Here is a 230,686-nt window from a genome sequence, read left to right as displayed (position 1 = left end):
AGGCAAGTTGGCGGACAACGCCATTAGCTTTGAATCAAATAAATTTTGCCATTCTGCTACACCTGAACGCTCAAGACTAAAGCCACCAATCGTCACAAATAACGTCGGCCGGTGCGTGGGCCGAGAATGATGGTAGCATCTAGGAGGCGTGCAAATCGTTTTTGGGGCTATCTGATTTTGCTGAATTCTGGTGACAGATGAGACTTTTCCATTATAGAAACGAAAAACGCCAACTTTGGGGCCTGTAAGAATAAACTCTTCTGTTTTAATACGAACCGGGATGTTTATACCATCCATTGACAGTATTACGAACTCTTCTGGCTTGGTAGACATACTCCATTCATGAGGGCTAACAACATTGTCTAAGCTTATTTCCGCAGTATCCGCAGAAAAGTCCACAGCTACATCAATTTGTGCTCCCTGACTGAATGCACTGCCACACAACATGAACATCAGAACAACAACAGAATAGAAATTCTTTTTACTCATTAGTTTTTCCCTACTGAAAATATGAATTCAATCATCGATACAATAATTAATCGGCGTATAAAGATACCTGAACAAACATCTTCATGTCATGACATTTCGATCAGGTTATTTAACTTTTTCATAAAACTGCTTGTTGTCGATAACCATAACCAAGGAAGAATGAGCACGATAAAGTAAAGATTCACTCTGTTTATTCAATACGACCATAAACCGTTTGCGCGCGGGCACACAGGGCATCTACCTGGCGGTTGGCAACCGCTTCAAATAATTTGCCCACCGCCATGCCCAGCAAACGATTTTTCATTTCAAATTCAAGTTCAAAACTGACTTTGCACGCGGTGTCGCTGAGCGGTGTAAAACGCCAGCAACCATGCAGTTTGGAGAAAGGACCATCCACCAACGTCATGGTCATGGTCGTAGGGGGTTGCAAGTGATTGCGCGTGATAAAACTCTGGGTTACACCGGCCTTTTGCAAATCCAGCCGCGCTTCCAGCCAATCCGCTTCGCACCGCAAAATTTTTGCACCAACGCAGCCATCCATATACTGTGGATAGGCTTCTATATCATTCACCAGATCAAACATCTGCTGCGCAGAATAATGTACCAATGCAGAACGCTGTACCGAATGAGCCAAAAATCACAACTCCCCGAAGAAATTTTTTAATACCGGATATAAACCGCCGAGCAAAACAGCCATTACCGCCAATGGCGAAACGTAACGCAACAACCAATGCCAGACGCGCACAAAGCGCTCGGAGTCCAGTTTCAGTTCATGCACAATGAATTCACGGTTAACACGCCAACCCACGTAGATGGCGGTAAGCAAACCACCGAGAGGCAGCATGACATTGGTGGTTATAAAATCAATCAAACCAAAAAAATTGAGATCCCAGAGAATTTTTTTATCTACCCAGATATTGAATGAAAATACCGTACCCAATCCCAGCAACCAGGCGGCGAGCGCAATCAATAAGCTTGCACTGATGCGATGAAAACGGAAACGCTCGGTTAAATAAGCAACCGAAGGTTCCAACAGGGAAATCGTCGAGCTCCAGGCAGCGAGAATTACCAGCGCAAAGAAGGCACTGCCGAACACGCTCCCCCAGGGCATAGCGCCAAAGGCAATGGGCAAGGTTACAAACATCAGGCCCGGCCCTTCGCTGGGCGTAATATCCGGCGTGGCAAAAACCAACGGGAAGATTGCCAACCCGGCCACCAGGGCAACGGTAGTGTCCAGCAGCGCCACGGCAATCGCCGTCTTACCAATCGCGGACGTGCTCGGCATATAAGCGCCGTACGCCATGATGGCGGCCATCCCGAGGCTTAAGGTAAAGAAGGCGTGACCGAGCGCAATCAGCGCGCCGCGCAGGGACAAATCTTCCGGGTGAAAGCTGAATAAAAAGCGGACCCCGGCTGCAAAATCGCCCGCATAAGCCGCATAGGCCAGCAGCAACAGCAGAAGTAAAAACAGCACCGGCATCATGATGCGCACGGCGGCCTCAAGCCCTTTGTTGACGCCGAACATCAGAATCAGCGCCGTCATTGAGATAAATGCAGTTTGCCATTGCACCAACTGGCTGCGGTTGGCCAAGAGCTCGTCAAAGATGTTGCCCGAGGCTTCGCCGTCCAGCCCGACAAAGCGATTGTCCAGGGCCAGACTGAAATATTCGAGCGTCCATCCGGCAATAACGGTGTAATAAGACAGGATCAGGAAGGCGGCAATCACCCCCATCCAGCCGATAACATTCCAGCCGCGCCGCAAACCGCTGTCGCGGGAGATATTCTGGACGGAGGTAATGGGATTGGCGCGAGCGCGACGGCCCAGCAGGATTTCGGCAATCATGATCGGGATGCCGATAACCGCCACGCAGACGAGGTACATCAGGACAAACGCACCGCCACCGTTTTCACCGGTCACATAGGGAAATTTCCAGATATTACCCAACCCCACCGCCGAGCCGGTGGCGGCGAGGATAAAGGTGCCCCGGTGTCCCCAAATGGCATGTTGTTTAAATCGCTTCACTGATGTGGCTCCGTGTAGCTGCTGGATGATGAAGCACGGCTCCCGAGGGCGCTGAGCCGGATTGTAGCGGGATTAACACGACAGCATAAGCCCGGAGTCGAGACAGGCCGCACCCTTTGTCGATATAATGCCGCCCTTTTCGCGTTATCAGGACTGTTTTATCCCATGGCCAAAAAACAGAACAAGAACAGCGGCAACACCATTGCCCTGAACAAAAAAGCCAAATTCGATTACGAGCTGCACGAGCGTTTCGAAGCAGGTGTAGCGCTATTGGGTTGGGAAGTCAAAAGCCTGCGCGCGGGCAAAGTCCAACTCACGGATACTTACGTGATCTTCAAAAACGGCGAAGCCTGGTTGCTCGGTTCACAAATTACACCTCTGGCTACCGCATCCACCCATTTCGTTACCGACCCTCTCCGCACCCGCAAACTGTTATTAAATCGTCGCGAGCTGACGCGCTTGCAGGAAGCGGTTGAGCAAAAGGGTTATACGGTCGTCGCGACAGCCTTGTATTGGAAGACGCACATGGTGAAGTGTGAAATTGCCATCGCCAAAGGCAAGCAACAACACGATAAACGCGAGACCGAAAAAGATCGCGATTGGGCGCGGCAAAAACAGCGGATATTTCAGGCGGGTAATAAATAATAATATCGGGCAGCTGTCGACTGGCAACGGCCCATTAAGGAAACCTCCTTATGGCAAACGCTCGCGGACATTTTACTTCCCGTTTCGGTTTTTTGATGGCCGCTGCCGGCTCTGCCGTCGGACTGGGAAATATCTGGGGATTTCCTACCCAGGCTGCCAGCAATGGCGGCGGTGCGTTTGTGCTGGCCTATTTAATCCTCGCCTTTTTATTAGCTTATCCCGCCTTAATGGCCGAGTTGATTATCGGCCGCCACAGCAACGCCAATATCGTTACTGCATTGAGCACATTGAGTGAGCGCCCGCTGTTGCGGCGCATCGGCGGTGCAGTAGGTTACTACGGTGTGTTGGTGGTGAGTTTGATCCTGAGTTTTTATGCCATTGTGGCAGGCTGGATACTCGCAAAATTTGCTGCACCGCTGGTGCAACTGCTGGGCTTTGATGATGCCGCCGCCTGGTTGGCACAAGGTGGGCTGGTGCGCGACCTCGCCGCGTGTTTTTTATTTTCTGTGCTGACCATGTGGATCGTCGCGCGTGGCGTGAGCCAGGGAATAGAAGCCTGGTCGACACGGTTAATGCCCACGCTTGCCATTTTGTTGATTGCGTTGATTGTGTATGTACTAAATCAACCCGGTGCTGCAGATGGTTTACGCGTTTATCTACTACCGGATTTTTCACGCGTCCTCGATCCGTCGCTGTTATTGAGCGCCATGGGTCAGGCATTTTTTTCACTGTCACTGGGTGTAGGCACCATGCTGGTGTATGGCTCTTACCTCGGTCGTGCGCTGTCGGAAAAAGACCAGCAGGATAAATTACCCCACATAGGTGCAACACTCACCTTGCTCGACACCAGCTTTGCTTTTGTCGCAGGCTTGCTGATTATCCCCGCCATGTATGTGGCACAGGAACAAGGCATCGCCATCTACGGTGCAGCAGGTGAATTGCTGGCGGGACCGGGTTTGGTGTTACAGGTGTTACCAGGTTTGTTTGATAACATGGGTAATGCCGGCATATGGTTGGCCATCACGTTTTTTGCTCTGATGACAATCGCTGCACTCACCTCATCCATCTCCATGCTGGAAGCACCCGTCTCCGTTGCCACCGAAAAAACCGGCGCATCACGCACCCGGGCTACCCTTGTTATCGGCTGCACGATTTTTCTGATCAGCGCCATCATCGTGATGAACTTTTCTGCACTGTTTGATCGCGTAGTGTCGTTCACCACCGAGTACAGCCAACCGTTACTGGGATTGGCACTGAGTTTATTTGCCGGCTGGGTGTGGCATCGCGATAAAAAAATCCAGGCAATTGCGGCTGAGCAGGGTGTGGAACGCGGCGGTTTTTTCTGGCGAGTCTGGCCCTTTTACGTGCGCGTTGTCTGTCCGCTGTTGATTATTGTGACATTTACTCAAAGCCTGCTCGGTTAACGGCCGACACTGCTTGCACTCTGGCAATTCCTGAACAAAACTCAATGGATTAGCGCTACGCCTGAAGATAACAAGGTATGTGATCGAGACAACAGAGGCGAGGGATGTTTTGCGCCACAGTAGCTATTTGTCATAAGGAATTATCATGATGCGCTCTCGACTCTCCCCACTCCTGTCTGTTTTTTGTATCGCCACGGGCTTATTGTTTTTAGCCGCATGCCAGAAAACCGGACCGCGCATAGAAACCCGTAAAGATGACTCGATTAATTTTTCCAAATACCAAACCTATGCGTTGCTGAAAAGCAGCCGCGCCGCCACGCCGGACAATGAAATTGCGCAATACTTCATTCATGCCATTCGTGAACAAATGGATTCGCTCGGCTACACCTACAGCGAAGAGCAGCCGGATATGCTGATTAATTATCAGGTCAACATCCAGAATGTATTGAAAGAAATGGGCAACGCCGAACCGGCCCGGGTGACGGAAGGCGGTTATTACAGCCACTCTCAGGAGCTCTATCGGGGCATGCCTGCAACACAAGAACACACGCAACTTTTTATTGAGCGTAAGGGCGCTGCCCGTATCGACATTATTGATGCGCAAAAACGTCAGTTGATCTGGCAGGGTGATGCTCAGGGGCGCTTAACTGAAGAAGCCTTGATCCGCCCCAAAGAACCGATCCGCGCAACCATTGCGGATTTGCTGCGTGAGTTTCCCAAACGTAAAAAATAACCTGTATCAGGAAAGCGAGTCACACATGAAAAAAGCTGCCATTTTGCTGGGCTTCGTTGGCCTTATGCTGCTGTCCTGGACGGGTAACGCCGCCAACGTCAGCTTCCTTAAAAACTCCTTGCTACAGCAACTGACTGATGAGGACATCACCTCCCTCAAACAGGATGTCACACAGGTACTTAACAAAACACCGGACCAGAAGATTATTCGCTGGCGCTCAGCCAACAATAAAATCCAGGTGCAGATATTGCCCAAGCTGTCTTTTATGGAGGGCTCACGGGAGTGCCGCCGCACCTTGTTCAAGTTTACAGCTGATCAGCGCCGCGCTGAACATTATCGTTTTGATATCTGCAAAGATAGCGCGGGCCGCTGGCACATTAGCGATTCATTGATGCGTCAAACCACAGACAGCGATTGGTCATTGCTGGAAGATACGGTCAAGGAAGTATTGGAGTCCGATAAGGACAATCGCATCCCTGCATCATGGTTTAATCCGGATAGTAAACATTCCGGTGTCGTGGTGCCGATCAGCGTGTTATCCCACGAAGGAAAATTTTGCCGCGAACTGGCTATCAGCATTATTAACGCCAAAGGCGGCACCATGGATGGCCATTACACCTTTTGCAAAGTTAATGGCGAGTGGGCGCGGCTAGCCCGTTAAACCGACGGCGTCGTTAACCAATTGGGTCTTAAACTAAAGCCACCAGGTAAACCAACCATAAGGGTTGGTTTTCACTGGTTTTGCGAATAACGTAATCGCCCTCATCCTGCCAATACACAATAACCTCAGCAAAACCGGCTTCGTGTAAGAGTTCGCGAATTTCTGCCAGACTCCAGAAGCGCCATTCATAGGTAAAGGCTTTCTTCAGCCGCGAGCCATCTTTAAATTCAAAATGAATATGATTCACCACATCGTGGGTAATAGGATCAACCTCGCCCTGATCCCACACATATTTACACCCGCGCCCGATTGACCGCTTGGTTCGCACGGCCTGGTGCGCCTCCCAGCCACCATACAGATCCAGCATAAACACACCGTCTTCCACCAATGAACGCTTAACACTGGCGAAATAATCGCGCAAGGTGCTGCGATCTTTAAAGATCCAATAACTGAAATTAAACGCATTGATAAGATCGAATTTTTCTTTAAGTGGAAAGCGCACATCCTGTTGCAGCAGCGTGACGCGTTCGCCGGCATCAGCCAAGGGCGTGAGATTATGCTGCGTGGCCCATGTCAAGACGGCAGGGTCAATATCCACCCCGGTAGCGCGACGCTGTTTATGGCTCGCCGCCCAGGTACAACTTAACAGCGCCGTTCCGCAAAAATCTTCACGCATACTGTAGGGTTTACGTTTGCGATATTTTTTAAATGCTTTTTCGATAAAGGCTACTTCTACATCAGCCGCTTGCACACTGCGCTGGTACAAATCGTGACGATCAGCTTTCCTGGAAGACAATACAGATTTTTTACTCACCGACGGGAGACCTCGTGTTATACCCAAGCGTATTTAAGAGTGAAATTCATATTGCTCTATGCAACAAGCGCCGAGGTTAACACGAGACGATGAAGATTGACCAATCATGCGCAGCACGTTGGACATCTTTCAATAAAGAGGTGGCAATATGACAAAAACATGACAAAAAATAATGGAAAGAACTTATTTATCTATTAAGTTCAAGACGATTTATAAAGCGGTGTTGTGTATACACATCGGAGAGGCTGGCATCAATCCAATCAGCGCGGGCCGTTATATATCAGTCGCTCTTTGATCGCATCAGCCTTAATGCGTGTTTGATGCAGAAGCTCATTAAGGAACCGCACATCATCGTAGAGTTCTCCGTGCGTTTCATTCGCCAAGCGACGCCCCATCTCCTGGGCAAGGCGCATCAGGTCAGCGAGTTCTCTGGCAGTTTCCTGCTGTTCTTCTTTAAGCATAGTTTGTTGCCTGTCAACGAGGTCAACTTTGGACGTCTTTTGCATAACAGCCTCCATTTTGACGCATTAAATCTGATTCTTACTAAAAAATAATTTCAGTTGCGCCGTTAAGTATAGGTGAATTTTTAGTAATTACCTTTAGCTGCACCAGTAGCCGCATCCATTATGGCAATAACGAAGCCGAAAGGTTTCAGGTGCACGCAGCCTCAAGATCGCCCTGGGTCCTTTTGCAGAAGGAAACCACGCTTTCTCTCACACAGGCAGGGTGCTATATTGCGCCGCAGAGCCAATACAGCCGCAACAACAAAAAAGACAACAAGAACAATATCTATGACCCACAAGCCACACCTGACTTTCTGGCAAATCTGGAATATGTGCTTTGGCTTTATTGGTATTCAATTTGGTTTTGCCTTGCAGAATGCCAATGTCAGCCGCATATTCCAAATTCTCGGTGCCTCCATCGATGATATCCCCATCCTGTGGGTAGCCGCGCCCATTACCGGTTTATTGATCCAGCCCATCATCGGTTATATGAGCGATAAAACCTGGGGCCGCTTCGGGCGACGCCGGCCTTATTTGCTGTGTGGTGCCGTGCTGGCCAGCCTTGCGCTGTTTGTTATGCCCAATTCCTCCACCCTGTGGATCGCCGCCGGGATGTTGTGGATCATGGATGCCTCACTCAACATTGCACTGGGTCCTTCGATTGCCTTGGTGGGCGATATGCTGCCGGAGGAACAACGCTCCAGCGGCTTTTCCATGCAGAGTTTTTTTATCGGTGTCAGTGCGGTGGTAGCCTCGGCCTTACCCTGGATATTGACCAACGGTTTTGGCGTGGCCAATGTCGCCAGCGAAGGTGCGGTCCCGCCCTCGGTGATTTATGCATTTTATATTGGCGGCGGAATAATGTTGGCGTCCATCGCCTGGGCGGTTCACTCAACACCGGAATACAGCCCTGAACAACTGGTCGCGCTCAAAGAGCGTCGTGAAGCGCGTCGACCGAGACAGGCGCAGGTTGATTACCACATAAAATTTTTTCACAGCGGCGCATGGTTTCTCGTTGTCGGCTGTGTCGGGATGCTGATCATTTCCACCTGGCAGCTTGATGAAAAACTCTATGTATTAGGCGTGGGTCTGGCACTCTTCGGCATTATCCAAATCGGCGCGGGGCTGCTGCGCCGACACGGGCGAACCGATAATGGCATTTATCAGGTCACTCAGGATTTATTGCGTATGCCCAGGACGATGCAACAATTGGCCGTGGTGCAGTTCCTGACCTGGTTCGCGTTATTTTCCATGTGGATTTATGGCACGGCCGCTGTCACGTCATTTCATTACGGCGCAACAGACACCACCACCAGTCTCTACAGCGCGGGCGCCGATTGGGTCGGGGTACTTTTTGCGGCCTATAACGGCTTTGCTGCACTGGCTGCGATTGCCATCCCCATGATGGTGCGACGCAGCAATCGCAAGATCACCCACATGATTAATTTATGTCTGGGCGCATTGGCCCTGGCTTCATTTCTGTGGATCAGAGACCCGCGCTGGTTGTTATTGTCGATGCTGGCCATGGGTTTTGCCTGGGCATCCATATTGTCCATGCCCTATGCCATTCTCTCCTGTTCACTGCCACCGGAAAAAATGGGCGTCTACGCCGGATTGTTTAACTTTTTTATTGTGATTCCACAAATCCTGGCATCCAGTGTGCTGGCTTTGATTGTCAATAAGGTCTTCGGCGGGCAGACGATCTATGCGATGGTGCTGGCCGGCGTATTTATGTTACTCGCAGCTATTGCAATGTTCTTTGTGCAGGACGAAGGTGAAACAAACGGCGTAATTGCGCTCTAACTACCGACCGGCCGCACTGTTCATACCGGTCATTAATTATTTACCATTCTTCGCCAAGCTTCCCGTCGTAAAAACACCTAATGAGAAAGAGGCTGTCATGACTTCATCTTTTCAAGCAACCGACACGCTCCACGTTGACGACCAATCCTATCGCATCTATCCCTTTAGCAAGGTGCAGCAGCATTATCCGGTGGACAAGCTGCCTTTTTCGCTCAAGATTTTGCTGGAGAATTTATTGCGCCACGCCAACAGCAATTTTGTGACCGATGACGATATCAAAGCCTTGGCCAATTGGGACCCGACAGCGGAACCTTCGCAGGAAATCGCCTTTGTCCCGGCGCGGGTTATCTTGCAGGATTTTACCGGCGTGCCCGCCATCGTCGACCTCGCCGCGATGCGCGATGCGGTGACTGAACTGGGTGGTGATGCGCAACAGATTAATCCCTTGTCGCCGGTTGAGCTGGTGATCGATCACTCGGTGATGGTGGATTTTTTTGGTTCTGAAGATTCTTTTGCGAAGAATACGGCCGTCGAGATCGAGCGCAACCGCGAGCGCTATCAATTTCTGCGCTGGGGTCAGAAAGCCTTTTCCAACTTTAAGGTGGTACCGCCGGGCACAGGTATCGTGCACCAGGTGAATCTGGAATACCTGGCACGTTGCGTCTTTGCCAATGAGAAAGATGGTATGACCGAAGCTTATCCGGACACCCTGGTGGGCACCGACTCCCATACCACCATGATCAACGGGCTGGGCGTGTTGGGCTGGGGGGTCGGCGGTATTGAGGCAGAAGCTGCGATGCTCGGCCAACCCATCTCCATGCTGATTCCCCAGGTGGTCGGTTTTAAACTGACCGGACAACTTCCTGAAGGTGCCACCGCCACCGACCTGGTGCTGACCGTGACCCAGATGCTGCGCAAACTGGGGGTCGTGGGCAAATTTGTAGAATTCTTTGGCCCCGGCCTGAAACATCTGTCGCTCGCCGACCGTGCCACCATCGGCAACATGGCGCCGGAATACGGCGCGACCTGCGGTATCTTCCCGGTCGACCAGCAAACCCTGGATTACCTGCGCTTTACCGGCCGCAGCGACAACCAATTGCGGCTTACCGAAGCCTATATGAAAGCGATGGGCCTCTGGCACGACGACAATAGCCCGGAAGCCCATTACAGCGATGTACTGACCCTCGATCTCGCCACCGTTGTGCCTTCACTCGCCGGACCCAAGCGCCCCCAGGACCGCATCCCGCTGACCGATAGCAAGACAGGTTTCAATAAAACGCTGGATGAATTTCAGGCCCAACGCAACAAACTGATCCAGACCACCACACTGGATAAATTTGCCGATGAAGGCGGCGCAACGGCCGTGGGCAATCAGTCCGCTGAAAAGCCGGGCGATGTGCCGGTCAGTTATCGCGGTGAAAATTTCAGTTTGAAGCACGGCGCAGTCGTGATTGCCGCTATCACCAGTTGTACCAATACCTCTAACCCGGCGGTGCTGATGGCAGCCGGTCTGGTGGCACGCAAGGCCCATGCACTGGGTTTGCGCAGCAAGCCCTGGGTGAAAACCAGCCTGGCGCCCGGCTCCAAGGTCGTTACCGATTATTTGCAAAAGGCCGGTTTACTGGAAGATCTGGAGGCGCTGGGGTTCTATCTTGTTGGTTACGGCTGCACTACCTGTATCGGTAACTCTGGCCCATTGCCAGACGAAATCTCCTCGGCGATCCGCGGCGGCGATTTGATGGTGGCTTCGGTATTGTCCGGCAACCGCAATTTTGAGGGGCGGATTCACGCCGAAATCCGCACCAATTATCTGGCTTCACCACCGCTGGTCGTCGCTTACGCTTTGGCGGGCACTATGGATATCGATCTGTACCAGGAACCTCTGGGTACCGGCAGCGACGGCAAGCCCGTGTTCCTGAAAGATATCTGGCCGAGCAACGCCGAGATTCAATCCTGCATTGCCGACAACCTCGATCCCTCCATGTTCGCCAGTAAATATGCCGACGTATACAGCGGCGATGAAAACTGGAATGCCCTGCCGATTACCGAGAGCGAGCTGTATGCCTGGCCCGACTCCAACTATGTGCGCAAACCGCCGTTTTTTGAGGGTATCAGCGCCACGGTTGATGCGGTGAAACCCATCGAAAAAGCGCGCTGCCTGGTGATGGTGGGCGACAGCATTACCACCGACCATATTTCGCCCGCCGGCGCCATCATGCCCGACAGCCCGGCCGGTGTGTATTTGCAGCAACAGGGCGTACAACCGGACGACTTTAACTCTTACGGTTCGCGCCGCGGCAATCACGAAATCATGATGCGCGGCACCTTCGCCAATGTGCGCCTGAAAAACCAGATAGCACCCGGCACCGAAGGCAGTTGGACAACCTACTTGCCTAACCAGGACGTGATGAGCATCTATGACGCTTCGGAGTTGTACCGCCAGAATAAAACGCCACTCATCGTGTTAGCTGGCAAAGAATACGGCTCGGGTTCATCGCGCGACTGGGCCGCTAAGGGGCCTGCGCTGCTGGGTGTGAAAGCGGTGATAGCGCAAAGCTACGAACGCATCCACCGTTCGAATCTGGTGGGGATGGGTATATTGCCGCTGCAATTTAAAAACGGTGATTCAGCTGCATCGCTGGGGCTGACCGGCGCGGAATTTTTTGATATTCCGGTAGTGAGTCCGGAGACCCGCGAATTGGTTGTGACGGCCCGTAAAGAAGATGGTGAGCCAATTCAATTTATTGCTCATGTGCGGATAGATACGCCGAATGAATTTGCGTATTTCCAGAACGGCGGCATATTGCATTATGTGTTGCGTAATTTGGCGCGGTGATGTGTTCTGCACTTCGGAATGCGTTCGGCATTAGCACCTGGTTTCGAAAACACATAAATACATCCTTGTAGTTCCCTCAAGTCGTCCCTCGGCAACTGCTCCTGCGTTGCTCTACCTCCTGCATCCATGCAGTCGTGACTTGAGGGTTTCGAAACCAGGCGCTAACACCGAACTCGCAAGGTGCAGGCATCCAGGTTTATTAATAGTTTTATCAGGAAGGATTTCCGAGGGAAAATTTTATCGGCACAAACAATTCCAATTCGCTACTGGCGAGCACCTCAGGTAAGGGAGGGAAAGGGGCTGCATCCTTGACTGCTTCTTCCGCCGCTTTATTCAGCAAAACATAATCAGACGTTTCGATGGGCTTTAGTGATTTAATGTTGCCCTGATCATCAATAACAAGATTAAATTTCACGCTGCCCGCCTGTTGCAGTTGCTGCGCGCGCCGTGGGTAACTGACACGGGCATAGATGGTGCCCAGCACTTCGGAAATATAAAACTGGCGCGCCAGCAAAGTCTGCGAGGTAATCGTTGCGCGCTCTTCTTCCGCATTTTCTTTTTCCGGCGCAACGATTGTCGCCACCGCTTTTTTAACTGGTTCAGGCTTTACCGGTTGTTGTGTGGCCGGTGGTGTGCTGGCGACAATAATTGGTGCGGGTACCGGAATCGGTGCAGGTTTTTCTACGCGCGGTTTATCCTCAATCTTCGGTTTGAGCGTTGGCGCCAGCGCAGGTGCGGCTGCCACGGTGACTTCCGGCTCGTCAGCCGGGTCAGTTGATTTTTCTTTCAACCAGTTTTCCACCACGGCAATACGGCTTAAACGCGGCTCAAGGTGTAAATAGCGATGACGCAAATTGGGATCGATATCGCCCATCAGCAACAGATCATCACGATAACCAGATGATAAGGGCACACGCCCCAACCATGAACGTAATAACAATGCAAAAAAATTATCGTCGGGAACATTCCCGAGCAGGGTATTGTTCACCACCACATCAACACCCTGGCCCGGCACAACACTGAGCACGATGTGGTCATTAGTTTCAAAGCGGCCGCCAAAAAAACCATCGAACAACACCATGTTATCCGCCTGCGCCATTAACACGGCCGAGGGGTTATTAATCGCCGCCCCCTCTATCCACATCCGACTGAAACGTCGCAAGGTCATGCCTTCCGGTGCGAGGATTTTCAGCTCCATACGTTTGGCAACCGGGCTGCTCAACAAGACTTCGGCATCGCTGCTTAATAGTTCGGTATAAAGTGCACCCCAGAATTGGTCGCGTCCTAATTCCTTGTGCAGGGAAATCCCGTTTAACAAAGGCTCCGCCTGTGCCGCACCGGATAACGCCAGCAACAGAAACCACAGCCGTGCACTGAAGAATTTGCGATATGATTTACCAAACAACATGATGCAACCACCCCAAGTCAAAAACTGCCAACCGGAAAATACCGATCACTCGACCGCGGGATAGTAATCAATGAATAAGACAATTTAGCGACAAGGTGTCAGGGGCGGATCAAGTATCCGGATGTTGATTGTCAGGGGGTAGCGAGCGACCAACGTACAAGGTGCGACCATCCGGCAACCTGCGCATGCTGATCATTCCCTGTTGATAGAGATAAGCCATGGCCCGCTCAACTTTACGACGCTCCTCGTGTAAACGTTGCCGCAAGATCCACCAATGCACAATACCATCAAGGGTGTCTGCAACTTGCTCACGCCCTTGCAGATACCGGGCAATTTCCTGAGCCAGGGATTGAATGTCTGGATCTTCTTCCGCGTCGGTTACGATCAACTCACTACTCCCTGTTTCTTTGAGTGAACAATCATGCACACCAATAGTGCAACCGATGAAATTCAGCAACATTTATACCAATGGGCCCAGAGTGCTAATTGATTGATCATTAAGTAAAAATTTTTACGCGTAACAATTACCAGTGGGTCACAAATAACCCGCATACCTGTGCATCAATCCATAAACATCGTTCAACACACGATCATTAGGCATGTTTGGTTGTGGGTTCTTTTTCACCCACAGCCTGAATGTTTCAGACCACGGCATAACAACCAATAGAACGAATCAGAATGAAACAGCAGCAGCGCTTTTGAGGATGGCATATTTATAAATATTGGCACCGTATACCTTTCTATTAACTTGATTTTGCAATGCTCTGTGTTAGCTTTAACAACCTGATGTTAAAAAATGTATAGATGCAAGACGCCAGGCTGCATGTAAACACAAAATACAAATAAGCGTTAAATGGATGGAGTCGCCAGAAAGGCTATTGATGTAACAACACGACAATGACATCGCCGGTAGTGATCTGTTAACAAGGAAAATGGGAAGTTCACTATGAATAACATCACTGTTATCTCTTGTGGTGATAGCGACCACAATGACCTCGCCGAAGATCTATGTTTACTCCTGAGTCAGGAAAATTTTTCAGCCACGTGTGTAGCGCCTGAAAATTTTTTAATAAAACCGACACATTCAGAGCCTCACTTTTTTATTTATATCCTCGATACATTTTTACGCGAAACAACGTTCTGCTTCACACCGATCATTGAACAGCTCGCTCAAAATAAACAGGCGATAAATATCGGGCTTATCAGTCAGCAACAACACTCACTCCACTCGGAATTAATCCATTTATTTCACGACATCCTTTTCTGGCCATGCAGCGCTCGGGAAATCAGCACCCGCCTTCAGCGATTTGATCAGCCACAGCATGCCGTAACAGAAAACAGTAGTCTGCTCGACACATTTGCCGGCTTAAACCTGGTGGGCCAATCGCCAATGTTTGTTGACACATTGCAATTAATTCAAAAAATTTCCCGCTGTCATGCACCGGTATTAATTTGCGGCGAGACGGGCACAGGCAAGGAAAATGCAGCCCGGGCAGTCCATTATCTAAGCGAGCGACGGGAACACGGTTTTATTCCCATTAACTGCGCTGCCATTCCAGACGAATTATTTGAAAGTGAGCTTTTTGGCCATGAAAAAGGCGCTTTTACCGATGCCAAAAATAGCCAGGCCGGCCTGGTTGCTCTGGCTGATGGCGGAACACTTTTTCTGGATGAAGTCGACAGCCTGACACCCAAAGCGCAAGCCGCATTGTTACGTTTTTTGCAAACCCGCGAATATCGTCCACTCGGCGGCCGCGATACCCGCCAGGCAGATGTGCGGATTCTGGCTGCAACCAACGCTAACCTTCCACAGCGAGTAGAACAAAAAATATTTCGCGAAGACTTATTTTATCGACTCAATGTGCTGACCGTCGTTATGCCATCGTTGCGCGAACGCAAAGAGGACATTCCATTAATTGCCAAAGCATTGCTCTATAAATTCTCCGAAGAATATCGCACCACAACCAAACAGTTGTCCGGACAATTCATTCACCATCTTATGCAGCAACCCTGGCCGGGCAATGTCAGGGAATTGGAAAACACGCTGCTGCGTGCCTTTTTATTATCATCAGATACTGTGTTGAATTCGACTGCCGGGGCGTATGCACATGGATCACCCGCTCCCGGAAGTTCAGCGATCAATGCACAAGATATGGTTCATACCATTAACCCCCAGCTTAGCTTCCAGGATGCCAAGGCAGAGGTGATAACCCAGTTTGAGGAGCAGTATCTCAAACAGGTGCTATCTATCGCCGAAGGAAATGTGTCAGCGGCGGCCCGCATTGCGGGGAAAGAACGGCGGGCCTTGGGAAAATTAATTCGCAAATACCGAATCGATAAAAGCCTGTATCAATCTGCACCGGCTTTTTAAAGAATCAAGATTCAGGGTTAAGGTTGCGACACCGTTGATAAACTCAAATACGCTTTGTTGCTGCTGACGTCTACTGTTTTACCAACAATAGTAAATTCGCTGTTAAGGCGTATATCGCCTGATGAGCTGCCGAGCATCAATTCAACTTTGCCTGGTTCAACGACGTACCGCATGTGTTGATCATAAAAGCCCAGTTGATTAACCGCGAGCGAGAAGGTTACTTTGACGCTGTCTTTCGCTTTGACATGCACGCGCTGAAAACCTTTTAATTCTTTTACCGGGCGCGTCAGGCTTGCAATGGGGTCGCGTATATATAACTGTACCACTTCATCACCATCACGCGTGCCACTGTTGGTCAGCGTCAAGCTGATATCCACCACATCACCTGCTTTGGCTGAAGCTTTATTGACCTTCAGGTCGCTGTAAGTAAATTGTGTGTAACTCAGGCCGTGACCAAAGGGATAAAGCGCACTGGTTTCGGTAAAAGCATAACCGCGCTTGGCTGAGGGCTTGTGGTTGTAATAAGCAGGGATGTGGCCGACAGAACGGGGAATGCTGACGGGTAATTTACCGCCGGGGTTCACATCACCAAACAGGACGCGCGCAACTGCATGACCTGTCTCTTGCCCGAGATACCAGCCTTCAATAATGGCCGGCGCTTCCCTGGCAATCTTGCTGATAGATAACGGACGCCCGTTAATCAGTAACACCACAGTCGGCTTGCCAGTCGCCAGTACGGCATCAACCAACGCCTGCTGCTCACCAACCAATTCAAGACTTGTGCGATCACCGAGATGGGTTTCCGCCCAGGCCTCGCGGGAGGTCGCTTCGTTATCACCGACAACAACAATAGCCACATCACTTTTTTTCGCAGCGGCAACCGCTTTTTTAATCATGCCCGCCGTGTCTTTCGACGTGGCTAACACCACCTCATCGGTGTGCCAGCGTTCTTTCGAGAAGGAGTTGGCGGCAACAGAATCGGCTCCCTGATCCCAGGCATTCATTGTCAACAAGGTGCCTTTTTCATGGCGAATGTTAATATCCTCGCCAAGATATTCCTGCAGCCCCTGTAAAATACTGACCGCGTGTTCGGGCACATCGCTGTAACCGCCAAGCAATACTTCATCGACATGGGGACCGATCAACGCGATGGATTTCACTTTGCGGCTATCCAGAGGCAGCAAGTTGTTGTCATTTTTCAATAACACCATCGCCTTTTCTGCCGCTTGTTGTGCCAGCTGACGATGCTGATCGTTACCAATAAATGCTTCAGCGCCAGCCGGATCGGTGTAGGGGTTCTCAAACAAACCTAATAGAAATTTTTCGTGCAACACGCGTGCGACGGCCTGATCGATAACCGCCTCACCCAATTTACCGTCGTTAACTGCCTGGACCAATAGAGGAAAGGTTTCACCGTCCGGCATCTCCACATCGACGCCGGCATTGAGTGCGAGAAGAGCGGCATCTTCCAGACTGTCGGATAACTGATGACGCGTTACCAATTCCTTAATCGCAAAATAGTCGCTCACCAGCGCGCCCTCAAAACCCCATTCACCGCGCAAGATATCATTGAGCAATTTACCGTTAGCATGTGACGGCACACCGTCAATTTCGTTGTAGGAAGCCATCACACTACGCGCACCACCGAGCTTGACCGCCGCCTCAAATGGAAACAGAAAAACTTCGCGCAATAAACGCTCTCCGACCGGGGCCGGCGCTGTATTCAGGCCGCCCACGGGCTCGCCATGACCCGCGAGGTGTTTGAGGGTTGCGATCACACGATCCGGCCCGATACGCCCGAGCTCATCGCCTTGAAAACCCTTAACCCCGGCTACGCCCAAGGCTGCAACCAAATAGGGATCTTCGCCCATGGTTTCTTCAATGCGCCCCCAACGCGGATCGCGTGCCACATCAAGGATGGGTGTTAACGCCTGGGTGCCGCCGCGTCGACGAATTTCCTGGGCCGATACTTTATAGATGCTTTCAACAAGTTGCGTGTCCCAGGTACTGGCCATGGCGATGGCTTGAGGAAAACTGGTGGCATCGCGACCTGCGTGTCCGTGCAAGGCTTCTTCGTGGAAAATGACAGGAATGCCCAGACGGGTATTTTCAATTAGCCATCGCTGCGCGGCATTGACAAACGCGATGGTCTGCTCTGGTGTTTTGTTGGGCGAAACCGGCGCTTTATTTTCTGCCGGACGCGCAATTTGTCCGATTCCCGACCCCAAAATATCTTTCGCTTTGGCAGGGGTAAAAACCCCGGCATCAGTTTCAAGCTCCTGACGCTTGAGCCACACGGCCTGCAACTGTGCGACTTTTTCTTCGAGCGTCATGCGCGTGATCAAATCATTGACGCGGGCATCGATAGGTTTGGTTGAGTCTTTGTACAGCGGCTGATCAGCCGGAGCAAGAGATATGGATAGGCTCATACATCCTCCTGCAATAATGAGCAGTCGTTTGAATGTTGCACGAACATATTTCATAACCATTATCCCAAGCCTGTTTATTTTTATTGTTCGGCGACTGCAATGCGCCGTAACGCTTTTTAAGATACTGACGAAAAAAAACTGCCGATCATCTTCAGCTTAGCATTGATGAACGGCAGTCGGGGGACCACAAGGAAACCTCTGAACAATGACGCAAACTTTTTCAGAGGTTTCCAGGATTAACGCTTAACGAATGTAACGGTTAACAATATTCTCGTACAACTCTTGCTGGCCGCTGATCTGCGCTGGCTCACCATTTTCGTTACCCAGTTTAGCCAGTTGCTCCAGCGTCATATCGCCTTGTTCAAACACTGACCCATTACCGGCATCAAAGCTGGCGTAGCGAGTTTTGCGCATTTTTTCCAGCGGTGATTTCTGAATCAGATCATCTGCAATCAACAGCGCGCGTGCGAAGGTATCCATGCCGCCGATGTGGCCGTAGAAACGGTCAACAAAGTCAGTAGAGTTACGACGAGCTTTCGCATCGAAGTTCACACCACCACCCTGGAAGCCGCCACTGCGCAGCAATACCAACATCATGTCAACGGTTTCGTTGATATTGTTGGGGAACTGGTCGGTGTCCCAGGCATTTTGATAATCGCCGCGGTTAGCGTCGATGCTGCCCAACATGCCGGCATCAGCAGCCACTTGCATGTCGTGGTCCATAGTGTGACCGGCCAGTGTAGCGTGGTTGGTTTCCAGATTTAATTTGAAATCTTTATCCAGACCGTGGTGACGCAAGAAGCCGATGACCGTTGCGGCATCAAAATCGTATTGATGCTTGGATGGCTCCATGGGCTTGGGCTCAATGAAGAACGTACCTTTAAAGCCTTGGCCACGCGCGTAATCGCGAGCCATAGTCAGGAAGCGCGCCATGTGTTCCTGTTCACGCTTCATGTCGGTGTTGATCAGGCTCATGTAACCTTCACGACCACCCCAGAAAACATAGTTCTCACCGTTCAGGGCGATGGTTGCATCGAGCGCATCTTTCAACTGTGCACCCGCGTAAGCAACGGTATTGAAATCCGGGTTGGTTGAAGCGCCGTTCATGTAACGCGGATTGGTGAACAGGTTGGCCGTGCCCCACAAGAGTTTTACGCCAGACGCTTTTTGTTTTTCTTTTGCGTATTCAACAATGGTCTGCAAACGCTTGGAGGTTTCAGCACGGGTGCTGCCTTCGTCAACCAGATCGATGTCGTGGAAGCAGTAGTAAGGTACGCCCAGCTTGGTAATAAATTCAAACGCAGCGTCCATCTTTTCGCGCGCGCGGCCTATCGCATCAGCGGTGCCCGCCCAGGGAAAATGGAAAGGACCTGGACCAAAAGGATCATGGCCTGCGCCACAGAAAGTGTGCCAGTAACAAACTGCAAACCTGAAATGTTCTTTCATGGTTTTGCCAGCGACGACACGATTCTCGTCGTAGTATTTATACGCGAGTGGGTTATCGGAATCCGGACCTTCATAGCCGATTTTGCCGATACCGGGGAAATATTCTTTGCTACCCAACACAATGCTCATAGTAACCAACCTCATGGATGTCAATGTTGATCACGCCTGCAACGGGACAATGTTAAGGACAATGATCATCGGTAAAAAATTAAAAATAAACGGCCTTGCGATTGCTTACACGGGTAACAACGCAGCCCACTGTTGATAAGCGTCCTGATATTGCGCGAACAACGCTTTATCCGGCTCAACTACGCCAACGCGTTGCAGACCGTTAAATGCATCTGCTGGCGTTGCATAAAAACCACTGCCCAATGCCGCCGCGCGCGCGGCTCCTTCTGCGCCATCGGTTTCAAACAACTCAACCGCTGCTTGCGTGGTATTGGCAAAGGCATGGGTAAATACATCACTCAAAAACATATTGCCTTTGGCGGCACGCACCACTTCACAGCTACCCCCCAGGGCTTTTAATACATCAAATCCCTGGTTGAGCGAGAACACGATGCCTTCCTGTGCCGCGCGTACCATATGCCCCAGACCGTGGCGATTAAAATCCAGGTTGCGCAGTTGCGCCCCAAGATTTTTATTTTGATAAATTCGCTCGGCGCCGTTACCAAAAGGATGGAAAAGCAAACCATCACTACCGACAGGAATATCGGCCGCCAATGCATTTAATTGTGCGTAAGAAACACCTTGCCCTGTTGCATTCAGGGTTTGACGCAACCAGCTGTACAAACGGCCGGTGCCATTCACACACACCAACACACCGTTGCGCGGTTTTTCATCGCTGTTGGTGACGTGCAAAAACGTGTTAACCCGCGACTCCAGATCGGCTGCGGGTTTGTCTGTTACACCATAGATTACGCCGGAAGTTCCCGCCGTGGCGGCGACTTCACCGGGTTGCAAAACATTCAAACTGAAAGCGTTATTCGGCTGGTCGCCACCGCGGTAACTGACGCGAGTGCCAGCCCGAATACCCAGTTCATCGGCAGCCGATGCATTGACTATACCTTGCTCGCCAAAACTGGGGACAAGTGAGGGAATAACATCGGCTGTTATCTGCCAATGATTCAATAATTCGGTGGCGATAGATTTGTTCCGGAAGTCCCACAAGGTGCCTTCCGACAAACCCGATGCCGTGGTAGTAATGTCGCCAGTTAACTTCATGGCGATATAGTCACCCGGCAACATCATCTTATGAACGCGCGCAAAGACCTCTGGCTCATTCTCCTGCACCCAACGCAGTTTGGCAGCAGTGAAATTACCCGGCGAATTCAACAGGTGATCAAAGCAATAGCCCTGACCCAGTTCCTGCAACGCCTGGTTGCCGCACGCAACTGCACGGCTATCACACCAGATAATGGCCGGACGCAGCACCTGTTGTTGCACATCCACCAGCACGAGGCCGTGCATCTGGTACGAAATGCCGATGGCACTGATACGTGAAGGGTCGATCTTGTCGCTGGCAAACAAACGACGACAACCCTGTTTGACACAATCCCACCATACCGCCGGATCTTGCTCGGCCCAGCCAGCGCGCGGACTTTGTATCGCCAGTTCGCTCTCGGGGTGCGTAATTGAGCCGAGGCTTTTGCCGCTCTGGCCATCAAGCACGGACAACTTAACGGAAGAACTGCCTACATCAATACCTAAAAACAGCATGCTTATTCTCTTGGTAGACGCTTGTTGAGTGTGGCTTGCGGCCAACTACAGATCCAGGGGCAACGGGAATTTTCCTCTGGATCAACCGACGGGCCAGCGTTAGCTCGCCCTTTAATCGGGAAACCGCAAGATGATGAAGATCATATCTTATTGTCGTACTGACCACAAGAAGAATATAGTACAGTTTTGGCGATTTCGCCTCTTCGGCACCGTAATTGCCATAACCATATTGGCGCTCGACCATTGGGTGGCAGCCTTATACAATGCGGGTAGATTTGCCTGCCTGGTAGCCCGTATCGGCACGAGCTGCTGTACCGGAGCAGAGATCGGCGAGACAAGCGTCGCCCGTGCGTCGCCCTACCACCAATGAGGAACTATCATCGTGCCCACCCGCCACATTCCGTCATCACCCAGACACAGCCATGTCGAACCCCTGCATTCACCCCAAAATGTTATCCAGGCGTTATCTATCGACAACCTGATCTTTGGTTTGGATCACGACCAACTGAAAATTCTGCTGATCAAACACCACGACCCGATCCATAAAGATAAGTGGGCACTGCCCGGTGGCTGGATTCGTTATGACGAAAACCTGCGCGATGCAGCATCGCGCTTGCTGGAAGAATTGACCGGGGTCAAAGAACTGTACCTGGAGCAGTTGAAGGCGTTCGGCCGGGTAGATCGTTTTCCGAATGATCGGGTGGTGACCATCGCGTACTACACCCTGGTCAGCGCCGAAGACTATCCGATGATCGAAAGCCAGAGCACATCGTTTGCACGCTGGTTCAGCGTCAACAACCTGCCCGATCTGATTTACGACCATGCCGAAATCGTATCCTACGGGATGAAGTTTTTACGCCATCAGGTTTGCCATCAGCCTATCGGGTTTAACCTGTTGCCCGAGAAATTCACCCTGCTGCAATTACAGTCTCTGTATGAAGCCATTCTCAATGTGAAGCTGGACAAACCCAACTTCCGCCGCAAGATCATGAAGATGAACCTGCTCACGCCGTGCAATGAAAAGCAGCAGGGCGTGCCTCACCGGGCGGCAAACCTGTACCGGTTTGATGATGAGGCTTACAAAAAATTGACCGAAATGGGCTTCGCCTTCGAAATCTGATCCGCCAAAAATGGCCTCAACCAAGCCCTCCTTGTGAGGGCTTTTTTATGCGCAGAATGTTGTCCCGCGCATCAATATGCTATGGTCACCACCGGCGCAGTCCCACTGCCCAAACAATGCCATGCATCACTAGAGACAAATACATAATTTCAATAATCAGGTATCACCATGAACGAGTCATCTACACCTACCCAGGCGAATAGCGCTTTTATTATCCTGATCAGCTGTATTGCCACCATCGGTGGTTTTCTTTTTGGTTTCGACAGCGGTGTCATTAACGGTACTGTCGATGGTTTACAAACTGCCTTTAATTCCGACTCCATGGGGACTGGTTTTAGCGTGTCCTCGATGTTGCTGGGCTGTGCTGTCGGCGCTTTCTTCGCTGGCACCCTGGCAGATAAGCACGGTCGTCGTGCGCTCCTGATTGTGGCCGCCGTGTTGTTTATTGTGTCTGCCTGGGGCTCAGGGGTAGCGACGTCATCGCTGGAATTCATCTTCTACCGTATTCTCGGCGGTCTTGCCGTAGGGGCGGCGAGCGTCATGTGTCCGGCCTATATCAGTGAAGTGGCCCTGGCGCGTTATCGCGGCAAACTCAGTTCAGTTCAACAGATTGCCATCATCACCGGCTTGACGGCTGCGTTTGTGAGCAACTATTTCCTGGCGGATATCGCCGGCTCATCGTTATCCATTTTCTGGCTGGGCTATGAAACCTGGCGCTGGATGTTCTGGGTCGAACTCGTGCCTGCCACTATCTTCCTGCTGGCATTATTGGCCATCCCTGAAAGTCCACGCTTTCTGGTGGCTTCAGGGCAAAAAGCCCGCGCGCAAGCGGTGCTGAACAAACTCTATGGCGCCATCGAAGGCGATATCAAGATGCGCGAAATTGACGCTTCCCTCGCCGCCGACCACCACAAACCCCGTTTGTCAGATCTGATTGATAAAACCACCAATAAGATGCGCCCCATCATGTGGATCGGTATCGGCTTGGCGGTATTACAACAGTTAGTCGGGATCAACGTGGTGTTTTACTACGGTGCCGTGCTCTGGCAAGCGGCCGGTTTTTCCGAGAGCCATTCTTTATTGATTAACGTGGTTTCGGGCTCAGTCAGTATTGCGGCCTGCTTTATCACCTTCTTCCTGGTCGACAAGATTGGCCGTAAGCCGCTGCTGTGGATCGGCTCGGCAGGTATGACAGTAACCTTGGCGCTGGTGGCTTTCGCCTTCGCTGGCGCCCCGCTGGATGAGGCAGGCAAGCTGATGTTGTCCGATGATATGGGCGTACTTGCACTGGTGTCTGCTAATTTGTATGTGATCTTTTTCAATGTCTCCTGGGGTCCGGTGATGTGGATTATGCTGGGCGAGATGTTCCCCAACCAGATTCGCGGTTCAGGCTTGGCTGTCGCCGGTTTTGCTCAGTGGATTGCTAACTTCGTGATTACCCTCACCTTCCCGGTCTTGTTGGCCTCCTTCCTGGGATTAGCCGGCACTTACAGCATTTATGCCTTGTTCTCGGCACTTTCTGTGGTTTTCGTATTGCGTTATGTGAAGGAAACCAAAGGCAAAGAGCTGGAGCAGATGGAGGGTTAAAAATCATTAGATTTTTAGTTGGGTACTCCGTGGTCCGTTTGTCATCAGGGCTGCGGGTTTCGAAAACGCATGAATACATCCCTGTAGCTCCCTCAAGTCGTCCCTGACTTGAGGGTTTCGAAACCCGCAGCCCTGACGACAAACTCGCGACCTACCAACATCAATATATCAGCATATTCAGAGCCACCTTCGGGTGGCTTTTTTATGGGTAAATTTTCTTTCACCTCGCCAGCCTATCGCTGCCAATTCTTAATATCCCCGCCCTTGTGGTTTAGCGAGCTTTTCGTTAGCTTGTGGTTTCCATGACAACAAGCTGGTCTCGTTCAGAGCTTTTTGGTACCCTAGTATACAAGTTAAAGTTTTCACTGGACCTCTAATAATAACGACCGACAGGTAAACATTATGCAAACCTCTCCTCGATACACCTTGCTTCTACCCTCTCTTCTGACCACCCTTTTATTACTTGGCGCCTGCGGTGGTGGTGGCGGTTCCTCATCCGGTAATCCCAGTTCGGCCAATGCCAGTTCCAGCAGCCAGGCAAGCAGCGAACCCAGCAGCTCAAGTGACAGCAGCAGTTCGAGTAGCAGCAGCGAGGCGTTAAGTTTGCATACTTTGGCAGATTTTCCGATTGGCGTTGCAGTGAGCGCGGGGAACGAAACATCCAGCATTCTGAATGACGATGAAACTGGCGTTGCGCAACGCACTATCATCGAAGCGCATTTTGATCAGTTGACCGCTGGCAACATTATGAAGATGAGTTATCTGCATCCGGCGCAGGACACTTATTATTTCACCGAGGCCGATGCGTTACTCGAATACGCGGACGACAATGGCATCAGCCTGCATGCCCATACACTGGTGTGGCATTCCGACTATCAGGTACCAGACTGGATGAAAACCTTTGAGGGAGACGAAGCCGCCTGGTTTGCCATGCTGGAAGAACATGTCGAAACAATCGCCGGCCATTTTGCCGGGCGCGTCCCCAGCTGGGATGTGGTGAACGAAGCTTTCGAAGAAGATGGCAGCTACCGCAATTCGGTTTTTTACCAGAATATGGGCGCCGCTTTTATTGAAACCGCCTTCACCAGTGCACGGGCTGCCGATGCGCAAGTTGATCTTTATTACAACGACTTCAACATCTCCAACGGCGGTGCAAAATTCGAAGCGGTTATCGCCATGGTGGATGATTTTCTTGAGCGCGACATTCCCATTGATGGCGTCGGCTTTCAAATGCATGTCTTTATGGATTGGCCGAGTGTCGATGCGATCAAGAGTTCCTTCGCTGCCGTGGTGGAACGCGGCTTGAAAGTAAAAATTACTGAACTGGATATACCGATCAACAACCCTTACAGCGACGCTTATGATTATCCCGACAACTATGAAGCAAGCTTAACAACCGAGCTGGCCGCTGCGCAGAAAAAACGTTATTGCGACATTGTGACCGCTTACCTTGAAGCCGTGCCTGCAAATTTACGCGGTGGCCTGACGATTTGGGGTATTCGTGACAGTGATAGCTGGTTGATCAGCAACCTGTTTGACAATAACCACGAAGACTGGCCGTTGTTATTTGACAATGATTTTAATCCCAAGCCTGCCCTCTATGGTGTGGCGGACGGTCTGACCAATCAGCCTTGTTTGTAACATATTTAAGTGTCTGACCGCTTATCGATTTTTTAACGCAAGAAGAAAATGTCGATAAGCGGACTCGGGGAGCCTGTTTCCACAAGCCACGACTAACGGCGGCTGAAACGGCAGATAAATTGCCCTGGCGAGCATGCCTTGCCTAAGCCCTGTATGATGGGCCATTGATGTGGCCCGCGTGACCATCGACTTTCCAGTTGGACAATGACTTCCCGTTTAAAGTGACTTCATCCATGCCAAACATTACTCGATCTCCTCTGCATTCACTCAACAGCCTTTTTCATACTCATCGCCTACTCCAATGGTTCATTGCCTGTGCACTGCTCGTGGTTTGCTCTTCCGCGCTGGCGTTGGGCGAACCAAACTATGTCAGTACCAAATATAAAAAAGGCCATGTGGTTATCGTTGGCGAAAAGGATGTGGCTACTCTGTATGTCGACAACAAGGATTACAAAGGCGTACAACGTGCCGTTACCAATTTGCAATTGGATATTGAGCGGGTCAGCGGCAAAAAACCGGCGCTGGTACACAACCCCGCTGAGCTTGGGCGCTACGCAATTATTATCGGCGCCATCGGCAAAAGTGAGCTGATTGACCAGCTTATCGAGAATGGCAAGATCAATCCCGACAATATCGAAGGGCAATGGGACGCCTACCATATCCAAACTGTGTACAAACCCTTTCCCGGTGTGATTCGCGCACTGGTCATCGCCGGCAGCGACAAGCGCGGCGCCACCTACGGCACCTACGACTTGTCGGAAAAAATCGGGGTTTCTCCCTGGTACTGGTGGGCTGATGTTCCGGTGAAGCAAAAAGACCGAATTTATATCAAGAAAAATACGCGGGTTCAGGATGCCCCCAAGGTGAAATATCGCGGCATCTTTCTGAACGACGAAGCACCCGCGCTGACCAACTGGACGATAGAAAATTACGGCAATTACAACCACCAGTTTTACGAAAACGTTTTCGAATTATTATTGCGTTTGAAAGCGAATTACCTGTGGCCAGCCATGTGGAACAATGCCTTTGCCGATGATGACCCGCAAAACATGATCCTGGCGGATGAGTACGGCATCGTGATGGGAACCTCACACCATGAACCGATGATGCGTGCCGACAAAGAGTGGAACCGCTACGGCAAAGGGCCGTGGGAATACTCCAAAAATCCCGAGAATCTGTATAAGTTTTGGGTAGACGGAGCCAAACGCAACAAGCCTTACGAAAGTATCTATACGCTCGGCATGCGCGGCCAACAAGACGAACCGATGAGCGAAGGGGAAAACGTCCAGCTGCTGGAAAAAATTGTCCGCGATCAACGAGAAATCCTTAGCCAGGTCTTTGGTGAAAATGCTGTTACCGACGTACCACAAGTGTGGGCGCTTTATAAAGAAGTACAGGGTTTTTACGAACGCGGTATGCGCGTACCGGACGATGTCATCCTGTTATGGTGCGATGACAACTGGGGCAATATTCGCCGCCTGCCGACGCCGGAGGAACGCAAGCGCAGTGGCGGCGCGGGGGTTTATTATCACTTCGATTATGTCGGCGGACCGCGCTCCTATCGCTGGATCAATACCGTACCGATTGCCAAGATCTGGGAGCAAATGAACCTTGCTTACCATTACGACGCGAACAAAATCTGGATCGTCAATGTCGGCGATTTAAAACCCATGGAATACCCTATCGAGTTTTTCTTGCGTATGGCATGGAATCCCGAAGCCTGGCCGAAAGAGCGCATTGAAGAGTTTGGTGAATTGTGGGCCAAGCGTGAATTCGGTGCTGAACACGCGGAAGACATTGCTGCGCTGATGGCCGGCTACACGCGCCATAACGGCCGCCGCAAGCCGGAGTTGCAAGAGGCGTTTATCTACAGCCAATTGCATTACGACGAGGCCAACCGCATCACCAACGAAGTGAAAGATTTGAGTGCGCGCGCGGAAGCGCTTTACGAAAAAATGCCGGCATCGCACAAGGCCGCGTTTTTCCAATTGGTGCTTTACCCCGTCAAAGCCAGTGCGACCATTACAGAAATGTATGACATGGTCGCCAAGAATCATCTCTATGCCAGCCAGGGGCGAGCCAACACCAATGATTATGCTGAACGGGCACGCATTCTTTTCCGGCAAGATGCTGCGCTGGAAAAACAATTCCATATCGAATTGAGTGACGGAAAATGGAATCATTTTATGTCACAGCCGCGGATTGGTTATACCCACTGGAACAACCCACCCGCCAACACCTTACCGGTTCTGCATCAGTATGAACCTCATGGCGCCCCCGATATGGGTGTCGCGGTAGAAGGCATGAAAGAAGCCTGGCCTACACCGGCGGATTATCAATTGCCCGGCTTCAGCCCCTATGGCAAAAGCCAGCGCATGCTTGAAGTCTTTAACAAAGGAACACAACCGTTTAATTTTTCAGCCACAGTCAGTGAGCCTTGGATTATACTGAGCAATACTAGTGGACAAGTTAAGCTGAGCCAGCCTATTCAGGTCAGTATCGATTGGCAAAAAGCCCCCAAAGGTAAGGCCAACGGCACCATCCATATCGCTGGCACAGGGTTTGGCGGGGCGACCATCAAGGTGAATATCCTTAACCCCGATGCCAAGGCAACCGCTAACCTACGCGGCTTTGTGGAGGCTGATGGTTATGTGTCCATAGAAGCAGAGAATTACAGCGCGACAACCGAATCACACGGCTTTGCCTGGGAAAAAATTCCGCAGCACGGACGAACCTTGTCATCCATGTCGCCCTTTCCGGTGACGGATTTCAGTTTTGAAAATCCGAGGAAAGCACCTTACCTGGAATACGAGGTTTATTTTTTCTCTACGGGCGAATTTACTGTTGAATCTATCTTTGCACCCAGTTTGCCGATGTTTCCTCAGCGCGGCTTGCGTTACGGCATCGGTTTCGGCAATGAAACCCCGCAGATTATCGACATTGTAAAAGATATGAGCCCCGCTGCCTGGGAAGAATCAGTGCGCACGGATTCGCGCAAGATACTCAGTAAACACAAGATAGCCACACCGGGTTTACATAAGTTGCGCATTTATATGGTCGATCCGGCGGTAGCCTTACAAAAGATTGTGATTAATACCGGGGGACTGAAACCCAGCTACCTCGGACCCGAACAAAGTGCCCGCTTTAATTAATAGAGCAGGCAGTATCATCACATTGAAGAGCATGAATGAATGAAGATTGTTGCAGCCAAAGTCATTGTTACCTCACCCGGCAGAAATTTTGTCACGTTGAAGATTACAACCGATAAGGGAATTTACGGCGTAGGTGACGGCACCTTGAATGGCCGTGAAAAAGCCGTCGTATCCTATCTGGAAGATTATTTAATTCCGGCATTGATTGGCCGCGACCCGCACCAGATTGAAGATATCTGGCAATTTTTTTATCGCGGTGCGTACTGGCGGCGCGGCCCTGTGGGTATGACGGCGCTGGCCGCTGTTGATACCGCACTGTGGGATATCAAAGCCAAAGCAGCCAATATGCCGCTTTACCAGCTGCTCGGCGGCCGCAGCCGCGAGCGCATTATGACTTACACCCATGCCAATGGCAGAGACCTGGAATCCACACTGGAAGCCGTGGCCAAAGCCAAAGCCAAGGGCTACAAAGCGATTCGCGTGCAGTGTGGTATTCCCGGTATTGAAAAGACTTACGGTGTAGCAAAAGACAATAAAAATTACGAACCTGCCGATAGTGATCTGCCTTCCGTGGAAACCTGGTCGACAGAAAAGTACCTGAACTTTATTCCGGAATTATTTGCCGAAGTGCGCAAGGCGTTCGGACCGGATTTGCATTTGTTACACGATGTGCATCACCGCCTGACACCTATTGAAGCAGCGCGCCTTGGCAAAGAACTGGAGCCTTACCATTTATTCTGGATGGAAGATGCGGTTGCCGCTGAAAATCAGGATGCGTTTAAACTCATTCGTCAACACACCACAACACCTTTGGCGGTTGGTGAAGTATTTAACAGCATTCACGATTGTCGCGAGCTTATTCAGAACCAGTTAATCGATTATATTCGTTCCACGATTGTTCACGCTGGCGGCATCACCCACCTGCGCCGTATCGCCGACTTCGCCGCGCTGTTTAATGTGCGTACCGGATGCCATGGCGCGACGGATTTATCACCGATCTGTATGGGCGCCGCGCTACATTTTGATTACTGGGTGCCTAACTTCGGTATTCAGGAACACATGGCGCACAGCGAACAAATGGATGAAGTCTTTCCTCATGCCTACCGTTTCGATGATGGTTACTTCACGCCCGGTGAAGCGCCGGGGCACGGTGTGGATATCGATGAAAAACTGGCGGCACAGTATCCTTATAAGCGCGCCTGCCTGCCAGTGAATCGCCTGGAAGATGGCACCTTGTGGCATTGGTAATTCTGCTTTAATAGTATTTTTGGGGGTTGCATGCATGTCTAGAACATTTCAGCTTGGTAGCGTTGTTTTCCTGACCAGCGTCCTTTTTGCCTGCCAGGAAAAAACCGCGGACACTCATACTCCCGTTAGCACAACGACTGAAAATGCCGTGACGACGGTTGTGCAGGAAAAATCTCAGCCCAGGCATGAGCCACAGTTTGCATCGCAACCCTTAGTCGACCATATCTTTACTGCCGATCCCTCAGCGCATGTCTTTAACGGTCGCCTTTACATTTATCCGTCGCACGATATTAAAACGGATATCGCCACCAGTGGCGAAGGCGATAGATTCGACATGAAGGATTACCATGTGCTCTCCATGGATGCTGTGGGCGGCGAGGTGACGGATCATGGTGTGGCCCTGGCGCTTGAGGATGTACCCTGGGCGAGCAGGCAACTCTGGGCACCCGATACCGCTGAAAAAGCGGGCAAGTATTATTTATATTTTCCTGCTAAAGATCAGCAGGGCATCTTTCGTATCGGTGTAGCCGCGAGCGATTCTCCCAGCGGCCCGTTTACCGCCGAACCGACACCGATCAAAGGCAGCTACAGCATCGACCCCGCCGTATTTAAAGATACCGATGGCAGCTATTATTTATATGTAGGCGGCATTTGGGGCGGACAATTACAACGCTGGAGCAGCGGCAGCTATCAGACCAGCGATCAATATCCCGCAGATGACCAGCCAGCGTTAATGCCTAAAATCGCACGCCTGGATGAGAGCATGCTCAACCTGGCTGAAGATTTAAAAGATGTTCAACTTCTGGATCAACAAGGCCAGCCATTGTTGGCCAGCGATACCGAGCGACGCTTTTTTGAGGCAGCCTGGGTGCACAAATACAATGGCCGGTATTATTTTTCCTACTCAACTGGCGACACGCATAACATTGCTTATGCCGTCGGTGATAGCCCTTACGGACCCTTTACTTATCAAGGGATAATCCTTGAGCCAGTGTTGGGCTGGACCAACCACCACTCTATCGTGGAATTTAATGGCAAATGGTATTTGTTCTATCACGACAGCCAGTTGTCCGGTGGCAAAACCCATTTGCGCAATGTCAAAGTAACCGAGCTGACACATCATGCTGATGGCAGTATCCAAACACTCAGTGCATTTAAAAAATAATCCTCATTAACCGACCGACCCGCAGGGTTTATATCAATCCTGCGGTTGTTTGACTTTTCCTATGCCCTTTGCAACCATGGTGGCGCGTTACTCCTTATCTATCAAACAATAATTATTGAGGATGCCACCCATGTTTCACACCACCCTTCGCTTCAGCCAAACCCTGCACCTTATCAGCTTGTTGATGTGTGGTTTGTTTATTGCTCCCGCATCAGCGCAAACCGAGAACCCGACATTTTTCTATCTCAATCAAGGTCAACTCGTTGCGCCCTGGGGATTAATGCTGGGCGACCCCAGCGATTGGGCCCTGGCGGTTCAGGATCGTACCGGGCAATCGAAAAGCGGTAAGTTATCGATCAAGCCGACAGACTTTAAAGGCAAAGGCGATGCGCTACAGGCAAGCTGGAATGGTAAAAAAGATACCGCCACATTGAGCATTGTTGGTCCCGCGATTGATATCGCTAATTTTAAAGACGCAGCAGCCCTGGCCATGGATATCCGCGTGGATAAGCGCCCCACCAAAGGCGTCACCTTGAGTATGAGCTGCACCTGGCCCTGTCGTGGGGAGGTGCAGATACGCAAGCTGCTGACTGAATTTCCTGCGGGTGAATGGTTCAGTCTGCCGGTGCCACTGAACTGCTTCAAGAGTGATGATGGCTTTGACCTCAGCAAAATATCCGGGCCTTTAACCATCGGTACCGAAGGAAAATTGACCCTGAGTATTACGAATGTACGCCTGGAGCGCTTGGCCGAAGGTGAAAAAGGCTGCGTTGAATAAACAATAGAACTGCGGCATCCGGGTATATTTAAAGCCCGGATGCCCGCACATCACATCATTAATTTTTCAGCTTTACAGTGCTCTGCAATAAACTCCGCATGAGACGGCATGACCTCAACTGAGCGATCAATCACCGATTTAATTCCAGCCATACGCTTCATCAACTCATCTTTGGGCATGACATCAACAATCGGGTGATAAGCGCGCGGCTGAATTCCCTGACCATGCATCACCTCCAGCCAACTCAGGTCATTGAACATCTCCACACTGTTGCGATAGATGCGACCGTTCTTTTTAAACTGGTTGATCTTTTGTTGCAGCTCTTCCGGGATACTCATGGTGCGACAATAATTCCAGAAGGGTGAGTCATCGCGAGTGGTTGCGTGATAGTGCAGAATCAGGAAGTCGCGGATACGATCATACTCAAAGTGCGCCTGGCGATTGAATTCATCAATATCTTCCTGATCAAAATGTTTATTCGGAAATAAACTCATCAACCGCGCAATACTGGATTGCACCAGGTGAATACTGGTGGATTCGAGCGGCTCCATAAAACCGCTGGCCAAGCCGATAGCCACACAATTTTTATTCCAGAATTTATGGCGCTTGCCTGTGGTAAATGTTAACAAACGCGGTTCGGCCAAGGGGGCACCGTCGAGATTATTGAGCAGAATATTAACTGCCTCATCGTCACTCATGTAGCGACTGCTATAGACATGACCGTTGCCAATGCGATGCTGCAACGGGATACGCCACTGCCAACCAGCCGCGTGCGCGGTGGAGCGCGTATAAGGTGTTGGATCGCCCGCGCTCTCGCAAGGTACCGCCCAGGCGCGATCACAGGGTAACCAATCGGTCCAGTCTTCGTAGCCGGTTTTTAACGCCTGCTCAATCAGCAAACCGCGAAAACCTGAGCAATCAATAAATAAGTCACCTTTGATCACCGCACCGTTTTCCAGCGCAACGGATTCAATAAACCCGTTGTCATGATTGAGGTTAGCGTGCGTAATCTTGCCCTCTGTGCGCACAACACCTAACTGCTCAGAATATTCGCGCAAATAACGCGCGTAGAGCCCGGCATCAAAATGGAATGCATAGGCAATATTGGACAAAGGTGAATTGCCTGCGTCAATGGAGCGCATGAATTTTCCTTTGCGCGCCGCGATAGCGGTGAGCGTGTACTCGCCAATATCCGGCACCTCACCTGCCTGGTATAACTTCAACCAATAATGGTAAAACTGGATTGCATCCATGTCCTTACCGACATCGCCGAAGGCATGAATGTATGAGCTGCCGATGTGACTCCAGTTAACAAACTGAATACCCAATTTAAATGTGCCCTGTGTGCGGCGAACAAAATCATCTTCATCCAAACCCAACAAACGATTGTATAACTGGATTTGGGGAATCGTTGCCTCACCAACACCGACCGTACCGATGTCTTCTGATTCAATCACGTGAATGTTGCAGTATTGGTTCTTGAGCACTTTGGCCATGGCAGCCGCCGTCATCCACCCGGCGGTACCACCACCAACAATGACAATGTGTTCAATACGATTATCCGACATAGATATCTCCAGTTCTAACGAGCAGGGCAATAGCGTGCAAGTACTTCGTGATGATTGGGCATGGCGTCAACGGTTTTTTGCACCGCCTGCCTGATATGCTGATGTTGTTGCAATAATTCTTTTTCTGCCAGGGCATCGGTCATGATGTCATAGCGTTCCGGCCAGCAATTTAATCCCAGAAAAAATGCGGCCCAAAGTTGATCTGATATGACATCGTATTCATACGCACCTATTCTGCCACGGTGGCGAAACAAATCCAGACGATGCTGTAAAGTTATGGGCGGCGATTTTTCCTGACACAGGCGACCAAAGGCTGAATCCGTGTGCAGCAATAATTGATGGGCAATATGAAAATCCCGCAAACGCTCAAACTCACCCAGACTTAAGCGATTATATTCTGCTGTATTACAGGGCTTGCATGCTTTATGCGGAAAATAATCCAGCAAACGAACCAAAGCAGATTGTGCCCACTGCAACTCCGAGATGGCCAACGAGGTAATGTTACCTGCCGCCGTACCGATAGCAACACAATTAGCTTTCCACCATACGGTGCGGTGACCCGGCCTGATATGTTTGGAGGTATGGGTTGCATTCGCCGAAAGGCCCAGACGTTGGAGCTCTGCGAGTAACGTTTCGTCACCCAACAAGTCGGAATGGTAGATATATTGCTGGACGCGATGTTGCTGTAGCGGAATAGTTCGTTGCCAACCCCAAGGCATTGCCTGAATGCTTGTCAGCGGCCGCAATGTGGATTCCTCTGGCCCATAGGGAATTGAGAAATTCATAACACGATCTACAGGCAAATCAGCCGCCCAGGAGCAGTAATCAACCGCCAGCGCCGGATCGCCGATCAGCACCGACATTTCACCGGAGCAATCGATAAATAAATCACCGCTTAGGCTAGTGTTATCATCGAACACAACCGCATTAATGAAACCCGAATCAGGACAAAGCTCCACACCTTGAACACGAGCTTGAAGAGACGTTACCTGCAAATAATGTGCATAATCACGCAGGTATTTTTTATACGCATCGACATTGAGATGAAGACCGCAGGATAAGGTCGACAGGATATTTTTTTTATTCTGTTCAGGAAATGCAAATTTTCCATGTCGTGCCGCAACAGCCGCCAGAAAAAAATCGTCGTAAGAAATATGTTCGCCCGCATGGTGCAACCTGATTACCTGCTGATCAAATGCGGCAGTCGTTGTTGCCAGTCTCCCCAAGGGGTGAATAAATGACCGAGCGTTATTGCCCTGATATTCTGTGCCCAGTTTAAAGGTCGCGCCGGTGATGCTCATCAACTGACGCTCATCAAACCCCAACATCTGATGCAGCGGACGTATCCCCGGCAAGCTTGATTCTGCCATGTCATCTGCTGGCAAGCCGGGAAGATCAAGCAGTGTTATTTTGATAGGCTCGGACTTTAATGCTCTGGCCAGTATTGCCGCTGCCGTCCACCCCACAACGCCGCCACCGACAATGACGATATTTTGTATCGCTTCACTATTCATCGTTGTAAACCATAGAGACTCATGCTGGCCTCCGGGTAGCGTGCGCTAATAGCGTTTATTGCATGTTGAATCGCGGTGTTATGGCTGGGCATAGCATCAACATCCACACGGATACCTTGATGCAGTTTCTCCAAATACGCGGCGATGGTTTCCCTGGTGTGGCGCGCAACGCGCGCATCATAAGCGTCCGGAATGACACCCTGTCCGATATAAACTGCGAGCCAACTGGGCGTCATAAATAGTCCCTGTTGGTAATGTTCAATATGGGCAGATTCGCGAAATAAATTGATCTTCCGTTCCAATTCTTCAGGAATAGCCATAGTGCGGCAGGCATCCCAGAAAGGCTCGCCCATGCGCGCATTGGCTTTGTAATGCAAGATCAGAAAATCTCGCACACGACGATACTCAAGATCAATATGGCGATTAAATTCGGTGCGATCAACGTCTGCAAAGTCCGCATCCGGAAAGTTTTCCAGCAGTTTTAAAATGCCCACCTGAATTAAATAAATACTGGTTGACTCCAGCGGCTCCAGAAACCCACTGGCCAAACCGATAGCAACACAATTTTTGTTCCAGCTCCGTTTGCGCCGGCCGGTCACAAAGCGTAAAAAATTTGGCTCACCGGTTGCCTCACCATCTATCTGATGGCGCAATTGATACGCAGCTTCATCATCACTGAGGTGATCACTGCAATACACGTGGCCATTACCGGTACGGTGCTGCAAGGGTATACGCCATTGCCAGCCAACTTTTTGTGCAATCGCGCGCGTATAAGGTAGCGGATCACCTGTGCGCTCGCATGGCATGGCTACGGCGCGATCACAGGGAAGCCAGTGCCGCCAATCTTCATAGCCGGTTTTCAGTGCGCCTTCTATCAGCAAGCCCCTGAAACCGGAACAATCAATAAAGAGTTGTCCCGCGAGCTGCTCTCCACTTTCAAGCATCACGGTTTCGATAAAACCTGTTGTCGATGAAAACTGAACCTGATCAATTTTTCCTTCAATACGCACCACACCTTTTTGCACGGCGTAGCACCGCAAAAACTGCGCATAGAGCGAAGCGTCCAGATGAAAGGCATAACCAAAATCCGAACGCGGAGAATCCGGATTCGCATCAGGGTAAGCAAACTTTTTCGCGAGTGCCGCAACAGCCGCGATGGAATAATTCTCCAAGGGCGCCTCATCGCCCAACGACCGCAGGCGCAACCAGTAATGATGGAAATCTATTCCACTGATATCGTGACCATAAAGCCCAAAGGGATGAATGTATGAGGTACCGGGATAGCCCCAGCCACTGAATTGAATACCGAGCTTATAAGTCGCCTGGGTTGCCCGGATGAATTCATTTTCATCGACACCCAGCAATTGATTAAAGTGGCGAATGTGGGGAATAGTCGCCTCACCAACACCGACGGTGCCAATCTGCTCAGATTCAATCAAGGTAATTTTACAAATCGCTGATGGCAGGAAGCGCGCCAGCGCAGCCGCCGTCATCCAGCCGGCCGTACCACCACCGACTATAACAACCTGCTGAATTCGTTGGCTTGGCATATCTTCCCCGTTTATTGTTATCAGGGTTTATTGTAGCCAGAAAATAGCGGGCTATCACCCGCCGGGCGATGAGTTTTATCTATCGAAAAAAAAGCGCGCCGAAAGGCGCGCTCAAAGGAGAGGCTATCACAAACGAGGTTTAGAACGTTGCTCTTACAATAAGGGCTGCACGACGGTCATTAACGAACCATGAACGACCTGCTTCGGCACCTTCGCCATCCAGAATCATGATGGTTTTGGTTTGCGTATTAGCAAGGTTGGTAAATTGCATACCCACGGTAATGTTATCGTTGATGTTGTAGAACACAGAACCATCAAGATAACCCGCGTCATCATTCCATAATGGATACTTACTGATAACGTCGCGCGTGGTCAGCAGGTATCTGGAACGCCAGTTATACGCCAGACGCACCGACCAATCGTTTTTATCGTACATACCGACGATATTGAACGTTTCTTTGGATTGGCCCTGCAAAGGAACATTATCCAGTGATACACGGGCGCCGGTGTCGTTATCACCACCCACCCAATCTGCATCATCCAGCGATACTTCATTGTTGGGCACACCACTCGCTTCAATATAGGTGTAGTTAACTTGTAAACCTAAACCATCCCAAGGCGCAGGCAGCATGTCATAAAATTGCTGATAAGCAATTTCAAACCCTTCCATCGTACCTTCACCGCCATTACGCGTACCGGTCACATCAACGGTTTCCGTCACACCGGAAACCGGATTAGTGAATGTTTGTGGGAAGGCACCGTAGATAAAGAAGTTACTAAGATCTTTGTAAAAGACTGTACCTGTCAATGACCCAACTTCAGCGAAATACCACTCCAGAGAAACGTCGAACTGGGTAGACTCCATGGGCTGCAGGTAGGGATTACCGCCGCTGCCTTCCCATCCACTGACATAAGCACCTTCAATAAAACGCGGCTCGCCTTCTGCCGGTGGATTATCAGGATCGATTACTGGATAGATACCCTCAACCGAAGTTGCACTGAGGCGTGATTGATTACGCACGTCACCCATATCGGGGAGCGCAATAGCCTTGGATGCAGCGAAACGGGCAATTAAATCATCTGTCAGCTCTACCTTTAAATTAAAGCTGGGTAAGGTTGCGCTGTATTTATCAATTGCACTTTGCAAGGTAAAGGCATTGTTACCATAACCCTGCTCTTCAGCACTTAAATAATTGCGGTCGTGGCTTGCCCAGTTATTGTCATCGTCTTCATAAAAATCAGCGAGATCATCATAAGTGCCGTTATCGATAAAAGGCTGTGCATAAGCTGCCACAATTTCCGGAGTCAAGGAACTTGGTAAACCATCAGGAACCGGGAACTCAGAAACCAGATCTGGAAATTCGATAGAACCTAACGCATCGCGCTCAAAGTTCACATAGCGTAAACCAATATTACCGCTAAAGCGTATTGCGGTTTCATCAGACCCAAAATCCAGACGAATGTATGCTGCCTCATTGGTCTCGGTTGTAGTGTATATTTCTGATGGAGCAAACTGCGTGCCCGGAACAACATCACCACGTGACGGGTATGGCACCCACTCACCACCAGCCGTTTTGGCCAAGGCACGGTTTTCAAACAAAACTTGTTTAACCAAATCTTCAGAGGCATGAAGCAAACCACCACCTGGAATCGTCATGGAATCGCCGCGATGGAAATCACTCCAGTCGACGAAAACATATTCCTGATCGGCCGCTGCCGGATCAGTTAACCACATTGCCGGCGCGGAACCACTGAACTCAGGCCCTAAGCTTCCCCAATTCCATGCAGTGTTCCTCACCACCTGCTCACGCTCAGCAAAACGAATACCGGCTTTAACAGCTTTTAACATGCCGCCATCATCATCGATGTTGTAGGTCACATCAAAACGACTGGCAACAGAGTCACCTTCCGAGCGCTCATAGTGGTCCATCGCTGACCGCCACCAATAGCTGTTCGGGTCTTGAAAGTAATTGCTGTCGCCCGCCGGGTCGCCAGAAAAGCCAGGAAAACCTGTAGCAAAATCATCCGGATTATTATCGCGCAACCCATTCCAGGGTTCGATCAATGTGAGCGTTGGTGTATCACCACGGGTATCGTAATCTTGCAGCGCATTGATCCCTAGATGTATAACCAGATCATCATCCACAGTTTCTGCTTCGATATATTGCAGATCCAACTCGAACTCCCATGTTTCATCGGGTGTCCATTTGAAATTCAATGCATAATCGTCAACCAGCGTATTGGTTCGTTTGTAGCGCGTATCCGTCTGAAATTTGTGTCCAAAAAGTGCTACGTTAGCACCTTCATAGCTTCTGGGAATATGGTCCTGATTGCCGTCAGCACTACGCCAACCTTCCGAATCCGCCATAACACCCGCAAGGAAAATACCTTCATCATCAAACGTAAATTCTGTTCCATCCAATGGACGAGTAAAACGTTTATCGACTTCTGCACCGGGGTCGTAATAGCCATTCTGATATTTCAGTGCATTTTCAGTCCACGCCAAGGTGGCATCAGAGCGCATAAATTGAAAGGTGGATACTAATGTCTGATCTGGTGTTTCCCACTGGAAGGCAGCGGCATAACCTTTACGCTCACGATCATCAAATTTCATCGTGGCATTGGAACCATTCGGCATCCATACTTTGCCAGTGCCGTCACCGACAAATGCTTCTGCGCCCGGTAAAACCGATGCGTCATACTGCACGTACGCGTCACTTTGGATACCGTGAGATGTACCTTTCAATTCGGAGTGGGCGATATTGAACAAAATGCCCATCTCTCCTGCACCAGTTTCCCAACGGTCACTGTAAAGCGCAGACAATGTTGGTGTTGCTTCTTCAGCCATATCGCCATAAGAAACATCACCGGAAAACGCAATTACTCTGTCAGGAGCATCAAAAGGCTTGCGGGTACGAAGACTAACTGTACCGCCAATGCCGCCCTCGATCATGTCGGCAGATTGGTTTTTATAAACATCCACACCACCCATTAACTCCGGTGGAACATCCTGAAAACTCAAACCGCGCCCAGAGTTAGCCGTGAATGAGTCGCGTCCGTTAAATTCACTGCGCGTAGCAGTCATGCCACGAATTACAGCACCACTACCTTCAACGCTGAAATGGTCTGGATCGTCCACACCGGCAAAGCGCTCGATGGAAATACCTGGCAGACGTTGCATAGCCTCAAGCACACTGCGATCGGGTAGAGAGCCAATATCTGATGCAGAAATGGAATCTACAAAGGTGTCTGCGTTACGCTTGATGTTCTGTGCATTTTGTAAATTTGTGCGAACACCACTGACAACAATTTCTTCAACAGGTCCGGTTTCTGCATCGACTTCTGGCTGCTGTGCAAGCGCAGGCGCACTCAATGCCATCACACACATGGCCAGAAGCGATTTCTTAAATTTAACTGGGTGTTGGGAAAATGGGTAAGGCGCGTGATTTTTATGGGAAACCATAAATAACCCCTTCTTATATATTATTAATAGGTATTTTTACTGCAAAGCTATTTTTATGTGCGCCAATAGTCGCGAATACGGCGTATTGGTTATGCAATCCTATACGCCACCCCACTGTATGTCAACATGACTATAAGTTTAAAGCACTAGCATACAAGAACAATAAGTTAGCTTGTAGGCTTGGGGGCGTATCCAAAATTTATATGCCTTGGCAAACAGAAAATTCATTAATAAAAATTTGTTTAATAGGGAAATTAACGCCATAATTCCCACATTATCAGCCTCCAATAGTTGAGTTAATAATTCAGGAAATAAGTGATTTATACTCGCAGGCTAACGTCAACATGGAATAACTATGAAACCCATTGCAGAAGCATATAACGTCAGCGCGGATGAATTTCATAACGAGGTCTTACCAACAGGTAAGCCCGTCGTTATGCGAGGCTTGGTAAATACATGGCCAATTGTTGAAGCAGGAAAAAGCGGCGCCGTTTCGTTTTGTAATTATTTAAAACGTTTCGATAGGGGCTATGACGTAAATACCGTGTATGGCCCTCCATCTATCGGCGGGCGGATCTTTTATAACAAGGATATGAGTGGTCTGAATTGTCGCATGGGACAAGCAAAGCTGCCCGGTTCTTTAGATTACCTGTTAGAGCACATGGAGGACAATCCCGCTCCAACTCTTGCAATCCAATCGGTGATCATCCACCAATACCTGCCAGGATTACAGCTGGAAAACAGTCTCGGCTTATTACCCGAAAAAATTGAACCCCGGATATGGATTGGTGGCCGCTCAACCGTAGCTGCACATTACGACTCTTCCGAGAACATTGCTTGTTGCGTAGCAGGGCGCCGTCGGTTCACGCTGTTTCCGCCAGAACAGATAAGCAATTTATATGTTGGCCCAATTGAACTCACGCCTGCCGGTGCCACTATAAGCATGGTTGATATTAACCAACCTGATTATGAAAAATATCCCAAGTTCAAACAGGCTGAAGAAGCGGCCATGTACGCTGAGCTGGAACCGGGAGATGCGATTTTTATTCCTTACATGTGGTGGCACCATGTGGTTGCCTTAGAGGGAATTAATGCATTAATAAATTACTGGTGGGGTGAAGCAAGGGAGTCGCATGGTGATCCGAGAAATGCCTTGCTTCATGCCATGATGTCAATACGCTCACTGCCGGAGCGCCACCGCCAGGCATGGCAAGCCATGTTTGAACACTACGTATTTAATGACGGTAAAACGGCAGAGCATTTACCGGAGGAGCGGCGCGGCATTCTAGGCCAATTAAAACCGGAGGCACTTAAACAACTGCGCATGGCTTTATCGAAAGCATTGAGCAGGTTCTAGCGCGTTTTAATATCGTTAACCTATCTTGCTCATGGGCGATCTGCAATTCGCCGCTATAAAATCAGCGTGTCCTGGCATGATATTGATGCGATTTTGTATTCCCGTGCGTATTTTTGTCAGACGTAAACGTAGCTCATCCGCGGAAATTGCATCAGCGACCGGGTGATACCCTTCCGGAAAAAGCCCTTGCCCAACCAGCACCACAAACCAGTTTACTTCTTTAAACAACTCTGTTTGTCGTGCCAAAACCTCTCCACGCTTTTTGAAAATATTCAAACGCTCTTGTAGAGAATCAGGAATCGACATATTTTTTACGTACTGCCAGAAAGGAGTATCCTCTCGCTCGGTAACTTTGTAATGCGCGATAAGAAAATCTTTCACTGTATCGTACTCAGTTTCCATTTCTTCATTAAATCGTTTTATCAGGGCTTCATTGAATTCATCGCGCGGAAACATTGCCAAGAGTTTTGATATAGCGACTTGAGTCAGATGGATACTTGTTGACTCCAAGGGTTCAAGAAACCCGCCGGCAAGACCAATAGCCAAACAATTTTTTATCCAGCATTTTTTTCGCATTCCGGTCAGGAAGCGCAACGTTTTTGGCTCAGCTTGCGCCCTCCCATCCAGATGCGCGAGTAATTGGCTCGCGGCTTCGTCATCACTAATGTATTGATCGCAATAGACATAGCCGTTGCCCGTGCGATGCTGCAAGGGTATCCGCCACTGCCAACCAAATTCACGCGCTGTCGATCTCGTATAAGGCAAGAGTTTTCCCGCACTTTCGCAAGGCACCGCGACCGCACGATTAACCGGCAGCCAATGACTCCAGTCGTGATAACCGGCCTGCAGAACTTGCTCTATCAATAACCCGCGAAAACCTGAACAGTCGATAAAAAAATCTCCTCGTATCGTTTCACCATTTTGTAAAACCACGCAATCGATATGTCCGGTCGTTGCATCTTGCTTTATATCTACAATCTTGCCTTCTTTACGCACTACTCCACGCTTTTCAGAATAACGGCGCAAGAAAGCAGCATAAAGCCCCGCATCAAACTGAAATGCATAGTTGATCTTCGGCATTAACATCGGACCGCTTTCATGATTGGTCCGCATAAATTTCAATGCCGCTGCCGCCTCGGTCTCTGCATTGAATTTTGCATAATCCAGATTGCCACCGGCTTTTTTCCAGCGCAGCCAGTAATGCATAAAACTGATACCATCCATATCAACACCCAACAAGCCAAATGGGTGAAAATAGCTGTGCCCCGGCTTGCGCCAATCAACGAATTCAATACCTAGCTTGAAGGTTCCGTTAGTCTCCCTAACAAACTCATTTTCATCCAAACCTAACACGTTATTAAACAACGAGATCATTGGAATGGTTGCCTCGCCTACACCAACGGTACCGATTTCCTCTGATTCGATGAGAGTGATATTTACTGTCTGACAACCTACTGTTTTAGAGATAGCAGCTGCAGCCATCCAGCCGGCGGTTCCACCACCAACAATCACAATATTCTTTATCGTTTGTTCGCCCATAATATTCTCGTTGTTATCATATGTTATGCATTCATTTCAACATAGGCTTGCAGGGATGGCATGCTTTGTATTTCACCGGCAATGTATTTTAGTATTTTCTGAAAATGCTCTATCTGCTCTTGCTCAGGCATATTATCAACCAAGGGGTCATAGGTAATTGGCTGCAAGCCATGCCCAACAAAAATAGACGTCCAGCTTTCTTCCTGAAAAGTTTCATGCTCTTGCATGGCAACTCGTCCACGCGCTTTAAATAACGCAAACTTTTCGTTTAAAGTGGCCGGTATTTCCATATCACGCACCTCATCCCATAAAGGCTCCCCAAAACGCTTATTGAGTTTGTAGTGGGTTATTTGAAAGTCGCGCGCATTTGTCGCATGCCAATACATTTTTTCATTAAAAATAGCGGCCTCTTTCATAGCGGTCTTATCAACAGGAAATAACGTTCTCAACAAAGACAGGCCGACGTCGAGCATATGCATATGCGTTGCATCTAGTGGATCAAGATTAACTGCCGCCGAGCCCAGCGCAATACAATTACCAATCCACTGCTTTTTTCTTGCACTCACAGAAAAAGGTTTCTCTATGGCGCCATCTAATTTAATGCCGGGTATAGCCTGTAGATTTCTGATAATTTCGCTATGCTCTGTATGCTTTGAAGAATAAACCGCCGCAACGGCGGTTCTATTCAATAGCGGAAAAAAGCCTATCCATCCTTTAGCAAAGGCGGCAATTTGACTGAATGCTGGGGAAGGATTCAGCAGGGGTGAAGAAGCAGTTATAACTCGATCACAGGGAAACCACGCTTGCCAGTTTTCATGTTCACCCTGATCGAACAAACTGATCAGCGCAGCATCACTACCTGTAGCATCAATATAGAGATCGCCCTCAACAAGAGTATCATCCTGCAACCGAATAGATCTGACAGCATCGCTGGTAGCATCGATAGATTTAATATCGCTGATGTGATGCGTTACGCCGGCATTGATTGCCGCACTGGCAATCACCTTGAGATAGGGCAACGCACTCAGGTGGTATCCATGCGTTGCTTTGGAGAAGGACTCAGCAGCATCGTCCAACACGACAAAACGCCCTTGTTTGGCAGCCACAGCCCCTAATGAGAAATCCTCCAAAGGTACATTCAAACCTTTTGCGCTGGCCTTTAACCAATACTGGAAAAAGTCAATGTTACTAAAACCAATTCCGTGAGTATCGTACGCGTGCATAAATGTATGCGATGGCGACCAGTTGGAAAATCTTTGTGCCAATGCATACAAGCCCGATGACGCGCGCAATAACGAATGTTCGTCAATCCCCAGCATTTTATGCATTGCCTTATGGCTGGGCAGGACTGAGTAGTAGTCCTGAGGATGCAACTTCGATGGCAGCTCAATGAGCTCTACCTTTAAGGTTTTTTCAGAATTTGCGAAACTTAATTGCAGCATCAATGCGGTTAGCCACGCATCCGCGTCACGCCCGACCACGATAACTTTCTCTATTCTATTGCTCAAGTTAATAACCTTGACGTTATAATTTCGAAGGGCAGAAATCTGCAATAAATTCTGCGTGAGTTGGCATCAGCTCTACTCTTTGTCTTATTGCAGCAGATAACTCCTGAAATTTTCCTTTCACGTAATCTACAGGAATGTTATTGACATAGGGGTCTACATTATCTTGCATCATTCCCTGGCCTAAATAAACAGATAACCAACTAGGTGGGGCGAATAATCCGTATCTGTAGACATCAATATGCCCACGTAACCTGAACATTTCCATCTTTAATGCCAGACTGTCCGGAATGGGCATATTCTTGCAGTAGCGCCACAGATCCTTATCGTCGCGGCTATTCAAGTGATAGTGAAGTATCAAAAAATCCCTGACCCTCTCATACTCCACATCAACGAGGCGATTAAACTCATCAATGAGCGCTGTATCGGGGTTCCTGTTGGGTAACAGCTTTAAAAAATTAAAGATAGCCACCTGAATCAAATATATACTGGTCGATTCCAGTGGCTCCAGGAAACCACTCGCCAATCCGAGGGCGATACAGTTTTTTTGCCAGGAATATTTATAGCGTCCGGATTGAAAATGGATGACTCGAGGCTCTGCAAGTGCTGAAGCATCCAGATCTTTGAGCAAATTCGCTATTGCTTCATCTTCACCAATAAACTGGCTGCTAAATACATAGCCATTACCCGTGCGATGCTGCAATGGAATACGCCACTGCCACCCCGCCGACTTCGCTGTTGATCGAGTATAGGGTGCCAAAGATTCCAATCGATCAGACGGAACGGCGGCAGCTCTATCACAAGGTAACCAAGGCGACCAATCTTCAAAGGGGGTATTGAGCGTCTTTCCCAGAAGCAACGACCGAAAGCCAGAACAATCAATAAAATAATCACCCGTAATTTCTTCTCCCGAAGCCATTACAACGGATTTGATGAACCCGGAATCGACATCTTGTTTAACGTTGGTAATTTTCCCTTCGATTCTTTCCAACCCTTTGTTTTCTGCAAACTTCCTCAGAAATTGCGCGTATAACCCCGCATCAAAATGATAGGCATAAGCGTAGGTGGAATTAATGGCTGATTTTTCTTCAACAGGAAATTCAAATCGATGTTGTCTGCAAGCTTCAATCGCGTAGGAATATTTTTCAATGGCTTCAATCTCCGAAAAGTGTCGAATACGACTCCATTGTTGATGAAAATCAATACCACCAATTTTTTCTCCAAAGGTGCCAAAAGGATGAATGTACGATGACCCCTTGTACCCCCAATCGACAAATTCAATACCCAACTTAAATGTTGCCTGGGTTTTCTGCATCATATCGGCTTCGTTGATACCAATATAATCATTAAAGTCTTTCATTTGCGGCAAAGTTGCTTCGCCTACGCCTACACTGCCGATTTCATCGGATTCAATAAGTCTGACACGCCGAATAGCAGCCGGCGCGACGCTTACCAGTGCAGCGGCACACATCCACCCGGCTGTACCTCCTCCAACGATAACAATATCTATTGGTTCAGACATTTACGTATCCCATAAATAAAAAAAGCGCTGCTATATAGCATAGCAGCGCTTTTCACCAAGGTTAACTTAGTATGTGAAACGAACACCAAGCGTGAAGCGACGATCATTCTGGAACCATGCATTCGGCAAGCGCAAGCCGCCGTCTTCGTAACCAGAAACCTGTTGCTCCAAGCGGGTTTCTTCATTTAGCAAATTGCTACCCGCTAGGCTGATTTCGATATTATCCGAGATGTTATATCGAATTGACCCATCCAGTTGACCGGTTGCATCGTGCCATATCGGGTAAGCCACACAGCAATCAACTGCAGTAACCATGTATTCTGATCGCCAGCTATAAGCCAAACGAACAGCCACATCCCCTTTTTCGTACATACCGACCAAGTTAAATGATTCGTCTGATAATCCTTCCAAACGATCAACACTTATAGAGTCAGGCGCTTGATCAGTAATAACCGAGCCTCCATCTCCTGTGCTTCTTACATTGGTATTGGTAACACCTTTGTTATCAAGATAGGTGTAGTTTGCTTGCATTCCCAAACCATCAAAAGGTGCTGGAAGGAAATCAAAGAAGCGCTGGAAAGCCAACTCAAAACCGTTTATCTCTGCACCGTCACCATTCATTGGATAACGAATTTCGGCTGTGCGAGTTACACCATTATTCGTAAACTCAAAATTACTTGAACCAATCTGGATGTAATTATCGAATTCTTTATGGAAAACGGTGGCAGTAAATGAGCCAACATCAGCAAAGTAATATTCCAATGCCAAATCAAACTGTCGGGCCTCTATAGGCTCAAGCAGCGGGTTTTGAGCATCACCACTGTATCTAACCCTCGCACCGATAATTTCGCCACCATCGTCCTTAATCCATAAAGGATCATCAGCATTTGTGACACTTGGCAAAGTGCCACTGACGCCAATGTAATTTCTCAAGTTACCGATATCGGGCCTCGCCATAGCTTTTGAAGCCGCGAAACGCAATAACAAATCATCTGTCAGATCAAATTTGATATTAAAGCTCGGCAGGATATTAGTGTGGTCAGCTTTTACATCTCCAAGGAAATCTGCTCCATCCATAAAGCTGATATCATCATCCGATAAATAACAACCAACAGAACCAGGGACTTGGGCATCGGGATTACCCGCAGTTGACGTACATGTGGAGTCCTGAGCACCAAGCAACGGAAGCGCAGTTCCACCGCCACTAACAATATCCGTTTTTACATACCGCACCCCAATATTCCCAGAGAAAGGAATATTAAATATTTGTGCATCCGCCCCACCAAAATTGAGCTGTAGATACAACGCGCTTGTTTCCTCGCCTACATCAACAATTTCAGCTGGGGTAAAACACGTACCAGGCAATTCATCTGCGCGATCACCGATGTTTGAGCAGATAGGATCCCAACCAATTCCACCTGATAAACCCAATCCAGCGGCTCCCATGCTAGATGCCATTAAGCGCTGATTTTGCAGCAAATCCATATCGGCAAATACAAATTCATTGGGAGAAAGATTAAAAAAATCTGACTCAAACTCTCTGGCTTCATAGTGACCCTGCGGGTAGCCCAAAAAGCCAAGCCCATCAGGGTTGTGGCGGTCAAGGTTGAAATAACCCGCCTGATTACCGGTCCATGTGTTAGCCACGTTCTGCCAGTTATAACCGCTCCAACGAATATTTTGCTGACGATCAGCATAGCGAGCCCCCACTTTTATTGACTCGACCACATCAGAATCGAAATCAAACTCAAAGTCCATTTTAAGTGCCAGCTCATCCCCTTCGCTGTCTTCAACATGATCCATGATGGAACGTATGTAATAGTTGTTGGGATTTGAAAATAAGCCAGGAGAAGAATTAACATTCAAAGGAGCAGAAAGAACTAACGTTGGGCGATCAGTCGTTAAATCGATAGCGGCATTGGCAAATGATGAGTAGGCAATCTCAATATCATAGTTTTCTACAGTAGAGTCAACGTACTGAACATCAAAATTGGCTCGCGCTCGATCATTGATTTCCCACTTGAAATTAAACCCGACATCCTGCGTCATATTTTCGTTGTTATTCGAACGAGTGGTTGTCCCCACATCAATACCACGACGAGCGGGTTCGCACCCATTCCAGCCATAACACGCGTTCACCATTGCTTCGCCCGCCGAATTAGCGGCTATTGCAGCAGACTCCTCATTGTTATTACCCCACCAGCCGATATCAGCAGTCATTACACCTGTTTGAAACAGTCCTCGTTCATCAAAGGTGAAATCAGGCGTACCGGGTAGTGGTTGGGGAGCCGTAGCCGTACCCGCAGGGACTTCATAAAGGACGCTTTGCGAATAGGAGAGATCCGCCGGCGTGGCAGAAACAACGTATTCTTCCCAGGCATTTTCATACTGCGAACGGTTATATTGCAGGGTAGCCACATATTTCTCATCGGGGTCCTGCCATTGAAGGGCCAATGCTGCACCTTGTCGTTCACGATCATAAAGGTTGTCACGCATCGCGACGGTAGCGGGGATGTAGCGCAACGTATCATCACCGTAGACATCCCTGAAACGATTCATACGGAATAGTTGAACACCTTCAGAGCGAGTCTGTACTTCGGAATGGGCAAAGTTTGCCAAAAAACCAAACTCACCCGCACCAGTTTCCCATCGATTGCTATATAAGCCGGAAAACTCAGGTGTTACTTCTTCTGATAGGTCACCGTAGTTCGCGCTAGCAGAGACGGCTATCATTTGACCTTCTTGATCAAACGGTACACGAGTACGCATGTTCACCGTACCGGCAATACCACCCTCGATCAACTCAGCCATCTGGTTTTTGTAGGTATCCACACCAGACATCAGTTCGGGCGACACATCACCCCAACTCAAACCCCGCGAGGAGTTGGCACTGAACGAGTCGCGCCCGTTAAATTCTGTGCGCACCTGATTGAGACCACGAACAATAACGCCCGATGGTTCGGTAGAGAAGTGCGCCGTGTCGTCTGACGCCGCAAATCGGTTAACAGTAATCCCCGCAACCCGCTGCAGGGCTTCTGCAACAGATTTGTCCGGGAAGGAGCCCAGATCTTTTGCTGTAATGGAATCTACAACAGTATTAGCGTTCCGTTTAATGTCCTGCGCGTTACTTAGAGACTGACGCATTCCACTTACGATAATCTCCTCAATCTCTCCCTCGTCATTCTGGGCAGTATCTTGCGCAATTACCGGCGCACTCAACGCCATGATGCACATCGCCAGTATTGATCGTTTGAAATGAGGATTTTTTTCTGAAAAAACGGTACTCGATTTTTTATCATTATTCATAGCCAACCCCTTATTAAAATTATTAGGTATTTGTTTAGCCAAGCTATTGGTCAAAGCATAAGAGACTACAGTTATAGTGTAGCCAACCTTAAGACACTGACAAATCGCAACGTATATTTAGCTGACAGCGCTGTCAACCAAACTTAAATCAGAAAAACCTGGACTTAATTGCCCAACCTTAGTCTTAACTTCCGCATCGCATTTGCGCAGTAAATTTTTACCACTCCTCCTGTTTTAATAATCTGAACAATAAACTTTCTCGAAAATGAACGAGCTACCTGTTGTAAGCAGCTATTCATGCGGGATTTTAGGATGAGTTTTATGAAGACAGCGCCCGGAACCAGGCTCTAATCGGAAACTTGGACGTTCAAACTTCGGTAACAGAAGTTCATACATCAGTTTTTCTAATAATTAAGGTTTTTTTAGGTAAAATTTATTCTAAATATTAAATATAACGTTCGGAATGGCAGAATTAAAAAAGCCTCCTTTCGGAGGCCGTTTTAATAAAGAAGAAAGGTTTATTAATGGAAGGGGTGACGTAACACGACCGTTTGAATACGGTCAGGCCCGGTGGAAACGATGTCTATCGGCGTCGCCATAAGCTCTTCGAGCCGACTGATATAAGCGCGTGCATTGGCAGGCAATTCTTCAAGTGTCCGCGCGCCAACAGTAGATTCTTTCCAGCCCGGCATCTCTTCATAGACCGGCTGTATCTCTTCCCATCCCTCAGCATCAAAAGGGATACCAGTAGGATTACCGGCTGCATCCTGATAACCGATGCAGATTTTAACTGTTTCAAGTCCATCGAGTACGTCGAGCTTGGTCAGGCAGACACCCGTCACACTATTTATACGGTTGGCATGACGGACAGCGATGATATCGAACCAGCCGCAACGGCGTTTGCGTCCTGTGGTCGCACCAAATTCATGGCCTTTCTCGCCGAGATACGCCCCAATCTCGCATTCCAGTTCCGTCGGGAAAGGACCCGAACCCACGCGGGTCGTGTAAGCCTTGGTAATACCCAGTACGTAGTCCAGGTACATGGGCCCAAAGCCCGAGCCGGTCGCGGTTCCACCCGCTGTGGTATTGGATGAGGTAACAAAAGGATAGGTGCCGTGATCGATATCCAATAACGAACCTTGGGCGCCTTCGAACAGGATGTTGTCACCCTTCTCACGGGCGGTATGGAGCATTTCGGTCACATCGGCAATCATCGGCAAGAGTTCTTCGGCCCAGCGCGTGCAGTCGGCCAAAGTCTGCTCATAATCGACCGCAGCAACTTTAAAGTATTCTGTCAGCACAAAATTATGGTAGGCCAGGACTTCTTTCAGTTTGATAGCAAAGCTTTCCAGGTCCATAAGATCACCCAGGCGCAGACCGCGGCGAGCTACTTTGTCCTCATAGGCCGGTCCGATTCCGCGACCGGTTGTGCCGATTTTCGCATCTCCCCGGGCGGCTTCGCGTGCCTGATCCAGGGCAACGTGATAAGCAAGAATCAACGGGCATGCTGGCGACAAGCGCAGACGCTCGCGCACAGGAACGCCAGTCGCCTCCAGCTCGGCGATTTCTTTAAGCAAGGCTTCCGGGGATAACACGACGCCATTACCGATCAAACAAGTGACCCCTTCACGTAACACGCCAGAAGGAATCAGGTGCAAAACCGTTTTCTTGCCTTCGATCACCAGTGTATGACCGGCATTGTGGCCGCCCTGGAAGCGGGTGACGAGTGAGACTTGATCCGTTAGCAGATCAACAATCTTGCCCTTACCTTCATCACCCCATTGGGTGCCCAATACGACAACGTTTTTGCCCATGACTTGGTTTAACTCTCTGTAAGCTTGATAAAAATTACGGTGCTGACAACAACAAACCGCAGCTGCTGCGCGGTGCCAGCCCAGTGACAGATATTAAAGTGGAACGACTTCGTAGATTCCCTTGCTCACAATCAATTGACGATCACAATGCAGCGCCGCCGCGGCAGCTAGATTCTCTGCACAGATGACACGCTCACCTTTGGCACGCAACGCCTGGATAGCCTCCCACTGCCGGGGATCATCAGAGGCTACCGCCAGGATGCCCTGCACCTGAAATTGCGTTAATAACCCCAGTTTGCTCAGCGCGGTAATATCCACAGCAAACCCTGTAGCAGGTCGGGCGCGGCCAAATACTTCACCGATGTGATCATAACGACCACCGCTGGCTATAGGATTGCCATATCCGGGCGCAAAGGCCGCAAAAACCAGTCCGGTCAAGTAATGGTAGCCACGCAGCTCTCCCAGATCGAAATACAATTCAGCCTGGGGATAGCGTTGTTCAATAATCCGTGCAACAGCTGCTAACTGCTCCACGGCATCCGCAGCGGCTGGGGCAATCAACATAAAGCGCTTACTGGCAGCAGCCAGGATCGACTTGTCTCCGGCAAATCCCGGCAAAGCGACAAACAATTCCGCGATTGCTGTATCCGCAATGTTGGCATTCACCCAGGCGTGAATCTCGGCCATGGCTTTGCGTTGCAATAAATCAAAAAACTCTTCTTCCTGGGCATCACTCAGACGCGCAGCATTGGCAAGTGCTCGATAAATCCCGACGTGCCCGAGATCGATATGCAATGCTGGCAGGCCAGACAGGATTAGTGACTCAAGTAACAGCGAAACCACTTCGATGTCCGCCGACATTCCCGCTTCGCCATAGAACTCAACCCCCGCCTGGATGGGTGTGCGGGTAGCCAAGGGGTTTTTGGGCTTGGTGTGCACCACATGGCCTGCATAGCAGAGGCGATTGGCGCCGGCACGATTGAAACTGTGAGCATCCATCCGGGCGGTTTGCGGAGTAATATCGGCGCGAATACCCAAGGTACGACCCGTCAATTGATCCGTTACCTTGAACGTCAGTAAATCGACATCGCGGCCCAAACCGATAAGCAGGGAGTCGGTGTATTCCAGCAACGGCGGAATCACCATGTCATAACCCCAGTTACTGTATAGGTCCAGCAACCGGCGGCGTAAATGATCTATTGATTTGGCTTCGGCAGGCAGAATTTCTTCCACACCATCGGGCAACAGCCAGCGGTCGGCGTAGGTCATAGCGACTCTAATGTCATTATTTCAATACATACAGTAAACCGACACCGATCATCATGCTGACCAAGCCCACAATACGCAGGTGGCGGTCAGAGACCATGGCTATGCTTGCGACCAAGCGACGCCAACGGGTCGGATATAGAAAGGGAAGTATGCCCTCGATCACCAGCATCAGGCAGAAAGCTCTGCCGATTTCTTCCCACATAATCAAGATTCTCCATCGCAGGGCGATGTGCAGTCATCTTCGACCAGCGCATAAAAAACCGAGCCAGTGGCTCGGTTGCGGGATTTTACACCCTTTGCCGGGGAATGTTGAGCTGAAATCCAGCTATTTTTTCCCGGAAGGGTCTTTCAGGAAGCGGAAGAAATCACTGCCGGGATCAACCACCAACAGATCATCCTTGCCGTCAAAAGTGGCCGAGTAGGCATTGAGACTACGCACGAACGCATAGAATTCGGCATCCTTGCTGTAAGCTTCGGCATAGATCGCCGCCGCATTCGCATCGCCGTCACCACGTAAACGCTCAGCATCGCGGTAGGCATTAGCCTCCAGAACTGCGCGTTGGCGATCGGCGTCCGCACGAATAACTTCAGCCTGCTCTTTACCTTTTGAGCGATACTCACGCGCTTCTTTTTCCCGGTCAGCCGCCATACGCGCAAACACCGAGTCACTGACGTCAGGCGGCAAGTCAATACGCTTAACGCGAATATCAACTACCTCTAACCCCAATAGCCCTTCACTTACGGCATTAAGGTTGAACGTCAATTCGCTCATCAACTCATCGCGCTTGCCCGACACCACCTCATGCAGGGTGCGACGGCCGAACTGGTTACGCAAACCATCCGCCACCCGCTGAGCCAAGCGCTCGGCAGCAACAGTTTCATCACCACCGGTAGCCTTGTAATAAGTTTCCACATTTTTAACACGCCATTTGATATAGGAATCCACAATCAAACGCTTGTTTTCAACCGTGAAGAAACTTTCGGGGCGCATATCCGCAGTGAGCAACCGGCCATCGAATTTACGCACTTTGTCCGCAAAAGGAATCTTGAAATGCAGACCCGGCGGCACATCAGCATTAACCAATCGCCCGAAACGCAGCACAACGGCGCGCTCGTACTCGGTAACAATATAAAAACTGCTGGAGCCGACAATCAGAGCCACAACAACAACCAGCAGCGCAAGAAAACCTCTGTTACTCATTAGCGGATCTCCCTGCGAATGTTATTGGATGACGGCATGGATTCCTGACGAGGAAGCTCGCGGAACGTATTCGGCGTATTGGCGGCTGGCGCTGAGGAGCCCTGCTGCACCATTCTGTCGAGAGGCAAATAAAGCATATTGTTGCCGCCTTCAACATCAACCATGACCTTCGATGTATTCCCCATGACACGCTCAAGCGTTTCAATATAGAGACGCTCACGCGTTACGGCTGGCGCGCGCTTATACTCTGCCAAAAGACGCTCGAAACGATCCGATTCACCTTCTGCACGCGCAACCACTTCCGCTCGATAAGCTTCGGCTTCTTCAATCATCCGTTGCGCGCGACCGCGCGCTTCCGGAATAACAGAGTTGGCATAAGCCTGGGCTTCATTTTTCAGCCGCTCTTCATCTTCTTTTGCCTTGATGACATCGTCAAAAGCGGCGCGAACTTCTTCCGGTGGACGACCTTCCTGAATGTTCACGTCACGCACAAGGATGCCGGTGCCGTAATTATCCAGATAGGTTTGCAGACGCATCTTTACTTCTGCAGCAATTTTTTGGCGGCCCTCAGAGAGCACCTGATTCAGCTCTGTCGAACCAATGACATGGCGAATCGCACTGTCCGTGGCGTGCCGCAAGCTGATTTCCGGGTCTTTAACATTCAGCACATACGCTTTTACATCGGCCACGTTGTACTGCACCGTCAACGGCAGTTCCACAATACTTTCATCCTGCGTCAACATTAAACCGCGCGCTGGATATTGGCTTTCAGTGGTGACATTGACCTTGAACACTTGAGAGATTATTGGCGCATTCCAGCGCAAACCGGGATCTTTAATTTCCTGGAAAGCACCGAATTGCAGGATAACCGCTTTCTCTTTCGCATCGACCTGATATACACCGGCGATGCCGTAAATAATCAGAGCAACAACGGCCAAGACCACCAGAATACCGCCGAAACCACCGCTGCTACCCCCACTGGAACCTTTGCCACCGGAGCCGCCGCCAAACAAGCCGTTCAGCTTTTCCTGCAGCTTCTTGAATGCCTCATCCAGATCCGGAGGACCATCATTATTTTTTCCCCCACCACCCCATGGGTCCTTATCCTTACCTCCCGGTTCATTCCAGGCCATACACTCTCTCCAGTTTTATTAATCAAAATTCGGTCGATCTTCCAGCTTTATATACGGGTCAGGCCAGCTGATCAGGTGTCGGGATTCTAACAAAGCCTGAGCGCAAACCAACAGGCTATTTACGGGCGATTACCTTCGGCCACCCAGGTCAATTTGTCCAGCGCCAGAGATTCTGCGCTCAATATACGTAATAAGTCACTTTTGGGGATGCGTAAATTCAGCTCTGACGAGCCATCATCACGGTAATTTTCGTCTGCAACAGCTTGCTGCTGATAAAGCATTGCACGCAAACGACCCTGATCTGCCTTGAGCAGCAACCGCCCCAAAATCATTTCCTCGCCCAGCAATTCTGCAATGGCCTGTAGCAACAGATCGCAACCGGCTCCCGTTTGAGCGGACAACCATACGGCTACCGGCGCACCATCATCACCGCGATCAATACGCGGCTCCATCGCCATCAGGTCAATTTTGTTGTAAACACGGAGCTGTGGCAGGTCCGCAGCGCCAATTTCTTCCAATACCAAATCCACCTGTTCAATATTGCGCAAGCGCTCTTCTGCAAAAGCATCAACAACATGAAGTAACAATGTGGAGTTGGCGGCCTCTTCCAGTGTTGCCCGGAAGGCCTCGACCAGCTTGTGGGGCAGATGGCTGATAAAACCCACGGTGTCCGCAAAGATCACAGCGCCGATATCCGCCAGCTCCAGTCGACGCATGGTCGGGTCCAAGGTGGCAAATAGTTGGTCCTGCACGTAGACCTCAGCACCCGTCATCTGATTGAACAAGGTGGATTTGCCCGCGTTGGTGTAGCCCACCAGCGAGACAGTGGGAATAGCAGCCCGCTGCCGGGAGCGCCGCCCCTGCTCGCGTTGGGAACGCACTTTCTCAAGCCGTTGCTCGATCATGGTAATGCGGTTACGCAGCAGGCGACGGTCGGTTTCCAACTGGGTTTCACCCGGGCCACGCAAGCCAATACCGCCTTTCTGGCGCTCAAGGTGCGTCCAGCCCCGTACCAGACGCGTAGACATATGACGCAATTGCGCCAATTCAACCTGCAATTTACCTTCAAAGGTGCGAGCGCGCTGGGCAAAGATATCAAGAATGAGCCCCGTCCGATCCAGCACACGGCACTGCAACTCTTTTTCCAGGTTGCGCTCCTGACTGGGGGTAAGGGTATGGTTAAAAATGACAAGTTTGGCTTCGTGCTCGGTTACCGTCTGCTGCAATTCCTGCAACTTCCCGGTACCGATAAAAAACCTGGCATTGGGAGATCGGCTGTTACCTGTTATCAAAGCAACAGGGTCACCGCCAGCGGAGAGCACAAGCTCTTCAAATTCACGGGGGTCCTCCGGCTCTTGGCCGTGAGACACGTTCAGGTGAACCAGCACCGCCAGTTCACCTGACTCAGGGCGATCAAAAAACAATTAACTACCTCGAGGGGTTATTGCTCGACTTGCTCTTCTTCGCCTTCCAGCTCTCCCGCTGCATTCAGCAGAGGTACACGCACAGCGCGAGAAGGTACAACGGTGGAGATGGCGTGCTTGTAAACCATTTGGCTCACAGTGTTTTTCAACAGCACTACAAACTGATCAAATGACTCAACCTGACCTTGCAACTTGATGCCATTTACCAGGTAAATGGATACAGGTACACGCTCCTTTCTCAGGACGTTCAGGTAAGGGTCTTGTAAACTATGCCCTTTTGACATGTTTATTCTCCAATTATGTAAATAACAAGATTACCCACCTAAGTCTTCCGATACTGCATGGAAGGGGGTGGAACAAAGTATGAAAATCTGACTAGGGTTCTCACGGGGCTATTATATGGCTGCGTCAGTTATAAAATTCAAGGCGTAACCCACAATTTCTTCACGTGAGAGTGAAATACCGTTTTCACGCTCGGTATACAACCAGTATAGATCAGGCCAACCGCGCAACCAGGTAAATTGTCGTTTGGCTAACTGGCGTGTTGCGATGATACCGCGCTCGACCATCTCTTCCCTGGTTAAGTCACCATCCAGATATTCCCACACCTGACGATACCCCACCGCACGTATGGCCGGTAAATCAGGGTGCAAGTCCTCGCGTCGATGCAGACGTGTGACCTCCTCAACCAACCCTTGTTCCAGCATTTTGTGGAACCGTGTCGCAATCCGTTGATGCAGTGGTTGTCGATCACAGGGAGCAATTGCAATTTGAGTGACGCGATAGCGCTCAGCAAAGGGAGTGTGTGCATGGCGCTGTTGCTCTTGACGCAATGCTGACATGGTCTTACCACTGACGCGGTAAACCTCCAATGCGCGACTCAAGCGCTGCGAGTGATTCGGGTGAATCTCTGCTGCCGTTTCCGGATCGACCTGCGCCAGTTGCGCGTGAATAAACGGCCAACCATGCTGTGCCGCCTCGTGTTCAATCGCCGCCCTGACCTGCGGATCTGCCGGCGGCATTTCTGCCAGACCGTCGAGCAACGCCCTGAAATAGAGCATCGTGCCGCCGACCAACAACGGGATTTTTCCTTCAGCAACAATGGCCGCGATTTCACGCTCTGCATCTTCACAAAAATCGGCGGCGGAATAAGGCTCGGCAGGATCACGAATATCGATTAGACGATGCGGCGCCGCAGCCAATTCGGCAGCGCTCGGTTTTGCCGTGCCGATATCCATGCCCCGATACACCAGTGTGGAGTCCACACTGATCAACTCCACCGGTAAATGCTGGCGCAAGGCAATCGCCAGATCAGTTTTACCCGATGCAGTCGGTCCCATCAAAAAAATGACCTGGGGACGCGATATATTTTGCCGCTGGATTTCACTCACGCTTATTGTCCGCGCATAAATAATTTGTCTAACTCATCCAATGACTGCAACAACCAGGTGGGACGACCGTGGTTGCATTGACCACTGCGTTCAGTGGCTTCCATATCGCGCAAGAGCGCGTTCATTTCGGGGATCGTCAGGCGGCGATTCGCTCTCACCGATCCATGGCATGCCATGGTGCTGAGAATCTCGTTGATGTGGTGCTGGATACGTTCGCTGGTGCCGTGCTCAATCAGGTCGGCTAACACATCGCGCACCAATTGCTCGACCCTGGCGCGATTGAGCACAACCGGAATCTGTCGCACAAGAAGTGTTTCGGGGCCGGCGCGCTGCAATTCAAATCCCAAACTTTTAAATGTATCCACATGCTGTTCGGCGCAGTCGGCTTCTTTCTGGCTGACGGCGATACTTTCCGGGACCAGCATCGGCTGCGTCTGCAAACCGCCACAAGCGAATGCAGTTTTCATTCGTTCATAGGTAATCCGCTCGTGGGCCGCGTGCATGTCCACAATAATTAAACCCTGCGCATTCTCTGCCAGAATATAAATACCTTTCAATTGTGCGATGGCATAGCCCAACGGCGGAATATCATCGCTCGCTGAATCAGGCAACGCCGATGTCGGCTGGTGCAGATCGCCATACACTTTCATCTGCTCACGCACCGCGTCAGTCGATGCCGCATATGAAGACGGTGAGTAGGAAGGCGATGAATATGGCGCGCGATAAGTTTCAGCCGGCACCGAGGTCTGAGCGGTTGATGCCGCTGCGAAACTGATGCGTTCCTGACCCTGGAATTCACCAACAGCCAATCCTTGAACGGCTGGATTTTGTTGCGTTAAAAAACTATTTTCATCGTGGGGTTTGTTAAGTGAATCTTCCGGTTTCACCTGAGCCAAGGCACGATGCAAACTGCTGTATATAAAATCGTGGACGCTGCGATTATCACGAAAGCGCACTTCATGTTTCGTAGGATGTACATTGACATCCACTGTAGCCGGGTCCAACTCAAGATACAAAACAAAGGCGGGATGGCGGCCGTGATACAACACATCCTGATATGCCTGGCGCACCGCATGACTCACCAATTTATCGCGGATCGCGCGCCCGTTAACGTAAAAATGTTGCAAGTCAGCCTGGCTGCGCGAAAAGGTGGGCAATGCTACCCACCCCCATAAACGCAGCCCGTTGCGCTCCATCTCGATGTGCACCGCATTTTCCATAAATGCCGGTCCACAAACTTGCGCCACGCGACGCTCCTGTTCCAATTGGCTGTCACCGGCGCGCCAGGCATAGATAGCGCGATTGTTGTGGCGCAGATTAAATGCCACATCAAAACGCGACAACGCCAGGCGTTTTACAACATCTTCCAGATGCGTGTATTCAGTTTTCTCGGTGCGCAAAAATTTCCGACGCGCCGGCGTATTAAAAAATAAATCGCGCACTTCCACAGTGGTACCACGCGGATGCGGTGCTGGCGACACTTCTGTTTGCATATCGCGCCCTTCCGCCACCACCTGCCAACCCAAACTGTCATCATTGGTGCTGGTAATTAACGTGAGGCGCGCTACTGAACTGATACTGGCGAGCGCTTCGCCGCGAAAGCCGAGCGTTGCCACCGCTTCAAGATCATCCAGTTCATAAATTTTGCTCGTAGCATGGCGACTCAATGCGAGGGGTAAATCGTCCTGCTCGATACCCGAGCCGTTGTCGCGCACGCGCATCAATTTGATGCCACCATCCTCGATATCAATATCGAGACGGGTAGCGCCCGCGTCCAGGCTGTTCTCCAACAGTTCTTTGATGACCGAGGATGGCCGTTCCACTACCTCACCAGCGGCGATCTGGTTGGCGAGACGGGGGCTAAGTAATTTAATTCGATTCATGTTGTCAGGGCGTCTTAAAAAATAAAAATCCCGCGCGAGCGGGTGAAAGAAAATTCAAGAATGCACAGCTAATGCAAAATAATCAGGAAGCGGGAATCTTCAGCGTTTGCCCCACCTTGATGACGTGACTCTTCATCCCGTTATGTGCCAGCAATTGATTGATACTGACATTGTAGCGTTGCGCGATAGCGGTAAGTGTGTCGCCCGGCGCAATCACATGTTCTCGGGCCAGGCCGCTCCCGCCCGCACCTTGCTGTGCGGCGATGTAAGTACCTGCGGGCGGGTTTTGGACAAAGTACTGACGCACACCTTTAAAAACCGCCTGCGCCATTTGTTTGCGATAGGCCGATGATCCCAGTTTTTGCGCCTCTTCCGGGTTGGAAATAAATCCAGTCTCTACCAGGATCGATGGCACATCCGGCGACTTCAGCACCATAAAACCCGCTTGTTCAACATGACGCTTATGCAAGCGTGCAATATTGCCCATGGAATTCAATACATGGTTGCCCACTTGCAAACTGGAGTTGAGCGTCGCCGTCATGGACAAATCAACCAACACCCCCGCCAATATTTCATCTTTGTCTTCCAAACTGATGCCGCCCACACCGCCGATTAAATCCGCTTCGTTTTCCCGTTGCGCAAGAAACCGGGCCGTCTCACTGGTGGCACCATGACGCGACAGGGCAAATACCGATGCGCCGCGTGCCGAGGCTTTATGAAACGCATCAGCATGGATGGACACAAATAAATCAGCTTGCATATTGCGTGCGATATCGCGGCGTTTTTTGAGCGGAATAAAATAATCCCCGGTACGCACCAGTTTTGCAGTGAATCCGCGTTCGGCATTGATGGCAGCGACGAGCGCTTTACTGATAGCAAGCGTGACATCTTTTTCGCGCAGACGTTTGGGACCGATAGCGCCCGGATCTTCACCGCCGTGACCGGCATCTACCGCAATAATGATATCCCGCTCACCTGATACCGACGCCTGGGTTTTAATAGCAGCCTGGGGAGAAACTGCCTGCACCGGTACATCATTCGTCGCTGGTGTGGTGGGCGGCGGCGCGACTGACGTTGATGCGGCGGCGGTTTGCTCCGGCACGATGTCGTAAAGATCCAACACCAGCCGATCGCTGTTACCGGCGAAAGGTTTAAGTAAAAAACTGCGCGGCTGCACCTTGGCTTTCAGATCGAACACGATACGAATATCGGTCTGGTTTTGTACGGCCGTACGAATCTGGGCAACCGGTGTATCCGCCAGGGGCAATTCGTTAGGGTCTGCCTTTAATGCCGCACCGGGAATATCAAGCACCAGGCGTTCGGGATTCGCCAAAGGCGCGATGATATGATCCACGGGTCCACTGAGGTCGAGCACGATGCGCGTATGATCCGGCGCACGCCAGATGCGCATACCTTCGATAACCGCCGCACTGGCGAAAGGGGACAGGAACACCAGACCCACACAAAGCAGGCCGAATAGCGGGGATAAGGTTCTGGTAATGCTCTGCAACAACGCTTTACTCTCTGGCTATTATGGTGGGAAGCGAGCTTCCCCTGTGACAACATGAATACTAAAAGGGTCACTGACAGGGTGCCTGCACCCCGAGCCACTGCGGCAAAACCTGGTAAAAGTATAGGCCAAGGTTGACAGAATTTAATCACCTGCCGCAAATGCGATCACTCTACCCAATCAAGGTGCACAGCTCCAGCAAAAAATACGTTCACAGCAGAGCAAACTAACTCCCATAAGTGTGAATACCTTGTCAGCAAGATTTCCATAAAAGCACCTATACTGCTGGAGGTCTGTTTCGTAACCCACTTTTTACCGATTTTCCGCCACGGGATTATTACCATGTATGTCTTTCGTCCTTTTTCAGCCAGACATTTGGCCTGTCTTTCTTGCGGGCTGTTATCCCTCGGCGCTGTGCCGGCGAGCGCGGTGAATTACGGCATTTACGATGCGCGCGGTCTGGCGATGGGCGGCGCGGCAGTCGCTGCGGGCAATACCGCGCAGGCCCAGTTTTATAATCCGGCTCTCCTGTCTTTTCACGATGAAGACGAAGACGATTCACGGGATGGCCGCATCATATTTCCCCACATCGTGGCTCAATTTTCCGAGACGGTTGAGACCGCACTTGAAGCGGCGGATGACGAACTGGACGATCAATTACGCACGGCCGTCAATAATTTCAATGCGACTCCTAATACAGAAAACGCCGGCGCGGTCGCCGGTGTATCCCGCGATCTGACTGATTTACTCGACCAGCTGGGTAATCAGGATCTGAACCTGGATGCCTTTGTCGGCTTTTCCGTGAGTGAACCGAGCAAACGCGAAGGCGGTGCTTTTTTCTTTGGCGTGCGCGCACTGGGTGCCGGGCGTGCAGACATCGATGAAGCCGATAGGGAATTGTTGAATCAATATATTGAAGCCATGGACGCAGTCGCCGCGGGCGGCGACATTGGCAGTGTCAACCCGGCGTTGCTCGACGAGAACGGCAACCTGCGCGATCCGGTGGATGAGCTAACCTCCAGCGGCGATGTCAGTGCCTTGACTATCGCTGAATGGGGCGTGTCCGTGGCCAAAGAGTTCGACGTTGATGGCCACGATATTTCCTTCGGCATCACCCCCAAGTTGCAACGCGTGGACGCCTATCGCGATACCGTTGATGTCAGCAGCGGCATCACCAGCAGTGACGATGGCGAAAGGCGCTTCTCGGATTCACAGAAAACCCACATCACCGTGAATGCCGATGTGGGTATCGCCGCACTGATTGAAGATCATTACCGCCTGAGCGTCGCGGTGAAAGATGTGATCGCCAAGGAGTTCAGCACCACGCCCCAAATTGATCCGGAAACCGGCGAGCCTCTGCCCGCACAAATCATTCAGCTCAAACCCCGCGCGCGCCTGGGTTTTGCCTATGTGACCGATGTGTTGACCATCGGAGTGGACTTTGACCTGCGTGAATCCACACCGCTGGCCAATGAAGCACCGTCAAAGGATTTAAGTCTGGGGATCGAATACATCGCCTTCAAACGCCTGGCGTTACGGGCGGGCTATCGGGAAGATCAAACCAACTTCCGTTCCAGCGTGGCGTCTGCCGGCATCGGTTATCAATGGGGTCGGGCAGTGTTCGAGTTGGGCTATGCCACCAGCAGTGAATATGAAGCGGGTAGCTTGCAATTTGGCTGGGCGTTCTAGAGTCGCTGCAACAAGGCTTCGCCCACTGGCGTCAGGGCGCGGATGCCGATGCGCCGCCCAAGCCCCTCCACCTTGACCTCAATCTGCCAATCCGGCGCCGGCAGCACCCCGGCTCCGCGCGCAGGCCATTCAATTAGGCAAATACTGCGTTCATCAAAGTAATCGCGAATTCCCATGTATTCCAGCTCCTCCGGATCGCCCAAGCGATAGAGGTCGAAGTGATACACCGTCCGCGCCGGGAATTCATAGGCTTCCACCAAGGTATAAGTCGGACTCTTCACCGCGCCGGTGTGGCCGAATGCCCGCAGGATGCCGCGCGATAAGGTAGTCTTGCCCGCGCCCAGATCACCCACCAGAAATACGGTAGCCGCGCCGGGCTCAGCGGCGAGGGCATGCCCCCATTGCTCACCCAAGGCGACCATGTCGGTTTCGTTATCGATGTACCAGGTTTTGTTGATGGATTCGTTCACGCCGGGGATTGCCTCATCGCGTCGCGCAGAGCATTAATGATCGCTGAGCAGTTGGCACAGGTAGGGAATCAAATCCGTGGCCAGCAAACCGCGCTGCCCGACTTCATCCGCCGCCAGGTCTGCCGCCGTAGCATGCAGGCATGCACCCAGGCGCGCGGCGTCCGCCACTGTCATTCCCTGGGCGATCAAACCTCCGAGGATACCGCTCAGCACATCGCCCATACCACCCGTAGCCATGCCGGGATTGCCCGCCGTTACCACCCCGATACTGCCTGCCTCTGCCGCAACCAGACTGCCAGCACCCTTGAGGATTACGGCACCACCATAGCGTTTTTGTATCGCCTTGACGGAAGCAAAGCGATCCTGCTGGATATCGGCAGTATTCATACCTAACAAGCGCGCCGCTTCGCCGGGATGGGGGGTAAGCAACCAGCTATCACGACGGGTGTTTTCCGGCACTACCCGGCCAGCGGCAAGAATATTCAGCGCATCGGCGTCCAGCACCAGTGGCAAACCGCTTTTCACCGCTTGCTGCAACATCTGCTCTGACCAGGGCGAACGTCCCAGACCGGGTCCAACCACCAGTACAGTGGGGCGCGCTAACCAAGGCTCCAGCTCCTGCCCGGATACCACACCGCAGGCCATGACCTCGGGGCGGCGCGCCAGAATGGCGGGAATATGTTCCGGGCGGGTGGCGATACTGACCAAGCCCGCACCGGTGCGCGCGGCTGCTTCTGCAGCCATCAGTGCGGCACCGCCATAACCGGTGTCGCCACCGATGACCATCACATGGCCGAAGTCGCCTTTATGCGCATCCGCCGCGCGGGGGGCGAGCGTGTTTAACAAAGCGGTTAATTCCAGTTGCTCTGCCGATCCAGTCTGGGTTTGCAGGATATCCGCCGGCACCGCGAGCGCTGCCAGCACCACTTTCCCGCAGAACGCCGGACCCCGTCCGGTCAACAGGCCGCGCTTGGTGCCGATAAAGGTCACCGTTACATCCGCCTTGACGGCACAACCATGTACCGCACCGTTATCAGCATTCAGCCCGGATGGAAGATCCACCGCGACAACCGGCAAACCACAACTATTAATCTGGTTGATCGCTTGTTCAAAAGGGGCGCGCACAACGCCAGTCAAACCGATGCCCAGGAGTGCGTCCACGACAACGCCTTCTACGGGAACAGCAGCCTGCTCAAACGGTGTAATGGCCACGCCCTCCTGACAGGCAAAGTCATAAGCCAGACGGGCATCACCGGCCAGTTTGTCGAGGGCGCCGACCTGGATCACCTGCACCGGCAAACGCCGCTGGGCCGCCAGGGCAGCTACCACATAACCATCGCCTGCGTTATTACCGGCGCCACAGTACACCGTCAACAAACTCACGTCGGGGTAGGTCTGCTGTACCACATCAAAGACGGCGCGACCGGCGCGCTTCATCAACTGGATACCGGGGGTACCGGCAGCAATAGCGGCCTGATCCAGTGCGCGGACCTCGGCAGCGCTGTAGAGCGTCGAAGGAAAAGGCGTCTTATCGAGGGTGGTTAATATCATGGTGGTCTCGGTGCGTAAGCGGCGGTCGTTTCCGAAAAAATGAGCCGTCGGGAAAAAGTGGGCGGATTATACGCAACTTGGTACCCACTCTGGAAATCTCAGAATTACGCCACTTTGCTCACCACCAAATATTCGCAATGCGGCCATCCATTCACTATATTCACAAGGCGTTATTTGCCTTTCAGCAGCGAGAGTTATGCCTACGACCTTCAATCTTCAAGACCTGCTCAAGGGTGATGCAGCGCAACTGCAATCCCTGTTCGACACGGCGGCGCTTACTTTACCGCAGGCGCCCGGATTAACGCTGTGCAATGACCTGCCCCACGCCATCGCGCTGATTCAGCCAGCGATAAATCCCGCCGAATCGTTAGCCAAGCAATTACCGGCACTGCTTGCCGTGCATCAGCTCGCCCTTGCACCCGCCTTATTGTTGCGTGTGATGGTGGCCGACAAACTGGTACACACCCTGTTCAGCGGTCTGGACAACACGCTGCAACAGGAACTGAACAAGATGGCCCTGCCGTTGATCCGTGCTATCGCACAGGACGACACGCTTTACAGCAACGCGCAACAGCCCGTGCGCCAGCTTCTGAGCGAGGTGAGTCAACAGGGTTACACCTGGTACCCGCGCGACGCCAAGCCCCACCAACAGTTTTTGGAAAAATGCCAGCAGCTGGTCGAGGCGGTTCGACAGGACACCACCGAACCGGCGCTACTTGCAGCCATAAAACAGTTTCGCCAATGGACCGATGCCGAAGACAAGCGCGCGCGTATGCTGGAGACGCGCTTGTGTGAAACCGAAGTCGCCCATCTGCGGTTATTGGCCGCCGAATGTCAGGTGCTGGATTTGCTTAATCGTTCTCTGGCAGGGAAGACTCTGCCCACCGCACTGGTTGAGCAATTGCCGATCCTGAAAAGCACGCTGCAACATTGCCTGATCAATGACGGCGCTCAGGCGCCCTTCTGGAAAGCCTGGCAACGCAACCTGCCAATTCTCGGCACGGTTTTTTGTACCGGTGACGACGTGGATGAGCAACAACTCTACCGCGACATTCCGCAACTGCTGAACGAACTGGAACGCAATCTGCATCTACATCAACAACGCGACACTGGCGACCACTATCAGGATTTTGTCGATAACCTCGGCCAACACCTGATGCTGGCGATTCAGAAAAAGCCGCTGGAATGTAGCACCGTCGGCGCCTTTGCCTACCCGGAAGGCTACACCGACAATCACACGCGCGTGACCAGTGCCGTACTCCAACAAGCGCAAACGATTGAAACCGGTGACTGGATTGTGCTGTACGGTGAGGATGGCCAACCACTGCGTTGCAAGCTGGCATTGAAGCTGCCGGATGTGGATCAACTCTTGTTTGTAGATCGTTCCGGGCGCAAAGTGACCGTCAAAAATCTGAAAGATTTTTCGTTGTGTTTATCAACCGGTGTTGCACACAAACTGAAAGCCGTCCCGGTGGATGAGGTTATCGTCAGTGCGCTGAAACAACTGATTGCCCTGGGCGACAAACACGCTGAACAATATCGCCAGGAAGCCGAGCGCCAGCAAGCACAAGTGGCGGCGGAAAAACAGGCGGCGGCAGAGAAAGCCCTGGCCGAAGCACGCAGGCTGGCCGCAGAAAAACACCAGCGAACGCTCGCGGAACAGGCTGCCGCAACACAACGCAAGGCAGAGAAAAAAGCCGCACTCGCCGCCGAACAGTTAGCGCGTGAACAAGCGGCAACGGAGTTGGTTAATACCTTGAACGTCGGTGCCTGGGTAGAAATTATTGAGCCGGATAAACCGGCCTTGCGCTGCAAGTTATCGGTCATCATCAGTTCCACCGGCAAATATATTTTTGTTGATCAGGTGGGGCGCAAGGCGGCAGAGCTGCATCGCGAACAATTGTTTGACGGCATCAAGACACAACAGATTCAGGTCATCAGCAAAGGCGATAAGTTTGAAGATCAACTGGTAAAAGTGATTCGCGGTTTGCGCAAGGATATTTCCTAGCACGCGTTGATAGTCGCACCAGATTCAAATCTGAGTATCACCATCAAGAATACCTAACATAAAAATGTTACCCATACGGTGTAAGCATGAATAACAGACAGCAGGATAAACGGCAGGAATCGCGCCTCACCACTGAGGAAACCGTGTTTATCGAATTGACCTCCGCTGAACCCGGTGTCGAAATACCGCCGGATATTGTGATCAGCAACAGCGTCGATCTCTCAGCCAATGGCTTGCGCGTCACCGTTGACCGGAACCTGGTGATTGGCAGCATCCTGCGCGCCTGCGTGCAATTCCGCGATTCACCACAGCGTTATTTACTGGTTACCGAGGTGAAGTGGTGCAGGCCCCACGAACGCGCCGGGGAATTTATTGCCGGTTTAGCGTTATTTGAATCGGAGGGAACGGATATTCAATCCTGGAAGGAATTGATTGCAGAGCGGTTTAGTGATTAGTCGGTCGAATTAGCCGCAGGCGTAATCCGACACAAAGCCCCCCAAAAACAACCTGTCATTCTCTGGCACAATGTGACCATCATCGACTACACCTTTCCGACCCATGATTGACAGCATCGACTTTGCGCAACTCGCCGCCGACATCAAGCGTTGGGGGCGGGAGTTGGGATTTCAGCAGGTGGGTATTACCGATATCGACCTTAGCCATGAAGAGTCGCGCTTACAAGATTGGCTCGCGCAAGGCTACCAGGGCACCATGGCCTGGCTGGCGGCCCACGGCAATAAACGGTCGCGCCCGGCAGAACTGGTGCCCGGCACGGTGCGCGTAATCTCGGTGCGCATGAATTACCTGCCCGGCGATACGCAACAAATCCGTATCCTCAAAGATCCCACCAAGGCTTACATTTCCCGTTACACCCTCGGGCGCGATTATCACAAGCTGATCCGCAAGCGGCTCGGTCAATTGGCGCAACGTATTGATGCCGCGCTACCGGCAGATTTTCCCGGCAAAGGCGAGGTGCAGAACCGCGCGTTTGTGGACAGCGCACCGGTGATGGAGCGGCCCCTGGCAGAAAAAGCCGGACTGGGCTGGACGGGCAAACACACGCTGATCCTCAATAGCGAAGCCGGCAGCTGGTTTTTCCTCGGCGAGATTTTTACCTTCCTGCCATTACCGGTGGACCAACCGGATCAACCCAACCGCTGCGGCGACTGTACAGCCTGTCTCAAAGTGTGCCCCACGGATGCGTTTCCCCAGCCCTATGTGCTCGATGCGCGCCGCTGCATTTCCTACCTCACCATCGAAAATCCCGGCGCGATTCCGGAAGAGTTCCGCGAGCCGATGGGTAACCGCGTATTCGGTTGCGATGACTGCCAGGCTATTTGCCCCTGGAATAAATACGCGCAACCGACGCAGGAGACGGCATTCCTGCCGCGTCACGGTTTGGCGGACAGCGACCTGCTGACGCTGTTTAACTGGACCGAAGCGGAGTTTCTGACCTATACCGAAGGCTCCGCCATCCGCCGCGTCGGTTATGAAGGTTGGCTGCGCAATTTGGCGGTTGGCCTGGGCAATGCGCCCAGCGATCCACAAATCATCTCCGCCCTGGAACGGAAGCGCCCGCAGGTATCGGTCATGGTGCAGGAGCATATCGATTGGGCGCTGGCGCAACAGGCACAGCCGCGTCGGCGCCGCAAACGCAAGATTCATGCGTCAGCTATCCATACTCAGCCGCCAAAATAACCCCGGTGCACCGCTTATTTGTTCTGCATCAATAATGGGATAACCAGTTGCTCTAGACTCACCCGAGGTCTTGCCTGGAGCTTCCTATGAAAATTGCCGTTTTCAGCAGCAAAGCTTATGACATTGAATATTTATCAGCGGCCAATACCCAGGGCCACACGCTGGTATTTCACGAAACTGCCTTGAACGAACAAAGCGCATTGCTGGCCCAGGGGTGCAACGCCGTGTGCTGTTTCGTGAATGACACGCTGGATTCTTCCACCCTCCACGCGCTGGCCGCCCAAGGAGTCCGCCTTATTGCCTTGCGCTGTGCCGGCTTTAATCAGGTGGATCTGGCGGCGGCTACATCGCTCGAACTGACCATTGCACGGGTGCCCGAATACTCGCCCCACGCCGTGGCGGAACATGCGTTAGGGTTGATGTTGATGCTTAATCGTCACCTGCATCGCGCCCATCATCGTGTGCGTGAAAACGACTTCTCCCTGAATGGCCTGCTCGGTTTCGATCTGTACAACAAGACTGTCGCTATCATCGGCACCGGCAAGATCGGTGAAGTGCTTGCCAACATCATGCTGGGCATCGGCTGCCGTGTGATCGCATACGACCCGGTGGTTAACCGAACCCTGAGCGCGCGCGGCGTCAACTATCTGCCACTGAACGAGATTTGGCCGAACGCCGATATTATTTCCCTGCATTGCCCACTGGTGCCCGCTACACATCACCTGATTAACACCGAGACGGTGGCGGCGATGAAAGATGGCGTCATGCTTATCAATACCGGGCGCGGCGGGCTGATTGATACCCGCGCGGTGATTGCAGGCCTGAAGTCGCGCAAGATCGGCTACCTCGGATTGGACGTGTACGAAGAGGAGGCCAAATTATTCTTCGAAGATTATTCCAACAACCTGCTGCAGGACGATGTCTTCGCCCGCCTGCTCACCTTCCCCAACGTGGTTATTACCGGCCATCAGGCGTTTTTTACGCGCGAAGCACTGGCGGCTATCGCCCGGGTTACGCTCGCCAATATCACGCATTTTGAACACGGCGAGCTGGATCAGATTTGCTGTGTGAGCTGACCGATGAATCGCCAACCAACTCCGGAACTACCTCCGCACGCACCGGACCTCCACCACGCTCACGCCCAGACGCCAGCACAATTGTTCGCGCTCCTGACGTCCGGCGAGGCTGGTTTGTCCGCCGGCGAGGCCCAGCGTCGGCGCATTCTCTGGGGTGAAAACCACCTGCCAACCAGCGCGCCCACGCCGGCCTGGCTGCGTTGGACTCGCCAACTGCACAACCTGTTTATTTATGTCTTGCTGACCAGCGCCCTGATCAGTGCGTTCATCCAGCATTGGGTAGATGCGGGGGTCATTCTCGCGGTGGTGATCATCAATGCGACCATCGGATTCGTGCAGGAAGGTAAGGCTGAAGCGGCCCTGCGCAGCATCTTGCGCCTGAGTAAAAGCCAATGTCTGGTGTTGCGCGGTGGCAAGACATTTACCCTCGACAGCCAATTGCTGGTGCCGGGCGATGTGGTGCTTCTCCAGGCCGGTGATCGGGTACCGGCAGACATGCGGCTGATTTACTGCAAGGAGCTGCGCTGTGATGAGGCGATGCTGACAGGGGAGTCCCAGGCAGCTGACAAATTTGTGGCTGTCATACCCGTCGAGACCACATTGGCCGAGCGAGCCAATATGGCATACATGGGCACCATGGTAACTGCCGGAACCGCGCATGGACTGGTCACCCAGACCGGCAACCACACCCAGATCGGCATGATTAACCAGTTGGTCCAACAGGTTTCCCTGCCCGACACCCCCTTGCAGCGCCAACTGGCCCAACTCGCCCGCCAGCTGACAGCGGTGATCCTGCTCGCTACCGCAGCCACTATGGCGTTCGGGATGTTTGTGCGCGATTACACGTTGGCGGCCATGTTTCAAGGAGCCATTGGCATTGCGGTCGCTGCGATTCCGGAAGGCTTGCCCGCGATTGTCACCATCTCACTGGCGCTGGGGGTGGAGCGCATGGCGCGCAAGCATGCGCTGGTGCGCCGGCTACCGGCGGTCGAGGTGCTCGGTGCCGTCGATGTGATCTGTTCAGATAAGACCGGTACCCTCACTGCCAACGCCATGACCGCTCGCCTGCTGGTGACTAGCAATGCGCGCTACAGCATCAGCGGAGAAGGTTACGAACCGGCGGGCGACATCCAGCATCACCACGGGCGCTTACCCACCGATGATGAACTCACCCAGGTGACCACCGCCTGCAACATTGCCCTGTCGTGCAACGATGCCAACGTGACCGAGGAGGATGGCGACTGGGTTATCCACGGCGACCCCACCGAAGCGGCACTTCACGTGCTGGCGCTCAAACACGGCCTTGATGCGGCCGACCATGCCCGCGCCCGACCGCGTCTGGATACCCTGCCGTTTGAAACGGAAAAGCGTTATATGGCCAGCCTCCATCAAACCCCGGATGGCACCCGGGAGATGGCGATCAAGGGTGCCCCGGACCAGCTGTTGCGCCTGTGTCACCAACAGTGGGGGCCCCAGGGCCTGGAACCGATCAATAAGGCCTATTGGGAAACCGAGCTACAACATCTGGCCAGCCAGGGCATGCGTGTACTTGCGCTGGCTAACAAACCCGTTACGGATACCGCGCCCCGGCTTCACCACGACCAGGTGGCGGCGGGCGAGTTGGTGATGGTCGCACTGGTCGGCATCAGTGATCCCCCGCGCGCCGAGGCCATCGCGGCTATTGCCCAGTGCCAGCAAGCGGGCATTCGAGTGCTGATGATTACCGGCGACAATCCGCTCACGGCTGCGGCCATCGGTCGGGAATTGGGGCTGAAGGCAGACCGTGTTGTGACTGGCGCAGAGCTGGATCAGGTCCCCCCACAAGCCTTGCCAGCGCTGGCGGAAAACGTATCGATCTTCGCGCGTACCAGCCCCGCCAATAAATTACAGCTGGTGCAAGCGTTGCAATCCCGGCACCACACACTGGCGATGACCGGCGATGGCGTTAACGACGCACCCGCGTTGCGCCAGGCGGATATCGGCGTTGCCATGGGTTTGAAGGGGACCGACGCCGCCCGCGATGCGGCGGCCTTTGTGCTGACCGATGACAACTTTGCCACCATCGTCGGCGCCGTGGCTGAAGGCCGCACGATTTACGACAATATCGTCAAATCCATCGTCTTTATTCTGCCGACCAGTCTGGCGGAGGCGAGTGTTATCTTGCTGGCCATTCTGTTCGGTTGGCTACTGCCGATCACGCCCGCGCAAATCCTGTGGGTCAACATGATTACCGCCGTCACCTTGACCCTGGCACTGGCCTTCGAGCGCCCCGAAGCCAACCTCATGCAACGCCCCCCGCGCCCGCGCCAACAGGGCTTCCTTACGTCGCGCCTGTTGTATCGAGTGCTGCTGGTGGGCGGCATCGGTGCGGCCACGATCTTTATGCTGTTCCGCTGGCAACTGCAACACACCGATAACATCGACCTCGCCCGGTGTATGGCCGTCAATGCGCTGGTGTGTTTTGAAGCGTTTTATTTGCTCGCGGCACGCAGCCTGCACGACGCCATCTGGCATAAACGCTACTGGTCCGGCAGCGCACCGGCATTGCTGAGCATTGCCTTGGTGGCGATCATGCAGCTGATCTTTACCTACTGGCCGTTGAGTCAACAGCTCTTTTCTCTTGCACCTCTGGCTGCGAGCGACTGGCTGATCCTGATGCTGGCCACCAGCCCGATCCTGCTGTTGGTCGAGCTGGAAAAAGCCCTGGCACGCCGTATCCAGACTCACCGCAACACAGAGCAGGCTATCGCCCATGTCAACCTTTGACCGTCCGCTACCTGCACCGCTGATCATCCTTAACGAACTGGCTGGCGATCTTCACTGGAGCTGGAACCACGGTGGCGATGAACTGTGGCGACAGATCAATGATGAGGTCTGGGAACACACGCATAATCCGGTCAGCGTTTTACAGCTGACCAGCGATGCGCATTTGGAACATCTGGCCACAGACCCTCAATTTCTGTATCAGCTGGATAACCTTGTGTCCGCGCGGCAACGTTATCTCCATGAACCGGCGTGGTACAGCAAACAGTATCCGGACAACCCGCTGCGCGGCATTGCTTATTTCAGTATGGAGTTTGGCTTGTGCGACGCCTTGCCGCTCTACGCGGGCGGGCTGGGCATATTGGCCGGTGATCACCTGAAGACGGCCAGCGACCTGGGGGTACCCCTGGTCGGTATCGGCCTGTTGTACCAGGAGGGCTACTTTCGCCAGAGTCTCGGCAGCGATGGCTGGCAGCAGGAAACTTATCTCTATAACGACCCCGGCAGCCTGCCACTGCAACCATTAAAGGCTGAAGACGGCAGCTGGTTGCATATCGATACCGGTTTTCTCTGTCGCCAGGTGCGCTTTCGGGTCTGGCAGGTCAAGGTGGGGCGGGTGCAACTGTATCTGCTGGACAGCAATGACCCGCGCAACCGACCCAGTGACCGGGGTATCACCAGTAAACTCTATGGCGGCTCCACCGGGTTGCGGCTGGTGCAGGAGATTGCCCTGGGTATTTGTGGATGGCGGTTGATTGAAACTCTGGGGCTGGACATTGATGTCTGCCACCTCAACGAAGGGCACGCGGCGTTTGCGACACTGGAGCGTGCTCGCGCCTATGCCGAACGCCACCGCACCGATTTTTGGCATGCGTTGCGGGTGACCCGCAGTGGCAATATCTTCACCACCCACACACCGGTAGAAGCCGGGTTTGATCGCTACCCGATCAGCTTGCTGCGCCGTTACATCAGCGAATTTACCCAGCACCTGGGCATCACCATGGACAGTTTGATCCGCCTCGGACGGGCGCGACCCGATGACCAGAGCGAACTGTTCAACATGGCTTATCTCGCCGTGCGAACCTGCGGCAGAAGTAACGGCGTCAGTCGCTTGCATGGCGAGGTCAGCCGGCGCATCTTCCAGCCGTTGTTCCCACGCTGGCCGGAGCGCGAAGTGCCGGTCGGCTTTATCACCAACGGCGTCCACGTGCCTACCTGGGACTCGCCTGAAGCAGATGCGCTGTGGACCGACTTGTTCGGGCAAGAGCGTTGGCGCCGCGGACTGGATGCCCTTGATACCCGACGGCTAAGCGAACCGAGCGACAAGCAATTGTGGCAAATGGCAAGCCGCGGGCGAGCCCGGCTGGTGGACTACGTGCGCAGAAAACTGGCGGAGCAATTTCGTCATGAAACAGCACCGGATTACTGCGAACTGGATATGTCCAGCGCGCTGGACCCCAATATCCTGACCCTCGGGTTTGCGCGCCGCTTCGCCGAATACAAACGCCCCGACCTGCTCCTGCATGACCCGGATCGGTTGGCCCGCATCCTGTGCAACGACCGCTGTCCTGTACAACTGGTAGTAGCCGGTAAAGCCCACCCGGCCGACACCACCGGCAAACAGGCGCTGCAAGCCTGGCACCGGTTTGTGCAACGTTCAGACGTGTGTCATCACGTGGTACTGATTGAAGACTACGACATCGCTCTTGCACAGCATCTCGTGCAAGGGGTGGATGTCTGGCTGAATATGCCGCGTCGCCCCTGGGAAGCCAGCGGAACCAGCGGGATGAAAGTGTTGGTGAACGGCGGGCTCAACCTGTCATCACTGGATGGTTGGTGGGCCGAAGCCTACACGCCAGAGGTGGGCTGGGCGCTGGGCGACGGCCAGGAACACCGCCCGGAAGACGACTGGCACGATGCCGAGCAACTCTATCAACTGTTGGAAAACGAGGTTATTCCCGAATTCTACCGACGCGACAGCGATGGCATTTCTCGCCCCTGGGTAAACCGCATTCGCGCCAGCATGGAGCAACTCACACTGCGGTTTAGCAGCAACCGGATGCTCCAGGAATATCTGGACCAGCTGTACATTCCTGCGGCGGCGAACGTCCAGCAGCGCCAGCAAAATAACGGTCAACTCGCCCGCGAATTACAGCAATGGCACGACCATCTTTCCAGCCACTGGCACGAAGTCCATGTGGATGAGCTGACGGTGGTGACGGATGAACAAGGCGCGCACCTGGAAGTCACCGTTTATCTCGGCAGCCTTCAATCCAATCAGGTTGACGTACAGGTTGTTGCCGACGCGACAGCACATTGGCCGGCCCTGCGCCAGACCCTGACCTTGCGTGATCCACTGGAAGGTGCCACCCATGCCTACCGCTACACCGGACCCTTGCCGGATCAACGCCCTGTTGATCACTTCACCGCTCGCGTTATCGGCGCTCACCACCAGGCATTGATTCCGATGGAGAATGGGTTGATTGCCTGGCAGAAGCGTTCGTGAGCAGGAGGGGTTTTCTATCACAGTCGGATTACGCTGCGCTAATGCGACCTACGAAGAGAGGTAGTGGGGAAAACCGCAGGCCGGTTGTGGCCTGCGGTAGAGAGGGGACTTAATTGAATGTGTAATTCAGACTGAGTGTGTAGTTACGCGGTGTGCCGTAGCGGTAGGAGCTGAAATACCCCACTTGTGAGTAGTATTTTTCATCTGTCACGTTGGCCGCGTTGAACTGTACATTCAGGTCATCGGTAATAGCGTAACGAGCCATCAGGCTGACCAGTGCATAGGCATCCTGAGTGAGTCGGTCGGGGTTACCAATGGGGTTAATGCCCGCCGAGTAAGTTTCGTTTTGCCAATTTACACCGCCACCCAGGGTCAAGCGCTCCAGCGCTCCACCGAATTGGTAGGAAGTAAACAGCTTAATCGTCTCGGTCGCGATATCGGTGTTCAGGTCGTTGCCGTTGGCATCTTCAATGGAGAATTTTGAGTAGCCAGCGCTGATGTTCCAGCCATCGACAGGCTGGCCGACCACTTCAATTTCGAAGCCTTTGCTATTCGCGCCCTCAACAGGAAAAAATGCCTCACTTTGTTCTGCTGTACCTTTAAAGTCAGTATCCTTTTGAGCGAGGTTGTCTTGCTGAATATCAAAGTAAGCAATGGTGGTCTGCAGACGGTCGTCGAGGAAACGGCTCTTCAAACCAATCTCCGCACTTTCACCGATCAATGGATCAAGGAAATTCCCGCTAGTATCGCGTTTATTTTGCGGTTTAAAGATCTCGGTATAACTAACGTAAACCCGGTGAGCATCGGTCAAATCATAAAGCGCGCCCGCGTAAGGAATAAATTGATCTTTATCACCGTAATCAACGATCCCGCTCCAGTCAAAACCGTTGCGCTCCCAGGTTGCTACGCGTCCGCCGAGAATAAACTTGAGCTTGTCGGTGGCAGAAAGTCGGGTAGCGGCGTAATAACCGTGCTGCTCGGTTTCGCTGCCCTGGGATTGGGTACGCTCGTCCTCCCACTCAGGCTCAGGCAGGTCGCCCCATTCATAGAAGTTATCCACGGGAACCTGATCGTAGCCACTACTCAGGTCTGCATCCACGGGTAGTTGGGTAAACGTTTTCGCCGACTGATCGGCGTAGAGTGCGCCAACAACAAAATCATGGGTTTGATTAAATAAGTTGAAGTCGCCCTTCAATTGAATATCAAAACTATCCTGTTTTGATTCGCCATCACTGCGATAACGTTGTGCGGTCAGGCCAGCACCCGTTTCTTTGTCCAGATACGTATAGGTTCCAGTATCTCCGTCCCATGGTGTGCTGACGTAAAGCAAACGCGCCTCTGTCTCGTAGTGCAAATTGTTGTAGTTAGCGAGCAATTCCCAACCATTGGCAAACAAATGGTTGATGCTGGCGAAGTAATTGGTGTTGGTTGACTCCCAACGGTTCCAGTCCATTGCCGTGGTTTTGGAGACATCCCAATCGGGTCTGGTGCCGTCAGAGAAGAATCCTGGCAGTACGCCCCATACGGTAGAGGTTGGATTATTGTTCTGATAACTCGCACCTACACGCAGCAAGGTTGCGTCTGTTAAATCCGCTTCCAATACACCGTAGAGCGTTTTTTTGTCGTCTTCGTAATAATCAACAAAGGAATCGCCTTTTAAATAACGGCCCACCACGCGGCCACGAATACTGCCGCTTTCGTTTAAGCCGGACGACACGTCTGCTGCCAGGCTCTTTTTATCCCAGCTGCCGGTGGCCACATCCACAAAACCGGTCAGCTCAGTGCTGTTGGCATGCTTGCGCACCAGATTGATGGAGGCCGAAGGGTCACCCACGCCAGTCATCAAACCGGTTGCCCCGCGGACAAATTCAATACGTTCATAGATAACGGTATCTGCCACGGTTTCACCGGAATCGCCACCCAGGCTCCAGGAAGTGGGTACGCCATCAATTTGATAGCTGTCGATCTGGAAACCGCGCGAATAAAAGCTATTGCGCACGTTGTCCACTTCCGCAGACGACACGCCGACGGCGTTGTTCACCGCATCCAGAATGCTGGTGATGTTCTGGTCCTGCATCCGCTCGAAGGTCAGGATCGACACCGACTGCGGCGTCTCCTGAACAGTCAGCCCCAGGCCAGTCGCCGTATCGATAGTCTTGGTCTGGTCGACGCCATACTTGCCGGTGACTTTCATTTCTTCAATGGAGCCTTCCTGTTGGCGTTTCTGCGATGCGGTACCACTGGCAGCGTCCTGGGCCAGACCTGACTGCGGGGAAAGACAAAACCATGCGGCCGCAGCGAGAGGAAAGAGTTTAGTTTTCACGAAGCACTCCAAAAAACGGGGTTAGGTGTCAGAATCGGTTGAGCACAATAACACAAACAACAATCATTATCATTAGCGCGCCAATTATCATTTATTCTTTGGGCGCCAGGGTTGATTATGGTTGAGGCGGGATATGGCTGGCTTACTGAAGGTGAGAACGCGTTGCGGAAGGTCGCATGAGGGACAAACCAAAAACGCCGGCATTAGCCGGCGTTCCGGGTGAAGGTTTACATCAGGTTAAAAATCGTATTTCGCGGTGAATTGCAGGCGAGTCATATCGCCGTCTGCACCGGCCTCGATTTCACGATTGGCGTAGCGAAGTTCCACACCGACCATAAACTTGCTGGCTACCTGGTACAGCAAATTCGCTGAGCCACTGTGGGTGGTTTTGGTAACCGCCGCCCCGGTGTAGTCAGTGTTGTTGTCCGCATCGAAGGCGGCGTAGACAAAGTTGGAACGCCAACGCTCGTTCCATAAGTGCCGATAGGCCACTGCTGCACCTGTTGCCGTGATCGCTTCCAGGGAACCATCGTCGGAAACGACAGCATCGTTTGCGGTATTCAAGGCAAGGTAACGACCGATACCGTCACCGCTGCTGAAGGTCACCCGCAGATCGTCTTTGTTACTCAGCAGGATTTTGGCACTGACGGAAACACCAAAGGCAGTTTCGGACTCATCCACCACACCTGTGTCATAGGACAACTGACGGGCCAGACCCGCAACACTCAATGACCCCCAATCGCCTTTGAAGTTATAGCGCGCTACCAAGTCGGGAATGCCGCTGTCTTCCGTCACAATGCGTGCACCGCCGCCAAAGGGCGTTAACGTGGTTTGTGGATTTTCAATACCGAACTGGAAATTGCCGTTGGTGTAACGCACCTGTGCCTGACGAACAAAGATGGCGCCATCGGTATTGCCGATAAAATCCAGTGATTCAGGGAGTGAGCTGGTGTCCATAAACGTCGACCAGGTCTGACCGAACAACCAGCGGTCGTAGGTGAAAAAGGCGTGGCGGACGCTGGGAGAATAGCCGTTGGTAATCCGCTCGTCGCCACCGGCCGTGGACATCATGTCGAACTCCAGATGCCCGTTAATGCTTTTGCCATTATCCAGCGGCGTGGTGGTGGTAAAGATAAAACGTGTCTGGCGAGCATGGGTATCGTACTTCAGTCCTTCACTTTCTCCGGATACGGGTGTCAGTGAAGGTACATAAAAATCGCGTGCGGGAAAATCCAGTTGACCATATTCCGTGTCGGTAACCATAGCGTCCAGTTTAAAAAAACCACTGAATTTAACCTGGGTTTCACCGACGTTGAAAGTCTGTGCCGCCAGGCTCATGGGTAAAGCACAAAGGGTCAGACCATAACTCAGACCATAACAAAGTTGCGTGATGGGTTTGCGCATGTGTCGCTACTCCTTTTCTACACAATTATTGTCAGGAAAATTGACTGCAAAAAAACGCTTGAATGCAACTTGTAGACTAGCCCACTACCCATTTTTATTAATAAAGCGTTGTGCAAATGTGATTGTGCGTGGGTTCGATGACCGTTTTCTTACAGGGGTTTCCCGGTTAGGTGAAGAGGTATTGCATCAGCTCAATACAGCGCGAACTTGCAATAACCCAAATAGCAAAAGTTTCTTACTTCACTCTTGCTTAGATTGTGGTCTAGACTACTCTTCAAGTTAAAGCAATAAATCCGAATAAGAAAACCATCAGATGTTACCGCAAGCAACAGTGGCGCCATGAAAATGATGAAAAATCTGTCAGCGTGTTGCCAAAATTACTATTAGCGCTCAAGCTCTGGCGTGCAACTTTCAGCGTCGACTATCTGAAAGTTTTCTTGATAAGAATAACTGTACCTGCTCCATGTTAAGTCAGCAAAAAAACGCACCACCCAGGTGCCGGAGTTAATAAAAACAAACCAAGAGGATAATGATATGGCTGAAGATAACAACGAAAGCGTTTCGCGCGAGGCAATCGCAAAAGCTTATTGGCGAGCGAACCTGCGCCTGATCGTCGGCTGTCTGGTTGTATGGGCTTTAGTGTCGTATGGGTTTGGTCTTGCCCTCCGTCCGATGGTCGCGGGCATTTCCGTCGGCGGTACTGATCTGGGTTTCTGGTTTGCGCAACAGGGTTCCATCCTCACCTTTATTGCCTTGATCTTTTTCTACTCGTGGAGAATGAACAAGCTCGATAAAAAGTTCGATCTGCACGAGGACTAGACCATGAGCCAATTTACGATCAACCTTATCTTCGTGGGCGGCTCCTTCGCGCTCTATATCGCTATTGCCATCTGGTCACGTGCAGCGTCTACCAAAGAATTTTATGTTGCCGGTGGCGGGGTAAGTCCGGTGGTCAATGGTATGGCGACCGCTGCTGACTGGATGTCGGCGGCATCCTTTATCTCGATGGCTGGCTTGATCGCCGCTGCCGGTTACGCCAACTCTACCTACCTCATGGGTTGGACCGGTGGTTATGTGTTACTGGCGATGTTGCTGGCACCTTACCTGCGCAAATTCGGCAAATTTACGGTGCCGGAATTTATCGGCGAACGTTTTTACAGTTCGAGTGCGCGCATGGTCGCGGTGGTTTGCCTGATCGTTGCATCAGTCACTTATGTTATCGGGCAAATGACCGGCGCCGGTGTAGCCTTCTCCCGCTTCCTTGAGGTGAGCAGCAACACCGGTTTGATGATTGCCGCTGTTGTGGTGTTTATGTATGCAGTACTGGGTGGTATGAAAGGCATCACTTACACACAAGTAGCCCAGTATGTGGTACTGATCATCGCTTACACCATTCCCGCCGTGTTTATCTCTCTGCAATTGACCAACAACCCGATTCCCCCGCTGGGGCTTTTTTCTACCCATGTGGAATCCGGTCAGCCGCTTCTGACAACGCTTGATGAAATCGTGCGGGAGCTGGGCTTTCGTGATTACACCGCTGATGTGCCGAACAAACTGAACATGGTGCTCTTCACCCTGTCGCTGATGATCGGTACAGCGGGCTTGCCGCACGTCATTATTCGTTTCTTCACCGTTCCCAAGGTCGCGGATGCACGTTGGTCGGCTGGCTGGGCGCTGGTCTTTATTGCCGCCCTTTATCTGACCGCACCGGCCGTAGCCTCCATGGCGCGATTGAATCTGGTAAATACCATTTACCCTGAAGGCCCTACCGCTGAAGCACTGGAATACAGCGAGCGGCCCGATTGGATTCGCACCTGGGAAAACACCGGACTGATCACTTACACCGACAAAAATAACGATGGCCGCATCCAGATGTACAACGATGTGCCGGCGTTTAAAGAGGTCGCAGAGTCACGCGGCTGGGCGGGAAGTGAATTGACGGTGAACAATGACATCCTCGTCCTGGCGAACCCGGAGATTGCCAATCTGCCCGGCTGGGTGGTGGCCTTGATCGCGGCGGGTGGTCTGGCAGCGGCACTCTCCACCGCGGCAGGCCTTTTGCTGGCGATTTCCTCCTCCATCAGCCATGACCTGATCAAGGGGGTGATCAATCCCCAAATATCAGATAAAGGCGAATTGCTGGCCGCGCGGATCTCCATGGCGGTGGCCATTGTGGTGGCCACCTGGCTGGGGATGAATCCGCCGGGCTTTGCGGCACAGGTGGTGGCACTCGCGTTCGGGATTGCGGCGGCCTCCATCTTCCCGGCGTTGATGATGGGGATTTTCTCCAAACGGGTTAACAGTGTCGGTGCTATAGCGGGCATGTTGGCAGGGCTCCTGTCGACCACCATTTACATCTTCCTGTATCTTGGCTGGTTCTTTATCCCCGGCACCAACACCTATGAAAATGTGGCGGACAACTGGCTGTTTGGCGTGTCTCCCTTGTCGTTCGGTGCCATCGGTGCTGTGATCAACTTTGCGGTGGCAACCGCCGTATCGATGATGACCAAGGAACCACCGCAAGCGATCCAGGATCTGGTGGAAAGCGTGCGTTATCCCAAGGGTGCGGGTAACGCGACAGCACACCACTGAGTTGCTGAACGTTAGTAAGAAATTGAACGGGCTTTCCAACGAAAGCCCGTTCGTGTATTTGTCAGTCAGGTTTTTCGCGAGGTTTATATGCTGCTGGAATTAATCGCCACACTGTGTGCTGGCTTGGGTGCAGCGGGCCTTGCGCTCTTGTGTCGCGCGCTGACGGCAAAACGCTTGCCGCGCTGGATCGTGCCCGCCTTTGCCGGTGCTGGCATGCTCGCGTTTCAAATCCACGGTGAATACACCTGGTATGAGCATCAGGTTAAGCGTTTGCCCGCTGGCGTGAAGGTGGGCAAGGCGGTTGCAGAATCCACCAGTTGGAAACCCTGGACCTATTGGTTTCCCCAAACCCTGCGTTTTATTGCGGTGGATACCGGTTCAGCCGAAGCCAATCAAATCAATCCGGACTTGGTCCTGGCTGATTTATACATCTTCGAACGTCGTCTTTCGGCGCGCAGAATTCCGCAAGTATTTCATTGTGCCCAAGGTGCGCGGGCAGACCTTTCCGCCGAGTTGCAAATTCCCAAACCCGGTGAAGTCCTGAGTGCACAATGGTTAAAACTGGAGCGGGATGACCCCCTTTTGCAGCTGGTGTGTGATGCCCGGCACCGCTCGACCGCCATGCCCGACAAGTCCTTAACAGGCGTTATCGGACAGGTTTAAAATCCATCCAGTCAGCGTAGTTACACACAAGGGGCATGGGTTATGGAAGTTATGGAGGTCACCCGCTTTCTCACCAAAACCGTGCCCTTTGGTTATCTCAATCAGGCGGAGATTGCGCGCCTCGCCCATCACATCAGCGTGTATTATTTTCAGGCGCAGCAACCGGTAGAACAGGTTAAACCGCGTTTGATGATTGTCCGTTCCGGTGTCTTCGCCCTGTACGATCCCCATCAACAGCTCCTCGGAAAATTGCAGGAAGGTGATTTTTTCGGGCAGGAATTGCTGCTGTCCAGCGAGAGCGAACCTCACCAACTGGTCTGTGAAGAAGATGGATTAGTGTATTGGCTTGATGCAGATCCTTTTCACACATTGCTCACCAACCACCTGCGCGTTGCAGATTATTTTCACGCGCTCGCTGGCCACCGTTTGCATCGTTATGAAGAAGCGCCCGCAAGTTTTCATTTAACGCTCAAAGTGAATGATGTCATCAGCGCGCGCAAGGTATTGATTGCGCCGCACGAATCGATTGTGACCGCCGCACAACGCATGACCGACAAGCGGGTATCTACCCTATTAGTGGAAGAAAACGGCCAATTGGCGGGCCTGCTGACCGACCGGGATTTGCGCTCGCGCGCGCTGGCAAAAGGTGTCCCCGGGGATGCTCCGGTGAGCCAGATCATGACGCGCTCGCCCCACACCACTGAACGCTCTGCTTATCTTTACGAAGCCATCCAGACCATGGCGATGCACAACGTGCATCACTTGCCGGTGCTGGACGGCGAGCAAATTTACGGGATGTTGTCCATCACCGATATCATTCGCGTGCAGCAGGACCATCCGGTTTACCTTATCGGCAATATCCATCGACAACCGGACCTCGCCGGGCTGGTAAATATCAGCAAAGGCGTTGTGCCGCTGATGATGTTGCTCGGTCGCCAGCGCGTGCCGGCGCTGGAAATCGGCCAGATCATGACGACGATTACCGATGCGTTAACCAAACGGTTGATTTTTTTAGCGCAGGAACAATTGGGCGCGGCGCCCTGTGAATTTTGCTGGGTCGGTTTTGGTTCCCAGGCGCGTATGGATCAAAGCCTGAATTCGGATCAGGATAATGCGTTGATCCTGGCGGAAGAACCGCGCGGTGCGATCGGCGATTATTTTGCGCGACTGGCCGCGTTTGTGTGTGAAGGATTGGGCGAATGCGGCATTCGTTTGTGCCCCGGTAATATCATGGCTTCCAATCCAGCATTGCGCCTGAGCCAGGCCGGCTGGCAGGAAAAATTTATCCACATCGTCAGCAATCCCACACCCGAATCGGTATTACAGTCGAGTATCTTTTTTGATTTGCGCGCGATAGATGGTCAAGCCGCGCTTGCGCAGGATCTGCATCAACAGTTGTTGCCGCTCACCCGCAAAAATACCTTGTTTCAGTTTCATCTCGCCCAAAACGCGTTGCGCGATCGCGCGCCGCTGGGATTGTTTAAAGGCTTTGTGCTGACCCAGGAAGGCGAACAACACGCGGGGTGCGATCTGAAAAAAAACGGCACCTCGCTGATTACCGATATTGCGCGCATCCTGGCCTACGCGTCGGGCATTTCCGAGGTGAATACCCGGCAGCGTTTGCAAGCTCTCAACCGCGCCAATGCCATGGACGAAGACCTCGCACAGAATTTACTCGACGCCTTCGATTTAATTGCGCAACTGCGTTGGGAAAAACACCAGCAGGATATTCAGGCGCAGCGCAACCTGAGCAATATCCTCGACCCGGCCAGCCTGCACAACCTGCAACGCCATCAGCTGCGCGACAGCTTTGAAGTGATCAATAGAGCCCAGGCGATGGTGCGCTTTCGCTTTTGTCGAGGTTTGTGATGTTGCGCTGGCTGACCACTCACAAGCGCGATACTCACCCGCTGATTCAACAGTTCGCGACCGTTGAATTACCCACCGCACAGACAGCGATTGATGATTGCCCCTTGCTCGCGATTGATCTGGAGTTAACCGGATTACAGCCCGAGCGCGATCACATTGTCAGCATCGGTTGGGTGCCCATTCGCCAACGCGAAATTGTGCTGACTGACGCACGCCATTATTTAATTCAACCACCGGTAAGCGTGGGGCAAAGCGCAACCATTCATGGCCTGCACGACCGGGATCTGGACAACGCCCCGACACTGGACAGCGTGCTGCAAGAATTATTGGCGCATTACGCCGGCTATGTGTTGGTCGCGCATAACGCGGCGCTGGATATCGCGTTTTTGCGCGCAGCAATCACGCGCGTCTTCGGCTCCGCACCGGCGCTGATGGCCATTGATACCTTACGCATTGAAAAACGTCACCTGACCCGGCGCGATCAAACCTTCAAAGAGGATGGCTTGCGGCTGAATGCGTGTTTGCATCGCCATAAATTGCCGCTCGCCAGCTCCCACAATGCGCTCGAAGACGCCTACAGTTGTGCATTGTTATTACTCGCGCAGATCGCGCGAAAGAATCAGCGGCGAGTGGTACTTGGAGATCTGTTAGCCAGCGGATTATTGGAAAAGCTCACGCGCTGGCTCCAGTAGGTCGGCTTAGCGCAGCGTAAGCCGACGCGATTTCACGATGAAAAAAATGGTCGCAATACGATGCGATGTTGCGCGAAGGAAAATTTGTCGGATTACGCCGTTGGCTAATCCGACCTACGGATATACCGATATCAACGCGATGTATCCCGCTTGAACCCAATGCGAAACCCACCCCAATGTTTGCCATTAACCATAATCGGCACAGACAAATCGTGCATCACTTCGCCCGTATCCCGCTTATAGGTTTGCAACAACATCGGTTGGGTATTGGAGCCGCACCGGCTGCCGGTGCGATCGCTGAAGATGCGTTTGGTGCGGTTATTCAACAAATCTTTTTCATAATTACCGGTCAGCGGTTGTGAGAATTTTTTGTTATGAGTCGGAAAATAACCTTTCACATCCACACCACCGGCGTACATCACGCTGGAGTGACGCGTGAGAATCGGTTCCTGTATCGCGGGAAAATGCTGGTCGGTAAAACCGTCGTAAGGCGTGCGGTATTTTTGCGGGTTGGTATTGGGAATCGGCTCGTATTTTTGGGAAAAAAGTTGTGCCTGGGTCAAGCGCCCATCCGCGATAGCCTGTTCAAATAATTTGCCGATGCTCGCCGCCGCCTGTTGGGCCTCGCGCAACACCGGCATAAAAAAGACATTCTCACTCACCTTGGCCAGATCGCTGTAGATACTCTCGGTCTCGTGGGACACTTCCAGTGCACGTTCGGCAATGGTACTGCTTTTCTGTTCGATGGCGCCCAGCGCGCCGTTGATACTGTTGATGGATTGGCTAATGGCCTGGCTGGTCTGTTCGAGTCCGGAACCGGCCTTTTCAATGGAGCCAATTGCCGCGGACGACTTGCCGATTTCCACGCTGACCTGATCAAAACCATCGGCAACCTGCTGCAATTCCTGCTTCACATGATCGCTGGAACTTTGCAAGCCGGTCATTAAACTGCCGGCCCTTTGGCTCTGTTCGCGAATTTCTCCCAACATCGCCGCAATATCCCGCGTAGCGCCGGAGGTTTTGCCGGCCAGCGCTCGCACCTCATCAGCCACCACCGCAAAACCGCGCCCCTGATCGCCGGCCCGCGCCGCTTCAATCGCAGCATTCAGTGCGAGCAGGTTGGTTTGCTCGGCCACGCTGTTGATCACATCGGTAATGCGCTGGATATTGTCCGCACTGCTTTGCAATTTCTGCAGTTGGGCCGCTACGTCGCTCACCGCCGTGCCCAGCTCATTGATATTGCTGACGCCGCTCTTCAGGCGCACATCCGCGCCCAAACATGCCTCTGCTGTCTGTTCGATTGTCTTGGCGATGGTATGCAGGCTGCCGCTCATCTCCGCGCTGGTGTCCGCCAGGTTGCGACTGGCACCGACAATGTCAGTACAGTCCGCCGCGCTGCGTTTGATGTCCTTGACCAAGCCATCAATGTAAAAAGACACTTCCGCCGCACCGGTCGCCATCTTTGACGTGGCTCCCGACACATTGTCCGCCATGCGCGTAAAAGCTGTCAGTTCAGCGGAGGGCTCAGCGGAATCAACCTTTTTCGAGTCGGGCCAGTACAAACCGGCTGCTGCCACCAATACCACCAGCCCCAGACCGAGCCAGGGTGACAGCGGAACCAGCAGAACGAGCAGCTGGATCATGATAATGAGTGCGAGTGTCAGGTGTTTCTTATGGTTATCATTCAACATCAACAAATCTCCGGCAGCCCAATTACTTGAGTCTAGCAGTTCAGTTTTTATGCGTTATGTCAGTTGAGAGGCAAAATGTCCGCCCACGGCCCGCTGATGCGCCTGTCAGTTGTCGATCCGCAATCCGGGCGCCGAATCATTACCTGAAACAATGGCTTGGATAGCCAGAACTTTGCTGCTGCGGCTGTTCATTTGCCTCGTAAAGTTGAATAATACGCGCCCTACAAGAGCGCCCAGCGCCAACCCTCATGAGAACATCAACCACTGATAACAGGCATCCTCTCTATGAAACCACTTTCTGACATAGGCCTCGTTGGTCTCGCCGTCATGGGCGAAAACCTGATCCTGAACATGGCGAGCAAGGGCTATACCGTCACCGCTTACAACCGCTCCGTTGAAAAAGTTGACGCCTTCCTTGAGGGCCGCGCCCAGGGCAAGAGCATTCGTGGCGCCCGCTCCATTGAAGAGCTGGTGCAATCCCTGGCCAAGCCGCGCAAGATCATGCTGATGGTCAAGGCCGGTAACGCCGTAGACGACTTTATTGAACAGCTGATTCCCCACCTTGAGCCGGGCGATATCATCATCGACGGCGGCAACACCCACTATCCCGATACCGACCGCCGCACGGCCTACCTTGAGAGCAAAGGCCTGTTGTTTATCGGCACCGGCGTATCCGGTGGTGAAGAAGGCGCCCTGACTGGCCCATCGATCATGCCCGGCGGTTCACCGGCGGCCTGGCCCCACGTTAAGCCGATCTTCCAGGACATCGCCGCCAAGGTGGATGACGGCAGTCCGTGCTGCGACTGGGTTGGCGAGAATGGCGCCGGCCATTTCGTGAAGATGGTGCACAACGGCATTGAATACGGCGATATGCAGCTGATCTGCGAAGCCTACCAAATCATGAAAGACCTGCTCGGTATGTCTGCCGACGAGATGCACGAAGTCTTTAAAGAGTGGAACCAGGGCGAACTGGATTCCTACCTGATTGAAATTACCCGCGACATTCTCGCGTTTAAAGACGAAGACGGCGCACCGCTGGTGGACAAGATCCTCGACACCGCCGGGCAGAAAGGCACCGGCAAATGGACCGGCGTGATCGCACTGGACCTGGGCATTCCCTTGACGCTGATCTCCGAAGCGGTATTTGCGCGCTGCCTGTCATCGCAGAAAGACCAACGCGTCGAAGCGTCAAAAGTTATCAGCGGCCCCGCCATCAAGTTCGAAGGTGACAAAAAGGCCATGATTGACGATCTGCGCAACGCGCTCTTCGCCTCCAAGATTATTTCCTACGCCCAAGGCTATTTGCTGATGCGCGAAGCGGCGAAAGAATACGGCTGGAAACTCAACTACGGCGGCATCGCCCTGATGTGGCGCGGCGGCTGTATTATTCGCTCGTCCTTCCTCGGCAACATCAAGGAAGCCTTTGATAAGAATCCAGAGCTGAGCAACCTCTTGTTGGACGACTACTTCCGCACCACCGTGGAAGCAGCCCAGGCAGGCTGGCGGCGTGTGGCGGCGGCGGCCATTGTTAACGGTATCCCCGCACCGACCATCAGCTCGGCACTGACCTACTTCGACGGTTTCCGCACCGCTCGCCTGCCAGCCAACCTGCTGCAAGCGCAACGCGACTTCTTCGGCGCGCACACCTATGAGCGCATCGATAAACCACGCGGTGAGTTCTTCCACACCAACTGGACCGGCCGTGGCGGTAATACCGCATCGTCTACCTACAACGTGTAAGTTAGCCAAACAATAAATTTTTGGCATGCGTATTAAAAAGGCCAAACCGGCATTGCCGGTTTGGCCTTTTTACACATCGCTTTTTTACAGCAATATCAAGGCAGAATAAAATTACTGGTTAATTTTTTCTGTGCATGGGCCATCTGATTCAACGCACTACTGGATTCCTCCAATTCTATAGCTTCACGTTGAACGTGATCGGCAATATCAGACATGCTCACCACTCCTTTAGCTAACTCGGTAATAACGCCACTCTGTTCTACAACTGCCTGGGTAATGGCAGCGGTCATATTCTTGATACGATCAAGACCACTAGCAATTCCCGCCAAGGCTTCGTTAGCCATATCTGATTGATCAACACAGGAACTCGCGAACGCCTTATTGCGAGACATAATGGTAGTCGCCTCAGTTGCACTGGATTGCAGGCTTTCAATCATGTGAGCAATTTCTGCCGTAGATGTTTGTGTTTGTGTTGCGAGCGCCCGAACTTCGTCTGCCACAACGGCAAAGCCCCGCCCCTGTTCTCCAGCCCGAGCGGCTTCGATCGCTGCATTTAACGCAAGCAAATTCGTCTGCTGCGCGATGTGATTGATAACCGATATAATCGAACCAATTCCGTTAGAGTTATCTCGTACACTGTCGATAACGTCTGAAGCAATCGTCAACTCTTCATTCAAGTGACCAATTAATTCTTTGTTACGACTAACCACCTCCTGCCCGGATTGCGTAGACGAATAAATATCGAGCACAACGTCACTGGTTGCCCGGGCATTATCGGCTACACCTCGCGCTGTTTGCTCCATCTCGGTAACAGCGGACGCTAACGTTTCTGCCTGGACCTTTTGATAGTCTATTTGTCTGCGTGAATTGGAACTGATTCGATTGGCAGATTCGGCCATACTCAGCAGCTTACCGCTTTGGGTTTTTAAATCACTAACGATGGCTGTCAAATTATCAGTTAGTTTACTTAACGACACTGAGATGTCACCAAACTCTCCAGTGGAAGATTTATCGTGGCAATCTCGCAGGTCATTTTTGGCAAGGGACTCCAGCCTGAGAACCAACTGGGATATCGGTTTACGCACGCCAGCAACCACTTTAGTGGCAACAAAAATTCCGATAGCAAGGGAGATTAAAAAAACTATCCATATCGTCGCACGGCCAGTTGATAATGATGTCTTGGTCTTTTCACTGGACTCATGGGATAAGACTTTAAGGCGTTCATTCAACTGCGCTAGTTGCGCCATACTGGCATCAAGATTGTGCGTTAATTCCTGCAATAAATGACGGCTTTCTATTTCAGACTCAAGTAGTTTCTCTTGCTGTAGAAGCACACCATCATTCCCGGTGATATGTTTGCCCAACATAAAAATTGATAATTTCAAAGGCTCCGCGACATCCGGAAAGCGGTCCATAAGAATAGTGAATTTTTTATCGATGTTGCCCCAAAAATAGGCCAATTCCAGTGCAGCCTCTTCAAGCTCATCCAATGTACGCATAGATGGCACTTTTGCCAAAAGCATGGAAGCCTCATTCGCATCTTGCTCAATTGATACTAACAACCATTGAGAGGGAATATCCTCGTCCGCCATGCTAAAACGCGTATCTTTCATCTCAACATCGAAGTATTGCCATCGGTTTTCGAATTGCTCCAACGCCTGAAATTCGCTTTCCCGGGTCTGCAGGAATCTTTCGTGGGCATGGATATGCGACTCTGCCAGGGTAAAGGTCACATCGGTGGAGCGATTTAGTGTCGAGAGCTGTTGAGCCATTACCGGGATATCATCAGCGTAACGCTCAAACTCCTGATAACGTGTGCGATATGAAACGATTCTGTTTTGGAACTCGGCCTGAAAATCAGCTAAGCGTGATATATTCTGCTCCGCCGCATGTTGACTGACGGCCAATGCCGCATCCTGCAAATCCTGCGAGAGCAGAGCATTTATCTGCAACACCGGCATAATCCTACCGGATGCCAAGTCAATGTTATCTGACAGATGCTGCTGACTCCTGACACTAAATGCGGCAATGATGAGTTGCAACACCAGCAAAATAGAAAAACCGAATACGACTTGCGCAACGATAGATTGCTTATTCAATAAAAGATATTTCATTTTATTCTGCCACCTGGAAATTTTCTCTTGCCTGGCGCCAACGGCTATTCCAGTACTTCATACTTCCTTCAAAATCCGGACTCAATAGAATGTGACGAACGTGATTGCCTCCCATAAAATCCATGCCGGCTTTATTTGCCAGCCGAATAAAGTCATTACTTGCCGGTGCCGCCTGAATAATATCGGGCTCTAGCGACATGTACGCAGCCAGCTGCGGCATTGAGGAAGATCGATCTTTATAGGTAGGAATAAACCCGGCCACGTCAGCAAAATCAGAGCGCGTAATCACAAATTTTATCCAAGCCTTAGCGGTATCCTTATTGTTACTATACCGACTTACTGCCATTCCCCAATCGTAGTTCAGTATTGCTTTTAGATCGCCTGAGTTATCAAAAGGAAAAGGCGTAAAACCGATGTCATCACTACGCATACCTTGCTCAATTAACTGAGGGATAAGCCAGTTTCCCAAATAAAACATCGCAATATTATTGTTTATAAATTGCTGTTTGGACGATTCCCAATTATTGCGAATAAATTCGTCTTCGCTAAATCCGGCGGAGAAAATATTATGCGCAATACTGAGCGACACGTAATATGGCTTTCCCTCGGCGAAAGGTTGCAAATCATCTATCATTCGAGAGAAGTAATCTCCATCTTCAGCAATAGCCATGACTGATTTATCCCATTGCTGTAATGGCCAGGCCGCACCTACATTTAGTGCGATCGGGATTTTTCCTGCAGCTTTTATTTTTCCTGCGACCTCTATAAGTCCACCCAAGGTGTCAGGTAGTTCTTTTATGCCAAGCTGTTCGAATAGTTTCTTGTTATACACCAAACCTTCAGCTATAACGCCCTGTGCGTAGGCGTAGTGTTGTTTCTGATACTCCCAAATTTCCGGAAAGTAGATTTTTTCACTTAATTGTAAGTCGTTGAGTGGAACAAAATATTTTTCATAGACCTGCTTGGGCATATCTCTGGGCACAAGGATGACGTCACCATAGCTACGCGCCTCCAGTCGTGACGCAATGTGCGTTTCATAATCAGAAATACCCTGTATTTTTACGCTCGTGCCAGGGTGCAATGCCTGAAACTCTCTGATCCACCTGGCATAGCTCTTGTTGGTCACAAGATCAACCCGATTTGTGTAGACGGTGATCTCGCCGCCAATCTGCGCTAATACGTCAACATGAATATTTAATAACAGCGACAGACAAAGGATATTAAAAAAAACCGGTTTTCCAGACATCACTAAACCATCATTTATTGGAATAGAAGAAATAATTGAGGCTCTACTTTCGCTCTATTAAAAGCTTGAGAACACAAAAAGATAAACCACACATTATTGTTTAACAGATCAAGCAATCAGGTCATTCTTCCTCACTCATTGCTTGACCTATTTATTACCTGCCAATCAATTCCTTGTTATGGAAAACCAATTAAAATTCCAGCCACCTTGCGTCGCCTTGATGCCAAAATTATGCGTGCCCGCCGAGAGCGTCACAGTCTGGTAAACGGTCGTCCAGGTGTTCCAGCCACCGGTTGCAGGAATACTGCGGGAACCGTAAACCACGCCGCCGCCCGCCTGTTCAAATTGCAAAGCGCCACCGTTGGGACTGGCCACACGATAGGCAATGGTGTATGAACCCGAGCTGGGGATTGAAACGCTGTTGTAGGTCATCCAATCATTCGTATCAATGGAGCCTACCGAGCTACCGCCATCAACATCATTGGAATTGCCCGTCATTACGCCGCTCATGTTGCTGTAATTTTCGGCTTGCACATAGATCGGCGTATTCGAAGGGTTACTGCTGGATGAGGAACTGCTGCTTGAGGAATTGCCGACATTATTCCAGCCCGGCATTTCATTTAGCGTTAATACCCGACCGGACCAATAAATTTCCTGGATCTTTTGATTGGTGTTGCCGCTGAAAGTCAGCTCGGACCAGCCCATAAAAAAAGACCACTGCGGTTGCTGAGCCAATAAATTCACCGACGGTAAATCTTCACATTCACCAATACCAATTATTTTTCCATTGGCTTTATTGAGCAATGCATTGTATTTACCACTGGTATAGCCTTGTCCATCTGACCAATACATATCCAGAGTCAAGACATCCCAATAATTACTGCCAGGATCATAGTTATTTAAGTCTGATGAGAGGCTGCTGAAATCCTGTAAATTCCATACCCAAATCAAATTGCTCAAGCCTTTAGTGTTCTGAAAATAATCGCGCGTTAACCGATAAAGCGCTGCAGTGCCATTGGAGCCCGGTCTGCCACCCCACCAGAACATGCCTTGATTCATCTCATGTAAAGGCCGGAACAATACTTCAACACCTGCATTCTCCAACTGCTGTAAATACACAGCCACTTCATCCATCATCGCCTTCCAGTTCTGATTGATGGGCGTGCCGTTGGTGAGCAATTGACTCCACTCCCAATCAGTCATACTGCTCAGTACGCCATTGCCGTCCCAATAACAGGGGCGGGATTTTGCGGGGTTACAGGCGTGCCACATCAAATTGATCATCGCGCCATTATTCCACTCGGTAATCACCTGATTGATCATAGTTTGGCGATTGGCAATCTCTTGCGGCTCAAACTGAAAATCCGCGCTATAGAATGCTGGCCACTGACCAACAACGTTATACAACTGCTGGCTGTATTGGTTAGGGTTAGCGTTGGGCTGGCGGTTGTGCATACCACCGAGGGTGTTTTGCCCTTTAATGGAATATAAATAGTTCAAGGTTTTAAAATTGGTCTGCGCACTGGCGACCGAACTCACCAGACAAAGAATGGCTAGCGCAGTGGCGAATAATGCAGACGTAAATATACGGACCGAATAGAAAAATGACTTTTTCATAGACTCATCTCTTTATTATTAACAGTTAATGGAATACAAAAAAACCAATCAGATATGATGCAAGCTTTGTCCTTAAGATTATTAGCCAATTGGAGCTTTGCTCAAGATAGCTTCAACACAGAAATTGAAGCCAAGACTAAACAGGTGATAGACAAAGGAGAGGCCTCAACCAGGAGGCCTCGAAAGTGAGTAGATTAATAACGACGCGCAAGCATTACCGATCTGGCGATAGATAATAACGTCAAAAGAAGCAGCAAGCTTATCGATGTATTGCCGCCACCCGATGATCGTCTTGAACTTTGTTGTGCAGATGAATTGGCCTGAGCAGAGGATGATGATCCAGTTTCGCTTGACGAAATGCTGGACGATGCATTTGACGCAGTACTGCTGCTTGAATTCATTGAAGATGCCGATGAAGTGGCACTACTGGCGCTCGTGTTCGACGCATCAGAAGAACTGGAGGAAGAAACGCATTCGGCGCAAGCCACGCTAAACCAATTCAAGCTGATTGAACCCTCGGTAACTTTCAAGCCAAATGAACGCATGCCAGCATCAAGCTCTACAGTCTGGGTAACTGTTGTCCACTCACCGTCTGTCGACGGAATAGTGATCGTGCCGTAAACACCGGTGCCAGCTTCTTCCAGTTGCAGTATCGCTGCACTCGATGTTTTCACCCGATAGCTAATGATATGCGAACCAGACTCAGGCAAATTGACCGCGGAGTAACTCATCCACTCCCAAGCGTCAAATGAACTGACAACTGTCGTCGCGCCGCCATCGTCATCAGTGCTCTGTGCAACGCCGTCCATATTGCTGTAACTCTCCGCTTCAATATGGATTGGATAGGTTACTGGACTGACTGATGACGCCGATGAACTACTTTGAGAACTTGATGACCCACTGGAATCACCAATTCCATGTACTGATGACAGCGAAAACCAATTAAGGCTGAAGCTGCCTTCAATGGATTTAATTCCAAATTCATAGGCGCCTTGGGTCAAGGAAACGGTTTTATACACGGTGATCCACTGATCATCTGTTGCAGCAATCTCGCGCGCTGCCAGGACACCACCAGCACCTTCCAACTGCAGAGTTGCACCGGCATTACTCAAGACGCGAAACGCAAAGGTATATAAGCCGTCCACCGGAATATCAATGCTCGCATAGCTCATCCAATCCCAGGCATCGACTGAACCAACAACCTCCGTTGTCGTGCCGTCTACTACTGTTGCCGTCTCAACGCCGTCCATATTGGTGTAATCCTCGGCCTGGATTACCTGATAACTGATATTGTCCCAGCCGGGCATTTCATCACGCGTAATCACGCGCGGAGAATGAAAGATTGTATTGAGTTTTTCGTTAGAATTATTGAAAGTTAATTCGCTCCAGCCCATAAAAAAGCTCCAGTCGGGCTGACCATTCTCAAACAGCGTAGGGCTGGGCAAGTCTTCCGCTTCGCCAATCGCAATGGGCTTGCCTGCCGCTTTATTGCGGATGGCGTTATATTTTTCCGTGGTATACCCCTGACCATCGCTCCAATACATATCCATGGAAAAAACATCCCAGTATTCATGCCCCGGATCATAATCATCTACATCAGTAGGCAGCGTGCTGAAATCTTGCAGGTTCCACACCCATATTAAATTTGAAAGACCTTTGGTGTGTTTGAAATAATCGTGGGTTAATTGATATAACCTGGCCGTACCATCAACACCGGGCCGCCCACCCCACCAGAACAAACTTTGATTCATCTCATGAAGAGGGCGAAACATCACCTCTACGCCCGCATCCTCTAACTGTTGGAGAAATACCGCCACTTCGTCCATTCGCGCTTTCCAGCGATTATTCAACACCGTGCCATCGGTCAATAAATCAGCCCATTGGGGGTCAGTAAGTTCCGCGATAACACCACCACTCCATTGACAGGGGCTGGTACCGACCGGGTTACAGGCATGCCACATTAAATTTACCACCGCACCGGCGTTCCATTGCGCGATAATTTCATTAATCATGGTTTGACGATTATTAATATCCACCGCGGCAAATAGAAAATCACCGCTGTGCAACCCTGGCCAATTTCCGGTGATGCCATTTAACTGACTGCTATAACGAAGTGGATCGGCGTTAGGTTCTTTATTGTGCATTCCTCCCAGCGTGTGCGTTCCCTGGATGGCGTATAGCAGGTTTAACGTTTTATGTGGGGCCTCACTGGCGGCGACCAGTGATGAAGATGTTACGAGCAAAGTCAACAAGGTGCGTAATAATAATTTCATGTTATTGTCTCTTTATTATGATGACGACCACGATGGAGCCCCCGGAAAACTCACCGCGTGAAAGTGTTTTCCAGAGGTTACCGCTTACTGCATTAAACGCGCTAAATTCAAAAGCCAGGTGTCAATGAATAATTAAAATACTATTGCCATGAGCAGGCAGCTTCACGCCGTTTAACTTGCCTTTGTTGACGCGAGTTAATTGTTCGTAGGTTCCGGTTTCTCCGTCGTAAATCTGCACATTGGCTTTAGATGCAGAGAATTGCGGCGGTAATTGGAGGTTTACCGTTTGTTTACGAGCTAGCGGATTGTTCAGATAGATAAATTGTTTACTGCCGTTATCTATCGCCAAGACACCAACGCGGTCCGAATTAACCTGAACGTCCATGTCTTTCAACGGTTGAGTAGCGGACTGCAGGATTAATTGGTTGATTTCCTGCACATGCGCAAAGTACGCCGTTGTGCCGTGCTCATCGAAGTATTCCCACCACCACGACATCGGCATGACAGGGGTAGGCGAAAACAGCCCGTACCAGAGTCCTTTTTTGAAGTCGCCCACCATCCCGGCTTTAACGTCATTAAAATTAATACTCCAGTCCCATTCGAAACCAAACTCGCCAATGACATATGGCTTTTTCGCTTGTGCAGAATAATCGCGCAAGGTCCCAGGAATTTTATCCGTCGCCTTATAGATATGGCGCTGGTTGATATCGATGTTCGGCAAGTCGTTCAAACCGGCAACATCGCGATGGGAAATACTGGTGGTCATGATATGGTTGTAGGGGTCAATGTCGGCCAGATAATCGCTCATCACCTGATGCCATTCCGTAACCAATGCATCGGGAATAGTCTTGTCTTCCGCATACATTACGTTATCGACTTCATTAAAAAACTCCCACGCCGCGATGTTGGCGCTATAGCCCCAGCGGGCCACCAGATAGCGTAATTTTTCCTGGTATTGTTGGCGCGCTTTCGGGCTGGAGAAAAATTCTTCCGGTGTCGATGCAAAACCACCGTTCTTGCGATTGTAAGGATTAATATCCCAATTCTCGCCAATAAAGCCCGCATGACTGTCCATCGCCAACATCAGGTAGATGTTATTGTTTTCCGCTAACGCAACCAGTTCATCCATACGCGCAATACCACTGGCATTAAAACGTTCACTGGAATTTTTATAACGCGATGCATTGCTTACGGTTTGCCAGTCAACGGGAAGATTCCAGAAGATCATCCAGGTGCGGACAAAATTTGCACCTTGCCGATGTAATTTTGGCAGCATCACGTCATAGGTAAAACGCGGATCTTCATGGAGTGCTTTGAAGTATCGCGAATCATCTTCGTCGCGATGTTCCCAACCGAAGTTTTCACCGACGCCACGAAATAACTGACCATTATCAAACTTTAACGTCCATAGATCGTTTACCTGCAAGAAACCTGGCTTGTTGCTGGCTTTTGCATTTGCCGTGATAATCTTTGGTTTACCCGCAGTGCGTTGGTCATCCAGCAACTCAATAGAAAATTGATAAGCGCCGACTTCACGCGGCGCAAAATGAAAGCGCCAGTTAGATAATTTTTTACTATCGCCACTGACATAAAACCCAGGTAGACGCAGTGCCTTACCAGAGGGCGTGCTAATAGTTGCCCACAATGCGACATCACTTTCACGGTAGGGATTGGTCCAACTGGCCTTTAGCTGAACATCGATCACCGTACGCTCGTACTGACTCATGGCCGGCTCGACCACTTTTACCGAGGAAATATCTGCCATACACCATTGGCTACATATCAACGATAAAAATGAGAATAAAATCCACTTGGGCATACTGACCTCTACTCAATTAAATGTATTACGAATTAAAAAGAGCCCTGTTAACAGGGCTAACGAGGAGGCTCCACTACCAGCAGAGCTAAAAATTCTTTATCCGTATATATCGATTATTTTTTCAAAAATTTCGTAAGTCACCGATACCGCCAGGCAACTACCTGATTGAGCAGTTGTTCTTTATAAATTGCTCATGATCCGGAATTATCGGAAGAACCCGGGCAATCCCTTTTCTCATATTATCGAGTTCCTGCTTTACCAGACGCTCCTCCAGATACTCCACCTTGGGGTGATAGTATCTGGCTGTTATCTGCATGCCGCTCAATATCGCGGCCCAACTGTTCATCTTGAAGAAATCCAGCTCGTCCAGGCGAATACTGCCTGTTGCTCGATACTCTTCTATACGGATCTCTAACGAGCCCGGTATAACCATATTGCGGCAGTAATCCCAGAAGGTTTCGCCGCGGCGGTCATTCAAGCAATAGTGGGCAATGAGAAAGTCTCTTAGACGCAGAGTGTGCTCCGCCACCATGGCGTTAACACGGTCTTGCAAATAGTTATTTTCTGTCTTTGTCGGAAAATTTTCGAAGAAGGCGGTTAATCCGTATTGAATAAGATAGATACTGGTGGACTCCAACGGCTCCAGAAAGCCACCGGCCAATCCCAATGCCAATACATTCTTATTCCAGATTTTTTTTCGCCGTCCCGCCTTGAACTTAAGCAGTTTCGGTGACGCTAACATCTCACCATCCAGACCACTCAACAGCTCTTCTTGTGCTGCGCTGTCATCAATAAATTGACTGGCGTAGACATAGCCGTTACCCACGCGATGCTGTAAAGGTATGTTCCATTTCCAGCCCGCGCTCATCGCGGTACAACGCGTGTAGGGATTAATGCTATCGTTCGGACTACTGGGTACTGCCAAGGCATGATCACATGGCAACCAGTGACTCCAGTCTTCATAACCGGTTTGCAATGCACCTTCAATCAGCAAGCCGGCGAACCCGGAGCAATCAATAAAGAAATCGCCGTGGACCTCCGTCCCATCATGAAGCGACAATGATTCAATGTTGCCGGTCGAGGAATGTTGTTGCACTTTTTCAACTTTTGCATCGCAGCGCTCAACACCTAAACCCTCTGCATAGCGACGTAGATATTGTGCGAATAGTGCTGCATCAAAGTGGTAGGCATAGTTGAAGCTAGCCATTCCATCGATTGAGGTATCGCCGCGTGGTATGGCAAATTTTCCAGCGCGTGCCATTTGTGTTGGCAGTGAATAACTATCCAGCGGTTCTGGACAACCCGCATTTCGCATCCTTGTCCAGTAATGCGTAAAATCTACAGCAGCAATCTTTTCACCGAATTTCGCGAAAGGATGAAAGAATTTTTTGTCACGCTCATACCAACTTTCAAAATCAATACCTAATTTAAATGTAGCGTGGGTGGCCAGGATAAAATCTTTTTCAGAAATACCCAGCTCAGATAAAAAGTATTTAATGGCGGGAACACTTGCCTCGCCGACACCTATAGTGCCAATCTCCGATGACTCTATCAGACTGATCTTCAGCGTGGCTCCCTGGAATTTTTTTGCCAGAAATGCCGCTGCCATCCATCCGGCACTACCGCCCCCAAGGATAACGAGAGATTGCAAAGGTGAATTTTTCATAGATGCATCTTGGTTATTTTTATGAATCGAGAATGCTGCCTGAGCAGCATTCTCTTCTTTGCGTCACAACAGATTAAAAGCGGGCGTTGACACCGAGCACAATACGACGCTCAAAGGCGTTGTATTCTGTGCGGAAGTCTTCCCAATGCATGTACTTGTTAGCGCCTTCTTCTGTCAGGTTTTGCACATTCAAACTGACATCAATGGCATCGTTAACATGATAAGTGCTGTTCAGGTCGACATAGAGTGACTCGTCATCCCACACCGGCAGACCACCCAGGACTTTATTCGCATCATCATTCGGCAATACGCCAGTCTCGGTACCGTTGTAACGTTTATCCAGATAGTTAGCGGCAACACGGAATTCAAACCGCTCGTCGCTATACCACAGGACCAGGTTAGATTGGTTTTCAGCGGTCGCATTGAAGGGAACGTCCTGACCATCCGCCGCAAAGGTATAGCCTTCACGAGTGCTGGGCGAGTAGGTGTAGTTCCAGGTAATACCAGTGTTAGCTAAAAAGCTGGGTAAGAAATCAAAGCTTTGCTGGTATGAAACTTCCACACCCTCTACGCTGGCGTTAGAGCCATTGCGCAACTCGATAACTGTGCCGCCTTCCCGCACAATACCATCGCTGTCAGCGAGCGTAAGATCTGTGGTTCTAACCTCTTCGGTAAAGCCGCCAATATCCATGTAGAAAAATGTCAGCCCTAACAACGTGGTATCGGTGGGATACCACTCACCGGCAAGGTTATAAACTTTGGCGCTCCAGGGTTGGAGGTTCGGGTTTCCACCTAAACGGATTTCACTGATGGCTTGATAGCGATTCCCGGTATCAGGATCAATCTGCCCGCTTCTCCAGGACGTAAATTCTCCCTGACCAAATTGGTTAAGCGCTTGCAGCGAGGTACGCTCGTCGTAAGAAACCTTGATCTTGTATTCATCTCCAAAATCGAAGTTGGCGTTAATACTTGGCAGGAAGTAAGAATGTTTTACTGTCGTGAATTTATCGCCAGCGTCGACATAGTAAGTATGGTTAGCGTCTGAGCCTGCAAACACATCGCGACCCAAGCGATTACCGTCATAAACATTCTGTTTAATAGTCAGCGTGTCTGTCACTCGTCTTACACCCGCATTACCACTTAAACGCACACTATCGGTTAATGCTTTATCAAAGTTAAAGCTGACGTAGAATGATTCGCGATCCTCATCAATAACATAAGATTGGTCCGGACGATCTTTACGAACATGTTGCGCTTCATACAAGTTGTCCATAAAGGCCAGATTGCTGCCAATTTTCGAGACATCAATCATAGGGATGGAAGCGTTGAAAGATTCAACCGTCGCGCCAAAGTCAGACACCTGATGCATGTATGGTTGCAATCCGGCTTCATCCAGGTTGACGCCGCGCACCGGCTCAAGACCGATATCTTTCAGCTCAACCAAACTGCCACCGGAGGTTTCGACCAGGTAAGTACCACTGGTACCATCATTCGCCTGACCAGTCCCATACACGTAACCTGCTTCATGATATTTAACCAACATGTCATAAGCTTGCATGTCTGTCGGATCGTAGGCAGTAATGCCAGTCGGCATAAAGTAATGGAATGCACGACGCTCAATACTGCGCGTACCATCGCGCACACCGAAATCCACAGAGGTCAAACCTTCATCGGCAAAGTGATAGTTGAAATCAGCACGCAATACATCCAGAGTGGCTTCGTGATGCTCGCCTTCTAACCAACTGGAATGGATATACCATGCGGAACTTTGGCCCATGGCTTGCGCAAACGCGGGATCAAATTCCCAACTAACACCATCGTCGTGTGCCATAAACGTTGTCGTGTGATTTCCCGCAATATAGCCTGGGTTAACCTGGCGAGTATCACCGTTCAGGTTGTAGACATAACCTTCGTCATCAAACAAGCCATCAGGTCCGGGTGATGAGGGACGTTGCACTAATGTAAGCGCATCATTCTCACGCGTGGCTTTAGAATTGATATAGCGAACACTACCGGTGAAATCACCACCGCCATCAAACTTCAATTCAAAGCTATTATTCAGTGCCGAGGTTTCGCGGAAATTAGAACTAACACCGGCGCGCAACGCGGAGTTCATATTCGCTGTCCAGCCAGTTGCGTAATTACCTTGGGCAATAGGCACATCACCCGCGGAGTTAACGCCTTGCGGTTGCATACGGCCATAATCCCAACCGACGGAATCCAGATCGAACTGGAACATATTTCCCGCCTGTTTTTCATCCATGCTGTTATAAAAGGAATCGATATTTAATTCGAGCGAATCGCTCAATTGCGCGTTGAAGTTGTAATTCAGACCAAGGCGTTCGCGCTCGGTAACAAAGTTGGTTGATACGGGACCATCCCAGCTCATCATCATCAAGGCATCACCGCGGTTCTGTACACCGGCGCGGGTTTGCGTTTGATTGGCGGAGAGCGTTTGATCCGCGTAGGCGTATGCCAATGACATCGCATAAGTGTCCGCGTTAAAACCAATCAGGCCACTAATTTCCGGATCAGTTTCTTCAGTAATGCTGCCTTGGCTCGCCTGCAAGCGCACAACGTTCGTGAGGCCGCCGTCAAGATCCAAAGAGCGGCGTGTCAATAAATCTACCGAACCACCAATACCACCTTCTAATTGTCTGGCGTTGGAAGATTTTGATACGTTGACACCGGCAATAAGACTTGAGGGAATATCCTGGTAGTCCGCGTTACTGTTCAGAATATTCTGTGCGGTTAAAAACAGCTCACCATTCAACGTGGTTAATATCTCATTAGAGCCACGAATACTGACGATGCCGCCTTGCCCTGCGCTACGCTGAATCTGAATACCCGTCACGCGCTGTAGCGAATCGGCAATAGTGCTATCGGGCAATTTACCGATATCTTCTGCCGCAATTGAGTCCACAACTTCAGAGGTATTGCGTTTAATACTAATGGCTTTTTCCTGCGCGCCCTTAACACCAGTGACAATAACTTCTTCAATGGTGTCTTCTTGTGCAATTGAATAAGAAGAAGCTCCAGCCACGGCGCAAGCAGCTATCACGGAGGCCAATAATCTAGGTTTAAATCGATGAGTGTGATTCACTTTGGAAACTCCTTTGGAGTAATTTTTATGTATTTTTTTAACGCTTCTCATGACCTAAAGCCCGGTTACCACATCAATGGTGTTATTAGAATTAACCGAGTCTTAGCGTCCATGATTCATACAAAGCTTAGATGTAACCGTTTACATTTTCAAGGATGATTACAGCTATTTTTCATTGGACAAATCATCATTAGGGTAAATTAGATAGATATAATTAATAATATAAATTTGATAAAAAGCTGTAATATTCTGTTTTTAAAGGAATTTAATTAAGAAAGGAGAATCGGCATTAAATACGGAGTAAGTGAAGGTATAGCCAAGCAGTAACACAAATAATGTAACCGGTTACCATTTGTTACAAGATAAGCATTGTTACAGGATATGCAGGCCTTAATACTTGTCACGGCGCAAAGGCCGAGCCTTCAAATAAGAAGAAGTTTGAATCAAATATAAATTCGGAACACTAAGCCACCATCGACAATATATGAGGCAATAAAACACGCACCAAGGAGGCCTGCATGGATAGAACGTTATAGATAGCCGAATAAAGAAAATTGAGAATGCAGTTCTAATGAGATGTTTTTGTTCAAAATAAAATGCATCCCCCGCTCGTGACGTTCAAAATTGAAATTGTTTTGTTGTGTAAATTCTCTTGCACAGAGGCCGTAAACGGTTACATTTAAATCATAATAAATGCCTGTCTATTTGGCTTCCAGACAAGCTTTGAGGCATTAGACTATCCATTAAAGCCTCGCATTTTTCAGCAACCGAGTACCCCTTTTATGCCCAATGTTACTGATCCTGGCGTGATAGCCACTTCCGATATTCACCTCGAACGGCGTACCGCAATCAAGCAATTAGCCGCACTGTGTGGCCTCGCTCTGTCTGCCACGTCGCTGTCATTAATGGCCGAAAGTTTTACCAGCCCGCGCGATATATCCCGACGGAAAAATCGCTTCCTCAAGCCGGAGCAATTGGCGTTAGTGCGCGACCTGGGCGAACTGATTATTCCCACTACCGATACGCCCGGTGCGATAGGCGCTGATGTGCATAATTTTATCGATTACCAGGCAGCCTATTGTTTCAATGCTGATGAACAACAATCGCTGCTCGCCGGTTTGCAAAAAATTGATAGCGCCGCGCAAAAAAATTATGGCAAGGCATTTTTATCCTGCCCGAAAGACCAGCAAGTTGAATTGCTAACGCAGATGGAAAAAGCCCAGGGCGAATTTGCAGCGGAAGACCGCGAACACTTCAAGCAATTGAAAGCGCTGGTGGTATTTGGCTATTACACCTCGGAAATCGGTGCGTCCAAAGAGCTGGCGTATCTGGCCATTCCCGGCGGTTATAAAGGTTCGGTGAAGTTTTCAACTGTCGGCAAAGCCTGGTCGCTGAACTTCTAATCAGCCAGGTTTATGAAATAAATACAGATCGAGCAGACTATGAGTAAAACGATTTATATCAAGAAGACCCAGGAAAAATTCGACGCGATTGTTGTAGGTTCCGGAGTGACCGGCGGCTGGGCCGCTAAAGAATTATGTGAAAAAGGTTTGAAGACCTTGATGGTGGAACGGGGTCGCCCGGTAGAACACCGCAAGGATTATGTCGGCGAAGGTGTAAAGCCGTGGGAGATGCCATTTCGCGGCAAGATCGAGCGCGATATTGTCGACGAGCAATATTACATTCAAAAACAAAACTATGCGTTCAACGATGCAACCAAACATTTTTATGCCAATGATCGCGACCATCCCTACAGCACCCCACAAGAAAAACCCTTCAGCTGGATTCGCGGCAATCAGTTAGGTGGCAAGTCGCTGCTGTGGCACCGCCAGTCTTATCGCTGGAGTGATCTCGACTTTACCGCCAACGCCAAAGACGGGCACGGCGTGGACTGGCCGATTCGCTACAAAGATATCGAATCCTGGTATGACTATGTAGAACATCACGTTGGCATCAGCGGCTCGGTGGAAAATATTCCCGTGCTGCCGGACAGCAAATTTCTGCCACCGTTTGAATTCAATGCGGTGGAAAAAGATTTAAAAGCGAAGTTCGAGAAAAAATACAACGATCGAAAATTAATTATGGGTCGCTGTGCGCATCTATCCAAGCCTGCACCGCACCATATTGAACAGGGCCGCTACCAATGCATGGCGCGCAACGAGTGCCAAAAAGGTTGTACTTTCGGGGCCTATTTTTCTACGCAAAGCTCTACGTTACCGGCAGCGTTAAAAACGAATAACTTATCGATTGCCACCAACAGTATCGTGCACAGCGTGATCTATGATCCCAAAACCAATCGCGCTACCGGCGTGCGCATTATCGACAGCGAAACCCTGGAGACGCGCGAGTATTTTGCCAAGGTCATCTTCCTTTGTGCATCGACCCTCGGCACCACGCACGTCATGTTGAACTCCATCAGCGAAGCCTTCCCCACCGGGATTGCCAACTCGTCCGGTGTGCTCGGCCATTACTTGATGGACCACCTCTACGGCGCCGGTGCCAACGGCACGGTGCCCGGCTTTGAAGACGAATATTATTCCGGCCGCCGCCCGACCGGCGTTTATATTCCGCGTTTCCGCAACGTTACTAAAAAGGATGCCGACTTCCTGCGCGGTTATTCCTTTGCCGGTGGCGCGGCGCGTGAACATTGGAGCCAATTTGCTTACAAAGATGGCTTCGGTGTGGATTTTAAGAACGCCATCAAAAGTGCCGGTGAATGGAAGTTCGGTTTGCGTGGTTCCGGTGAGATGTTGCCGCGTTATGAAAACCAGGTGTCGCTGCATCCCACCAAGAAAGACAAATGGGGTATGCCGCAATTACACATTGAATGCGATTACTCCGACAATGACATCAAGATGCTCAATGACATTGCGGATACCGCCGCCGAAATGCTGGAGTCAGCCGGCCTGAAGAATGTGCAACGCACTGTTGAAGAATGGCCGCCCGGTTTGTCCATCCACGAGATGGGTACTGCAAGAATGGGTAAAGATCCTAAAACTTCGATCCTGAATGGCTATAATCAGGCCCACGACGTGCCCAATCTGTTTGTGACGGACGGTGCCAGTATGGCCTCTTGTGCCTGGCAAAATCCCTCGCTGACCTTTATGGCACTCACCGCACGCGCTTGCAATTACGCGGTAGAACAACTAAAACTCGGTAACATTTAATAACGCAGCAAATAAAAGGAAGACAACAATGAAACTCTCAACCTATCTCAAGGTTCTTGCCATGGCCGTCATCACCAGCAGCAGCGCAGCCAGCTTTGCAGCGGATGTTGCGCCAACCTCGCCGCAACTGAGCGTTCAGCTGTGGTCGATCAAAGACGATGTTGCCAAAGATTTTGAAGGCACATTAAAGAAACTCGCTGACATGGGTTTTCAAGGTGTGGAATTTGCCGGCAACTTCGGCCCCTACGCTGAAGATCCACAAGGCTTGAAAAAATTCCTCAACAAACTGGGTTTGAAAGCCTCCGGCGCGCACGTCGGCTTCGATAAATTTTCTGATGAAAATTTTGATAAAACCGTCGCGTTCTACAAAGCGATTGATTGCCACTACCTGATCATTCCCATGGACCACCGCGCATTTACTGCGGAAGGCGCCAAAGAAGTTGCCGCTGATCTGGAAAAAGTACAAGCCAAATTAAAACCCCACGGCATGCACACCGGCTATCACAACCACAAAGGTGAAATGCTCGGCAAAGAAGGCAAAACGCCCTGGGATGTGATCGGCACAGGCACCTCGACAGACGTGATCCTGCAGCAAGATGTAGGCTGGACCGAAGTAGCCGGTAAAGATCCGATTGATTTTATTAAAGCCTATCCCGGCCGTACCATCACCACACATTACAAAGCCGCTGCACCGGAAGAAGGCAACAAGGAAAACCCGATCATCGGCAAAGACACCACCGACTGGGAAGCGCTGATTGTTGCTAACCGCACTGTGGGCGGTACCTTATGGTTAGTGGTTGAGCAAGAAGTTTACCCGGAAGGCATGACGCCGATGCAAAGTGTGGAAGCGTCGTTGAAAGGTTTGCAGAAAGTGATTGCGGAGATGGATAAATAGTTTCGTTCCCACCAGTAAAAAGGGGTGCTAATCGCACCCCTTTTTATGCGCTGAACTCAACTACAACAGCCAACGTTTATACTCCGGCGACTGAATAAAATCCTGATAGAGTGCCTCGCCAGCAAAAGCCTCTTCGGTAAATTCATAGTCAAAATTCTCTTCAAGATACTTCAATGTTTCAACCACCTGTGCATATTTTTCTGTATGCACCTGACAGTTTATTAATGTCCAATACGGATCTTCCAGGTCCGGTTCTATCGCGATAGCTTTGCGAGCATATTGTTCGGAACAGGCGAAGTCTTCCGCGATAAGACATGTGTTGGCCTTCAAAAGCATCAATACACCATCTTCACCGATTAAACCGACGATACCATCAAGGCTTTTTTGTGCCCGCCTGAAGTTGCCGTTATAAATATGATGATCAATCAATAAAAAGCCCGCCGACTCTTCGTTGCCATAATATTTGTCCAACAACGCTAATTGTTCGCGGTATTCCGTCTCACCAATCTGTCCCGCCAGATTGATTGCCGAATGCAACATAATTCTTCGGGTTCTGATATTTTCCGGCTGTGCCTGCAAAACCCGGTAGGCTGCTTTGTAATTACCCGCCGCTCTGAATTTAGCGATTCGCTTAAACGCTTCTCCCAGCGCCTCATTGTATTCAACACTGCCAAACAACCGTTTGAGCAAGGACTCACTCGGGTTGTACAGCATTTGCGATACGATCCCCAGGGTTTCACTCATCATTTGCCCTGATGAAAGCGGAAAAAAATCGACTATTTGCAGTTTTCCACCATCTTGCTTTTCCACCACCAGCAGCAAGTACTCATGTCCACCGTCGCTATAGTCAAGCCTGACCACGGGCTGGTTATCCTTGATGGTACGGATAAATTTCGCATTCGGGTTTCGTTGATAGGTCGACGTAAATAACACTTTGGACAGATGCACTTCCCCATTTTTCATGCTCCCTGCAACATAAGCATTGACATCCCGCTCAAGCGTGAACACCGATTTTGCCGCGCGACGAAAAAAATCCTTGAGGTTAAAGATCTTGACCATGCGCTTATCATCCTGCTGGTTGATGACATCCGCCAGCTGCTCGCCCAACGTATCGTATGCATTCATACCTTGGGTCGCATCGTTTGCCTGCGCGCTGTGCATGGTCAAAAGTATTGTCAACAAACACAACAGCCAATGTGTCACACCAACAAATCCCATACCCCTTTTAACGGCGTTCATAACCCACTCCTGTTTTTCAGTATTTGTTGTTTGCAGATAAGAGCAACTTTTGGCCAGATTAACTCGCCGCAGCCTTCACGCCAACCGAATTGCAAAAAGTTATATTCCCGATGACCCTAAGGATACAGCTATACCCGCTTTTAATTCATGACACTTTACATACTCAAGGGTAAACTGCGCGCCGCTCGGAAGAGCGTTTATCTTTTATGAAATTAAGGAGATTTTCATGCGTAATTACCTGCTCGGCTCGGCTATTGCACTGTTACTTGCTACCGATATATCCATCGCCCAAACCTACCGTTCTGAAATCAGCCTCGATTATCTGCGTCGTGACCGAGAAGCATTGCCAGACTCCGAAAGCGATACCTGGAGGGTCAGCGGAACCTACTATTTTTCGCCGGTGAATACTGCCAATCATCCCTTGGCTGAAGCGGCATTCCTGGAAAAAGCCAGCAATCTCAGCGTCAGCTACCTCCACGAGGAGTGGGACTACAGTGATACCTATGGCAGTTTCCGTTATGAAACCTTTGTTACGGAAGAAAACCTCAACGCTGACATTGAACTGTTTATCCCGAACAAGATGTTTTATGTCGCTGCGGGTATGACCCGGGATGAATCAAAGTATCGCACCACAGTGTTTTACATGGAGGACGACCTGAATCCAGGAGTGGAAACAGACACGGAGACGGACAGCGATAACAGTTGGCACGGCTCACTGGGTGTAACACCCATTGATGGCTTGCTGATTTGGTCTGATTTCTACGAAGATGTAGATCTCGACGAGCATTGGAACCTCAATGCCAAATATGTCACCGACTGGAACGGCAATGCCATAAACATCGAAGGTGGATACAACGACTACGACGGTGATTACTCTATCTATGTTGTGAGCGACTACTACCTCGATCGCACATTCAGTGTTGGCGCCGGCGTTAGTTATATCGATGCCGCTGATTCCGATAACAGTTATATTCTACGCACGCGAAAATTCTTTACTGATAGATTCAGCATCCATGCAAACTATATTTCCAGCGACTTTATAGACACCTATAACATTGGAATTGATGTGCGGTTTTAATAAGAATCTCTCAATAATTCCTTATCGCCATAGAAATATTATCCAACGCTTTCGCTCAATCGCTTGAATACAAAATATCGCAATATTTTGTGACGCGTTGATGGACTTTGTTATTGGTGGGTGTTTTCGAGGGCAGTGTCGGATTACGCCGTGCGGCTAATCCGACCTACGGGATGTATTACGGTAACGAGTGCGAAGCCGCACGGTTTAGAGTTTAAAGAAAGTGTCGCGGTAGTGTTGCAGTTCAGCGATAGAGTCCTTGATGTCATCAAGCGCTAAATGCGCGCTGGATTTTTTTACGCCAGCAAGTACGTCGGGGCGCCAGCGGCGGGCGAGCTCTTTGATGGTGGAGACGTCGAGGTTGCGATAGTGGAAATAGGCTTCGAGTGTGGGCATGCCACGCACGAGGAAGCGGCGGTCCTGGCAAATTGAATTGCCGCAGATGGGCGACTTGCCTTTGGGTACCCACTTTTCCAGAAACGCGATGGTTTCCGCTTCGGCTTGCGCCGGGCTGATCTTGCTGTCGCGCACGCGTTGGGTGAGGCCGGATTTGCCGTGTTGGTTGGTGTTCCACTCGTCCATGGTGTCGAGGATGCTGTCGGGTTGATGGACAGCGTAGGTGGGGCCTTCGGCGAGGATGTTGAGGTCGGCGTCGGTGATCAGGGTGGCGATTTCGATGATCACGTCGTTGTCCGGATCAAGACCGGTCATCTCCAGGTCAATCCAGATCAGGTTGTTTTCGTTTTGCATTTATGAAACCTCTTAAAAACATTGGCAGTGGAGGGTTAGCAGGGCACAATTGCCGGCCAGATTAACGTGTCACTCCTGTCCCCACAACCGGTAATGAAACTCCCTGATGAGCAAACGCAAACTCACCCGGCGCCAGTCCTGGCGCATTGAAAAAATTCAGGCGGAACGCAGTGCGCGTGCGGCGCGGCGCGATAGCCTGGCGGATGAGCATCTGACCGAGGGTGAGCTGGGGCCGGAGGAGCATGGGTTGGTGATTACCCACTACGGCACACAGGTGGTGGTGGAAGCAACGGAAGGCGATAACGCCGGGCAGCATAAACGTTGCCATTTTCGCAGTAACCTCGGCTCGCTGGTGACTGGCGACCGTGTGGTGTGGCGCGACGGCAATCCTTACGGCGTGGTGGTCGCGGTCTTGCCGCGCGAGTCGGCACTGTGCCGGCCCGATCCCCATGGCGATATGAAGACCATCGCCGCCAATATCGACCGCATCATCATTGTGGTCGCTCCCTATCCCGAACCTCACGCCAATCTGATTGATCGCTATCTGGTGGCGGCGAGAGGCATCGGCATCGAACCGGCCGTGCTTATCAATAAAGTGGACCGCATTGATGACGCGACGCGCGAAAAGATCACTTACCTCGAACAAACCTATCGCCATCTGGGCTATCAGGTGCTTAAGGTGTCGACCAAGGCGAACACCGGTCTGGATGAGTTGACGCGTTATCTCGCGGACTTTACCAGCGTGTTTGTGGGCCAGTCGGGGGTGGGCAAATCATCTCTCGTGAATGCGCTCTTGCCGGACTGCAACCTGCGCGTGGGTGAGCTGTCCGACAGGCAACAGGGCAGTCATACCACCACCAACGCCCAGTTGTTTCATTTTCCCGGTGGCGGCCATTTGATTGATTCCCCCGGCATTCGCGAGTTTGGCCTTTGGCATATGGAGGCCGATGAGGTGCTGGAGGGGTTTGTGGAATTCCGGCCCTTTATCGGCCACTGCAAATTCCGCGATTGCAGCCACCGCCATGAACCGGGTTGTGCGATCTTGCGGGCGCTGGCGGCGGGTGACATCAGCCAGACACGTATGGACAGTTATCGTTACATCTTGAGCACGCTGGATCAGTCTTGATTCCGTGTGTCCGCTTTTCCACGATCAAGGAGCTTTTCCATGGCCGCATTACCCTTTGTGATTGAGCCGACCCAATTGGCGGCGCTGCTGGCCCAACCCAATCATTTGTTGGTGGTGGATCTGAGCAGCGATGCCACCTACCAACAAGGCCACATTGATGAGGCGGTGCATGTGCCACCGCAATTGCTGCTGTGTAACCAGCCTCCGGTACCGGGCAAGATTGCCAGTGTGGATCAACTGAATCGATTGTTTTCCTTTTTGGGGCTAACACCGGATACCCATGTGGTGGTGTATGACGATGAAGGTGGTGGTTGGGCCGGCCGGTTTATCTGGACGCTGGATGCCATCGGACATAAGCGGTATTCCTATCTGAATGGCGGTATCCATGCCTGGAAGGCGTCAAAACTGCCGCTGACCACCAAGATTCCCGCCGTCAAACCGAGCCAGGTCAGCGTAACCCTCGACCCGAATGTGGTGATCGAAGTGCGCGACATCCTGTGCGATCTGGATAAGGCGGATTTTGTGGTGTGGGATGCGCGCAGTCCGGCGGAATATCACGGCCAGCGCGGCAGTACGCCCAAGCTCGGCCATATCCCCGGCGCGATCAATTGTGACTGGACCAACCTGATGGACCCGAATAATGGTTTGCGCATCCGTGAAGACGCGCGGGAATATCTGGCGGATTTGGGGATTACGGCGGATAAACGTATTGTCACCCACTGCCAAAGCCACCATCGCTCCGGCTTTACCTATCTGGTGGGCAAGGCATTGAGGTTTAATATCCGGGGATACCATGGTTCCTGGGCGGAATGGGGTAGCCATCCGGATACGCCGGTGGAGGTTTAGGTCGGGAGTGTTGTGGGGCAAATTTTGCGATTTGAATGACGAATTAAAACCCCCTTGGTCATGTCGGATTGCGCGGCGTTGCCGCTAATCCGACCTACGTGTCTTTTTACTTCTTCTTATCGCCCCGCCATTGCACGCGGTATAAATCGTGGCGACGGTCTTTGAGGTTTTGGACTGTGCCGCTGTTACGCGCCATGATCAAAGTTTCCGGACGCAAGTCAGCGAAGGCGACCATCTCGGCATTGGGCGTGGTATCGGCGGCAACGCCATCGCGCGCAAACGGAAAATCGCAGGGCGTCAGGATGCAACTCTGCGCGTATTGAATATCCAGGTTCGCCACGTTGGGCAGGTTGCCGACATTGCCCGACATCACCACATAAATCTGATTTTCCACTGCCCGCGCCTGGCAGCAATAACGCACGCGCAAATAACTCTGGCGTTCGTCGGTACAAAAGGGCACAAATAAAATCTGCACGCCCTGGTCCACTAAATGCCGCGCCAATTCAGGGAATTCCGAGTCGTAGCACACCAGTACACCAATGGGTCCGCAATCCGTATCAATCGCACTTAAGGTGCTACCGCCTTCGATATCCCACCAGTAACGCTCGTTGGGCGTGGGGTGGATTTTCGGTTGTTCAAACATGCGGCCATCGCGCAGAAACACGTAGCTGATATTTTCAATGCGTCCGTTTTCCACGCGTGTCGGGTGCGAGCCGGCGATGATATTGACGTTGTAACTCAGCGCCATATTGCGCATGGCTTCTTTAAAACGCGGCGTGTATTTGGTCAGCGCTTCAATAGACTCGAAAGGCGACAACTCCTGATCTTCAATGGATAATAATTGCAGCGTAAACAACTCCGGAAACACCACAAAATCGCTTTTGTAATCCGCCACCACATCCACAAAGTATTCAATATTCTTGATAAATTCACTGAACGAACTGACCTTGCGCAACATGTATTGAACGGTGGCGATACGCACGGTATCCGGCATGTGCACACCAAACTTTTTAATGGGCTTTTCTTCCTTAAGCTGCACCTTGGGATTGCGCCAGATAAGGTGCGCGGCGTAACCCATGGATTGGGTGTCGTCCGGTAAATAATTTTCAATGACGCCAATCACTTCAAACCCGTTGCGCAGTTGAAAGGACAGCACCGGGTCTTTGATTTTTTTATGCACCACCTGATCAATATAATTGTCCACGGTTTTCATTTTTTTGATGCGCTTGGCCAGGTTCGGCAAGCGTCCCGCAAACACCACGCCCTTTAGCCCGAGGGACTGACACAATTTTTTGCGTTCATTGTAAAGCCGTTGTCCAATACGATAACCGCGACAGCTGTCATCAATGCACACTTCCATACCGTAGAGCCAGTCGCCGTTAATATCATGGCGCGACGCATAACCATTACCGGTAATTTCATTCCAGGTGTGCGCCTTCATCGCAATTTTTTCGGCGATGCGGAAAGTCGCGCAATACCCCACCAGGTTCTCGCCCACCAACACCACAATCTGTCCGCGCGGAAAATTGTTAATCTGCCCGGTCACGGCCGCCGGGGTATAGGTTTCCATCTGCAAGGGCTTGTAAACACGTTCCGACAAGGCAACGATGGCAGGCACATCCTGCAAGGTGGCGTTGCGCACAATCAAGTGGGTGGACGGGTCGCGCAGGTGATTGGGGGACTTCGGCATCTTCTTCTCCTGTCTTGGCAAATCTTTACGTCAGTGTAGCTTTATCGCGGCCGATATACCTTGTAGCTATAACTGCCAAAAGGTTATTCATGGCGTCAGATGGCCTGATATCAACCGATAGTTTAAAAAAAGCTGTTGTTAATTTAATTTACTGCGCTAGCAAAAAGTTATAAGAGAGAAACCGGCAATGACATTGAACTCTTCTATACTCAGTAAATAACGATCTGCAGTGAGAGCAGTACAAATGGAATTTCTAAAAAAATCGCCCAAGACCGTCACGCGCACTACACCCACCAGCCTGCCCCAGAGCCTGCGCAGTTGGAAGGTGGCCATCATTGACGATGAGCGCCAGGTACATGCCGTTACCAAGTTGGTATTGGGCAATACGCGCATCGACGACATTCCGCTGGAGTTTCTCAGTGCTTATAGCGCTGTCGATGGCTTGCGCCTGTTTCAGGATCACCCTGACATTGCCCTGGCATTTATCGATGTGGTGATGGAGCAGGACGATGCCGGCCTCAATCTGATTCACCAGATACGCAACGAATTGCAAAATCACACCACCCGCATCGTATTGCGCACCGGGCAACCGGGGTCGTCACCGGAAGAAACGGTAATACGCACTTACGACATCAACGATTACAAAAGCAAAACCGAGCTGACGGATACCAAACTCAAAACCTGTACCTATTCCTGCATCCGCTCTTATCGCGACATTATCACTATCGAAGCCAGCCAACGCGGGATGCGCAAAGTCATCACCGCCTCGGACTCGGTGCTGCTCAGCCAGACTTTGCACCAATTTGGTAACGCGGTGCTGGAACATATGATCCAGCTACTCGGAATCGACACCACTGAAATGTATCTGGTCAGTCGCCATGAAGACCTATATGGCGATACCGAAATCCGTTTACTGGCCGCCACCGGTGCAGCGGTGGAACTCTATAACCGCTGGGATACGTCCATTATTCCGGAAGCGATCAAAGAACAAATATTGCAAACCCTGGAACGCAAGACCTCACTCAGTGGCGACGGTATTTTTATTGGTTATTACAATACCAACCCCCGCACCGAAAGTGTTCTGTACACCCATTTTCGCCAGCCGGATTCCGATATCCAGGAAGACATCCTCAAACTGTTTGCCGCCAATATCACATTGATTTTCCAGAATCTTGCCGGACGCGAAACGGTGCAGGAAACCCAAAAAGAATTGTTGTTGATTTTGGGTGATGCGATTGAGCAACGCTCCAAGGAAACCGGCGCTCACGTGCGCCGTGTTTCACTGATGTGCGAATTGATGGCTCTTAAGATCGGTATGTCACACGAGTATGCCGAAACCTTGCGTTATGCATCACCGCTGCATGACGTGGGCAAAATCGGTATTCCTGAAAGTATTTTGCACAAGCCGGGCAAGCTTGATCCGGACGAGTGGGAAATCATGAAAACCCACGCCACTATCGGTTATGAATTATTAAAAGACTCCAACCAGATCATCGCCAAGATGGGCGCGCGCATTGCTTACACCCATCACGAGCACTGGGATGGCAATGGTTATCCGCGCGGTCTGGCGGGCGAAGACATTCCACTCGAAGGAAGGATTGTGGCCATCATTGATGTCATCGATGCATTGGGCTCAACACGCTCCTATAAAAAACCGTGGAATGAAGCGGATATTCGCACCTATGTTCGCGAGCGACGCGGCCGTCAATTTGATCCAAAACTGGTGGATGCCGCACTGGATTTATTCACCACCTTTAAAACTATTCGCCGCCAGTTGCCGGACTAATCTGGGTTGCCATGACGCAAACTTTTTATAATATTCTTCATCAGGTTTCAAAATCACATGTTATTGATAACGGTGATCTGCACGCAGCCAATTCCCTGATTCTCAATTCGGTTATTGAAGGCTTAAAGATCAAACGCGCCGGCATCTGGTTGTTGTCAGAGGATCGCCAGGCGATGGAGTGCCGTTTGCTCATCGATCAGGCCAACCAGCCAGAGGAAACACCGCAGCTTTTCCGGCAGGATTATCCCCGCTATTTTGCCGCCCTCGATCAGGATCGTGCCATTGTGGCGCACGATGCTCACAGCGATGAAAGCACCAGCGAGTTCAGTGCGAGTTACCTCACTCCGCTGGGCATCAGCGCCATGCTCGATGCCCCCATTCATCATCGCGGAGAAATGACCGGTATTATTTGTTGTGAACATCAGGGCCCCACACGTGTGTGGACGGATGATGAAGTCGCTTTTGTCAGCGCCCTGGCGGATCTTTACGGCCGTGCGTTGAGCGCCGAACAACGCAACAATTATGCAAAGCAATTACAACAAAGCAACGAACTACTGGAAGAGAAAGTTAAAGAACGGACCCAATGGTTGGAGAATGCATTGCGCAACCTGACCCACACCCAGGCCAAATTAATCGAAAGTGAAAAACTGGCGTCTGTGGGGCGTATGGTGTCGGGCCTGGCCCATGAAATTAATACACCACTGGGTATTGCCGTCACCTCGGCAACCCACTGTGAAAGTGAATTACGGCGCGTGCAAAAACTCTATACCCAAGGCGATCTGGCGGAAGATGATTTCAAGCAATTTTTAATGTCGCTCACCGAAGGCATTGCTCTGGTATCGCATAATCTCAATCGTGCGGCCAACCTGGTACACAATTTCAAATTGACCGGGGCCATTCAAACCTCATCCGAAGAGGAGGAATTTGAACTCAATAATTGCCTGGATATCATCATCAAAAGTTTGCAACCCCTGCTTAAACAGCACACGCTCAATTGCCACTACGCCAGCGATGAGGCCATTCGCCTGAGCAGTTATCCCGGTGCGATAGCGCAGATCATCACCAACCTGGTCACCAACAGTATTCATCACGGCTTTGCGGGCATGGAGAAAGGCTCGATCAATATCCACGTGGCCGCACAGCAGGGTCAGGTGCATTTAAGTTATAGCGATAACGGCTGTGGCGTTGCGCCCGAGATTCAGGATAAAATTTTTGAACCGTTTTTTACTACTGCGCGTAAAACCGGCGGATCGGGATTGGGACTATCCATTGTGTACAACCTGGTGACGCAAAAACTGCGCGGCAAGATCAACATCGAATCACAGCTGGGCCTCGGCGCAACATTTATTATTATTTTTCCCATGTCGGCTGCCGATGGTCCGATTTAGTACTGCATCATCTCCGCTCTGTATCACTCTGTGTTGATCAGCACGTTGCTTATGTCGTTTTTATGACACAATAAACCGTATTTTCCCCCGGACTTATCAACAGGTTTTTTGCTCATGGGTTTTATCCGCTCTTGTTCGCGCAGCAGCCTTGTACTGCTTTCGTTATTGGTCATTGGTTGCAGTATGATCGGCGGTTCCTTGTGGGACCAACGTTATGGAAAACCGCAAGCACGCGAGTATGTACCGCAACACACCAGCACTGGCATTGATTACCATGCCGATGTGCAACAGGTTTTCGAGCAGCGTTGCATTGTTTGTCACGCCTGTTACGACGCTCCCTGCCAATTAAAACTGGAATCATTCAAGGGCTTGCTGCGCGGCGCGAGCACAGAAAAAGTGTATGACGGTTCACGCTTGCTCGCCGCGAATCTCACCCGTTTATTTGAAGATGCCACTACGACTCAGGAGTGGCGTGATAAAGGCTTTTTCCCGGTGCTCAACGAGCGCCTGAATATGACCGAAGCCAATATTGAAGGCAGCGTTATGGCGCGTATGCTGATGCTGAAACAACAACATCCACTGCCCAAAATGGCCATTCTTCCCGAGAGTTTTACCTTCGACCTTAATCGCGACCAGCAATGTCCCAAACTGGAACAGTTGGAGCGGTACGAAAAAAATTATCCCCTCTGGGGCATGCCCTACGGTTTACCCGGTTTGGAGCAGGATGAATATAACCTGTTGATGCGTTGGCTGGCGGAAGGTGCGCAGCCGGGTCCAGCCAAAAAAATGGATGCGCAATTGGAAGCTGTAATTGCTGACTGGGAAAGTTTTCTCAATGGTGATGACATCAAATCCCAATTAGTCAATCGCTACCTCTTCGAACATTTGTTCCTGGCGCACGTGTACTTCGATGCAGCGCCACAACATTATTTTCGACTGGTGCGCTCCAGCACACCGCCGGGCGAACCAATCCAGCGCATCAGCACCCGTCGTCCTTTCGATGATCCTAACGTAGAGCGGGTTTACTATCGCTTCTGGCGCGATCCATCCACCATCGTGGCGAAAAATTTCTTGCCTTATGCGTTGAATAGTGCTCGTCGGTCGAAGTGGCAAACATGGTTTTACGAGACGGAATACCAGGTCAGTAAATTGCCGTCATATCACCCGGACACGGCAGCCAATCCGTTCGCAACCTTTATGGAATTACCCGTGGGCTCGCGCTATCGCTTTTTGCTGGATGAAGCGCAGTTCACCATCATGAATTTTATTAAAGGCCCGGTGTGTCGCGGGCAGGTAGCACTCAATGTCATTCAGGATCACTTCTGGGTATTTTTTGTCGACCCGAAACTCATGTCATCCGAACTGGATGCCATGTTCCTCGCGCAAAACAGCAGCCATTTGCAACTGCCCGCCTCGGTCGGCAGCACCTTACTGCCGATGACCAACTGGTCGCGCTATTCCAGTTTGCAAAAAGATTATCTGGTGGCAAAAGCCAATTATGTGCAGGAAAAAGTGGAGCGCCAAGGCGCTGTCACGCTCGATATGATCTGGGATGGTGACGGCAATAATCAGAACGCGGCGTTAACCGTTTTTCGTCACAGTGACAGCGCCAGCGTCAATCAGGGATTGATTGGCCAAAACCCGAAGACCGCCTGGGTCATTGGCTATCCCTTATTGGAACGCATTCATTATTTGCTGGTGGCCGGGTTCGATGTGTACGGCAATTTATCTCACCAGTTACTCAGCCGTTTATATATGGACTTTTTACGCATGGAAGGCGAGATTACTTTTCTCGATATGTTGCCGCCGGAAACACGCCAAGCCGAGCTGACTTTCTGGTACAGGAATGCCGAAAAGGAAGTGCACGAATACCTGGATTTGTATCAAAAAAATCTGCACGTAAAAAATGCTATTCCGTATAAAACGGATCAACACAAAGCAGAATTATTCGGCATGCTAAAGGCGCACCTGCAACCGGTGCTCGACCGTCAACACGACATTGTCAGCACTCGTTTACCAAAAGCAACCCAGGATGCACTGAATAAATTACACGCCGTCAGTGGAGAACCTATCAGTTTCTTACCACAAACCACATTCATTCGCGTACCGGATGTCGGGGTATTTACCCTGCTGCACAACAACGCTTACACCAACCTGTCATCACTATTCCGCGAAGAACATCGCCGTGTTCCCGCCGAAGATGACATCACCCTGGTGCGCGGTATTATCGGCGCCTACCCCAATGCATTTATGCTGGTCGATAAAAAACAATTACCGGATTTTGTTGCTCGTGTTCAACAGTTAACAAGTGAGGCAGACTATCAAGCCCTGCGCGATCGCTACGGCATCCGCCGCACCGACCCGGACTTCTGGCAGATCAGCGACGAAATTCATGCGTATTATCACGCAACCCAACCAAACGACGCCGGCATTCTGGATTACAACCGCCTGGAAAATCGTTGAGTTTTCTCGCCACCACTGAGATGTGAGTTTGACGTGAGGTGGGGATGTTTCGAAACCCTCACGTCAGGGACGACGTGAGGGAGCTACAGGGATGTATTCACCGCGTTTTCGAAACATCCCCACCTCACGTCAAACGTATTCAACGCAAAAATCTATACATCAACAACTTACATTACTACCCGGCGTAGTCCCCAGAATATTTATAAACTGGTTATACAAATTCACCCGGCTCTGCACCTGCCCCGGATTCGCACCATTACATTCCAAAGCACCATTAATGGTACGAATGGTTTCACCAAAGCCGTAGCCATTTGCCATGGACGTATGGGCTGGCCAGTAACCGGCACCTGACTGGGTCATCCAGAACCATAAAGCCGTTTTCCAGGCCGTTGTTGCGTTTTGCTCAACCTGCTCGGGATAACGACGCAGATCCAAACCTAATGCATCACCTGCCGCGCAATAGTTGCCATTCCAACTTAACTGGATTGGGCCGCGACCGTAGTAACGCTTGCCCGGCTCACACGGACAGGTTGACGGATTACCATCCCAATCACCGCAGTATTCACCTTTGGCAATTTCGGTGATATGTACCAGTCCACCGGTTTCGTGATGGAAGTTAGCCAGTGCGGCAGCAGCTTCGCGTTTTTTGGTGGCCAGGTCACCAGTGCCCGCAAACGCCGGATAGGTCTTGGCCGCTTCCACCAAGCCAGCGTAGGTGTAGAACGGATTGCGGTTGGGGAACATCTGATTGAACTGGGCCTGGCTGACAATCGCTGCAAAGCCGGTTGCGCCACCACCACCGCTGCCCGCCGTGCGCACCACAATGGAGCTGGCACGATCGTGCAAGTTAGTTAAACAGCCGCTTGACGCATTGACCACATGGGATGCGCCACCGAAATTATCGTGTTCGTAAAGCACGACTTCATAACCCGCATTGACACGGATAGACGAGGTCTGATCATTCCGCGCACCGCGTGCGATCATCGCATTGAGGTTGTATGAGCCCGTGGGGAAGCCCGCAGACCATCCGCCGTAATTGCAGTGTTCATAAAGCGTTACCGGGCCGGTACTGCCACCACCACCGGCAGAGACAATTTCAATCCAGTTGAAATTCCAGCCGCCGGTTTTGGCAAATACGCCGAGGTTGTAGGTACCGGCGTTAATGTGGACGGTTTTGGAAACCGTCGCCCAGCTTTGCCAGCCGCCAGTTGCGCCGATATTAAAATCTCCCAGCACAATCGCACCCGCATTTAAATCTACCGACGCCGTACCGCCGGATTGACTGGCAACGCGCATACGCACGGTGTAATTGCCGGAACTCGGTATCGAGAGGTTGTAATACGCCAGCCATTCATTGGGCTCGATCCAGCCGACATTGTGGCCGCCACCGCTGTCGGTGGTGGCTTCGATATCAACACCTTCATTGCGGTAAGCACCGCCCTGATTGCCGGGCGTGGTGTCATAAAACGCGTTGTAATTTTCTGCCTGGAAGACAACAGCCTGGGCACTGAGCGCAACACCGAGACTGAGACTGCAACCCAAAAGCGGGAGCAGATATTTTTTGATTGATGGTTTCATAATTATTAGCCGATAGTAATTTGACCGATTATGTCCCTTTGCCAAAGAGACGCCTTATCAGGACCAAAATCCTGACTGTTATGATCAGCATCCGCCGTGTCAGGTCAGGTGGCGAATGGCTGACGGTCTTGATCCGTATTTTTTATAAAGTCCCGGGATGCAAACCCCTTATGTCAGCTCTCCGATAGCACATCCTTCGCCGTTGCCACTTTATTCAGCAAACCACCCTGAAATAAATTCGACAACGCCACACACTATATAAAGATATTTACTAACATCCAAAGAACGAAATGGCACAAAAAATACGGATTTACGCCGCCGTTTCGTTGATCTGGTTATTAAAGGAGCAAACAAGGGAAGGAAATGCGCTGATAGCTATTGCGCACAAATAACTGACACGCCCGCAGAACAGTCGTGTCAGTCAGTGGGATTAATCGAGATGAGCCAATAGTGTGTCGAGCACATCGAGGTCTACCAACGGATGTTCTGCCCGCGCCGAGAGCTGCACGACCAGGCGTTTCAGTCCCTCGACATTGTCGACCCAGGAAAAAGCTTCCAGCCGCTGCCAGGCAGATTCGGTTAGATCAAACTCTTTCCCCAGGGCGCATTCGCGGATAAAAAAGCGGGTGAGATCACGAATATCCTCCTGCCGTTCGCCCAGGTCGGGCAAACATAATTCCACGGCATTTATCGACAGCCAGCGCTGCAGCGATACCGACAGTTCAGCATTACGCCGACTGAGACTGAAGATGAGGTCCACGGATTCTCTGTGACCTTTGGTGGTTTTTTCCAGAGTGCGCTGAGTGCAGAATTCCTGTAGAACCCGCAGGTTATCGGCAGACAGCTTATCGATATTGCGCAAAAACAAGGTGCCGCCTTTGGCGTAGGCGAAGAGTGCCTGCAGGATGCTGGTGGCGGCATCCTCCTGCCACTCGTGACAGCCCGACTCGATGAACGGCACTATCTCGGAGTGGCGCTCACAATGGAGCGCGCGCGCCGCAATGATCTTGCCGGTACCTTTATCGCCACGAATCAACACCGGTAATGCGGAGGTGGCCAAGGCGTCAATCCCTTGATCCAGTTGACGCAGAGCTGTGCTGTTACCAATCCAGTAACATTGATCGCCATAGACATAGATGGCGCGGTAGCGCGTTTGGTAGCGTTTGATAACGCCTACCATTTCATCGGCAATCCGGGTCAGACTGCGTTTGATGTCATCGGCGGAGGGACTGCCCGGAATGTCATCACCGGGATCGACACGGGCGTTACGCACCAACGCCACCAGATAACCTAATCGCTGCCCCTGAAAGTCCACGGGAAAGGTTACCGCTTCCGACGCGTTCAGGCGTTCAGCCGGCGGCGTCATGGGCATTTCCGTAGAGATAATAAATTCTTCTACCCGACCTACCGCTGCAATCTGGATATCCCGATCATCATTGACCAAAATAAGATGACGGTAACCCTGTTGTGTTACACAGCGCAGGGTAATAGCGATGTTCACCAGACCGAAACGCTCAAGGGCGGCGTTCAGAATGATCCGGGTCAGGGTAATAAAACTTTTATTGATCGGCACCCATTTGGCGTTGGCCGCCTGATTGAGCGGATGAATCGCCTTGGCAACCGGCTTGTGATGCAGCGGTTTGTGGGTTGACGACAGCGCGTCTGCCGATGCGGAAGCTACCGGCGGTTTGGGTTCATAAATCATGCCATTATTACCATCAAAGACTAAAACCGACACGGTTAACGGGTGAAACCGAGCCCATCCTGTGGCAATCTATGGCCTGCGCGATTATTTGCCCATTACAAGGAATTACAGGGGCAACTGTCTGGAGGTCATGATTTATCCCCCCGGTTTTCTCATAAGGACTCGCAAAAAATAAGTTTCAACATGCTGTAAGACACGAGCACACCCTATGGCTTATTTATTTGATGTCGCTGCGGAAACCTTTTTTCCCCTGGCTCCACATCACACCTTTGGCAGACTCGCCAGTGTGGACACCCAACTGGATAAGCCTTATATCTCCAAATTACATTCCGCCATTGAATGGAATGGCCGCTGTTGGCGTATTAAAAATCTCGGGCTCAACGGCACCTGGATAAATGATGTGCAACTGGGGCAAGGGGAAATGGCCGACCTGAATGTGAACGACCACATTCATCTGGCAGAACAGGCTGAACCGGGTTTTAGAGTGATTGATCTTGCACCGCCCTCGGATATGCTCTGGCCGTTGGATATGTCGTCCGAGCAAATGCCCTCCCAGGTGCAACCCATCCCGCTAGAACGCTATCACTTGCTACCCGATACCCAGACGCCGGAATTGGCGTTGTATTTTGATCATCAGGATCAGGCGTGGTACGCCGAGCTGATGAGTAGCGCCACGCAAGAGCAACGCCGCGAGACCATTCAACACGGTGACATATTGCAGTTTGATAATCTGCGCTGGCAGTTTATCAGTGCGCAGGTTTACGGCCCCACCGAAGCGCGCGTGCGCAGCTCCCATAAACTCAGTGATTTCGAATTTGTGTTCAACCTCAGCCTGGATGAAGAAACAACCCAATTGGAATTGCGCCAATCACAACACAGCATCGACCTCGCGGTGCGCAGCCATCATTACTTAATGCTGCAACTTGCACGTCATCGCGCCGACGACGCCGCACAAGGTCTGGATGCCAAGAGCCAGGGCTGGGTTTATGCCGATCAATTGGCCAATGAATTGGGGCTGGATTCGACGCACATGAATATCCATATCTTTCGCGCACGCAAACAATTGGCTGATTGCCTGCCGGATTCTTCCGATCACCAATGTTTGTTGGAGCGCCGCGGCGGCAAGATTCGCTTTGGCTGTGATCGCTTCAAAATTTATAAAGGTGATCAGCTCACCACAGCCTTGCCATTGGCCACTGATATATCAAGCGCATGAGTCTCTCCCCGCATAACATCATGGAGATGACGCGCATAGGACATTACGACATCCTCGACTGTATCGGACGGGGAGGCATGGGCCTGGTTTATCTGGCCCGCGACACACGGCTGGATCGACAGGTAGCGATCAAGTGTCTGCGTACCGAATTATTTGAGCCCCACTATCGCGAGCGCTTCAAGCGCGAGGCCCTGTTGCTCGCCAAGCTGAACCATCCCAACATTGTCCAGATCTACGATTTTATCGAGACGCCGGACCAACTTGCCTTGGTGATGGAATACGTCGATGGCCAGAACTTACAAGCGCGCCTGCGCGAACACCTGGTGCCTATGGCGCAACGCATGACCTGGTTGACGCAAATTGCCCAAGGCCTTGCTGTTGCGCATGACTCGGGCATTATTCATCGGGATTTAAAAGCTGAAAATATTCTGATCAACCAACGCAACACCGCCAAAATTTCCGACCTCGGCATCGCCAAGTCACAGGACTTCAATGCAACGATTACCGATCATGTCGCTGGCAGTTACGCGTCCATGTCACCGGAACAGGCCATGGGTGAAGCGTTGGATTTCAAAAGCGATTTGTTTTCCTTTGGCATCCTCGCTTATCAAATGCTGTGCGGCGCGCATCCCTTTGGCGACACGGCAAACAAATTGCAGTTAATGCAGCGGATCATCTCCCATCCGCCGGTTCCACCGACCAAACATAACCCGACATTACCACCAGAAGTTTGCGATCTGCTCGGACAACTCCTCTCCAAAAATGTCGACAACCGTCCGGATAACACCCATTGGGTCGCCAGCCAGTTTGAAAAATTAAGCCAGTTAGTTATCAGTGCGCCGGAATGGTCCAACGATACCGAGATGACGCCGCAGCAGGCGAGCTTGAGTCAACTGCGCAGACATCCAACCAATGACACCCACGCGACCTTTGATACTCGCCACCTTGAGAAACCAGCACTACATTCAAACAGCCTTGCAGAATTTATCCGCCAACAAAAACGGAACATCATCGTCGGTGTTGTTTTTATATCGGTATTAATCAGTTTTAGCATCTGGCTACTGCAACCGGCACCACCCAAATATGTCGCGGTGATTCAACCCAGCATGACGGCGAATGGCATGCATGAGTCGCAACAGGCACTGGTCAAAGCAGCCATCTATGACGCAATTCAACAAAGCATGGTGCAACTGGACGGCTACTATTTAATTCCCCGCACCGAAGTGACTGACACCGACAGCACGGCAGTGCATCGCGCCACTGCCGCGGATGAATTGGTCACCACCGACATCCAATGCCAGGTGGAAGCCTGCGCTATTACCTTGACACGTTTAGTCCCGAGCGGCACCGAGGCCGACAGTCGCCTGGTGGCAAAAGATATTAAAAGGCTGGATGTGCTGACGAATCGGTACACGTCGGTAATGAAAGCGGTTCAGGATAATATTGGTCTACTGTATTCAACCAAACTCACCAGCACATTAGATGCGGCATCCGAACAAGAGTACCAATCGTTTATTAATACTGGCCTGACCTACCGTGACAGCGGTGCAACACCCGAGTTGCTGAATACCCTGGACGAACTGCCATCAGAGATCAAAAGAAATCCCATCGTCACTGCGTTATATAAAGACATCGCGCTCGATTTGTACTACGAAACAGGCACGTCTCTCTATCTGGAAAAATTGGATACGCGTGTGCGTCAACAAAGCTCTATGGATAACCTCGGGTTATATAATCTTTTCTACCTGGAGGTGGCCAAAGGAAATCTCGCTCAAGCTACCGGGATTATTCAAAAGCTGGAGGGGCTGACCAACAACGACTCAGCCATGTATGAGCTGCATGCCTACTCTGCAATGGCAAATAACGACTACCAGAAAGCCATCAGTTACTATGAGGCCTCTTTAAGCATCAGGAAGACAGCCAACAATCTCTACAATATTGCCAATGCTTACCGATACTACGGCAATAATGATCTCGCCAAAAGCTACGCCGAACAAGCCTTAACCCTATCGCCCAAGCTGCATCAGGCTAACAGCCTGCTCGGTTTTATCGCTCTGCTTAACGGCAATATTGATCATGCGATTGTGTCATTTGAAAAAGCGGTGAAACAAAATCCCAGCGATATCAGTAATCTCACGCATTTGGGATTATCCAATTTACTCAAACCGGATTACGCTGAAGCCAGGAAGATGTTCATCGCAGCACTCAAAATAAGTCCCGACAATCCCACTATCCTGTTGAATCAGGCAGACGCAGAAAATTTACAGGGGAATATGGGTGAATCGAAGCGTCTCTATGAAAAAATTATTTCAATAGCAGAAAGCAGACAGAAAGATGAAACAACCTTGCGGAACCTTGCGCAGTCCTATGCGCATCTGAACCGATTTTCGGAGGCGCTTAACGCGCTACAGCAACTGGAAAAAGCTGATTCGCAAAACATCGAAACTTTTTATACTGCGGCCTTGGTACACACTTTGGCAGAGAACACCCGCTCAGCCATATTCAACATTGAAAAAAGCTTAACGAATGGCCTGAATTCCGTGTGGTTCAGAGTTTCCTGGTTTGATCCTCTGTGCAACGAATCATCTTTCCAGGCATTAATGGAGAAGCATGGAGAGCCAGATCGATGCGCTCTCCAGAATTTTTAACCCTATCAAATTGTTGGCTAAAACTTATATATGCAATAAAAAAACGCCGGACGAAAGCCCGGCGCATTAGATCAATCCATTAACCATATTCGTAAACTATTTATCATTCACCCAGAAACTCTTTTACCTCTTTCGGCGGCTCATTATCAAAATCGCCCAAACCTAGTTCATGTCGCTTAGCCTGATAATGGTTGTACAGTTCATGGGTGCGATTGTTAATCCATTCATGATCTTCCGCAGATAAAGGTTCCTCACCATAGTCTTTTCTGTACCAATTCAACATGTGTTCTTTGAGAATATCCGTTGAATACAGCTCACCACCACCGCGCATCTTCATAACACCCATGAATGCAAGCTGTTCTCTCAGCGACTGTATATTCTGTTGTTTCTGTTCTGGCGAGTCATCTGGTGATGGCACTTGTCCCACACTTCGAGCTAACGCCGAGATAGCATTGTAAGAACCATAAACAATGCCTTTTTCAGCCAAGGCGATATACTCTTTATCGATGGTGCCCAACTGTTGAATGCCAACATAATCGCCCGCATCAATAAGCGCTTTCAATTTCGCTTCAAACTCCAGATTATTCTTTCGGAATATTCTTTCTAGCAAAGTATCTATCGCAATGATATCACCGGTATCAGCCAAATCTTTTAACTGCTCATCGGAATACTGCTGGTCATAAGTTTTTCGTAGCTCAGTACTGTAGCCAACTTCATCAAACCAGCTATCCACGATGGCCACATCGGCGGCGGTGCGCTGTTTAACGGCTGATGGTGATGGTGCTTTTACCGGAGCGGACGAGTTGTTGACAGGTTGTTGACCTTGGCCTTCAACATTTTCAACCGTTGCGGTTTGGCTTGTCGTTGCTACTGCATCATCGTCATCTAAAACCAAATAACCTATGCCTATAACAAGTACAACACCTATTAATAGCACGAACCGTTTTGGGCTCAACAAATGAGTGGGTTTTTCAGTATTCATATATCCTCCCTCACATGTAACCGCAGGCTTTAGCGACAGCCTTGGGAGTTAAGGTTTCACAGGTTCTCACATTTTCTTTGAAAAGCAAGTTTGCGTCGTCTTTACATTCGTTTGCGCCCACGCTTGCAGCATATGTGCCGCCGCCCAGCCCTACCAACCCAACTGACCCAAGTACAATAATAGGCACAGAAACCGGCGCAGAGGCAACTATGACCACGCCAGCCACGGCACCGGCAACAACCCCACCAACAGCCGCACTGGTAGCACCAACTGCAATTTGTGTACTGCACGCTTTATGATCATTTGATTGAATAATTTCAGCTTGATAGGCGCATTCATCAAAGAACTTTTTCTTAACTGTAGCCTCACATTGTTTCTTTGCGGCTGCTTTTGCTTGTTGCATCTGCTGATACGCCGCACTCGAATAGGTTGTGCCGTACATCGTTCGATTTACCGGAGTAGAAATATTGTTGTAATTCGGATTGCCTCCGGTATAGGTAGGCTGTTGTCCAGTTACAAGAATATCTTCGATGACGGTCGCCCACGAAAAATTTGCTGTTAAGGTAAGAGCACCTAGTATAAATTTACTAACAGTTACATTACGCATGATCCATTTTTCCCTTTATCCATATGTTTGATAAATCCCAAGGGAGTTTTAACGACAGACGATTGAATTCCGTAGGCAGGAGAAGCATAAAATCCATCCGTTGGACTCAATCCGGAAGGGAACTTATTTTAACTTTCAACTGGTGTCAAGTTATTATCTTGGAGGTTTGTAAGGCTTTAAAACATGTGGCAGATGTTTTTTCTTTGCGGATGAGGGGACACATGGCCAGCCTTCCTAGAAGACTAGCCATATAAATAGCCCCCTTAACGGGAGCAAAAGGCAATTCCGGGTTCTTTAAACCCGATCAGTAGATATTACAGCGGGCGCTTGGGAATAAAGCCGGGATCTTTCGACTCATAAATATTGACTACGCCCGACGTAGCATCGGCAAAGGACGCCACGAACCGGAATCCAATATCTTCCTCGGACACTTCCTGCAAAACATGGACAAAGACCAACATGGTCAAGCCGTTGTCAATAATCTCCACATAGATGTCATCATCAGGATCGCTGTTCGCCAGATCAGTGGCAATGCCACCCAAGGCAAAACGCCAGGTGCCGTCATTGCACGAGCATGCTTCCTGACTCATGGTAATCACCAGAATCGCCCGCTCAAAGCTGCGCTCCAGCTTGTTACTATTTTCATGAAAACCAACACCAATATCTCCTTGTATTGGCGTGCTGGAGTCTTGCGGAACCAAGATCCACGGTTGCGCCACCAAGGTGCCGTTTGAATTTGCTTTTGGAAGAACAGGCGTCAGTTCATAAAACTGGATAACCTGCCCACCTTTAGGCACAACGATATTTGCTGGATCTACAGGAGGACACGCCTCAGGGGCCTTGGGTTTTGGCTTGGTCTTGCCCGCTGCCTTTTTACCCACTTTTTCACCGGATTTCTTTTTATCTGCTGCCATAATTTTTTTCCTATACATGAATATTTCGTTAAACAACTTATCCATCGAAAAACAACTGATAGAACCAGATTCTCCATGATTCTCATCCTTGCATAAATTATGCAGAGGCAAATCATAGAATTAAATTACATCAACTTACACTCGCAACATCAAAGATTAATAGCGGTAGCGCAATGAAACCCCAATGGTGCGCGGGCGAGTGATGTATTCAAATTGGCCTCGTTCGCCGTACCATTCCGTCGTGCGCTTACCGGTTATGCCGCGAGTGTTGCTGATATTGTTAACAAAAGCTCCCAAGCGCCATTGATCAAAGGTGAGAAAAATGCGCGCATTTGCCGTCGTAAATCCACTCAACCGGTCATAGTTGGCCAACTCATCATTCAACATCGTGTATACCTCATCACTGCGGGAAATGCTCAAACCGGCATCCAGGCTTGCGGTATTGATAGGCTGAGAGTAATCCAGCCCCACACTCCATTGTTGCTCTGGAGAGCCTGGGAGCCGGTCACCCGCATAGATATTTTCACCATTTCCGTTGAAGTTAATAACATCCTCAGTTAATTCAGCATTGGTGTATGAAAAATTGGTCCACACAGAAAACCGATCAGACAAATTGCCAGTCACCTCCAATTCAACCCCTTTTGAACGGGCGCTTTTTGCATTCAAGATTGCGTTATATGCTTGCTCAACAACGCCGGAAACCTGAATATCTTCCCAATCGATATAATATATTGAGGCACTGATATGCAGTTTTTTATCAAGAAAATAACTGTGAGAGCCCAGCTCATAGTTAACGGAGGTATCCGGTGCATACATAAGGTTTTGCGCAACCTCTGCGGGGATCGGGTTTGCTCCACCGCGCCGATACCCTTCGGCAATCGTGAAATAGATATTTTGCTCTGGCGTAAATTGGTACTTGGTACTGAACTTACCTAAGGTGCCATCATGATCATCGTTATTTTCAACACAGTCTAAAGGCAAGTCAGTCCCTTCTATGAATAGCGGAAAAACATAACAAGCCGTAAATTCATCTTCGTACCGGAAGCTACGCGCCCCAACTAAAACCTCCCATTTGGAGGTGAGGTCGTAAGCGAGCTCGCCATATACTGAACGCTCTTTTAAATCTTCCGTTTGAAGCTCGAAGAGATCAATATCATCCGGCCGATTGAGCCCCAGAAAATCCGCAAAGCCGGGGACAATGTCAGCGCGGATTAAATCGGCATCATCGGTACTGTAAAATGCACCAACCAGCCAACGAAATGCCTGTGTATCAGGGGAAACCAGCCGCACCTCCAGATTGTCTTTATCAACCGTAACATTACTGGCATTGATCGCGGAAAAATCTTCGTATTGAAAGTAAAACTCCCCGTCGGGATCGAATAGGGTATATAAATCTGTTTGGTCAGCGGCCTTGTTATTTTCATACTCGTAGCGGCTGGCACTCACCGTCAGGCTGGCCCACTGAAAATCATAATCAGCGTCCAGGCTCAGTAACTCCAGCTCACCTTCCATCGGCTGGCGATATCGACTGGCGACGGTATATTTATCACCGGTAAAACTTTCATTGGTCGCCTGACGATCACCCACTTCATTTTTTTGGTAGTGGTAACTTCCCGCTAGTGAAAACTCATCGGTGGCTTGCCATAACACACTCACACGTGCCTGTTCTGTTTCATCGTCGTTAATATCTTTTTGTGCGCCGCCGAGTAAATAAGGATTATCGATAAACCCCTGATTTTCAGTTTTGCCAAGCATTAACCGCACACCCAAAGTGTCATTGATCAAGGGCGCATTAATAACCAGATCAGTGTCATAGTTCAAATCATCGCTTTCTTTTGTTTGGGATACCTTCATCGATGCCGTCAATGATGACTTGGTGAGGTCCGGCTTTGCCGTAATGTAACGAACCAAACCACCAATCGAAGCATTCCCGTACAGAGTACCTTGCGGGCCACGCAACACTTCCACGCGTTCAAGATCTTTTAAGCCAAACGCTGGCGGCAGGAAGTAGCCTTGCAGCGGAATATTATCTACATAGCTGGCGACACTGCCGCCATCACCACCCAGGTCATTTTCACCAACCTCCTCAACACGCAGACCGCGAATAATCAGCGAGCTGGAGTCACGCGGTCCTGTATCCAATACCGCAAAGCCCGGCACCAGTCTGGCGATATCGTGAATACCGGATGAAAAATCCAGGGCGTCTGAGCTAATTGCCGTAACAGAACCGGAGAACTCATTCAAAGTCTGTTCACGTTTGGATGCAGTAACAATAATTTCCTCCATTTGAGGCATCGCAGAATCAGCCAGCGCAAATGAAGGTATCAGGCTAAACAAGTAACATAATGGATGAAGGCGAAAACGTGGTGCGGTCAGGTGTGGTTTAGTTAGCATGCGTTTGAAAAATCCCAAGTGTGGTCAGTCCCGGAAAACTCGCGTCGGCGAGCAACTCCCCATGTCGTTTTAATAATTGGGCGAGCAGGGCTCTCCCAACGAGTTGCCAGCAAGGCATTGTCAGCGCGATGCAATCACCATTCCAGATATCGACGGAATATTCATTCCCGGACATTTTCTATTCGCCAACGTCCCACTCGCCAACAAGGATAGCCAAAATTTGAGACAAATGAGCGTTTTCTTGCAAATCCGTTATTAGAAGCCGGCAGCGGCGAGTGAAAGAATCAACTACAATCCCGCTCCTGTTCAGTCCACAGGTCATCAGTGCTAAAGTGCCGTTATGTCATCCCTGATTCCCGAAAAGCCGCTGCTGATATCACCCTCGCTGGCCGCCACCATTGGCCTCGAAGAAGCTTGCATGCTCTCACTATTGAGCGAAGTAGCCACTTACCGGCAGGCATCAGGTAATTGGCTGGATCTGGATGAGGCGCTAATCAGCCGACTGATGCCCTTCTGGACCGATTACGACATCCAGCGCATCAGCAAAAACCTCAAGGATAAAGGCATTATCCTGCTGGATTCGGCGCCCTATACCGGCAGCCGCATGCTGCGGGTGGCCTTTAACGAGGGCGAGGCAAATTCATCGTTCCAGGCTCCGCCGATAACACCGCCTATCGCCAGCGCCAATCTGATCGCCCCTAATTGGCAGCCGGATCAGGAGCTGTTGCGGCGCGTGGCGGAACACAACATTCCCGAGTCATTTATTCGCCAGCAAATTCCCGAATTTATTACCTACTGGCGCGAACGGGGTGAGATCAGTCATTCCTGGGGCGCGAAATTCCTGAAACACGTGCTGCACCAATGGCGTGAATACCAGACCAGCCTAGCCCGCCAGCAACGCGACGACGGTAATGACTTCCTGCGTCGCGACCTGGAAGTTGCCATGCACAGCCAGTGGCGCCCCAGCCGGGATGCCCTTGAAGTCCTGGTAAAACACGCCAATATCAGCCTGGCGTTTGTGGAGGATGCTATCCCCGAGTTTGTGCTGTATTGGCAGGAACGCGGCGAAGTGAGTCGCACCTGGAACAGCAAGTTTATTCAGCATGTGAAGCGCCAATGGGTCCGTTACCATTCCGCATTGGAGCACGACAGCGAACCGCGCCGGATTCCGGAGAACTGGCAACCCGGCGCCGATGTCTACGATGTATTGCGCCTGGCCAATATCGACCTGGAATTTGCCAAACGCCAGGTGCCGGAGTTTTTATTGTTCTGGCGCGAGAGCAACCAGGTTTACAGCTCGTGGAATACCAAATTCTTGCAACACGTAAAATATCACTGGGCCAAACAACACGCCCTGACCACCGTTAATTCGCAACAGGTTAACAGCCATGCAGGACAGCAACACCCTACTTCAACGCGCAGCACAAGAGATCGCAGCCTTGTCGAAGACCTCACCGACAGAAGCTGGGCCAACTGAGCCGCAGCGCCAGCGCCCGACTGATGCGCATATCGATGCATTGAATGAAGTCTTTGCGCTGTTCCGCATTAATTATCACAACCAGTATTACAAAGCCTATAACGACGCTGGCGTGCTCGCGCAAATAAAAAAATTGTGGCTGGAAAGTCTGGTGCAATTTGAACCGCAAACCATCTTGCGCGGCGCGCGCAAGGTGATTGAAGAATCTGAATATCTTCCCACCCTTAACCGCATGATCCGCGCGTGTCAGGGCGATCCGGAAAGTTTCGGTTTGCCCGATGCTCACACCGCCTACATTGAAGCGTGCCGTGCCCCCAGCCCTAAATCGGCCTGGCACTGGAGTCACGCAGCGATATATCACGCTGGTGTTGCGAGCGACTGGTTTTTTCTGGCCAATAACAGCGAAAAAGTCGCCTTCCCCGTATTCGAACGTCACTATCAGCGGCTGTGCGAAAAAGTCATGAACGGCACAGAGCTACCCGTGCCCGACGCCCCCGCCCTGCCGGAAACCATCGAAACACCCTTGTCACGCGAAGAAAATCAGCAACGCCTTGATGCGCTGCGCAAACAGATGGATCTGTGACCCCACTCGCGACGTAACAGTATTTTATTGTTGAAACTTTTGAGTCCGTTGAATTATGCAAAAAAACGCATCCTGGCTTCTGGGTCTGGCCCTGCTTGGCTACGCCGTTGGCTCTCTGGCGCTGATTCTTTTCCTTGCCCACTTCTCATTACCCAAACAGGATGCGCCGTTATTACCTGCTGAGCCCGAAGTTACCGATCTCGTCAGCAGCACGCCGCTCCCGGATTTCGTCAGTATTGAACAAACACCTGAGCGCAAAAAAGCCTTTGTGGATTTGTTGTTGCCGATGGTGGAGCAGAAAAATAATTACATCCAGAAAAATCGCAAGTCGCTCTACAAAATGAAACTGCAACTGGCAGAAGGAAAACCGCTAACGGAAAAACAGCTGACCAAACTGGAGCAACTGCGCGAACGTTATCGTGTCCGCCATGAAACCTATCCCGAAACAGCGAGAGCTATCGAAATTTTATTGTTACGCGCCGACATCATTCCCTCTTCCATGGTGCTCGCCCAAGCCGCTATTGAATCCGGTTGGGGCACATCGCGATTTGCTGTAGAAGCACACAATCTTTTCGGCCAATGGTGCTACAAACCTGGCTGCGGATTAGTACCTGAGCGCCGCCCACCCAACGCTACCCACGAAGTACAGAAATTCGATAGCGTGGAAGCATCGGTAGATGCCTACTATCGCAACATCAACACGCACAACGCCTACCGTGAATTTCGCCAACTGCGCGCGACATTACGCGCGCAGGATGGCGAATTAACAGGGACAGAGTTGGTGGAAGGATTGGGGAAATACTCCGGTCGCGGCGACGTGTATATCAATGAATTACGCACAGTTATTCGCGTGAATGATTTTGAAAACTTGCAGCTGAGTGCGGCGGATGTGGAGCCCTCTCCGATGGAAGCCATCCCCGCACCGCAATAAGTTTTTCGTGCATCACAATCAAAAGAATGAACGAGCTTTTATTAATCCTCGTGAGCCCAACGTCCATCTTTGCCTTTGGTTAACCACTGTTGGGAGAACCAGAAAAAGCGTCCTTTCTCTCCCGTGGGTGCTGTGCAATTGTAGCGCGCGCGCCCGGCTTGTAATGGCTTATTGGCTTGTACAATCAACTTGCCATCGCGCACCTCTGTTTTAATCGCGCCTTGACCGGAAGCAAAACAATTTACGCGCGGTAATAATTTTTGGTCTTCCAACGTTATGACCAGTACCGGCTTTTTCCCGTGAGCCAATACGAGATCCTTGAGTGGTTTTTTCAGCACTGCATCTTCATAAAGCTCAACAGAAGCAATGGCAAACGGGCGGGTATTCACTTTGGTAGAAAAATCCTGTAGGTCACCATAGCTGCCGCCAAAGGGGAAGCGCGGTAAGGCGAGCAAATCGTTTAATGCAAACAGGGGACCGGATTGTTGGCCGAAGGCAACAAAATCCAATTCCTTTAACACGTCTTTTACATGATTGTCGTACTCGCCGTAAGGGTAGGCCAGCAGGCGATGCTTCTGTCCGGTTTTCTCCGTTATGCGCTGCTCCGCATCGAGAATTTCCTGCTTGATTCGCTCGCGCCACTGCGCGCGACTTTCATTATCGCGTAAGCGCAGCAGATGCCCGTGTTTGGTCGTGTGGTTGGCAATGGTTACGCCTTGCTTGGCCAATTCCTGGATCTGTGCCCAGGTCGCAAAGGATTTTTTGTTTTGATCATGCGGGTCGGTATTGATAAAAACCGTGAAAGGCCAGCCACGCTTTTTCAGCAGCGGGTAGGCTTCGTTGTATACCGATTCATAGGCGTCATCAAACGTAATCGCTACGGCTCTATCCGGCAAGGCTTTGCCTGATTTAAGTTGCTTCACCAGTTCCGGCAAGGGCACGATCTTAAAGTCGTGCTCGGACAGGTAATCCATATGTTGTTTGAATAAATCCGGGGTAATACTGGTAGAGGCGGGAGTTGATTCACTGACGTGATGATATTGCAGAACGACGGCAGCACGAGAGGAAAGGCTGACAGAGGCAAGTATCAGCACGGTGGCTGCCAATAATATTCGTTGGCCAATACGCCAATCAAATTTCATTAAAGATAAAAAAACCTTGGCCCAACAGTTATGCAAACCTGAAAATTTCAACACGAGCAACCTCTTCAGTAGCATTATCTGATCAATAACATCCGCTGGCGTGATGACTCAATCGGTAGCGTCCGCCGCGATAAAGCGCAGACCAACACCCGTTGGCTCAACCCGCACGACTTCCATCTTCAACTCCGGCGCATCACCCATCAATCCCTGCACCTGACCCGTCACGACCGAACCGATGGGTGGTACATGTTGCGGATCAAGGATGACAAATACTCCACCATCAGAAATATCCCGGGTTTTAACCATCAATTCTCCGATACTTTCATGGCGAATCTTGATCGAACAGGAAAATGGTGTGCGAACATGGCGACGCTGATCACTCATGGAAAGAACCTTTGTTATTGTCAGAAATTCAGCTCGATCCATCTCACAAATCAGCTGGTCACCAGATGGTTTGTGAGATGGCTTCTAATTATTTCAGCAACACCGCCACAGGTGCGGATAATTATTTCTCAACCACCTCAACCTGATCCACTTTCTGGAATCCACGAGGCAATTTATTGCCGCGTCGTCCGCGTTCACCGCGATAATGATCAAGATCCGCCGGCTTCAGGGTGATATGACGTTTGCCTGAGTATAGCGTAAGCATTTGTCCAGGATTGATCACGGCCACGGCCAACACAAATTCTTCACGACTTTTCACCCGTGCCGAGGGAATATTCATGATCTTGTTGCCCTTGCCGCGCGCCAATTGCGGTAGCTCGGTAACCAGGAACACTAACAGACGACCATCATTGCTGACGGCTGCCAATAAGGTTTGGGCCGGATCGCCGGTCAGGATTTGCGGCGGCAATACTCGCGCACCATCCGGCAAGCTCAGCAAGGCTTTACCGGCTTTGTTTTTGCTGACGAGGTCGGCAAGGGTGGCGACAAATCCGTAGCCGGCATCTGAAGTCAGTAACACCGGCTGCTCATCATTACCCATCAACGCGCCTTCAAACGTAGCGCCACTGGGCGGATTGATCCGGCCACTAAGCGGCTCGCCCTGACCGCGCGCCGACGGAAGATTGTGGGCAGGCAGCGAATAACTGCGACCGGTAGAGTCGAGCAGGATAACGTTCTGATTGCTCTTGCCGTGAAGCGCAAATTTAAAGCTGTCACCGGCTTTATAACTCAAGCCAGCGGGATCGATGTCATGACCCTTGGCAGAACGAATCCAGCCTTTATCGGAAATAACCACCGTTACCGGATCAACACTCATTAATTCCGTTTCACTGAAAGCCTGTGCTTCAGCGCGCTCCACAATCGGTGAACGTCGGTCGTCGCCGTATTGCTGTGCCACCTCAATCAATTCCTTGCGCACCAGGTTTTTCAGCTTGACGGCAGAGTCGAGAATTTTTTTCAGATTGTCGCGCTCTTTTTCCAGGTCTTGCTGCTCCTGGCGAATCTTCATTTCTTCCAGTCGCGCCAACTGACGCAACTTGGTTTCAAGAATATATTCCGCTTGCATATCAATAAGATTGAAGCGTTCCATCAAAACCGGTTTGGGATGTTCTTCTTCGCGGATGATACGAATCACTTCATCCACATTAAGGAACACAATCATCAAGGCCGCCAAACGCAGCAAACGTTCTTCAACGCGCTCCAGACGATATTGCAGACGGCGACGCGTCGTGACGGTGCGGAAGCTCAGCCACTCCGTCAAAATTTTATCAAGCGACTTCACCGCCGGACGACCGTCAATGCCGATCATATTCATGTTGACGCGGTAGGTACGCTCCAATTCGGTCGTTGCAAATAAATGTTGCATAACCTGTTCGAGGTCGACCCGATTGGAACGCGGCGTAATTACCAGACGCGTAGGATTTTCATGATCCGACTCATCGCGCAGGTCGGCTACCATAGGCAATTTTTTGGCCTGCATCTGTGCCGCAATCTGCTCCAGAATTTTTGCGCCGGATACCTGATGCGGCAAGGCGGTCACGATGATATCGCCGGTGTCAGCATCTTTGATCCACACCGCGCGCATGCGCACGCTGCCGCGTCCGGTTTCGTACAACTTGATCAGTTCGCTACGCGGCGTAATGATCTCGGCATCTGTCGGCATATCCGGGCCGAGCACATGCTCACACAACTCGGTCACTGTCGCTTTGGGGTTGTCGAGCATATGCACACAAGCGTTGACGACTTCGCGCAGGTTATGGGGTGGAATATCGGTCGCCATACCCACCGCAATACCGGTGGTGCCATTCAACAAAACATTGGGAACGCGCGAGGGCAACACCACAGGTTCATCAAGTGTGCCGTCAAAGTTGGGCTGCCATTCCACAGTGCCTTGCCCCAACTCTTCCAACAGCACTTCACTGTATTTGGTGAGGCGCGATTCGGTATAGCGCATGGCCGCAAAGGATTTCGGATCGTCCGGCGAACCCCAGTTACCCTGGCCGTCTACCAAGGGATAGCGATAGGAAAAAGGCTGCGCCATCAGCACCATGGCTTCGTAGGCGGCGGAGTCACCGTGCGGATGGAATTTACCGATCACATCACCCACGGTACGCGCGGACTTTTTATATTTTGCACTGGCCTTTAATCCCAGCTCACTCATCGCATAAACGATGCGACGTTGCACTGGTTTTAATCCATCGCCAATGTTCGGTAAGGCGCGGTCAAGAATCACGTACATGGAATAATCCAGGTACGCTTTCTCGGTGTAATCTTTCAGGGAAATGCGTTCATCCGCATCGGGTGGGGAAATTACTTCGGTCATGAAATATCCTGAATCAAAAGTATAATTTTTATTTCGCTACTCGTGGAGCCGTCAAACATCCAAGGGCAAATTAAGGCCGCACACCTTGTGACGGTGAGCCTTGTACCAGTGGAATACTGCCGCTTTCTTTAACGCGCATGGCAGGCAAGAGCGCACTGAAGTCCAGCTTTGCATCAAAATTATAATTGACGCTGTCTTTAACACCGGCGCGGCTGAAGTACTCGATTAACCGCACGACTTGCAGCATGTTGGCGGATACCTCCAGGCTTACCGGTGTCTCCTGATAACCTTTCAATACCGGTACATTATCAGTCACACCACTGAGCACCGAGAAATTTTCGATGCCAATCGTATAAGAGATTCCACGCAGGGACAAATCCCGATCATTAGGATTAAGGATGGCCAGGTCGACCCCGATACGCTGATTCAAACCACCCTGGGAGGGCAGCAGGCGTAACCCGGTTACTTTAACGGTTGGCTTTTCCAGGCCAGGTTGAAATGCGGCACAACCGCCCAGCGACACCAGGAAAAAAGACAAAACAAGCAAACTGAAAAATCCACGTGGATTTGGCATTCAATATCTCCTGTATAAATTGTATTCAGGTGTCCACAGCGCAGGCCAGGCTACTGCCGAGCAGAGGAGTCATGGGAAATTGTGATCCGCTTCACATGCATCAAGCAAACGCGACTATCCGGCGCGCCTGGTCCTTGCAAATGCTGGTATACAAGCTAGTGTTTTTTGTAGGATTTAACACCTTTGCGACATCAACCTCGCCCCCTAAGGGACAACAAAAAACACCCATTATTCGACGCGCGTGTCAGGGCTGCATTTTTAACCGGCCAAGTGTTATAAACCCACGTCCGATAACAAGCATGCCCGAAAACCGTAGATGCCTGAAAAACAGCAGATACCTGACAGGTTAGCCCTTAACACTATGCCCAACCAATCGCTCAAAACTGAAGAACTGCTCGGCAGCAGGGAAATTCGTTTCATTGACCGCAAGGAATCCAACTATCCCAACCTTATGCGGATGTGCATGGATTTTGATTTTTGCGTGTTGCAATTACAACGCAAGGTATACAGCCACATTACCAATCGCTATCTGTCCGATTCACAGGCGTTTGTGTTAACAACGCAGGACTATCGCACCAACGATACACCGGCCATCACCCCCATCTGCGATACGCTCAGCAAGCTGGAAGAGCATGTCACCCGCCATCAAGTGGATATCCTGCATGATTATCTGTTCGGCGCGACGAATGAGGATGCATCCAGCGCAGGCTGATGTCATTCAGACTGATACCGGCGGCGGATAACGCGCGAAAAATCTTCTGCATCAAGAGACATTAGTTCAGCATTGATAAGCGCTTTTGCGCGCAGATCAATGATGGGCTCTTCGGCCGTTAACCAACCTTTTTCCTGTATCACTTCATCGGAATAGCCGGGCAGCAATAAGCGGTAATCCAACAAGCTGGTATAAAAACGGTAGTTCGGATCATGCTTTAATAAATTCGTCGTGCAGTTATCAAGCAAGGTGTTGTAAAAATCCGGCTGCTGCGCGATTTGTTGCGCATCAGCCATCATCGCATTGAATAAATAATCACGCTCTTGTTCGGTCAGCTGTAATGGATACAGCAAGAAGCGTTCTTTGCGAATGTGGGTGCGCAATCCGATGATGTCAGCTTCAGTGCCCAATACAACCATCTTGTTGTATTGGCGTAACAATCCCAGAAAAGGATTGTAATTTTGGTCGGGACGCAGGCGCGCCTCTACCGAGGCCGATAGAAATTGATCGTGTTTAAACTCAAAACTTAAAAAGGTGTGTGCAAGACCATAGCCACCGAAATGCGAAATGCCTAGCCAGACCTGTTGTAAATCTGCCGGAGAAAAGTCAGCGGCGCGGTAATCGGCCCGTTGCACACTGCCATCGGCGTTGTAACGGAAATCGCGCAAATTATCGATGTGGTAATAGGAGGTCGTGCCGTCTTGTCGCCACTCTACCTGAGGCAAACGCGTTTGCAAGGCCGACCACTCGCCCTCATGGGTTGGTGTGCGGGAAAAAAGATACATGGAGAATAAAATAAAAAGCCCGAGCAGGATTCGGACTAGCAAGCGGCGAACAACGGAGGCAGTTGTGTTCATTGTGAATGACGATCAATCCTGAAGTTCCTGTTCAAACTCTTCGAGCAGATCCAGGGGCTCCATCTCCTCGCCTTCGAGATCATCGTTCCAGTTGACGCCGACCAAGAGCACATCCTCATGCATACCGGGCAACCATTCTTCCAGAAACTCTTCCAGCTCAATCGCTACCGGCGCATATGCGGCCCACTCATCGCGGCAATGAAATTGCGCAAAAGCCTCCTGCGACCAGAGCGGCATCACATCCATATCGTCGTAATCTTCTGATGCACAGAGCGCCCAGCCCTCCTCACCTTGCAGGCCCCAGACGCAACCATTTTCCATAGCCTCGACAATAAAGCGGTCGATGTTTTCACTAAAGTCATCGCTGAGTTCAGTCATGATGGCAGACACTTTGTTTGTTCAGGATTCGGGAAATGCTTACACAACACTAAGGGACAGTCAGGTGTAAACCTATCGGTGTGTTGTATACCTATAGCACCAGTTGCTGGCCATTGGCCTTTAACCAGGCGCGGCATCGCACATAATCGGGACAGACACTTTCTACCAGTTGCCAGAAAGCACGGCTGTGATTGTGGTGGCGCAAATGGCTTACTTCGTGGGCGACAAGATAATCCACAATAGGCTCCGGCGCCAGAATAATTTGCCAATTGTATTGAATGGCCCCGCGACTGGTGCAGTGACCCCATTTGGTTCGCGTTGCCCGAATGCTGACGCCGGTGTGTTGTAGCCCCATGGCCAGGCAAAGTTGGTCAGTCTTTTCCGTTAACAATTTTAATGCCTGCTGTTGATACCAACCCTGCACCAGGCGGCGGGTTTGCTCCGGTGCACTCATGCGTCGCCGGCGCGACAACAGCACGTGCAATTGTTGATCGTACAAGACCACACGCGCCGCCGAACCACTGCCTAACACCAAGCGAATTTCCTGGCCGAGATAAGGTAAAAAACTACCTGCTGCATAGGTGTGTTGCGGGATAGCTGACAATGCTTGCTGTTGTTCATGAATTTTTTCCTGCACCCAGTGGGTTTTTTCGCGCAGGAAATCATGCAACACGCTGTCCGCCACCTGCTGCGGTGCGCGGATAAGCACGCGTGCAGATTGCACTTCAATACTGATACTGCGGCGGCGCGAGCGCAGAATGGTGAACTCAAAAGGAAATGGGATTATGCGGGTTTCCGCCACACAGCTCGTGCGCGTCTTCAACATCAGGTTTACCTGTTTTCTCTGTCAGCCGGTTGCCTTGGCGTGAATAATAACCGCTGTACGCAGGCGGGTACGCCCAAAGCTGGTCATCAACTCAAAATCGTTGCGCGCCAGGGGAATGAATTGGCAGTCAATCGCGGTTTGCCCGTAGGTTTCCGGGTCGGGATCATGCACGTAGATACATTCATCATCAAAGCCGCTCATCACCACCCAATGCGGTGCCTTTTTGCTGTCCATACGATAGGTACTGATCAGGATGATGGGCACCGCGCCTTCCCGAAAGGCATCAATCAAATCCTGCTGGCGAATGTCGCGATAGTGCACCGGAACATCCAGCGCCTGCAACTGTGCACAAAAGTCATTGTGGACCGCCGTCATGATCGGCTTTTTGGTTTCATCGCGCACGCCGTCCAGAAACAGCGGGCCGGTTTGGTTTATCCACACTGAGGTGGAAAATCCACGCGTTCGCGCCGCCAGGGCCAGGCCCATCGGGTGGCAACCACCGTGGCCGGACGTCATAAAAATCGTGGTGGCTTCACGCCACAGGCGCAGCTCTTCCTGCAAGGAAGGCTGATAATCCGGATCGAGCGATGTCAACGCCATCATCAGCGATGCAGGGCCGCAGGTGAAACGGGTGTTCTGACACATCCATGGAATCGCACTTTGTTGAGTCTTCTCATGAAACACCCGGATACGTTTCTGGTAACGCAAGGCGTCGCTGTGGTCCTCGTAATAATCGTGGTAAAGGCCAAATTGCTTGTAACCCAGGGATTCGTATAGGCGGATGGCATTTTTATTCTCGCTGCTGACTTCCAGACGCATATACAGCCTTCCGCTGTCCCGTGCATGCTGCTCACCCAGCTGCATCAACCAACCTGCAATGCCACGGCCGCGAAAGTCCGGATCAACTGCCAACGAATAGACACGGGCCAACCGGGTGCCCCGGTGGCACAAGATCAGGATATAACCCGCCAGTTGCTGTTCCTTCCACGCCAACAGGAAAATGTCCTGCGGGGCGGTCAGCCAGCGGCGGAAGCTGCGTCGACTAAGCCGATCACCACTGAAACAGCGTTGCTCCAGATCCACCAAGGCATCCAGGTCAGTCAGGTCGGCTTCCGTCCAGCGAAAGCCTTCTGGTGCCTTGGGCACGGGGGCAAACGGGGATCTGGGGATGTGCTGGGATATTTGCATAAAAGCCTGTTAACCAGTGGAAGTTACCGGAGCGGACAGCGATCAGTTTGCCGCCAGACCTGCTAATGCTTGATGGATCACCTGGCGCGCCTTGACCAACACCAGTTCCCGCCAGTAGGCATCGCCCGGACAAAAATGTTCACGCATGGCCGCACTGGCGGGATGATCAATTGCCAAGGGACCAGCGCTGCTCCAATCATGATGCTCCTGCAACAACACATCAAACAGGGAATCGGTGCCGTAGCTGCCAAATTCAAGTGTGACAAAGCAGCCACGCTGCTCCATCAACGCGTGCCAGGCATAATCCAGCAACCCCAGCTTGGGCACGGAGCTGGAATCGCCGCGTGCCGGCATGGTCACGCTGGCGCCATACCAGGCTTGCGCCTGTCCGCTGCCTCGACTGTTAAGCGGATGGTCACAAATCAGCTCACCATGCCCGTATGGCCCCAGTCCCGTGTGAACATCAACCACTGCCAGCAGGCGTTGATCCAGTTGAAAACGTTCAATGATATTGGCGATCACCTGGCGTCCATGCGCCGGCTCCGCACCGCCGTAAAACGGCCCTTGCGGGTCCACATACTGTCCACCGCTCAGCGCGCGCTCAAAGGCCCGCTGTCCGTGATCATGGGCAAACTGCTGAAAGAGCTTCTGCCGTTGCGCAGTGGTCTGCGCCCGCTTGAGCAGCGGCTGCAGGAGCGAATAACCATCACTGTGAGGCAAGGGTTGGGAAAAATCGATGAAGTTACGATTAAGATCGATACCCTGTTCGTCGCACCGTCGGCTCCAGGCGTATCCAAAGGGGTTGAGCGGATGAATCATCAGGATGGCGACATCTTCCGGCAAGTTCACCTTGTGTTGCTCAATCAATCCCCATAAATCGATTTGCACAGCGCTGCCCGCATGACCTTCAACGCCGTGGGTACCGGCGATCAACACCATGACTTTGCCGGCATCCTCATTACCCAGCCAGGCGACCCGAGTCATCAATGCCTCAAACTGCGGCCCTTGCACACCGCGCACCGGAAACTTGAGGTGTTGTTTCACCAACTCAATATTAGCGGCCAGGCCTTCCAGCCAGCGACTTTGCGCCAGGGCATAAGTCCCGGGAAAACAGGCGAGATCACTTTTATTCAGGACAACAGGAGAGAAAGGCATGCAAGAGAATCCCAGGAAAATCAGCTACACATTGATCCGACGAAGCCAAATATGGCGCATAGAAGCGGGTTTTCATTGGCTTTAGCATAGCATCCGGCAAAGGATTTACCGGATCTTATCGCACACAAAGACAGAGATCTCCTTGGCAGCCGCCAGTTTTTGCTACCATGGCCGGGTTTTTTCGGCAGGTGGGGTCTATATTCGATCTGCCTCCATGCGTGCTCATCGCTACCCATTAATTTACTCTGCGTAAGATTGTCGTTATGAAAGAAAAATTGTTTGTCTTGATGCAATACCTGATCCCCCACCATGCCCTATCCCGGGCCGCCGGTTGGGTCGCACGCTCACAGACCCCCTGGATCAGGAACACGTTTATTGAATGGTTCGTGAAGCGCTACAACGTGGATATGTCACTGGCGCAAGAAGAAAATCCGCTGGCTTATGCCTGTTTCAATGACTTTTTTACCCGCGCCTTAAAAGACGGGGCACGTCCGATTGATGCCGAGGCAACGAGTATCGTATTTCCCGCTGATGGCGCCATCAGCCAGCTCGGCGATATCGCTGACGGCAGAATTTTCCAAGCCAAAGGGCAGGGCTACACCACCGTCGAATTACTGGGTGGCGATCCTGCGCTGGCCAACGAATTTGCAGGCGGAAAATTCGCGACGGTTTATCTTTCACCGCGCGATTATCATCGTGTGCACATGCCTTATCACGGCAAGCTGCGCAAAATGGTCGCCATCCCCGGTGATTTGTTTTCTGTTAATGATGCCACCGCCAAGGGGGTACCGCGCCTCTTCTCCCGCAACGAGCGCGTTGCCGCCATCTTTGATACCGATATAGGCCCGATGGCCGTGGTGATGGTGGGCGCAATGATTGTGGCAGGCATTGAAACTGTCTGGGCCGGTGAAGTAGCGCCCATTAAACGCCAGATTCAAACGACAGATTATGTCGCAACACCCGCCGCGGAGATTAAGTTAGCCAAGGGTGCAGAGATGGGACGCTTTAAATTGGGCTCAACGGCCATCGTGTTGTTTGCCAAGGATCGTGTCGAATGGGATACGCAATTTCGGGCAGGCTCACCTACCGTCATGGGACAGTGCATGGGCCATATACGGCATTAATGCAGAATTCAGGAGCGATCAAAGACGTGATCATCGGCGGAAAATGGTCGCTCCATGCTGTCTGTAACGCTGCCGATACAACGCTCGTAATCGACTGACGCCTGAAAGTAGCCTTTATGGGTGGATGCCAACATTATTGACCAGCCCCGCTAATTTCCCTTTACAAGATAAACACACCAGCCCATACTGCCCCGGCTGGTGAAGAATACAGCTGATACTTGTCACTACAATTTCGATGAATACACCGTACCACCGCTCCTCTCCTGCAATGATCCTGTTGCTCGAAAGGCCGCTGAATACTCCGTAGCACTTCATTTTGTTTTAGTCATCAATTCTTCTTAGGTCAGTACACCGCCCTATTCGGGTTTATTTCTTTTACAACGTAGCAATTATTTGCTCTGGAGATTTTTATGGCAGCCGCAACTGGTTCTGTTAAGTGGTTCAACGAAGCTAAAGGTTTTGGTTTTCTGGAACAAGACAACGGTCAAGATGTATTTGTACATTTCAGCGCTATCGCTGGTTCAGGCTTCAAAACCCTGGCAGAAGGCCAACGCGTTAAGTTCAACGTGGAAAAAGGTCCTAAAGGCCCACAAGCTTCTGACGTACAGCCCATCTAAGCTGAACGGCGACTTGCCCAGCAGTGGGCAATGAGCATAAAAAAACCACCTACGGGTGGTTTTTTTATGCCTGATATATACGAGAACTCATCAGCTTCGCTGCAAGCGACTCAGCAATGCCATGAGGCCGCGCTTTTCGGTCTTCATCAGATATTGATCGCGGATGTTGGCGATATCGACATCGTAGCTGCCAGGCTCCAGATCACGGGCGATTTCCACCTTTTCTATCTCATAGCGGGTTTTTTTACCCGAGTCGAGCAGTGCTTGTTTGCGCTTGTCATCTTCGGAAAGGTCCAGCAGGCTGCATTCGGCCATAGGTTGCTTACAGGCATCCAATACCAGCATCACCTTCGGCTTCAAGCGGCGCTCAAAGTTCTGCTCTACCACCACGCCAACTTCACCCGTGCTCAACTCCACCAGGGTGCCAGTGGGGTAAAGACCAATGGCGCGGATAAATTCCACCACCAACTCTTCCTGAAACTGAATATTGCGCAGCTCATAGAGCTTGGCTACCGCCTTGGAGGGCGCAATGGGATGACGGGACCCTCTCGGGTTGGTGACGTAATCGTAGTAGGTAACGATACCGGCGATCTTGCCCAGCAGAGGAATCTTGTCACCGCGCAAGCCTTGTGGAAAGCCGCTGCCGTTGAGACGTTCGCAGTGGGTTTTCACCACACTGATCACGCGCGGTTCAACCCCCGGTGTCTTGCGCAAAATATCCGCACCCAACTCAACAAAGCTTTCATAGGCTTTTTCTTCGGTGGCAGTGCGCTCGGCCTTCGTCAAAAGCTCGCTGTCGAGCATGACTTTACCGACATCTTTCAATAACACCCCCAACGCGAGTACATCCAGATCACGCTTGGGCAGACCGATATGACGTCCAAACAGGATTGCCCACACCGATGACCTCACCGCGTGACTGTAAGTGTATTCGTCTTTTTCCTGCACCCGGGACAACCAGGTAAATGCGTCCGGGTTGCGCAGCACACTGTCCACCATCTCGCTGGCTACTCGCTTGGTTTCACCAATCGATGCAGTTTGCAGTTGGTTGCGCTCCAGTTGGTCGAGCACCTCGCCCACCGCACCGTAAACTTTTTGGTGCAATTGCCGGGCTTTTTTGACTTCTTTTTGCAGCGGTTGGACTTCGCGATAAAGGTTGCGCTGAATCTTGAGGGGAGCGACGGGTTCGGTCAGAAAGCTGTTCTTGTGTGGTTCGCGCCCGGCACCACCTTTAACACGCCCCTGCGGCGTCAGTGTTTTAAGGTTGGCGGACACTGGCCCACGGCCTTTTTCAACATCGATATAAACGTGATTGCAGAGCGTTTTGAGTTGGGTAATTTCACCCAGATCGCGGATATAGAAACCTTGCAGAGGAAAGGGGGTTTGCGACCATGGCCTGTCCAAGCCAGACACATACATGCCAATGGTCAGCTCGTTGACGTTCAGTTTGACCTGTTTAATTCCCACAGTGAATCCTCATCACCAACTGTTCCTGAGCAGAACCCATCCACAGATGACGCCCAGTTTAGTTAAGAAATGATCAACACACCAGAGGCGCCGCTCCGTCGGGAGCCCTTGTGACAAAATATTATGAATGATAGGACGCAGACAACTCGTGCACCGCACGAATAAAAGCGCCGGCATGTGCGGGATCGACTTCGGGCGTAATACCGTGACCTAAATTAAATACGTGCCCGGAGCCTGCACCATAACGCTTGAGAATGGTGTTAACTTCTGTACGAATACGTTCGGGGGAGGCGTAAAGGATGCTTGGGTCCATATTGCCTTGCAGCGCTACCTGATTGCCGACCCGCGCCCGCGCATCACCGATATCAGTTGTCCAGTCGAGTCCGAGACAATTTGCTCCAGTAGCAGCCATCAATTCCAGCCATTGCCCGCCGCCTTTGGTAAATAAAATTACCGGCACCTGGCGGCCTTCATGTTCGCGAATCAAGCCCGAAACAATTTGCTGCATATAACGCAAGGAAAATTCCTGATACGCCTGATGCGAAAGCGCACCACCCCAGGTATCAAAAATTTGCACCGCTTGAGCACCGGCAAGAATTTGGCCGTTGAGATAACCAATCACCGATTGCGCCAATACATCGAGCAGGCGATGCATCAGTTCAGGCTGGTTATAGAGCATTTCTTTGGCGCGCCGAAAATCGCGGCTTGATCCGCCTTCGATCATATACGTCGCCAAAGTCCAGGGACTGCCGGAAAAACCAATCAAAGGTACGCGACCATTTAACTCTCGCCGTATGGTTTTTACTGCATTAAGCACATAAGGCAAATCCCGCTCGGGATCAATCACCTGCAAGGCATTAATATCTGCTTCGGTACGCACCGGTTTTCTGAATTTGGGGCCTTCGCCTGTTTCAAAGTAAAGACCCAAACCCATTGCATCGGGAATGGTGAGAATATCGGAAAACAGAATAGCGGCATCCAGCGGATAGCGCTCAAGAGGTTGCAAGGTGACTTCACAGGCAAGCTCAGGGTTGGTACACAACCCCATAAAGTCACCCGCCTTTTCGCGGGTTGCACGATACTCAGGCAAATAACGCCCGGCCTGGCGCATCATCCAGACAGGCGTGACATCAACCGGTTGTTTTAAAAGGGCACGTAGGAAACGATCGTTTTTAAGCTCAGCCATGAAATCAGTCTCTGCTCGCTAATGACTTATCTTGGTTATTAAATGCCATCTCAATAATCAGCTGACGAGACTCAGGCAGGTCGATAGCCGATGCACCTATTTTTATTTGCAGGATGGATTCGAGCAACGGCTTTGTTAAACATTATGAAAGCCATTCGATGATGTACGAATGGCTTTATTCAAACAAGTAACTCGGGTCACACACACCTGGATCACACACCGAGATAGTCGAGGATGCCGGTCGCTGCTTCACGACCTTCCCAGATCGCCGTCACAACCAGATCAGAACCACGCACCATATCGCCGCCAGCAAAGACTTTGGGGTTGCTGGTCTGGAATTTGAACTGCTGGTGTTCCGGCGCAACCACGCCACCCCAATCATTGGTGGAGATCTTGTGATCGACCAGCCAATCGGGAGGATTAGGCCGGAAACCGAACGCAATCAGCACCACATCAGCCGGCAGAACTTCTTCGCTGCCCGGTACAACTTCCGGACGACGACGGCCTTTTTCATCCGGTTCACCCAGTTGGGTGGTCACCACTTTTACGCCTTCTACCTTGCCTTCACCCACCACCGCAACCGGTTGGCGGTTAAACAGGAATTGCACACCTTCTTCCCGTGCATTAGCTACTTCGCGCTTTGAGCCCGGCATATTTTCTTCGTCACGGCGGTAAGCACAGCTCACACTGCTAGCACCCTGACGAATGGACGTACGATTACAGTCCATTGCCGTATCACCACCACCGAGCACGACGACACGTTTACCTTTCACGCTGATGAAATCCGCTGGATCTTTTTCAAATCCGAGGTTGCGGTTCACGTTGGAAACCAGGAACGGCAGGGCATCGTAAACACCGGGCAGGTCTTCGCCAGGAAAACCGCCCTTCATGTAGGTATAGGTTCCCATACCCATGAATACGGCGTCGTAATCGCGCAGCAATTCATCTATGGTGATGTCTTTGCCCACCTCGGTATTCAGACGAAATTCCACACCCATCTCAGTGAAGATCTCACGGCGGCGAGACATCACTGATTTTTCCAGTTTGAACTCCGGAATACCGAACGTCAGCAAACCACCGATCTCAGGGTATTTATCAAAAACGACCGGCTTAACGCCGTTGCGCACCAGAATATCCGCACAACCGATACCGGCAGGGCCAGCACCGATAATGGCGACTTTTTTATCGGTCCACACCACTTTGGACATATCCGGCCGCCAGCCCATGGCAAAGGCGGTATCGGTAATGTATTTCTCCGCATTACCAATAGTTACAGCGCCGAAGCCGTCATTGAGCGTACAGGCGCCTTCACACAAGCGATCCTGCGGACAGACGCGGCCACAGACTTCAGGCAGGGAGTTAGTCTGGTGACTCAACTCCGCCGCTTCAAAGATGTTGCCCTCAGAGATCAACTTCAACCAATTGGGAATGAAGTTATGCACCGGACACTTCCACTCACAGTACGGGTTACCACACTCCAGGCAGCGATGCGCCTGGCCTGAAACCTGATCCTGGGTGTAAGGTTGGTAGATCTCAACAAACTGATGTTTACGGGTAGCAATATCCTTCTTTGCCGGGTCTTGACGCCCAACATCGAGAAACTGGAAAGTGTTATTTAAACGTTCGGCCATTGTGCATGCCCCTCTTTAGCCCAAGGTGATTATTCGCCGCGTTGCTTGAAGCTGACTAACAGCCCGGCCAAGCTCGCTGCCTTGGGTTTTACTAACCAGAATTTGCCGACGTAATCATCAAAATTCGCCAACAGATGCTTGCCCCACTCGCTCTCGGTTTCGCGGGTAAATTCCTCGATCACACTGCGCAGATGGTTGCGATGAGCTTCCAGTGCTTCAGTGTTGATGCGGTGAATATCCACCAATTCGTGGTTGTAGCGATCCACAAAGTCATTGGCTTCATCCAATACATAGGCGAAACCGCCGGTCATACCTGCGCCGAAGTTGACCCCGGTTTGACCCAGCACAGTCACCACACCACCGGTCATGTATTCACAACAGTGATCACCCGCACCCTCTACGACAACGTGAGCACCGGAGTTACGCACCCCGCAACGCTCACCAGCGGTACCGGCTGCAAACAACTTGCCGCCCGTAGCACCATACAGACAGGTGTTACCCATGATGCTAGTGGTGTTGGATTTAAACTCGGAATTACGCGGTGGACGAATGACCAGCTTACCGCCGGCCATACCTTTACCGACGTAATCGTTGGCGTCACCTTCCAGATACATATTCAGGCCACCAGCGTTCCAGACACCAAAGCTTTGACCGGCGATACCGTGCAACTTCAAGGTGATCGGCGTGTCGGCCATGCCTTGGTTACCGTAGCGTTTGGCAATCTCACCACTGATACGCGCACCAATGGAACGATCACAGTTGGTGATACGGAATTCAAATTCGCCACCGGCTTTGCCTTCGATAGCTGGCAACACGGTACGCACCATGGCTTCCGCCAACTCACCTTTATCAAAAGGATGATTTTTGTCTACAGCACATGTTTGCGGCTTGGTTGCCAGATAGTCGTCGGTATAAATGATGGGGCTGAGATCAAGCTGTTTCTGCTTTTCCGTCTGCCCTTCGAGAACCTGCAACAGATCCACACGTCCCACCAGTTCTGCCAGCGAACGCACACCCAGGCGCGCCATCCACTCGCGAGTTTCCTCCGCCATGAACCTGAAGAAATTCATGGCCATGTCAACCGTGCCGATGTAATGGTCTTTACGCAGCTTATCCTGTTGGGTCGCCACGCCGGTAGCGCAGTTGTTAAGGTGGCAGATACGCAGGTACTTACAACCTAATGCAACCATCGGGCCGGTACCAAAACCGAAACTCTCAGCGCCCAGCATCGCGGCTTTAACAACGTCGAGGCCCGTCTTCAACCCACCATCAGTTTGCACGCGAACCTTGTCGCGCAAGTCGTTGGCGCGCAGAGTTTGATGTGTCTCCGACAAGCCCAGCTCCCAGGGCGAGCCTGCGTAACGAATGGATGACAGCGGACTCGCCGCTGTACCGCCGTCGTAACCGGAGATGGTAATCAAGTCCGCATAGGCTTTGGCAACACCGGCAGCAATCGTGCCCACACCAGGGCGCGATACCAGCTTCACGGAGACCAAGGCATCCGGATTGACTTGTTTGAGATCGAAGATCAACTGCGCCAGGTCTTCGATGGAATAGATATCGTGATGCGGCGGTGGCGAAATCAAGGTCACGCCAGGCACGGAGTAACGCAACCGCGCAATCAAACTGTTGACCTTGCCACCCGGCAACTGGCCACCCTCACCGGGCTTGGCGCCTTGGGCGACTTTGATCTGCAATACCTCGGCATTCACCAGATAAGCCGGGGTTACACCAAAGCGACCCGATGCCACCTGTTTGATTTTGGAGCTTTTCACCGTGCCGTAACGGGCCGGATCTTCGCCGCCCTCACCACTGTTCGAGCGCCCGCCCAAGCGATTCATGGCCTCAGCCAATGCTTCATGAGCCTCGGGAGAAAGCGCACCGAGTGACATGCCTGCGGAGTCAAAACGTTTGATGATAGCTTCGACAGACTCCACTTCACTCAGAGGAACCGGCGTACACATATCCTCGCGCAACGCCAGCAAATCACGCAGCATCGAAACCGGACGCTGATTTACCAGGTCCGCATAGTTTCGCCATAATGCGTAATTACCACTTTGCACCGCCTTTTGCAGCGTCTGCACTACATCCGGGTTGAACGCGTGATACTCGGAACCATGCACATACTTGAACAAGCCGCCCTGCACAATCGGCTTGCGCTCTACCCAGGCATTTTGGGCGAGTACTTTCTGGTCGGCTTCCAGATCTTCAAAACGCGCACCTTTGATACGGGAGGGCGTGCTTTCGAAGCAGGTATTAACCACTTCCTCAGACAGTCCAACGGCTTCAAATAATTGCGCACCGCGATAAGACGTAATGGTAGAAATGCCCATCTTGGACAAAATCTTCATCAGCCCCTTATCAATACCTTTGCGGTAATTTTTGTAGGCATCGTCAATACCGGTCAGCAGTTCGCCAGTCTCAACGAGATCATTGAGCACGTGATAGCTGAGGTAGGGGTAGACGGCCGTAGCGCCATAACCGATCAAGGCCGCAACCTGATGAGGATCGCGCGCGCTGCCGGTTTCGATGATGATATTTGCATCACAGCGCAGCCCCACGTTGGTTAAATGCTGATGCACAGCGCCCACAGCGAGCAACGCCTGAATGGGCAACAAACCTTTTTGCAGGCTGTTATCGCTCAATACCATCAGAACCTTGCCGGATTTGACCGCCTCCGCCACGCCCTTGCATAACAGCGTAATGGCCTGCTGGAGGTTCATCTGAGCCGGGTCGTAATGCAACGGGAATTCCGCTACTTCGTAACCCGGGCGATTCATATTGAGCAATGCGCGGAATTTGGCTGGCGAGAGCACCGGAGATGACAAAATCACCCGATCAGCATGCTCCGCCGTTTCTTCATACACAGATAGCTCACGCCCCAGACACGTCTCCAGCGACATAACAATCGCTTCACGCAAAGGGTCGATAGGTGGATTGGTCACCTGGGCGAATTGCTGGCGGAAATAATCGTAGATGGAACGCTGCTGGCGAGACAACACAGCCATGGGCGTGTCGTCACCCATAGATCCCACAGCTTCCTGACCGCCTTCGGCCAGAGGACGCAACAACTGATCACGCTCCTCAAAGGAAACCTGGAACATCTTCATGTAGGACTTGAGCTGAATACGGTCGATACCGTTTTCCTTATCGTCCGCCACCAGGGTGGATTCAACGCGCAAGGCGCGATCTTTCAGCCATTGTTTGTAGGGCTGACTGGACTTGAGCTGTTGATCGATGTCCCTGGTGTGGTGCAAGGTACCGGTCGCCGTATCGATAGACATAATTTGGCCTGGGCCGAGACGACCTTTGGCTACGACATCCTCTGGCTTATAGGCATAGACGCCAACCTCAGAGGCCACCGTAATTATGTCGTCCTTGGTGATTACCCACCGCGAAGGACGCAGCCCATTCCGGTCAAGTGTGCACACAGCATAGCGACCATCGGTAATAACCAGACCGGCAGGACCATCCCACGGCTCAATATGCATGGAATTGTACTCATAGAAAGCGCGCAGATCCGGGTCCATATGATCCACATTCTGCCAGGCCGGCGGCACCAGCATGCGGATAGCACGATGCAGCTCCATACCGCCCAGCGTCAATATCTCCAGCATATTATCAAGGCTGGAGGAGTCGGAACCGGTGCGATTTACAAGCGGCGTCACGCTTTGCAACTCAGGCAACAGCGGCGTACAGAATTTGGGAGTGCGTGCTACCGACCAGTTACGGTTACCCACCACCGTGTTGATCTCACCATTGTGCGCCAACATGCGGAAGGGCTGCGCCAAGGGCCACTGCGGCATGGTGTTGGTGGAGAAGCGCTGGTGGAAGACACAAATGGCTGTTTCCAGGCGAGGATCAGCCAGATCCGCAAAGAATTGCGGCAAGTCCACCGGCATCATCAAACCTTTATAGGAAAGGATACCGGTGCTCAGGCTGGCAATATAAAAAGACTTATCTTCAGCAAGGCGCAGCTCCGCCTTGCGGCGCGCCATAAACAAGCGCGCATTCACCTGCTCCAGAGGCAGGTCTGTATTGTTCACAAAGACGTGATTGAAGACTGGCAGAGATTTGAGCGCGATTGGTCCAAGGCAGCTGCTGTCGACCGGCACTTCACGCCAACCGGCAACCACTAAACCCTGGGCAACCAGCTCTTCTGACAGAATCGCACGCGCGGCGTCAGCTTGAGCGGCATCGCGACTCAACATAACAGCGCCCACGCCATAAACAGGCGTCAGGTCAGCACCGCAGGCTTCTTTGGCCACAGTGCGCAGGAAAGAATCCGGTTTCTGGAGCAACAGACCGCAGCCATCGCCCGTCTTGCCATCCGCCGCAATACCGCCGCGATGGGTCATACAGGTCAATGCTTCGATAGCCGTTCTCAACAAACGGTGACTTGTCTTGCCCTTCAAGTGAGCAATCAAGCCAAAGCCGCAGTTGTCTTTGAATTCGTCCAACCGGTAAAGGCCAGTGGTCATAGGCTGTTTCTCAATCAATGCAATCATTATTACTGAGCGCGACACCCACAACATTGGCAGCACCACGATAGCTGCCGGGCAAAAAATCGCACTCCAGACAAAAAAGCCCCTTAGGGTAGGGGCTATAGACAAATGGGCGCAGGATATTACCCGCTGGAGGCTGTAATGGCAATATATGAAGAGGTCTTGAACTTGCCCGATCTTGCCTCCAATGTCTCGCAGGCAGCATATCCTATGGCTTTAGAGTAAATATCAGTATCACAAATCCTTTGAAATACATGCTTATAGACGACGAGAGGCAATCTCCTGCTGTATTACTCTCAACTCCCTCGGCCAAGGCCCAGCTTTGCGTTGCGTTGCGGGCAAGCCTGCAACAGCTTGGCGAGCAGTAGCAGCTGATGAGTAACGTCCCGCCACGACGACAAACCAGTCTTTATTTTGTCGCAGGGTTTTGAACATCAACAAATCGGCCCGATTGGGCTGAGCCGCTATGTAATCACGCGCAGCTTTTTCAGTACTTACACCCAATAACTGCAAGGTAAACTCCGAGGCGCGCCAGGAGAGAAGGATTTGCTCGTCTTCTGAAAAATTAACAGCCTTGGATTGAGCAATGCTTTCGGATTTTGCTGCACTGGATGTGGCGGCTCGCTGGGATGCCGCCGGTTCAGTACTTGTAGAGACCTCCGCACGTGCCGATGCAGCTGACTGCTCAGCAGGCGGAAGCTGTTCGGGCCTCAGTGGATCGAGTTTCTCCCCGGTTTGCACCGGTAAACTTTCTGGCAGGGAGAGGTTTTCAACCGGTTGAACAGGTACACTCGCTACAGCCTCAACACTGACTGAAGAGGCCTCTGATGCAGCTGAGAATGAACTCGCAGCAGGTTTCACAGGATTTATCGGCAAAGGCTGGGAGAATATTTGATCTCCTGCTGGCTCTTCATCATCGCTGCTGTAGAAAAACGTCATCAGAAATATCGCCCCCAGCACAGCAGCCGCGACAATATGGAGCATCGGAAATGATTTTTTGTTGGCGTTTTCCTGAGGAATAACCGACTCAAGCAGACAGCTCCGCGCATACTCATGAATTATGGGTAACTGCCCCTGAGCTTCTCGCCACCAAGGCTCCACCAAAGACTCATTGAATATTTCCGGACCCAGATAATCTGCCATTTCCATACGGAAATTCAGGTAATCAACTGTTTCATACAGGGTGAAAGGCGCAAGCGGGAAGTCATTGATCATGACATCTTGCATATCCAGCTCATCGAGACGCCGGATTAATGTTGGTTCAGCAAAAAATGCGATATGCAGGCGACGATTGTCTTCATCGCGCCCCTGTAGAAGACTGAGCAGCGCAGCAAGCGCTTGGTCGTCAAGATGGTGCGCATCGTCAATCACGACTAAAGCAATATCACCGCCACCCATAATGGGTTGGCTAAAACTTCGTAAAGCAGCCAGTAGTTGTCCAGCGGTCTCAACGCCTTCCCGGCGCAAAGAGAATGCGTGAGCAATCTGGATCAAAACCCGATCCAAGCCCTGCCCAGGCTGCGCCGTGATCAGGCAAAGCTCATCCGATTCGGCCATGGAGTCGAGCAGCGCATGAGCCAAACGGGTTTTGCCCACACCTTGGTCACCCAAGACAACCAGTAAACTCTTTCCGAATTGGCAAAGGTGGAGCAACTGATCCAGCAACTCACGCCGTTGGGCGCCGGTAAACAGCGGGAAATCCGGATCATCCGCAAAAGGGTCCAGAGCAAGACCATAGCGTTGCCGGTAATCGGCGAGATGCTCATGTTCTGCTCCGCCTTTAGCTGCCGCCGGACGCCCACCGATACGACCATCCGGATCAGCATTGATCGGGGATTCTGGAACCATACGCACCTCCACAAACAATCAACGGCAATAATTAAAATTCGTCCGGCCGCTTAGCGACAAGCGACAAATGTCTGAGCCAGCAGCTCAGCCTCGACATCGCTGGTAATTACGGCTTTGCCCATGGACTCCAGCAGCACCAGGCGCAGGCGACCATCAAGTATTTTTTTATCGACACCCATCAGGGTCAAAAATGTTTCGCTCGTCATATCAGCCGGTGCTTTAACAGGCAGTTTGGCCTGCTTCAATAACGCTATTGTGCGTTCCAAATCAGCCTGACTGATAGCTCCGCGACGCCAGGACAAATCAGCAGCCATCACCATACCGGCGGCCACCGCTTCGCCGTGCAACCAGTTGCCGTAGCCCTGAGCTGTCTCGATAGCGTGCCCGAAGGTGTGACCCAAATTGAGAATGGCCCGAATCCCACCTTCGCGTTCATCCTGAGCCACCACATCGGCTTTAATTTGACAGGAACGCTCGACAGCATACGCAAGGGCACGCTTATCGCGCGCCATCAACGCTGGCATATTGGCTTCGAGCCATTCGAAGAAAGCGTAATCGGCTATCAATCCATATTTAACTACTTCCGCAATACCTGCGGACAATTCGCGGGACGGCAGCGTTTCCAATAATCCAGTGTCCGCAATGACACAACGGGGCTGATAAAAAGCCCCGATCATATTTTTGCCCAGCGTGTGATTAACGCCCGTTTTACCACCCACCGAAGAATCCACCATTGATAACAGGGTGGTTGGTACCTGGATAAAATCCACACCTCGCTGATAACAAGCGGCAGCGAAACCAGTCATGTCGCCCACAACACCACCACCCAAAGCAATCAATGTCGTTGTACGATTATGGCGAGCCCGCAATAATCCATCGAAAATCAGGTTCAGTGTTTCCAGATTTTTATGCGCTTCACCGTCAGGAAGCACAACGGTGTCTAGCTGATAACCGGTCAACATGTCTTGTAGTGATGATAAATACAGAGGCGCAATGGTTTCGTTGGTCACAATGCATATTTGGCGTCCTTGGATATGGGGGGCGAGAAATTGCTTGTTAGCTAAAAGCTTTTCACCGATATAGATAGGGTAACTTCGATCACCCAGATCGACATTTAACTGACGCATAACGAGACTTTGCCTGATAGTGAAAGTAAGGAATGTGCAGGGCGCACTTTACCATAAGCCGCCGGGAGGCTCACTGAGCAGCAGTCACCAAACCTGCGATTTCCTGAGCGACCGCTTTGGGTGATCGACGATCTGTGTTGATAACAAAATCAGCAGCATCACGATAGAGGGGATCACGAAGAGATAACAAATCAATAATTTTTTGACGAGGGTTTTCCACCTGCAATAGCGGGCGCTTTTTATCGCGGGATGTTCTTTCTACCAGTTGGTCAATGGAGGCAGTGAGATAGCAAACGAACCCGGATGACTTCATGATCGTGCGATTTTGTTCGCGCAGGATGATTCCACCACCTGTCGCAATCACAACATTTGCCTCAGTAGAGAGCTCTGTTAATACTGCTGCTTCCCGTTCACGAAACCCCTCCTCACCTTCCATATCAAAAATCCATGGAATATCAGCGCCGGTACGTTCTTCAATCACACGATCACTATCGCGGAAAGATAGGTTTAGTTCCGAGGCAAGAAGACGTCCTATGGTAGATTTGCCGGCCCCCATGGGGCCGACAAGGAAAATATTCGAGCGGAGCATCAGTTTGTCAGGCTTTCAGCCATGATTTTGGGGGTGATGAACAACAGCAATTCTGTTTTATTATTTTCATTAACGTCGCGTCTGAACAAACGACCCAGGTACGGGATATCACCGAGGAGAGGTACCTTGTTCTCACCCTTGATAGATTCCACGGTGAATACACCACCCAATACTACGGTTTGCCCATTGGCCACCAAGACTTTCGTGGTCAACTCTGTCACATCAAGAGTGGGAATCCCGCTGGCCACGATAATTTGCCCAACCGTGTCCTGATTTATCACCAAGTCCATAATAATGCGATTATCCGGCGTAATTTGGGGAGTCACATCCAGCTTCAGAACTGCTTCCTTGAATGACGTAGTGGTAGCGCCACTGGCAGAAGCTTCTTGATAAGGGATTTCAGTGCCTGAAGAAATAGTGGCACGCTGTTTATCGCCAGTGATAACTTTCGGCTGAGAGACTATTTCAGCAAAACCGGTATTCTCAAGTGCTGACAATTCCATGTCTAGAAACTCATTATCAGTCAGAACACCAAGCGCAAGAGTACCAGCAGGACTGGTCGTCACACCTAAATCCACCGAACCTTCAACGTCGGTAACCGTATCAGAAGACTGATCAGTACCACCCGCCCCCCAACGGATACCCAACTCTCTACGGAAATCGGTGTTAGCAATCACAATCCGCGCTTCAATCATCACTTGGCGAATCGGGATATCAATTTGATCGATCAATCGCCTGAAGGCTTCGATACGGTCGGCGGTATCAGTAATAATGATAGAGTTAGTTCGCTCATCAACAATCGCTTGTCCACGCTCAGAGAGAACACTGCCGGTAGATTGGCTACCGCCTCTACCGGCCCCACTTCCACCAGACCGCTCACCAGACTCACCACGGAACAACTCAAACATCTCTTTAGCATTAGCATAACGAACACGAATATATTCCGTGCGCAATGGTGCTAATTCTTCCAATTGTTTCTTGGTAGTCAGTTCCTGACGTTCACGTTCGGCAATTTCCGCAGCAGGCGCAACCATTAGAACATTACCCACCTGACGCTTATCCAGCCCTTTGGTTTTTAATACCAGGCTGAGCGCTTGATCCCAAGGCACGTTATCAAGACGCAAAGTAATACGGCCTTGCACAGTGTCACTGGCTACAAGATTCAATTCAGTAAAGTCGGCAATGATTTGCAGCACCGCACGCACTTCAATATCCTGGAAGTTCAGTGACAGCTTTTCACCGGTAAATTCAAATTCTTCTTTTTTCTCTTTAATTTCCTGAGCCGTCAGCGGCTTAATGCTAACGACATATTCTTTGTCCGCTTGGTAGGCCAGATAATCGTAGTCACCCGACGCAGCTATATTCAGTACGGTGTCGCCACCATCAAGTGTCGCCGATACCAATGAAACCGGCGTCGCGAAATCCACTACGTCCAGTCGGCGGCGCAATTCCGGCGGCAGCCAGACATCGTTAAAGGTTAACCGAACCCCTGCGCCAGTGCTCGACATCTCGGCACTTATACCAGGATCTGACAGCGCAATAATGATACGACCCTCACCTGTAGTGCCACGACGGAAGTCAATATTGGTGATTGCAGGCCCTTGAGCTGCAGCGGTTTGAGCTGTTGGTGCCGATGGAACCGTAACGCTGGGAGTCACCGTGTTATTTGCATAACCACCGTCACTAGCACCCACTTCAACAATGTAGGTATTACCTTCGGCACGACTGGTGTAAGACGTCAAATCATCCAGATTTAAAATCAACCGGGTTCTACCCTCCGTCGTTAACACCATGGCACTCTGACCATTGTCAAACGATAAAGGATAACGACGCTCTTCCAGCGCACTGACTACCTGAGGAAAGTCCAGGACAATGCGCGCAGGCCTTTCAATAGTGTAACCGGCAGGTTCCGGTGGCGGCCCTGAAAACGTCATCCTGACTTCAAACCGCTCACCGGGAAGTTCAGCAAAACGAATATCATCAAGTGTATTTGCCCAGGTGACAGGGGCCAACAGACAAACAAGTAATAAGGCTATATTTCGCATTTTTAACCCCAATGAGAACAAAGCACCCATGATGGTTTATTCCTTTTCTTCTAATTTGATAATTCTGGGACGCTCAACCCAACCGTTCGCGCCATCAGAGACAATTTCGAGCACTTCTATTTGCGCGCGATCCGCTGTAACGATCTTGCCATGGTTTTTGCCCATGTAATTACCGATGGTGACCGAGTGCACGCCACCTTGCCCATCGTCAATTAATGCCCAGAGGCGTCCAGACTTGGTCAAGGTTCCCACCATTGTCAGGCCGGCAATGTTGAAGCTTTCAAGATATTCGCGTTCGCGGTTCATATCCGGCTCAACCGTCCGGCCGCCTTTTATCGATGCTTTATCTTCTTCTCGCACAGGCGGATCAAAAGGACTGCGCAAGGTCATCGCACTATAAGCAAACGGGCGGTATGGACGAAACGCTGGCAACGGTTCAATTTGCCCTTGCGGACGGCGCTTGGTTTCCGCCATAAAATCATGCAAGTCCTGGTGCTGAGACGATGAGTCACAGGCTGTCAGCAAAAAAACGCACAAACCGGAAATGAGAGCGTAAGAAATTTTCTTCATTTCTATTGCTCCTGCGACTTATAACGATAGGTTTTAGCAGAGATTTTCATTGCTAATTCGGCGCTGTCTTTTTTCCGGGTGATTGAATAATCGTGCAAGGTAACGATACGCGGCATACCCGCTACGCCGCTGACAAACCCACCGAGATCGTGATATCCGCCTTCTACATCAATGCTGATAGGCAGTTCGATGTAATATTCAGCTGTGCGCTCTGCTTCCAACTTGATACTGTTGATAGTCAAACCACTTTCAGAACCGCGAGTATCGATATCTTCCAACAACCCTGGAACTTCAGTGTCAGTCGGCAACCGCGACAACAGCGAATCAAAGGTGCTTTTCATCTCCACCATCTGCGCCCGATAAGCATCAAGGTTAGCGGCTTCGAAACTTTTCTTTCTGTAGGTCTCTTTTAATGTAGCCTCTTTTTTGACAATTGTGTCGAGCTGCATATTCAGATCTTTGATCCATACGTAATAGGTCGCCGCAAACACAACAGCAATCAACAGTACTGCCACAAAAATCTTGGCTGGCACAGGCCAGATACCGATTTTTTCAAAATCAATATCATTCACGTCAAAGTTTTTGAGTTGCTCCATGGATTCTGCAAATGACATCTTATTTACCCTCCTCATTTGCAGCCGCATCAATCTGATCCTGAGGAGCAGAGGTGCGCACGGTCATCTTGAATGAATTGGCCTGTTCGCCCTCTTCAGGCGCAGCAGTCACGGACGTCAAATTGGGAGATGCAAACCAGTCGGACTGATCAAGGTTGCGCATAAAGCTGGATACACGGTTAGTCGATTCGGCAATACCTTCAATACTGATGGTGTCACCGGTACGCACCACCGAATTCAGATGTACACCATCGGGGACGGAGCGAACCAGATCATCAAAGTAACGGACGATAACGGGACGCGTTCCCTCAAGATCTTGAATGACCTTAATGCGGGTCAGCAGATCGTCGCGGACCTTTTTCAGCTCAGCGATTTCCTGCACTTGTTTTTCAAGCGCGGCAATTTCAGTCTCCAATAGGCGATTACGCGAATTTTGATTATCGATGGCTGCTTCCACGCTGGAAATCCACACATAAGCTAACAGCGCCGACACGATAAAAACGCCGATCAATATGGCAATGAACTGGTCTTTCTTTTCTTTGCGATAGGCTTCGCGCCAGGGTAATAAGTTAATCTTTGCCATTAGTCGAAACTCCTCATTGCCAAGCCAGTGGCAATCATCAATGAAGGAGCATCATTAGCCAGCGCTACAGCATTGACCCGCGACGACACCGACATACCGGCAAAGGGATTGGCTACCACAGTCTGGGTGCCCAATTTTTCTTCAATCAAACCTACCAGGCCGTCCATCGACGCCACACCACCAGCCAAAATAATGTAATCGACATCATTGTATTGGCTGGCAGAGAAGAAAAATTGTAGGGAACGAGTGACCTGCTGCACGACAGCTTCTTTAAAAGGGCCCAGTACTTCAGATTCATAATCGTCTGGCAAACCGCCTTGCTTCTTGGCCAACCCGGCCTCTTCCATCGATAAACCATAGCGGCGTTGAATTTCTTCGGTAAGTTGCTTGCCACCGAACAGTTGTTCGCGGGTATAAACCGTTTTGCCATCGACAAGGACGCTGAGCGTGGTCATAGTGGCGCCCACGTCAATGATAGCCACAACCTGACCATCCTGATCTTCCAACTGGTCCGCAATCAATTCGTAGGCACGCTCCATGCTGTAGGCTTCAACATCCACTTTTTCCGGAGTTAAATCAGCCAGTTCAAGGACGTTAGCGCGCATCTCAACATTTTCACGACGACAGGCGGCAAGCAAGACCTCAACCTGATCGGGATTGCGCGGTGACTCGCCCTGAACTTCGAAGTCGATAGCCACCTCTTCAAGAGGGAAGGGAATGTATTGGTCAGCTTCAAGGGAAATCTGGGTTTCCATTGCATCGTCACTTAACCCGGCAGGCATATCGATCACTTTGGTGATCACCGCCGAACCGGCAACCGCAACTGCTGCATGTTTCAGCTTGGTCTTGGATTGCTTGACCATTGCTTTGATGACCTCAGCAACGGCCTCCTGGTCATTAATATTTTTCTCCACCACCGCATTTGGCGGTAGAGCTCTCACAGCATAAGTCTCGACACGATAGCGATCACCGTGGCGGCTTAATTCAAGCAATTTGACCGAAGTTGAACTGATATCCAGTCCCAACACTGGTTTCGCTTTTTTCTCGAGGAAGCCTAAGATGCCCATTTTTCTATCTATATCCGTAACTTAGACGCTGTTTATGTTATAGCACTTTAACTTAAGCCTGCAACAAACCAGCCGATATGTAAACAGGGAAAAAGCCCGTATAATGCCCGCCACTTGTCGCAAAACTGCTAACTCATTAATTCTGTTAGAAAAAATGCCTACTAAAAAAACCTGGTTGAAAGCCCTTTTCTGGTTGTTACTGTCCGGCTTCAGCGTTACTTTGGTGACACTGGCTGGCATGTACCTCTACCTGAGCCCCAATCTTCCTTCGGTGGAAACGTTAAAGCAGGTTAAATTACAGACCCCTTTACGCGTTTATTCAAGGGACAATAAGTTAATTGGTGAATTTGGCGAACAGCGTCGCACACCGTTAACCTTCGAACAGCTTCCACCCTTATATATCAAAGCCTTACTTGCTGCAGAAGACGCCGAATTCTACGACCATCATGGCGTTTCGCTAAGGGGTCTATTGCGCGCGGGTTCACAATTATTGCAAACAGGCCAAATCCAGTCCGGTGGCAGCACCATCACTATGCAGCTGGCACGTGATTTTTTCCTTACCCGCAAACAAGTATTTTCGAGAAAGTTCAATGAGATACTGCTTTCTTTTCAAATTGAGCGCCAGCTCACAAAAGAAGAGATACTTGAGCTGTTCAGCAACAAGATGTTTTTCGGTAACCGCGCTTATGGATTGCAGGCTGCCGCCCAGATCTATTATGGCAAAGACGCGAGTGAGCTTTCGTTAGCCCAGTACGCCACCATCGTTGGCAGCCTGAAAGCCCCTTCGGCCTATAACCCATTGGCAAACCCCCAACGCGCTCTGATTCGCCGCGACTGGATCATCGGTCGTATGCTGAAACTGAAATACATTGATCAAGCTACCCATGACGCAGCTATCAGTGAGTCCATCCTCACCAGCTATCACGGCCTGACATTGGATCTGTATGCGCCCTATGTCGCGGAACTGGCGCGCAAGGAAGTCTTTGATCGCTTTGGTGAAAATACGTACAACGATGGTTATCGGGTTTACACCAGCGTCGATAGCGAGATGCAAGCAAGCGCTCAAACATCTGTTATCAGCGGCTTACTCAGTTATGACCAACGCCATGGCTATCGAGGCCCCGAGCAGCGATTTGAGCCATCTGCAACGGATGATTTCAGTGACTGGCGAGAAAAGTTGGGAGATATACCCAACTTTGGCGGGCTGGAGGTAGCAGCGATTACCGAGGTTGCCGAACAGGCAGTAAAGGCGATTACCGCTTCGGGAGAAATCATCGAACTTGGTTGGGAACAAGGCTTGGCCACTGCCCGCCCCTATATCAATGAAGACAGTCGCGGCCCCGCCCCCACAAAGGCGGGAGATTTTCTTCAATACGGCGACGTGATCCGCATCGCCAGAGACACAGAAGGCGCCTGGCGCTTGAGCCAGGTGCCTGCGGTACAAGGAACCCTGGTAGCGCTAAACCCTCAGGATGGTGCGATCCTCGCCTTGGTCGGCGGCTTCGATTTCCGCCAAAGTCACTTTAATCGCGCGGTACAAGGTGCGCGGCAGCCGGGCTCCAGTTTCAAACCCTTTTTCTATACGGCAGCCCTGGAAAATGGCTTTACCCCAGCATCCGTCATCAATGATGCGCCCATTGTGATTGAAGACACGGCAATTGGCGCGTCCTGGCGGCCGGAAAATGACGATGGAAAGTTTTCCGGACCCATTCGTTTGCGCCAGGCGCTGTATCGCTCGCGCAATCTGGTATCGATTCGGCTACTGCGCAGCCTCGGCCTGGACAAAGCGCTGGATAGCCTCGAACGCTTTGGTTTCGACAAGACCCAATTTCCCCGCGACCTCACACTGGCACTGGGCACTCATGAACTGACACCGCTGCAAATGGCTACCGGCTACGCTACCTTTGCCAATGGTGGCTTCAAGATAGAACCGCACCTGGTCACGCGCATTGAAGACGCATCAGGCGAAGTCGTGTACGAAGCGCAACCGATGATCGTTTGCAAAGAGTGCGAGCAGGCCGAGGCCGCACGCCAGGCAGCCGCTTTGCTCAACGTATTGCCGGAAGAAGAGCCCGGTTACATACCTTTCGAGGAAGCGCTGACAAACGAGATACTTCCCCAGCCCATCGATACCACTCGCTACGCCCCTCGCATCATCGAAGAACGGGTGGCTTACATCATTGATTCGATGTTAAAAGACGTCATTACGCTGGGTACCGGCCGGTTGGCGCGCAAGCTGGAGCGCAGTGACATTGCCGGCAAGACAGGCACCACCAATGGTCCAAGAGATACCTGGTTTGCTGGCTATAGTCCGGATGTCGTTGCCGTCAGCTGGGTAGGGTTTGATCAAAACACGCTCCTGGGGCGAACAGAGTATGGCGGCTCAGCAGCACTGCCGATCTGGATTGACTTTATGCGCACCGCTCTGGATGGTGTTGAGGAAAAAATCCCATCACAGCCTAATGGCATCGTTACCGTACGCATCAATCGCGACACTGGTGCCCGGGCACAACCCGAAGATCCCGATGCAATATTTGAGATTTTTCGCGTGGAAGATGCCCCCCAGGCAGGTGATAGCACCTCACCCAATGGCGAACAGTCCGCAGATGAAATCTTGCCGGAGGAGCTGTTTTAGGGAGCGCCTGAAAAATGTTGGAGAGGCGGGCAATTTTTAAAAGACTCCCTCGAATTTACCTTTGCTCGCCCGGTGACTCCTCTAACATAAGAGGATGACGCACCTGCATTTGTAAAGGTTTAAAACCGCGTTTGCGCTGGAATTCGCTGGCGCGGTTGATCAGCCAACCGCGCACTTTGATAGATTTGCCAAGCCATGACTGCCATTGGTCATCGGCAAAATACTGCCGATCCTGTTGCGCAATCTTGACCACCACTGGGCCATCAAGCTCCAACCAGACGTCACGCAGCACACTCACCTTGGTGACTTTTCCCTGGATGCGACTAAAACCCGTTTGATCGAGCGCAAGCTCAGCAGCGGGCCGCAAATTCCACGCCTTCTCTCGCCATATGCCACGGTTTTGCCGGCGAGCAAGATCTTCCTGACGCGTCAGGCAACCCATTTCACTTACATTGGGAGGCACGACCACCTGTAGCGCCAATCCTTGCTCAAGTAAATGTGCTGCCAGACTTTGACGTCGCTGGTTATAAACGTGTGCCAGCATCCGGCCATAGCGGTCTTTATGGTCCAGATCGTAGACGAGGTGAACCTTCTGATGGCGGGGCAGAAACCGGCGGCTTGCGGCTGTTGCTTCAACACCCAATGCCTGACCAACATGCCCTTCCCACGCAACTTCGGGGGTATTGATACCTAAAACCCGCACACGTCGACCATCCTGTAAACGCAACGTATCGCCATCCACCACCTGGGCAAGCTGAACGGTTTCGTCGATCCGGGTGGCAGGGCAGGCAGCCACCGCCATATTGTTCCAGATGGAGGCGCAAACAAAAACGCCGAAAGCTACTGCTTTCGGCGTTTTTAGAAGCATGTTTCCCGACAGATAGCGAGAAAATAGCATTACATCTGTCTTACTTTTTGCCACCAATACGGCTAGCGAAGCGCTTGGTAAAGCGGTCAATACGACCACCGGTATCTACCATCTTCTGCTTGCCGGTGTAAAAAGGGTGGCACTCACTGCAGACGTCTACGTGGAAATCTTTACCCAGGGTAGAGCGAGTTTTAAAGGTGTTGCCACAGCTGCAGTTAACAGCTACGTCAGCGTAATTAGGATGAATTTCTGGTTTCATGATAATTGCCTTGTCGTTTTTTGTGCCGCCACCCGAGCATTTGTCGAGCACCGCACAACGGTTGGTAATAGGGCGGAATTTAAGGAGCGGGGATACTATCAGAATCAATACATAACGCAAGGGGAAAAAATAACCAGTTTTCAACACTCCCCTCGACCACACAAAAAGCACACCCAAACGACAGTTGATATGGGGTATCCTGCCCGGCAGCTCATCGCCAACAACCAAGACTTATCACCCGATGCCTACGGTTTTTCTTCAGGTCGCAATCCCCACTCCCTTGCGTCGCCGCTTTGACTACCTACCCCCGGTGGACATGCCGCTGGAGCAGGTTGCGCTTTTGCGGCCCGGAACACTCTTACGCTTACCCTTCGGGCACCAGGAAGTCGTCGGTGTATTACTGTCGCTACATCAGGAAGCCTCCGTGGCTGCCAACCAATTGCGCCATGCGCTCGGCGTCATTGATGAACTACCGGCTTTTATGCCCGATGTGCTTGCATTGTGCTTATGGGCCGCTGACTACTATCAAAGCCCGGTCGGTGAAGCCTTGCATACCGCGTTGCCGGCGCTCTTACGCCAGGGAGAAATGGCCCGATTACGTACGGAGCCGATCTATCACCTCACAACAGCTGGAAAAGGTTTGCCGGCCGGCAGCCTGAAACGCGCTCCGCGTCAGGCCGCTTTGCTGGCTGCACTGCAAGATACACCTTATTTAACGCGCGCCGATCTGCAAATACTGGACATACCCACTACCACCATCAAGCCGCTGATGAAGAAAGGACTGGTTGCTTGCAGTGAGCAAGTACTTACACCAGAATCGACACAGACTACCTTGCGCGAACAGCCGTTGATACTAAACCCGGAACAGGCAGAGGTTCTTGAAAAGATAAACCTGGACCAGTTCCAGGTAAGTCTGCTGGATGGGGCCACTGGCAGCGGTAAGACGGAAATCTATCTGCAAGCCATCGCCCGAACCTTGGCCCAAGGCAAGCAGGCATTGGTATTGATCCCCGAAATCGGGCTTACGCCACAAACGCTACAACGATTCCAACGGCGTTTCGCGGTGCCTGTTGTCGCCCTGCATTCCGGCCTCAATGATCGGGAACGGCTGGATGCCTGGGTACAGGCGCGTGAGGGCATTGCCCGGGTAGTTATCGGCACCCGGTCGGCTATCTTCACACCGCTCAAGGAGCCGGGAATCATCATTGTTGATGAAGAGCACGATAACTCCTTCAAACAACAGGACGGTTTTCGCTACTCTGCCCGCGACCTAGCCGTTATGCGCGCCAGTCAGCTCAAGATTCCGTTATTGCTCGGTTCCGCCACGCCGGCGTTGGAAAGCCTCAATAACGCCCAGCAAGGCCGTTATCAATATTTGCGCCTGACCCGCCGTGCCGGTTCAGCCGTACCCCCCAGCATTCAGCTGCTCGATATTCGCGCGCAACCCTTGCATGAAGGTTTCGCGCAAGACACCCTGAAAGCGATTGCATTGGAAATCCAGGCGCGCCATCAGGTGCTGATATTTATCAACCGGCGCGGTTACGCGCCCACACTCCAATGCCACGATTGTGGCTGGCTGGCTAACTGCAACCACTGTGACGCACGCATGACGGTTCATCAGCAGCCGCGCCACCTGCATTGCCATCATTGTGATCACCAGCGCCCATTGCCCTCACGCTGCCCAAGCTGTCACAGCCATCAACTGCAACCTTTAGGGCAGGGCACGGAGCGCAGTGAAGAAGCTTTGCGCCAGCTGTTTCCACAGACGCGAATACTGCGGGTTGATCGCGACTCCACGCGCGGCAAACATGCCATGCATCGTTTGCTGGACGAGGTGCAATCCGGCGAGCCTTGTATCCTGGTGGGGACACAGATGTTGGCTAAAGGTCATCATTTTCCCCTGGTCACCCTGGTCGTTATCATTGATGCGGACGCCGGTTTGTTCAGTGCCGACTTTCGCGGCCCCGAGCGGATGGGACAATTGTTACTTCAGGTAGCCGGGCGAGCCGGCCGGGCCGACAAGCCCGGTACGGTTATCTTGCAGAGCCACCACACTGAACATCCTCTGGTGCAAACCTTGATGCTGCAGGGTTATCACGCGCTGGCCGAGCTGTTATTGCACGAGCGACGCATTACCCAATTACCTCCCTATCGGCATCTCGCACTCTTGCGTGCAGAAAGCAAACGGCCTGAACTGGCCGTGGAGTTTTTACGTCTGGCTCGCGCTCAGGCTGAGCAATGGCAGCCATCCAGCCACCATTTCAGTTACCTTGGCCCTTTGCCAGCCATGATGGAAAAACGCGGCGACCGTTTTCGCTATCAATTGCAATTCAACAGTGCACAGCGCAAACCCCTGCAACAACTCCTCGCACAACTCACTGCACAATTGGAAAACGAGGCATTGGGTAAACGGGTTCGCTGGTCCATTGATGTAGATCCGCAGGAAATGAATTAGAGCCGCACTTCATAGTGACTCACCCGCACAGCACAAGTACAATTGCGCCCACTCCGAGCTTGATGAAGTCGCCATGTCCCGAGATTACGCCAAAAAAAATCGTTCCCCGAATCGTCGTCGCGCACCGGCGAAACCGCCCGTGCCGGGCTGGGTGTGGCTGTTAATCGGCGGCATTCTGGGCGCTTTTATCATGTTTCTGGTTTACCTGGCTGATGTAGTGCCACAACCAGCGACACAGGAAAAGCCGGTAGCCGAAAAGCCAAAAGTCACGCGCACAGAAACAGAAGAAGAAAAAGTGCCCAAGCCGCGCTTTGATTTTTATAAATTGCTCCAGGAGAGTGAGGTCATCGTACCTGCCACTGAGCCGGCACAAACCGTTGAAAAAATTGTGGAGACACAACCGGATTCGATGGAGTACATCCTGCAAGTTGGCTCTTTCCGCAACAATGTAGATGCCGATAAATTGCGCGCGCAGCTGATCCTGCTTAACCTCGATGCGCGGATTGAAAAGGTGACCATTCGCAATGGCGAATTGTGGCATCGCGTCATCGTCGGCCCATTTCAGGATCAGTCGCGACTGGCCAGCGCTCGCTCCACGTTGGTCGCGAACCAATATAACGCCCTCATGTTAAAGCGCGACAAAAACGCAGCGCCCTGATACGGCATCCGCGCCAGATAAACATAATCGGCTTGAAATTACCCACCCCGCCCCCACTTTTCAGGGAATCCCTGCGGCCTTAGCGCCGCAGTCCGCAACAGTTCAACAAAGGATTTCCCCTGTGACCACAATTCTCTCTGTACGCCGTGAAGGCCAGGTTGTGCTTGGCGGCGACGGTCAGGTTTCACTCGGCAATACGGTGATGAAAGGCAATGCACGCAAAGTGCGCCGCTTGTACAAAAATCAGGTGATCGCCGGATTCGCTGGCGGAACTGCCGATGCTTTCACCCTGTTCGAGCGCTTCGAAGCAAAGCTTGAAGCCCACAACGGCCAGTTGGTGCGCGCCGCCGTGGAATTGGCCAAAGACTGGCGCACGGATCGCGCATTGCGCCGACTTGAAGCATTACTCGCTGTAGCCGATAAAGAAGCCTCGCTCATCATCACCGGCAATGGTGACGTTATTCAACCGGAAGACGATTTGATTGCCATTGGCTCCGGCGGCCCTTTCGCGCAGGCAGCTGCGCGCGCGCTGCTGGAAAACACACAATTGGACGCCCGTAGCATCGTGGAAAAAGGATTGCATATCGCGGGCGATATTTGTGTTTTTACCAACCAGAACCACACCATCGAAACATTGGAATATTAATTTTTTCGGATACAGATTATGTCCACCATGACACCCCGTGAGATTGTTCACGAACTGGATAAACATATCGTCGGCCAACAGGATGCCAAGCGTGCTGTAGCTATCGCATTGCGCAATCGCTGGCGCCGCATGCAAGTGCCCGCCGACATGCGCAGTGAAATCACCCCAAAAAATATTTTGATGATTGGTCCGACCGGCGTGGGCAAAACCGAAATTGCACGTCGTCTGGCAAAACTGGCCAATGCGCCGTTTATCAAAGTGGAAGCCACAAAATTCACTGAAGTCGGTTATGTCGGCCGCGATGTGGAATCCATTATTCGCGACCTGGTTGATGTATCGATCAAGATGTACCGTGAGCATGCGCTGAAAACTGTCCAGCACCGCGCGGCAGAAGCGGCGGAAGAGCGCATTCTGGATGCGCTGCTGCCTCCGGCGCGCGGCGGTGATCCGACCTTGAATAACGAGTCGGGTACACGACAGGTCTTCCGGAAAAAATTGCGCGAAGGCGAACTGGATAACAAAGAGATTGAAATTGATCTGGCGGCAACACCCGTCGGTGTAGAAATTATGGCACCACCGGGCATGGAAGACATGACCAGCCAATTACAAAATATGTTTTCGTCTTTATCGAATGGAAAAACCAAGAAAACCAAGCTGACGGTAAAGCAGGCTTTCAAACAACTGCAGGAAGAAGAAGCCGGCAAGCTGGTCAATAATGAAGACATTAAAGCACAAGCCATAGAAGCGGCCGAACAAAACGGCATTGTGTTTATCGATGAGATCGACAAGGTGGCGCGGCGCGGACAGACGTCTGGCGCCGATGTCTCCCGCGAGGGCGTGCAACGGGATTTACTGCCATTGATTGAAGGCTGCACCGTAACCACCAAACACGGCATCATCAAAACAGATCATATTTTGTTTATCACGTCCGGGGCCTTTCATCTAAGCAAGCCCTCAGATCTGATTCCGGAATTGCAGGGGCGCCTGCCAATTCGCGTTGAGCTAAGCGCGCTAACGCCGGACGATTTTGAACGCATACTCACCGAACCTCGCGCTTCACTCACCGAGCAGCAGCAAGCATTGCTGGAAACGGAAGGCGTAACAATTCAGTTCACCAAAGACGGTATTCGTCGAATCGCTGAAACCGCCTGGGAAGTGAACGAGCGCACCGAAAATATCGGCGCGCGTCGCCTGCATACGATTCTCGAACGATTGTTGGAGGATATTTCCTTCGATGCAGGCAATGAAAAAAACCATCTGGAAATCAATGCTGCTTATGTCGATGACCATTTAGGCGAGCTGGCAAAGAATGAAGATCTCAGCCGCTATATCCTGTAAGTCACAATAACCACTATGATCCCAGTCAAGATTCAACTGCACAAGCAATCCGGAATATTGGAACTTCAATTCGGTACCCAGTCTTATCAGCTGGGTGCCGAATATTTGCGGGTGCACTCACCCAGCGCGGAAGTAAAAGGACATGGACCGAATCAGGCTACATTGCAGTTCGGCAAGAAAGAGGTGGGTATCAGCAGCATTGAGCGCGCCGGCAATTACGCATTAAAAATCTTTTTTGATGATGGTCACAACTCCGGCATCTACACCTGGGACTACCTTTATCAACTTTCTGTAGAGCAGGAAAGTAAGTGGCAGGCTTATCTTGACGCACTGGCAGCGGCTGGCAAAAGCCGCGAGAAAGATACCAGTGTCGTCAAGTTTGTTTGATATGTTATGCCGCTGGATTCCAGTAAAGCACAATCAACAAAATTCCCAAGGCTATGCGATACACAACAAAAGGTTGCATACCGATCCGATTGATAAACGCCAGAAAATAATAAATACACAAATAAGCGCTGATTCCCGATACCAGGGTTCCTACGATCATTGCGGTCCAATCCACCGCCACCCGTGCGTGCACCAGCTCGTTGGTTTCCACTGCGCCAGCAATCACAATCACCGGAATCGACAACAGGAATGAAAACCGCGCAGCAGCTTCCCGGGTAAAGCCCAGCATCAATGCGGCCGTAATCGTTATACCGGAGCGAGATGTACCGGGGATCAGCGCCAGCGCCTGGGCACATCCCACCCAGAAAACATCCCATTTATTCATCTGATATTCACTGCGCGCTCCGCGATGACGCCAGTCAGCCCAGGCGAGCAATAGTCCAAAGGCAATCAAGCCAAAGGCTGACACCAACGGCGAACGCATGGCGGTGGCCACCAGATCCTTGAGAAAAAATCCGGCAATGCAAACCGGGATAGTCGCGAAGATAACCGCCCAGGCCAGACGACTGTCCTCTGAGGATTCGCCGCGAGTCAGTGACGCGAACCAGGCGACAAACATCCGTTTGATATCCTGCCAAAAATAAATGACCACGGCAGCCAAACTACCCACGTGTAATGCCACATCAAATGCCAACCCCTGATCAGGCCAGTCAGCAAAGATAGGGACCAACAATAAATGCGCCGAGCTGGAAACCGGTAAGAATTCGGTCAACCCCTGCACCAATGCCAAAACAACTGCCTGAATTAAATCCATAACGACTACTCGCCATTGGGTGGTGAAAGCGGGACAAGTCTGAAATAAAACCACAGCATTTGCAAACCGCACAAGTAAGGATTAAAAAGAGCAATGATTCACACTAAACAGGGTCGAATCACTGGACAATAACGCGGACATCATACTTTATCCCGAGGACACTTTTATGAACCCACAACTGGCGAGTATACCGACAATGTTCCGCTCACTTTGGCGTTTTTGGTTGCTCGCACTGGTATTGATCATGTGTGGATGCGCCAGCACCAAATATAATCAGGACTTCAAACCGGGAACTGACTTTAGCGGGCACAAGACTTATAACTGGCGTGGTGCCTCATCAGATATTCCGGGTGTAAGCGCTCAACAGATTCAACGTCAGGCAGACACCCAATTGGCCAGCCAAGGGTTAAGTCGCACCGAAAGCAATCCCGACCTCCTGTTCGATATGAAGATTGTATCGCGCATCAGTACCGGCTCTTCCACCGGACTGGGGTTGTCTATCGGCCTGCCTCTCGGCCGCCACGGCAGTATCGGACTGGGCGGCGGTAAAAGTATGCCTAACGACAAACAGGAAGGCATCATCATCGTTGATATTACCGATGCACCAACCAACAATCTAATTTGGCGCGGCAGCGCTGAAGCCGTACCACTGCAACATTTTTCGCTGAGCAATGAAGCAAAACTTGCTGAAGTTTTACGCAAGCTTTTGAGCCAATATCCACCCAAGTAATTGCATCGCGAAGCAGAGTAATACTCTGCTTCGCCAATAATCTATGCCGACCCCAATCGTATCTCCGGCCAGCTGGCCGATATTGCGCCATCCGCTATGGATGCTTGCCGCTTTGCTATTGATCAGCGCGGAGTCCTATCGATTGTGGAGCCATGGGTTAATCAGCACATCCGAGACAGGTCTGCTGGAAGTTGGCCAGAATATTTTCTTGTTCCTGGCCTGTCTGTTACATAGCTATCACAGCCGCAACGATAACGCCGAGCCACTATATCGCTATCTATGCGTTGGTTTGGCGTTGCTCTGTCTGGCATTGTTACTGCGTGAACTTGATATCGATAAGATGGGCAACAGCAATCAGTGGGAAAATATTGAACTGCTGGTACGTAGCGTGACAGTGACAGGGATAATCATGTATTGCGGAACATTGCTCAGGCATCCAGATATTACATGGTCCGGTTTGAAATCTTTCACAACCATGCCGATGCTGATTTTCAGTTTCTGGGGAATATGCTGTTATCTCTGTGGCTGGCCATTCGATAAATCTTTATTCGCCATTCCACAGGGATTGTCTGCCTGGGCAGAAGAAACGCTGGAACTAAATGCAACAATATTATTGTTTTGCGCGGCCTGTACTAAATCTTTTCACGCGGAACATTCATTGCTGCCGGATTTTATTCACAATCGCCGTCGTTGAACAACTATCGATAAAGCTCAATACTTTTACACTGCCGCCGTACTCTTTGACGATATCGCCGCCTACCACCTGATGCTCGCGATAGTCGCCACCTTTTACCAGCACATCGGGTTTCAAATTGCGCAGCAGTCGCTCCGGGGTATCATCTTCAAAATACAACACCCAATCCACCGCTTCGAGGCCAGCCAGAACTGCCATACGGCGATCCACCGGATTGATCGGGCGGCCTTCTCCTTTTAAACGTTTTACCGATGCATCACTGTTGATGGCAACGATCAAACGGTGACCCAGTTTGCGTGCTTCTTCCAGGTAACCGACGTGACCGGCGTGAATAATATCGAAACAGCCATTGGTAAAAACGATTTTTTCTCCGCGCGCGCGCGCATCTTCCACCGCTTGCAGTAATTGTTCTTCACTCACAACACCGCGCTCCGAACCCTGCTCACCCTGCAAGGCAAAACGCAATTCCGGGGCACTGACTGCTGCCGTCCCCAACTTGCCAACCGCAATTCCCGCCGCGAGATTTGCCAGTGCTACCGCCTCAGTTAAAGGCTGGCCCGATGCCAGCACCGCTGCGACAACGGCAATCACCGTATCGCCCGCACCGGTCACATCAAATACTTCACGCGCGCGCGCCGGCAAATGCAATTCCGGTTGGTTAGGGCGCAGCAAGGTCATACCCTGCTCACCGCGGGTTACCAACAGTGCTTGCAAATCCAGTTCCTGCATTAGCGCACTGCCCTTCGCAACCATTTGCTGTTCGCTGTCACAACCACCAACAACCTGTTCAAATTCCTGCATATTGGGTGTGAGTAAGGTTGCGCCGCGATAACGGGCAAAATCTTTTCCTTTGGGATCGACCAACACCGGAACACGACGCATACGCGCCATGGCTATTAATGCCTGACAATCCTGCAAACTGCCCTTGGCATAATCGGATAGTACCAGCGCATCCATCTGCGGCATGATGACCTTGGCTTTTCTGGCAAATTCATCACTGTCACGCGCATCAAAGGATTCTTCAAAATCCATGCGCAGAATTTGTTGGTGCCGGCTGATAACGCGCAACTTGGTGATAGTGGGTTTATTGCGGGAAATTTGAAAATCCGTGTGAATGGAGGCTGCTTTTAAACGATTCTGTAACACAATACCGGCATCATCATCCCCGATCGTACCGATCAAACAGGCCGCTGCGCCCAGCGCGGCAATGTTAAGTGCAACGTTCGCAGCACCACCGGGACGCTCCTCCGATTGACTGACCTTGATGACCGGAACCGGCGCCTCCGGGGAGATACGCGATGTGTTGCCATGCCAATAACGATCCAGCATGACATCACCCACAACAAGCACGCGCGCGCGGTCAAAAAAAGGCATAGTCAGATTCATGATGTTTCCTTTGGTTTTATCCCATAAAACCTGTTAACCAGAACATTACTGAAAAATATTTACCTGAATTACTATTTTTCAGTGGTCGCCTGTATGTTCCCGTGATTCCTGTTCGTCATTACCTTGCTTTTATTCAGCAATATTATTGACGTCTTGCGGTTCATCGCGGAATTGCATTGAATACAAATTCGCGTAATGTGCACCCTTCGCCAGTAATTCAGCATGAGTACCCTGCTCAACTATTTCACCTGCATCCATCACCACAATGCGGTCTGCGCGCTCAATCGTGGACAACCGATGCGCAACCACAAAGGTGGTGCGATTTTGCATAACACTTTCCAATGCGGCCTGAATAAAACGTTCAGATTCGTTATCCAACGCAGAGGTTGCTTCATCCAGAATCAGAATCGGCGCATCTTTCAAAATCGCGCGCGCAATCGCCAGGCGTTGCCGCTGGCCACCGGATAAACGCGCACCGCCTTCTCCGATCAGCGTGTCAAAACCTTGCGGCAGCTGCTCAATAAACTCTGTCGCGTGAGCCAGATCCGCCGCCCGACGAATTGCATCCATATCACGATCAGTCAAACTGCCATAAGCAATATTGCCGGCCACCGAATCATTAAACAGCGTGACATGTTGATTCACCAGCGCGATCTGCTGTCGCAAATTAGCCAGACGGAAATCCGCAAGCGGAATCTCATCAATGCAAATATCACCCTGATCGTAGTCATAAAAGCGTGCCAGCAAATTAACCAGCGTCGACTTGCCACTACCCGAACGTCCGACCAACGCAATGACTTCGCCCGGCGCAACATCGAGATTGATATCCTTCAATGCCGGCCTATCACTCCGGGAATAATGAAAATATAAATGCCTGAAACTGACCTGGCCCTGAACGCGGGATACTTCGCGCGTGCCTTCATCGCGTTCCGGCGCCTGGTCGAGCAGGGTGAATACGCTATCCGCTGCTGCAACACCTTTAAGAATAATCGGCGCGACTTCACCCAATCGGCGCATAGGCTGCAACATAGCGCCCACCGCCGTCATATAGGCCACGAACTCTGCCGGGTTGCCCAGCTCCATGACATTCAGCGCAAGATAAATCAGCGATGCAATGGCGAAAGCAACAATCAACTGAATCAAGGGTGTGTTGGCTGCAGCGGTTACCACGATCTTCATATTCTGTTGGTAATTTTTTTTGCTCGCGGCTTCAAAGCGTTGCTTTTCATAATCCTCGCCGCCGAAGCTGCGCATCACCCGATAACCGGTAATCATCTCGCTGGTGACCTGGGTTATGTCGCCCACCGTGGTTTGCACTTTGGTACTTAAACGCCGTAAACGTTTACCCACCGTGGTAACCAATGAACCGATCAGTGGCGCAATCAAGATAAACACCAGGGTTAATTTCCAATCCGTGTAAAACAGATAGGACAACAACGCAACAACCGTCAGACCCTCGCGCAACAAAATCTTGATTGCATCCGTCGCGGCGGCGGTCACACCGTTGATGTTGTAGGTAATCACCGATACCAGATGACCGGAGCTTTGATCATCAAATGTCATACTCGGTAAACGCGTCATATGATTGAACACCTGAACACGTAAACTGTGAATGACACTGAAGGCAACCCGCGACAAAAAATACACGCCGGCAAAAGCACCAATACCACGTAACACTGTTAAGCCAATGACTTGCAAGGGCACCAAAAAGCGGTCTTGCGGATCATTGCTTTCAATAATGTTAATCAGATTTTCAAGAATCTTGATAAACAGCGTGGTGGATGTTGCATAAAGGGCAAACCCCACAATGCTGACCACAAACATCAAACGGTAGGATTTAAGGTATGACAACAACCGCAAATAAATTTTAAGCGCTGATGTTTCCACAACCGGTTGTGCGGTTTTGTTTTTGTCTACCATAAATCGCCTATTTCCGAGGGGAAACTCTACTCGCCCGTCGTGATATTGTGTGTAAGAAATTGTAGCTTCTGAGCATTGACCAACAGGCATATTCTCGCTTGGTTTTATTCAATACCTGATAGTTTCTGCTCGACCAATGCGCGGTAAGCCGAACGGAACTGCTCTATAGCGTAATGCTCCTGCACGCGATGATAATGTTGGAGGCCTTTTGTCTCGCGCGCTTGCAGTGGCATTTCATAATAATCTTTCATCGCTGCACTCATCGCTGCTACATCAGCGGTATCGACAGTAATACCGCAACCGTTGACGATACTGGTCAACGGCTCAACCTTATTCACCAACGCTGGCAGACCAAGGGCCATAGCTTCAAGTAAGGCGATGCCGAAACCTTCCGACTCCGAAGGAAACACAAACACATCCAGTGCGCGAATAAAACGCATCGCCTGAGGCACATAACCGGCTAAAAAAACCTTGCCTTGCAAATGGTGTTGCGCGATGTATTCATCCAGTACCGGGCGAAGCTCGCCATCACCAATAATGACCAGAAATACATCGTTTCGCTCACCGCAAAACTGGTGAAATGCTTTCAGCATCTCCAGGTGACGTTTGCCTTTAACACAACGCCCGACCGTCCCGAACAGAAATCCGCCGGCGGGGAGGTGCAGTGCCGCACGCGCCGCGCTTGCATCCATGGCCTGAGCAGCAATCGCCTTGACATCAACGGCGTTATTAATGGCCGAGGTGTTATGTTCATAGAGGCCGCATCGGGCATTAATCAGATACCGGCGTACCGGTTCGGATACGCCCACCATATGCCAGCGTTTATCCAGCGACAGCCGCATCATCCAGCGGCGACCGAATCGATCAAACTCGCCAAAGGCATGAATGATACCAATACACAACCTGGCCGATACCGAGCGGCGCAATTGCATCAACAAATGCACCGGCTTGTACATATTGGCGATGATGACATCAAAGTGGTGGCTCTCCAGAAACGGGCGCACCTTCTTCATCGCCTTAAGGCGCAAGCCTTTGTAATCCGTTTTATCCAACCCCAGAAAGACGCACCGATGAGCCAGGGCATCTGCCGCCGTAGGTTCACCGGTCTCAAGGTAAACCAGCGTGACCTGGTAGCGCTCCGGGGGAAAGGCATTCACCAACTCGGCAGTGAGGTAGGAAATACTCTCAATATGCCGGGTTTGCAAGATCATAATGTTTATCTTGTCGGACATCGGCGGCGACTCATGACCACGGCGGCCAGTAATCCGGCGGGAACCCAATACATCAGCCACTGCGCGTCAGGGCGCGTTAACAAGCTGGAACCATTGGTAAATAAACACAGGCTGCCGTAGGCCAGCCAGAGGTACAACGGCAGGATATCCCTGTCGCGACTGAAACTGCGCGCGAGCAATACCCAATGCCACAGGGCCAATAGCAAGCCAATCAAGCCGGTATAGTAAAGGATGTCAATCCACGAATTATGTGCGTGATGAAACACATCCACATCGGGGATGATGATGCGCGAATCCCGTTCCAGACCCAGGCCGAACAACGGCCGTTCGAGGGAGCGGTCCAGCAATTCCACCCAGATAGCATCGCGAAATGAAAAAGAAATGCCCCGCTTTTCCAGCACATCGTCCATATTGGTCAGGACAAATAAAGCCAGAATACCGACAAGCGCCAAGGTCACTTGCGGAACCCAGATAAGTGGGCGAGGACGGACAATCAACAAGCCGGCGAAACACACCAGTATCAATGCCATGGCCGCCCCGCGACTTTGGGACATCAAGATAACCAGTGCACAAATCATGGCACCGATAAAAAATACGGGGGAAAATTTCCAGTTTTCTGCCTGCAAGGATTTAAGGTAAGCAAGCAAGGCAGCCACGCCAAAGATCTGGGCCACGATAGTGGAGTTTTCAGCCAGCCCAAAACCCGAGAGACGCGCCGCAATGGAATAATTTTTATAGGCGTAGAAAAAATAAACGGTGACCAGTGAACACACCACACCGATGCAAATAACAACCAGATAAAGTCGTTGCAGGTTGACCGGACGGTGATAAAAAAGCCAGGCCACACCGCACAACCAGAACGCCAGAAACAGCCACTGCTTGAAGAAAAAATCGACATCCGATGCCCGGCCCCAGAGGGACGACAGCACACAGTAAGCGGCAAAAACCAGCGCCGATATGGTGAAGTAACCACCGTACTCTTCACTCCGCCATTTGCGCCAGGGCAAGACCAACAGAAAAGGCAGCAGCAAAAATAGATAAAACACCGCGCGTAAGGGCGCGGGCCCCGAGGCCCAGAAAAACGCGGATAAAAACAGGTAAATCCCGATAGCCGCCCAGCCAAGACAAAAGGTCTCTCTGCGGGCCCATTTCATTGCGCGTAGTCGCATAGTTATTCTCTAACTCATCCCGCCTGCGTCGGTGCCGATTTGCCCGATCCCAATTGTTCAATAAAATCCACGGCGTTATCCATCATTGAAAATATGTCGTTACTGTCGATAAAGTCCCGCGCCCGCTGCCGCCATAGCTGTGGATCGCATGCCGCCACCTCGGCCACCACTGCAGCCAATTGCTGATCAGCCATGGCTGCCGTTATCACGCGCCCCTGTTGCTGTTGGGCCACATAATGCGCATAACCACAGACATCCGTTGTGATAACCGGCAAGCCGGCCACCATCGCCTCCAGCAATACAGCGCCAGCCGCCTCGCTATGGGCCGGATGCAGGAAGACATCGGCAGACCATAAGAGTTGCGCAATGTCATCGCGTGCTCCCAGGACCTTCAACTGTTTACTGACGCCCAAGGTCTGCGCCAAATTGATAAACGCTTTGGGATCATCATCGCCCGCCACCCATAATTGGGCACGCTGGCGTAACGCTTCCGGCAAGTCCGCCAGTGCGCGGATGCTACGCGCCAAGCCTTTGCGCCGAAAATCCGAGCCGACCATCAACATCAAAAACGTGTCAGGCGATAAGCCAAAGGTCGCCCGCCATTGTTGACGCTGCGCGGCATAATCGGCAGGCATGACCCGGTCGCGCTTGATACCGGGTGGCAACAAATGCAGCCGTTCATCAGGCGTTTGATAATAACGTTGAAACGGAGCGACCTGCGCAGGAGATATCAGGAGTATCTGTGTCTTGCTGGTCGGCGCAAAAACCGCTCGCTCCAGAGCCAGGTAATGCCGGCTCCGACCACTCAGTCGATACAACCAACCGCGCTCTTCATAGGCCTTCTGCGCAAAACACACATCGGCGGCGTAATACACATCAAGACCGGGCATTTTATTGAAACCGATCACCAGGTCCAGCGTTTCTTGCGCGCGCAATGCCTGAAACTGCTGCGCAAATGCGCGGGCGCGACCGTGGTTGGTCAAGGCGCGGGCGGGCACAATCACGACAGGAATATCATCTGGTTGATCGCCAACCCAACGTTGGGTGTAAATCGTCACCTGATGGCCGCGCGCTACGCAGGCCCGTGCCATGGCGAGCATGTCTCGCTCCAGGCCGCCATAAGGGAAATAATGGAACAGGGTAAACGCCAGACGCATCACGCTTTACCTCGTCGCTGCATCAGTCGTTGCTCGCGCGCATATAACCCTTGTGCACGCTGTTCGATTTCACTCAATAGGGCTTTGCGCTGTTCAATGATGTGCCTTAAAGACTCACCAAAATACAGCCGTAAGAAACGGCATATGTCCCGACTGTTAACGCCGAGATCCATCGCCGAAAAATACAAGCTACCGAGATCTTTAACCAGCCAGCGGCGCGGGACGCTTGAACGCAACTGGGCCCGGTGCAGATCGACCAAGTAGAGCACCGGCTCCCCATGTCCCTGACGCCAGGATTCCATGGATCGGCAATCCAGCAGGAAATGGCACAGATAAAAGTCGCGATGATTGATGCCGCCGGCATGAAGCGCGCGCGCGATGTTGGCGACCTGCTGCAAGAGCACCAACTTCTCTGTGAAGCCCAGCGCACCCGCCTGTAAACGCTCCAGGAGATAGTGATCAAGCTGGACCGTGCCGGTCAATTCACGGGTGACAATAAACGATAAACGGGTCGCCGGATTCGTATTCTGTTCGCCGTAAGCAACCGGCGTAAGGCTGGACACATCAAGCTCAGCCAGTTTGTTCAGGGCCAGCCACTCATTGCGCGCACCGATCACCGGCAACCGCAAACGCACCAGATTCTTGAAGATCTCACCCCAACCGACGCCGGTATGGAGTTTACGGTAATAGGCCTGGCCATTCAGCTCAAAGCGCAGGGTTTGTCGACCCGGCGCCACACGCGCCACGTCGCCACGCAATTGCTGCACCTCGGCGAAGACATCCTTGCCTTGCCACAAGGTTTGCAATTCGTCGCGCAAAATCAGCACGTGATGGGTGTTATCTGACATCGCGATCCTGCAGGTTGATAGGTCACGGGACATTGATAAGTCATGGGTCTGTCACCACAGCCACTGCTGCTGTGGGCGCAACATCCTGTAAGGCTTCCAACACGGTGGAAGGCGATAAATCCTTGAGACAACGATGATGCTGTTTCGGGCATTCCCGCTCAAAACAGGGAGAACATTCAATAGCAATGGAGACAACCCTTACGTGCTCCGACAATGGTGGCGTAAACGCTGGCGAGGTGGAGCCGTAGATCACCACCAGAGGCCGGCTTAAGGCAGCAGCGATATGCATCAAACCGGAATCATTGCTCACCACAGCATCGGCCATCGCCATCAGATCAATGGCTTCATCCAGTTGCGTCGTGCCCGCCAGGTTGTAGCAATGCACCTGCTGCGCTTCGTCCAACTGATCGCGAATTGCTTCGGTCACGCTGTTGTCTTTGGCAGACCCCAGCAACCACACCTGCCAACCCTGACGGATTTTGTGGTCGGCGACGTGGGCGTAGTAAGTCTCGGGCCAACGCTTGGAAGGGCCATATTCCGCGCCGGGGCAGAGTATCAACACCGGCCGGTCGCGCCGCAATGCAAATTTTGTGAGTAATTGTGGCTGGCGCGCCGGATCAATTAACAGCTCAGGATAAGGAAAGGTTTCAGGTAGGGTGGCGTGGGCGGGATAACCCAAGGCCAGGTAGCGTTGCACCATCAACGGGTAGCGGCGCTTGTCCAACAGGCGGATATCGTTAAGCAGACCGTAACGCATCTCACCGCGCCAGCCGGTACGCAAGGGAATGCCGGCGAAAGCGGGTATCAGCGCCGATTTAAAGGAGTTGGGTAAAACGATTGCCTGCTGATAATTGCTTTGCGCGAGAAATTTGCCCAAGCGGTAACGCACTCCCAACTCGATCTTGCCGTGCCCCAGTGGCATGTCGATGGTGTTGTCCACTTCCGGCATGCGCGCCAGCAACGGCAAGGTCCAGGGTGAGGCAAGGACATCAATCCGGGTGTCGGGTTTGCGCTGTTTGATGACCTTGAACAGCGACTGCGCCATCATCATGTCGCCAATCCAGGCGGGGCCGATGATCAGTATCTTGCTGGGGGATGAGGACATAACGGACTCTGGATACCAAAAAAGAGTCTACCGCTGCTGCGAAGGCGTTCACGCCTCCACAGCACGACAGCTAGCCGGCAATCGGCGCCAGCCAATTACCGTGGTCAGCCAGTTCACCGCGCACCGCTTTGAAGTACAGATCCTGCAAGCGCGTGGTCACCGGACCGCGACGACCTTCACCGATCTGACGGCCATCCAGCTCACGAATCGGCAACACTTCCGCCGCCGTACCGGTAAAGAACGCTTCATCGGCGATATACACTTCGTCGCGGGTAATCCGTTTTTCGCGTATTTCATAACCGCAATCCGCCGCCAACTGGAAGATGGTGTTGCGGGTAATACCGTCGAGGCAGGAGGTCAACTCCGGAGTGTAGATCACACCGTCGCGCACCAGGAAAAAGTTTTCGCCACTGCCTTCCGCCACGTAACCTTCATTGTCCAGCAACAAGGCTTCTTCGCAACCGCTGTCCAGCGCTTCCTGCAAGGCCAGCAAAGAATTGATGTAGTGACCGTTGGCTTTCGCCTTACACATGGAGATGTTGACGTGGTGGCGGGTGTAGCTGGAGGTGCGCACTTTAATACCCAGGTCGCGAGCCTCGGGCGACATGTATGAAGGCCAGTGCCAGGCGGCAACGATGACGTGAACTTTAAGATTGTCCGCGCGCAGCCCCATGCCTTCCGACCCATAAAATGCCATGGGACGCAGGTAGGCTTCACTGAGATTATTTTCACGCACCACCTGCTTGTGGGCTTCGTTGATCTGCTCTTTGGCGAATGGCATCTTCATGCGCATGATGTGCGCTGAACGGAACAGGCGATCCGTGTGCTCTTTCAGGCGGAAGATACAGGTACCGCGACTATCGCTTTTATAGGCACGCACCCCTTCAAAGACGCCCATGCCGTAGTGCAGGGTATGGGTGAGTACGTGAACCTTGGCATCACGCCAGGGGACCAGCTCGCCGTCCAGCCAAATAACGCCGTCGCGATCGGCAAATGACATAGCCAACTCCTAAAAAATTAACAAAACCAATAAAGAAAAACGCCATCGCCAACACCGGGTGGATGGGCTGGCGCTGGCGATAATTAAATTCAGTGAACCTTGCGATTTATTGGCCGGAGGGATCATCGAGCAGCTGTTGCCACACGCGACCCACCAACTGACGCTCGGTAACAAACATGGGTTCACCTTCACCCTGTTTGCTGTGCAGTACCGCCTCCTGACGTTGTAGCGCGAGGCGGTGCCCGGTGGACCGGTAAGCCTTGTAGGCGTCGATCAAGTGGGCGACGGATTCGGCGTCCAGTAGACCGGCCTCCTCCAGTGCTCCGAGTATGCGAATGTTATCCGTGTACTTGGCGAGCGAGGGCTCTTTCCAAGCCCAGGCTAAAACGGCGTATTGAACCATAAATTCAATATCGACGATACCACCGGCATCCTGCTTGAGATTAAAAACCTGCTCGTTTTGCGCGTTATTTTTACCGCTGCCTAATTGCTCGCGCATTTTCAGGCGCATGTTGCGCACCTCCTCGCGCAACGCAGGTAATTCGCGTTGCTGACATAGGACTTTCAGGCGCACGGCTTCAAAGGCTTTTGCCAACTCCGTACTGCCTGCGGTAACGCGTGCGCGCACCAGTGCCTGATGTTCCCAGGTCCAGGCTTCGTTGAGCTGATATTTCTCAAACGCTGCCAGCGACGTCACCAGCAACCCGGAATTACCGGAAGGTCGCAAGCGCATATCCACTTCATATAATTTGCCGGAGATGGTGGACGTATTGAGGATATGAATAATCTTTTGCCCGAGGCGCGTGTAGAAAGTGAGATTATCAATGGATTTTTCACCATCGGTCGCGAGGTTGGCGGGGGTGTTATGGATAAACACCAGATCCAGATCCGAACCGTGAGCCAACTCAATGCCACCCAACTTGCCGTAGCCGACGATAATGAAATCCGGTTCTTCATCGACCCGACCATCCTCATGCGTCGGGCGCCCGTGCCGTCCGACCATTTGCTGCCAGGCCAGCTCCAGCACATGCTCCAGGATGACTTCAGCAATATAAGTCAGGTAATCACTGACCTTCATCAGGGGTAATGCACCGGTGACTTCACTGGCTGCGACGCGCAGGGCGTGGGCTGAACGGAAGTAGCGCAGGGTCTCCATATGACCTTCCAGATCATCCCAACTCAGGCGCAGCACTTCCCGGCGCAGATCATCGCGCAGCGCATCTTTATCCGGTGGCGCATAGAGGCTTTCGGGCGTGAGCAGTTCATCCAGCAAGGCCGGATGACGGCTTAACTGATCCGCAATCCAGGGGCTGACTGAACAGAGTTTTACAAGTTGGTGCAAGGCGGTGGGGTTTTCGACCAGCAGCACCAGATAGGCGCTGCGTCGGGCGATGGATTCCACCAACGGCAGGATACGGCTTAACGTTTCGGTCATGCCGGCATCACCATTGGCGGCCTGACGACTCAGTACCGACAAGAGTCGCGGCATAAAACTGTCCAGCCGCGTCCGACTGCTGGCCTGCATGCTCAAAACGGCGCGACTTTCCCGGGACTGCTGAAGCAATTGCAACAGTTGCTCGGGCGCATCACAACCCTGGGCGGCCAAAAAGCGCTGGGCTTCGTCGCCGGTCAAGGTGCCATCCCATAATCCGATCCAGGGCTCCGCTCCTTTGGTCGAGGCGCTCTGGTTGTCTTCCGGCGCGGCAATCACTGCGCGGAATTCTTCGTTGACGCGGGTGCGATGAGCATCAAGCGCTTCAAAAAAAGCACCCCAGGACTCATACCCCATTACCCAGGCAAGCCGCAATTTGCCCAATTCATCACTGGGTAAGGATTGGGTTTGCCGATCCTGGAATGACTGAATAGCGTGTTCGGTGTTGCGCAGAAATTCGTAGGCTGACAAGAGGGCGGAACCCGCACCGGGCGGCAGATAATTTTCCCGTTCCAGAAACGGCAGCATCTTGCACACCTGGCGTTCGCGGAGGCGCGCGTCGCGACCACCACGAATCAATTGAAATGCCTGCACCACGAACTCCACTTCGCGGATGCCACCTTCGCCCAACTTCACATCCAGATTCATGCCTTTGCGCTGCACTTGCCGGTGGATCAGGCTTTTCATGTCGCGCAGCGCTTCGATCACGCTGAAGTCGATGTACTGGCGGTAGGTGAAGGGCAACAGCAATTCCATCAAGGCCGACACGGCCTGATCTGCCTGCTCGCCACCTTCGGCGGCAACGGCCCGCGCCTTGACCATGGCGTAACGTTCCCAGTCGCGCCCCTGCGTCTGGTAGTAATCCTCCATCGCATCAAAATTCAAGGTCAGTGCGCCACTTTGCCCGTGGGGGCGCAACCGCATGTCAACGCGGAATACAAAACCATCGGCCGTTTGCAGGTCGAGACTTTTGATGACTCGCTGACCGAGCTTGACGAAGAATTCCTGATTACTGATCTGACGCTGTTCGTTGGTGGTATGACCCGCCTCGGGATAAGTAAATATCAGGTCGATATCCGAAGAAACATTCAGCTCATAAGCACCCAACTTACCCATGCCCAACACGATAAACGGTTGCGCCAAGCCGGAATCTTTACCCATCGGCACGCCGTGCTGAACGACCAATTGACGGTAGTGAAAGGCGGCCGCTTGCTGGATTGCCGTATCGGCAAAACGGGACAGCTCGGCGGTGGTTTCTTCCATGCTCGCCATGCGGTTCAGGTCGCGCCAGATAATGCGCACCATGGCTTTGTGGCGATGACGCCGCAGGGTTTTATCCAGCTCTGCATCGGTCTGGCAGGCACCGGCAGCCGCCACAAGATCGACGTAACCCCGCTCCTTTAGCGGCACAAAGAGTTCGCCGTTGGCAATCAGATCGTGCAGGAGTTGCGGGTGCTGGATACAGGTTTTGGCCAGGTACTCACTACCCACAAAGGCGCGGGTTAATTGTTGAGCGAAGTCTTCAGCTGACACCTGATCATTCAGCACGCGCCTGAGCAGCGGCAAGTGGTGCTGCGTGGTGGCCTGCTCAAACTGTTGCCAAAAACGTGTGCCGGCTTCATGCAGCGGCGCGGGCAACCGCGAAAGATCTAGCATAAACATTCATCCGTTGAGTCTTATTGATTTTTGTCCGCATCAGCGGCATTGCGAAAGGGGCGCAACTGGAGGCCATAAAAACAAAACAAAGCTGCCACGGCGAGGCGCTAAACCAGTGATTAGGCCCTCAACGTCAAGAATAGCCGCGCCACGTGAAAGAATAACATTCATGCTAACCGGGTGTCGGGGGATTTTCCCTTCACCAACCACCGGCAAGGTGTTGACAAACGACAAGAATTCGTGCGAAATATCATTTATATTATAAATAATTTAATAAGAAGAGACTTACACCATGAAACACAGCACTGTCATACATCGTTTGACTCATGCCGCCTTATTGTTGGCCCTGGGCACCTCCAGCAGCTTTGGTTGGGCGCAGACCGCCAACAATGATGAAAAAATCGAAGAGATTGTCATCACCGGCAAATTCCTGCGCAGCCTGCAATCGGCCATGGAACAGAAACGCAACTCCGCCAGCATGATCGAGGCGATTGCCGCCGAAGATATTGGTCAGTTGCCGGATGTGTCCATCTCCGATTCACTCAACCGCCTGCCGGGCCTGGCTCAGGACCGCGACCGCGGCAACGGCAGCCAGATCTCCATTCGCGGTATGGGTGGTCTGCTCGGGCTGACCACGCTCAATGGGCGCGAAGTCGCCACCGTTGAGGAAGACCGCAATATCCGCTACGACCAGTTCCCCTCGGAGCTGATCAACGCCGCGCAGGTGTATAAAACACCCCAGGCCCATTTGCCGGAGGGCGGTTTGTCCGGCACGGTAAACCTGGAAACCATCAAACCCCTGGATTTTGATTCACGGCAGATGTCGGTGGATGTGCGCGGCTCCTTTTACGACCTGGGCGGCGATATTGATGACGCCGCCAATGATGGCTGGGGCCATCGTTTCAGTGTCTCCTACATCGATCAATTCCTGGATGACACCCTCGGCGTTGCTCTGGGCTACGCAGGTCGCTCGCAACCGATTGCCACCCAGCGTTCGGAATTGTGGAACTACGGCGATACCTGGCACAACACCCAGTGGAATGATGCCCTTGGAACCAATGTGAATGCGCCCTGGGGCGGCTCCGCGCTGATACGCGGTGGCGAAGATCGTCGGCACGGCGTGATGGGCGCGATCCAATGGCAGCCCAACGACAACCTGGAGATTGCCTACGACGGCTTCTGGTCCACATTCGACATCGACGAAACCCAACGCGGTTTTGATTTTCAGATCGCCAATACTTACACCGATCAATGGCTGTTGATCGATACCACCCCCACCGCCTATACCAATCCGGAACTGGGTGAGGGCGCGCTGGATCTGCTATCGGGTACTGTTCCGCTCAGCTCATTGCGTAACCTCAACGAAGAGTTCGCCCAGGAAGATACCCTGATCAGCCACGGCCTAAATGTTGAGTGGCGGCAGGACGCGTGGACGTTTGAAGGTGACCTCTCCTACTCCAAAACCGAACGGGATCGCCGCTGGGCGAGTATCCGCACTACGCACGCCGCACCCGGCTACGCCACCTTCGGCGCAACCGGAGACAAGCGTATGTGGCTGAGCCTGGACACAGCCGACCTGACCGATCCGGCGCAAAACAGCGTGAGCGAAATTGAAGTGCGCCCGGCTGCTGATGGCGGTGATGAAATCACCGCGTTCCAATTGGATGTCACCCGTGAACTCGACGCGGGTCTGCTCACTGCTGTGCGTTTCGGTGCTTCCGTTTCGCAGCGGGAAAAATTCCTGAATGCGCAAAATTGGTTGCAATACGTCACCGACAACAGCGGCACGCCCATTCCTGAGGAATTTATCCTCGACGCGAAGAGCGACAGCTACTGGAACGACCTGCCGGACTACCTCACTTTTGACCGCAACGCTGTAATCGATTATTACTTCGGCGGCCTGGCCAATCCGGATGTGGGTGATGCCGATGACCTGCTATCCAGTTGGGATGTGAGTGAAGACATCTCCGCACAATATGTGCAGTTGGATTTTGCTACCGAAATCTTTGCATTGCCGTTGACCGGGAATGTCGGCGTGCGCGCTGCACAGACCGAAACCACCTCCAGCGGTTACCAGCAAGGCCCGAATGTGTGGGTGGAAACATCACCCGGTGTATGGGAAGAAATGGCCGGTGAAGTCGAAGCGGTTGCCATTGTTCACGATTACGATGAAGTACTGCCAAGCCTCAATATGACGCTGGCGGTGACCGATGAGCAGCAAGTCCGTTTCGGCGTAGCAAAAACCATCGCGCGCGCGCCAGTGGATTTAATGAGCCCGAGTTTAAATTTGAATGATGACTTGTTCGGCGCAAACCCGGGTGAGTCTTCATCGGGCAATCCAAAACTCGATCCTTTCCGCGCGACCCAGGTGGATCTGGGTTACGAATGGTATTTCAACGATGAGTCCTCCGTAGCGGCAACGGTTTATTACAAGGACCTGGATACCTTCATCGCACGCGCGGCGGATGCGGAGCAAATTGTTTACAACGGCACTACCTACAATGTGTCACGCCCGATCAACGGCGAAGGCGGTTACATTCGTGGTTATGAGGTGTTATATCAACAAGCGTTCAGCTTTTTGCCGGAGCCGTTTAATGGTTTGGGTGTTTATGCTAACTACGCGTTTACGGAATCCAACGTTGAGCAGTTCGTGCCTTTGTATTCCACCAAATCTGCGCTGACTGGTTTGTCTGAGCATGTGGGCAACCTGACCTTGTGGTATTACAAGGATGGTTTTGAAGCGCGCACGTCTTACAGTTATCGCAGCGAGTTTCAGCGCGATATTAATGCGGTGCAGGGTGAGGAGGGGATTAATGATAGCGAAGGCTATGTTGATCTGAGTTTGTCTTATGAAATGGATGATCATTACAAGTTTTACTTCCAGGTACAGAACCTGACGAACGAGCCTTATCGTGTGTATGGTTTGGAGTCGAATAATCCGAATCATGTGAATAAGTATGAGGAGTTTGGGCGTCGTTATATGGTTGGGGTGAGTTGGAAGTTGTAATACTTTATCTGAGCTTTGTACTTTGCAATCCGTTTGTCATTAGGGGGTGGGTTTCGAAAACGCATGACAAATTGGCAGGAAAGCCAATTTGCACAGCGAAGCTGCCCGTAGGGTGAGCCACAAGGATGTGGCGAATGCATCTTCCCTGTAGCTCCCTCAATTCATCCCTGAATTGAGGGTTTCGAAACCCACCCCCTAACGCCAAACTCGCATTGTGTAAGCATCGAATTTGTCAGTGTTCTATGCAACTAATTTGAAATCAACGATTTCATAACAGGGTTTGGCACGGTATATCTGCGGGTGTCGTAATGGCTTCTGAGACCGTCACCGGCAAGGATGCCGGTGCCGAGCCTACAGGGACGTACTTGCGGCGTGTCTCAGAAGCCATTGCGGCACCCGCCGCACTGCTCAACCAGACTAACTTCTATGAAACCAATAAAATATTCCTTTTTAAGCTTTGTCTTTTGTTTCGCATTTCTTGCATTCAAATCATATGCAGAAACCTTTTACCTCGGCGCCGATCTATCCTATGTCAATGAAATGGAAGATTGCGGTGCGGTGTATCGTGATAAAGGCAAACCGCACGATCCGTTTGAACTCTTTGCACGAAAAGGTGCAAACCTGATTCGCGTGCGCTTATGGCACAACCCGGATTGGACCCGGTATTCAACACTAGCTGACGCCACCAAAACTATCCGCCGCGCGAAGCAACAAGGGCTGCCGGTGCTGCTGGATTTTCATTACTCCGACAATTGGGCCGATCCCGAGCGGCAGGAGATTCCCAAGGCCTGGAGCAATATTCAGGATACCAAAATGCTTGGCAAAGCACTGTATGACTATACCTTTGCCACACTGCAATCTTTGGCAGAAAAAAATCTGTTGCCGGAGATGGTGCAAGTCGGTAACGAAACCAATGCGGAGATTTTGCAGCCTGAAGGAAAAACCGATCACGAGAATATCAATTGGCCGCGCAATGCATATTTGTTGAACCAAGGCATAAAAGCCGTGCGGGACTTTTCAGCGGTGCAGGGTAAAAAAATTCTCATCGTCTTGCATATCGCGCAACCGGAAAATGCGTTGCGCTGGTTCCCGCAAGCGCAGCAACATGGCGTGACCGACTACGACATCATCGGTTTATCCTATTATCCCCAGTGGTCGGAATACACTATCCAGCAATTGCCCGATGCTATTCAGTCTTTGAAGAAAACTTTTGATAAAGACATTTTAATTGTCGAAACCGCTTATCCCTGGACGCTGAAAAATTTTGACAAAGCGGGTAATGTACTCGGCGAGAAAGCTGTGTTACCTGAATTCAAACCCACGCCCGAGGGTCAACTGCTTTATTTGCTGGGCCTTGCTCAAACGGTTAAATCGGCCGGCGGGCTGGGTGTTATTTATTGGGAACCCGCCTGGGTTAGCACACAATGTAAAACCCGTTGGGGTACCGGCTCTCACTGGGAGAACGCGAGTTTTTTTCATGCCGGCAAGAAAAACTCCACCTTACCGGCATTTTTATTTTTCTCCGCCGATTATCAAAAAACCGAGACCATTACATCCGATAAAAAGGACAACTGATTTATGCTTGGAAAATCTCTCTGTATTGCCGCACTCATCGGCAGCAGCTGGCTTCTCGCTGCCTGCACACCGACTTCGCAAAGCACACCAGACACACGCAGCGCCGCGAGTGAACAACGATACAACCAGGACTGGCAGTTTCTGCGTAGCGATGATTCACTCAGCCTGACGCAAGTGCAAGGGCGTACCGACTGGCAGGAGGTAACGCTGCCGCATACATCCAGGATCGAACCGCTGATTGTGAACGATCAATTTCAGGGTGATGCCTGGTATCGAAAAATGATTGACGGTAATTCCATCGATGATCAAAGGCCGGTGTGGTTACGTTTTGAAGCGGCCATGAATGTGGCAGAGGTTTGGCTTAACGGTGAAAAACTGACAATGCATGTGGGTGGTTATTTACCTTTTACAGCAGAACTCACGGGCAAGTTAACGCGCGATCAAAACGAATTACTGGTGCGCCTTGATAATCGTGACAACCCCATCACCGGCCCCAAACCCTTGGCTACGCTCGACTTCAACACCTATGGCGGCTTGTATCGCGATGTGTATCTCGTGACCAAAGATGACCTCTACATCACCGATCCTATCGCCGCCGACAAACAGGCCAGTGGCGGCATATTTGTCACCTACCCGAAGGTATCGCCAACCGAGGCGCACATAGCGATTCAAACGCATGTGCGTAATGCCGGTAGCGCTGGAAAAACGTTTCAAATAAAACAGGTTTTGCTCGATGGGAAAAGAATTGTTACTCAGACGGAGAGCAAAAATCTCACTGTTCCAGCCAATAATGATCAGGAATCACGGCTGCAGTTAACCCTTACCAACCCAAATTTGTGGTCGCCCAAACAGCCACATCTCTACACCTTGGTGACGCAAGTGTTCGATGGCCAGGAAATGGTAGATGAGCAACATACCCGTATCGGCATCCGCGAATTTCGTTTTACCGATGATGGCAGTTTGTTGATTAACGGCGAAAAAACGTTTCTGCGCGGCATAAATCGCCATCAGGAATATCCCTACGTCGGTTACGCCACATCCGCAGCAGCTGACTATCGCGATGCCGTTAAAATAAAATCTGCCGGCTTTGATTATGTGCGCCTGTCTCACTACCCACATTCCCGCGCATTTATGGCTGCTGCGGATGAATTGGGCCTGGTTTTAATCGATGCTATTTTAGGCTGGCAATATTTTTCCGAAGACCCGGCATTCCAGACACAAATACAACAAACTTGTCGCGACCTGATCCGCCGCGATCGCAACCATCCCTCCGTGCTCGCGTGGGAATGTTCGCTGAATGAATCCTGGATGAGCGAATCCTTTATTGATTCATTACAAAAAATTGTGCACGAAGAATATCCCGGCAACACCACCTACTCGGCGGGCTGGCAGGAATACGGCTACGACATTTATCTGCAAGCGCGCCAACACCGCCTGGAACATTACAAAACACCCACCAAACCTTACGTCGTTTCCGAGTACGGCGATTGGGAATACTACGCCATGAATGCCGGTTTGAATCAGGACGCCTGGGGCGATTTATTGCAAGCTGATCGATCCAGCCGACAATTACTAGGCGATGGCGAAAAACGCTTACTGCAACAAGCCACCAATATTCAGGAAGCGCATAACGATAACCTTACTACCCCCGCCTTTGCCGACGGTTATTGGGTCATGTTCGACTACAACCGCGGCTACGCCGATGACCTGGAAGCTTCAGGCATCATGAGCATTCATCGCCGCCCCAAATACAGCTATTACTTCTTCCAAAGCCAACGCGACCCGCAGGACATTTCTGACCACTATGAATCCGGCCCGATGGTGCACATCGCCAGCCGCTGGCAAGCCGACTCGCCGCTGGATCTACGCGTCTTCAGCAATGCAGAAGAAGTCGAACTAGTGCTCAACGGCAAAAGCCTCGGCAAACAAACACCGGACAAAAACGCCAACACCAAATATTTAAAGCATCCACCCTTTACGTTCGATCTGAAAAAATTTGAAGCGGGCGAGCTGTCTGCAAAGGCCTTTATCAATGGAAAGCTTGTAGCAGAACACAAAGTCGTAACGCCGGGAAAAACCACCCAAATTACTTTGGATCTCGACACCCGCGGCAAAGCTCCGCAAGCTGGCGTGAAGGATCTGGTTTTTGTTTACGCACAATTGTTGGACGAAAAAGGCAACCCGACTTATGACAATGATGTTGAAGTGACCTTCAGTACTCAAGGCGATATTAGGTTGGTTAGTTCGGATAAAATAAAAACAGAGGCAGGTGTTGCCAGTGCGTTGATTGAAATTGGAGATGATTTGGAAGACGCCAGTGTTAGTGCCGTCGCTGGAAACGCTGAATTTAAATTTCGTATTCGTTAATAAATTTTTTACTACAGTGTGAGCTTTTCATGAGGGACATTGTTTTGAAACCCTCAAGTCAGGGACGACTTGAGGGAGCTACAGGGAAGTATTCATGCGTTTTCGAAATACTCCCACTCATGCCAAACGGACTACGAAGCAATAATTTTTCAATACTCAACCCACTGCTGATTCATTCCAGAACCACAAGCGTACTGAATCAAAATCGCCTCATTCGCCATACTCGCCCCATTCACATCCACACACTTACCACTATAGCGATTCTTCAACCGAAAATAACCACCACCCATATCCTCCTTCAACCACTGCTGACGATTTCCGCTGCTGCAACTCGCCTGCACAATTCGCACACTGTTAGCCGTACTTTGGCTCGCGATATCCATACACTGCCCACTATGACCAGCCTTCAAGCGCATGTAATTACCGGATACATTTTCCATCGTCCACTGCTGATTCGGATTGGAATGGCAAGTGTATTGAATTAAGCCCGTGCCACTCGTCTGGTTCGCGCCGGGGACGTCGATACATTTGCTACTGCGACGGGATTGCAAACGTGCACTACCACTGGCGCCGCCGTCAGGATCAAGAAATGCATCGAGTGCCGCTGTCGGTCTGCCATTGTTATCAAAGGCGCCGAGCGTGTAGCCTTTCCAGCCACCATAGGCTTGCGGTTCCCAATAGAAAATGCCCAAGCCCATACCGTTATTTACCGACCGCACCTTATTCACCACATCGGCCACAATGGCTTTGGCTTCCGCGTGGTCCCAAGGCACGCCAACTTCCGTAATCATCACCGGCGCGCCGTAGCGCGACACCATGTCGTTGAGATTATTCAGGCAGGCGGTGTTGGCGGATTGCCAGGTGTGATTGGGGGCATGGACGGGATAGGAAGAGGCGCCGATGATATCGAACTTGCCACCATTCGCACTCAGGCCATCAAAGATCCAGCGGAAGTTGGCGTTGTCGTGACAGTTCGCGAGGTGAACAATAACGGGCGTATTGGGGAAAACATCTTTCACCGCGTTATAACCGGTCGCGGTGAGCCAGGCATAGTTGCGCATATTGCTTGACGCCTGGCCGTCCGGCCACAGCATACCGTTGTTGGTTTCGTTGCCCACTTGCACCCAATCCGGCGTGATACCGGCGTCGCGCAGAGTGATCAGACTGTTGCGGGTGTACGCCCAGAGCGTGTCCATCAGCGATTGAAAGTCGAGATTGACCCAGGCCGCCGGTTTGGTTTGTTGACCGGGGTCGGCCCAGCTATCGCTGTAGTGAAAATCGATCATGACCTTCATGCCCGCCGCTTTGGCACGGTTGGCTTTGGCAATTACGTCATCCAGGCCGTTGTAATAGCCACCGGGCGGATTCACCCACACGCGCAAGCGCACCGCGCTCATATCGTGTTGCTTGAGAGTTTGCAAAACATCCTGTTGGACGCCGGCATCGTTATAAAACTGATAGCCGTTATCTTCCATCTCCGAAAGCCAACCGATGTCGGCACCCTTGATGATGGTGTCACCTAACGAAAATTGACTGAATAAATATATGCCGGCCGCCGCCAGCAGGGAGGATAGTTTCATGATTGGTCACCGTTATTGTTATTGAACAAAGACTCTCACGCCGGCCTTTACAGCGCCGGCAACTGCATCGCCAAGGCTACACCTTTATATTAATATTTATATGATATATTTAACAAAACGAGCGATTTGACGCGCGCGAATCAGATGCGATGGAAATCAGGGGAGCCAATAGATAGTTTGAATAGAAATAAAAAAGCCGGCTGGATGAGCCGGCTTTTTACGTGGTATGAGTGCGCTCTTGGCGTTATACGGCTTTGGGGTTGGGACCGTACTCATTATCCGGGTGGCTGTCCTGCACCAGGAACACGATCATGATGATCAGACCAATCAGCGGAATTAAATACAGTAACTGCCACCATCCGCTGCGCCCGGTGTCGTGCAAGCGCCGCGCACCAATGGCCAATGACGGAATAAGTGAACCTAATGAGAAGAGCAAGCCCAACAGCTGGAAACCGATAATGCTATCAACAATACCCAGCACGATGGAGGCGATGAAATAAAAGAGCACAAACATCCAAAATTCTTTGCGCCGCGCACGGCCGGTGAAATCTGCGTACTTTTTATAGGCACCTAAAAAATATTCCATGGTAATTCCTCTTGATTGTTGTAGGGATGGGTAACGCAATGAAACCTTTTATTATGTCGGTACATCCTTTGTTGCCCGCACTTATCATGCCCGGGGATTGTGTTTACCGCCACTGGAAATTTTTATTATCGCCGTGAGATAAATGTCAGCAAACGAAGGAACGCGTTAAACGTGACTATAGTGAGGATTGGAAAAAGCGCAAGTGCACCCCATAGCATAAACTCTTCGCTGTATTCCATTTGCTTCTAGCAAGCTAACTATTTTCTATTTTGATTATTCCGGCCTTGCTGATAGCCTGCTCCACTTGTTCGTCGCCCTCCTGTGCAAGGTTTCTATGGATTTCCAATACGCTTTTATTATCGCCGGCCTGATAGTGGGCTTTATCGTTGGCTTGACCGGTGTCGGTGGCGGTTCATTGATGACGCCAATCCTTTTACATTTCGGTATCACCCCCACAGCTGCTGTGGGGACCGACTTGCTTTACGCCGCCATCACCAAAGCGGGCGGTGTTCATGTGCACCACAAAAAACGCAATATCGATTGGCGGCTGACCGGATGGCTCGCCTTGGGCAGTGTGCCCGCCGCATTAATTACACTGGGCGTCTTGCGCTATGGTGGCTTTGATACCAGCAGTGTGGACGCCTTCATCAAAGTCACACTGGGTTATGCGCTGGTGCTGACTGCACTGGCTATCGTGTTCAAGCAGAAGCTGCTGGATTACAGTCACCGCAATGATGTATGGCTAACGCGTATGAATCCTCGCCAGCAAATCATCGCCACGGTAGCAACGGGGCTGTTGTTGGGAGCGGTGGTGACAGTTACGTCCATCGGCGCCGGCGCGCTGGGCACTGTTGCATTGTTCCTGTTATATCCGCTGTTGCCGACGGTACGGCTGGTAGGTACGGAGATTGCGCACGCCGTGCCGTTAACACTGGTGGCAGGGCTCGGCCATGCGGGCCTCGGTAATGTGGATTGGCACTTGCTGATCAACCTGCTGATCGGCTCTCTGCCCGGTATTTATCTCGGCAGCCATCTTGCCAATCGCGTCGCCGACCATTACCTGCGCCCCGCGCTGGCGGCTATGTTGCTGTTTGTGGGTGTGAAGCTGGTCTTTTAATCTCAGGCCTTTTCCGGCGGTGGCGCTACACGCATGACCTCTTCAACGGTCGTTAATCCCGCTGCTACTTTTTGCGCACCGGACAATCGCAAGGTGCGCATACCCTCCTTCATCGCCTGCCGCCGCAACTCCTGCAAATTGCAATCACTGGTAATTTTTTCCTTGATGGATTCCGACAACGGCAGAATTTCATACAACCCCTGCCGCCCCAGATAGCCGGTATCGCGACATTCCAGGCATCCCACCGGACGATAAATTTTCGGCGGCACATTCACCTTCCAGGGTGCCACCAACTGCTGCCAATCATCTGCCGTAATCTGACCCTCTTCCTTGCAATGCGGACACAGGGTACGCACGAGGCGCTGGGCCATAACACCCAGCAATGTTGCGTTGATTAAATAGGAGGGAATGCCCAGGTCCAATAGCCGCGCTACGGTAGAAGGGGCGTCGTTAGTGTGTACTGTGGAGAGTACAAGGTGGCCGGTCAGGGCGGCCTGCACTGCCATCTGCGCCGTTTCCAGATCGCGGATTTCGCCCACCATGATAATGTCCGGGTCCTGCCGCATCAGGCTGCGGATACCGGCGGCAAAGTCGAGGCCGATCTTGTGGTGGACCTGGGTCTGGTTGAAGGACTCTTCCACCATCTCGATAGGGTCTTCAATTGTGCTGACATTCACTTCCGGCGTGGCAATCTGGCGCAAGGACGAATAGAGCGTGGTGGTCTTACCGGAACCCGTGGGGCCGGTCACCAGTACAATGCCGTTGGGACGATCGAGCATGGCCCGCCAGCGATTGTAGTCTTCACCCACCAGGCCGAGGTCGGTGAAGCTGCGCAGCAGCACGTCCGGGTCGAAGATCCGCATGACCAGTTTTTCACCAAAGGCTGTGGGTAGCGTGGACATCCGCAACTCCACTTCGCTTTCATCGGTGCGGCGCGTTTTGATGCGGCCATCTTGCGGCTTGCGCTTCTCGGCAATATTCATCCGCGCCAATACCTTAAAGCGACTGGTTACCGCTGTGGCCACATTAATCGGCAACTCGTAGACATTGTGCAGCACGCCGTCGATACGAAACCGGATGCGCCCCACTTCGCGGCGCGGTTCGATATGGATATCACTGGCCCGCTGGTCGTAGGCGTATTGCAGCAACCAGTCCACGATCTTCACAATGTGCTGGTCATTGGCATCCGGGTCGGTCGCTGTACCCAAATCTACCAGTTGTTCAAAGTTAGTGACGGCCGACGCCGTCGGGCCGCCGCTAGCGCGGTTAACTGACCGGGCCAGGGTATAAAACTCTACCGTATGACGCTCGATATCCACGGGATTAGCCAGAACGCGCTTTACCGTTTTGCGTGCGACATGCTCAATTTGCGGCTCCCAACCGGTAATAAACGGCTGGGTGCAAGCGATGATGACGTGATCCTGGGTAACCTGAACACACAGAATGCCGTGACGTTTGGCAAAGGCGTAGGACATGACCTCGGTCACCTTGGGCACATCAATCTTGAGCGGATCTATGTGCACGACCGGCATCTTCGCTTTTTCGGCCAACCAATCTGTCAAGGCATCGCCATTGAGGGTTTTGGTCGGGCGCGTGAGATCATCAAAATTCTGGCTGGCAATGTAGCCGAGGGGGTGCATCATGGCCTGTTCGCGGGAGCGGGTGGCACCCAACAGCATATTGGCATCTGTCTGCTTCAGGCGGCCATCCGCCACCAGGTCTGTGACCAGGCGGCGCAAATCAAGCACACCTTCAAAAACCGCAGCATGGTTCATGGGGAGGCAATTCCTGTATTAAGGGCGTAATGTCAACGAGTCTGCACGGAGCATGGATTTATTTAATGAATTCCTGCTCTGTGGATTGTAGCTGCTCTTGTTCGGGGGAAACACCGCCCATCCCGGCTTTAGCAGACTCGGGCACAAAAAACAGCCAGCGACCGTCATAAATTTGTAAAAATCCTGCGTGACCTGGCCAGCCGATGTTTTTATACTGCGCACACATTTTTACGGGTGCACCGCTTTAAGGCGCTTATTTCAAGGGGACTACCGATATGCCCATTGCTAATCCGTTTTCCAACCTCTTTGGCCGTTCGCCGATCAAACCCATGCAAGAGCATATGGCTGTTGCGGTAAAGGCCGCCGCGGAGTTGATTCACTTCTTCGAAGCGGTGATAGCCAACGATTGGGCCAAAGCCGAGGAGGTGCAAAAACGCATCACCGAGTTTGAACACCAGGCCGATGACATAAAACAGCAACTGCGCCTGCACCTCCCCAAAAGTCTCTTCCTTCCCGTTCCCCGTACCGACCTGCTTGAACTGCTCACCATGCAAGACCGCATCGCCAACCGCGCCAAGGATATTGCGGGCATCATGCTCGGCCGCAAGATGACTATCCCGGCCAACATGCACACGCAAACCCTGGAGTTTGTGCAATCCGGTGTGCGCACCGCAGAGCAAGCATTGACCGCGATCAACGAGCTGGATGAATTGCTGGAAACCGGCTTCAGCGGCCGGGAGCTGGCGGTTGTAGAAAGGATGATTCAGGAGCTGGACAAGCTCGAAGAAAAAGCGGACGAACTGGAAATCTCCATGCGCTCATCGCTCTTTCGCCTGGAAGCTGAATTGCCGCCTATCGATGTGATGTTCCTCTACAGCGTGATCGACTGGATTGGCGACCTCTCTAACCGCGCCCACGATGTCGGTGGCCGTTTACAACTGCTGTTGGCGCGCTAGCCGTCGATTTTCATCTCTGAGGAATACACATCATGACCGTGATTGCTGAATACGGCCACATCTTGCTTATTCTTGCCTGCATCTTCGGCGTCTTCATGGCTTGGGGCATCGGGGCCAATGATGTAGCCAACGCCATGGGTACGTCCGTCGGCTCCCGCGCCCTGACCATGCGTCAGGCGATCGTGATCGCCATGATCTTCGAGTTCCTGGGCGCCTATCTCGCAGGCGGCGAAGTCACCGCCACTATCCGTAGCGGTATTGTCGACCCCGCACTGATGAGCGCCACCCCGGAGTTACTGGTGTATGGCATGTTGTCCGCACTGCTGGCTGCCGGTGTCTGGTTATTAATTGCCAGTATTCTCGGCTGGCCGGTTTCTACTACCCACTCCATCGTGGGCGCGATCATCGGCTTCGCAGCGGTAGGCATTTCTGTTGATGCAGTGGACTGGAGCTCCGTCACCTCCATTGTTTCCAGTTGGGTCGTCTCGCCGGTAGTGGCAGGATTTATTGCCTTCTGGATTTTCCGCTCTGTACAACACCTGATCCTTGATACCGAAGACCCCTTTGCCAATGCCAAGCGCTACATACCTTTCTACATGTTCGCTGTGGGCTTCCTGATTTCCATGGTGACCATTCTTAAGGGGTTGAAGCATGTCCTCAAGGATTACGGCATCAATTTCAGTTTTGGTGAGAGCACCCTGATCGCGGTAGGCATTGCTGTCCTGGTTACAATCATCGGGGTTTTCTTCCTCAGCCGCGTCAATCAGGATATGGCCGCCGATGCTAAAAATCGTTTCTCCAGCGTCGAGCGCGTGTTCGCTATCCTGATGATCTTTACGGCCTGCTCCATGGCTTTTGCCCACGGCTCCAACGACGTTGCCAATGCCGTCGGCCCCATGGCGGCAGTAATCAATACCATTAAATCCAACTCTGTAACCTCCAGCTCGCCGGTGGCGCCCTGGGTTTTGCTGCTAGGCGGTATTGGAATCGTCGTGGGCCTTGCCACCTATGGCTGGAAGGTCATCGCCACCATTGGCAAAAAGATCACCGAACTCACACCCAGCCGTGGTTTTGCGGCAGAAATGGCCGCCGCCGCTACTGTGGTCGTGGCGTCCGGTACCGGCCTGCCGGTATCCACGACCCATACTCTGGTCGGCGCAGTTCTGGGGGTTGGGCTGGCACGCGGTATCGGCGCGCTTAACCTCGGCGTCATCGGCAGCATCTTTATGTCCTGGATTATTACTCTGCCTGCCGGCGCCGGCCTGTCGATTTTGTTTTTCTTCTTTTTTAAAGGTCTTTTTTCTTAAGCTCTTCGTGAGCGCTGGCCTTCGGTCAGCGCTCTCAACTGATCGTCAGCAACTCCCATTTCAAGGCCTACCATTTCCCAGTTAATCCCCGCCTCAAAATGCAGCACAAAGCACAACATCGGTGCAAAAAAACAACGTTGTCAATGCATTTACAAACCTTTTCGCTTTTTACTTTTCAAATAAAAATTTATATATTTCAAATAGTTAAGAAAAATACCGCACAAAATATTAACTTTCTAATGATGATATGGCCGACAAAGCATGTCGGCATTATTGACAACGTTGTCCACCAGGTTTAAAAGTGCCAAGGGTGCCATTGTCCGCCCATCCCTGATCTTCATACATCGCGCTGATAGTTCAACCAGCCACGCCGGTTGATGGGGACAGCGCGATGGTGATTGGGGATGCCGGAGAGGCGATACACGAACCGTCTCGCACCTGACTCGACTTTAAAAACAATCAATATAAATGAGGAGACTCCTATGGAAGCTCAAAAAAGGGCGTTCCGGAAGACATTACTTGCGTCCAGTATTTCTTCCTGTTTGTTGGCATCCGTCTGCGTGCAAGCGCAGGATAATCTGGTGGAAGAAGTAGTTGTAACGGGCGTGTATGCGTCGCAACAAAATGCCGTTAATACCAAGCGAAATGCACCTTCCGTCGTCGATGCAATTTCCGCTGAAGACATTGGTAAGTTACCTGACGTGACTATCGCTGATTCACTGCAGCGAATTCCCGGCATTCAAGTAGAGCGGACCGCCGGTGAGGGTGGCCCGGTGCAGATCCGTGGTCTGAGTAATGTAGCGACCTCATTGAATGGCGAAACATTTTTGAGTGCGACGACGATCGACAGCTCTGGAGCCGATTTCGGGGATCTTCCATCGCAACTCTTCTCTGGGGCAGACGTTTATAAATCCCCTTTAGCTTCTTTAACAACCTTAGGGATCGCCGGCAGTATTGACCTAAAGACTCGCCGGCCTTTCGATCTTGACGAGGGCTGGACCTTCGCAGCCACTGCCGAGGGTGATTATGGTTCCATCAGCGAGGAAGTAGATCCTACGATTAGTGGCTTGGTCGGCTGGCAAAATGACACAATTGGATTTCTGATTAGTGCTGTCACCACCGAAAAAAACCTGGCTACCGACTACAACGGTTACTTCGATACATCTGAAAACGGTGGCATCGGCGCGACAAACAATAACCACACCTGGAGCACGCCAGCTATTGATGCCGATATCTATCATGTCGTGCCTCAAGGCTTTGCAGCCTTCCATAAGGAAGAAGAGCGTAATCGTGACGGCCTTAATTTATCCTTTCAGGCTCAACTAACCGACAGCGTTGAATTGGTTGCTGATTATTTCTACAGCAAACAGGAGCGTTACAATCGCCGGGCTGGTTTTTCTCACAACAATCGCTGGCAAACATTCGCCGATTACGCCTACGCAGAAGGTTTCGGTAGCAACAGTTTTGTTGATCAAGATGGCAATGACTGGAGAACCGTTAATTCCTTCAGTGCAAGACCGTATCGTTTGCAGTCGTTCTCTCAGGTTAATTTCAATGAAGAGGAATCCAGTAACGGCAGCATTGAGCTGAATTTTGCCAATGATGGCCCTCTGAGCGGACAAGTGCGTATCACGCGTGCCGATGCCACTGCCAGCATGCGCCATGGCTATGTTGAAGGCGACATGCTGAGTATTGATCAGGGCACATTGGTAACAGGGCCAGGCGGATTAATGCCAGGAGATTCAATTTATTGCGGTCCCGACCAAGAAGTTATCGGCGAGTTGGGCGGCTGTGCTGCTGATTTCTCACCTGGTGGTATCGAAGACGATGAATTCCGTATTACTTACGATGCATCCGGCAAACATCCAGTCTTCGGAGGCTTCGATCAGGTCGTTAATGGCGGTCAGGGAATGATGACTGTAGCTGAATATATGGCCAGCAAAGATTCATATCACATCGGAGCCATGTCATCAGAAAATAATACTGATGATGATGGAACAATGAATACCTTCAGTACAAAGTGGAAATATGAATTTGATGAAGCGCCATTCATTACCGCTGTTGATTTTGGCCTCCGCCAAAGTGAGCGCACTGTAGATCACAACGTTTTCTCATATTTTGCGAATTTCCCCGAAACTGGCTGCTCAGCACAATGGAAAGCAGTAGACCAATTTTCCGGCACCGCAGAATGCGATCCAGATTTGATTCAAGGCGAATACGAAGTTGATGAAAATGGAGATCGGGTTCTATATGACGTTGAAGATGAAGACGGTAATGTAACGGGTCAACGTGAAAACTTTCTGGGCTACACATTGTTACCACCAACTCGTATTGATGAGTGGAATAACGTGGTATGGGTTGATGATTTTGGTCCCGTTAAAGGTATCCCGGGTGTTTGGGTTGTTGATCCCCGCGAGCTCGACAACACCCTCGCATACCAGGAAAAAGTTTTTGGAGCACAAACTAAATTTAACCAGCCAGGCCAAAGCTATGGTGTGGCACTTGATGAATTTAGTTATTTCACACAAATCAATTTTGAAGCCGGAAATCTGACGGGTAACTTAGGCGTAAAAATTGTTGAAACCGACCTGACTATTATTCAAAACGTTACTGGCGATGCAGTACCTCACTCAGGTGTAAACTATGATGCTGGAGATGAAGTAACCCAGCGCAGCTATACAGATGTGTTGCCAAGTCTAAACCTTGCTTACGACGTTACGGATGACGTAAAAATCCGCTTCGGTTATGGAAAAACCATGCAGCCATTAAACCTTCTTGATTGGGGTGGTGCCAAATCGGTAGGTCGGGTTTTCAATGAAGATTGTAACTGCATGCGCGTCAGCAGCGGCTCCTTATCAGGCAACCCCGATCTCGATCCAACTCGTGCTGATAATATCGACCTGTCGGCTGAATGGTATGTGGGCAATGCATCTGCTCTGAGCGCGGCGATTTTCCATATTGATATTGAAAGTTTCGTACAAACTGGCACGATCTATCTGGATGAGCCGGATACCGACGGCATCAATCGTGGCCCCTGGCCATTTACGGCGCCAGTTCAAGGCACTGGTGGTAAGGTAGAAGGTGTCGAACTCGCCGCTAAAGTAGCTTTTAGTGATTTTGCCGATGGGTTTATTTCAAACTTCGGTTTTGATGTTAACTACACCTTCTCCGACAGTTCTCAGGATGCTGCGGGATTAGGAGGCGAGGAATTGCCTTTCGTTAACAACTCAGAAGATACATACAACGTAGTCGGCTGGTTCGAAAACGAATTTCTGTCTGCAAGACTGGCTTACAACTTCCGCTCACCACGCCTGATCACTGCCGGCAGCCCAGCAACAGGCATGCAAAGCCTTTATCAAGATGACTATGGCCAACTGGATATGAACGTTACCTGGACCGTAACCGATAATGTCGATCTTTATATAAATGGTTCCAACATTACCGAGGAATTCCAACAAACCTATCTGGAGTTTGAAGACCAAAAAGCTTTCCAAAACATCTATGAAGCACGATGGGCATTGGGAGCTCGCGTAAACTTCTAGTAACCTTGTAATAAATGAGTGCTTTTCAATAACCGCACTCTTTGATACAACAGGAACCGTCGTAGCTTGTGGAAAGACAACTGCGGCGGTTTTTGTTTTTTGAGATAACGATTAATAAGAATTGATCATTTTATTCAAAGGTTTTCCTGTGCAGAAAAAACCTGTAAGCAAAATCATTATTGTTGGTGGCGGCACTGCTGGTTGGATGACGGCTGCCAGCCTGAGCAAACACTTTCGTAAAACCTCGGTTGCCATCACATTGGTGGAGTCATCAGAGATAGGCACTGTGGGTGTCGGCGAAGCGACTATACCGACATTGCGGCGCTTTTACGCTGAGCTGGGCATGAAGGATCTTGATGTTATGCGAGCCACGCGCGCCACCTGCAAGCTCGGCATTCAGTTTCGCGACTGGCATAGCACGGGGAGCCAGTTTATCCATCCTTTTGGTCTTTACGGACAACGTGCCAACGGCGTGGATTTTCATCACTACTGGATGAAGTTGCGCGAACACGGCGAAGGCGCTGGTGAATTGCCGGAATATTCCTTGGGCGTACAGTTGGCGGAGCACCATAAATTTATCGAACCCTCACCTAACCCACCGTCTGAGTTATCGGTATTCGACTGGGCATTACATTTCGATGCATCACTGTTTGCCAAATTGATGCGTGAATATGCTGAGCAACAAGGTGTAAAGCGTATTGATGCACGCATCCATGAGGTGCGACAGGATTCTATTGATGGCTCTTTAGCATCGTTAATGCTGGAGAATGGTGATGAAGTTAACGGCGATTTATTTATAGACTGTTCCGGTTTTCGCGCGCTGCTGATCGAACAAACATTTAAAACCGGTTATGAAGACTGGAGCGAGTGGCTGTTATGCGACAGCGCCGTAGCCGTGCAAAGTGAGTTGGCAGGTGATCCGCCACCATACACCATAAGTCAGGCCCACGAAGCCGGATGGCAATGGCGAATTCCACTGCAGCATCGTCAGGGAAATGGTCATGTTTATTGCAGTCGTTATATGACTGAGGATGAGGCCATTGCGATTCTGAAGAAAAACATTGACGGTCATTTATTGCATGAGCCGCGTCGTTTCAGTTTTACTGCCGGCAGGCGCAAACAGGCATGGAATAAAAACTGTATTGCGGTTGGCTTAGCCAGTGGTTTTCTGGAACCGCTGGAATCCACCAGCATTGCCTTGGTAGAAACCGCCATCGAAAAAATTCGCCACAGTTTTCCGTACCCTTACTATACCCAGGCTGCAGTTGATGAATTTAATCATCTGACTGCCCAGGAGTATGAGCGTGTGAGAGATTTTATTATCCTGCATTATAAAGCCAATCAACGACACGGCGAGCCACTGTGGGATCAATGTCGCACAACCGCCGTCCCGGAACCATTGCAAAACAAAATTGATGCATTTGTTACCCGAGGCGAATTGATTCGTTACCCAATAGAAATATTTGGCCCGCCCAGTTGGCTCGCCATTTACCACGGATTTGGGATATTGCCACAGACTTACAACAGCCGTGTAGATCAACTGGACGAAAATTATCTTAAGCAAAGTCTGGCGGAGATGCGTAAATCGATTCAGCGCGCCGTGAATTCCGTGCCGACACATAAAGAGTTCATTGCGGCCAACTGCTCAGTTAACGCATAAATCATTCTGCTGCACAATGGCGGGCAATAAAATCGCCGTGGCGCATTGCCTGGTCGGCGGCGATTTGAATCATCTGCCGCATCTTGGCCAATTGATTTTTTAATTCATCCAGATTGATGTTATCCGCGCGCTCATCATAACGCTCGGCATATCGGTGAAAGCCCATGTACATGGTCACCCAGCTTTCTTTTTCGAAAGCTTCCGGGTCATACATCACCAGATGTCCGCGGCTTTCATAAACCTGCATCTTATGGGCGAGCGAATCCGGCACTGGCATTTCCTGGCAAAAGCGCCAAAATGCGGTATCGCTACGCGTCGTGGCTTTGTAATGAAGAATAAGAAAATCACGTATACGCTCGAATTCGTGATGATGCAGACGATTAACTTCTGCCATATCGTGCGCGTTGAAGCTGACATCCGGGAAGAATTGCAAAAGCTTGCTAATGCCGGTTTGAATCAATGAAATACTGGTAGATTCCAATGGCTCAAGAAAACCGGAAGCGAGCCCCAGTGCAAAACAATTTTTGTTCCAGATTTTTTTTCGTCGCCCAGTAACAAAATCAAACTGACGCGGCTGTTTTATCGGTTCGCCGTCAAGATGTGTCAGCAATGTCTGCCTGGCTTGCTCATCGCTAATAAAGCGGCTGGCATAAACATAACCATTACCTGTGCGATGTTGCAACGGAATTCGCCATTGCCAACCGGCTTCGTGGGCGGTGGTGCGCGTATAGGGTGTAGGCTCTCCGGTCAACTGACTTTGCACGGCGACGGCACGATCACAGGGCAACCAACAACGCCAATCGTCATAGCCCGTATGAAGCGCTTCTTCAATCAGTAATCCGCGAAACCCGGAGCAATCAATAAAAAGTTGCCCTGCGATTTCTGCATTATTGTCCATGATCACCGACTCAATAAATCCATCATCCGGATGTAACTTGACTGAGGCAATCTTGCCCTCTATACGCACGACACCACGTGCCATGGCGTAGTCTCGCAAATAAGAAGCATAAAGTGCTGCATCAAAGTGATACGCGTAACCATAATCGGCCAGCGGGGTGGGTGGCTTTTCGTGGGGCTGGGCAAAATGTCCTCGCCGGGCCAACTGAATAGGAAAGCTGTAATCTGCTATATCAACGGTTTCGCCTGCGGCACGCATGCGCGCAATGTAATGATGAAACTCCACACCATGTAGTGGCAAACCATAAGCCGCAAATGGATGAAAAAAAGTGGTGTTATTCTGATACCAGTTACGAAATTCAATACCCAATTTGAAGGTGGCGTTGGTCTTCCTGATAAAATCAATTTCATCAATACCCAATGAAAGATTAAACGCACGGATGCCTGGTATAGTTGCTTCGCCCACGCCCACGGTACCAATCTGCTCTGACTCAATCAAAACAATATGGGAAGGTTTTCCGTCAAAGAAACGTGCCAGACTCGCAGCGGCCATCCAACCCGCCGTGCCACCGCCCACAATAACAATCTTATTAACACGTTCGTTCAAGTCTGCTCTCCAACATGCATGACATTGCATCGAAGCATATCGTTAATGCCAAATTGCGTCCACCGACCGAACCTACTGGCGAAAGCGGATATTGATAGCCATGTGATTGTCTATCTGGAGTATGATAAGAACTCGCGCAAACCATGACATCCTCTACTATACAATGTTGATTAGTTATGACTTTTAATGCCAAACAATACCAACAGCAATTACAACAACTGGTCGCCATTCCATCGGTGAGTTGCGCTGTGCCCGAATGGGACATGCCAAACTTGCCGGTTATCGAACTGCTGGCGACCTGGCTGGATGAAATGGGATTGCGCACCCGAATTATGCCGTTGAAACAGCAGGGCAAAGCAAATTTAATTGCCACCCTCGGAGAGGGTGACGGTGGATTAGTTTTGGCCGGGCACAGCGATACCGTACCCTACGACACGCATCGCTGGCAGAGTGATCCATTTAAATTAACCGAGAAAGATGGCAAGCTTTTTGGCTTGGGCGCCACAGACATGAAAGGATTTTTCCCTGTTGTCATTGAAGCAATAAAACCATTCTTAAAAATGCCACTGAAACACCCCGTGATTATTCTTGCCACTGCCGATGAAGAGAGCAGTATGAGCGGCGCGCGCGCGCTGGCCGCAAGTGGCACACCCAAAGGGCGCTATGCTGTTATCGGCGAACCGACGGAATTGGTTCCGGTGCGCATGCATAAAGGCATCATGATGGAGGCAGTTCGCGTACAAGGTCGCAGCGGCCACTCTTCCAATCCGGCCCTGGGCAGGAGTGCACTTGATTGCATGAATCAGGTTATGAATGAATTGATAGCTTTGCGCGCTGAATTACAATCACGTTATCGCAATCCCGGTTTTGCTGTAGCTGTCCCGACTCTGAATCTGGGCTGCATACACGGTGGCGACGGCGCAAACCGCATTTGTGCTGAATGCGAATTACATTTTGATCTGCGGTTATTGCCCGGCATGGATAATGATGAAATGCGCAGCATTATTCAGCAACGATTGAGTCCTATCGCCCAGGCAACCGGCACGGATATTATTTTGTCTTCCCTGTTTGAAGGCGTGGATGCTTTTGCTGAAGATGAACATTCTGCGCTAATCCAAACCTGCGAAGCGCTCACGGGTAATCGCAGCGAAAGCGTGGCGTTTGCAACTGAAGCGCCGTTTATGCAACAGCTGGGTATGCAAACGGTGGTACTCGGACCTGGCTCGATCAATCAGGCACACCAGCCGGATGAATTTATTGACACACGGCAAATTGAACCGGCAACCGCTATTATTCGTGGCTTGATACAGAAATTTTGCCTTGAATAGACCGAGTACTGCTGCCGTCTTCTGTTTGTCGAGGTTTACCGCTAAGCTTGCATTACTTTGTTATTGGAAGAGAAAAGATCGTGCCGACTAATACTCAGGATTACGTCAAATGGTTTCGCCACTCCTCGCCTTACATCAATAAGCATCGGGGAAAAACCTTTGTATTGATGCTCCCCGGCGAAGCCCTCAAGCATGACAATTTCAGTAACATCATCCACGATATTGCCCTGCTTAATAGCCTCGGCGTGCGTCTCGTGGTGGTGCATGGCGCACGGCCACAAATAGACACGCGCTTGCAATCGGCCGGCACCCAAAGCCAGTTCCATCACAACTTGCGTATCACTGATGGGGCAAGCTTGAACTGTGTTATTCAGGCCATTGGAGAAGCCCGGATCACGATGGAAGCGATGCTGTCCACGGGACTCCCCAATTCCCCCATGCATGGCGCGCACATGCAGGTATTAAGCGGCAATTTTGCCGTTGCCATGCCTCACGGGGTGATTGACGGTGTTGACCTGCAGCATACAGGCAAGGTGCGCAAGGTGAATACCAAGCCCCTGCAGACAGCCCTTGATTCCGGCGCTATTGCATTGCTATCGCCCCTGGGCTATTCGCCCACAGGCGAAGTATTTAACCTGTCCTTCAGCGATGTAGCGACCCATGTCGCCACCGCAATCAAGGCCGACAAATTGATTGCCTTCATCGACGGAGACGGTGTCATCAACAGCGAGGGTGAGCTTGTACGGCAGCTATCCTTGCAGGAGTGCAAAGAATTTCTGGAGGCGGAAAGCCAAACGATTCATCCCGATCTGCGTCAGGCACTCAGCGCTTGTTACCTGACTTGCTTGCAGGGCGTAGCGCGCGCGCAATTAGTCAGTTATGCCACTGACGGCGCATTATTGACTGAGCTCTTCACCCGGGATGGCTTGGGGACCATGGTGTATTCCGGTCAATATGAACAGCTGCGTACGGCGACTATCGACGATGTAGGTGGCATCATCGAACTGATTACCCCTATGGAAAATGACGGCATTCTGGTCCGGCGGTCCCGCGAAGTCCTGGAGACGGAGATCAACAAATTCAGTGTCATGGAGAAGGACGGCACCATCATCGCCTGCGCGGCACTCTATCCTTATGGCGATATGGCAGAACTCGCCTGCGTAGCGACGCATCCTGATTATCGCAAGGGTGGACGTGCCGCCATTCTGATGGAGCACATGGAGAAGCAAGCTCGCAAACAACACATCAAGCAACTCTTTTTGCTGACGACCCAGACTGCTCACTGGTTTATCGAACAGGGCTTTGCACAAGGTAACCTTAGTGATTTACCCATGGCCCGCCAGAGTTTGTATAACTATCAGCGCAACTCCAAAATCTTTGTAAAGAATCTGCTTTAACCAAGCAACGCCCACCTTGGAAGCACCACGCCAGCTTCATGCCTGGCAGGCCATCGGCGGGCTTTTCTGCTATGATTGGCCACTTTTTACTACTCTGAAAAATTGCTTCTACCGAGGTTGGCTATGCCTGTTTATCGCTCCAAGACCACTACCGCCGGCCGCAATATGGCTGGTGCCCGCGCGCTATGGCGTGCAACCGGCATGAAAGACGGCGACTTTGATAAGCCTATTATTGCCATTGCCAACTCATTTACCCAATTTGTACCCGGCCACGTGCACCTCAAAGATCTGGGCCAGCTGGTTGCGCGCGAAGTGGAAAAAGCGGGCGGGGTAGCCAAAGAATTTAATACCATTGCGGTGGATGATGGGATTGCGATGGGCCACGATGGAATGCTTTACAGCTTGCCTTCTCGCGACATCATCGCTGACTCAGTGGAATACATGGTTAATGCCCACTGTGCCGACGCGCTGGTTTGTATCTCAAACTGCGACAAGATTACCCCCGGCATGTTGATGGCGGCTATGCGCCTGAATATCCCCGTAGTTTTTGTATCTGGTGGCCCCATGGAAGCGGGGAAAACCAAGCTCGCTGACCATAAGCTGGATCTGGTCGATGCCATCATCATCGGCACCGATGACAGCGCCTCGGACGAAAAAGTCGATGCTTACGAACGCTCCGCTTGCCCTACCTGCGGCTCTTGTTCGGGGATGTTTACCGCCAACTCTATGAATTGCCTTACCGAGGCGCTGGGTCTTTCCTTGCCCGGCAATGGTTCGGTGCTGGCCACTCACTCGGACCGCGAAAGGCTTTTTCTTGAAGCGGGTCGCCGGATTGTTGAGATCACCAAACGTTATTACGAGCAGGATGATGAAAGTGTACTGCCTCGCTCTATTGCCAGTTTTGCGGCTTTTGAAAATGCGATGGCTCTGGATATCGCCATGGGCGGCTCGACCAATACCATCCTGCATTTATTAGCTGCGGCTCAGGAAGGCGACGTGCCCTTCACCATGACGGACATTGATCGCCTGTCTCGCAAGATTCCCCAACTTTGTAAGGTCGCACCGAACACCCCAAAATATCACATGGAAGACGTTCACCGTGCGGGCGGTGTCTTTGGCATCCTGGCAGAACTGAATCGCGCAGGGCTGTTGCACAACCAGGAACCCACGGTACACAGCAAGACAATGCAAGAAGCATTGGATCAATGGGACATCATGGTAACGGAGTCCAGTGACGTTAAGAATTTTTATAAAGCGGGTCCCGCAGGTATTCCTACCCAGGTCGCCTTCAGCCAGTCAACACGCTGGCCAACACTTGATATAGACCGGCAGGAAGGATGCATTCGCTCAATGGAAAATGCCTATACCAAAGAAGGCGGATTGGCGGTACTGCGTGGAAATATCGCCATTGATGGTTGTGTGGTGAAAACCTCAGGCGTCGATGAGAGCTGCTGGGTTTTTGAGGGCCCCGCTCATGTGATCGAAAGCCAGGACCAGGCTGTTGAGCACATTCTCAGCGGAAAAGTGAAAGCAGGGGACGTCGTAGTTATCCGCTATGAAGGGCCTCGTGGCGGGCCAGGTATGCAGGAAATGTTATATCCCACCAGTTACCTTAAATCCAAAGGTCTAGGCAAATCATGCGCTCTGTTAACCGATGGACGTTTTTCCGGTGGCACCTCAGGCCTTTCTATCGGCCATGTATCTCCGGAAGCAGCAGGCGGGGGCAATATTGCCTTGATTCAGAATGGTGACATTATTCGAATCGACATCCCCAATCGCAGCATCGACGTCATCCTGAGTGATGAAGAGCTAACTCGGCGGCGCCAGGAAATGGAATCCAAAGGACCACAAGCATGGAAACCAACTGAAATCAGACCGCGCAAAGTCAGCGCATCACTCAAAGCCTACGCCATGTTAGCGACCAGCGCCGACAAAGGTGCGGTCAGAGATTTAACATTATTGGATAACTGAGTTTTTGGTCCGTCGTCCTGCTTCGGCAAAACGGCGGACAGTTAACATTACTCAATCATTTTGATCTCGCACTCCAATAAAAAAGCCAGCAGATGCTGGCTTTTTTATTGGAACTAATGGGACCAACTTACAAATGCTTAGCCTTGCTTCAGAGAAGCGACACGCGCTTTTTCTCTCTCTGCAAAAGTAATATATTGCTTAGCCAAGCTATTACTCCGCTCATCTTTCGCTGCTTCCCTGAAGGATTTAATTGCAGCATCAAACTTACCCAGGCTCAGCTCAGCATTACCAATTGCAAGTAATGCCTGGTCTCTGCGCTTCAGCTTGCCTTTCTTCAGCGCTGCATTACCCGCTTCAATAGCATCTTCAAAGCGGTCGTTGAGGCTATAGAGTGTGGCTAAAGTATGAAGCAGATTACCGTCATCCGATTTTCTTGCCGCCTTTTCCATTTCAACAAGGGATTTATCGTATTCCGCCGCCGCACGCCATGAGTTAGCTAACAACTCAAGATTTTTAGCGGTGGGTTCAATGGATTTATCCTTATTGATACCTTTATCAAGCACTTTAGCTGCTTTATAAGGCACTTCAGCTTCAAGGAAATATGATGCAAGAATGACTAAATCTTTCTCGCCAGTCACACCACCCATTAAATAAGCTGTTTCGAGTGCTGATAACTTTTGTTTATCACGCTCCAGAATGCCGTAAACCTGCGCCAACTGACGCCAATAAGAGGCTTTGGGGTAATGGCGTACCAATTTCTCCAGTACAACTACACCGTTTTTGTAGTCCTCTTTCTCGAAGTACAAACCACGCTGCAAACCATACCATGACTCTTGGGGAACCTTGCCCGCCGCTTCCTGTGCCCGCACAGCTTCATTGATGTTTAGCAAAGCATTCTTGCTATCTTCCAACTGATAGTAGAGCGTGCCAAAGAGATAGTGTTGTTCCGGTTTGATTTCGCTAACGTAATCAGTCCATTTCAACATCATATCCAGGGATTTACGGTAATTTTCCTCGTTACCATAAAGCTGCGCCACAGTCAGCGTGGTTGAAGCCTCAAGACTAACCGGAATGTTAGGCACCTGGCGCAACACCAACTCGAACTGCTCACGCGCTCTTTTATAATCTTCCATACCGTAATAGGCATAGGCAAAGAATTGATAAAGCTGCGCTTGTTCATATGGGTTTAGCTTGTCTTTATTTCTGGCAAGACCATTCAAAACCTCAAGGGCTTTACGCGGGTTTGGCGCCGGCGGCTTGCTGCCATCTTCAGGTTCTGGCGGCTGCAGCAGGTTACCAACTTCCGTCAGTCCCTTCGCAAAGTCCTGGCTTACACCAGGCAAACGACGCGGTTCAAATTGCTTGTTCTTAGCCTTTACTTGCGCTTCAACAACATCAAATTTAATTAATGTCTGGCTCGGAGCAACTGACGTTGCAACAAGTGTTACAACACCCGGCGTTATCGCCAACACACTTGCCAGCAACGTCTTATTAAGAGCTGTTGAAACGATCGACTTAAACGATTTCATATTCACACCTCTCTTACTTTGCCAACTCGTACACGAATCTGTTGCGGACGCCCGGAACTTCAATCGGTACACCATCAACTACCTTCGGACGATATTTGAATCTTTCCGCAGCGCGAATTGATGCCCGGTTGAATACAGACGTTGGTTTACCATCTTTAGTCGTGCAATCAATAGCAACCACGTCTTTGGTAGATCCATTAGCCGTAACGGTAAATTCCACAGTACAGAAACCTTCAATACCGCGTGATGCAGCATTACTGGGGTACTCTGGAGCAACCTTCACGATAGGCAGATATTCACCGTCACCACTAAAGCCACCAATGTTCATGGCAATATCAGTATCGAAGGTTGGCGCTTCCATATTAAGGCCATCAAGATTCGCATCAGGCGCATCAAATTCCGGCTCGGGGATATCGGGCGGAGGAGTTTGAGGCTCTTCCGGTTTTTCCGGCTTAGCCTCTTCGTAGCGTGTCTCGATCTCGGTTTTTGGCATCTGAACATCGGCAATCTTGGTCTCTTTCTCTTCTGGAGCTTCACCAAGATCTTTGTTGATCAACGAATGCATCAAAAACAGAAGCAAGAAGGTGGCAACCACCCCCAAGCCTCCAGCTATACCTACTCTTGCAATGTTCATAGCGGCCTATTTCTTTTCAGTTGAGACAGCGACATCATTCACGCCTGCTTCACGTGCAGCCGTGGTGATATCAACTAACAGCTCGATACTGGCTTCACTATCAGACTGGATTACCACAGTTCCTTTGGGATTTTCAGCCAATAGGCGTTCAATAGCCTGACGAACACCGCGCGGATCAACACGGTTCTTATCAATCCAGATTTCATTGTTATTGCTGACAGCAATCAAGATACTGGCACGTTTTTTCTCATCCGCTGTGGTCGCTTCAGGACGATTTACTTCGATACCAGCTTCTTTAATGAAAGTTGCCGTAACAATGAAGAAAATCAACATAATGAAGACCACGTCAAGCATGGGCGTCAGGTCAATCGCCTGCGCTTCTTCTTCGGGTTTTGCACTATTTCTGGCCATGAGAAATCTCTTCGGTTAATTCTTTAGCACATGAACCTTAGTGATCCATCGTCAGGTGGTCGGCAAACAGTTGATTTTCGCGCTCTGCAATACGGGTCAAATAGGTATTGATAAACAAACCGGACAGCGCAGCAACCATACCCGCCATGGTAGGGATAGTTGCTCTCGACACACCACCAGCCATTTGTTTAGCGTCACCACCACCCGTGGTAGCCAACACGCCAAACACTTCGATCATACCGGTCACCGTACCGAGCAACCCCATCAGAGGACAAACTGCAATCAATGTTGCAATCATGTCCATGTTCTGCTGGATCTTGTCGGACATGCGCGAAATCATAGCCTCACGAATTCTGTGTGCATTCCAGGACTTGCGCTCTTTACGCGCCTCCCAAGCATCCAGAGATCGTTGTACGTCACCTTTCAGATTCCCTTTGAAATACCAGACGCGCTCAAAAGCCAACGTCCACATTACAAAGGTGAGGGCGGCGATCCAATACATCAAAGGGCCGCCCTGATCCATAAAGGCTCCAATGGCTGCAAATGCGTCCATTAATGCCTGCATGAGTTATCTCCTACTTGCGTTCAGCGTTTTCGGCGATGATACCTGCAGTCTGCTCTTCCAGGACATGAACGATACGCTTGGCGCGACCGTTAACCAGGGTGTGCATCAGGACCACAGGAATTGCAACAACCAGACCTTGTACCGTTGTAACCAGCGCAGCAGAAATACCGCCCGCCATATTTTTAGGGTCACCCGCACCGAAGATGGTGATAGCCTGGAAGGTTTCGATCATACCGGTTACGGTACCCAACAGACCCAACAACGGAGCGACGGCTGCAATGATCTTCAAAATAGCCAAGCCACTTTCGATAGCAGGACGCTCTTTCAGCACAGCTTCTTCAAGCTTCAACTCCAGCGTTTCATTGTCAGCTTTAGGGTTGTCCTCAGCCACTTTGAGCACACGACCCAATGGATTGTTCGGGTTTGGTTTGCTCGACTTAAGCTGCGCACTAACTTTTGCACTAACACCGAACAACACCAGAATACGCCACAAGCCAAGCAATACACCGAAAATACCCACACCGGTGATCACATAACCAACCAAACCACCGTGATGCCATTGCTCAACAAGCGTTTCTTTGTTGATCAGTGCAGCAAGTAGGGAACCGCCAGTTGGGCCAGTAGGATCAATACCTACACCAGTCAAACCAGACGTAGATTCTTGCAACGCGGAAGCGCCTGAAGAAAACCCGTCGGGCTGACGTGGCAATTCGGAAATTTTGCCACCTTCAAAGCTCAGGTACTGACCGTTAGAGACCAGATTCCATACGCCAATACGTACGATTTCCTGCTCAGCTCTGTCACCATTAGGCTTAATAACAACACCATTGAATTTGCTGACACGGCCACCTTCAACCATCTCACGCTGAACTTCATACCACAGACGCTCAATCTCAGCGATGGTAGGCAACTTGGTGTTGCTGTTCATTTTGTCGATCAGGTCTTCAAGGAAGTCACCACGATTCGGGTATTGAGCACTTACCAAAGAACTTTCGGTAGCTACACGCAAATCACCGGCAGTTGAAGTCAAGTGACCAAACAGTTCGCGCATTGAACCAAGACGTTCATTGAACTGGGTTCTTTTAGCGGTAACTTGCAACTCCTGGTCAGAGTGAACTTTTTCCAAACGCTCTGAGCGGGTCTCTTCAGCCTGGCGAGTCGCTTTAGCCTGGGCCAGCAAATTAGCCTGGTTGGCTTTGTTGCGCGAAAACTCGGCTTCACGCTGACGGTGTTCGGCAGACTCAGCGATCTGGGATTTTTTTACCATATCCAACAGTTGGTCCAGCGTTGCAGCCTTGTCAGCCTGCTGCGCCAGGGCAAAACTGCTGCTCAGCAAACCTGCGGCCACGAGAGCCATGCAGCTTTTTACAAACTTCATCTTCATTGTGCTGCCTCCGGAGCTTGAACAGGTACGGTTAAGATGTCTGGAGAGGCTTGTTTACGTGCGATACGCAAACCTTTGAGAATGAGAGAACGGTATGAGTCATCCAATTCAACCCATGCGTTCTGACCCGCATCCCAAGCACCGGACAGCTCGGTATCAGTAGTTTGATACATAAGCGAGACACGGCCGACCTGAAGAATGTTCACTTCACGATCCTGACCACCGACGTTAAGGGTTGCTTTGTACTCATTCAGGAAGCGACCGTAATCGGATTCGATTTTGTAGGCTTCGAGTACCTGGCGGAATTTTTCGGAAACGGAGATATCAGCACGATCCTGATTGTCACGCAGCATTTGAATGCGGTTTTGACGCTCTTCCAAAAGGAAAGGTTTATCCAATGCAATAAACTGTTCCAAAGCATCCAGCATACGCATGATCAGCGGTTGAATCTGGCGCTCAACCACAGTGACCTGTTCGATAGAAGCATCGAGATCTTTGATAACTTGCAGCTGGGCAGCAACTTGTTTTTCCAACTGGGCATTGTAAACGCGCAGACCTTCGATTTCTTTGCTGACCGCTTTGAATTCTTGGGTAAGGTCATCAGTTTCCTGAGCCAGTCGATCAATACGTTTTTGTGATTCTTGTGCCAAGGTCGTCTTGGTTTGACCTACCTGGAGAACTGCATCCAGGGTTTGATCTGCCTGAGCAACGCTACCCATTAGCGCGCCGGCAGAAAGCACGGTGGATAAAACCACGGCTTTCAATCGCTGTTTTTTCATATTCCCCCCAACTCGGGTGCTTCATCAAGTGAGTTTGCGACAGTAACGGAAGTGCCACAGACGCGTTATCCACGTAGCCTCGAAAGCGAGGCAATTAAGAACGCCGCATTGTAATAAGAGCTTTCGCCCACATTCAATGTTTTATCCAAAAGGCTTTCTACGTGTGTACTTAAGTATCACTGCGGTAACAGTGACATATTTCAAAACCAACAATAAGTAACATTTAGCTAAAAATTACGCCATTTGGCGCATTTTTCACCTCGATTATAAGAACCAAAGGTTATTAGAGGTTACTTATTGACCAACTCGCTCCAGCACCCAAAAACTATGCGGCTCTGAGGATTGAGCGTCACCCTCTATGGCAGATACTTTTAACCACTCCTGCGGAGATAATTCCGGGAAATATGCATCCCCGGGAAAATTTTTTTTAATTCGTGTCAAATAAATTTTCTGGGCACGCTTTATGCTAGCTCGGTAAATTTCGGCTCCACCAATGACCAGCGCCTCATCTATCCCCTCATCAGCGCTGGTAACTACACCCTCAGCCAACTCGATAGCCTGATCAAGGTCGTGGGCCACCAGCACACCCTCAGCTTGCCAATCCTGCTGGCGAGTGATCACGATATTAGTCCGCCCCGGTAAAGCTCTACCGATGGAGTCGTATGTCTTCCGCCCCATAATAATGGGCTTGCCCATCGTCGTTGCCTTGAAGTACTTCAGATCTTCCGGCAGATGCCATGGCAAACGATTTTCACAACCAATAACGTTATTGGCCGCAGCAGCGACAATCAGGGCTAGTTTCACCAGGGTTGTACTCCAGTTGTTTGCGCTTAATTAGATTGCAATCGGCGCAACAATTCGCGGATGGGGTTCATAACCGGCAAATTCAAAGTCTTCCAGTTGATAATCAAAAATACTGCCCGGATGGCGCTTGATGATGAGCTTGGGCAATTTTTTTGGCGCGCGGTTCAATTGTTCGTACACAATTTCGTCCGTTATGTGGTTGTTATACAAATGACAATCGCCGAAGGTGTGCACAAAATCGCCCACACCCAACCCACACTGCTGCGCAATCATATGCGTTAGCAGCGCATAACTGGCAATGTTGAAAGGTACCCCTAAAAAGAGGTCTGCACTGCGCTGATAGAGCTGACACGACAATTTTCCTTCGGCCACATAAAACTGAAACAACGTATGGCAGGCAGCTAACGCCATACGCCCCTGCTCAACATTCTGTTGTGGACTCAGGGACTCATCGGGCAGATCAGCCGGGTTCCAGGCACTTACAATCAGTCGACGCGATGTCGGACGGGTTTTGATTTGTTCGATAACCTGGGAAATCTGATCGATCGTACTGCCATCCGGACAGGCCCAGCTGCGCCACTGTTTGCCATATACCGGCCCCAGCTCACCTTCGGCGGTCGCCCATTCATTCCAGATGCTACAGCCTCGCTCCTGCAGCCAGCCCACATCTGTGCGCCCCTGCAAAAACCACAGCAATTCAACAATCACGCTTTTAAGATGAACCGTCTTGGTAGTTACCAGCGGAAAACCTTGCTTAAGATCAAACCTGAGCTGCCGACCAAAGACTGAGCGGGTTCCGGTACCGGTGCGATCGCCTCGCTGAATACCGTTTTCCACTACATCGCGCATCAGGTCAAGGTATTGTTTCATTTATATGACTCTCTCAACATTCGCTCATTTTTTGCTGACGCCAACTGCATCCGGGGTTTTGCTTGGCCAATAGGCATAGATCATTAAACCGATACCGAGGAAAAACAGAGGAATTGACAATAATTGTCCGCGAGTCATCCAACCCAGCAAGTCGAAACCGATATGACTGTCTGGCTCTCGCACAAACTCCACCAGGAAGCGGAATGCGGCATAAAAAACCAGGAAAAGACCACACACAGCACCACGCGGGCGCGGTTTACGTGAGAACCAGAACAGGATAATAAATAACACCAGACCTTCCAGAGCGGCCTGATATAACTGCGAAGGATGCCGTGGCAAACCGGACGGGTCGCGCGGGAAGATCATTCCCCACCGGCTATCGGTCACCCGACCCCACAACTCCTGCCCGATGAAATTCCCCAGACGCCCAAAGCCAAGCCCCAGAGGAACAACAGGAGCAATAAAATCCATCAGGGCTAGATAGGGCTTATGGATGCGGTGAGCGTAGATCAGCATGGCCACAATGACGCCGATAAGCCCACCGTGGAATGACATGCCGCCTTCCCAGACACGAAACAACCACAGCGGATCGTTCATCCAGGTCTCAAACTGGTAGAGCACGACATATCCCACCCGGCCACCGATAATCACGCCAAATGCGCCGTAGGTAATCAGATTTTCTACCTGCGCCTTATTGATCAGCGCATTGGGGGCTTTGGCTCGATGCGTGGCAAGCAGCCATGCGCTGGCAAACGCCAGCAGATACATCACGCCATACCAGTGAATTTTGAGGGGACCAATAGCCAGTGCGACGGGATCGATCTCGGGGTAGGTCAACATAGTGGAAAAATAGCCTGTGGGATCAAGAACGCGGGCAATCATAACACCATTGATCGCTCAGTCACCCCCTGAGGTGGCAGTTAAGTCATGCAAAGGTTTTGCTGAGCGTAGAAAAGCTAATCCTGCGCAGCGGGCCTGATCAAACGCGTAACGCCCGCTTCTTTCAACGCCTGATCCAGACGCTGACGAATCTGCTCGGCATTCACCATCGTCATAACCTCAGCCAGCAAGGCTTTGGCTTGCTTCAGGGTTATGCTGCGAATCACTGATTTCACCTTGGGCAAATTCGTTGCGTTCATGGAAAGCACATCGTAACCCATAGCCATCAACAGAATGGCAGCGCCAGGGTCACCGGCCAGCTCACCGCAAATGCCGACACTGACGCGCTCAGCATGCCCTTCCGTAACAATATGCTGCAATGCCCGCAATACAGCCGGATGAAACGCCTGATAGAGGTCGGCTACGCGCGCGTTATTGCGATCGACGGCAAGCAGGTATTGTGTAAGGTCGTTACTGCCGACGGACAGGAAATCCACACGCGTCGATAATTCACGCACCTGGTAAACCGCTGCCGGGACTTCGATCATCACACCGATATGCGGCATCTTGACCTTGAAGCCTTCTTCCAGCAGCTCATTGAATACGCGATGGATTAATAATTTTGAAGACTCCAGCTCTGCTACGCTGGTGATCATCGGCAGCAAGATACGCAGGTTATCCAACCCCTCACTGGCTTTGATCATCGCGCGCAATTGCGCCAGGAAAATCTCCGGGTGATCAAGCGTGACACGAATGCCGCGCCAACCCAGGAAGGGGTTGTCCTCTTCAATAGGAAAGTAAGGCAACGCCTTGTCGCCGCCGATATCCAGGGTGCGCATGGTGACGGTATGGGGGGCAAAGGCCTCCAACTGCTCGCGGTAAATTGCCCGCTGCTCTTCCTCGCTGGGAAAACGGTCGCGCAACAGAAAAGGCACTTCGGTCCGGTACAGCCCCACACCTTCGGCACCCCGCTCCAGGGAGCGGACGACGTCGGTCATCAGACCCGTATTGACCCACAGCGGTAAGCGATAATGATCCAGCGTCTCACAAGGTAAGTCCTTGAGCGCCTCCAGCCCCTTAACCAGCTCCTGCTCTTCCAGGAAGATCGCTTTGTAATGCTTGCGTAGCTGGGGACCGGGATCACTGTAGACTGTGCCTTTATAGCCATCAACAATGACCGAGCGTTGGTCCATCTGGGTGTAAGGTAAATCCACAGCGCCCATTACCGTAGGAATATCCATGGCGCGCGCCAGGATGGCGACGTGCGAGTTGCTGGAGCCGAGCACCGACACCAGACCGGCCAGCTTTTCCTTGGGAATTTCACCCAACATGGAAGCCGTCAACTCCTCACCGATGAGGATGGTTTTGTCGGGATATACCCGGCACTTCTGGTTGGATTCCTGTAGGTAAGCCAGCACTCGCCGACCCAGGTCGCGCAGATCCGTGGCCCGCTCGCGCAAGTAGGGATCATTCATACTGTTGAAGGTGTTTTCGTGTTCGAGGATAACCTCGCTCCACGCATAGGACGCGTTAGTACCACGCCGGATGCGCTCCGAAACTTCGCTGCCCAGTGAAGCATCATCCAGCATGGCCAGGTAAGCATCAAAAAGCGCCTGTTCTTCGCGGTTGATCCGACTGCGCAATTGTTCGCCCAAGGATTTAATATCCTCACGAACCGCCATCAAACACTGTTGAAAGAACGCCAACTCGGCGTCCACATCGGTGCAAGCCTTATAAGGGACTGAGCGTAAATCCGCTGGCGGGGTGATGACCACGGCCTCACCAATGGCAATACCCGGTGCGCCGGAAACACCGATAAATTTTGCCTGGGTGGCTTTGTCACCCATGATATCCATTGCGCCCGTGGCTTCGGCATGGGCAATAACCCCGGCAAGCTGGGCCGACATGGTGACCAGAAAAGCTTCATCTCCTTCGTCGAAACGACGCTGTTCTACCTGCTGAACAACGAGTACGCCCAACACTTTGCGGTGGTGAATGATCGGCACACCAAGAAAAGAAGCGAAACGCTCTTCACCGGTTTCAGGAAAATATTGATAACTCGGGTGAGTCTCCGCGTGCTCCAGATTAACCGGCTCCTCCCGCATGACGACCCGGCCGACCAGACCTTCGCCGGGGCGCAAACGCACTTTACCTACCGCATCAGCATTCAAGCCATCGGTCGCCATAAGGACATAATCGCCTTTGGGATTACCGAGATAGACGGAGCAGACCTGCGTACCCATAGCCTGTTTGACGCGCGTGACGATAATCGCCAGCGCTGTCTTCATGTCGCGGGCGGCATTGACTTCCTGAACAATACTGCGGAGTGAATTTAACATCGGGGTGAACTGCCTGGTTGTTGTCTGTCGGTGATCTGCGCACGCTGATAGCGCGTGGGAAGATCGCCCTGATTCAGGAGCTTCTCATGGATACCAGGTTGCACATGTCCCGGAGAAGCTTATCTGGCTCTTAGTAAGGTAGCATGTGTACCGCCGGAAACCGATGAATTCTCAGCGAGCGCACCATCTTCCAATTGGCTGTGATCCAGGGATAATTCTTTTAATGCCCGTCGATACACATCGCGCTTGAACGCTACTACCTTGCTCAGCGGATACCAATAACTGACCCAGCGCCAATCATCAAACTCAGCCCGCCCACCGTTTTCCAGACAAATACGGCTTTCGTCAGTACGCAGGCGCAACAAAAACCATTTTTGCTTTTGCCCGACGCAGAGCGGTTGAGAGTTATGTCGAACCAAGCGGCTGGGCAAACGATAACGCAGCCAACCACGGGTGCAGGCAAGAATCTCCACATCTTCTGGATGGAGACCTATTTCTTCATGAAGTTCACGGTAGAGCGCCTGCTCCGGCGTTTCATTGGCATTAATGCCGCCCTGCGGGAATTGCCAGGCATCCTGCCCGCCCACACGCCGCGCCCAGAGCAATTGGCCCCGGTCGTTGGTAAGCATGATGCCCACGTTAGGGCGAAATCCATCGTTGTCTATCACGGGGCTGATTATCCTGGCTAACAAGCAGTATGTGGGACTGCTCTTTCATTATTTGGTCATGATTTTCGCGTAATGCTGTTGCGACCTATTGTTCCACAAATCTGTTGCACACAGCAATTCACTCAACGCTCGCCAGCCAGTTTAAAAAAATGTGAGAATCTGCACATAGTTGTTGAGTGGGTTACACACAATCGCTATGCTAGCCGCCACTTCGAACAACCCCTTCAGGTACGCTGTGACCCTCGCTATCTTTGACCTCGACAACACCCTGATCGCCGGCGACAGCGATCACAGTTGGGGCGAATTTCTGGTAAGTAAACAATTGGTTGATGCCGTCGAGTATCGCCGCCAGAACGACCTTTTCTACCAGGCCTACAAAGATGGCTCCCTGGATATCCATGCCTACCAGCGTTTTGCCCTCTCACCCCTGGCTCGCTTTACCGCAACAGAACTGGCGGAATTGCACCAGGAATTTATGACTATCTGCATTGAACCGTTGATGTTGGTCAAGGCACAGACGCTGTTGCAACATCACCGCGACAATGGCGATTACCTGCTGATCATCACCGCTACCAACAGTTTTATCACGCATCCGATTGCGAAACATTTGGGCGTGGATGACATCCTGGCAACAGATCCTCAGGTCATTGATGGGCGCTATACCGGCGAGATTATCGGTACACCCTGCTTTCAGGGTGGCAAGGTGACTCGCCTGAACGAATGGCTGGCCAGCGAGGGACATTCTTTGGATGGCAGTTATTTTTACAGCGATTCCTACAACGACCTGCCGCTGCTGGAACAGGTTACTCACCCGGTGGCGGTAGATCCGGATGAGCGTCTGCGTCAAACCGCAGAAACGCGTAACTGGCCGATTATCAGCCTTCGGGATTAATGGACAACAACCAACCACCTGCTCAGGGATCTATCTCACACTATCGTGAACCACATTCTCACTACCGCTTTCACCCTGTTGATTGCACTCTTATGCTGCACATCCGGCGCTATTGCCGCTGATTCTCCCTCGGATGACCCATTGGATAAATCCACCCGCTATGCCTGGGAATTGGGTCTTCAGTCCTTGATTAACACGGAACAGGCAAGCCGCAATCTGTCGGCCCAACTCGATCTGTTTTTGGCTGAACCCTCCGAAGCAAGCTTGGCGAATGTGCGCCAGGAGTGGCGCAACTGCCATCAACAATGGCAACAACATGCCGTCTGGGTCGCACTGGCCAAGACACAATCGCGCCGCTTTGCGGCCCTGAACCGGCATTATTTTGTCCTTGATGCGCGCGAACTCCAGCCGGGATATCTCGATGCCGTGCAGGATTATCCTTTCAGCGGCATCGTCAATGATATTTCCATCGTGCTTACCGCTGACAGTTTACGCCAGCAACACGGTTTGACTGATCCGAGCGAAGTCAGCCTCGGGTTTCATGCACTGGAATTTCTACTCTGGGGTGAGTATGGCCAGCGGTCATTTAACGATTTTCTGCCGATAACCACGATCAATGCTGAACAGAATGCCGCCGGACTCACAACGGGCGATTTACCCAATAATCGGCGCCGGACGGTGCTGCGCCTGGTGAACCAGGTGTTGGCTGATGATGTGCAACGCCTGCGGCAGGATTGGCAAAACCCCCTCAGCCCCATTAGCCAAACCTATCTACAACTCCCGCCGAAGATGCGACTGGAATTCATTCAGCACACCGCACACCAGCTACTCGGCAGCGAGTTACCGGACCAACTGCTCCAGGCGATTGCCCTCGACCGTACCACTCACCATAACCAGTTTGCGGGCGATACGCTGCAGCACAATTTGGCAGTATTGATCGGTCTTGAAGCCTTATTGACTCAGGGAGAATCTCCCCTGCTGAGTCATCTGGGCGGCGCGGCAGCTGATCCGGCATGGAGTCAGCAGCTCCAGAGCCTCATCGCCGATCTGGGTGAATTGATTCAGGATAAAGACGGGATTAATACGGCGAAGCTGAGCGAATTACTGGAGCAATTGCCAGTTTTGGCCGCCGCACTGGCGACAGAGAAACCGGCCGCGGAGTAGCGGCCGGGCCCCAGTATCTATCAAGGAAGGTAGATTCGCGCGAAGACGGCTTTCAGATAATCAGTCTCAGGAATTGCCGGGTGAACTGGATGATCCGGCCCTTGGCCACCCTGTCCGATAATTTGCGCATGACGATCCAGATGGCGACCCGCGCCACGCACAATATCCAGCAGGGTATCGCGCTGCAGGTGCATGGAGCAGGATGCCGACACCAGCAGCCCATCGCGACCTAACAAGCGCATCCCCAATTCGTTGACGTGACGATAAGCCGCCTCACCGGATTTCTGATCTTTGCGGCGTTTGATAAAGGCCGGCGGATCGAGCACGACTACATCGAAGTGTTCGTCCTGGGCGATCAGGTGCTTCATCACCTCTATCGCCTTACCCTGAATAGTACTGACGCGCTCGCTCACCCCATTTAATACCGCATTGCGTTCGACACCATCCAACGCCGCTTCCGAAGCATCCACACACACGACTTCACGAGCGCCAGCCTGGGCTGCCTGCACGCCCCAGCCACCAATATAAGAAAACACATCCAGCACGCGCTTGCCCTTCACATATGCCTGCAACTGCGCGCGATTCACGCGGTGATCGTAGAACCAGCCGGTTTTCTGACCGCCACGTACGGGTGCGAGAAAGCGCGTACCGTTTTCAATCAGTTCCACCTGCTCCGGCACATCGCCATAGGCCACTTCAACATATTCCGGCAGAGCTTCCAGTGCACGCGCGCTGTGATCGTTGCTCAACAAAATGCCCTTGGGTTTGAGTGTTTGTACCAAGGCTTCGACAATTTCGTCCTTCACCACCTCCATGCCGGCGCTGGCAATCTGTACCACCAGATAATCGCCAAAACGATCCACCACCAAACCCGGCAGCAAATCGGCATCGCCGAAAATCAGGCGGTAATAAGGCTGGTCGAAGGTCAGTTCGCGTAGGGCAAGGGATTGATTGATGCGATGTACCAACAGCGATTTGTTAAGCGGATATTTTTCATTGCGACTGATCAGGCGCCCGCAAATCAGTGCATTGGGATTCATCAGTGCGATGCCGAGCGGTTTACCGCTGTGGCTGGTAACCAGCGCCTGCTGTCCCGGCTCAAAGGTTTTCAACGGCGAACGTTCCACATCCACTTCATTGCTGTAGATCCAGAGGTGGCCCAGTTTCAGGCGGCGGTCGGCTTGGGATTTGAGAATCAGAACAGGCAGGGACATGAGCAATCCAGAGGTAAGAGAAAAGGGAACAGGGGCAAGAAAAAGGTGGGCGATTATAGCGGAAAGCGTCGGTGACTCGCGAGCGGGCACCTGATGATATCCGCTCGCTCAACATGGTCAGATATCGGGATTGACCGCCAATATTTCCTGACCCGCAAATTGTTGCCGATCGGCCGCGTTCGCGCTTTCCTTACATTCACCTTTTAACCACAAGTGGTAGCGCGAAATGCTGCGGTCCAGTTCGATATAACCGTCGCGACAATAATTCATATGCTTGACCACGTAGGCTGCATTTTGCTGCAAGCGCTCATAGGTGTAGCGGTTGACATCCACCCCTCCGACATTCCTCGGTTGCTCGGGCCCACTGTGCCGCGCAACGCGAATATGGTTGGGAATAGCATCATCGGGCCATTTGAGCCGGTAGACAAACATCTTGCTGTTATTGCGCAGGATGTCGATCTCCAGGGTTTCCTGCATGCCGGTCTTGGCGTAACTCCGGCCCGGTGTACCGCATCCGGCTAACAGTGCTGACAGGCTAAGAACCAGAACAGCCAGTATGGCTGAGCGGCAGAACTGACGGGTCATCAGGATTATTCTCCGTTGTTTTTAAAGATATTACGCCCGGTGCCGACAAGCTGTGAAAGGGCAAACTTTCTTGTTGTCCACGTCACCCTAAAACATTTTGCTTATGCCGCCAACATCACCGGGCGAGGAATTCTCATGCGTGCATGTCTTATTTGCTGCCGTCTGACCAGACTGCTGGTTGCCACCTTGTTGTTCAGCAGCCTGAGTGTGCTGGCCGAGGAACCACTTTCGGTTGAGGATCTCACGGCAACAGAAAACCCGGTGTTGAGCGCAGACTCTGTCTTCGCTACAGAACCGCTTGTAACGACTGAATCTTTAACTACAGAATCTTTAACCACAGAATCTCTAATCGCAGAAACAGCAGTTGCAGAAGTATCTTCGACTGCTGAGCCACTGCTGCCCGAATCACACGAACCAGCCCGGGATTTTCCACTGCCCAAGGATATCGCGGTCAAACCGGATGCAGAATCCCTCGGCAATCGCTCCCATCCGACAGCGTTTATTGTTTCTAATTCCAGTACCCGCTATAGCGAGGACGCCGAGCATCCCGGTCGCCGCAATCAGTGCGCCCACGCGGCGGAAAGTCCCTATCACAAAGCCATCGCCATAACGCGTTTTACGCGCACAGAAGCAGACTCATCCAAAGCCGGCGGACTGCATCAGGTGGAGGAAGGCTTGCCCTCACTGCTAAGTCAGCAGTTGCAAACCAGGCACGCCGTCCTGACGCCGGTGCAACTTCCGCAAGGCCTTGCCACACCCGGTGATGCCAACGGCTTGCGCGTAACAAACCAGGTTCAGCAGCTCGCCCGCACCCATCGCACCCAATTCGTGGTGACCGGGGAAATCCTGGATATGTCCATGGCCCATCCCGGTGCGACCTATGCACCGGGGCTGTATACCCGTTTCGTCAACGGTGTTCACGATACCTTCGGTTTCAAGACCCGCTTTGATAAACGGGACCGCCACTTCAGTTTTCACCTCAACCTGCGCGACGGTTTTACCGGTCAGGTATTGTTTCAGAAGCGCTACGATACCGTTGGTATTTGGGGAATCAGCAGTCGCCGGGATGTGGATTTCGGTTCAGCATTATTCTGGGAAAGCGATTACGGCGAGCAGGTCAGCGGTCTGGTCAGCAAAGCCGGTGACGAATTGGCTGCGGCCATTCAATGCCAGCCCTATATCACACGGGTAGAGAGTCGGCCGAGCGAGCAACAGATTCTGTTACACAGTGGCGCCAACAATGGCTTGCGTGCGGGTGATACGCTGGCGTTGTATCAACTGGTGGTGCAACCCATCAACGGCGAATACCAGCTTTACGACACACGCCTGGTGGATCGTCAGGCCCGCATTGAATTGCGGGAAGTTTATCCGTCACACAGCGTGGCGGTGATCAGCAGCGATTACTTATTGAATGGCCAGTATCTGGCTGTGGCGCCTTGATCTGAGCGACACGTGATCGCGCGAATCAAGGCTCCAGCTTGAGCTGATGCCGTAAAAATTCATCGTGGGTCGGCAGGGTTTTGACCATGCCGTGAATCGCCGCCCTGGCGCGTGTCAGGGTTTCGCCGATCTGCGCAAAATCCACGTTATCCACGCGCGGGCAATGTTTGCGCGGGCGAATACCCATGCCCTCAAATACCGATTGCCAACTGGCACTGCGAAATAACTCATCCACCCCTTCGCGCAACGCGCCGTGGCCACGGAATAATTCAATCCGCTCATTGAGAGAGTCTGGCAGCGGCATGTGTTGGCACCAGCGCCAGAATGGCGTGTCCTGCCGTTGGGTTGTGCAGTAATGCAGCACAATAAAATCGCGCACTTCTTCGTAATCACCAGCCATGCGCCGGTTGTACTCGCGGATTAATCCGGGTTCACAATCCTGATCGGGGAAATAACGCAGGAAGAAATCCATACCCCGCGCAATCAGATGAATCGCCGTGGATTCAAGCGGCTCTATAAAACCCGACGCCAGGCCGAGAGACAGGCAATTGTGTTTCCACATCTCCCGACGCCGTCCGGTGACAAAGGGAATCACCCGGGGCTCTTCCACCATGGGACTGTCGATGGCACGCATCAGGGTTGATTTGGCATCTGCGTCGCTACAAAAGCGGCTGGCATACACATAGCCGTGGCCGATGCGATGCTGTAGGGGAATCCGCCAAGTCCAACCAGCCTTGCGCGCGGTGGCCAGCGTATAGGGCAAGGTAGGTTCCGTCTGTTCGGTCTTGATGGCGATGGCGCGATCACAGGGCAGGAAGTTAGACCAATCCTCGACATCCACCCCCAGCGTTTTATCAATCAGCAAGGCTTTAAAGCCGGTGCAGTCGATAAAGAAATCCCCCTGAATCTCCCGGCCATCGGTCAAGACGACTTTATCGATAAAGCCGTTATCACGCTGGGAAACCTGCTGGACGACACCTTCGGTGCGTCTTACACCCCGGGCTTCGGCGTAACGACGCAGGTACTGGGCAACCAGCCTGGCATCCACATGCAATGCGTAATTGGCACCGCCGATCGGGGTATTCTGTGCTTTATTGGGCAGGAAGAAGCGGCCGTTTTCCGCCATGACATTACATGGCGAAAAATCCTGCAAAGATGAGGCTTCACCCTGCATACGCGCCTTGAGCCAGCATTGGTAAAAATCGTGATTACCGATTTTTTTCCCGATAACACCGAAGGGATGGAAATAGTTTTCGTTGCGTTGGTGCCAGTCAACAAACTTGATTCCGAGCTTATAGGTAGCCTGGGTCTCGCGCACAAAATCCTGTTCATCAATACCCAGGCGTTGGATCAATCCCACAAACGGCGGCACGGTGGATTCCCCGATACCGATAGTGCCTATCTCGGTGGACTCCACCAACTCAATCTGGCACAGGTCATTCTTTAAATGAAATGACAACATGGATGCGGCGATCCAACCGGATGAGCCACCGCCGACAACAACAATTTTTTTTATGGGTTTCATAACATGCGTTCTGTATCTGTTAGCGGGTGGACTACCACTGATTATTTTCCACCATCAACCCTGATGCCCCAGGTTCACGCTGGGTACTGTAATTCCAATAGGCTTCACTGGACACCTGGATTGCCTTGCGCAACACATCAATTGCCTTGTGACGCGGAAAACTGGCGCGCCAGGCGAGCGCCAGGGTGCGTTTGGGAGCCGGCTCGGTAAACGGGCGGGTCACCAGCAGATTAGGGGCATATAACGAGGTTTGCGCAGCAGACAGGGGCAGAATGGTTATCCCCAGACCTGAAGCCACCATGTGGCGCAGTGTCTCAAGGGTGCTGCCTTCGGCGGCCGTGTGGATACGCTGGGACGCGCGTTCTTCGGTGGATTGCAGGTGCGGACAGGTCGCCAGCACCTGATCGCGGAAACAATGCCCTTCACCCAACAACAAGACATCCTGATCATCGAGATCGCGAGGGTCGATAGCATCCCTATTAGCCAGCGGATGATTGTGGGGCATCAACACCACGAAGGATTCGTCAAACAAGGGTTGGGTAACCACATCCGGCTCGGTAAAAGGCAGCGCCACGATAATCACATCCAGCTCGCCATTGCGCAATTTCTTGCCCAGGGTCGCGGTGTAGCCCTCTTCAACATATAAGGGCATACGGCTGGCGAGCTTTTGCAAATGGGGAATAAATTGCGGTAACAGGTAGGGACCAATGGTAAAGATTGCGCCCACCGCCAGTGGGCTGCTCAGTTGGTCTTTACCGGCATCGGCAATGTCTTTGATTGCGGCAGTTTGTTCCAGCACGCGATGGGCCTGGGCCACAATCTGTTCGCCAAGCGGCGTGGGTTGCACGCGGGTTTTGGTCCGCTCAAACAGGGCTACGCCCAGTTCATCTTCCAACTTCTTGACGGCAATACTCAGGGTAGGCTGGCTGACATGACAGCGATCCGCAGCACGGCCGAAGTGCTGCTCCTGCGCGAGGGTGACGATATAACGCAGCTCTGTGAGAGTCATGGATCAGGTTTCCGTTACGGTTGTTGCTATTCCGGATGGCAGGCGGCCTGGGTGAACTCGAAGAATGTCATCTATCAGGAAAGCATAGCCCACCACTGGGGGACGCGTCCCGGAAGGCCGCGCTTACACATCATACGCCTTTATCAAAGCTAGCCACAGATCAAATCAAGGCTGGTATTCACGTCTTCTGCAGGTGCCCTTGTTGTTCATCCATTCATCCCTATAAATAGGGCTTGCACGAATCCCCGGAAAACTGAACAATCCCGCCAGATTCGGAACCGGGTACGCGACCTGCAACCAACTCCACATCAGTAAAGCGATAGACATGAGTGATATGAGCGAGCTTTTTATTCTGCAAAATCATGACAACCTTTTCCTGGGG

Annotated in this window: 170 protein-coding genes (2 of these 170 only partly in view); 68 read left to right on the top strand and 102 right to left on the bottom strand. The window is 51.3% G+C overall.

What is annotated here, in order from left to right:
• The 3 genes from CBR65_RS16885 to CBR65_RS16875 all read right to left on the bottom strand — a co-directional run.
• Positions 1–489 carry the beginning of a hypothetical protein gene (locus tag CBR65_RS16885; protein WP_087467940.1) on the bottom strand. Its footprint begins 999 nt before the window's first position, so only the first 489 of its 1,488 coding nucleotides appear in the window; the start codon lies at positions 487–489; its stop codon lies beyond the left edge, outside the window.
• 190 nt (positions 490–679) lie between these two features.
• Positions 680–1,123 (bottom strand): type II toxin-antitoxin system RatA family toxin, encoded by a 444-nt coding sequence (locus CBR65_RS16880; RefSeq protein ID WP_087467939.1) that lies wholly within the window; start codon positions 1,121–1,123, stop codon positions 680–682.
• A 3-nt stretch (positions 1,124–1,126) separates the two neighbouring features.
• On the bottom strand, positions 1,127–2,512 hold the full coding sequence (locus CBR65_RS16875) for a sodium-dependent transporter (protein ID WP_087467938.1): 1,386 nt from the start codon (positions 2,510–2,512) through the stop codon (positions 1,127–1,129).
• A gap of 165 nt (positions 2,513–2,677) precedes the next feature.
• Here CBR65_RS16875 and smpB point away from each other — a divergent pair, with 165 nt between their 5' ends.
• The 4 genes from smpB to CBR65_RS16855 all read left to right on the top strand — a co-directional run bounded on the left by smpB (position 2,678) and on the right by CBR65_RS16855 (position 5,975).
• On the top strand, positions 2,678–3,157 hold the full coding sequence (smpB, locus tag CBR65_RS16870) for an SsrA-binding protein SmpB (RefSeq protein ID WP_087467937.1): 480 nt from the start codon (positions 2,678–2,680) through the stop codon (positions 3,155–3,157).
• A gap of 50 nt (positions 3,158–3,207) precedes the next feature.
• Positions 3,208–4,581, top strand: coding sequence for a sodium-dependent transporter (locus CBR65_RS16865; RefSeq protein WP_087467936.1), 1,374 nt, complete (start codon positions 3,208–3,210; stop codon positions 4,579–4,581).
• A gap of 145 nt (positions 4,582–4,726) precedes the next feature.
• Positions 4,727–5,314, top strand: coding sequence for a DUF4136 domain-containing protein (locus CBR65_RS16860; RefSeq protein ID WP_087467935.1), 588 nt, complete (start codon positions 4,727–4,729; stop codon positions 5,312–5,314).
• Between the two features lie 25 nt (positions 5,315–5,339).
• Positions 5,340–5,975 carry an RT0821/Lpp0805 family surface protein gene (locus CBR65_RS16855; protein ID WP_087467934.1) on the top strand — a complete coding sequence of 212 codons (636 nt, stop codon included), beginning with the start codon at positions 5,340–5,342 and terminating at the stop codon, positions 5,973–5,975.
• A 28-nt stretch (positions 5,976–6,003) separates the two neighbouring features.
• Here CBR65_RS16855 and CBR65_RS16850 read toward each other — a convergent pair whose 3' ends face one another.
• Together CBR65_RS16850 and CBR65_RS16845 are read right to left on the bottom strand one after the other, a co-directional pair.
• Positions 6,004–6,789 (bottom strand): cyclopropane-fatty-acyl-phospholipid synthase family protein, encoded by a 786-nt coding sequence (locus tag CBR65_RS16850; protein ID WP_157672124.1) that lies wholly within the window; start codon positions 6,787–6,789, stop codon positions 6,004–6,006.
• Positions 6,790–7,049: 260 nt separating this feature from the next.
• The gene (locus CBR65_RS16845) at positions 7,050–7,295 is read right to left on the bottom strand and encodes a hypothetical protein (protein WP_232461233.1); all 246 of its coding nucleotides are present in this window, start codon (positions 7,293–7,295) and stop codon (positions 7,050–7,052) included.
• Between the two features lie 285 nt (positions 7,296–7,580).
• Here CBR65_RS16845 and CBR65_RS16840 point away from each other — a divergent pair, with 285 nt between their 5' ends.
• On the top strand, positions 7,581–9,095 hold the full coding sequence (locus CBR65_RS16840; protein WP_157672123.1) for an MFS transporter: 1,515 nt from the start codon (positions 7,581–7,583) through the stop codon (positions 9,093–9,095).
• A 97-nt stretch (positions 9,096–9,192) separates the two neighbouring features.
• The gene (gene acnA / locus CBR65_RS16835) at positions 9,193–11,931 is read left to right on the top strand and encodes an aconitate hydratase AcnA (RefSeq protein ID WP_087467932.1); all 2,739 of its coding nucleotides are present in this window, start codon (positions 9,193–9,195) and stop codon (positions 11,929–11,931) included.
• Positions 11,932–12,142: 211 nt separating this feature from the next.
• Here acnA and CBR65_RS16830 read toward each other — a convergent pair whose 3' ends face one another.
• A complete protein-coding gene (locus CBR65_RS16830; RefSeq protein WP_087467931.1) occupies positions 12,143–13,339 on the bottom strand; it encodes a TonB family protein in 1,197 nt (398 codons plus the stop codon).
• A gap of 109 nt (positions 13,340–13,448) precedes the next feature.
• Positions 13,449–13,727, bottom strand: a complete 279-nt coding sequence (locus CBR65_RS16825; RefSeq protein WP_157672122.1) for a hypothetical protein — start codon at positions 13,725–13,727, stop codon at positions 13,449–13,451.
• A 558-nt stretch (positions 13,728–14,285) separates the two neighbouring features.
• On the opposite strand from CBR65_RS16825, the gene CBR65_RS16820 reads away from it, so the two are divergent.
• Entirely contained in the window at positions 14,286–15,710 is a 1,425-nt protein-coding gene (locus CBR65_RS16820; protein ID WP_087467929.1) for a sigma-54-dependent Fis family transcriptional regulator, read from the top strand.
• 17 nt (positions 15,711–15,727) lie between these two features.
• On the opposite strand, the gene CBR65_RS16815 is transcribed toward CBR65_RS16820, so the two are convergent.
• The 3 genes from CBR65_RS16815 to CBR65_RS16805 form a co-directional block, all read right to left on the bottom strand.
• The gene (locus CBR65_RS16815; RefSeq protein WP_198300771.1) at positions 15,728–18,139 is read right to left on the bottom strand and encodes a glycoside hydrolase family 3 N-terminal domain-containing protein; all 2,412 of its coding nucleotides are present in this window, start codon (positions 18,137–18,139) and stop codon (positions 15,728–15,730) included.
• 243 nt (positions 18,140–18,382) lie between these two features.
• Complete coding sequence (xylA, locus tag CBR65_RS16810; RefSeq protein ID WP_087467928.1) at positions 18,383–19,714, bottom strand: xylose isomerase; 1,332 nt, start codon at positions 19,712–19,714, stop codon at positions 18,383–18,385.
• Between the two features lie 105 nt (positions 19,715–19,819).
• Positions 19,820–21,304 (bottom strand): FGGY-family carbohydrate kinase, encoded by a 1,485-nt coding sequence (locus CBR65_RS16805; RefSeq protein ID WP_087467927.1) that lies wholly within the window; start codon positions 21,302–21,304, stop codon positions 19,820–19,822.
• Between the two features lie 382 nt (positions 21,305–21,686).
• On the opposite strand from CBR65_RS16805, the gene CBR65_RS16795 reads away from it, so the two are divergent.
• The 7 genes from CBR65_RS16795 (at position 21,687) to CBR65_RS16765 (ending at position 31,995) form a co-directional block, all read left to right on the top strand.
• Positions 21,687–22,424: an NUDIX domain-containing protein gene (locus tag CBR65_RS16795; protein WP_232461232.1), complete on the top strand. Its 738-nt coding sequence runs from the start codon at positions 21,687–21,689 to the stop codon at positions 22,422–22,424.
• 168 nt (positions 22,425–22,592) lie between these two features.
• A complete protein-coding gene (locus CBR65_RS16790; protein WP_087467924.1) occupies positions 22,593–24,011 on the top strand; it encodes a sugar porter family MFS transporter in 1,419 nt (472 codons plus the stop codon).
• Between the two features lie 402 nt (positions 24,012–24,413).
• On the top strand, positions 24,414–25,652 hold the full coding sequence (locus tag CBR65_RS16785; RefSeq protein ID WP_087467923.1) for an endo-1,4-beta-xylanase: 1,239 nt from the start codon (positions 24,414–24,416) through the stop codon (positions 25,650–25,652).
• 233 nt (positions 25,653–25,885) lie between these two features.
• Positions 25,886–28,804 carry a glycosyl hydrolase 115 family protein gene (locus CBR65_RS16780; protein ID WP_087467922.1) on the top strand — a complete coding sequence of 973 codons (2,919 nt, stop codon included), beginning with the start codon at positions 25,886–25,888 and terminating at the stop codon, positions 28,802–28,804.
• A 39-nt stretch (positions 28,805–28,843) separates the two neighbouring features.
• Positions 28,844–30,052 (top strand): D-mannonate dehydratase ManD, encoded by a 1,209-nt coding sequence (gene manD, locus CBR65_RS16775; protein ID WP_087467921.1) that lies wholly within the window; start codon positions 28,844–28,846, stop codon positions 30,050–30,052.
• Positions 30,053–30,086: 34 nt separating this feature from the next.
• A complete protein-coding gene (locus tag CBR65_RS16770; protein ID WP_087467920.1) occupies positions 30,087–31,217 on the top strand; it encodes a glycoside hydrolase family 43 protein in 1,131 nt (376 codons plus the stop codon).
• A 130-nt stretch (positions 31,218–31,347) separates the two neighbouring features.
• The gene (locus CBR65_RS16765; RefSeq protein WP_232461230.1) at positions 31,348–31,995 is read left to right on the top strand and encodes a putative glycoside hydrolase; all 648 of its coding nucleotides are present in this window, start codon (positions 31,348–31,350) and stop codon (positions 31,993–31,995) included.
• Between the two features lie 50 nt (positions 31,996–32,045).
• On the opposite strand, the gene CBR65_RS16760 is transcribed toward CBR65_RS16765, so the two are convergent.
• The 4 genes from CBR65_RS16760 to CBR65_RS16745 all read right to left on the bottom strand — a co-directional run bounded on the left by CBR65_RS16760 (position 32,046) and on the right by CBR65_RS16745 (position 40,090).
• Positions 32,046–33,563, bottom strand: a complete 1,518-nt coding sequence (locus tag CBR65_RS16760) for a tryptophan halogenase family protein (protein ID WP_087467919.1) — start codon at positions 33,561–33,563, stop codon at positions 32,046–32,048.
• 14 nt (positions 33,564–33,577) lie between these two features.
• Positions 33,578–35,077, bottom strand: coding sequence for a tryptophan 7-halogenase (locus CBR65_RS16755; protein WP_087467918.1), 1,500 nt, complete (start codon positions 35,075–35,077; stop codon positions 33,578–33,580).
• A complete protein-coding gene (locus tag CBR65_RS16750) occupies positions 35,074–36,627 on the bottom strand; it encodes a tryptophan halogenase family protein (RefSeq protein WP_087467917.1) in 1,554 nt (517 codons plus the stop codon). The genes CBR65_RS16755 and CBR65_RS16750 overlap by 4 nt, the downstream gene beginning before the upstream one ends.
• A gap of 139 nt (positions 36,628–36,766) precedes the next feature.
• Positions 36,767–40,090 carry a TonB-dependent receptor gene (locus CBR65_RS16745; protein WP_232461229.1) on the bottom strand — a complete coding sequence of 1,108 codons (3,324 nt, stop codon included), beginning with the start codon at positions 40,088–40,090 and terminating at the stop codon, positions 36,767–36,769.
• Positions 40,091–40,445: 355 nt separating this feature from the next.
• On the opposite strand from CBR65_RS16745, the gene CBR65_RS16740 reads away from it, so the two are divergent.
• Positions 40,446–41,447 (top strand): cupin-like domain-containing protein, encoded by a 1,002-nt coding sequence (locus CBR65_RS16740; protein WP_087467916.1) that lies wholly within the window; start codon positions 40,446–40,448, stop codon positions 41,445–41,447.
• Positions 41,448–41,462: 15 nt separating this feature from the next.
• Here the strand turns inward: CBR65_RS16740 and CBR65_RS16735 are convergent, their stop codons facing one another.
• The 14 genes from CBR65_RS16735 to CBR65_RS16670 all read right to left on the bottom strand — a co-directional run bounded on the left by CBR65_RS16735 (position 41,463) and on the right by CBR65_RS16670 (position 60,845).
• On the bottom strand, positions 41,463–42,986 hold the full coding sequence (locus CBR65_RS16735; RefSeq protein ID WP_087467915.1) for a tryptophan halogenase family protein: 1,524 nt from the start codon (positions 42,984–42,986) through the stop codon (positions 41,463–41,465).
• A gap of 23 nt (positions 42,987–43,009) precedes the next feature.
• Entirely contained in the window at positions 43,010–44,494 is a 1,485-nt protein-coding gene (locus tag CBR65_RS16730; RefSeq protein ID WP_157672121.1) for a tryptophan 7-halogenase, read from the bottom strand.
• Positions 44,495–44,510: 16 nt separating this feature from the next.
• Positions 44,511–46,013, bottom strand: a complete 1,503-nt coding sequence (locus tag CBR65_RS16725; protein ID WP_087467913.1) for a tryptophan halogenase family protein — start codon at positions 46,011–46,013, stop codon at positions 44,511–44,513.
• A 66-nt stretch (positions 46,014–46,079) separates the two neighbouring features.
• Complete coding sequence (locus tag CBR65_RS16720) at positions 46,080–49,319, bottom strand: TonB-dependent receptor (protein ID WP_087467912.1); 3,240 nt, start codon at positions 49,317–49,319, stop codon at positions 46,080–46,082.
• Positions 49,320–49,840: 521 nt separating this feature from the next.
• A complete protein-coding gene (locus CBR65_RS16715) occupies positions 49,841–51,133 on the bottom strand; it encodes an adenylosuccinate synthase (RefSeq protein ID WP_087467911.1) in 1,293 nt (430 codons plus the stop codon).
• A 93-nt stretch (positions 51,134–51,226) separates the two neighbouring features.
• Positions 51,227–52,402 (bottom strand): ATP phosphoribosyltransferase regulatory subunit, encoded by a 1,176-nt coding sequence (locus CBR65_RS16710; protein ID WP_087467910.1) that lies wholly within the window; start codon positions 52,400–52,402, stop codon positions 51,227–51,229.
• 16 nt (positions 52,403–52,418) lie between these two features.
• Positions 52,419–52,604, bottom strand: coding sequence for a DUF2065 domain-containing protein (locus CBR65_RS16705; RefSeq protein WP_087467909.1), 186 nt, complete (start codon positions 52,602–52,604; stop codon positions 52,419–52,421).
• Between the two features lie 123 nt (positions 52,605–52,727).
• Complete coding sequence (gene hflC, locus CBR65_RS16700; protein ID WP_087467908.1) at positions 52,728–53,603, bottom strand: protease modulator HflC; 876 nt, start codon at positions 53,601–53,603, stop codon at positions 52,728–52,730.
• A complete protein-coding gene (gene hflK, locus CBR65_RS16695; RefSeq protein ID WP_087467907.1) occupies positions 53,603–54,736 on the bottom strand; it encodes an FtsH protease activity modulator HflK in 1,134 nt (377 codons plus the stop codon). Before hflK ends, hflC begins: the two co-directional genes overlap by 1 nt.
• A gap of 119 nt (positions 54,737–54,855) precedes the next feature.
• Positions 54,856–56,160 carry a ribosome rescue GTPase HflX gene (hflX, locus tag CBR65_RS16690; RefSeq protein ID WP_087467906.1) on the bottom strand — a complete coding sequence of 435 codons (1,305 nt, stop codon included), beginning with the start codon at positions 56,158–56,160 and terminating at the stop codon, positions 54,856–54,858.
• Between the two features lie 17 nt (positions 56,161–56,177).
• Positions 56,178–56,444, bottom strand: a complete 267-nt coding sequence (gene hfq / locus CBR65_RS16685; protein ID WP_087467905.1) for an RNA chaperone Hfq — start codon at positions 56,442–56,444, stop codon at positions 56,178–56,180.
• 111 nt (positions 56,445–56,555) lie between these two features.
• On the bottom strand, positions 56,556–57,551 hold the full coding sequence (gene miaA, locus CBR65_RS16680) for a tRNA (adenosine(37)-N6)-dimethylallyltransferase MiaA (RefSeq protein ID WP_198300770.1): 996 nt from the start codon (positions 57,549–57,551) through the stop codon (positions 56,556–56,558).
• Positions 57,552–57,553: 2 nt separating this feature from the next.
• Complete coding sequence (gene mutL / locus CBR65_RS16675) at positions 57,554–59,434, bottom strand: DNA mismatch repair endonuclease MutL (RefSeq protein ID WP_087467904.1); 1,881 nt, start codon at positions 59,432–59,434, stop codon at positions 57,554–57,556.
• Between the two features lie 82 nt (positions 59,435–59,516).
• Entirely contained in the window at positions 59,517–60,845 is a 1,329-nt protein-coding gene (locus tag CBR65_RS16670) for an N-acetylmuramoyl-L-alanine amidase (RefSeq protein ID WP_087469125.1), read from the bottom strand.
• Positions 60,846–61,286: 441 nt separating this feature from the next.
• Between CBR65_RS16670 and traF the strand changes: the two genes are divergently transcribed.
• Positions 61,287–62,633 (top strand): conjugal transfer protein TraF, encoded by a 1,347-nt coding sequence (gene traF / locus CBR65_RS16665; protein ID WP_087467903.1) that lies wholly within the window; start codon positions 61,287–61,289, stop codon positions 62,631–62,633.
• Here the strand turns inward: traF and tsaE are convergent.
• Positions 62,630–63,103 (bottom strand): tRNA (adenosine(37)-N6)-threonylcarbamoyltransferase complex ATPase subunit type 1 TsaE, encoded by a 474-nt coding sequence (gene tsaE, locus CBR65_RS16660; RefSeq protein WP_369825625.1) that lies wholly within the window; start codon positions 63,101–63,103, stop codon positions 62,630–62,632. The genes traF and tsaE overlap by 4 nt on opposite strands.
• A 33-nt stretch (positions 63,104–63,136) precedes the next feature.
• A complete protein-coding gene (locus CBR65_RS16655) occupies positions 63,137–64,654 on the bottom strand; it encodes an NAD(P)H-hydrate dehydratase (RefSeq protein ID WP_087467902.1) in 1,518 nt (505 codons plus the stop codon).
• Between the two features lie 196 nt (positions 64,655–64,850).
• Between CBR65_RS16655 and CBR65_RS16650 the strand changes: the two genes are divergently transcribed.
• The 6 genes from CBR65_RS16650 to glgP all read left to right on the top strand — a co-directional run bounded on the left by CBR65_RS16650 (position 64,851) and on the right by glgP (position 74,705).
• The gene (locus CBR65_RS16650) at positions 64,851–66,662 is read left to right on the top strand and encodes a DUF1631 family protein (protein ID WP_087467901.1); all 1,812 of its coding nucleotides are present in this window, start codon (positions 64,851–64,853) and stop codon (positions 66,660–66,662) included.
• 86 nt (positions 66,663–66,748) lie between these two features.
• Positions 66,749–67,117: a PilZ domain-containing protein gene (locus tag CBR65_RS16645; RefSeq protein WP_087467900.1), complete on the top strand. Its 369-nt coding sequence runs from the start codon at positions 66,749–66,751 to the stop codon at positions 67,115–67,117.
• Between the two features lie 103 nt (positions 67,118–67,220).
• The gene (queG, locus tag CBR65_RS16640; protein WP_087467899.1) at positions 67,221–68,360 is read left to right on the top strand and encodes a tRNA epoxyqueuosine(34) reductase QueG; all 1,140 of its coding nucleotides are present in this window, start codon (positions 67,221–67,223) and stop codon (positions 68,358–68,360) included.
• A gap of 86 nt (positions 68,361–68,446) precedes the next feature.
• Positions 68,447–69,436 (top strand): 2-hydroxyacid dehydrogenase, encoded by a 990-nt coding sequence (locus CBR65_RS16635; protein WP_087467898.1) that lies wholly within the window; start codon positions 68,447–68,449, stop codon positions 69,434–69,436.
• Positions 69,437–69,439: 3 nt separating this feature from the next.
• Positions 69,440–72,202 (top strand): HAD-IC family P-type ATPase, encoded by a 2,763-nt coding sequence (locus tag CBR65_RS16630; protein ID WP_087467897.1) that lies wholly within the window; start codon positions 69,440–69,442, stop codon positions 72,200–72,202.
• Positions 72,189–74,705 carry an alpha-glucan family phosphorylase gene (gene glgP / locus CBR65_RS16625; protein ID WP_087467896.1) on the top strand — a complete coding sequence of 839 codons (2,517 nt, stop codon included), beginning with the start codon at positions 72,189–72,191 and terminating at the stop codon, positions 74,703–74,705. Before CBR65_RS16630 ends, glgP begins: the two co-directional genes overlap by 14 nt.
• Positions 74,706–74,814: 109 nt before the next feature.
• Here glgP and CBR65_RS16620 read toward each other — a convergent pair whose 3' ends face one another.
• Both CBR65_RS16620 and CBR65_RS16615 read right to left on the bottom strand, forming a co-directional pair.
• Complete coding sequence (locus CBR65_RS16620; RefSeq protein ID WP_087467895.1) at positions 74,815–77,028, bottom strand: TonB-dependent siderophore receptor; 2,214 nt, start codon at positions 77,026–77,028, stop codon at positions 74,815–74,817.
• A gap of 237 nt (positions 77,029–77,265) precedes the next feature.
• Positions 77,266–78,432, bottom strand: a complete 1,167-nt coding sequence (locus CBR65_RS16615) for a DcaP family trimeric outer membrane transporter (RefSeq protein ID WP_198300769.1) — start codon at positions 78,430–78,432, stop codon at positions 77,266–77,268.
• A 534-nt stretch (positions 78,433–78,966) separates the two neighbouring features.
• Here CBR65_RS16615 and CBR65_RS16610 point away from each other — a divergent pair.
• From CBR65_RS16610 to CBR65_RS16590, 5 genes are all read left to right on the top strand, one after another.
• Positions 78,967–79,251, top strand: coding sequence for a DUF4212 domain-containing protein (locus CBR65_RS16610; RefSeq protein WP_087467894.1), 285 nt, complete (start codon positions 78,967–78,969; stop codon positions 79,249–79,251).
• Positions 79,252–79,254: 3 nt separating this feature from the next.
• On the top strand, positions 79,255–81,024 hold the full coding sequence (locus CBR65_RS16605; RefSeq protein WP_087467893.1) for a sodium:solute symporter family protein: 1,770 nt from the start codon (positions 79,255–79,257) through the stop codon (positions 81,022–81,024).
• A gap of 87 nt (positions 81,025–81,111) precedes the next feature.
• A complete protein-coding gene (locus CBR65_RS16600) occupies positions 81,112–81,687 on the top strand; it encodes a hypothetical protein (protein WP_087467892.1) in 576 nt (191 codons plus the stop codon).
• A 42-nt stretch (positions 81,688–81,729) separates the two neighbouring features.
• The gene (locus tag CBR65_RS16595) at positions 81,730–83,556 is read left to right on the top strand and encodes a DUF294 nucleotidyltransferase-like domain-containing protein (RefSeq protein WP_087467891.1); all 1,827 of its coding nucleotides are present in this window, start codon (positions 81,730–81,732) and stop codon (positions 83,554–83,556) included.
• Positions 83,556–84,248, top strand: coding sequence for an exonuclease domain-containing protein (locus CBR65_RS16590; RefSeq protein ID WP_087467890.1), 693 nt, complete (start codon positions 83,556–83,558; stop codon positions 84,246–84,248). The genes CBR65_RS16595 and CBR65_RS16590 overlap by 1 nt, the downstream gene beginning before the upstream one ends.
• 131 nt (positions 84,249–84,379) lie before the next feature.
• On the opposite strand, the gene CBR65_RS16585 is transcribed toward CBR65_RS16590, so the two are convergent.
• Complete coding sequence (locus tag CBR65_RS16585; RefSeq protein ID WP_087467889.1) at positions 84,380–85,939, bottom strand: methyl-accepting chemotaxis protein; 1,560 nt, start codon at positions 85,937–85,939, stop codon at positions 84,380–84,382.
• Between the two features lie 285 nt (positions 85,940–86,224).
• Here CBR65_RS16585 and gnd point away from each other — a divergent pair, with 285 nt between their 5' ends.
• Positions 86,225–87,679: a decarboxylating NADP(+)-dependent phosphogluconate dehydrogenase gene (gene gnd / locus CBR65_RS16580; RefSeq protein WP_087467888.1), complete on the top strand. Its 1,455-nt coding sequence runs from the start codon at positions 86,225–86,227 to the stop codon at positions 87,677–87,679.
• A gap of 95 nt (positions 87,680–87,774) precedes the next feature.
• Here gnd and CBR65_RS16575 read toward each other — a convergent pair whose 3' ends face one another.
• The 7 genes from CBR65_RS16575 to CBR65_RS16545 all read right to left on the bottom strand — a co-directional run bounded on the left by CBR65_RS16575 (position 87,775) and on the right by CBR65_RS16545 (position 101,517).
• Entirely contained in the window at positions 87,775–89,793 is a 2,019-nt protein-coding gene (locus CBR65_RS16575; RefSeq protein WP_087467887.1) for a methyl-accepting chemotaxis protein, read from the bottom strand.
• Between the two features lies 1 nt (position 89,794).
• Positions 89,795–91,039: an ABC transporter substrate-binding protein gene (locus tag CBR65_RS16570; protein WP_087467886.1), complete on the bottom strand. Its 1,245-nt coding sequence runs from the start codon at positions 91,037–91,039 to the stop codon at positions 89,795–89,797.
• Positions 91,040–91,204: 165 nt separating this feature from the next.
• Complete coding sequence (locus tag CBR65_RS16565) at positions 91,205–92,656, bottom strand: glycosyl hydrolase (RefSeq protein ID WP_198300768.1); 1,452 nt, start codon at positions 92,654–92,656, stop codon at positions 91,205–91,207.
• Between the two features lie 194 nt (positions 92,657–92,850).
• Complete coding sequence (locus CBR65_RS16560) at positions 92,851–94,929, bottom strand: glycosyl hydrolase (RefSeq protein ID WP_087467885.1); 2,079 nt, start codon at positions 94,927–94,929, stop codon at positions 92,851–92,853.
• A gap of 121 nt (positions 94,930–95,050) precedes the next feature.
• Entirely contained in the window at positions 95,051–96,694 is a 1,644-nt protein-coding gene (locus CBR65_RS16555) for a DUF5060 domain-containing protein (protein ID WP_198300767.1), read from the bottom strand.
• 211 nt (positions 96,695–96,905) lie between these two features.
• Positions 96,906–98,414, bottom strand: a complete 1,509-nt coding sequence (locus CBR65_RS16550) for a tryptophan halogenase family protein (RefSeq protein WP_087467883.1) — start codon at positions 98,412–98,414, stop codon at positions 96,906–96,908.
• A gap of 73 nt (positions 98,415–98,487) precedes the next feature.
• Positions 98,488–101,517 (bottom strand): TonB-dependent receptor, encoded by a 3,030-nt coding sequence (locus tag CBR65_RS16545; RefSeq protein WP_157672120.1) that lies wholly within the window; start codon positions 101,515–101,517, stop codon positions 98,488–98,490.
• Positions 101,518–102,299: 782 nt separating this feature from the next.
• On the opposite strand from CBR65_RS16545, the gene CBR65_RS16540 reads away from it, so the two are divergent.
• From CBR65_RS16540 to CBR65_RS16530, 3 genes are read left to right on the top strand one after another with little or no spacing between them, the layout of a single operon-like run.
• Positions 102,300–102,920, top strand: coding sequence for a gluconate 2-dehydrogenase subunit 3 family protein (locus tag CBR65_RS16540; RefSeq protein WP_087467881.1), 621 nt, complete (start codon positions 102,300–102,302; stop codon positions 102,918–102,920).
• A 39-nt stretch (positions 102,921–102,959) separates the two neighbouring features.
• A complete protein-coding gene (locus CBR65_RS16535) occupies positions 102,960–104,684 on the top strand; it encodes a GMC oxidoreductase (protein WP_087467880.1) in 1,725 nt (574 codons plus the stop codon).
• A 28-nt stretch (positions 104,685–104,712) separates the two neighbouring features.
• Positions 104,713–105,579, top strand: a complete 867-nt coding sequence (locus CBR65_RS16530) for a sugar phosphate isomerase/epimerase (protein WP_087467879.1) — start codon at positions 104,713–104,715, stop codon at positions 105,577–105,579.
• A 60-nt stretch (positions 105,580–105,639) separates the two neighbouring features.
• On the opposite strand, the gene CBR65_RS16525 is transcribed toward CBR65_RS16530, so the two are convergent.
• Positions 105,640–106,818: a hypothetical protein gene (locus CBR65_RS16525; RefSeq protein ID WP_087467878.1), complete on the bottom strand. Its 1,179-nt coding sequence runs from the start codon at positions 106,816–106,818 to the stop codon at positions 105,640–105,642.
• A 226-nt stretch (positions 106,819–107,044) separates the two neighbouring features.
• Between CBR65_RS16525 and CBR65_RS16520 the strand changes: the two genes are divergently transcribed.
• Complete coding sequence (locus CBR65_RS16520; RefSeq protein ID WP_087467877.1) at positions 107,045–107,896, top strand: putative porin; 852 nt, start codon at positions 107,045–107,047, stop codon at positions 107,894–107,896.
• A 207-nt stretch (positions 107,897–108,103) separates the two neighbouring features.
• Here the strand turns inward: CBR65_RS16520 and orn are convergent, their stop codons facing one another.
• Positions 108,104–108,646 (bottom strand): oligoribonuclease, encoded by a 543-nt coding sequence (orn, locus tag CBR65_RS16515; RefSeq protein WP_087467876.1) that lies wholly within the window; start codon positions 108,644–108,646, stop codon positions 108,104–108,106.
• A gap of 106 nt (positions 108,647–108,752) precedes the next feature.
• Here orn and rsgA point away from each other — a divergent pair, with 106 nt between their 5' ends.
• Together rsgA and CBR65_RS16505 are read left to right on the top strand one after the other, a co-directional pair.
• Complete coding sequence (gene rsgA / locus CBR65_RS16510; protein ID WP_087467875.1) at positions 108,753–109,772, top strand: small ribosomal subunit biogenesis GTPase RsgA; 1,020 nt, start codon at positions 108,753–108,755, stop codon at positions 109,770–109,772.
• Between the two features lie 39 nt (positions 109,773–109,811).
• Complete coding sequence (locus tag CBR65_RS16505) at positions 109,812–110,618, top strand: sulfurtransferase (RefSeq protein ID WP_087467874.1); 807 nt, start codon at positions 109,812–109,814, stop codon at positions 110,616–110,618.
• Positions 110,619–110,724: 106 nt separating this feature from the next.
• On the opposite strand, the gene CBR65_RS16500 is transcribed toward CBR65_RS16505, so the two are convergent.
• The gene (locus tag CBR65_RS16500) at positions 110,725–112,308 is read right to left on the bottom strand and encodes a carbon-nitrogen hydrolase family protein (protein ID WP_087467873.1); all 1,584 of its coding nucleotides are present in this window, start codon (positions 112,306–112,308) and stop codon (positions 110,725–110,727) included.
• 244 nt (positions 112,309–112,552) lie between these two features.
• Between CBR65_RS16500 and CBR65_RS16495 the strand changes: the two genes are divergently transcribed.
• The 3 genes from CBR65_RS16495 to CBR65_RS16485 all read left to right on the top strand — a co-directional run bounded on the left by CBR65_RS16495 (position 112,553) and on the right by CBR65_RS16485 (position 117,945).
• Complete coding sequence (locus CBR65_RS16495; RefSeq protein ID WP_087467872.1) at positions 112,553–114,094, top strand: DUF3369 domain-containing protein; 1,542 nt, start codon at positions 112,553–112,555, stop codon at positions 114,092–114,094.
• A gap of 11 nt (positions 114,095–114,105) precedes the next feature.
• On the top strand, positions 114,106–115,482 hold the full coding sequence (locus CBR65_RS16490; protein ID WP_087467871.1) for a GAF domain-containing sensor histidine kinase: 1,377 nt from the start codon (positions 114,106–114,108) through the stop codon (positions 115,480–115,482).
• Positions 115,483–115,596: 114 nt separating this feature from the next.
• A complete protein-coding gene (locus CBR65_RS16485; RefSeq protein WP_087467870.1) occupies positions 115,597–117,945 on the top strand; it encodes a fatty acid cis/trans isomerase in 2,349 nt (782 codons plus the stop codon).
• A 159-nt stretch (positions 117,946–118,104) separates the two neighbouring features.
• Here the strand turns inward: CBR65_RS16485 and CBR65_RS22530 are convergent, their stop codons facing one another.
• Both CBR65_RS22530 and CBR65_RS16475 read right to left on the bottom strand, forming a co-directional pair.
• Positions 118,105–119,523, bottom strand: coding sequence for a glycoside hydrolase family 19 protein (locus CBR65_RS22530; protein ID WP_087467869.1), 1,419 nt, complete (start codon positions 119,521–119,523; stop codon positions 118,105–118,107).
• Between the two features lie 430 nt (positions 119,524–119,953).
• Positions 119,954–121,228 carry a sigma 54-interacting transcriptional regulator gene (locus tag CBR65_RS16475; RefSeq protein ID WP_157672119.1) on the bottom strand — a complete coding sequence of 425 codons (1,275 nt, stop codon included), beginning with the start codon at positions 121,226–121,228 and terminating at the stop codon, positions 119,954–119,956.
• Between the two features lie 208 nt (positions 121,229–121,436).
• On the opposite strand from CBR65_RS16475, the gene CBR65_RS16470 reads away from it, so the two are divergent.
• On the top strand, positions 121,437–122,444 hold the full coding sequence (locus tag CBR65_RS16470) for an FHA domain-containing protein (RefSeq protein ID WP_087467867.1): 1,008 nt from the start codon (positions 121,437–121,439) through the stop codon (positions 122,442–122,444).
• Entirely contained in the window at positions 122,441–125,092 is a 2,652-nt protein-coding gene (locus CBR65_RS16465; protein WP_087467866.1) for a serine/threonine-protein kinase, read from the top strand. The genes CBR65_RS16470 and CBR65_RS16465 overlap by 4 nt, the downstream gene beginning before the upstream one ends.
• 103 nt (positions 125,093–125,195) lie before the next feature.
• Here CBR65_RS16465 and CBR65_RS16460 read toward each other — a convergent pair whose 3' ends face one another.
• From CBR65_RS16460 to CBR65_RS16445, 4 genes are all read right to left on the bottom strand, one after another.
• Positions 125,196–126,074 carry a hypothetical protein gene (locus CBR65_RS16460; protein ID WP_087467865.1) on the bottom strand — a complete coding sequence of 293 codons (879 nt, stop codon included), beginning with the start codon at positions 126,072–126,074 and terminating at the stop codon, positions 125,196–125,198.
• Positions 126,075–126,084: 10 nt separating this feature from the next.
• Positions 126,085–126,681, bottom strand: coding sequence for a hypothetical protein (locus tag CBR65_RS16455; RefSeq protein ID WP_157672118.1), 597 nt, complete (start codon positions 126,679–126,681; stop codon positions 126,085–126,087).
• Between the two features lie 314 nt (positions 126,682–126,995).
• Positions 126,996–127,595 carry a DP-EP family protein gene (locus tag CBR65_RS16450; RefSeq protein ID WP_087467863.1) on the bottom strand — a complete coding sequence of 200 codons (600 nt, stop codon included), beginning with the start codon at positions 127,593–127,595 and terminating at the stop codon, positions 126,996–126,998.
• A 156-nt stretch (positions 127,596–127,751) separates the two neighbouring features.
• Positions 127,752–129,881 carry a TonB-dependent receptor gene (locus CBR65_RS16445; RefSeq protein WP_232461228.1) on the bottom strand — a complete coding sequence of 710 codons (2,130 nt, stop codon included), beginning with the start codon at positions 129,879–129,881 and terminating at the stop codon, positions 127,752–127,754.
• Between the two features lie 448 nt (positions 129,882–130,329).
• On the opposite strand from CBR65_RS16445, the gene CBR65_RS16440 reads away from it, so the two are divergent.
• The 3 genes from CBR65_RS16440 to CBR65_RS16430 are packed head-to-tail and all read left to right on the top strand — an operon-like array spanning position 130,330 to position 132,980.
• Positions 130,330–131,466: a DnaT-like ssDNA-binding domain-containing protein gene (locus CBR65_RS16440; RefSeq protein WP_087467861.1), complete on the top strand. Its 1,137-nt coding sequence runs from the start codon at positions 130,330–130,332 to the stop codon at positions 131,464–131,466.
• Positions 131,429–132,049, top strand: a complete 621-nt coding sequence (locus CBR65_RS16435) for a replication protein P (protein ID WP_087467860.1) — start codon at positions 131,429–131,431, stop codon at positions 132,047–132,049. Before CBR65_RS16440 ends, CBR65_RS16435 begins: the two co-directional genes overlap by 38 nt.
• Before the next feature lie 55 nt (positions 132,050–132,104).
• Positions 132,105–132,980 (top strand): glucosaminidase domain-containing protein, encoded by an 876-nt coding sequence (locus tag CBR65_RS16430; RefSeq protein WP_087467859.1) that lies wholly within the window; start codon positions 132,105–132,107, stop codon positions 132,978–132,980.
• Between the two features lie 41 nt (positions 132,981–133,021).
• On the opposite strand, the gene CBR65_RS16425 is transcribed toward CBR65_RS16430, so the two are convergent.
• From CBR65_RS16425 to CBR65_RS16410, 4 genes are all read right to left on the bottom strand, one after another.
• On the bottom strand, positions 133,022–134,122 hold the full coding sequence (locus CBR65_RS16425; protein ID WP_087469122.1) for a polysaccharide deacetylase family protein: 1,101 nt from the start codon (positions 134,120–134,122) through the stop codon (positions 133,022–133,024).
• 108 nt (positions 134,123–134,230) lie between these two features.
• The gene (locus CBR65_RS16420; RefSeq protein WP_087467858.1) at positions 134,231–134,506 is read right to left on the bottom strand and encodes a PilZ domain-containing protein; all 276 of its coding nucleotides are present in this window, start codon (positions 134,504–134,506) and stop codon (positions 134,231–134,233) included.
• Positions 134,507–134,627: 121 nt separating this feature from the next.
• Positions 134,628–136,889, bottom strand: a complete 2,262-nt coding sequence (parC, locus tag CBR65_RS16415) for a DNA topoisomerase IV subunit A (protein ID WP_087467857.1) — start codon at positions 136,887–136,889, stop codon at positions 134,628–134,630.
• Between the two features lie 70 nt (positions 136,890–136,959).
• Positions 136,960–137,463, bottom strand: coding sequence for an LEA type 2 family protein (locus CBR65_RS16410; RefSeq protein WP_087467856.1), 504 nt, complete (start codon positions 137,461–137,463; stop codon positions 136,960–136,962).
• Between the two features lie 361 nt (positions 137,464–137,824).
• Between CBR65_RS16410 and CBR65_RS16405 the strand changes: the two genes are divergently transcribed.
• Positions 137,825–138,175 (top strand): hypothetical protein, encoded by a 351-nt coding sequence (locus CBR65_RS16405; RefSeq protein WP_087467855.1) that lies wholly within the window; start codon positions 137,825–137,827, stop codon positions 138,173–138,175.
• A 2-nt stretch (positions 138,176–138,177) separates the two neighbouring features.
• Here CBR65_RS16405 and CBR65_RS16400 read toward each other — a convergent pair whose 3' ends face one another.
• From CBR65_RS16400 to CBR65_RS16380, 5 genes are all read right to left on the bottom strand, one after another.
• The gene (locus CBR65_RS16400) at positions 138,178–139,032 is read right to left on the bottom strand and encodes a DUF4105 domain-containing protein (protein WP_087467854.1); all 855 of its coding nucleotides are present in this window, start codon (positions 139,030–139,032) and stop codon (positions 138,178–138,180) included.
• 12 nt (positions 139,033–139,044) lie between these two features.
• Positions 139,045–139,410: a DUF2750 domain-containing protein gene (locus tag CBR65_RS16395; protein ID WP_087467853.1), complete on the bottom strand. Its 366-nt coding sequence runs from the start codon at positions 139,408–139,410 to the stop codon at positions 139,045–139,047.
• Positions 139,411–139,501: 91 nt separating this feature from the next.
• Positions 139,502–140,236, bottom strand: a complete 735-nt coding sequence (locus CBR65_RS16390; protein ID WP_087467852.1) for a M48 family metallopeptidase — start codon at positions 140,234–140,236, stop codon at positions 139,502–139,504.
• Between the two features lie 21 nt (positions 140,237–140,257).
• Positions 140,258–141,424 (bottom strand): GNAT family N-acetyltransferase/peptidase C39 family protein, encoded by a 1,167-nt coding sequence (locus CBR65_RS16385; RefSeq protein ID WP_087467851.1) that lies wholly within the window; start codon positions 141,422–141,424, stop codon positions 140,258–140,260.
• Between the two features lie 42 nt (positions 141,425–141,466).
• Positions 141,467–142,579 carry a DUF2817 domain-containing protein gene (locus CBR65_RS16380; protein ID WP_087467850.1) on the bottom strand — a complete coding sequence of 371 codons (1,113 nt, stop codon included), beginning with the start codon at positions 142,577–142,579 and terminating at the stop codon, positions 141,467–141,469.
• Between the two features lie 263 nt (positions 142,580–142,842).
• Here CBR65_RS16380 and asd point away from each other — a divergent pair, with 263 nt between their 5' ends.
• A complete protein-coding gene (gene asd, locus CBR65_RS16375) occupies positions 142,843–143,703 on the top strand; it encodes an archaetidylserine decarboxylase (RefSeq protein ID WP_087467849.1) in 861 nt (286 codons plus the stop codon).
• Positions 143,704–143,711: 8 nt separating this feature from the next.
• Here the strand turns inward: asd and CBR65_RS22595 are convergent, their stop codons facing one another.
• Positions 143,712–143,837, bottom strand: a complete 126-nt coding sequence (locus tag CBR65_RS22595) for a hypothetical protein (protein WP_255377163.1) — start codon at positions 143,835–143,837, stop codon at positions 143,712–143,714.
• A gap of 276 nt (positions 143,838–144,113) precedes the next feature.
• Between CBR65_RS22595 and CBR65_RS16370 the strand changes: the two genes are divergently transcribed.
• A complete protein-coding gene (locus CBR65_RS16370) occupies positions 144,114–144,320 on the top strand; it encodes a cold-shock protein (protein WP_087467848.1) in 207 nt (68 codons plus the stop codon).
• Between the two features lie 90 nt (positions 144,321–144,410).
• Here CBR65_RS16370 and CBR65_RS16365 read toward each other — a convergent pair whose 3' ends face one another.
• From CBR65_RS16365 to CBR65_RS16310, 12 genes are all read right to left on the bottom strand, one after another.
• On the bottom strand, positions 144,411–145,787 hold the full coding sequence (locus tag CBR65_RS16365; protein ID WP_087467847.1) for an HD-GYP domain-containing protein: 1,377 nt from the start codon (positions 145,785–145,787) through the stop codon (positions 144,411–144,413).
• A gap of 121 nt (positions 145,788–145,908) precedes the next feature.
• Entirely contained in the window at positions 145,909–146,973 is a 1,065-nt protein-coding gene (gene hemE / locus CBR65_RS16360; protein ID WP_087467846.1) for a uroporphyrinogen decarboxylase, read from the bottom strand.
• Positions 146,974–147,185: 212 nt separating this feature from the next.
• Positions 147,186–148,604 carry an FAD-dependent oxidoreductase gene (locus tag CBR65_RS16355; protein WP_087467845.1) on the bottom strand — a complete coding sequence of 473 codons (1,419 nt, stop codon included), beginning with the start codon at positions 148,602–148,604 and terminating at the stop codon, positions 147,186–147,188.
• A 29-nt stretch (positions 148,605–148,633) separates the two neighbouring features.
• On the bottom strand, positions 148,634–153,085 hold the full coding sequence (gltB, locus tag CBR65_RS16350; RefSeq protein ID WP_087467844.1) for a glutamate synthase large subunit: 4,452 nt from the start codon (positions 153,083–153,085) through the stop codon (positions 148,634–148,636).
• A gap of 282 nt (positions 153,086–153,367) precedes the next feature.
• Positions 153,368–154,957, bottom strand: a complete 1,590-nt coding sequence (locus tag CBR65_RS16345; RefSeq protein WP_087467843.1) for an SPOR domain-containing protein — start codon at positions 154,955–154,957, stop codon at positions 153,368–153,370.
• Positions 154,958–155,007: 50 nt separating this feature from the next.
• Positions 155,008–156,084, bottom strand: coding sequence for a 3-dehydroquinate synthase (gene aroB, locus CBR65_RS16340; protein ID WP_087467842.1), 1,077 nt, complete (start codon positions 156,082–156,084; stop codon positions 155,008–155,010).
• Positions 156,085–156,154: 70 nt separating this feature from the next.
• Positions 156,155–156,673: a shikimate kinase AroK gene (gene aroK, locus CBR65_RS16335; RefSeq protein WP_087467841.1), complete on the bottom strand. Its 519-nt coding sequence runs from the start codon at positions 156,671–156,673 to the stop codon at positions 156,155–156,157.
• Positions 156,673–158,718 (bottom strand): type IV pilus secretin PilQ, encoded by a 2,046-nt coding sequence (locus CBR65_RS16330; protein ID WP_087469121.1) that lies wholly within the window; start codon positions 158,716–158,718, stop codon positions 156,673–156,675. The genes aroK and CBR65_RS16330 overlap by 1 nt, the downstream gene beginning before the upstream one ends.
• A 36-nt stretch (positions 158,719–158,754) precedes the next feature.
• Positions 158,755–159,288 (bottom strand): pilus assembly protein PilP, encoded by a 534-nt coding sequence (locus CBR65_RS16325; protein WP_087467840.1) that lies wholly within the window; start codon positions 159,286–159,288, stop codon positions 158,755–158,757.
• A gap of 2 nt (positions 159,289–159,290) precedes the next feature.
• Entirely contained in the window at positions 159,291–159,902 is a 612-nt protein-coding gene (locus tag CBR65_RS16320; RefSeq protein WP_157672116.1) for a type 4a pilus biogenesis protein PilO, read from the bottom strand.
• A gap of 1 nt (position 159,903) precedes the next feature.
• Positions 159,904–160,485: a PilN domain-containing protein gene (locus tag CBR65_RS16315; protein ID WP_087467839.1), complete on the bottom strand. Its 582-nt coding sequence runs from the start codon at positions 160,483–160,485 to the stop codon at positions 159,904–159,906.
• On the bottom strand, positions 160,485–161,552 hold the full coding sequence (locus CBR65_RS16310) for a pilus assembly protein PilM (protein WP_087467838.1): 1,068 nt from the start codon (positions 161,550–161,552) through the stop codon (positions 160,485–160,487). Before CBR65_RS16310 ends, CBR65_RS16315 begins: the two co-directional genes overlap by 1 nt.
• Before the next feature lie 154 nt (positions 161,553–161,706).
• Between CBR65_RS16310 and CBR65_RS16305 the strand changes: the two genes are divergently transcribed.
• The gene (locus CBR65_RS16305; RefSeq protein ID WP_232461227.1) at positions 161,707–164,187 is read left to right on the top strand and encodes a penicillin-binding protein 1A; all 2,481 of its coding nucleotides are present in this window, start codon (positions 161,707–161,709) and stop codon (positions 164,185–164,187) included.
• 55 nt (positions 164,188–164,242) lie between these two features.
• Here CBR65_RS16305 and CBR65_RS16300 read toward each other — a convergent pair whose 3' ends face one another.
• Complete coding sequence (locus tag CBR65_RS16300; RefSeq protein ID WP_157672115.1) at positions 164,243–165,055, bottom strand: thermonuclease family protein; 813 nt, start codon at positions 165,053–165,055, stop codon at positions 164,243–164,245.
• Positions 165,056–165,095: 40 nt separating this feature from the next.
• Positions 165,096–165,314, bottom strand: coding sequence for a 50S ribosomal protein L31 (gene rpmE / locus CBR65_RS16295; RefSeq protein ID WP_087469119.1), 219 nt, complete (start codon positions 165,312–165,314; stop codon positions 165,096–165,098).
• Between the two features lie 241 nt (positions 165,315–165,555).
• Between rpmE and CBR65_RS16290 the strand changes: the two genes are divergently transcribed.
• From CBR65_RS16290 to CBR65_RS16270, 5 genes are all read left to right on the top strand, one after another.
• Positions 165,556–167,769, top strand: a complete 2,214-nt coding sequence (locus CBR65_RS16290) for a primosomal protein N' (protein WP_087467835.1) — start codon at positions 165,556–165,558, stop codon at positions 167,767–167,769.
• A 73-nt stretch (positions 167,770–167,842) separates the two neighbouring features.
• Positions 167,843–168,427, top strand: a complete 585-nt coding sequence (locus CBR65_RS16285) for an SPOR domain-containing protein (protein ID WP_087467834.1) — start codon at positions 167,843–167,845, stop codon at positions 168,425–168,427.
• A gap of 121 nt (positions 168,428–168,548) precedes the next feature.
• Positions 168,549–169,073 (top strand): ATP-dependent protease subunit HslV, encoded by a 525-nt coding sequence (gene hslV, locus CBR65_RS16280; protein WP_087467833.1) that lies wholly within the window; start codon positions 168,549–168,551, stop codon positions 169,071–169,073.
• Positions 169,074–169,091: 18 nt separating this feature from the next.
• Positions 169,092–170,411, top strand: coding sequence for an ATP-dependent protease ATPase subunit HslU (hslU, locus tag CBR65_RS16275; RefSeq protein ID WP_087467832.1), 1,320 nt, complete (start codon positions 169,092–169,094; stop codon positions 170,409–170,411).
• A 15-nt stretch (positions 170,412–170,426) separates the two neighbouring features.
• Positions 170,427–170,798, top strand: a complete 372-nt coding sequence (locus CBR65_RS16270; protein WP_087467831.1) for a gamma-butyrobetaine hydroxylase-like domain-containing protein — start codon at positions 170,427–170,429, stop codon at positions 170,796–170,798.
• 4 nt (positions 170,799–170,802) lie between these two features.
• On the opposite strand, the gene CBR65_RS16265 is transcribed toward CBR65_RS16270, so the two are convergent.
• Entirely contained in the window at positions 170,803–171,612 is an 810-nt protein-coding gene (locus tag CBR65_RS16265) for an undecaprenyl-diphosphate phosphatase (RefSeq protein WP_087467830.1), read from the bottom strand.
• 166 nt (positions 171,613–171,778) lie between these two features.
• On the opposite strand from CBR65_RS16265, the gene CBR65_RS16260 reads away from it, so the two are divergent.
• A complete protein-coding gene (locus tag CBR65_RS16260; RefSeq protein WP_087467829.1) occupies positions 171,779–172,342 on the top strand; it encodes a DUF4136 domain-containing protein in 564 nt (187 codons plus the stop codon).
• A 142-nt stretch (positions 172,343–172,484) separates the two neighbouring features.
• Positions 172,485–173,036, top strand: coding sequence for a hypothetical protein (locus CBR65_RS16255; RefSeq protein ID WP_157672114.1), 552 nt, complete (start codon positions 172,485–172,487; stop codon positions 173,034–173,036).
• Here CBR65_RS16255 and hldE read toward each other — a convergent pair.
• The 9 genes from hldE to glnE form a co-directional block, all read right to left on the bottom strand.
• The gene (gene hldE, locus CBR65_RS16250; RefSeq protein ID WP_087467827.1) at positions 172,998–174,422 is read right to left on the bottom strand and encodes a bifunctional D-glycero-beta-D-manno-heptose-7-phosphate kinase/D-glycero-beta-D-manno-heptose 1-phosphate adenylyltransferase HldE; all 1,425 of its coding nucleotides are present in this window, start codon (positions 174,420–174,422) and stop codon (positions 172,998–173,000) included. The two genes, CBR65_RS16255 and hldE, sit on opposite strands and share 39 nt — an antisense overlap.
• A gap of 129 nt (positions 174,423–174,551) precedes the next feature.
• Positions 174,552–176,342 carry a lipid A export permease/ATP-binding protein MsbA gene (msbA, locus tag CBR65_RS16245; protein WP_087467826.1) on the bottom strand — a complete coding sequence of 597 codons (1,791 nt, stop codon included), beginning with the start codon at positions 176,340–176,342 and terminating at the stop codon, positions 174,552–174,554.
• A 104-nt stretch (positions 176,343–176,446) separates the two neighbouring features.
• Positions 176,447–177,574, bottom strand: a complete 1,128-nt coding sequence (locus tag CBR65_RS16240) for a glycosyltransferase family 4 protein (protein WP_087467825.1) — start codon at positions 177,572–177,574, stop codon at positions 176,447–176,449.
• Positions 177,559–178,728, bottom strand: coding sequence for an O-antigen ligase (locus CBR65_RS16235; RefSeq protein ID WP_157672113.1), 1,170 nt, complete (start codon positions 178,726–178,728; stop codon positions 177,559–177,561). Before CBR65_RS16235 ends, CBR65_RS16240 begins: the two co-directional genes overlap by 16 nt.
• A 29-nt stretch (positions 178,729–178,757) precedes the next feature.
• Complete coding sequence (locus CBR65_RS16230) at positions 178,758–179,900, bottom strand: glycosyltransferase family 4 protein (RefSeq protein ID WP_087467823.1); 1,143 nt, start codon at positions 179,898–179,900, stop codon at positions 178,758–178,760.
• On the bottom strand, positions 179,900–180,748 hold the full coding sequence (rfaP, locus tag CBR65_RS16225; protein WP_087467822.1) for a lipopolysaccharide core heptose(I) kinase RfaP: 849 nt from the start codon (positions 180,746–180,748) through the stop codon (positions 179,900–179,902). The genes CBR65_RS16230 and rfaP overlap by 1 nt, the downstream gene beginning before the upstream one ends.
• Positions 180,749–180,788: 40 nt before the next feature.
• Positions 180,789–181,853: a lipopolysaccharide heptosyltransferase II gene (gene waaF, locus CBR65_RS16220; RefSeq protein ID WP_087467821.1), complete on the bottom strand. Its 1,065-nt coding sequence runs from the start codon at positions 181,851–181,853 to the stop codon at positions 180,789–180,791.
• Between the two features lie 70 nt (positions 181,854–181,923).
• Positions 181,924–182,853, bottom strand: coding sequence for a branched-chain amino acid transaminase (locus tag CBR65_RS16215; protein ID WP_087467820.1), 930 nt, complete (start codon positions 182,851–182,853; stop codon positions 181,924–181,926).
• Positions 182,854–182,959: 106 nt separating this feature from the next.
• Positions 182,960–185,941: a bifunctional [glutamate--ammonia ligase]-adenylyl-L-tyrosine phosphorylase/[glutamate--ammonia-ligase] adenylyltransferase gene (gene glnE / locus CBR65_RS16210; RefSeq protein ID WP_087467819.1), complete on the bottom strand. Its 2,982-nt coding sequence runs from the start codon at positions 185,939–185,941 to the stop codon at positions 182,960–182,962.
• A gap of 292 nt (positions 185,942–186,233) precedes the next feature.
• Here glnE and CBR65_RS16205 point away from each other — a divergent pair, with 292 nt between their 5' ends.
• The 3 genes from CBR65_RS16205 (at position 186,234) to CBR65_RS16195 (ending at position 192,890) form a co-directional block, all read left to right on the top strand.
• Positions 186,234–188,948 (top strand): TonB-dependent receptor, encoded by a 2,715-nt coding sequence (locus CBR65_RS16205; RefSeq protein ID WP_087467818.1) that lies wholly within the window; start codon positions 186,234–186,236, stop codon positions 188,946–188,948.
• Between the two features lie 426 nt (positions 188,949–189,374).
• Entirely contained in the window at positions 189,375–190,523 is a 1,149-nt protein-coding gene (locus CBR65_RS16200) for an arabinogalactan endo-1,4-beta-galactosidase (RefSeq protein WP_087467817.1), read from the top strand.
• Positions 190,524–190,526: 3 nt separating this feature from the next.
• The gene (locus CBR65_RS16195) at positions 190,527–192,890 is read left to right on the top strand and encodes a glycoside hydrolase family 2 TIM barrel-domain containing protein (protein ID WP_087467816.1); all 2,364 of its coding nucleotides are present in this window, start codon (positions 190,527–190,529) and stop codon (positions 192,888–192,890) included.
• A gap of 149 nt (positions 192,891–193,039) precedes the next feature.
• On the opposite strand, the gene CBR65_RS16190 is transcribed toward CBR65_RS16195, so the two are convergent.
• Both CBR65_RS16190 and CBR65_RS16185 read right to left on the bottom strand, forming a co-directional pair.
• Entirely contained in the window at positions 193,040–194,470 is a 1,431-nt protein-coding gene (locus CBR65_RS16190; protein ID WP_157672112.1) for a glycosyl hydrolase 53 family protein, read from the bottom strand.
• A 244-nt stretch (positions 194,471–194,714) separates the two neighbouring features.
• A complete protein-coding gene (locus CBR65_RS16185) occupies positions 194,715–195,056 on the bottom strand; it encodes a DUF805 domain-containing protein (RefSeq protein ID WP_087467815.1) in 342 nt (113 codons plus the stop codon).
• Between the two features lie 334 nt (positions 195,057–195,390).
• On the opposite strand from CBR65_RS16185, the gene CBR65_RS16180 reads away from it, so the two are divergent.
• A complete protein-coding gene (locus CBR65_RS16180) occupies positions 195,391–196,173 on the top strand; it encodes a sulfite exporter TauE/SafE family protein (protein WP_087467814.1) in 783 nt (260 codons plus the stop codon).
• 2 nt (positions 196,174–196,175) lie between these two features.
• Here CBR65_RS16180 and CBR65_RS16175 read toward each other — a convergent pair whose 3' ends face one another.
• Positions 196,176–197,948: a GspE/PulE family protein gene (locus CBR65_RS16175; protein ID WP_087467813.1), complete on the bottom strand. Its 1,773-nt coding sequence runs from the start codon at positions 197,946–197,948 to the stop codon at positions 196,176–196,178.
• Between the two features lie 275 nt (positions 197,949–198,223).
• Between CBR65_RS16175 and CBR65_RS16170 the strand changes: the two genes are divergently transcribed.
• From CBR65_RS16170 to CBR65_RS16150, 4 genes are all read left to right on the top strand, one after another.
• On the top strand, positions 198,224–198,904 hold the full coding sequence (locus CBR65_RS16170) for a TIGR00153 family protein (RefSeq protein WP_087467812.1): 681 nt from the start codon (positions 198,224–198,226) through the stop codon (positions 198,902–198,904).
• 32 nt (positions 198,905–198,936) lie between these two features.
• Positions 198,937–200,211 carry an inorganic phosphate transporter gene (locus CBR65_RS16165; protein ID WP_087467811.1) on the top strand — a complete coding sequence of 425 codons (1,275 nt, stop codon included), beginning with the start codon at positions 198,937–198,939 and terminating at the stop codon, positions 200,209–200,211.
• A 482-nt stretch (positions 200,212–200,693) separates the two neighbouring features.
• Positions 200,694–203,753 (top strand): TonB-dependent receptor, encoded by a 3,060-nt coding sequence (locus CBR65_RS16155; RefSeq protein ID WP_087467809.1) that lies wholly within the window; start codon positions 200,694–200,696, stop codon positions 203,751–203,753.
• A 148-nt stretch (positions 203,754–203,901) separates the two neighbouring features.
• Positions 203,902–205,413, top strand: a complete 1,512-nt coding sequence (locus tag CBR65_RS16150) for a tryptophan halogenase family protein (protein WP_087469118.1) — start codon at positions 203,902–203,904, stop codon at positions 205,411–205,413.
• A gap of 1 nt (position 205,414) precedes the next feature.
• On the opposite strand, the gene CBR65_RS16145 is transcribed toward CBR65_RS16150, so the two are convergent.
• Positions 205,415–206,917: a tryptophan halogenase family protein gene (locus CBR65_RS16145; RefSeq protein ID WP_232461226.1), complete on the bottom strand. Its 1,503-nt coding sequence runs from the start codon at positions 206,915–206,917 to the stop codon at positions 205,415–205,417.
• A 176-nt stretch (positions 206,918–207,093) separates the two neighbouring features.
• On the opposite strand from CBR65_RS16145, the gene argE reads away from it, so the two are divergent.
• From argE to ilvD, 3 genes are all read left to right on the top strand, one after another.
• The gene (gene argE / locus CBR65_RS16140; RefSeq protein ID WP_087467807.1) at positions 207,094–208,245 is read left to right on the top strand and encodes an acetylornithine deacetylase; all 1,152 of its coding nucleotides are present in this window, start codon (positions 207,094–207,096) and stop codon (positions 208,243–208,245) included.
• Positions 208,246–208,325: 80 nt separating this feature from the next.
• Positions 208,326–209,642, top strand: a complete 1,317-nt coding sequence (argA, locus tag CBR65_RS16135; protein WP_087467806.1) for an amino-acid N-acetyltransferase — start codon at positions 208,326–208,328, stop codon at positions 209,640–209,642.
• Positions 209,643–209,765: 123 nt separating this feature from the next.
• Positions 209,766–211,613, top strand: a complete 1,848-nt coding sequence (gene ilvD / locus CBR65_RS16130) for a dihydroxy-acid dehydratase (RefSeq protein WP_087467805.1) — start codon at positions 209,766–209,768, stop codon at positions 211,611–211,613.
• Between the two features lie 137 nt (positions 211,614–211,750).
• Here the strand turns inward: ilvD and CBR65_RS16125 are convergent, their stop codons facing one another.
• From CBR65_RS16125 to CBR65_RS16075, 11 genes are all read right to left on the bottom strand, one after another.
• Positions 211,751–213,142, bottom strand: coding sequence for a lipopolysaccharide assembly protein LapB (locus CBR65_RS16125; RefSeq protein WP_087467804.1), 1,392 nt, complete (start codon positions 213,140–213,142; stop codon positions 211,751–211,753).
• A gap of 13 nt (positions 213,143–213,155) precedes the next feature.
• Positions 213,156–213,776, bottom strand: a complete 621-nt coding sequence (locus CBR65_RS16120) for an energy transducer TonB (protein WP_087467803.1) — start codon at positions 213,774–213,776, stop codon at positions 213,156–213,158.
• Between the two features lie 6 nt (positions 213,777–213,782).
• The gene (locus tag CBR65_RS16115) at positions 213,783–214,187 is read right to left on the bottom strand and encodes a biopolymer transporter ExbD (RefSeq protein ID WP_087467802.1); all 405 of its coding nucleotides are present in this window, start codon (positions 214,185–214,187) and stop codon (positions 213,783–213,785) included.
• Positions 214,188–214,224: 37 nt separating this feature from the next.
• Positions 214,225–214,752, bottom strand: a complete 528-nt coding sequence (locus CBR65_RS16110) for a MotA/TolQ/ExbB proton channel family protein (RefSeq protein WP_087467801.1) — start codon at positions 214,750–214,752, stop codon at positions 214,225–214,227.
• 10 nt (positions 214,753–214,762) lie between these two features.
• On the bottom strand, positions 214,763–216,136 hold the full coding sequence (locus CBR65_RS16105) for a MotA/TolQ/ExbB proton channel family protein (RefSeq protein ID WP_087467800.1): 1,374 nt from the start codon (positions 216,134–216,136) through the stop codon (positions 214,763–214,765).
• Positions 216,133–216,915: a DUF3450 domain-containing protein gene (locus tag CBR65_RS16100; RefSeq protein WP_087467799.1), complete on the bottom strand. Its 783-nt coding sequence runs from the start codon at positions 216,913–216,915 to the stop codon at positions 216,133–216,135. Before CBR65_RS16100 ends, CBR65_RS16105 begins: the two co-directional genes overlap by 4 nt.
• A gap of 294 nt (positions 216,916–217,209) precedes the next feature.
• Positions 217,210–217,719 (bottom strand): dihydrofolate reductase, encoded by a 510-nt coding sequence (locus CBR65_RS16095; protein ID WP_087467798.1) that lies wholly within the window; start codon positions 217,717–217,719, stop codon positions 217,210–217,212.
• A gap of 30 nt (positions 217,720–217,749) precedes the next feature.
• A complete protein-coding gene (locus CBR65_RS16090; RefSeq protein WP_087467797.1) occupies positions 217,750–218,589 on the bottom strand; it encodes a thymidylate synthase in 840 nt (279 codons plus the stop codon).
• A 24-nt stretch (positions 218,590–218,613) separates the two neighbouring features.
• The gene (gene lgt, locus CBR65_RS16085; RefSeq protein ID WP_087469117.1) at positions 218,614–219,429 is read right to left on the bottom strand and encodes a prolipoprotein diacylglyceryl transferase; all 816 of its coding nucleotides are present in this window, start codon (positions 219,427–219,429) and stop codon (positions 218,614–218,616) included.
• A 116-nt stretch (positions 219,430–219,545) separates the two neighbouring features.
• Positions 219,546–221,807 (bottom strand): phosphoenolpyruvate--protein phosphotransferase, encoded by a 2,262-nt coding sequence (gene ptsP, locus CBR65_RS16080; protein WP_087467796.1) that lies wholly within the window; start codon positions 221,805–221,807, stop codon positions 219,546–219,548.
• Positions 221,808–221,926: 119 nt separating this feature from the next.
• Positions 221,927–222,475, bottom strand: coding sequence for an RNA pyrophosphohydrolase (locus CBR65_RS16075; protein ID WP_087467795.1), 549 nt, complete (start codon positions 222,473–222,475; stop codon positions 221,927–221,929).
• Positions 222,476–222,710: 235 nt separating this feature from the next.
• Here CBR65_RS16075 and CBR65_RS16070 point away from each other — a divergent pair, with 235 nt between their 5' ends.
• Entirely contained in the window at positions 222,711–223,367 is a 657-nt protein-coding gene (locus CBR65_RS16070; RefSeq protein WP_232461225.1) for an HAD family phosphatase, read from the top strand.
• A gap of 45 nt (positions 223,368–223,412) precedes the next feature.
• Positions 223,413–224,531 (top strand): imelysin family protein, encoded by a 1,119-nt coding sequence (locus CBR65_RS16065; protein WP_157672111.1) that lies wholly within the window; start codon positions 223,413–223,415, stop codon positions 224,529–224,531.
• Between the two features lie 20 nt (positions 224,532–224,551).
• Here the strand turns inward: CBR65_RS16065 and CBR65_RS16060 are convergent, their stop codons facing one another.
• Complete coding sequence (locus CBR65_RS16060; RefSeq protein ID WP_087467792.1) at positions 224,552–225,745, bottom strand: class I SAM-dependent rRNA methyltransferase; 1,194 nt, start codon at positions 225,743–225,745, stop codon at positions 224,552–224,554.
• A gap of 117 nt (positions 225,746–225,862) precedes the next feature.
• Positions 225,863–226,330: a hypothetical protein gene (locus CBR65_RS16055; RefSeq protein WP_087467791.1), complete on the bottom strand. Its 468-nt coding sequence runs from the start codon at positions 226,328–226,330 to the stop codon at positions 225,863–225,865.
• 135 nt (positions 226,331–226,465) lie between these two features.
• Between CBR65_RS16055 and CBR65_RS16050 the strand changes: the two genes are divergently transcribed.
• Positions 226,466–227,770, top strand: a complete 1,305-nt coding sequence (locus CBR65_RS16050) for a flagella assembly protein FlgT middle domain-containing protein (protein ID WP_087467790.1) — start codon at positions 226,466–226,468, stop codon at positions 227,768–227,770.
• A gap of 25 nt (positions 227,771–227,795) precedes the next feature.
• On the opposite strand, the gene CBR65_RS16045 is transcribed toward CBR65_RS16050, so the two are convergent.
• Together CBR65_RS16045 and CBR65_RS16040 are read right to left on the bottom strand one after the other, a co-directional pair.
• Complete coding sequence (locus CBR65_RS16045; RefSeq protein ID WP_087467789.1) at positions 227,796–229,295, bottom strand: tryptophan halogenase family protein; 1,500 nt, start codon at positions 229,293–229,295, stop codon at positions 227,796–227,798.
• Between the two features lie 31 nt (positions 229,296–229,326).
• The gene (locus CBR65_RS16040) at positions 229,327–230,304 is read right to left on the bottom strand and encodes a hydrogen peroxide-inducible genes activator (protein ID WP_087467788.1); all 978 of its coding nucleotides are present in this window, start codon (positions 230,302–230,304) and stop codon (positions 229,327–229,329) included.
• A gap of 325 nt (positions 230,305–230,629) precedes the next feature.
• On the opposite strand from CBR65_RS16040, the gene CBR65_RS16035 reads away from it, so the two are divergent.
• Positions 230,630–230,686 carry the beginning of a hypothetical protein gene (locus CBR65_RS16035; protein WP_198300764.1) on the top strand. The gene runs 366 nt beyond the window's last position, so the window shows 57 of its 423 coding nt (coding positions 1–57); the start codon lies at positions 230,630–230,632; its stop codon lies beyond the right edge, outside the window.

It is taken from the genome of Cellvibrio sp. PSBB006 (genome assembly GCF_002162135.1).
Classification (GTDB): domain Bacteria; phylum Pseudomonadota; class Gammaproteobacteria; order Pseudomonadales; family Cellvibrionaceae; genus Cellvibrio.
This window is presented reverse-complemented; position numbering and strand designations above follow the sequence as displayed.

Coding starts and splice junctions, on each gene's coding strand:
- smpB (WP_087467937.1), top strand. CDS start 2,678: ATGGCCAAAAAACAGAACAAGAACAGCGGCAACACCATTGCCCTGAAC.
- CBR65_RS16865 (WP_087467936.1), top strand. CDS start 3,208: ATGGCAAACGCTCGCGGACATTTTACTTCCCGTTTCGGTTTTTTGATG.
- CBR65_RS16860 (WP_087467935.1), top strand. CDS start 4,727: ATGATGCGCTCTCGACTCTCCCCACTCCTGTCTGTTTTTTGTATCGCC.
- CBR65_RS16855 (WP_087467934.1), top strand. CDS start 5,340: ATGAAAAAAGCTGCCATTTTGCTGGGCTTCGTTGGCCTTATGCTGCTG.
- CBR65_RS16845 (WP_232461233.1), bottom strand. CDS start 7,295: ATGCAAAAGACGTCCAAAGTTGACCTCGTTGACAGGCAACAAACTATG.
- CBR65_RS16840 (WP_157672123.1), top strand. CDS start 7,581: ATGACCCACAAGCCACACCTGACTTTCTGGCAAATCTGGAATATGTGC.
- acnA (WP_087467932.1), top strand. CDS start 9,193: ATGACTTCATCTTTTCAAGCAACCGACACGCTCCACGTTGACGACCAA.
- CBR65_RS16830 (WP_087467931.1), bottom strand. CDS start 13,339: ATGTTGTTTGGTAAATCATATCGCAAATTCTTCAGTGCACGGCTGTGG.
- CBR65_RS16820 (WP_087467929.1), top strand. CDS start 14,286: ATGAATAACATCACTGTTATCTCTTGTGGTGATAGCGACCACAATGAC.
- CBR65_RS16815 (WP_198300771.1), bottom strand. CDS start 18,139: ATGAGCCTATCCATATCTCTTGCTCCGGCTGATCAGCCGCTGTACAAA.
- xylA (WP_087467928.1), bottom strand. CDS start 19,714: ATGAGCATTGTGTTGGGTAGCAAAGAATATTTCCCCGGTATCGGCAAA.
- CBR65_RS16805 (WP_087467927.1), bottom strand. CDS start 21,304: ATGCTGTTTTTAGGTATTGATGTAGGCAGTTCTTCCGTTAAGTTGTCC.
- CBR65_RS16790 (WP_087467924.1), top strand. CDS start 22,593: ATGAACGAGTCATCTACACCTACCCAGGCGAATAGCGCTTTTATTATC.
- CBR65_RS16785 (WP_087467923.1), top strand. CDS start 24,414: ATGCAAACCTCTCCTCGATACACCTTGCTTCTACCCTCTCTTCTGACC.
- CBR65_RS16780 (WP_087467922.1), top strand. CDS start 25,886: ATGCCAAACATTACTCGATCTCCTCTGCATTCACTCAACAGCCTTTTT.
- manD (WP_087467921.1), top strand. CDS start 28,844: ATGAAGATTGTTGCAGCCAAAGTCATTGTTACCTCACCCGGCAGAAAT.
- CBR65_RS16770 (WP_087467920.1), top strand. CDS start 30,087: ATGTCTAGAACATTTCAGCTTGGTAGCGTTGTTTTCCTGACCAGCGTC.
- CBR65_RS16765 (WP_232461230.1), top strand. CDS start 31,348: ATGTTTCACACCACCCTTCGCTTCAGCCAAACCCTGCACCTTATCAGC.
- CBR65_RS16760 (WP_087467919.1), bottom strand. CDS start 33,563: ATGTCGGATAATCGTATTGAACACATTGTCATTGTTGGTGGTGGTACC.
- CBR65_RS16755 (WP_087467918.1), bottom strand. CDS start 35,077: ATGAATAGTGAAGCGATACAAAATATCGTCATTGTCGGTGGCGGCGTT.
- CBR65_RS16750 (WP_087467917.1), bottom strand. CDS start 36,627: ATGCCAAGCCAACGAATTCAGCAGGTTGTTATAGTCGGTGGTGGTACG.
- CBR65_RS16745 (WP_232461229.1), bottom strand. CDS start 40,090: ATGGTTTCCCATAAAAATCACGCGCCTTACCCATTTTCCCAACACCCA.
- CBR65_RS16740 (WP_087467916.1), top strand. CDS start 40,446: ATGAAACCCATTGCAGAAGCATATAACGTCAGCGCGGATGAATTTCAT.
- CBR65_RS16735 (WP_087467915.1), bottom strand. CDS start 42,986: ATGGGCGAACAAACGATAAAGAATATTGTGATTGTTGGTGGTGGAACC.
- CBR65_RS16725 (WP_087467913.1), bottom strand. CDS start 46,013: ATGTCTGAACCAATAGATATTGTTATCGTTGGAGGAGGTACAGCCGGG.
- CBR65_RS16720 (WP_087467912.1), bottom strand. CDS start 49,319: ATGAATAATGATAAAAAATCGAGTACCGTTTTTTCAGAAAAAAATCCT.
- CBR65_RS16715 (WP_087467911.1), bottom strand. CDS start 51,133: ATGGGCAAAAACGTTGTCGTATTGGGCACCCAATGGGGTGATGAAGGT.
- CBR65_RS16710 (WP_087467910.1), bottom strand. CDS start 52,402: ATGACCTACGCCGACCGCTGGCTGTTGCCCGATGGTGTGGAAGAAATT.
- CBR65_RS16705 (WP_087467909.1), bottom strand. CDS start 52,604: ATGTGGGAAGAAATCGGCAGAGCTTTCTGCCTGATGCTGGTGATCGAG.
- hflC (WP_087467908.1), bottom strand. CDS start 53,603: ATGAGTAACAGAGGTTTTCTTGCGCTGCTGGTTGTTGTTGTGGCTCTG.
- hflK (WP_087467907.1), bottom strand. CDS start 54,736: ATGGCCTGGAATGAACCGGGAGGTAAGGATAAGGACCCATGGGGTGGT.
- hfq (WP_087467905.1), bottom strand. CDS start 56,444: ATGTCAAAAGGGCATAGTTTACAAGACCCTTACCTGAACGTCCTGAGA.
- mutL (WP_087467904.1), bottom strand. CDS start 59,434: ATGAATCGAATTAAATTACTTAGCCCCCGTCTCGCCAACCAGATCGCC.
- CBR65_RS16670 (WP_087469125.1), bottom strand. CDS start 60,845: ATGCGCATCTGGCGTGCGCCGGATCATACGCGCATCGTGCTCGACCTC.
- traF (WP_087467903.1), top strand. CDS start 61,287: ATGTATGTCTTTCGTCCTTTTTCAGCCAGACATTTGGCCTGTCTTTCT.
- CBR65_RS16655 (WP_087467902.1), bottom strand. CDS start 64,654: ATGATATTAACCACCCTCGATAAGACGCCTTTTCCTTCGACGCTCTAC.
- CBR65_RS16650 (WP_087467901.1), top strand. CDS start 64,851: ATGCCTACGACCTTCAATCTTCAAGACCTGCTCAAGGGTGATGCAGCG.
- CBR65_RS16645 (WP_087467900.1), top strand. CDS start 66,749: ATGAATAACAGACAGCAGGATAAACGGCAGGAATCGCGCCTCACCACT.
- queG (WP_087467899.1), top strand. CDS start 67,221: ATGATTGACAGCATCGACTTTGCGCAACTCGCCGCCGACATCAAGCGT.
- CBR65_RS16635 (WP_087467898.1), top strand. CDS start 68,447: ATGAAAATTGCCGTTTTCAGCAGCAAAGCTTATGACATTGAATATTTA.
- CBR65_RS16630 (WP_087467897.1), top strand. CDS start 69,440: ATGAATCGCCAACCAACTCCGGAACTACCTCCGCACGCACCGGACCTC.
- glgP (WP_087467896.1), top strand. CDS start 72,189: ATGTCAACCTTTGACCGTCCGCTACCTGCACCGCTGATCATCCTTAAC.
- CBR65_RS16615 (WP_198300769.1), bottom strand. CDS start 78,432: ATGCGCAAACCCATCACGCAACTTTGTTATGGTCTGAGTTATGGTCTG.
- CBR65_RS16610 (WP_087467894.1), top strand. CDS start 78,967: ATGGCTGAAGATAACAACGAAAGCGTTTCGCGCGAGGCAATCGCAAAA.
- CBR65_RS16605 (WP_087467893.1), top strand. CDS start 79,255: ATGAGCCAATTTACGATCAACCTTATCTTCGTGGGCGGCTCCTTCGCG.
- CBR65_RS16600 (WP_087467892.1), top strand. CDS start 81,112: ATGCTGCTGGAATTAATCGCCACACTGTGTGCTGGCTTGGGTGCAGCG.
- CBR65_RS16595 (WP_087467891.1), top strand. CDS start 81,730: ATGGAAGTTATGGAGGTCACCCGCTTTCTCACCAAAACCGTGCCCTTT.
- CBR65_RS16590 (WP_087467890.1), top strand. CDS start 83,556: ATGTTGCGCTGGCTGACCACTCACAAGCGCGATACTCACCCGCTGATT.
- CBR65_RS16585 (WP_087467889.1), bottom strand. CDS start 85,939: ATGTTGAATGATAACCATAAGAAACACCTGACACTCGCACTCATTATC.
- gnd (WP_087467888.1), top strand. CDS start 86,225: ATGAAACCACTTTCTGACATAGGCCTCGTTGGTCTCGCCGTCATGGGC.
- CBR65_RS16575 (WP_087467887.1), bottom strand. CDS start 89,793: ATGAAATATCTTTTATTGAATAAGCAATCTATCGTTGCGCAAGTCGTA.
- CBR65_RS16570 (WP_087467886.1), bottom strand. CDS start 91,039: ATGTCTGGAAAACCGGTTTTTTTTAATATCCTTTGTCTGTCGCTGTTA.
- CBR65_RS16565 (WP_198300768.1), bottom strand. CDS start 92,656: ATGAAAAAGTCATTTTTCTATTCGGTCCGTATATTTACGTCTGCATTA.
- CBR65_RS16560 (WP_087467885.1), bottom strand. CDS start 94,929: ATGAAATTATTATTACGCACCTTGTTGACTTTGCTCGTAACATCTTCA.
- CBR65_RS16555 (WP_198300767.1), bottom strand. CDS start 96,694: ATGGCAGATATTTCCTCGGTAAAAGTGGTCGAGCCGGCCATGAGTCAG.
- CBR65_RS16550 (WP_087467883.1), bottom strand. CDS start 98,414: ATGAAAAATTCACCTTTGCAATCTCTCGTTATCCTTGGGGGCGGTAGT.
- CBR65_RS16540 (WP_087467881.1), top strand. CDS start 102,300: ATGCCCAATGTTACTGATCCTGGCGTGATAGCCACTTCCGATATTCAC.
- CBR65_RS16535 (WP_087467880.1), top strand. CDS start 102,960: ATGAGTAAAACGATTTATATCAAGAAGACCCAGGAAAAATTCGACGCG.
- CBR65_RS16530 (WP_087467879.1), top strand. CDS start 104,713: ATGAAACTCTCAACCTATCTCAAGGTTCTTGCCATGGCCGTCATCACC.
- CBR65_RS16525 (WP_087467878.1), bottom strand. CDS start 106,818: ATGAACGCCGTTAAAAGGGGTATGGGATTTGTTGGTGTGACACATTGG.
- CBR65_RS16520 (WP_087467877.1), top strand. CDS start 107,045: ATGCGTAATTACCTGCTCGGCTCGGCTATTGCACTGTTACTTGCTACC.
- orn (WP_087467876.1), bottom strand. CDS start 108,646: ATGCAAAACGAAAACAACCTGATCTGGATTGACCTGGAGATGACCGGT.
- rsgA (WP_087467875.1), top strand. CDS start 108,753: ATGAGCAAACGCAAACTCACCCGGCGCCAGTCCTGGCGCATTGAAAAA.
- CBR65_RS16505 (WP_087467874.1), top strand. CDS start 109,812: ATGGCCGCATTACCCTTTGTGATTGAGCCGACCCAATTGGCGGCGCTG.
- CBR65_RS16500 (WP_087467873.1), bottom strand. CDS start 112,308: ATGCCGAAGTCCCCCAATCACCTGCGCGACCCGTCCACCCACTTGATT.
- CBR65_RS16495 (WP_087467872.1), top strand. CDS start 112,553: ATGGAATTTCTAAAAAAATCGCCCAAGACCGTCACGCGCACTACACCC.
- CBR65_RS16490 (WP_087467871.1), top strand. CDS start 114,106: ATGACGCAAACTTTTTATAATATTCTTCATCAGGTTTCAAAATCACAT.
- CBR65_RS16485 (WP_087467870.1), top strand. CDS start 115,597: ATGGGTTTTATCCGCTCTTGTTCGCGCAGCAGCCTTGTACTGCTTTCG.
- CBR65_RS22530 (WP_087467869.1), bottom strand. CDS start 119,523: ATGAAACCATCAATCAAAAAATATCTGCTCCCGCTTTTGGGTTGCAGT.
- CBR65_RS16475 (WP_157672119.1), bottom strand. CDS start 121,228: ATGATTTATGAACCCAAACCGCCGGTAGCTTCCGCATCGGCAGACGCG.
- CBR65_RS16470 (WP_087467867.1), top strand. CDS start 121,437: ATGGCTTATTTATTTGATGTCGCTGCGGAAACCTTTTTTCCCCTGGCT.
- CBR65_RS16465 (WP_087467866.1), top strand. CDS start 122,441: ATGAGTCTCTCCCCGCATAACATCATGGAGATGACGCGCATAGGACAT.
- CBR65_RS16460 (WP_087467865.1), bottom strand. CDS start 126,074: ATGAATACTGAAAAACCCACTCATTTGTTGAGCCCAAAACGGTTCGTG.
- CBR65_RS16455 (WP_157672118.1), bottom strand. CDS start 126,681: ATGCGTAATGTAACTGTTAGTAAATTTATACTAGGTGCTCTTACCTTA.
- CBR65_RS16450 (WP_087467863.1), bottom strand. CDS start 127,595: ATGGCAGCAGATAAAAAGAAATCCGGTGAAAAAGTGGGTAAAAAGGCA.
- CBR65_RS16445 (WP_232461228.1), bottom strand. CDS start 129,881: ATGGAGGAAATTATTGTTACTGCATCCAAACGTGAACAGACTTTGAAT.
- CBR65_RS16440 (WP_087467861.1), top strand. CDS start 130,330: ATGTCATCCCTGATTCCCGAAAAGCCGCTGCTGATATCACCCTCGCTG.
- CBR65_RS16430 (WP_087467859.1), top strand. CDS start 132,105: ATGCAAAAAAACGCATCCTGGCTTCTGGGTCTGGCCCTGCTTGGCTAC.
- CBR65_RS16425 (WP_087469122.1), bottom strand. CDS start 134,122: ATGAAATTTGATTGGCGTATTGGCCAACGAATATTATTGGCAGCCACC.
- CBR65_RS16420 (WP_087467858.1), bottom strand. CDS start 134,506: ATGAGTGATCAGCGTCGCCATGTTCGCACACCATTTTCCTGTTCGATC.
- parC (WP_087467857.1), bottom strand. CDS start 136,889: ATGACCGAAGTAATTTCCCCACCCGATGCGGATGAACGCATTTCCCTG.
- CBR65_RS16410 (WP_087467856.1), bottom strand. CDS start 137,463: ATGCCAAATCCACGTGGATTTTTCAGTTTGCTTGTTTTGTCTTTTTTC.
- CBR65_RS16405 (WP_087467855.1), top strand. CDS start 137,825: ATGCCCAACCAATCGCTCAAAACTGAAGAACTGCTCGGCAGCAGGGAA.
- CBR65_RS16400 (WP_087467854.1), bottom strand. CDS start 139,032: ATGAACACAACTGCCTCCGTTGTTCGCCGCTTGCTAGTCCGAATCCTG.
- CBR65_RS16395 (WP_087467853.1), bottom strand. CDS start 139,410: ATGACTGAACTCAGCGATGACTTTAGTGAAAACATCGACCGCTTTATT.
- CBR65_RS16390 (WP_087467852.1), bottom strand. CDS start 140,236: ATGTTGAAGACGCGCACGAGCTGTGTGGCGGAAACCCGCATAATCCCA.
- CBR65_RS16385 (WP_087467851.1), bottom strand. CDS start 141,424: ATGCAAATATCCCAGCACATCCCCAGATCCCCGTTTGCCCCCGTGCCC.
- CBR65_RS16380 (WP_087467850.1), bottom strand. CDS start 142,579: ATGCCTTTCTCTCCTGTTGTCCTGAATAAAAGTGATCTCGCCTGTTTT.
- asd (WP_087467849.1), top strand. CDS start 142,843: ATGAAAGAAAAATTGTTTGTCTTGATGCAATACCTGATCCCCCACCAT.
- CBR65_RS22595 (WP_255377163.1), bottom strand. CDS start 143,837: ATGTTGGCATCCACCCATAAAGGCTACTTTCAGGCGTCAGTCGATTAC.
- CBR65_RS16370 (WP_087467848.1), top strand. CDS start 144,114: ATGGCAGCCGCAACTGGTTCTGTTAAGTGGTTCAACGAAGCTAAAGGT.
- hemE (WP_087467846.1), bottom strand. CDS start 146,973: ATGGCTGAGCTTAAAAACGATCGTTTCCTACGTGCCCTTTTAAAACAA.
- CBR65_RS16355 (WP_087467845.1), bottom strand. CDS start 148,604: ATGGCCGAACGTTTAAATAACACTTTCCAGTTTCTCGATGTTGGGCGT.
- gltB (WP_087467844.1), bottom strand. CDS start 153,085: ATGACCACTGGCCTTTACCGGTTGGACGAATTCAAAGACAACTGCGGC.
- CBR65_RS16345 (WP_087467843.1), bottom strand. CDS start 154,957: ATGGTTCCAGAATCCCCGATCAATGCTGATCCGGATGGTCGTATCGGT.
- aroB (WP_087467842.1), bottom strand. CDS start 156,084: ATGCGTCAGTTAAATGTCGATCTGGGTGATCGAAGTTACCCTATCTAT.
- aroK (WP_087467841.1), bottom strand. CDS start 156,673: ATGCTCCGCTCGAATATTTTCCTTGTCGGCCCCATGGGGGCCGGCAAA.
- CBR65_RS16330 (WP_087469121.1), bottom strand. CDS start 158,718: ATGCGAAATATAGCCTTATTACTTGTTTGTCTGTTGGCCCCTGTCACC.
- CBR65_RS16325 (WP_087467840.1), bottom strand. CDS start 159,288: ATGAAGAAAATTTCTTACGCTCTCATTTCCGGTTTGTGCGTTTTTTTG.
- CBR65_RS16320 (WP_157672116.1), bottom strand. CDS start 159,902: ATGTCATTTGCAGAATCCATGGAGCAACTCAAAAACTTTGACGTGAAT.
- CBR65_RS16315 (WP_087467839.1), bottom strand. CDS start 160,485: ATGGCAAAGATTAACTTATTACCCTGGCGCGAAGCCTATCGCAAAGAA.
- CBR65_RS16310 (WP_087467838.1), bottom strand. CDS start 161,552: ATGGGCATCTTAGGCTTCCTCGAGAAAAAAGCGAAACCAGTGTTGGGA.
- CBR65_RS16305 (WP_232461227.1), top strand. CDS start 161,707: ATGCCTACTAAAAAAACCTGGTTGAAAGCCCTTTTCTGGTTGTTACTG.
- CBR65_RS16300 (WP_157672115.1), bottom strand. CDS start 165,055: ATGCTTCTAAAAACGCCGAAAGCAGTAGCTTTCGGCGTTTTTGTTTGC.
- rpmE (WP_087469119.1), bottom strand. CDS start 165,314: ATGAAACCAGAAATTCATCCTAATTACGCTGACGTAGCTGTTAACTGC.
- CBR65_RS16290 (WP_087467835.1), top strand. CDS start 165,556: ATGCCTACGGTTTTTCTTCAGGTCGCAATCCCCACTCCCTTGCGTCGC.
- CBR65_RS16285 (WP_087467834.1), top strand. CDS start 167,843: ATGTCCCGAGATTACGCCAAAAAAAATCGTTCCCCGAATCGTCGTCGC.
- hslU (WP_087467832.1), top strand. CDS start 169,092: ATGTCCACCATGACACCCCGTGAGATTGTTCACGAACTGGATAAACAT.
- CBR65_RS16270 (WP_087467831.1), top strand. CDS start 170,427: ATGATCCCAGTCAAGATTCAACTGCACAAGCAATCCGGAATATTGGAA.
- CBR65_RS16265 (WP_087467830.1), bottom strand. CDS start 171,612: ATGGATTTAATTCAGGCAGTTGTTTTGGCATTGGTGCAGGGGTTGACC.
- CBR65_RS16260 (WP_087467829.1), top strand. CDS start 171,779: ATGAACCCACAACTGGCGAGTATACCGACAATGTTCCGCTCACTTTGG.
- hldE (WP_087467827.1), bottom strand. CDS start 174,422: ATGAATCTGACTATGCCTTTTTTTGACCGCGCGCGCGTGCTTGTTGTG.
- msbA (WP_087467826.1), bottom strand. CDS start 176,342: ATGGTAGACAAAAACAAAACCGCACAACCGGTTGTGGAAACATCAGCG.
- CBR65_RS16240 (WP_087467825.1), bottom strand. CDS start 177,574: ATGTCCGACAAGATAAACATTATGATCTTGCAAACCCGGCATATTGAG.
- CBR65_RS16235 (WP_157672113.1), bottom strand. CDS start 178,728: ATGAAATGGGCCCGCAGAGAGACCTTTTGTCTTGGCTGGGCGGCTATC.
- CBR65_RS16230 (WP_087467823.1), bottom strand. CDS start 179,900: ATGCGTCTGGCGTTTACCCTGTTCCATTATTTCCCTTATGGCGGCCTG.
- rfaP (WP_087467822.1), bottom strand. CDS start 180,748: ATGTCAGATAACACCCATCACGTGCTGATTTTGCGCGACGAATTGCAA.
- waaF (WP_087467821.1), bottom strand. CDS start 181,853: ATGTCCTCATCCCCCAGCAAGATACTGATCATCGGCCCCGCCTGGATT.
- CBR65_RS16215 (WP_087467820.1), bottom strand. CDS start 182,853: ATGTCATTTGCCGATCGCGACGGCGTTATTTGGCTGGACGGCGAGCTG.
- glnE (WP_087467819.1), bottom strand. CDS start 185,941: ATGCTAGATCTTTCGCGGTTGCCCGCGCCGCTGCATGAAGCCGGCACA.
- CBR65_RS16205 (WP_087467818.1), top strand. CDS start 186,234: ATGAAACACAGCACTGTCATACATCGTTTGACTCATGCCGCCTTATTG.
- CBR65_RS16200 (WP_087467817.1), top strand. CDS start 189,375: ATGAAACCAATAAAATATTCCTTTTTAAGCTTTGTCTTTTGTTTCGCA.
- CBR65_RS16195 (WP_087467816.1), top strand. CDS start 190,527: ATGCTTGGAAAATCTCTCTGTATTGCCGCACTCATCGGCAGCAGCTGG.
- CBR65_RS16190 (WP_157672112.1), bottom strand. CDS start 194,470: ATGAAACTATCCTCCCTGCTGGCGGCGGCCGGCATATATTTATTCAGT.
- CBR65_RS16185 (WP_087467815.1), bottom strand. CDS start 195,056: ATGGAATATTTTTTAGGTGCCTATAAAAAGTACGCAGATTTCACCGGC.
- CBR65_RS16180 (WP_087467814.1), top strand. CDS start 195,391: ATGGATTTCCAATACGCTTTTATTATCGCCGGCCTGATAGTGGGCTTT.
- CBR65_RS16175 (WP_087467813.1), bottom strand. CDS start 197,948: ATGAACCATGCTGCGGTTTTTGAAGGTGTGCTTGATTTGCGCCGCCTG.
- CBR65_RS16170 (WP_087467812.1), top strand. CDS start 198,224: ATGCCCATTGCTAATCCGTTTTCCAACCTCTTTGGCCGTTCGCCGATC.
- CBR65_RS16165 (WP_087467811.1), top strand. CDS start 198,937: ATGACCGTGATTGCTGAATACGGCCACATCTTGCTTATTCTTGCCTGC.
- CBR65_RS16155 (WP_087467809.1), top strand. CDS start 200,694: ATGGAAGCTCAAAAAAGGGCGTTCCGGAAGACATTACTTGCGTCCAGT.
- argE (WP_087467807.1), top strand. CDS start 207,094: ATGACTTTTAATGCCAAACAATACCAACAGCAATTACAACAACTGGTC.
- ilvD (WP_087467805.1), top strand. CDS start 209,766: ATGCCTGTTTATCGCTCCAAGACCACTACCGCCGGCCGCAATATGGCT.
- CBR65_RS16125 (WP_087467804.1), bottom strand. CDS start 213,142: ATGAAATCGTTTAAGTCGATCGTTTCAACAGCTCTTAATAAGACGTTG.
- CBR65_RS16120 (WP_087467803.1), bottom strand. CDS start 213,776: ATGAACATTGCAAGAGTAGGTATAGCTGGAGGCTTGGGGGTGGTTGCC.
- CBR65_RS16115 (WP_087467802.1), bottom strand. CDS start 214,187: ATGGCCAGAAATAGTGCAAAACCCGAAGAAGAAGCGCAGGCGATTGAC.
- CBR65_RS16110 (WP_087467801.1), bottom strand. CDS start 214,752: ATGCAGGCATTAATGGACGCATTTGCAGCCATTGGAGCCTTTATGGAT.
- CBR65_RS16105 (WP_087467800.1), bottom strand. CDS start 216,136: ATGAAGATGAAGTTTGTAAAAAGCTGCATGGCTCTCGTGGCCGCAGGT.
- CBR65_RS16100 (WP_087467799.1), bottom strand. CDS start 216,915: ATGAAAAAACAGCGATTGAAAGCCGTGGTTTTATCCACCGTGCTTTCT.
- CBR65_RS16090 (WP_087467797.1), bottom strand. CDS start 218,589: ATGAAACAATACCTTGACCTGATGCGCGATGTAGTGGAAAACGGTATT.
- lgt (WP_087469117.1), bottom strand. CDS start 219,429: ATGTTGACCTACCCCGAGATCGATCCCGTCGCACTGGCTATTGGTCCC.
- ptsP (WP_087467796.1), bottom strand. CDS start 221,807: ATGTTAAATTCACTCCGCAGTATTGTTCAGGAAGTCAATGCCGCCCGC.
- CBR65_RS16060 (WP_087467792.1), bottom strand. CDS start 225,745: ATGTCCCTGCCTGTTCTGATTCTCAAATCCCAAGCCGACCGCCGCCTG.
- CBR65_RS16055 (WP_087467791.1), bottom strand. CDS start 226,330: ATGACCCGTCAGTTCTGCCGCTCAGCCATACTGGCTGTTCTGGTTCTT.
- CBR65_RS16050 (WP_087467790.1), top strand. CDS start 226,466: ATGCGTGCATGTCTTATTTGCTGCCGTCTGACCAGACTGCTGGTTGCC.
- CBR65_RS16045 (WP_087467789.1), bottom strand. CDS start 229,295: ATGAAACCCATAAAAAAAATTGTTGTTGTCGGCGGTGGCTCATCCGGT.
- CBR65_RS16040 (WP_087467788.1), bottom strand. CDS start 230,304: ATGACTCTCACAGAGCTGCGTTATATCGTCACCCTCGCGCAGGAGCAG.